Consider the following 230,686-nt stretch of genomic DNA (forward strand, 5'->3'; position numbering starts at 1 on the left):
TCACATATGTACCGTTAGATGAACCCAAATCGCTAATAAAGTATTGGCCAAACCTAGACTGGATTGACATGTGACGACGTGAAATGTGCGGGCTCAAGACCACATAGCTTACTTTTTCTGCATCACGTCCGTATTCAAATGGAAACTTGTTAATCTTGATCCGTTGTTTTGTACTTGGTCCCATTTCATCTACAGCTATCAAATATACAGATAGTGGTAGGCTATCGGAATACTTAAATAGGTATTGTGTATTATGTACCCTGATATGGTCATCTTCCTTAAGCCTCTCTTGTTTATTGTTTTCTAATTTACGACCATTCAGGAAGGTTCCGTTCAACGAGCCTAAATCACATATGTAATAGGAACCATTCACATGTTCTATTTGCATATGACGAGCAGATATATGGTTAGCCGGATCATGATAGCTGACGGACTCCTTCTCCCTTCCATAAACAAAAGGAGAAGATGATATGGGTATTCTATCCTCCCCTGTAAACGTTGTTAAATATGCCCCAAGGGGAAGTTGAGGAGACTTCCATCTTTGGATCAATTGTGAAGGCGTTTCGCCCTGATGGTCCGGAATATCTGCTTCTACATTTAAAGAAACCAATTGATCGTAGATATCTATTTCACCCATCATAGCTATACTATGGAGACATGTCCTTCCCATGAGTTTATTTAATATATTCCCTTTATTAATATGATCTAAGAGTTCCATGACTTCAACAGGATCTTGTTTAGCAATAGCAGACCTTAGCAAGTTCAATTCAAATTGATACAGCATTCAAAGTCACCTATCTTATTAGGATTAACTAAATAATCTGGATAAGAATCCACCCTTTTTGGCCACTGGAGCACCTATGGGCATTGTTTCCGGCAATATAACTTTCAAAAATGGCAGACAAGCTGATAAAAGAATTTCCTTAATAGACGCGTCATCCTGGACAATTCCACTGTTCCATTGTGCTTCTATAACCTGTACGTGAGGAATATTCGGAACAAGAAACGTAGGTGCCAGAGGCATCGATTCAAGCCATTCTATTTTACCTTCTGATGAAGACGGTACATCTCGATTACCTACTACATGGACAGACTTTCCTTTACGTCTCCATTCATTTAACAATTGAATATTGTCTGCTGTATCTCTTCTTGCATATTTAGATGGCATCGTATCACAGACAAAAATAATCTCGTTGGCATCATTGCAAGCATTGCGTACATATTCGTGATTCCAATGATTAGAAACATCAAAGATAGTAATAGGCGATTTTACGAATTGCAGCAGTCTCAGGCCGTGGTGATAAGTCCATTCCTTTTCAAGGCCTTTTGGGTTGACAGGGTACCAAATCGTGCTTCCGTCTGTCCATTTGAGTGAATTATTAGTCACTGCATAGTCTTCGATAATTTCATCCGTAACAAAGCGATACGAAATAAAGGCATCCCTATTAAACGGATCCTTTACAGGCTGTGGTGCATTCTTGTCACCATAGAGTAAATGATAGAGCTCCGGTACATTAATAGGACTCTCCACAAAAGCATTTTCAATAGATAAATAATTCAATGCCCTCGCCAGACACATCGCTACGAAAGTGGAACCCGCCCCAGGATATAAGCCGCCAATAATAATGTTTTTTGAAGTAAGTCCTACAACCGAATTATTATGATTACGAGAAGCCTGACGCAATGCTTCAGTTGGAACACTTACCTCTTCAGCCAGTATATCCCTTATGCCATTGAACTCAGGTTTTGAAGCATCCGTAACGGATAACAGGTTATTATACGTTCTATTGGTGGGTGGCTGCTGCTCAATTATAACTTTGTTTTGACTCTCACTGTTAAGTATCGTGTCGGGTTGCTTCATTGTTTGCTCATTTATTGTGTTGTTTTGATATCTTTTCTCAGTAACGTACTTATTAACAACACCTTCTAGCTCATCCGGTGATATTTTCAAGGTATGTGAGAACTCTCTCGCATCTCTTGCAAAATCGACACCAACCGTTCGATCTGACAAGCCACCCATTGTTGAACTCATTGTTTTGCGGTTTGATGCAGCCTCAACCATATTTTTATTAATCACTCGTTCAAGGTAATCATTTGACAAATGGTTTTTCATATCCTTTAATGCATCGGCAAAATCTTTTGCGTGTTGGTATCTTTGCTCTTTTGATGAGATTGCTTTTACAAGTATTTCTCCAAACTCATTACGAGCATTTGTAGGTAAATCTGGAATTTCTCCAGCCAAACGTCTTCCAATTGCATGATCCACATCGTCCATCTCATAATCTTTTGGATATGCCGGTAGAAACGGAAGTCTTGAATCATTCATGATTTTATACAAAACAATACCAAGGGAATATAAATCCACCACATTGCTGTACTTTTCTTGTCCCAAAAAAACTTCCGGGGCGATAAAAGCAGGTGTCCCTTTCATTGAGGCTGCTTTGGATGTATCTTTTAAAACCTTTGCAATTCCAAAATCACCAAGCTTACATTTCCCATCTTTGTTTACAAAGATGTTATCATCCTTAATATCCCTATGAATAATATGATTGGAATGACACAGATCAAGCGCAGAAAGAATATCAATACCTAAATCAATGATATCATTGACTCTCATTTCATTATTCCTTACATAAGTAGCCAGTGGAGTCAGATACTCCATTCGAATATAAATATCATATCTTATCGGATTGTCCTGCTTGACTATTTCGTTATCATAATAAGTAACAACATTATTGCTGTTTTTCTCTGACAATGAGCTTAAAATATTAATTTCATAGACGATGTCGCTGAGCACATTTTTAAAGTAGTGATCTGCCTTTTCATAATCTCCACCCATTGAACTTAAAACGTAATTGTACTGTGTTTCTGTCGGAAGGGTAATATGCTTTAATGCATAAGTATACTCACCGCTTTCGTTTGTTTTGGATACTTTATATACAGTACCAAAGCCGCCTGATCCTATTTGTTCGATAACACGATACCCTAAAATGGTTTTACCTATTAAATCTCTTGAATGATTCATTACAAATTCTCCTCGCCTTTTAACGATGGCCCTTGTATTTCAATGATCATCGCTGTTATATTGTCGTTTCCTCCGGAGACTCCATCTACTCCATCGAGAGCCATTTTTACTAGCATATGTACAGCTTCTTCGACGTTCTCTTCTTCATAAAAAGTGCTCATAACCTTTTCCAGCATGGACTCTGTTACAACATCGCTTAATCCATCACTGCAAAGTAAAAACCATTCTCTACCTTGAGTAGTAAATATATCTGTTGTCGAGCACTTTAATTTGACTTCCTGTTCTTTTATTCCTAAATAACGAGTCAGTGCTTTTCTTGTTTCCAGATGTTCAATTTCTTGGAATGGTATCAAATTGTATTCCTTTAGTCTTTGTCCTACTGTATGGTCTTTTGAGATCTGTAACAGCTTATCGCCATTGTACTTGTATATTCGACTGTCACCAACATTCATACCTACAGCTTTTCCTTGAACAAAAACCACAGAAGTTAATGTCGTTCCCATTCCATTTAAAGAGATATCTCTCCTAGCCTCGTAACATATTTCTTGGTTCATGCTGCTCACACAGATATGAAAACGTTCTATAGCATCTTCAATCCTACTAACGCTCAACAACTGCTCTTTTTCTCTGCATAAATGCGTCATTGCAAGAAAACTGGCAACTTCACCAGCATCATGTCCCCCCATACCATCACTAACTGCAAATATAGCTCTATCCGTTTTGTCGGATAAAACTTTTCTGATGAAATATTGTTTATCCTCAGAAAACATTTTTTGCTCATCTTTTGATATATGCTGTCCATCGTTAAGTAGAAAGTTATCTTCTTGATTTTTTCGTTGATAACCTAAGTGAGATATAACACAAGCTTTTATTGGATATAGCATAGGATTCAGGACTCCAAAATTTTATATGTTCTTCTTATTCAAATATTGTCTAATACCATTTCTACATTTTTTTACAAATTCCTTCTTAATCTTACATTGTCTATGATCATCATTGAAATAGAATCTTTTCCTTGAGTAGATTGTAAAGGACGTGTTCTGCCCCTTAAAGTTGAAATGCTGTTTGCGTTATATTAAACAAAAAAAGGAAGGCACAAGGCCTTCCCTTTAATCCAAGATCTTCATTAAGCTCTTCTTCTAGTTCTTCAACACTATTCTCACTATTTCTTCAAGACGAACTTCTCTAAATCCGATAACATCGCATTAGCCGAAATGATACTGCCGGATGAATTCCAAATATCGTCGTTTACTTTAAACACGTTGCCTTTTTTGACAACATCCAGATTTTTCCATAACGGATCGTTCGTCCATTCCTGTTCAACCGAGCTGGCTTCCTTCTTATCATTATCCCAAGTGTAATAGAACAAAATATCGCCTTCCATGTCCGGAATCCGTTCCTTGTTGATATCATCGGCGAATTTATCCTGATTCTGCACAGCCGGACGTTGGAATCCAATCTTCTGCATCATGAACCCGGCGAACGTATCATTAAAGTAAATCCGTGTCTTGCCCGGAATAAAACGGACCAGAGACACTTTCATCTTCAAGCTGTCGCCTGCTTTGGTCTTGAAGTCTGCAATACGTTGGTCCAGCTTGCTAAGCAATTGATCGCCCTGATCCTTCTTATTCAAGGCTTCAGCATATAATTTAAAATTTTTCTGCCAGTCCGCATTAATTTTCTCGGAATATATAGTAGGAGCAATGGCAGACAGCTGAGCGTACACCTTCTCCTGACGAAGCTTGTTACCGATAATCAGATCCGGCTTCAAGGTTGCGATCACTTCCAGGTTCGGCTGGTTCTCGTCACCAACAACAGTTACACCCTCTAAATCCTTCTTAATATGATCATAGAAAGGAGTTCCCGACCATGATTTGACAGCGCCAACAGGCTTAATGCCTAAAGAAAGCAGCACTTCGGTTCCTTCATTCGTCAGAACGACGATCCTCGTTGGGTTGCCCGTAATCTTGGTTTCGCCCATCGCATGCTTGACGGTGTACGATTCAGCAGGCTTAGGTGCTGGTGCCGGTGTCGCAGGCTGTGCGGCTCCACCAGTTGAACCTTCCTTGCTAGCCGTCGGAGTCGTCTGGCCGCAGCCGGATAATACGAGCGCGGCGCTTAGCAGACTGGCTACCAATAATGTTGATGGTTTCTTGAAGCGTTGTAAATTTGTAAAAAACAATGAAGTTCTCCCCTTTATATATGATAACGACAATCATTATCAAATGATACTTGGAATGATGGGGCAAGTCAATATCGTGGACCTTCCAAATAGATAATTCTGCTTGGATTGTCACAAGGTGCACTTTAAGCAAAAAAGACGCAAGATTGAACCCGTAAAGGTCAAGCTTCGCGTCTTCAGCTCTTTATATGAGGATGGAATGAACATCAGTCCATAATCATGATCGATTCGTGCTTATAAACTTTACATCATGATCTCGCTTCGAGCGCCGATACCCTGCGCTGTCCAGCAGGTATGGCTGTTGCCCTGTCAATCTCAGGGACAGTCTCTCCTGTTTCTTGCATCCGTCTGCATAATCTGGCCATCATCACATCCGCTGCTTCGCGGTGGGATTCCAGTCCGATTAAGTTCGTTAGCTCATAGGGATCACACTGCAGATCATACAAGTATGACTCAACATAACGTTCGGACCCTGGGTCCTTATCTGCATTTTGATGTGGAGCTGTTACTCCATACTTCCATCTTTTTGTACGTACCGCTCGGCCAACTTCCGATTCGCTAATCTGTACATACACTTCTTCCGGCCATGCAGCTGATTCTCCGCGCAGCAAAGGCATTAGAGAGTTCCCCTGCATCTGCTCGGGTACCTGTATCCCTGCCGCATCCAGCAAGGTTGGCGGCAAATCGATCAGAGAAACGAGCTGCTGCAATTGTCGGCCTCCGAAAAAGCCAGGTCCCCATATCGCTGAGGGAACTCTAATCGATGCATCATGTCCGCTTCGCTTATACTCGCCATTTCTGGTTTTAAAGTGGTTGCCGTGGTCTGAGGTGAACAATATAATCGTATTTTCATCCAGATTCAGCGATTTGAGCGCGTCCAATATTCTTCCCAAAGCCTCATCCAACCGCTTGACCATGCCATAATAGCCGCCAAGATGCTGATGGGTAGTTCCACCAAGTGCAGCCAAATCAGGAGGAACCCAACCACCCGTGTACGTTTCGCGGTATCCGTCAGGAGCGGGATAATCGTCCAAATGATTTTGATGATGCGGTTCCAGATACGATATGAACATATAAAAAGGGTCTTTTTGATTGCTGTCGATATACCGAATAGCCGCATCCGTCATCGCATCTACCCGATAGCCAGGCAGCTTCACGGCTTCGTTGTCATTGTTATACAAGACTGTGTTATAAGCATCCGAACTGAATTCCAGCACGTCCGCAGCCAGCCAGTCCTCATAACCGCCTCGTTTCGTCTCAGGTACCGGCTCTTCATGAGCCAGATGCCATTTGCCAATATACCCCGTTCGATAACCGGCCTCGCGAAAATAATGCGCCATCGTCCTCGAATCCTCCGGTAACGGAATGCCATTGACGAAGCAGCCTGTTGTTGTGGCGTACTTCCCCGTTTGCAAGCAAGAGCGCGCGGGACCACACACGGGCTGGCATGTAAATGAATGGGTCAAATGCGTGCCCTTTAGCGCCATTCTGTCAAAATTGGGCATTAGTCCCATCGGATTGCCATGCAGCCCGGAGGTGTCCCAGCGCTGTTGATCAGTAAAAAATACGATAACATTCGGACGATTTTTTGCTTGTTGTTCCATAGGTCCCTCCAATTCTTATGCAGTGCTGTGCCTCTGCTTGCTTGTTTATTCCTTCACTCCGCCTGCTGTCAAGCCTTCTACCATATACCGTTGGAGAAACATAAAAGCGATAAGCAGTGGAATCGTCGCTGTGGCCGCTGCAGCCGTAGCCCCGGACCAGTTAGCCGAATATTCGCCAAGAAAGGTTAAAGACAACCCCGGGCTTAACGTTCTTTTGTCAATATCACTCACCAAGGTCAATCCGAACAAAAAGTCATCCCATGCAATCAAAAAGGTGTAGATCGCGATGGCCATAATACCTGGCTTGGATAGTGGAACGATGATCGTAAACAATGTTTTGAACCGAGTTGCACCATCAATCTCGGCAGCTTCCTCCAGCTCCTTGGAGATACTGTTAAAAAAAGTCCTCATGAGCATAATGCTGAAGGGCAGCGCCGTCATCGTGGAAGCGAGAATCAGCACATACAACGTATTGAGCAAATGTAAGGATTGATATTGAGAATACAAGCCGATTACCAGCGTAACGGTTGGAAACATTTGAGCAGATAAAAATAACAGTGTGAGCAGATTGCTGCCTCGAAAACGAAAGCGGGATAAGGCGTACCCGGCAAAAATAGAAACAATGATGCACAACACAGTCGCTCCTGAGGCAACAATAACCGTGTTTCGATAAAAGGTTAGAAATACCGATGATTGAATCGTTTTTACATAACTATCTAAGGTTATATTCGTCGGAAACCATTTAGGGGGCAATTGCATCAATTCACTATTAGCATGCAGGGATGTGACCAATATCCAATATACCGGGAACAACAGGAAAATCAGGATCAAGCCCAGTAATACGTAGGTGAGCCCTTCTTTTCCGCGTGATGGATTGCTGCTGATTGCAGCTGCTGCCTTGTTTACAGCCATAACACTTTTACTCATTCTTGATCCCTCCTAGTTGTCATCCCGATTCATGATGCGTGTGAAGATCAGCGAGAAGCTAAACAACAGCACCAGCCATATAACCCCAATCGCAGAGCCCTTGCCCATCTCATACTTGGAAAAAGCGGTCTCGTAGGTAAGAATAGCCAAAGTTGATGTAGCTCCCGCAGGGCCGCCGTTCGTAAGTGTAAAAAATAACGTAAACATTTGAAAATTATTAACGATCATGATAAGCGTCACACTGGAAATAACAGGCTTCAGCAGCGGAAGGGTAATACTCGTAAAAAGCTTCCAGCCGCTGGCTCCATCGATTTTGGCGGCTTCATACAGACTGGACGATATGTTTTGCAAGCCAGCCAAAATCATGACTGCAACGAGAGGTGTTTGGCGAAACACAGCTACAACAATAATAGCCGGAAGCGCAAAATCTACACTTTGCAGCCAATTCACATTAGCATCCATCAAACCTGTGTGTACCAGCGCATAATTCAGTACCCCATAATCGCTCTGATAGATCCATAAAAAGATGAGAGCTGTCACAATCGTAGGTATCGCCCAAGGGATCATTACAATGCTTCTGAAAAATCCCCGAAAGCGGATATTGCGATTCAGCAATACAGCCAGCGTCATCCCAATCAGCAGATCAATCATGACAGTGAAGAATACATACACCAGTGTAATTCGCAGGGAATGATAAAAATCTGCTGACATTAGAAGCTTCGAATAGTTACCAAAGTTGTTCCAGGTGCTGTCCGGAGAGAGCAGCGAATAATCTGTAAAGCTCATTGCAACCGATTTAACTAGCGGACTGACGATGGTTAATCCCAAAAGCAATATGGCAGGAAGCAGTAAGATGACAGCGAACCCTATATCTCTTTGATGCCTGGATAATCGCAAATTCATATTGTACCACTCCATTATTTGTAAAGTTCTTTGATTTTGGGCATTACGGTTGAGATTGCTTCTTCCGCGCTTTTCCCGCCTTCGGTAATAAGTACGATCATATCCGTGGATATTTTCATCGCGTTGTCAAACTTGGGGTTAGCAGCCGGTAATGAAGATGCTGTTTTCATTTGTGTATTGAACACCTTGGCGTAATCGTCCTCATTCATCTCCGGTAGGGAAGCTATCGAAATCCGTGAGGACATGACTCCATTCAGCTTGTGGTAAATGGCCATGGCATCCTTGGAAACCAAATACTTCACGAATTCTGCTGCCTCCGGCTTGTTCTTGCCACCCGCTGAGATCACGAGCTGATGCTCGGTAAATACCGTTTCGCTCTTGCCGGACTTGCCTGTGGGAACTGTCGTTACGCCCCACTCTTTATCGAAGGCTTCGCCCTTGCCGCTCATGGATCGGAAGTTGGTCCGGCCAAAATCCCCATCGACTAACATGCCAAGCGCTCCATTAGCAAACATCGGTCGAAGATCCTTCATCATGGCACCCTTTGGCGAAATTTTGTTCGAAATCATATCTTTCATGTAGGAAAGGGAATCCTTTAATGCCGTACCTTGATCGTAGACAATAGCTCCCTTGTCATCAACAAATTTGCCTCCGTACGTATAGGCGATTCTCATAAGCATGTTACCCGTGTACGAATCCGAAGCTCCATTTTCACCGATACCGTACATTGGGTTGCCCTTATCGTCTTGACCGATAGCAGCGATGTTCTTCGCCATCTCGATCATCTCATCCCACGTTTTAGGTGGTTTTTCCGGATCGAGACCCGCTTTCTTGAACACCGTCTTGTTCCAGAATAGAGCGCTCGGGTGAGGTGCCCAAGGCATGGCCACTACTTTACCATTAAATGTCACTCCTGCCTTGCTGCCATCCACGATGTCCCCTGTTATGTCTTTACCAAGCAGCGCTTCAAGCGGTTCAGCCAATTTTGCCCCATCAAACGCAGGTGTGAAATTCTGATTCGACATCGTTACATCGGGTGGATTACCACCAGCAGAACTGACCAAAACCTGATCCTTGAATTGGGCAAAAGGAATCCCGATCGACTTCACTTTAATGTTGGGATGCTTTTTCTCAAAATCCGCAATCAGCTGATTGTAGGTTTCCTTAGTCCCGTCCTCAACCGAAATCCAGTTGGCAAAGGAAATTTCTACCTGCTTCGTATTATTCGGTTTGTCTTTCTCTGTACCTTGAGTTTGGTTCGTCCCCGTAGACGTACCGCTGTTCGAGCCGCAAGCCGCCATCGTGGCAACCAGGCTTAAGGACGCTGTACCCATAATGATTGTTTTCCATACCTTCATGTGTTGGACCCACCTTTTTTTTGTAAAATAGTGACGACACCAGAATATGTTATCCGATATCTTTATTATAAAAACAAATGGTTCGCTTGTTCGGTCTTATCTTCGGCTACTTTAGTCCTATCTTCGGCTTCATTAATTTTTCAGTCATAAACAAAGCATCCCTCCTTATCTTTGGATTAGATAAGAGAGGGATGCCGCCTATAGCTTTGCAGAGCTTGAATGCTTAAATTCCAACGGGGTCATTCCTGTAATTTTTTTAAATACCCTTGTTAAATAGCTGCCGTCCGGATAGCCCACTCGCTCAGCCAGAATACCGATGGTAGCTTCCCCGGAGCGAATCAGCTGCTTGACTTTTTCGATGCGGATTTGCGTTACATAGTCATTAAAGCTGATGCCGGTTTCCTTTTTGAATAGCTCGCTTAAATAGGTTTTATTCAAATGTACGGCATCTGCCGCTTGCTGCAAGGAGATTCCTTCGGCATAGGAGGTCTTAATGAGCTCGCATACCTTGCCAATGGTCTCACTATAAGGATGCCTCCGTACCTCAGCAGCCTCAGTAAAATACCTCATCCGAACGATTAGCCACTGCTTTACCTGCTCGAAGGCAGTGAGATCGCTGATTTCCTGGAGAACAGGGTCGGGCTCATACACCATGGGAGCCTGTACAGTAAACTCTCTTAATCGTCGGGAAGCCTGCTGGATCAGAAAAGCGATCTCCAGACCAAATGCTTTGACTTCCTTCTCCGTATACAGCTTGTGATGCTCCATCTTATCCAGCATAACGTTCAGGTTTAAGAAGGCTTGCTTGTACTGACCCTGATCCAGAAGCTGTGACAAGGCTTCCAAGCCTTCAGGCAGTTCTTTATTAAGGGAATCACCACTTAGATGCGAATCTTCATTGTACCAAGCTATACTTCTTTTCCCATAAAATTGCTTGCGATTCAGCGCTTCACAGGCTTCCTCAAACTGTCGCCCCAGCTGACGAATATCACTATACGGAAGACTGATGCCAATCGAGATCGATATTTGCAAAAACTCGCTCAAATGCGAAGCTATACGATGAGCGTATTGCAGAGTCGCTTCGCGCGCAGACTTGCTGCCTGACCGATTTGAATTCATCATAGCGACAAGCAGGTTCGTCTCATAAACAAAGCTGCAGCCGCTTCCCGTTTCAGTCAGCAGCGTCTCGTCGATAATATTGATCATCGCTAATTCAAGAAGCTCTTTATCCTGAATTTTGGCGGTTAGTATAGCATTGCGGTAATCATCGATGCTAATCGTCATCAAGATCATGTGCTGATTAGCAAGCTGAAGGCGAAATGCATTCATTTTGGCTTCAAATTCTTGAATAGCCGAAGGCTTACCACGTATCAGCTCATTAAAATAGAGGGAGCGCAGCGCGTATTGATTGCCATTGACTGTGCTTTTAAGAGAATATATCTCTTCCTTACGGTTCTGCTCCGCCTTAAGCTCTACTTGTACCTTACGGAGCGCAGCTCGAAGATCGTCCACCGTCACCTCAGCCTTCAACATATAATTGCTCGCTCCGGCTTTGAGCGCTTCCGATGCATAATGAAATTCACTGTAGGAGCTCATGATCAAGGTGCTGATCGCAGGAAACTCCTCTTTCAGCTGTCGAATCAGCTCGATTCCGTCCATAACAGGCATTTTAATATCGGTGATGACAACTTCCACCGGAAGGCTTCGACAAGCCTCAAGCGCTTCTTTTCCATTGCTGCACGTACCGACTACTTGAATATCCAAATCTGTTCTTTGAACCAAAGTTTCAATCCATCGTCGAATCTGCGCTTCATCATCAACAATGAGTACCTTCATGAACGGTTCAACTCCTCTACTCTCATGAATACTGGCCAACGCAGAACAACAGTGGTCCCGCCCATCGTCGGACGCAACATTTCTATCGCATATTGGTCGCCAAAATGAAGCTGAATACGCTGCTGGACATTGCGCAGCCCCATACCGCTTGCAGACGAGAGCACTTTTTGCGCCATAGCAGTCCCAGCCCCGTCATCGTTCCCGTCCTCATAGGACGAATCGATGCCAACACCATTATCCGTGACACTAAAGCATATTTGATCGTCCTCCATCCATCCCTTAACCCAAATTAGGCCAGCGCCTTGCTGCGGTTCAATTCCATGAAAGATGGCATTCTCAACGACCGGCTGGAGCAGCAGCTTTAATGACTTATAGTGCATAATTCGCTCGTCGATATCGAACTCCACCGTCAGCAGCTCATCCTGCCGTGCTTCTTGAATGTTCACGTAGTTTTGCAGGTTAGCGATCTCTTCAGCAATTGAAATATATTCACTCTCCGCGGATAATGTCTTCTTTAACAGCTTGACCAGCGACACAATGACCGTATCCACTTTTTCCGGGGTTCGGGTCAACAGCATCGAGCGTATCGACGCGAGTGTATTGTATAGGAAGTGAGTATTGATCTGCGATTGCAGGTTTTGCAGCTCGGCTTGCCGCTTCATTTCCTGTTCCTCGATCACGCGGTCTCTCAGCTCTTCAATTCGGGTGACCATGCGATTAAACTTTTTGGCCAATTCGCCAATCTCGTCGTTGCCCTGAATGTCTGATCGCTCGCTTAAGTCCCCCATCTCGACCTTCTTCATACTGGCAAACAATTTTCTTATCGGGATCGATAATCGAATGGCTATAAAATAGGACACAAGCACAGATACAAGAAGCACAACAATAAACAGTCCGACGTTTAACCATTTGGTTTTATTCACATTTTGGAGAAGTGTATCCAGTGGTGTATAGAACACAATCGTCCAGCCTGTGCTCTCTACCTTGTGATATGTTACAAGCGTTTCCATTCCATTAATGCGTGTGTTGAAGGACCCTTCATTCCCAGTAAATTGTTTATAATAACCAGCGGTTTCGATCTTTTGTCCGACCTGCGATTTTTCAGTTGCCGAGACAATCGTTCCGCGGTTATCGAACAGCAGCATATGTTCATTGGTTTGCCGCGCATCCGCATACTGCTTATACAAAAAGCTTTCCCCAACGTTGATCAGCATCAGCCCGATAATGGTGTTATTTTCAAAATCCTTGATCAGACGCACCGCCGAAACGAAATGATCCTCGTTGACGGTCGGAACGAGCTTGACCGAAGGGTCCGATACCCAAACCACCCCGCCGTTAAGCTTCGTAACCTCGTCATACCAAGGCTCGCGCTTCAGCGCATCCATGCCGATCTTCCCACCGTCATAAAACGTATGCAGCTCAATACCATTAAAACCGATAATGGACGTATAATAGTCCAGCCAGGTGTAAGCATAACGGTAGGTCACAATCATTTTGTTCAAAAATTGCTTTTTTGTCCTTTCCTGATAAGCTTGATCACCCGGGGGACTGAGCAATACAGAGCGTAAATCCTCATTGGAAAAATAAATATTGGAAATAGCCGTCAGGTCGGATGCCATAATATCCAGCTTTTGCGAGATGAGACCCAGTGACTTTAATTTTGCCGCAACCACTTGCTCCTGGATGGTCTGATTCGTAATCTTGAGCGACACATAGCCAAATAAGCCGAGTGGAAATAAAATCAGACAACAGAAGGAGATCAGCACTTTTTGCTGCACACTGCTTTTTTTGATAAACATTTTGTTCCACATGCTCTCGTCGATCCCCTCCTGTGCTACATTTTGTTTTATATTAGCAAAAAAAGAACCGTACGTATATGAGAAACAGAGGAAGAATGCAGCACTCTTGTTACGAATCACTTTAAACTACGTACCACGATTGTCCGTACATTGCACAAAATAATGATAACTGTTACATTCATAGTAGGTTTCTTCATACAAACAGGAGGCTATTACAATGTCACAAGAGCAAGTTCGGATCGAGAAGGATTTCCTGGGTTCACGCGAAGTACCCGCAGATGTCTATTATGGAATCCAAACCTTACGTGCAGTGGATAATTTCCCCATAACCGGTTACCGTATTCATGAAGAACTCATTAAAGCTATGGCTATTGTTAAGAAATCCGCCGCGCTTGCCAATATGGAAATGAAGCAATTGAACGCAAGACTTGGCGAGGTCATTGTTAAGGCTGCTGATGAAATCCTGTCAGGACAGTGGCATGATCAATTTATAGTTGACCCCATTCAAGGCGGAGCAGGAACCTCCATTAATATGAACACCAATGAGGTTATTGCGAATCGCGCATTAGAGCTGCTTGGCGAAACCAAAGGTGATTATTTTAAATTAAGCCCAAATACGCATGTGAACATGGCACAATCCACGAATGATGCTTTTCCCACGGCCATCCATATCGCGGCTCTGTCTTTAATTAATCAATTGTTGACCACGATGGAGCAATTAAAAGAAACGTTTGAAACCAAAGCCGTAGAATTTGACAGTGTGATCAAAATGGGACGCACGCATCTTCAGGACGCGGTTCCGATTCGTCTCGGTCAAGAATTTGCTGCTTACAGCAAGGTTCTGGGAAGGGATATTAAACGGATTGGACAAACGAAGGAGCATTTGTACGAGGTTAATATGGGTGCAACCGCAGTGGGGACAGGCCTGAATGCCGATCCACGATATATTACGAGGTGCGCCGAGCTGCTGGCCGAAATAAGCGGCTTTCCCTTACAATCAGCTGAGCACTTAATTGATGCAACACAAAATACGGATTCCTATACAGAGGTATCTGCTGCGCTCAAAATTTGCATGATCAATATGTCCAAAATCGCCAACGATCTCCGTCTGATGGCATCTGGACCTCGTGCCGGTCTTGGTGAAATATCTCTTCCAGCCCGACAACCAGGCTCCTCCATCATGCCAGGCAAGGTCAATCCTGTCATGTGTGAGGTTGTGAACCAGGTTGCTTTCCAGGTAATAGGTAATGATCATACGATTTGCCTGGCATCCGAAGCAGGACAATTGGAGCTCAATGTGATGGAACCAGTGCTTGTTTTTAACCTGCTGCAATCCTTAAGCATCATGAATCAGGCGCTGAAGGTGTTTAGAACGTATTGTATCGAAGGCATCGAAGCCAACATCGAGATCTGCAAGCAGTATGTGGAGAAAAGCGTCGGCATTATGACCGCTCTGAATCCGCATCTTGGATATGAGGTTTCAGCCCGAATTGCACGCGAAGCTATCTTAACAGGCAAATCCGTTCGTGATTTGTGCCTGCTGTATAACGTGCTGTCGGAAGAGGACCTTAATACGATCCTTGATCCTTTTGAAATGACCAATCCGGGAATTGCCGGGGCTTCCCTGCTCCTCTCGCAATAATCCCGGCATACACAAAAAGTGATGGTTTCCGAGTGGAATCATCACTTTTTATTTTGGAAAAACTATGTGTGGTGACTGTATTTGTTCCAATTATTGGGAAATTGGATAATCAATCACAATAACACTTTCAATAATGCCATCCAATAATTGGACGAATTGCTGGTGCACGGGATGTGGTCCGTACTGCTGCAAAGATTGCTTATCCTCAAATGTGACGCGAAGCCCCAGGGTGTAACCGCGAATATTATCGGTTTCTTCGGTCACATTCACACCCGCTGTCAGTTCAACAACCCCCGGAATCCGGCCTTTAAAGGACAATAGACTCTCCAACAGCTGTTTTTCGTGCTCCGGTTTGTAATTCTTGTTAAATTTAAAAGCCACGATATGCTCATACATGTACGATTCTCTCCTTTTACCCTCATTACGTGTCTATAAAATCATACCATAATCCTAAGATTTGTAATAAACTTATCTTATTATTATTAAAGTAAATTTGGAAGGTTCGATGCTATGGATCAGCCCAGCTCCTTCATGATGACAGAAGCCTTTTCCATTGACTACACCGATAGTGGAAAGGAAAGCCGCAAACCGCTTGAGCATTTTCATGATTCTTATGAGCTCGCTTTTTTCATTCGGGCCGATATCGATATTTTTGTTAAAGATACGAAATATCGCATTCAGGATGGAGATCTGCTGCTGATCAATGCTTACGATTTGCATCGCATCTTCTATAATCCGAACCATGAATATACCCGTTATGTGATTCAGTTCAAAGAAAGCTTTATTAATGAGCTTATCCAAACACTTCAGCTCGGACAGTTGATTCATAAGCTCCAGCAGCAACAAAATAAAAAAATCAGTCTGACGATCAAACAGCGAGTCAAATTGGAAGAAATTTTCCGCAATATCGTGAACCTTCGTAAAAAACTGAAATTTCGCCATGACGACTTCACTCTGGAGCCGGCTATAAAGCTGCACTTGCTTTTGCTGCTAATGGAATACGACAAATTAAGCGACCTGCGGCGCAATATTCGTAAGTTGAACCCCACCGAGAATCAAGTCCATGACATTATTCAGTACATTGACGAGCATTATGATGAAGCTATACAGTTGGATGATCTGACCGCCCAATTTGGAAAAAGCAAATATTATATCAGTCATTTATTCCGTGAGGTGACCCGGTTTACGTTTGTCGAATATGTGCAATATCGCAGGGTAATCGAAGCCCAAAAAAAGCTGCTGCAAACCGATAAATCTATCATCGACATTGGCATGGAATGCGGTTTTCAAAGCTTGCAGCATTTTTATAGAGTTTTTAAGAAAATATCCAAACAAACACCCGCCGCTTACCGCAAGGAAAATAAATAATGAATTTCGTTATTCAGCTCGCAACGAACCTCAGTCCATGACAACGGTAAACTGCTTGCCCATAGCGGACACGGTATTGGCATCCATATAGCATACACTAAAAGCACGACGGGATTGCTCGCTTGAATTTCCTTCAGATCCGTGAACGGTCCAGTTATGAAGGAGTACCGCTTCGCCGGGCTCAAGCTCCAAATGAACAGGCTCCCCATTTTCCACCAGCTGGCTAACCTGATCCGAAGTGATGAAGCCTGAAGGGTTCTCCGGATTGATTAATCGATGCTGGGTTTTGGGGAATATCTTCACACACCCATTCTCTATGGTTGCCGGGTCCAATGCGGTCCATACCGTAACCAATGGGTCACGATCCAGATCGGTCCAACGATCCTGATGATAGGCCAGAACCGAGCCGTGACGCGCGGGTTTATTCATGAACATAGCACGAAAGCAGGAAATTCGCGTATCCTTCCCATACACCTTATCGCATATTTCGCGAAACAGCGGTTTTTGCAAATAGGTTAAGAACATTGAATCGAACTCCAGATTTTCTATCTTCCGATAGTTCAAGGTGGAGCCTTTAAAGCCAAGCGTCTGGCTGGATTGCTCATGCCCCTCACCGGCTTCACGCTGCATCATCAAACGATCGTAATCGCAGCCAGCTTTGCCAAGCATAATATAATCGATCTGCTGAGAAAGCGCGGCCAGCTCAAGCTCCGTAAGTACTTTGCCCAACTTAAGATACCCCTGCTCTTCAAACGTTTGCCATTGTTCATCAGTTAAAGTAACATCCATATTATTCCATTCTCCTTTGACAATAAGTTAGTCCTGCTTGAATACTTCTTATTGTAAAGGTCCATCCATCAACTATCTTCGCCAATCTTGTGCGCGGCGCGGAATTAACTTATCTTGTCATCAGACAAACAGAGCTATCCTCTCAGCCACGAATTCAGCCGTTAGAAGATAGCCCTGTTATACCAACGCAACTACTGGACAACTCCGTCCCTGTTTCCTTTTAGAAGAATACAGGTTGTGACAGTCTCCGACTTTCCTCATTGTTCAAGATAAGCAGCTATGCTCTGCGATGTCTTCTTTTGATCGATAATACGATTAACGCCATCATCACAAGACCACCAACAAAGCCACCCAGATGGGCATAGATATCGATGTTGGGAACGAACAGCGAGTTCGCGAACCCGATCCCTACAATAACGAGCAGCGTCTGCTTGGTCTGGTAATCGATAATATCCTTTCGAAATATCGCCAAAAATAAAAACGCAGCATATATCCCGTAAATTGCTCCAGATGCACCAGCCGAGACAAAATAATCCTTGTGCAGCCACATACTGAATATATTTCCTGTAATGCCACATACGATATAAGTCAGCAGGTATCTCCATTTACCGAGCATGCGCTCCAGCGGCGCTGCAAACACATAGAGAGCAAAGCTGTTAAAGAACAAATGCGCAAACCCGATATGAATAAACATCGCAGCTGCATAACGCCAAACCTCCGCCTTCATATTCGGCAAATCAAATATGGCACCGAATTGCAGCAGGGTTACGTTCGGATTCTGGGATAAGCTGAATATCTCCATAAGCCCCCATACCACGATATTCACAAGAATCAACAGAGCTGTGATCGGATACAAGCTGATATATTCCTTTAAACTTTCTCTTCGTGCGAACATGGACTCACTTCCTCTCGCTTTGGCTACATGCTGAATCTTTGTCGGTAACCGCACTTTCTGCACAACTCTTCCACGACTTCTCTGCGGGAAAAACCGTTATACAAATTGTTGGCACGTTCTCCCTCTACAATCTCGGAGAAAGGGGTCTGATTAATGTTGCCCAAATTGATAACACCTTCTCCGTCGAGACAGCAAGGCACCACCGTACCATCTACCAGAATCGCAGCCTGATTGCGCAGCGCATGGCAGAAGCCCTTGCCTTCATCCTCAGCTTCCTTTAAATCCGGCCATTGAAATTCATGATCCTGATTCAAATAAATTTGCTTTGCAATTTTCAGTCCGCTGCCGCGCACAAACTTCTCTTCAATTTTGAAGTCCAGATCGAATGCTTTCTCAATCATTTCAAGAATTTCGCGATTCCGGCTTCTTTCGAGGTTAGTGGTATTGTCCGTATCCAAATTCCACAGCCTCAGTGAAACCAATAAAGGGGTCGTAGCGACTGCTTCCTTCACGAAATCCAAAATATTCATAATATAGGCTTCCTTATTTGTCGAGCCTTCATGCCCGTCAAAGCTGTGTAAAGAAAAATTCATCTGTCTGAGCGCAGGCTTGGGTAAAATTTTATGTTTGTTTTTGGTAATCAAGGTACCATTGGTCGTAATATTGACCTTGAAGCCTCGCTCATGGCTCAGATCCAGCAGTTCATCGATCCGGGGATGAAGCAAAGGCTCACCTTTTACATGAAAATAAATATAATCCGTGTGCGGCTTAATCTCATCAAGAATTTTGGTGAACGCATCTATTTTAATAAAATTCGATTGTCGCTTCGTTTGCGGGCAAAAGGTACAGGCCAAGTTGCACACGCTCGTAATTTCGATATAAGTCTTTTTAAATTTCTTCATCTGCTATCACTCCATTTCTATTAAAACCTTTGTTCACATTGGCATAACAAAAAGCCTGCAATGAGTCACAAGTATGCTCATGCAGACTTTCCATCATTTTAAATATAGCACAGGATGGGGCCGGATGACAGTCTATGTCCATAGTCTCCTCGTATTTTTGAAGTCTATCAGACCCACTATATTCCCTCTTCTGTACTTTCTTCTGCCGCTCCCGCAGCAATCTGATCGGCAGCTCGAAAGGATAGCACCGTAATATCATCACGCTGTCTTTCAGCGCCCATATACGTTTCCAGCTCATGGAGGAACGATTCCTTCTGTTCCATCAGGGACAAATTCCCGTAACGAACGATCATATCGGCGAATCGTTTTTTACCGAATGAATAATCGCGTTCACCGCCATTTTGATCGAAGAAGCCGTCCGTAGTCATATAATAACGGGCCTCGCCCTCTGGCATCAGATGGTTTGTATATTCATAATCGGAAGGGGTTTTACGATAACCCACGCTTCTGCGATTGCCCTTCCATGATTGCAATACCCCATCCTCATCTACGCGATGCAAGGTGCAGGAGGCCCCTGCGAATACGACACAATTCGGTTCAATGGCACAAATGCCGATGTCCAGCCCGTCATCAGTCACACCTTCATGCCCATCCTGACCAAGTGTTTCTTTCAACAGGCGATTCAATTGACTCAAAATCGATGCCGGGTCCTCGATCTCTCCACTATCTGCAATACGGTTGAGTGCGGATACGGCCAAAAGTGTCATGAATGCGCCTGGAACACCATGACCTGTACAGTCACCAACAGCTACAAGCGTTCGTTCTCCGAATTGCTTGGACCAGTAAAAGTCACCGCCTACAACATCCCGCGGCCGCCAAATAACAAAATGCTCATTAAACAACACCTTTAACTGCTGCTCCTTCGGTAAAACAGACTCCTGCAGCAGCTTGGCGTAATTAATGCTGTCCAGTATTTCCTGATTGCGCTCGTACAATTCCTTCGTGCGTTCCTTCACCTGCCTCTCCAGCTCCTGGTTCAACAGAATCGCCCGTTTATAAGGATTGGCCAGCTTGCGGGATATATAATAGAAGAAGAACACAATCGAAACCATAGAAACGGCCACGGCCAGAACCGTATTCCATTTAATCGTCCGCAGGAAAGAGACCGTCTCATTACGTTCCACCTCAACAAGCAGATGAAGATCCGTCGATTTCAATGGGTAGCTGATCAGATCCATCCGCTCGCCTGATTTGGAATCATATTCAAAAATTCGCGTCGTTGTATCAAACTGCCTGAGCACGTCGCTGGAGGCTGAGTCTATCAATACATCTCGGATATTTTTACCATTATGCTCATATACATCGGATAAATAAATCGATCCCTTGCTATCGATTAGCCACAAATTGATACCCTTACCATCCTTGTAGGAAGCAAAATTATTGGACAGCTCATGAAGATTGATCCCTACGCCCACAACTGCCAGGGGCGCATCAACCGGACCTGCCAAAGCGTTCACGAATGCAAACGTATCCTTAAGCTGGTTATTGTAATCAAAGTTTATGGAGGATGGCTTCTTGAGTGCGATGGAATCAAAGAACCAGCTATCGTCAGGATCTTGCTCGCTTATCGTCTCGATAATCTTGCCATTTTCATCCCAGTAATGCTTTGTTTTCGTGCTTGCTATAAAAGTCGTGCTGTAGCCAAGGTTTTGATGCAAATAATTTGTTTTTTGGTGAACCATGGCCTCAAGCGTCGCATTGTTCTCCCCCTCCTGCAGCCATTTCAATAGCGTTGGATCGTTGGCAAACACCAAAGAGGTTTCGATTTCCTTGTCAATCCTAGCATCTACCTTGGACGAGATAGACTGGGCAATCGTCTCAAGATCACGGCTTTTCAACTTTTTGACGACTTCGTTTTCCGTAAAGAAATACACAAATGTGCCGATTAGCACAATCGAAAATACGATCAATACACTAGCCAATATCATGACCTTCGTTACTCCCGAATCGAAGGCAGGTTTGGCTTTCAAATTTGTCTCTGGTTTGAATACATTCGACATCCGTGCACCCCTATTTAATAGCTTTAGACATCCTCGTAGCCGATAGAGCTGCTCCAGCACGTAGGCGTCAGCTTAATTGCCCGTCACGCTATCAATCGTGCCAAACATATCCTTCAGCTTCTGAATATCAGCCTCTGGCAGCGGAGGTCGGTTCGCTGATGCAATATTATCCGCCAGATGCTGGACATTGCCGGTTCCCATCAACACGGAATGAATGCCCGGCTCATATCTGCAAAAGCGGTAAGCCGCATCCATGATGCTTTCAGCACCATGCTGATGCACGAGGAAATCCAGGCTGTTGACTGGCTTGACCTTATCAGGATCCAGCTTTCCTTCGGCAAGCAGGCTCGTAATAATCTCGGTTAATGCCTCTGGATGCGACAAGGCTCTCCTTACCGCGAACATGTCGAGAACTCCAATATTTTTGGCGATCGTAGCTTCAAAAATTTGAGCCCGTGCGCTCTGGTTTAACATATTAAACCCGACCATCATCACATCCCAGCAATCATCCTGAATAGCTTGATGCAGCATCCGATGTGTGGGGTCTGATCCAAAAGCTTCGGTGATACCGAGAAAACGAATTTTACCTTTTTCCTGCATTTTGATCATTTCCGGTACCAAATGCTCTACCGCATAGGCGTAATCAGCAGCAGCCACACCATGCAGATGATAAATATCGATATAATCGGTTTTCAAATTGGACAAGCTTTGATCGACACTTTTTTCAAAATCGTCTGGGCGCTTTAATACCTTATTATGTTGAAGCGAATACTTGGTGGATATGTATACCGACTCTCTTGCGATATGCAGCAGACCTGCCCCCACCACATTTTCGGTGCCATAGGCTTCGGCCGTGTCAATCAGATTAATGCCGAACTCAATCGCTTTAGCGACAATCGTCGCGGCTTCCTGCTCGCTTTTAATCGTTTGCATGCCTAACCTGCTGCTACCGCCAGCCCCCAGACTCATGACGCTTACCTGTAAACCGGTCCTACCCAAAGTTACATAATCCAAGTCAATCACTCCTCAATATAGGATTAAAGATTTTGCATACGTCTACATTATCGTATTATGAATGGCTTGTGATGTCTACTAGAATAGCTTCTGAGGCGGCAGCCAAATCTTCACCTTTAAGAAATATTTGCAAGCCGCGGCGACCTGCACTGATACTGACGGGGTTTACGTTCACAGCAGCTGGCGCTAAATAAAAAGGATACTTTTTCTTCGTTCCCAGAGGTGAGACTCCTCCACGAATGTAGCCGGTTAAAGCTTGAATTTCTTTTACGGCAACCATCTCGACCTTCTTATTCCCACTTGCCTGGGCTAAGCTTTTTAAGTTAAGCTCGGCATCGCCAGGAATACAAGCCATCATAATCCCATTTTTATCTCCGCGCAATACAAGCGTTTTATAAATTTGATCCGCTGGCAAGCCCACCTTATCAGCTACAGTGTAAGCATCCAGTTGATCTTCGTCCCAATCGTACTCATGTAACGTGTATGAAATATGGAGAGCGTCCAATATTCGACAAGCATTGGTTTTTGCAGACATAGAGATTTTATTCCAACCCTTCATGTAAACAATTCAATCGATTTGAGATATTTATAGTTATGAAGAAGGCGAACGCAGAGCACGGTTGCACCGAATCCCGACGTTCGCCTAATTATAATACAGATACAAGAGGTGCTTTGATCCTATGCACGGTTATAAAACGCTTCAAGCTGTGCAACGATTTCTTCCTTGCTGTTATTCACAATAGTTTGATACTGAGGCAGGGAAAGCAGTTGCTCGATCTCAGACGGGAACTGCTGCTTAATATCAATCAGACGGATGGCTTCGTCGAATTTAGCAGGATGTGCCGTTGCAAAGGATACACATACCTCATTGTCGTTACCAAACGTCTCATATGCCGCTATACCGCATGCTGTATGCGGGTCCAGCAAGTAATCGTGCTCAGCCTTGTATTTTCCGATAATCTCCAAACACTCGGCATTTTTCACACCATGGGCAGAGAACTCAGCTTGTACCCGTTTCAGGTCTTCGGCATCAATTACAATTTGCCCTTCTTGCTGGAACTTCTTCATATACTCGGATACCTTCTGCGAATCCTCGCCTAAGAAATAATACAAGTAACGTTCGAAATTGCTGGCAATCTGAATGTCCATGGACGGACTGTGCGTGCTAAGGAAATCACCGCTTTTGTAGACGCCGGTTTTGATAAAACGCTCCAAAATATTGTTTTCATTGGTGGCAATAATAAGCTTATTGATCGGAAGCCCCATTTTTTTGGCCAAATAACCGGAGAACACGTTGCCAAAGTTGCCTGACGGAATGCTGAAATTGATCTTCTCCAGCTTTTGCTGCTTGGCTACCTGCAGATAGGCATAGAAGTAATAAACGGTTTGCGCCAAAATCCGCACGAAGTTGATCGAATTGATTGCCCGCAAATGGTGCTTGCCTTTAAATTCCAGATCACCGAACAGCTCCTTAATGACCCCTTGGCAATCGTCAAAGTTGCCCTTAACGGCTAAATTCAATACATTCGCATCATTGACGGTTGTCATCTGAAGCTCCTGCACCTTACTCACCTTGAGATGCGGATGCAGCACACAAATACGAATCCCTTCTTTACCGCGTACTCCCTGGATTGCAGCAGCACCCGTATCTCCCGAGGTTGCTCCGAGAATATGAATAATCTCGCCTTGCTTCTTGGAAATATACGAGTAAAGCTCGCCCATAAATTGCAAAGCCACGTCTTTGAACGCGAAGGTCGGTCCATGGAACAGCTCCAGGATATGGAGCTTATCGGTAATCGTTTGTACAGGCGTCACTTCCGGATTACGGAAGCTGGAGTAGCTTTTAGCTACCATATCCTTTAAATCCTCGTAAGGGATTTCATCATTCGTATAATAAGAGAAAATTTTCAAGAATAGCTCCTGATAGCTTAAAGCTTCCCATTCCTTCAAGGTCGCCGCTGAAACCACAGGGATCTCCTCAGGGATCATCAAGCCGCCATCGTCAGCAAGTCCCATTAGAACTGTTTCTATAAAACCTCTTGCTTCCACATTACCTCTGGTGCTGATATACTTCATCTTTCGTTCCTCCAATAATTTCATTCCATTAGGATAGGGTTATAGTTGTCATTAACTCTATTTTACCTTTATTCGGAGCGATAACCAAGTGATGATTTGAAATTTGTTGATAATCAAACGCCTGCTGTATAAAAGTCAATAAAAAAACATAAAAAACACCCGTTGTATCAACAGGTGTTCCATATCAATTTTCGTGTTCCCTCTTATATTACCTATGTAGAATGCGATCATTGCCCGCCTGGATTTAGTTCATTTCCTCAGCAATACGCTCAAAATACTCGTCCATGATCGCGATATTCGTTGTAAACAGCTGTCCAAACAACTCACTCGTCAAACGACCATGCTCTACATCAATTCCAGTACGATACCGTAGTTCTCCATCTGACATGTCCATCTCAAAGTTGCCAACAGCCAAATCATAATTTTCCTGATTCAGAAACACAGCCATTGCTGTTTGATACGGCTCGGTTACCAGCTGCGGGTAAATCGAATATACGATACATAGCTGCTTCGCTTCATCTGTACGAACAAGGACAACCCATTGTCCATGATCTCCTCGAAAGGTCAATCGAAGAATCGTGTCGTCAATGCGTTCATAGCTCCATTCCAGACGGGTCAGGTAGCTTTCCACGATTTCGTTCAATGCTGCAACCGATGGATCAGCTTCCTCCGACTTGATAACTCCCTGATCCGCCCATAGGGTGCGATAACCCTGCTTCAATACGCCACCCGTCAATTCATCAGGAAGCTCGACTAACTGCTTAACCTCTTCTATTAACCAGCATTCACTCATTCTAAGTGGCAGTACGCCATCAGTTTGTTCTTGCAGCAAGGTCTTTAGAATATCCTCTACATCAGCCTGATTGTGCAATACAGCCTTGAGCAGGCTTTGCCTTAAAGATGCCTGGAGTTCAACCGACTGTCCCTCATTCAGAAGCCCGGCAGTGGTACCTTCTCTTGTTGCAGAGAACATACCAAACCAATCACCTGCAAGTATGAGCACATACGTTGACCATTCCACTTCAAAGCCGATCGTACAAGTCGCTAGATGATCCCCTGTGGCCAGGGCCAACCGCTTCAAACGAGCATGTATGGGATCGCCTGTTAATGTTGTGAACGTCAGCGGATGATCCAGCTCCAATCTTGACTCTGCCTCGGCATTTGCTCCATGATCCGCCATCTGCTTCCTCCTAATTCTCATTATCGCTATATACCACCATCGATATCCTTTATTGTTGTCGTTGAATATGGAATGCATTAAATTTGCGAGTTGCATTGCTTGGTTATTCTATGCAATTTCATGGCCCAGCGCCTCAGCCGAACCGCTCAGCGCGCCGCCCTTGCTGGCAAGACCAATTTTGCCCAGTCGCTTGGACTTCTCCACAGCAACCTTGACAATTTCGGCATCAACCTCCATTGACTTCACCTGGCTGGCCTCAAGAGCAACCTCCCAATCTCCCCCGATACCCGCCGCATTCCATTTCTTCTCAAATGATAATGCAAATTTAAGCGCGTTGGACAATCCAATCTTGTTAACCGTCTCCGATGCACTGGAGCGCATCTCATCGCCTGTAACCCAACTGCGAATCGTGTCATTTACGGTCTCGTCACCTTGGATTTTCTCTGCAAGGCTTGCTCCTATCTGGTCAAAATGATCCCCCATGAACAAGGCATCACTGCCGGAATCAAGAGCAGTACCAACAGCTCGCGTGCCTCTATCCGACTCCTGATTAGCAGTCTTTTTCAGTAAAGCGATCAAATTCTTGCCGCTGCCTACGCAGGCTGCTGAAATCTTCGATGCAATCCGTGTGAAATCACCGCTCTCTTCTCCGAATTGCGATGGTACCGTACCGGAAGCTTCAAGACTCAGCTCTCTTATTTTTAAATCGCCACCCGTCCTCACAAAAACCATGGAACCCTCAAAACCAAAGGCGACGCTGTCCTTACCGAATTTGATCTCAATCTCTGTTGCGGCATCTACTACGTTACGAATCTCACCCTTACCTATATTGGCTCCACGCAGATTTGCTGGAAGCTTAACGCCTGCAGCATCCTTGCCCTTCTCTGCAATAACTTCCTTGTTGTAACGGCTAAGCCGCTTGAACGCAAGCTCTGCGGAAAACTCGGCAACACCTGCATTGGCCTCCATGGCAATTTTCATAAGTAAACCAACATCGACCGAGCCGTCTCCGCTCATATCCTGTTCTTCAATCATCATGGCCCATTTTTCGGCTTCAATCTGTTTAGATTCCCCTGATTTACCGCCTTGACCCCAGAAATATTCAGCCGCGCTTTGCGGAACCTGTCTATATAATCCATAAGAGAGCAGATTCATCACATTGGTGGTGTCTTTACCTTTGGCTTCCAGAAACAGACCTAATCGGAAGTTGGCATCAAAACCAAAGGTTTGAAAACCGGCACCTAATGTAATCTGGGTGTTGACCGATAATTCGTCACTTTCCCTCTCGGCCTCGCCCCCGAAGCCGAACAAGAAGTAAGCTTGCCCTCCGCCGCTGGCCGATGCAAACGGAATTTTCAATTCAACATCGAAGGAGCTTGCATCTCCGGCATTCGGCGTGGAGATATCAATCAGTTTGCCAAGCTTCGCAAATCCGCTGCTTAAGTTATCTGCCGTAACCGATTCCTTGATCGCCTTCTTGCCGATTTCATCTCGGGTGACTTTCGTTTTCACGCCAGTATTGATTTCAGCTGTCTTAGCCGCATCGGGAGTTGACCCTGCAACTTCCTTATCACCCTTCGTCAGCTTTCTGGCATCATTGATCGCTTCGTTTTTCTTCTCCTTTAACAATTCTGTTGCCTTCAGCGTAGCTCCTGATACCGCCGCTGCCTTGATTTTGTCAGTTGCTTGTGCATTCTCTCTTGCTATATCATACGCCGATGTTTTACCGGCCTGCTGCAGCCCCTCAGTTGTGCTTATTTTGGGCACAATTCTTTCGACAATGGCATCAGCCTCAGCACCCATCACGGCATCAACTGAAACCTTTGAGCCTGCATAAGCCTTCGTTTTAGCTGCCATCGCATAGTATTGCTTCGTCATTTCTCCCTTGCTTGCCGTTAACGAATTCGTGTCAATATCCGAATCAATATCTGCACGTGCCTGTTCGCGCGCACTGTCCTTAAGCTTTTGACGGAATTCGTTCAGTTCCTTGGATCTGCGGAATTCTCTGCGGCCTACGCCCAGTTTAAATAAAGCAGCCTTTTTCATTGGCGCTACCAACACATCTTGGTATACCTTCTCGTATTCTGCTGTAAAAGCAAGACCACCATCCAAGCTGTGGCGCTTCTGAATCTCCTCGCTGCCCGCCGTACCCACGTTGACCTTGGTATTAATAAAGGTATTGTCCTGCTCTGCATTTCTGACGATTTCCAATTTGGATGTGCCGCTATACGTCTTGATTAAGGTCTTGGCATAGGTATCCATTTTCTTTTTTGCTTCCTCAGCAGCCTTGCTCTTTTGAACATCAAGGGCAACCTTGGTTTTCGGCACAACCAGTTCAAAGCCTTCCTTGGCCTTCTTCTCCAGCTCTGTCTTATTATCTTCGGCAACCTTGGCCGTTGTCAGCTCCTCGGCATAAGCCGCTAATGCCTTGCCTACAGCTCCACTGGATTCAGCATGCTGGGCCGCAAACTTCTTGGCGTCAGCCTTCTCGTTAGCCGATGCCGTCAGATCAGCATCGATATTTGCTTTCACATCCGCAATCGCTTTGTTGGTAACGCTATCGCGTATGCCCTTTGCTTTCGAATCCGTTTTCAAATAAGCAGTCGTTTCCTGCTTGACCTTTTCTCTCACTTCCCCGAGAGCTTGAACTGCCAACGCTGGAACTACGATATCGCGCTCCGCCTCCAAATCCAACTTACGCTGCTCTGCAGGCGTTAATGAAGGAACAGTTGAGGTGACTGCTGTACCGCCTGTAGGAGTCGCTGTAGCCCCTCCTACGGCTCGCTGAATGACAGATGCATCATTACGCATTCTTTGCACCAAGCCTTGAACGGCTCGATTACCAAGCGTGCTTTGCAGCTGCAAAATGCGTGCAGGCGTCAATTGGTGTGAATTCGTCGCAGGCATGATTTCTATCTCAGCAGTAGGAGAACTTGTTTGAACCTCTCTTGTCTGGCTATTAGATCGATTTTCAGGTACCCGTTCACCCATAACGAACACTCCTTACCCTTCGTCTATATACGCAAATACAACAACAGCATCTGTTTCAAGCAACAGATGCTGTTGTCGTACTGATTTTTATTTCGTGATACTTCCGTTATTTGACAACCTCTGTTTTAAATACGTTATCCAGCTTGCCTTCGAGTCTTTTCTTTAAAGGAATTTTGATATCTCTGCCCAGTTCCTTGAAGAAGGTGTCCACGTCGCAGTTAACATTTTCCAGTGTCACTTTTAAAGAGCCGTCCGCAACAATGCTCTGATTTCCTTCGACGGGTACGACAGCATCAACCGCATATTTCTTGGTTAACGTATTGATATACCGCGCAAAAATTTCAAGCAATTCATCGTTGGTAAAATTTTCGATGGCTACTTTTCCTTTAATAGTGAAATTCAACTTGATCAGCACTCTCGGTGTTCCCCTTTTCTTGATAACCATTTTTTTACTTCTAATCGAAAAATTCAAAAAGCAGATACAATTCATTCGAGTGATACAATTTGGCACTTTTCTCTTCATAATGAGAAGTACAGCCTTCCAGCATGAACGACCATGCACGCTTGCCTTGATTTTCAATAATGTTCAGGCTATCGTAAGAGGCCATTTCAAAACTGATTCCATCACAGGCATGTTCGCTGACTTCCTCACCATGACCGTATCGGGTGATTCTTAGTATCTTCGAGCTGTCTTTATTCGTATCGCAAAATAAAAATAAATGAGCCAAGATCCGAGACATTTGACCAAACCCCTATTCTTCCTGTAAAAAGCCAGCTGTTCAACGAGCTGCCCTCCGTACCACTCTAAACTATATATACATCATACCAATTTTCACCCGATTAGTATATCTGTGAGTCGATTTATGTAGAAAAAAGAATTTGTGTTTCACTTTTGAGGAATCTGTGTAATAATTAGAACGTTGACTCTTATAATTTCATATTTGAATAATAATCGCTGAGTTTTCTGTATAGAAAACCGGGGGAACCAAGTAATTGGGGTGAATCGATATGCGTGAGTGCATATCGTAGGGCTAATTCTCACAGTCCGAATCCGTCAGCTAACCTCGGAAGCGAAAGTGGGAAGGATAGATGTGTTCATTAACACAAGGTCTAGCCTTGTGTTTTTTCTGTTTTTCAAAATACTCGATAGGAGGATTTTACCATGGTCCATAAGGAAAAACTATTTCGTATGCTCGAAGGCTTGAACGAAAATGATCAGCGCGCCGCTTACGAATTCATCCACTCCTTGGTCGAACGCCAAGAGCAATGTACAGAGGAAAATTCAAGCATTGAGCTATTTGGAAAAAATTATTTTGTAGTCCCCGACTGAATCCAACTTCGATCAGCCTATGCGTTATTTTCAGATTTAGTGCCTTCTGATATGCATTCCGTCAATATCCAGCATATGGCTGATTACTATTCAATCATTCCCATCATTATCTTACCCTCTATCACAGTTTTTCAAAATATTTTTTACATGATTTCTTGCACCCAGTACTAGATCCCCGCAATCTTCACTCATATGGAGAGCCATCCTACACATCGATTATTCTGATTGCACCTTGAATTTGAATATTAAACCGAGCCAACTTCTCTGCAAGCATCCACGATTTGATTTCACTCCTTACAATTCCAATCGATCTGCAGCAGCTTAGACTAATTCCTGCATAACTATGGGCTCATGGGGTTACAGGTTCAAATTCTGCTGTTTCGATCATAATATATAGAGTATAGCCAAGTGATAACCGTACTTGATTACGTGAGCGGTGGTTGAATTCCGCCTTTCCTGCCAAAATAATAAGAAGAGAGGAAGAATACCGAGCCTTGGGTACAGGTGAAATTTCATGAACAATCAAGATGATGTGCTAACCCATTCGTTAACGTTTCGCAATACCTCGGAGCAAGGCTTAAGCCTTAAGCAGGTCCATGAGCGAATTATCGATTTTATTCAGCTTGATCCTAAAGCAGCTTACAAATTTATTATAGGCACCGATTGCCAGGTCCATCAAGGCTACACACAATTTATTACGGGTGTTGTGATTCAGCGTCCTGGTAATGGAGCATGGGCCTGCTACCGGCAGGTTATCATCCCACGGGCCATTGCTTCGATCAAAGAAAAACTTTCGACCGAAACCGCATTAAGTGAGGAAATTGCTTTGTATTTTAGTGATGAAAAACGTCGGCAAATGGAGGATATCGTTCTCCCTTTTGTATATAAAGGAGCTTCTTTCGAATCGTATATTCATATTGACGCAGGCTCGGATCACGTTAAAAATAAAACGTCTTTATATGTAGCGGAGATGGTATTACGTGTTCAATCGTTAGGTATGGTGCCGATTATTAAACCGGATTCATATGTAGCATCAGCTTACGCCAACCGCTATTCGAAGAAAAAACATCAAATTATTATTTGACCCATAAACTTGTTATCGTGGTACTTGCGAAGGGATCATGCTCTGTGCCAGGTTTGCCGGTACAACTCCGGCATTTCCTTGGGTGAGGTTTTCAAATATGCAGGCTTCCAAGACCGACCACCTGTTCCTACAACTTTTAACTATCCTTAACTTTTATGGCATTAAGAACCGGATCAATCCTAATATCGCAAAGCAGAGCAGAACGGTCCCAGCGCCTATACCTGTTATAGCACTATTAGCGATGTTAAGCTTTTTAGATACGAATAATGAAATCAATGCAACACCAATGAGGAGTACCGCCAATATATACAAGCTTGGATCTTTAAAAACACTTTTTAACCAAAAAAAATGAACACCTACAACAAATGCAATCCATGGGGCCGTATAGTCATTACGTTTAAATTTAATTAATAGAAAAGCACCAATCGCTGCTAGAAAAAATTCAATAAATACGAAATACAAATAATTATGAAACACACCTGGTTCCGATAAAGCAGTGTGATCATGCCAATGTTTAATACTTAAGTAGATACCAATTAAACCAATTACAAGTGGAACTGCTGAAGCAATCCCTATATACTTGCGCCAGCTTTTTCTTGGATTCTCCTGAGCCCAGCCAAACCAGCTAAAACTAAAAATTCCGAAAATAGCCGAATACATCACATAATCTCTAACATATTCCACATCAATCACCTCCCTATTTCCCCTAATCTATAGCTTCTTTGAAAATCGATACCTATTAATATCATATCCCTTACTCTTGTAAAAATCATGTGCGGCAGCTAGATTTTCTTATAAGAACCATACATAACACTTCCTTATCCCATTTTAGTTTGCGTCAACTGTTTTCATTACTATAACAAAAAAGCTTCTTTGGTCCTAATCTGAATGATGTATTCAGGTAAGAATCAAAGAAGCTTTTAAGTTTGTCTTGCACAAGATTTAACCAACAACCCTTGATATTTCTCGTATGCCGAAGACCAGACTTGAACTGGTACGGTAGTCACCTACCGCAGGATTTTAAGTCCTGTGCGTCTGCCGATTCCGCCACTCCGGCGAGTGTAATAAAAATGGAGGCGCCACCCAGACTCGAACTGGGGGTAGAGCTTTTGCAGAGCTCTGCCTTACCACTTGGCTATGGCGCCAATAATGCATTATGGAGCGGAAGACGGGAATCGAACCCGCGACCCTCGCCTTGGCAAGGCGATGCTCTACCGCTGAGCCACTTCCGCATGATTAATAATACTGGGGATCTAGGATTCGAACCTAGGGATGACGGAGTCAAAGTCCGTTGCCTTACCGCTTGGCTAATCCCCATTACTAAAAAAATAATGGGGCGATCGATGGGACTTGAACCCACGAATGCTGGAGCCACAGACCAGTGCGTTAACCCCTTCGCCACGACCGCCACAGTTGTAAGATTGGCAGGGGCAGCAGGAATTGAACCCACACCAAAGGTTTTGGAGACCTTTGTTCTACCTTTAAACTATGCCCCTATAAAAATGGTGGAGGATGATGGATTCGAACCACCGAACTCAGAGAGAGCAGATTTACAGTCTGCCGTGTTTAGCCACTTCACTAATCCTCCATATTCAATTGTCAGTACATCTTAAAGCCATGTTAATGCTTTAACAAAAAAGTACTGGTGCCGTCGAGAGGACTTGAACCCCCAACCTACTGATTACAAGTCAGTTGCTCTACCAGTTGAGCTACAACGGCATAAAGTAGAAATGGTGGCTCGGGACGGAATCGAACCGCCGACACGAGGATTTTCAGTCCTCTGCTCTACCGACTGAGCTACCGAGCCTTTTATTTCATTCTCATATTCCCTTACAGGAAATGATTAGTGGCGGAGCCGACGGGATTCGAACCCGCGATCTCCTGCGTGACAGGCAGGCATGTTGGGCCACTACACCACGGCTCCACAATGTTTTCGAAGCTGACTTGTCTTCGAAAGTTATTAAGTTGCGGGGGCAGGATTTGAACCTGCGGCCTTCGGGTTATGAGCCCGACGAGCTACCGGGCTGCTCCACCCCGCGTCAATCAATACATATATGGTGGGCGCTGACGGGATCGAACCGCCGACCCTCTGCTTGTAAGGCAGATGCTCTCCCAGCTGAGCTAAGCGCCCTTGCTTTGGTGACCCGTAGGGGACTCGAACCCCTGTTACCTCCGTGAAAGGGAGGTGTCTTAACCACTTGACCAACGGGCCTTATTCAATAATGACTACGGAGAGAAAGGGATTCGAACCCTTGAGACGCTTGTGGCGCCTACACGATTTCCAATCGTGCTCCTTCGACCAAACTCGGACACCTCTCCATATGGCTCCCCGAACAGGACTCGAACCTGTGACAACTCGATTAACAGTCGAGTGCTCTACCAACTGAGCTATCAGGGAATATGACTACAATTCAAGGTTTGCACCCTGAAAACTAGATCCGAAACTTACACTTTACGCTTGAGCAGCGCGTCTTACTCGCTTTCGCTTGCAAGACTCTTTCTTGGATAAGCCCTCGACCGATTAGTATTCGTCAGCTCCATACCTTGCGGCACTTCCACCCCGAACCTATCTACCTCATCGTCTATAAGGGGTCTTACTAATTGGGAAATCTCATCTTGAGGGGGGCTTCGCGCTTAGATGCTTTCAGCGCTTATCCCTTCCGTACGTAGCTATCCAGCCGTGCTCCTGGCGGAACAACTGGTACACCAGCGGTACGTCCATCCCGGTCCTCTCGTACTAAGGACAGCTCCTCTCAAATTTCCTGCGCCCACGACAGATAGGGACCGAACTGTCTCACGACGTTCTGAACCCAGCTCGCGTACCGCTTTAATGGGCGAACAGCCCAACCCTTGGGACCTACTTCAGCCCCAGGATGCGATGAGCCGACATCGAGGTGCCAAACCTCCCCGTCGATGTGGACTCTTGGGGGAGATAAGCCTGTTATCCCCAGGGTAGCTTTTATCCGTTGAGCGATGGCCCTTCCATTCGGTACCACCGGATCACTAAGCCCGACTTTCGTCCCTGCTCGACCTGTTTGTCTCGCAGTCAAGCTCCCTTGTGCCTTTACACTCTGCGAATGATTTCCAACCATTCTGAGGGAACCTTAGGGCGCCTCCGTTACATTTTAGGAGGCGACCGCCCCAGTCAAACTGCCCACCTGACACGGTCCCTGCACCGGATTACGGTGCGAGGTTAGAACTCGGATACGATCAGGGTGGTATCCCAACGTCGCCTCCACACAAGCTGGCGCTCATGCTTCTTTGGCTCCCACCTATCCTGTACAGATCGTACCCAAGTTCAATATCAAGCTGCAGTAAAGCTCCATGGGGTCTTTCCGTCTTGTCGCGGGTAACCTGCATCTTCACAGGTAGTAAAATTTCACCGGATCTCTCGTTGAGACAGCGCCCAAGTCGTTACGCCATTCGTGCGGGTCAGAATTTACCTGACAAGGAATTTCGCTACCTTAGGACCGTTATAGTTACGGCCGCCGTTTACTGGGGCTTCGGTTCATAGCTTCACCTTGCGGTTAACCACTCCCCTTAACCTTCCAGCACCGGGCAGGCGTCAGCCCGTATACTTCGCCTTACGGCTTCGCACAGACCTGTGTTTTTGCTAAACAGTCGCTTGGGCCTTTTCACTGCGGCCCCCTCGGGCTATTCACCCTACCGAGGCACCCCTTCTCCCGAAGTTACGGGGTCATTTTGCCGAGTTCCTTAACGAGAGTTCTTCCGCGCGCCTTAGCATACTCTGCTCGCCCACCTGTGTCGGTTTGCGGTACGGGCACCTTCTCCCTGGCTAGAGGCTTTTCTTGGCAGCTTGAACTCATGACCTTCGCTACTGCAATTTTCGCTCCCCATCACAGCTCAGCCTTATCGATGTGCGGATTTGCCTACACACCAGCCTCGCTGCTTGGACGGACATCCATCAGTCCGCGTCACTATCCTTCTGCGTCACCCCATTGCTCATAACGGTTCACGGTGGTACTGGAATTTCAACCAGTTGTCCATCCACTACGCCTTTCGGCCTCGCGTTAGGTCCCGACTTACCCTGAGAGGACGAGCCTTCCTCAGGAACCCTTAGGCTTTCGGCGGACAAGATTCTCACTTGTCTTTTCGTTACTTATACCGGCATTCTCACTTGTGTAGTGTCCAGCGCTCCTTACGGTACACCTTCAACCTCTACACAACGCTCCCCTACCCAAGAACAATTACTTGTTCGAGCCATAGCTTCGGTGGCAGGTTTAGCCCCGTTACATTTTCGGCGCAGAGTCACTCGACCAGTGAGCTATTACGCACTCTTTCAATGGTGGCTGCTTCTAAGCCAACATCCTGGTTGTCTGGGCAACTCCACATCCTTTCCCACTTAACCTGCACTTGGGGACCTTAGCTGATGGTCTGGGCTGTTTCCCTCTTGACCATGGATCTTAGCACTCACGGTCTGACTCCCGGATAAAAGTCTGTGGCATTCGGAGTTTGACTGGACTTGGTAACCCTTGGCGGGCCCCGCACCCAATCAGTGCTCTACCTCCACGACTCTCAACTCCGAGGCTAGCCCTAAAGCTATTTCGGGGAGAACCAGCTATCTCCGAGTTCGATTGGAATTTCTCCGCTACCCCCACCTCATCCCCGCATTTTTCAACATGCGTGGGTTCGGGCCTCCAGTGCGTGTTACCGCACCTTCACCCTGGGCAGGGGTAGATCACACGGTTTCGGGTCTACGTCCACGTACTCAAGCGCCCTATTCAGACTCGCTTTCGCTGCGGCTCCGGCTCTTCACCTTAACCTTGCACGGGAACGTAACTCGCCGGTTCATTCTACAAAAGGCACGCCATCACCCATAAACGGGCTCTGACTTTTTGTAAGCACACGGTTTCAGGTTCTATTTCACTCCGCTCCCGCGGTTCTTTTCACCTTTCCCTCACGGTACTGCTTCACTATCGGTCACTAGGGAGTATTTAGCCTTGGCAGATGGTCCTGCCGGATTCCCACGAGGTTTCACGTGTCTCGCGGTACTCGGGATCCGTCTACAGGTGTCGCAGATTTTCGGTTACGGGATTGTTACCCTCTGTGATGAGCCTTTCCAGACTGCTTCACCTATTCTGCTAACCCGATGTTGACGTCCCACAACCCCTAAGAGCAAGCTCTTAGGTTTGGGCTGTTCCGCGTTCGCTCGCCGCTACTGACGGAATCACTTTTGTTTTCTTCTCCTGAGGGTACTTAGATGTTTCAGTTCCCCTCGTATGCCTCCTATGTAGCTATGTATTCACTACATGGTACATGAGCATTACCTCATGCGGGTTCCCCCATTCGGACATCCCCGGATCAAAGCCTGCTTACGGCTCCCCGAGGCATTTCGTCGTTCGCCACGTCCTTCTTCGGCTCCTAGTGCCTAGGCATCCTCCGTGTGCTCTTATTAGCTTAACCAATTCCGCTAATAAGTTCGATTCCGAAGAATCGATCTATTTGGATGTTACTCAACCGAAGTTAAGTAACGCTGCTCTAAACATTTGTTTCGTTTCGGTATCTAGTTTTCAAGGAACAAGCTTTACAGAGAGAAAGTTTATCCTCTCAAAACTGATCAACGAGTGAGCGTTGTTGTTGCCATTGGCAACTTGTATTACTGATACGCTTCGTTTGCAGAAGCAATATCTCCATAGAAAGGAGGTGATCCAGCCGCACCTTCCGATACGGCTACCTTGTTACGACTTCACCCCAATCATCTACCCCACCTTCGGCGGCTGGCTCCCTTGCGGGTTACCCCACCGACTTCGGGTGTTGTAAACTCTCGTGGTGTGACGGGCGGTGTGTACAAGACCCGGGAACGTATTCACCGCGGCATGCTGATCCGCGATTACTAGCAATTCCGACTTCATGCAGGCGAGTTGCAGCCTGCAATCCGAACTGAGACCGGCTTCTAAAGATTCGCTCCACCTCGCGGTTTCGCTTCCCGTTGTACCGGCCATTGTAGTACGTGTGTAGCCCAGGTCATAAGGGGCATGATGATTTGACGTCATCCCCGCCTTCCTCCGGTTTGTCACCGGCAGTCGATCTAGAGTGCCCAACTCAATGCTGGCAACTAAATCCAAGGGTTGCGCTCGTTGCGGGACTTAACCCAACATCTCACGACACGAGCTGACGACAACCATGCACCACCTGTCTCCAATGCTCCGAAGAGGGCACCTATCTCTAGGTGTTACATCGGGATGTCAAGACCTGGTAAGGTTCTTCGCGTTGCTTCGAATTAAACCACATACTCCACTGCTTGTGCGGGTCCCCGTCAATTCCTTTGAGTTTCACTCTTGCGAGCGTACTCCCCAGGCGGAGTGCTTACTGTGTTAACTTCGGCACCGCGGGTATTGAAACCCCCGACACCTAGCACTCATCGTTTACGGCGTGGACTACCAGGGTATCTAATCCTGTTTGCTCCCCACGCTTTCGCGCCTCAGCGTCAGTTACGGTCCAGAAAGTCGCCTTCGCCACTGGTGTTCCTCCACATCTCTACGCATTTCACCGCTACACGTGGAATTCCACTTTCCTCTCCCGCACTCCAGTCACCCAGTTTTCGATGCGACCCGGGGTTGAGCCCCGGAATTAAACACCAAACTTAAATGACCGCCTGCGCGCGCTTTACGCCCAATAATTCCGGACAACGCTTGCCCCCTACGTATTACCGCGGCTGCTGGCACGTAGTTAGCCGGGGCTTTCTTCTCAGGTACCGTCAATCCAGGAGCAGTTACTCTCCTGGCCTTTCTTCCCTGGCAACAGAGCTTTACGATCCGAAAACCTTCATCACTCACGCGGCGTTGCTCCGTCAGACTTGCGTCCATTGCGGAAGATTCCCTACTGCTGCCTCCCGTAGGAGTCTGGGCCGTGTCTCAGTCCCAGTGTGGCCGTTCACCCTCTCAGGTCGGCTACGCATCGTCGCCTTGGTGAGCCGTTACCTCACCAACTAGCTAATGCGCCGCAGGCCCATCTACAGGTCACAGATTGCTCCGTGTTTCTTGATTCAGACATGCGTCTCAATCACCTATCCGGTCTTAGCTACCGTTTCCGGTAGTTATCCCGATCCTGTAGGCAGGTTGCCTACGTGTTACTCACCCGTCCGCCGCTAACTGTTCCCGAAGGAACAATCCGCTCGACTTGCATGTATTAGGCACGCCGCCAGCGTTCGTCCTGAGCCAGGATCAAACTCTCCATTAAGGTAGAACTTTGATTTGTACTCATTCACTGCTGACGAGAATTTGCATTCTCTTGTACTGCTATTTACTCACTCGTTGATTCAGTTTTCAAAGGACAATCTATATCTGTCATGCATTTTGGAAATCAATAAATTCGTCAGCTTCAATTAAGTTGTTTATCTGAATTAATTTTAGCGGCGACTTTCTTAATATACCACACTAACCCGATTCAATGCAAGTGTTATTTTTTTCTTCTAAACTTCATAACACTCGACTTGCTTGTTAATGCTTGTACCGTTTTTAGCGGCGAGAAGTAATGTATCATATACTGTGTTTGTAAGTCAAGCACTAAATCGAAAATAAGTTTATGGTGAGAAAAGAGCCTGCCATCCCTAGCGCAAACGCTCTAATCTCCCAAGCTTTATTATGTTCCAAGGTAACGATTAATTATTCAATCATACCTTCAATTGGGCTGCTGGCAGAAGCATACCTCTTCTTGGCAATACGTCCGGCCAGGAAGCCTTTACGACCCGCAATAACGGCTAGCTTGAAGGCTTCAGCCATGAGTACAGGGTCCTGGGCACCTGAAACTGCTGTATTAAGCAGCACACCATCAGCACCGAGCTCCATTGCTAAAGCTGCATCTGATGGGCTGCCAATTCCAGCATCAACAATAACAGGGACTTTGGCTTCCTCAATAATAAATCGTAGCTGGTTAGGGTTGACGATTCCTTGTCCGGAGCCAATTGGCGATGCACCCGGCATAACTGCAGCCGCACCGGCTTCTTGAAGCTTTCGCGCCAATATCGGATCATCGGATGTGTATGGCAATACGATAAAACCGAGATCCACCAAAATTTTGGTCGCCTCTAATGTACCGATTGGATCGGGCAGCAATGTTCTCGGATCACCAATAACTTCAACCTTAATCATGTCACACAAACCTGTAGCTCGCGCAAGCTTGGCGATACGAACCGCTTCCTCTACACTAAAAGCACCTGCAGTGTTAGGCAGCAGCGTGAATTTTTTCAAATCAAGCGTTTCTAAAAAATTAGGTGCCTCCGGGTTATCGATAGGCAGCCTGCGGATAGCAAATGTTAAAACATCAGCTTCAGAAGCCTGCACAGCCAGATTTTGCACACCCAAATCCGTAAACTTCCCTGTTCCCAATAGCAATCTCGATTTAAACTCATACGGTCCTATTTTTAATACATCACTCATACCTTAACCCTCCAATGTTATTGCTTACATTTATTTACACTTCTTATTAAGAAACAGACATGCCAGCTCGTAACCCTATGTATGGAGGTTGGATTTAGCCCCCGCCAACAAAATGCACGATTTCCAGCTTGTCACCTTCCTGTAAAGGCGTATTGGCATAAGCATCACGGTCAACAATGTCCCTATTCAATTCGATGACCAGGATTTTTTGTTCCAGCTTAAACAGGGTTAGCAACTCGGCAACCGTTGAAAGCTGTTCCACCTCTCGCTCTTCCCCATTGATGGTTAATAGCATATAAAACACCTGCCTTTCTGATCATAAATCAACAAAAAAACCAACCGCATCGGTTGGTTGACTTCGCAATTAACACCCCATAACAACAGGCTCTGCGCTCGTCCACTTCCCTACGCTGGTATCATCCAGAAGCATGCTAGCCGCATGCCGATCAGGTTCCAAGGGTCAAGGAATGTACTTCCTTATCTCAGCCTCAACATCAGAGGCTCCCCCAGTGGGTATTCAATTATCGATATTATATCAAAAGAATAAACATTTGTCGCATTGAATCTCCATACATAATATGTGGTTTAAATATGCGTGTAACGGATTTCCAATAATGTAACATCCTCGTCCATCGCATAGATGACTTCCTTGGCCAGCTGCTTTTTGACCAGTTTATTCAACAGCAAAGGCAGCTCCAGCTTGATATCGGAGAGCACCTCAGACTGCTGAAGCTCCTGAAGACTCCATGCCTCTGTGCTGCTTGATAGCAGATCGAGAACTCTTTTACAGCAGCGCTCCATCTTGGACATCACTGAAAACTCACACGCCAGCAGCACCAGTTGAACCCTTTGCTTGATTGTTTCCTTACTCATGGTCAGCTCTTCATACAGCTTGTATACACCGGGATTAATCGATTTGATCTGACGCCAGACCGTTACCTCAGGATGAATGCCTGCCTCGATAATGACGATTCTCGCCCAGTGGTGGAGTGCTTCTAGGATGTTGTTATAGGCATCCAGCGAATGATTCTCCAATATGTATTCCTTGCTCTGCAAATATCTCCTTAAAAATTTTGAAAACTCAATTAACAGCTTATGCTCCCGCAATTCCATAGGGAATTCCAGCGTCCGGTGCCGTAAGGTTTCCAAATACAGGTTATGATCCAGAAGAATCTCTCCTTTTAAGATCCAGAAGATAAGATTGCGATGCTCTCCGTGCAATATAAAATAGTCTAATGTTGACGGGCTGATCCAACGTTCTTGTATACGGCGGTCGTCTTTTATATAATGATATTGTTGATCGGTTTTCTGGACTTCATTCGAAATGACAAGCAGCAGGAGATCAAAGCCATCGGTTACCGCTGAAAAAATAGACGGATTGTCTACGGCCAGCAGACTGGTAACTGCTTCATTCTCTCGGAGCCTGGCAACCAGCTGTTCCTTAATGGCATTCATCGCTGCAGCCTCCTAATAGATTTCATGATACAACATATTTCTACAAAAGTAGGCGGTTTCCTGCATGCACCAAGTGACAATCTTCACAATTTATTCGAAAGTAGATGTGAATTCATGAAATTCAAATCAAGTAAAGTGAACGAGTTCAGATTATGGGGCTTACTGTTGACGATGGGCGGTATGCTGCTCATGATTGTCGGCTTGGCCGGGATTGTATTCAATTGGGGTACTGCCGGCAAAATTATGGCGGGAATCTTCATGGTTATCGGTGCCATCGCGATGCTCGCGAGTATGGCGGTTTATTTTTGGGCGGGCATGATGTCTACCAGTACGACCGTCATCGAATGTCCGGAATGCGGCAAGCCCACCAAAATGCTGGGTAAGACCGATCGCTGCATGTTTTGTAAAACGATTCTTTCTCTGGATCCCAAGCATGATCCTAACGCTAACGCTTAAGGCAACTCACCGAAAGCGGCATCTGATTTAATCGTAAAAAAACCGACCTTCAATGCCTTCAAGGGCACTGAAACGTCGGTTTTTTTGTCATATATGTGCCTCTGGATCAGAACTTACTGTAAAGCATTATTAATCAAACTCCAGATCGGCGGAAGCTCATAGCCTCTGCGCCAGGAGGCAATTCCGGCCAATTGGTACTTATTCACCAAATCAACCCTTGCCTTCATGGAAACTTCGTCCTCCATCCAAATCCGGTTCAGCTTGCCGTCTTCTTTATATTCCACGTAATTTTGCCCTGCTTCAGGCAGAAATTTGGGGGTTAAGTTCTTTTCTTTAATAATCCTCTGTTGAGCTTCCATAAAAACGGATCGAGAGCTCACCTTGGTCTTACCGTTAACCTGCTCCTCGGTCCAAATACGCGTGTAAAAGGGAACGCCAAGAATCAGCTTGGAGGCTGGAATTTTATCCTCACTCATCATTCGGGTCAAACTTTTTTCCACCCATGGCAACGAAGCCACCGAGCCTGAGGTCGGGCTGCTTGCCCAAAATTCGTCGTAAGCCATCAACATCATATAATCAAGTGATTCTATAAGTGCTTTGCGATCATAGAACATGGACCACATTTCATTGGTTGATTTGGGAGTTACATCCATCGACACGACAAGCCCCTGCTCATGCATGAGCGGAACCATCTCACGAACAAACTGTACCAGTTCATCTTTGTCATCCAGATTTACATTCTCAAAATCAATGTTGATCCCCTGAAGCGAATAAAGCTGTGCATAGCTGAGCAGCTGCTTGATCATTTTCATTCTTTTGTCATAGGTAGATAGAGCTTCGGTTGTGCGTTTGGGTTCAAAGCCATTGCTGAACAGCCCCCAAACCTGAATGTTGTTAGAGTGTGCCCATTTGATATAAGCAGGGTCCCCGATATTTTTGATCGTACCTTGCCCATCCTCCAGTGAGAACCAGGTTGGACTGACGACATCCAGTCCAGGCATCGGCGTAAACTTCGTCGTATCCGGATTTTTGTTAAATACCTGCTCCCAGGTCATATTGATGGGGCCAGTGATCGGTTTGGCAGGGACAAAGCTTGGTGGAGGCACTTGTTTGGGCAGCGTTTCCTTCCGGTCAGGCGTCAGGTGCTCCTTTCTAACATACCCCATATAGCCGCTGCTAAGTTGTATACGGTACCATTCAGGATTATCATCGGACCAGATCATTACCGATTCACCCTGCTTAATATCAACAAGGATCGGAGATTTAATAGCTGCCTCTTTACGCATCGGAATGGTTTTGGAAGGCTTATCCGGATAAGCTAACGTCTTGCCCCATTCCAGGGTATTTCCTTCTTTAACGAGGATAACTGCACCTGTCTCGGGTGATTCACGAAGCTCAATAGGGTAAAGCTGCTTGATCGGCTCCATCGGCAAATACAGGGTACCCTCTACTTTTTCCAATGGAAACTTCAGTGTAAACGGTTTTTCATTCAACATGCCCGTTAATTGACTTGTTCTCAAACGAATGACTTTGTCCTGTGTCGTAATAATCGTCGATTCGCTCGCTGATTCATGAATCATACTTGGATCAATAAGTTCCTTCACCGTGTCAAACGGCAGCTTGAGACTCTCTTCCTTACCCATGGCAGGCTTCTCCAGCATCTCACCCTGATAAAAAACAGGCTTCACCAATCCCGCAAATGTAGGCTTCTCATGCTTGCCGGTAGGTACGAATTTGGCCCAATAATAACCAAAGCCTACACCTAATACAATGACAATTAGTAATGATAATACAATAAAGCGTAACTTCTTTGATTTCCTTGGCTTCAACAGGTGGTTCGAGTAATCCGATTCCATCGCTTCACTCCCATGATGACGGTATGGACAACACAAAAAGAACGCGTCCAAGGCCCTTGTCCAGCAAGGCGCTTGGGACACGTCCATTATACCGCAAATCCGGCTGGTCGTCTTGTAATCTTCCTATACCTGTCGTGCAGCTGCACAGTCGGTACATAATCCATATACTTCTACACGATGGCTTTTGATCAAAAAACCAGTTTCCACTCCGGCTGTTATTTCCAAATCATTCAATGGTTTATAAGCAAAATCGACCAATTTGCCGCATTCTTCACACAGCGCATGATAATGGTCGGACATATCCGCATCAAAACGGCTTGAATGATCACCGTAGGTCATTTCCCTTACAAGTCCCAGCTCAATATACACTTTTAAATTGTTATAGACCGTAGCCACACTCATACTTGGGTAACGTGGTGCCAGGGCTTTGTAAATCTCATCCGCTGTCGGATGTGTCATGGTATTCAGCAGATAGGCGAGAATTGCATGTCTTTGAGGGGTCATGCGTACACCAGTCGCCTTCAGCTTTGTTAACGCTTGCTCCATTCGTAAATCCATGCTGTCTCACCGCCTAACATTCAGTAAAAGGTTATCGCCTCATTTTAAGCGGGTTTTAAGCTGTTTGTCAATGTACAGAATGATATAAACTGTTGGAAACTCTTACTTTTTTGAATGAATTGCTTTATTTAACCGAAGTTATCGTTAGCGATCCCTTGGTATTCAATTTAATCAGGCTTTTGCCACTGCCGATACTGCCTTCTATGTTATCCTTGCGAACTTGCAGAGGTAATTCGGTATGAATATTGCCTTTATTGGCCTCTCCTTTAACTCTGTAATCGCCATTGGATGGGAGGGCTAGATTCATCTTGCCATGATTCGTTTCCAAATCCCATTCCCCGTTGACATTTTGACTGGATATATCCAGATCGCCATTGGTCGTTTCTGCCTTTAGAGATCGCAATGCTTCAACAATTTTAATATTGCCATTCGTCGTTGAGGCTTTAATATCTCCTGTTACCCCTGTTAATCGCAGTCCGCCATTGGTGGACTCGAGCTGAGCATTCCCCTCGTGATTGCCTGCTTCAATAGATCCATTCGTTGTACTCAGCTTCAAACGACCCTTGGTGGCATTGGTTGTAACCTGAGCATTCGTCGATTCCAAATCTATATCCGCTTCGATACCCGTCAGTTGAATCTCTCCATTGGTAGTACGAATTTTGAGCTGCTTTTTGAGTGCAAGCTGGTCAGCTTTAAGACGACCATTGGTCAATTCAACGTCCATATTGGCTTGCAGCTGGGCTGGGAGCATTATAACCAGATCAATTGCAGGTCGCTTCCTCGACCAAAATTCACCGCCATACTCCCCACCCTCAGCAACCAGTTGAAGTGTATGTCCGCTAAAGCTTTGCTTGACCTGTGTTTGATTAGCAATTTCAGCAGCTTCCTTCTCATCATCTAAAGCTACATAAACGGTCGCTTCGACCTGCAGTTGGGTGCCAGTACCTGATTGGATTGTAATGCTGCCATTGCTCTCATTATGGATAGATATGCGATCAAGGCCTGATGGAATTGTGATCAGCTCGGCTTCTTTTGGAAATTTCCGACCTTCACCACCCATCGTGGAAGTTACAAACGATTTCCCAAAGTCGAACGCGCCCGTCCAATTTTGGAACAAAGCAGTTGTATTCGTGCTACCGATAACTACAGCAGAGATCAGCACTGCAAATACAACTCCACGAAGATCAAGCCGCAGCTGCTTATCGCTTTCCCCATACCTCATATTCAATAAAATGTACTCCAAACCAAGTGAAATAAACAGTATCGGCCACCACTCCACCAAAAGTGCTGTCAGGTGTAAGCCGGCATACTTATCTATAATCACAGCAGAGCCAACTGCAATCAATAATAACGCTGCTGTATAACGTCCTGCTTTGCGCATGGTTAACACCTCCTAAAAGTTTGCTTTAGCAAACTTGCATCGTAAGCATAGTCTCTTGTTTTGCAGAGCAAAACTGTCTTCGTAAGCATAGCATCGAGCTTGCCTGGACAATCTTATTTGATCTGAATGCTATTATTTTTTGGTGGATTCCTTCAAGAACATAAAGACACCAATCACTATTAACAAAATAGCGCCGATCGATGAGCCCAGCATGTCAAATATTTGATTCAGCCAAGCCGGCTTGCTGCTAATCAGAAATAGGAAAATACCCCCAATAACAAGCACGTAACCAAGCGGGCTGCCTTTAGTCAGCCTTTTTAATGGCTGTTTGAATTCGTCGCCTGCATCATTCAAAGGGTCGGAGTATACTCCGTTCCATTGTCCATTCACATTATCGGTTTGCTGCAGCGCATCAAAAATATTGTAAAAATAAATCACTGGCACAAATAACGAGAACAGCACAATCAACGGGATACTGGTGCTTGAGCTTGTTGAAAAAAACACGATAGCAAAAATATTCATAATCAGCAGCAGCATAATCATCATTCCCCGCTGCATCAGTCCCAAATAAAGCAGACCGGTGCCGGGAATCAGAAATGAAAGCAGACCGGCTACAAATTTATTTTTACGTGGTGCTTTGCGGAATGGGTCAAAAGGAGGCTCGTGCTTGGTTGCATTCCAGCGCTCCATACGTTCTTTTAAAAAGGCTTCTTCCTTTTCCAGGTCCAGATCTGCAGAATGATTGTTTTTTTCTTCCATATTCGCATATTCCTCCGTTCATTAGATATTAGAGTTAAGAAGTCAGATACAGCGATAGGTGCTGAACCGTATTGCCGATCTCCGTAAATGTATTTTGTATGCCCGCACCCCACTGACCTGCATTAATAGAAATGATTCTACCCAAAATACCCGAGCTTACAAACAAATAGGTTGCTGCAGTAGCTATCAGCCCATTAATTAATTCAGGCCGCCAAAGGCGTCTTGGTCTACTGGCTGGATCAGCCTTGCGGGGATAGCTGGATGTCGGTACAAGATTGTCCATATGCTCCTTGGATTGTTCACGAATCTTGTGCATAACCCTGTCCTCCAGTCCGGGGGTAGGGGACAGTACATCCATTCCGTTCAAAAGCTCCTCCAGATTCAGATACGTATGCAGACGGGACCGACAGCCGGAGCAGATATGAATATGCTGTTGAATTCGCTTATATTCGAGCTCGGAGCAAGCTCTATTTAGGAATCGTTGAAGCTGCCGTTCGTTCGGATGCTGACTGTTCAAGGTTACGTACCTCCTGCCATTTTTGTTTGAGCAAGGACTTGCCGCGGTAAAGACGGGTTTCTATGGTTTTGAGCGGAAGCTGGGTTGCCTCTGCTATTTCCTGATAGGACAGCTGTTTATAATGATACAAATAAAGGATCAGTCTGTATTTGTCAGGCAGCTCGGATAGCAATTGTTGGACCATCTGTCGTTCTTCCTTTTGCAAAGCCATAGCTTCCGGTTCTTCCTGCCTGTTGATTAGCCAACCCTTCATTTTGTCTAATATGGCTTCATACGGCCTGCGGCGCTGTGCCCTGCGATAATCCGTCACCAAATTGGTCGTTAATCGATATAACCAAGTTGTAAATTTGGCATCCCCCCGAAAATGAGCTAAAGAACGATACAGCTTGATAAAAATATCCTGTGTCAAATCCTCGGCGGTTTCGCGATGTTCAACCATACGATAAACCAGCGTATAGATATATCCTTTATGACGCTCAATAAGCAACCGGTATGCTTCTTCATCGCCTTGACGGATCTGGTCCACCAGCTGCTCATCCGTCGATTGTTCCATCGTTTCACCACCTTTAACCTTGGTTATACATTGTTAGACGACTACTTAACCATGAACCCTTCAAAATGGGAAGATTACTTTTAAAAACAGACATCAAAGTATAGCATACTCTGTTGTTTAATTTTTGACGGAACGCATTGACAGTTTTATACAATCCAATCAACATGAATTTGTATGCGTACAAATGAATAATTATTCATTTTGAGGTGATCTGTAATGAAGCATTTATTGACTTTAAAGTAATTGAACGAACACGAGTTGTTATCCCTTATTCAAAAAGCGATTGAGCTCAAGAAACAACCCGATGCTTTTTCGAGGCTTACTACAGAAAAGGTTTACTTATGCTTTTCCAAAAAACGTCAACAAGAACAAACTTATCGTTCCAATCCGGTATGAACCAAATGGGCGGCTATTGTGTACCGATGGATTGGGAGTCAAGCAACTTCAGTCTATCACCTATTCAATATGAAGTCAGGTATGCTTCGAGAAATTGCTATCTGATCATGGCCCGATTAAAAAATCATGACGATGTGCTTCAGCTCGCCTCGTATTCCAATGTGCCAGTCATGAAATCGAGTATCAGGAAGAAAAACAGCGCCGTATCCAAACGATGTTGCCTTTCCAGATCAGCAGAGCCCATTTATCCGGTCACTCACCCTATATCATGCATGATATGCCCATCCATCCGGGATACGAAATCGAGGAAGCCTTAATTGAATCGGACACATCTGTCATTTATCAACAAGCCGAAAACCGTATGCATGCCCAAAAAGCTTTAATGCTGCACCTGCTGCAAAAGTAACTAATCACTGCCTGAGATGTTGTAGCGGTTGTAACCCACCTGACGCGCCCCTTCCTTGAGGGGCAATGTCAGGACCGCTCTTGTTCTTGTTCTTGCACTTGCTCTTGCTCTGGGATTGATGCACCCAAAGTTAAGCGTGTCCTGAAAGGACGAAAGCGAGCACAAAACTCCCACCCTTTCTCCTCCACTCCACTCTGTTGAATTCCACTACCATCAAGCGTGTCCCGTCAGGGACGAAAGCGTCCCGAGAACACCACATTTCCGCACCCGAACAAAGGGAGTCCAGAGGGCAGCGCCCTTTGGGGCCCTCCCTAATAGGGAGGGTTTGGGAGGGTCCCTCTTGACTTCCCCATACGGACAGGTAGACTAAATAAGAATTGACTACGCTCTCAAACCAATTACAGAACAGGAGACATCCTTCATTATGACTCTGCCCATTCAAACCATAACAGATCGAAAGCTTGCGATTTTAGAACTCGCTGCCCACAAAGCGATGGAGCTTCCCATACTGCCAAGCGGCTTCTGGTTCCATAGCGATCTTCGTGATAATTTTTATTACGCTATCCATTTGTATGCCTTCACTGTCGATCCTGCGACCTCTCAGGCATGGTCAAAGGAGCAGCAGGAGGCTGGGCAAGCACTGGCTGTGGAGATGATCGGTAAAGTGCTGGCCCTTCAGGAGCAGAACGCAGAGCATCCGATGTACGGACATTGGCCGCTGAATCTGGGCAGTGATCCTGCAGCAGCCAAGCCGCATCCATTGCCAGTAGAGCTTATGGGCTGCTTGTTGATTTTCTTCTATAACAAATACCAGAGTACGATCCCCATTGAGCTGAAAAGCAATGCCATGATTGCCATACTGCATATGTATGAAAGCAATGTATATCGTCACCCATTAGATAAGGTCAATCATCACGAAGCCAAGCATACCGCCCTCAAACTGCTGTTAGGACATCAATTTGATAATCGCGAATTATCTGATCAGGGCCTGCAGTTTGCCAGACAGCAGCTTCAACACATTCAGAAGTTCGGATTCAAGGAATATGGTGCGCTGCCTTGGCACTGGCATTGGATTCAGGCATTTGTTTGTGTATGGGAAGTGGTCGAGGATACGGCGGTTCGTGAAACGATGAGCCTGCTTCTTGATCATTTGTGGCGGCTTCGTGCCGATGTTTATCTGGCGGGTACATGGGTGGGTGCGCAATCTCGTCAATGGCCTCATGATGCACCCAAGGATAATAATACGCTGCTGGACTACATTCAGTTTGGTGATTTCCCGCTTCCCAGAGAGATCACTCGTCTCGAAGGCGCGGCTTTGTATACATATCAGACCGCTGATCAACTCGTACAAGCAGCGATTAAGCGCGATACCCCTATTGAAATACAACGTAAAATTCAATTCGCTGAAGCGAACAATCAGGTTACGGAAGAGGCACATACATATACGTATATCGCACCTGAATATGCAGTCGGCGGTATTTGGGAACGGCGTGATGAGTTTGATAATGAACAGCAGCGATGGGTCGTGACACTACCATTAACGGAAGCAACTACAGCCGAAGGCGTCAATCAGTTATTTTTCTTTCACCCAGGGAACAAATATGCTTCCGGTGATGATCGACATGCCAGCCCGTATGGTGAGGTACTGCTGCATAAGGATGCTGTGATTCAATTATGGAAGCTGCCTGAGAGCGATTTGGACGCTTATCCAAGTGTTATCGGTTGTTTACCCAAGGGAGAGTGGAAATTTGACGGAAACAGTGGTTATGGCCGTTTCGAGGGATTATATGTTTCCTTTCATCTCATGAATCCTTTTACTATAGAGGAGAAACCGGACCGTATTTCGATTGCAAGCCCGTTTCAATCGGGTAAAAACGGAGTTCTCGTTGAGGTGATTTCTAATCGGGAAGCACTCCTGCTCGGCATCAATAATGTTGAAGCGTTCGCCACAGCGATGCAGACGAAAGCAGCGGTCCCGTTTACTACCGTCGAATCCGCTGACCCGGATAGTGTTGCCATTCATACTTTATACACAACACATCGCAACGATGAGTTAAGCATGTCTGTCGATGGTTTGGGCGTATTTGAACGGACTATTAACGGACAGCCCGTTCAGCTTGAGCTTTATCGAATCAGTTAGGTTTGTTTATAAAATACGGTTAAAGTAATTCCGGGAGAAACCTCGAGCACCTGTGTCGGCTCATAGCCATGCTTCTGATATAAAGAAAAAGCGGGCTTGTTATTCGTGCCGGTCGAAACTTTAATCGGTAATCCCGGAACCGCAAATTGTTCTACGAATTCCAGCAGGCGGCTGGCAATACCGCGGCGAAAATGCTGCGGGTGTACCATCATTCGACATATCGCCAATTCCTTGGCAGCTTGCTTCATGGATATGGCTCCGGTTAAACGCTCATCTTCATAATAACCGAAAAAGCTTTCACCGCTTTCCTGCAGCGATTGTGGCGAATCCCATAAGGGAGGTATTTCCTTAAAACCGATCAATTGTGCTTCGATTCGGTAGGATAACTGCTGCAGCATAAGCAGTTCCAAGGCTTGTTTGTTATCAATAAGATCGATTTCACGAATCATAAGGGTACCTCCTGAGCAAAAGCAGAATGCTGGTTAGCCAAAGTATACATCAGCCACTCAACGAGTTCCACCAACTGGAAATAAAAATGATAGAAATAGCCTTTCACAAGACGTGAAGGGCTTTTAAATTTTTCAGGGATCAAAATAAAATTGGTTTCAATACGAATGTATTTTATATTTAATGATTGCATTATGAATATAATATTTGTATATTATTACGTAACGAATGTATTTATCATCATAAACTTACCTTTTGGATACATATTAATCGAAATTAATAAAGGAGCAACCAATACTTATGAGCACAAAAATGGCAGATGGTGTTGTTTCAAATATGGATGAGATCGATCGCAAGATCATTGCGATTTTGCAGCAAAATGGTAGAGCCTCTTATACGGATATTGCCAAGGATGTGGGGCTTTCAAGAGTCGGTGTGCAGGCCCGAATTAATACGTTGATGGAGAACGGTACGATCGAGAAAATTACCGCGGTCATTAATCCGGAAAAAATCGGCATCACGGTGTCGGCATTTTTTAATGTGGAGGTTGAGCCCAAGCATTTGATGGAGGTCGCGGATAGTCTGGCCGATGAGCCTGAGGTGAGCAGCTTATATCATATGACAGGACCAAGCAAGCTGCATATGCATGGATTATTTGCCAGCAACCGGGAAATGGAGCTATTCCTGCAGGAAAAATTGTATGTGCTGCCAGGTATTACGAGTGTTGATTGCCAGATTTTGATTAAAAGATATAAAAGTCGAATGGGAATGAAGCTGTAGCGAGACGACATCTAAACGATGAAATTATTTAATAATGAGGGATGACAAGATGAGTATTTATAAGGATTTGATGATTGCTATGTTTAGAACCGGTATGCTTGGCTACGGAGGAGGTCCTGCTACTGTGCCTTTGATTCGATATGAAGCGGTTACCCGTTATAAATGGATGCAGGATGATGAATTCGGTGAGGTACTGGCGATTGCTAATGCGCTTCCCGGTCCGATTGCCACCAAACTGGCTGCTTATCTGGGCTATCGTCAAAAAGGTGCACTCGGTGCCTCCATTGCTGTGTTGGCGCATATTGTACCCACCTGTGTAGCCATGGTTGCATTACTATCGATCATTACTGCACTCAGCTCCTCCACGATTATTGCCGGGATGATTGGAGCTGTGACACCGGTCGTTGCCGTTATGCTTGGTATGATGGCTTATGAATTTGGCGAAAAGGCTGTTAAAGGGTTAGGAAAAGTATTGGGCGTGCTGCTGTTCGTCTTGTCCTTTGTTATGCTGCAGCTGATCGAATTGCATTCGGCTATCGTTATTGGTGTTTTTCTGGCTTATGGAGCTTTTCATTTCCGAGTGCTGGCCCGTTATCGCAAACAAAAAGCTAAGGCTTAGAAAAGGAAGGTTTTCTTATGGACTGGATACAACTATTTTTTGGTTTTTTTATATCTAATGCATTAGGCTACGGCGGCGGCCCCTCTTCGATCCCGCTTATGTATGAAGAAATCGTTAACCATTATCAATGGCTGGATAATATTCAATTCTCCAACATGCTCGCACTCGGCAACATGCTGCCCGGCCCAATCGCAACGAAAATTGCTGCCTTTGTCGGTTATGAAGCAGGGGGATGGGTCGGCTTTGCCGTCAGTATTATCGCTACGGTTGTACCTACTGCTGTGGCTTTGATCTGGCTGCTGAATCTGATGCAGAAATATCGTAAGTCCGATGCTGTCAAAGGCATGACTTTATTGGTTCAGCCGGTCATCGCGATAATGATGGTGGTTATGACGTGGCAGTTGAGTGCAAACTCTGTGCATACGATTGGAATATGGCAGTCGCTTGGGATTGCCGCGGTCGCTTACTTTGCCATGGTAATTAAAAAGATTCATCCAGCTTTGGTTATTGTGTGTGCTTTTGTGTATGGTGGTATTTTTCTAAGTTAAAGATAAATAAAGGTCAGTAAGGGCTTATTGATAAGCACCTTGCTGGCCTATTATTTTTCGGAAAATGATTACGCGGTTCCAACATTCATCATACAATTTGCTCAGACACATCATTATTATTTATTTTGCAAAGTTAAATCCTTGATTTCAACCTTTTCTTTGGCGACCAGTTCCATGTAATTTTTGCCCCAATCATACATCGAAACCAAAATCGGCATCAGGCTTTGGCCAAGCTCGGTGAGCGAATATTCCACTTTGGGTGGTACAACGGGATAAACCTCTCGATGCACGATCAGGTCCTCTTCCAGCTCTCGCAGCTGACTAACCAGCATGCGCTGGGTAATGTCAGGTATTAACGACTTCAATTCACCAAATCGTTTGGTCCCCTCTTTGCCCAAATACCACAAAATCAGCATTTTCCACTTACCGCCAATAACACTGAGCGTTAGCTCTTTTTCGCAATTAAAGGTCTTTTCATATAGGTGTCCCATCGAATCCCTCCTCGTATTTCCTATTATAGCGTACAGTATACTTTTAGGCACTATATAAGATTAAAGTGCGTACTTACAAAAAATATATATTACAGATATACTAATCCCTGTACAAAGGAGATTAACCCAATCAACTATAATAGGAGTGAATCATTTATGAAATTGCAATTAGCGTTAGATCTTGTTAACATTCCCGATGCCATCCAATTGGTTAAAGAAGTTGAAGCGTATATTGATATCGTTGAAATAGGAACACCCATCGTTATTAATGAAGGGCTGCACGCGGTAAAAGCAATCAAGGATGCTTATCCGAACTTACAGGTTTTGGCTGATTTAAAAATAATGGATGCTGGCGGTTATGAGGTTATGAAAGCATCCGAGGCTGGTGCTGATATTATAACGGTGCTTGGAGCCAGCAATGATGCCACGATCAAAGGAGCTGTAGAAGAAGCACGTAAGCATGGAAAGAGCATTCTCGTTGATATGATCAATGTGACCGATCTGGAGAAACGTGCTGTAGAGATTGATGCCTTGGGGGTCGATTACATCTGCGTACACACAGGCTATGATCTTCAAGCAGCGGGGCAAAGTCCTTTTGAAGAGCTTCGTACGGTCAAACGTGTTGTGAAAAATGCCAAAACTGCTGTTGCTGGCGGAATCAAGCTTGACACTTTGCCAGAGGTCATTGCAGCTCAGCCAGATTTGGTTATTGTCGGCGGCGGCATTACCGGACAGGAAGACAAAGCAGGCACAGCGGCAGAAATCAGACAGCTAATTAACCAAGGGTAATCGATCCGATGAATGTGACTGAATATACCTTAGAAATCATGGGCGAGCTGCAGCGTTCGGCAAAGCTAATGCTTGGCACGAGCAGCACTGGCAGTGAAGCATTGGTAGCAGCTATTATTCAATCCCGTAAAATTTTTGTGGCGGGCGCAGGGAGATCTGGCTTAATGGTCAAAGCGTTTGCTATGCGATTGATGCACCTTGGACTGGATATCCATGTTGTAGGTGAAACGGTAACACCAGGACTTGGTAAAGAGGATTTGCTCCTTATTGCCTCCGGGTCCGGTGAGACCAAAAGCCTCTTGTCGATGGCAAAGAAAGCCAAAGAGCTGGAAGCCAAGCTTGCCATAGTTACAATATACCCCGAATCTACTATTGGACGGTTAGCCGACATCAGGATTAGCTTGCCTGGCTCACCCAAGGATCAATCGGAAAGCAGCTACCACACGATTCAACCCATGGGTTCCCTGTTCGAGCAGACACTTCTTATTTTCTTAGATGCTACTATATTAAGCTTGATGCAGAAGCAAGGACTCGATTCCAGCTCGATGTATGGCAATCATGCCAATCTGGAATAGTGATGTAGAAATTAAAAAAAAGCAATCACTGGCCAACGACCGGTTGATTGCTTTTTCAGGTTGAGAGGACAGAATGATTACTTGGTTAAACGCTCTATTGCGGGGACTGTAAAGCAGGCTATCTCGACAGGCAGCCGATCTAACGCAAACCACTGCACATCTCCGACAGCACCGTCCGGCTCCATGTTGCGTAATGCTCCACCACAAATTTTCACTTCATAGATCACCGATATCCAATGCTCATTTCGTTCTGGCCGTATGGTTTCCGCCATGCATAGAAGACCCATCACTTCAACATCCAGATTTACCTCTTCCTTAATCTCACGGATTACACAACTCTCTAGCGATTCATAAAGATCCAATTTACCGCCTGGAATACTCCAAGTACCTTTTTCAGGCTCACGATTCCGCAGTACAAGCAGAATCTCATCCTGCTCGTTGCGGATTACAGCCCCTACACCCACTTGCGGTATACATAAGCGTTCTGTAGTCATTCGCACCCTCTTTTCACCTATAGATCATTCTAACGGTCAGCAGGAAATACGAGTCCTATCTGCCTTCTCGCTTCATCCATAACATCCATTGTCCAAATGGAATGTTGATTGGAATTAATAGCTGATTCCCGTTCACCGCGGTTTAACACATTAATAAATTCCTGAACCTCATAGTACATGAATGCATGAAACTGCGGCTTCGACACGTCATGTATCGAACCATCTCGATATCGAATCTCCACCTTCTCCGGTGTATTGATTTTATCAATGACCATCGTCCCGTTCTCTCCCTGAATTTCAGTTGGTACATAGGATGAGCTGATTTTGGAATGGGTAATGACCGCATCCATATCGGGATATTTCAATATAAGACTGCCTTGTCCGTCAACACCGGATTCGAGCAGCAATCCGTTAGCCTGAACCTGTAGCGGTTGTCCGAACAGCACCACCATCGGATATAGGCAGTAAATACCCAAGTCCATCAATGAACCATTGGAAAATATTGGGTTAAAGGCATTCAATATCGTTCCCTGCTTATAGGCATCATAACGTGATGAATATTGGCAATAGCTTGCTGTATACCGACGAATCTGCCCAAGCTCAGGCAAGTGCTCACGGATCGCCTGAAAATTAGGAAGCATGGTAGATAGCAGTGCCTCCATTAACAAAACATGATGTTTACGTGCAGCCTCAAACATGGCTCTGACTTCATTACTATTGGAAGCAAGCGGTTTTTCACATAAAATGTGCTTGCCATGCTCCATCAAGAAAATCGCCTGGCTGGCGTGAAAAGAATTCGGACTCGCGATATATACCGCATCGATCTCCTCACTATTCGCCATACTCTCCAAATCGGTAAATAGATGAGGTATATGATGCTTGGCTGCAAAATCCTGTGCCTGCTGCCATGTACGAGAAAATACAGCGGTTAAGGCGAAATCTTCACACTCACGTGCCGCAGCGATGAATCTCTCGGTAATAAAGTTCGTCCCAATTATGCCGAAACGTATCATATCCATTCGTCATCCTTTCCTGATGAAGCTCGTCCATATTAAAAAGCCTTGACTCCCTCTCATATTCCGGACTTCTATGGTCCTTACAGAACATGAAATGAAATCAAGGCTTGAACCATTTCCGTATTTAATAAAGCAGTCTTATTCGGCTGCCTGCAGGCACTCGACGATCAGCTTGTTCACGAGTCCCGGGTTGGCTTTACCCTTCGTTTCCTTCATGACTTGTCCGACGAGGAAGCCTACAGCTTTATCCTTACCTGCCTTGAAATCGGCTACGGACTGTGGATTATTGGCGATAGCCTGCTCGACTGCCGCTTTAATCGCACCTTCGTCGCTGATTTGCACGAGGCCCTGCTCTTCAACGATTTGTGCAGGGGCTTTGCCCGTTTCCAGCATCGCCTTGAAGACGGTTTTGGCAATTTTACTGCTGATCGTGCCTTTTTCCAGCAATAAAATCATTTCGCCCAAGCCTTGGCCAGTAATCGGAAGCTGTTCAAGCTCTTGATTATTCGCGTTCAAATAGCCAAGCAGATCACCCATAATCCAGTTCGATACGGCTTTGGCGTCTTTTGTGTACTTCAAGCTTTCTTCAAAGAAATCGGCCAGCTTGATCGAGGAGGTAATGACCTGCGCATCGTAGCTCGGCAAACTGTACTCACTAACATAACGGGCTTGCCGTGCATCCGGCAGTTCCGGAATTGAAGCGCGGATTCGAGCCTTCCAGGCATCATCAATATATAAACGCACCAGGTCTGGGTCCGGGAAGTAGCGGTAGTCGTGAGCCTCTTCCTTGCTGCGCATCATGATCGTCTTGCCTTGGGCGTCATCCCAGCGGCGTGTTTCCTGAATGACCTTGGCGCCGCTGTTCAATACTTCAGCCTGCCGCCATTCCTCATACTCCAAGCCCTTCTGCACCCCACGGAACGAGTTCATGTTCTTCAACTCAGCACGAGTACCGAATTCAGCCTGATCGTAAGGACGAATACTGACGTTGGCATCGCATCGCAGCGAGCCTTCCTCCATCTTCACATCGGACACGTCACAATACTGCATAATCGCCTTCAGCTTCTCCAAGTAAGCACGAGCTTCCTCTGGCGAACGCAGATCTGGTTCTGATACAATTTCAATCAATGGAGTACCCACACGATTAAAATCCGCAAGGGTCGTGTAACCGCCATCTACGTGAGTCAGCTTGCCTGCATCTTCTTCAAGATGAACACGGGTCACACCGATCCGTTTCGTCTGACCATTGACTTCAATATCAATCCAGCCGTGCTCACCAATCGGTTTATCGTATTGGGAAATTTGGTAGGCTTTTGGGGAATCCGGGTAAAAATAGTTTTTACGGTCAAATTTGCTATCTGTAGCAATCTCGCAGTTGAGCGCCATTGCCGCTTTCATTGCATATTCAACGGCTTGCTTGTTGAGCACCGGCAAAACGCCCGGGTAGCCCAAACAAACGGGACAAGTATGCGTGTTCGGTGGTGCTCCAAAGGCGGTGGAGCATCCGCAAAAGATTTTGGACTTCGTATGAAGCTCGACATGAACTTCCAGCCCAATGACCGTTTCGTATTTCGTTTCTGTTGCTGACATGCAGGTGTATTCTCCTTTCATCCTAAGGTGTTACAGCTGGGGGCGCTGCTTATGGAAGTCTGTATGTTGTTCAAAAGTATGAGCTACCCGTAAAATCGTCGCTTCGCTCAATGCTTTACCGATAATTTGCAAGCCGATAGGCAGGCCGTCAGCAAATCCGCAAGGAACACTGATAGCCGGAACGCCAGCAAGATTCACTGGAATCGTTAAAATATCGTTTAAGTACATCGTTAACGGATCATTCACCTGAGAACCCACCTTAAAGGCGGTAGTAGGCGCAGTAGGCCCGATTACGACATCATAGTTCTCAAACACGTTATCAAAATCCTGCTTGATCAAAGTACGCACCTTTTGAGCCTTCAAATAATAGGCATCATAATAACCCGAGCTGAGTGCATAGGTGCCAAGCATAATGCGGCGTTTTACTTCCGGTCCAAAACCTTCGCTCCGTGATCTGTGATACAGGTCCAGCAAATTCTTCGGATTGTCGGCACGAACGCCATAACGAACACCGTCGAAACGGGCCAGGTTAGAGGATGCTTCCGAGGACGCCAGTAAATAATAGGTAGCCACTGCATATTCAGAATGCGGTAAGGATACTTCCTCGACCACGGCACCAAGACTCTCCAGCACTTTAAGCGCGGACAGCACGGATTCACGGACAGCCGGATCGATACCTTCACCCATATATTCCTTCGGAAGCGCGATTCTTAAGCCTTTTACGTCACCGCTCAGGGCGCTAATATAGTCAGGAATATCCACGTTTGCAGAAGTCGAATCCTTCGGGTCATGACCCGCGATCGTTTGCAGCAAGTAGGCACTGTCTTCCACGTTTTTGGTCAAGGGACCGATCTGATCCAACGATGAAGCAAAGGCTACCAGACCGAAGCGGGACACGAGGCCATATGTAGGTTTTAAGCCGACAATACCGCAATAAGCAGCCGGTTGGCGAATTGATCCTCCCGTATCGGAGCCCAAGGAAAAGTAAACCTCTCCTGCAGCCACAGCCGCAGCCGAACCGCCGCTTGAACCACCTGGCACATATTCCGTATTCCATGGATTGTAGGTGATCTGGAAGCTCGAATTCTCATTGGAGCCGCCCATCGCAAATTCATCCATATTGAGCTTACCAATGGAAACAGCCTGCGCATCCTTCAGCTTCGATACTACAGTTGCATCGTAGACCGGGTTAAAGTTACGCAGAAACTGGCTCGCACAAGTCGTTGTAACGCCTTCTGTGACAATATTATCCTTAATCCCGATCGGCAAGCCGAACAGCAGCCCTCGACTTTCACTCTTGTCCAGCTGCTCGTCCAATGTAGCTGCAGTCGTACGCGCATTCTCCTCATCCAATTTCAAAAAAGCTTTTACTTTACCGTCAACTTGTCCAATCCTTGTATAGGATTCGTTCACAAGATCGGAAACGGTGATTTGTTTGGCTTTCAATTGGGTATGTATCTCTTGTAACTTAAGATCGAATAAAGACAAAACCGCGTCCTCCCTTTCAATAATCTATTCATATTACTCCAATACTGCAGGCACTTTGATTTGACCTTCTTCTTCATCCGGCGCGTTCAACAGCACTTTGTCTATCGGCAAGGATGGTGTGGACACGTCTTCGCGCATCACATTAACGAGCGGCACCGGATGACTCGTTGGTTCGACGTTATCGGTATTAAGTTCATTTAATTGCTCCGCGTATTTTAAGATCGCGTTCATCTGTTCGGTGAACGTTTGTTTTTCTTGCTCACTGAGCTCAAGTCTGGCCAATTTGGCTACGTGCTCAACGTCTTTGATTGTAATGCTCACTGAATGGCCCCCGTTTCGTTATGGATGACATGGGTATTGCGTTTTTATCATTATAGACTAGATGGAAATTGAACTCAATTGTTTTGACATAGTAACGAAAAGAAAAAAGACCCCTCGCGGAGTCCTTTTCAACGGTGAATTTGATTTGGTACTACTGCCATGAATCCTTTTGAACCTTAGGTCTTACCAACATCAACAATATGCAGTATGGGTACTACAATAACGTCTCTGCGGCACATCCCCTCGCTTCACTTTAGATTCTTACAACTTCCCTGGAATGTTTCGTTAGATAGCCCAACGGAACCACACCTCTCTTATCACCGTTGAATGTATTATGGCTATTGCGATTCCTTTTTATTCGTTCTTCTTAATTGAGTATATAATATTTAATAAAATCACAAGTTAACTGAGCAACACCCTATCCGCATTCCAAAGGAGTGTTTATTGCGATGAGCCAATCGAAAAGCCGTAAGGAAAATCAATGGAAAATTCGTAAGCAAGCACAAAATCCCCATGGAAAAATTAAATCGCTGGAGGAACACTCCAACGAATATGATGCGGGAAAATAATAAAGTCGACCTCACATACCTTTCAAGGCTATGCGGGGTCGCTTTATCCCTATATTCAAAAAATAAAAACTCTTCGATACATATATTCCCAAAGTGTTCTAATCATAATTGAACGGCTTGATTGGATGGCTTCACAAAGTTCGTTAAAATATAGCGTGCCACTGGACCTACAATTAGTAATTGTGCTGGATAAGCTACTACAAAGTTTAATAGTAAAAGATTAGCATAATTGCTAAGCAGTGAGCCTTCAATACCACTCGTAAATATTTTTGATATTAATCCATAAACCGACATAACTGAAACCATACCGACTACCATACAAGTTGAAATGGCAATTATATTATAGATTTTCTTCGATTTATTATAAGGCAGCTTGAACGCAATTTTTCGAGCAATAGTCCCAACAACAAATGCTTCTATAATAAATGCGATAATAAATGTTAAGGCATATAGGCTAAAGCCTTTTAGAAATGTCATTTCCCTCCATAGACCCTCAAGAGTGATATTATAGGCAAACATAATACTTACCATACCGAATACCATCATCAATCCAAAGATTATTTCTTCTTTTTTGTTACTAGGCAAATTGAAACATCCTTTCATTTCTGAGATGGTTTTAGTATATCTACTGAAATTTTTTTTCGTAAGTGAACATTTCGTGAATGTACATTAATAGGCCAACTCATTGGAATCCAAAGCAAACCCTCATCCATATTGAATGAGGCTTTATGAGCAGTTCTTATTCGAGTTAAAGCGCGATTCTGTTAATGGTCATCTCACAGCATAGTCGTTCTGTTCACATTTTTCATTTTCCAAAAGCGAATGGCCAAATCCAGTCTTAAACGCACCTCTGCATCATTCATATCGATTTTCAAGATCTCACTAATCCGTTCCAGTCGATAAAGTACAGAGTTACGATGAATAGACAACTCCTCGGCGACTCGCTTCGTGTTATTTCGCTCTCTCAGAAAAGCTTCCAGGGTGACTAACAGATTCGTTCCATATTCTTTATCATAAGCCTCCAAGGGAGTGATAAACGTTTGCGTCAATACCGCGAGTACGGGGTGATCAGCCGAATCCATCAGCAGCTGCTCAATAAGTACGTCATGGATGTGAACAACCGCCTGATGGGGCAAAGACCCTTCACCGATAGCCAAAGCCTTCTGAGCCTCCCGGCTGCTGTCAGAAAGATTCACCAGCCGCTCAACAATGCCTCCTACACCACATACGAGGCTTAAATCCTCCTCAAGCCTGATGGCTTTTTTCAGCAGCTCCTGTACATACTGCTCTGTTTCCCTTCGCTGGCTCTCGATATCCTTATGAACCGAGCTGCAGAGAATCATAACGCGGCCGTTCACCTCCACGCCTTTGCGTGTAATGCTGCGAGGCGTGTTAATTTCGCGTACCATCCAATTATTGATCCTGCCGATTTGTTCCGCATCAAGGGTCGTCCGACCAAAAGGTTTAATGACAATAACATAGATGTAGGGCCCTTGAGGAATAGCCAAACGTTTGGCTCGGTAGCGCAGCAGCTCTTCCTCGTGGTTTAGACCCGACAGCAGCTCTACAAGAAACACTTCCTGCTCCCGTTCCAATTGAAGCTGCTGGGACTGCCGTATGGTAAATTCAATCGCCAGTACCGTAACTGCATGATCCAGACAGCTCTGTTCAAAATGATCCTGCTCACTCAGTTTCCGGGTGATCGACAAATATCCAAAATTGCGGCTTCCCACACGAATATTATGCTTTTCGGCAATGTCCGTTTTTTTAAATTTGGCGGTACTGCTTTCAATCTCTTCCTCTTGGTTCAATACAGCCACTTCACAATGCAGGAGCTGTCCAATCAGGACAACGAGCTCCGTTGTTCGCCGATTTAATACCAAATTCGTAAACTGCTGATTTACTTCCTGCAGCTCGCGAAGCATGTAGGCTTGGCGTTTCAGAATTTGATCCAGTATCGAGCGCGTCATATCCATAAAAGGGATTTCAAGCGGTATATCGAATAAAGGTATTTTATAGATGTTGCTTTTGTAAATCGCTTCCTGAGGTATATCCTGTATATAGCGTCTCATCTTGATCCCTACCGCCGAACCGCCAACCCTATGCATTTCATCTAGTAGAAGGCAAAGCATATTCGGATCATGGCGGAACGAATACCCTGTCGTCAGGATCAGTTCATTAGGACGAAGCCATCCGGTCAGATCGGGCGTCTCCATACTATCGATATAATAAATTTCATTGGCTACGCCTTCATGTCCAGAGATAATTTTGGCACCTTGAAACAATGGCATTTGCAGCAAATCCTGCACGGTAAACGGAGCATTCTCCATACTCTCACCTCATGTACGTTCTGAACTCGGTTTTATCGATCTTATCACAGTTCCACTCCAATTTAGTATGACATATATGCAAAAAAATAAAAGATTGCCGCTATCAGCCTTTACGGCTAAATGATTGGCAATCTTGAGGAATGTCTATATGAGCTGAACTAACGTGCTGCCAGTAAGGAGGCGCTGCGCAAGCAGAAGCTGCAAATTAATGAAAATGAGGCCCGCTCCCCTTCGTTTCTCGGGAACGTACTCCTGGTTCCCCGTTCGATTGTTTAATTAGGTAGATGTCAGCCAAGGCTTCTATTGACCGCGCGTCGCTTCCTTCTGTGACCAGTTGGCTAAGGATATCCCTGACATCGATACCATATTTCCCGAGCAGCGGAAGCGAAGTAAACAAGGAGCTGCCTCGGATGCCAAGTGTGCCGAGAGCAAGTGCACCCCGCTCAATAAATTGGGGAGCCGGCATCACCTGCTTCATCATATCATCAGCAGCCTGTAGAAGGATGCCTGCGTTCGTGCCTGTGTCATAACCCATTTTATGCAGAGCGGCAGCAAGCACTTCCGTAGGGGCATTGCCAGCACCGGCGCCAAAGCCAGCCAGGCAGCCATCCACCAGATCGGCTCCTTCTTCGACAGCGACAAGTGTATTGCCTACGGCCAAGCCAAGGTTATTGTGGCCGTGAAATCCGATACGAACCGATAAGTGATGACGTAGTAGACTTACCTTGAACCGAACCTCGTCGATGGTCATCGCTCCCGCTGAATCGACGATATAGATCACATTCGCTCCGAATGCTTCGAGCATACGTGCCTGCTCCAATAGCTGCTCTGGCGAGCATGTCGAGCTCAGCATCAGGAAGCCAAACGCTTCAATGCCAAGGTCTGCCGCTCTTTTGATATAGCGGTGCGCCAGATCGGCTTCCGAGGCCAGCGTCGCAATACGTACCGTACTTATTCCCATTTGTACAGCCTGCTCCAGATCCGTTAACCTCCCAACGCCAGGCAGAAGCAGCGCCGCGATATTCACCTGTTGTGCTGCTGCTTTTACAGAGCTTATAGCCTCCTCATCCGTAAGCCTGCTTTTACCGAAATGCAGACTGGAACCGCCTAGACCATCCCCATGGCAAACTTCAAGATAAGGAACATTCGCCCGCTCCAGGTAAGAGGCTATACGCGAAAGCGTATCGGTATCGTATTGGTGTCGAAGTGGATGACTCCCGTCTCTAAGCGTCGCATCCAAAATTTGTATAATCCGCTTACTCCCCATATGGGACTAACTCCTTTCTACATGACTCCGTCAGATTTAGACTCCAGCCTCAATGACAAAGGTCACGACCTGATCCGTGAAGCAAGGCGCGTATTTCAATCTATGCTCCGGTGTATGCAAGGAAATCTCAGCAGCCGTATTGGACAGCAGCTCAGCAATCTTGGAAGGCTCGAAGGCTCCAACCAATTGGAGATGCACGATGTAACGATGCACGGCTGTTTCTTCCGGGTTGAGGAAAACCATCGTTTTCGCCTGCATGGCCACACCCGGACCTGTGAGCACATGCTCTATGCTGCTGAGAAATTCATCCAAGCTGGCTCGCCATTCAGCATCTACAGCTTTACCGGGAATATCGCAAATCACCTCGGATTCCAATATTAGATAATGATTCGAGATCGTCGAAATGAAGGGCACAACAGCTTGAGCAGCCGGGAGCATCATTGGCATGTTGGCTCATCCTTTCTCATGGAAGCCAGAATCATCCTTTTTTCGTAAAAGCAGCTACGAACACATCCCGATAACCATCGACTGCATCAGGCAGAATAGCGCTAACTCCGTGCATGACCCGGTTATCATCGGCAAATATCAAATCAAACGGCTGCAGCGTTGTACTAATCAGCGGATTGCGGTCATTATCGTAGATCGTGCTTTCCCCACCAAGGACGTTCTCCCGTGCCAGGACCATCATCATAATGTACGTCACACCATCCCGGTGAACACCCTCTGGAGCCGGTTCTCCCTGCTCGTCGATTCTGGCTAATATGCGGATTTGATGAAGGGACACTTCCCAATCACTGGGGCCTTCCAATTGTTCTACTGCGTTAAAAGCCCATTGGAGAAGCCCTCTTAAAAATGTATTGTCCGTGACGATGCTCTCTTCCATAGGATCAAAGTGTCTTACGATTCCGCCGTTCAAGCTGTTGATTTCGGTTGGCTGGTAATAAGGGCGATCGTTGAAAACATGAAGGGCTCTGTCACTGGTGCTGTATTCAATAGTGGCAAACCGGCGAAGCCTGTAGGTTCCATTGTCCTTCATATACTTATCAATTGGCAGATTGTGAAAGCTGTCGATAAATCGCTCAGCGTCATCTTTTTGAAAAAAATCAGCCTGTGTAAAAAAATCACTCGTTAATGGGAAATAACCCAGCTGTGCAACGTGAGCGGAGACCTGCTTAACATCCAGTGTTGTTTGTAAGGTTGGTACAGAAGATTTCATAGTTGATATCGCTCCTTATATGAATGTTCGGATAACGGCTGCCAGACGAGGGATACCCTCGATAATTTTGTCCTCCGACATATTGGAAAAATTCAGACGCATCGCATGCTCATGACCACCATTCGGATAAAAGGAGCCTCCAGGTACAAAAGCGATCCCTTTTTCCAAGCTTTTTGCAAGAATCGCTCTCGTATTGACGGATGCCGGAAGCTCTACCCAGATGAATAATCCGCCTCCGGGTTTGCTAAATATAGCCGTTTCCGGAAATTCACGATCCATAACATCCAGCATGATATTTCTACGTTTTCGATACACATCTTTGATTTTAATGACGTTTTGATCCAAATCGTATCGTTCCAGATAAGAATGGATCACCTGCTGGCAAAAAGTTGACGTATGCGTATCCGCAGCTTGCTTGGCCATCACATACTTTTCCAGCCACTGCGGAGAAGCACACACCCAGCCGACCCTGAAACCGGGGCAGAGAATTTTGGAAAATGAGCCGAGAAACACGACCTGATCCTTCTGATCCAACGAAGCTAATGAAGGGAGCGGATCACCTTCGTATATCAATTCGCCATATGGATTATCCTCGACCACTACGATCTCATAATGACTGACAATCTCCATTAATTCCTTGCGTCTTGCCAGTGACCACGACCGACCCGTAGGATTCTGAAAATCCGGGATCACATAAAGCAGCTTCACCCGATCCGTAGTCTCCAGAATACGCGTTAATTCCTCCATTATCATCCCTTGATCATCTGTAGGCACCTCGATAAATCTGGGGTTATAGAGGCGAAAAGCTTGAAAGGCACCGAGAAAAGAGGGACTTTCGCACAGCACCACATCCCCTTCGTCGAGAAACAGCTTGCCCGATAGCTCGATTCCCTGCTGCGAACCGCTTGTGATCAAAATTTGCTGTGGAGAGCAGGCTTTATCGAACTTCGCCTGCATCCGCTGTGCAATCTGCTCTCTTAACGGCAGGAAGCCCTCCGTGATCGTATATTGTAATGCTTGCTTGCCGTGGTGCTTCAATACGTGCTGGGATACTTCCTGGATTTCCTCGATTGGAAACAATTCGGGAGCAGGCATTCCTCCGGCAAAAGAGATCATGCCCGGTTGTTCCGTCATTTTCAGAATCGCCCGAATATCCGAACCATTCAAATGCCTAGTTCTTTCTGCAAACATCACACTGCGATACCTCCCGTACTGTCAGATTGTGCCCCCGTATGTATATCATAAAGGCGCACAGTTCCATCCGTACAATACCTATATCGCATCCCATGCATGCAAACAAACTATAGGCTCTGATTGGGGAGATGTGTCTGGATATAGGCTATAAACTCACGTGAAGCATAGGAAAGATATTGATTACGGCGGTAAATGAGAGCCAGCTCCCAGACCATAGCAGGGGAGGTAATCGCAGCTGTATGAATGGGCAAATGCTTTAAGCGACTCGCCATTGATCTGGGAATCAACGAAATCCCCTGCTGATTCGCTACCATTTCACAAACCAGATCCCACATCGAGGACATATGGACAACCCTCGGTTCAAAACCGGCCTGCCAACAGGCTTGAATGACAACATCGTAAAGGACGAACTCTTTGGAGAACAGGATAAACGGTTCCTCCTCAAGTTCCTTTAAATCGACGGACTCCTTCGATGCCAGCCAGTGCTGACTGTCAACAATGGCAACCAAATCCTCCTTCAACAAAGAGAACGTACCATATAGCCCTGTATCCACAGGCAGCACCGTGACCCCAAAATCGATATGTCCATCATTCACTTGTACCTCCAGATGCTTGGCACTGTACTCGACCATTTGAATATCAATTCCCGGATATTGGCTCTTAAAGCCGACAATGATTTGTGGAAACAGCAGCGCGCCAACCGTAGGCATTAAGCCCATAACCACTTTTCCCCTTTTTACTTGAACCAGCTCATGGATCGACAACGATAAATCCTTCATCGACTGCATAATGTGTAAGGCTTGCTCATACACAAGGTGGCCAGCATCCGTGAGTTCAACCTCCTTCTCCGACCGGTTCAGCACGAGAACCCCCAGCTCATCTTCAAGGTTTTTGATCGTCTTGCTGATCGATGGCTGCGAGACCAACAAGGTTTGCGATGCTTTTGTAAAACTTTTGAGTCGGGCCACTTCTACAAAATAGCTCAGCTGTCGAATATCCATCACATCGCCTCCTCTAAACAAAAAGAACCGTATAGATAAAGTCCTATACGATTCCTCCATTTCACACGAGCAGCCTGCCCTCTTGTATAATCAGCTGTCCGTCGATATAAACATCCGGCTCATTCACGACTCCATCCACATGGACGCCAGCCACAATGGTACCGCCAAACGTGTGGTTGCTGCCGAAGGCGACATGAATCGTTCCATATACCTTCTCATCCTCCAATACAACGCCTGTAATCCTCGCTTTGTTGTTGGTTCCGATCCCAAACTCGGCGAGCATACGCCCTTCCTGGTCACCCAATATGTGCAGCAGCTTATCCGAGGCAGGACCTTCCACGTCGACCAGACGTCCCTCCTTGAGCGTGAGATGCAACGGAGCCTCCAGCTTGCCGATACCTGCAAAAGAACAGTCGACCTCAATCTGTCCCTCCGCAGTTCCTTCCACCGGAGCGGTATAAGCCTCTCCTGACGGCAAGTTTCCCCATTCTCCCGGGTTCAGGTAGACACCTGTGCTCGGATAGCCCTTTCTGCCTGCAATGGAAAAGGTGAGTGACTTGCCCCCCTTCTCAATGCGTACCGTGCTCCCGTTCTCCAGCAGCCCGGCTGCTTTGACGGAAAGCTCTTTGACCTGGGCATAGTCTGCCGATATTGCGCCCTCCAGAAACATGTCGGGTGTAATTCCCGGCATCGTGGCGATTCGCGCTCCACGTGCTACCGCTTCCTTGCGCGCCTTCGTATGTGTCAGCGAATGCTCGGTCACACAAACAATAACCTCGGAGCCTTTCATTGCCTCGCTTACGGCGGCTGGCGGCTCCTCACCCGATTTCCCTCTATCCCGCATAATAAGGAGCATGGCTTCAGCCTTCAGCTGTTTGCCTGCTAACCAAAGTGCCATACCCAGCTCCTGCTTGGCCTCATCGGCAACTACAAGAAAGGTTTCACCTGCCTTTAAGCCCAAGCTGTTGGTCAATATATGGATACTGATATCTGTCAATTCCTTGCTGCCTATCGATTCCATGCGTAATCATCCCTTCCATCATTTGAATATATAACTATTAATCGACTTGCCAATCACGTCTTCAATCGGCTGTAATAATGTGGGATTGCTCATCGTCGCGCTTAGAATCAGCTGTCCTCTTGGCACGTGAATGACGGCTACGGCCTGTCCTTTGGTAATCGCAGCCGATACGATCGGATGGGCGGTTCGGGCATCCAAAGTCATAATAAGATCAGGGAACGTTGCCAAGCGCTGACCGTCCTGTTCCAGTGTCATATATTCATTCCAGAACGTCAGCTCGTAATCACCGATCGTCACATGCCCGACATCCCAGCCACGATCCGTTGTTATTGCAAACTCACTAACCTCGCCTACAGCAACAACGCGTCCACCCAGCTTGCTGCAAACAGCATCAATTGCTGCCTCTCCCTTGTGGGTAAGCAGTGCCTCACCCAGCTCTATAGCCTGGCTGATCGCTCCCGGCGCCCCATTGGTCCGTGCATACTTGACTGTTACCGGATTACGCGCTACGGCGACCAGCCCACCGGCATCCACGGATACTCTTCTTATTAATGATGAGGTTTGTTCAATGGTTGCCGATACACTGACCTCCAAATACTGATTGCCTCTGCCTCCAGCTGCAGCTTGATGAGAAATATAGTCAGGTAATTCATGCAGGTTCATCGCACCCATAATAGAGGTTGGATGAGCCCTGCCGTTACATGCCAAGTCAATAATGGGAAGACCTGTGATCGCAGCCTGAAACCAGCCATTCACGGTCGTGTTCGCTCCGTTCTCATTGACGATGATCCCATCAATCGGCTTTTTGAACGATTCACCCAGCAATTCCATTGCCCGCAGACAATGAATCGGTTTGACGTGTTTATCCTTGGCGGCAGGTGCACCAACAATCGATGTGGTTAGAAGCGTAGCATCCTCATCCATTTCATCGGCAGTAAGCAGATGAAGAGGACCTACTTCCAACGCCAGCCTGCCGAGCTGCAGCCCATCCTCGATCCAGCCGCCTCCACCACCGCCAAGCACAGCGCCTCCATACACGGCATATTCCATCATTTGCTCATCCACACTTATTTTTCCCATCGTTTATCCCTACTTTTTTGCAAATTTGATTATCGAATTGAAGAAGCCATACAACGCATCACCAGCAATAAATCCAGCGGCAAGAATACCCAGAGGCGCTTCCGCTTCTTTTCCCTTGACCCTCAGTACAATGATGCGGATCAGAATACCGGATAACACAACCCATCCTGCATTAGGATTAAGAATTAAGAGGCCTGTGGCGAACAAAACACCGAGCTGCCGCTTGGAGCCGCCGATAATTTGCAGAATAGCTCCGGGTATCGCCCACAGAAAGAGCTGCTTCGCCACTTCTACAGATGCCCCAGCTTCAATCGTTTTGACGTACACCAGATCCACAGGAGGAATCAGGTTCCTCGCGAAAAATCCTTTATATAAAAAGAGTACGGTCAGCAAAGCGACACCAAAGGCTATCATGCCGGTAATATACTGCTGTTTGCGTCCACGCAGCTCGAGCTCTGGGTCACTGCCATTACCCCGTAAAATATAGCCTGTTTTCAAATCGTAGCCCATGTCCGCAAATGCAGGACCCGTCGCTGCGCTAAATCCTACCAAGAGCCCCAGTGCAACGGGAGGGAACCCCATCAGGACGCCCAAAATTAGCGTAATCAAAGCGACGGCGAACGCCGGAAACCATCCGGAATGCATGGCGGCAATGCCTACAATCAGTTCATGAAGATAGGCAGCCAATGCCGCGAATAAAAGAAACCAGATAAACATGCCGAACGACATTTGTGTTAACAGTCCACCAATTACAGCCAGAATCAAGGCAATAACCAGATAAGCCACGAAGCCAAATCCAAGGGTTCGGGTCGTTTCCTGATCGCTTTTCATCCCATCCGCCGCTTCCGATCCTTCGCCCGTTTGCTGCTCCTTGGATTGCCCCTTTTTGTTTTTAGCTTTATAAATGATCATCGTTGTCTGCACCAATGCCATAAGCCCCCCGCCAATCATAAATCCATGCGGAATATAGAGCAGATTCATATCAACGGCAAACAACGGTATCGAATACTGCCTTAGTAAGAGACCGCTTCCAAACATGGTTAATGCCCAAATATTGCCGATAAAAGCAACCCCAAAAGCCGACATGGAGAGACCAAAGTAGGCGCCCACAATTCCTCCAGTAGCCCCCAAGCCTAAGAGCACCGACCGTTTACCGCCCTTTTGAGCAGCTACGATAGCCTCTGCCGTCGCTACACCCGGTGGCCAGGCACCCGCCGCAGGAAACACCTTGGAATTAAACAGCTTATACAGCAGTGTTGCATCGAGAAACATCGCCAGAGCAGCACCGATCAGCATCGGCACGATCAATTCCGGCTTGCCCATGACAAACGGAATACCGATAGGAATCAACAAGCTGTTGGCTGCACCAAATGTTGCCGATGAAATCGAGGTTTGCATCAAGTTTTGACGATGGATGGACTTGAACATGGAGAAGGCAGGGATAGGAATCCGCCCTATCAGCATGGCAATAACAGCACCGATAATTGCGGTATTAGGGGTCAGCCCGAGCGAGGTCATGAGCTGCATACCGATAACTGCTCCTACAATTGCCAAAAAGATGTTCATGATCAAGGCAACGGGTTCAAATATCGTGGGGTGTTTATCTTTGTTTTTTTTGTTTTCATTCATATATAGCTGCCTCCCATGTTGAATATCCGTCCTATAAGCCAATCATCTGAATACATGTATATCTGCATTGAAAAATCACTCCTCACCCCCGCCTATCCCCGTAAATTAGAGCCCCAAAGCAGCTCCCTTAACATTACATGAATCTCACACAATACCTAACATCGATCATTAACTTACTTCAAAACTATAACAAAAGCAGACTCTCCTTCCTATGGGAAGCGTACCAAATGAACGAACGCATTTTTGGGCGCGAACACAAAGGTAACATGCTGCTCTCATTCAAAATAGCGTTTTCAACAAATAGGGGTTATGTAACAACCTTGTCATGTAAGTCCAAAAAATCGTATGCAGGTCCATGTCAAACCTTATATAATCAAAGGGATGAAGCTATTCATTATTTGGACTGAATACTATAATAAAACGTATACACTCAGACTTTTGTCAGGAGGCCACAACATGGATTGCTCTAACTGCAGCATTGCCAAGCCTATAGAAGATCACGGGACGCTTTTATTCATTTCTCCACAAATTCATCTGCTTGATAAATGTATAGAGGCATTTACGGCGGAACAGCAAGAACAGCCGCAGCCTTATAAGGAAGGCGACCGACACATCCTATCTACAGTGTACGCATCAAGGGAATTACTGTTAGAGGGGTTGAAACGGGTGAATGACAGGCTCACGGAAACCGAACAGCTGGACATACATATAGGTATGGGTTCTGATTCCTTTATTGCCGCCTCACAACCACTTCCGTTGAGTCACTTTTTTGCCCGGATCAAGCATCATTCTTTGGTCAGCATGATGACAGATGGTTTGTTCAGCAGCCATATGCAGCCGATTGTCGATATTCAGTCCCGGCAGGTGATAGGCTATGAATTTTTGCTAAGATCTGCGGAAGGACAAGCCCGCTTTAATCCATATGAGTTGTTTAGCGTTGCCCAACAAACCGGACTTCACTCGTTTCTGGATCGTGCGGCGCGTATCTCTGCAATAGAAACAAGCGCTCGGTATTTACCACAGGGGATTAAGCGGTTCGTTAACTTTTTGCCATCATCAATCTATAATCCAAATTATTGTCTCAGCCATACTTTTAAAGCTATTGAGAAAAATCATCTGGACCCACAGGACTTTGTCTTCGAAGTGGTTGAAACCGAACGTATCGAGGATATTGGACATTTGAAAAAGATCTTTGCCGTCTACCAGGAGCATGGCATGAAGGTCGCCTTAGACGATGTAGGATCTGGCTTTGCAACACTTGAGGTGTTGCCTGAGCTGATGCCGGATTTTGTCAAAATTGATCGGGGTCTCGTTGACATGTGCGATACGGATGAACACAAACAACAGACGATCAGCAATATTGTGTCTTGCTCACACCAATTCGGCGCCACGGTACTGGCTGAGGGTATGGAGCGCAAGGAGGAGTGGGATTTCTGCAGGTCGCTGGGGATTGATCTGGCACAGGGCTACCTGCTCGGAAAACCGTCTGCAGCTCCCTTGAATAAAGCTTTTGTCGAGCTATAGGAAATCCAAGCTATATGGAAGAGGTAAGGCAGGTATATCTATATATGCGAAAAAGCCTTCCTCCGACGATAACTCGTTCGGAAATGAAGGCAGTGTACAATACTATACGAAGGCTTGTGATTTAAATCCAAGCCTTTAAATTCACTTGTTTAATAAAATCAGCCTGGGATTGAACCTCGGAGCTCGGCTTCATCGTATCAGCCTCTTCCTGATCTTCCCCGTTCATAATTCGACGGAATAATTCTTCGTTCTTGGTAGCCAGTGCAAAATCGATCAGCGACTCACGCTGCAGTCGGTCCGCTTCCAGCTGAATCAAAATTTCCTCCAGCTCAATATCCGCAGCTGTTACAAAAAAATGCTTATTTATTTTGGGAACCCGCACTACATAATCAAAAACATTATCAGCGTTCCGATCGATAGCCATGATATAACCATATTCACTAACAGGCAAGTTTTGCTCAAAAGTGTCTGCCACGATAATTACTCTTTGTCCCAAACGCAACATATGCCATTCCTCCCCAAGATTGACGCGTCTCTTGCTTAGTATTCTATACAAATGTATGCCTATTAGCAAAATAATGATAGAGATCGACTTGATCACGAAGTTATACAGGAAGCTTATTCGACATCGAATCTTGCATTCAGGCTCGAAGTGCGGTGCTCATTTAGTTTTCGCCTAAATTCCGCTCCTCCTTCTTTACCTTCTTGCAACCTTCTCGGTGCTGAAATATCGACTTTTTGAACTCGCACTTTTAGGTAGTTTGTAATAATTGTTTTTATTCTAGCATCTTTTATAGGGTTAAGCAATGATAGACAAAAAGCAACGATACTTCGTTTCCAAAATGGCAGCCAACTGCGCTTTTTATAGTAAAAAGAGTCGAATCCACAAGTTCTATCCCGGTACACCCTGCCGCATGACAGGAAGAGGTTATCCATCAAGTCTGCTCGACTCTCGGATAACCTCAGCTGCATCAAACCCATAACGATCATTTATTTTTCGTATTCGGATGCCTTCTTTTTCAGTTCATCGAAAGCTTTATCCGGTGTTGTTTTATCAAACATCAGCGCCTCGGTAATCGATTTGTATTCTTTGGTATCAAAGTTGTTCCAGCCCTTGGCACCCGGGTTAAATTGTTGAGCCCCAGCAATGGACTTGGCAATCATATCCACAGTCAATTTATCGGCGGCTGTGAATTTAGGCGCTAATTGAGCGACGATTTTATTGGAAACCGGTACGCCGCGAGTCGTTCCGGAAATTTCTCCAACCTCAGGATCATTCACGAACCAATCGATAAATTTAGCTGCTTCGGCCTTATTCTGTGAATCCTGACTTACACTGAAGAAGAAGGTCGCCTTCAGCCATCCACCGCCCTGCTTGTCCTTAGGCATGGCCGATACTCCGATGCTTCCAGGCTTCAGGCCCTCCCATGAAGAGGCTTGTGCCGCATGCGCGTTTCTGAAAATGATTTTGCCATTCAGCATCAGGTCCAGCTTCGGATCCAGCTCCTTGTCGCCAACTGCAACATCCGGGGGAGGCACAATGCCTTCTTTTCTAAAATCGCTGAATGTCTTCACCCATTCCAGCCATGTATCCTTATCAAAGTTGAACTTGCCTTCCGGCGTTACCGGCTGTCCTTTACCTTTGCTTAATTGATAGGACGTATAGGCTTCACGGTTCGTTGTCGCATCCTGCATCACATATTGATCCTTGCCCAGCTTCGCTTTAATATCTCTGGCAAGCTTGAAATACTCATCCCAGGTAATTCCGTCCTTCAGCTGAAAGCCGAGCTTTTCCAGAGAGCCTTTATCATAAATCATGCCCCAGGCATTATTACCGAGCGGAATAGCTGTTGATTTATCCTTATATTTACCGGCTTCTACCAGCTTCGGATCAATGTCCTTGACGTTGACGCTGCTTAAATCGGCTAATTGATTTCTGGCATTCCAGTCCGCTAGCCACGCTGCGTCCATCTGGATAATATCAGGTGCATTTTTGGCTGCTGCCTGTGTAGTCAGCTTGTCGATATAGCCGTCAAAGCCGGAATATTCCGGTTCAAAGGTGACGTTCGGATTTTTCTTCGTATACAAATCAAGAATTTTGATGGTGGCATCATGTCTCGGCTGGGAACCCCACCAATTGATCCGGAGCTTGATCGGCTTGCTGCTTGCGGCGGGCTTGCTTTCTATGGTTGGCGCTGCAGTCGAATTACCATCCGGTACTTTGGCTGTTTGTGTTCCGGCTGCTGAACAGCCAACCATGGATAATCCCATCACGGTGGATACAACTGAAAAGATTACTTTTTTTCTCATTTTCATCATCCTGCTTCATGTCCCCTTTAATGTTAATAGCTTACCTTATTTATCATCTATTGAAGATCAAAGCCCGTGAAAGCTTTAACCCTTAATACCGGTGGTCGCAATACCTTCAACAAAATGCTTTTGGGCAAGGAAGAAAATAATGACGGAAGGAATCACCGACACCAGACCCATTGCCAGCAGCTGACCCCACTCCTGAGCCGACTGTGAGTCATTGAACATCCGAAGCGCCAAACCAACTGTATATTTATCAACCGAGTTAATATAAAGCATATGACCAAAAAAATCATCCCAATTCCATAAAAAACAGTAGATTAATACGGTCACGAGCGCCGGCTTCGTTAACGGGATGATAATTCTCCAGTAAACCCCGAACCAGCTGCAGCCGTCCATTTTGGCCGATTCATCCAATTCCTTCGGAATGCCTCTAATAAATTGCACCAGCAAAAATACGAAGAACGCGCCTCCAGAGCCACCGGCCAGTGCATGCGGTACGATAAACGGCAAATATGTATTGACCCAGCCAAAGCTGTGAAACAACGCATATTGGGGAATAATCGTTACCTGTCCTGGCAGCATCAGCGTAAGCATCAGGATCGAGAACCAAAAGTTCCGCAGCGGAAAGTCCAACCGGGCAAAACCAAATGCAACCAGACTGCAGGAAATAACGGTCGTGATGAGAATCCCAAGCTCCAGCTGTGCATTGTTCCAGTAAAAATCCGTAAAGGAATGACCGGGGATAGCGTGCCAGCCATTACTAAAATTGACCCACATGGGGTTCGTCGGAAATAGATTCGGCAGGCTCATTTCCTGATTCGATTTCAGAGAAGCACCCACCCACCAAAACACGGGGTAAATCATCAGCAGGCTGAGCACGGCAAGTCCCAGATGTCTGAACAGGAGATTCCGTCTACTATTCATTTGCTCTTTCCTCCTTCAGATTCATAGAAAACCCAATATTTCGATGTTAGAAAAATAACAGCCGTGGAGGCCACAATGATCAAAAGCATAATCCACGCAAGCCCCGAGGCATAACCCATTTGAAGACGACTGAACGCACGTTCATACAAATAAAGCGAATAGACATAAGTTGAATTGGCCGGTCCGCCGTTGGTGATGATCATAGCCGGGGTGAACATTTGAAAGGCTCCGATAATACCCATGATCGAATTAAAATAAATCGTTGGCGAGAGCATCGGCAGTGTAATTCGGAAAAACTGCGTCGCTTTGCCCGCTCCGTCAACCGAGGAGGCTTCATACAAATCATTGGGGATCTGCTTAAGCCCCGCCAAAAAAATAACCATGGCCGAACCGAACTGCCAGCCTACCAGCAGCACTAAAGTCCACAAGGCCGTATCGGGATTCGTTACCCAGCCTGTCCCTTCAATGCCAAAGTGGGCTAGAATGTTGTTCACAAAGCCTTCCTTGCCAAAGATGTTCTTCCAGAGAATCGCTACTGCAATACTGCCCCCGATCAACGATGGAAAATAAATCGCCGTACGGTAAGCCGACATCCCTCTGATGTTTTTGGCTAACAAAATGGCGACCATCAGTGCCGCTACCAGTCGCAAAGGAACAGAAGCCGCTACGTAAATGAAAGTCACCTTCACAGCTTGTATAAATCGTTCATCGGATGTTATTATTCTGTTGTAATTCCCGAGCCCTACCCATGATGGCTCCTCCAGCAGCGAAAAGTCGGTGAATGAATAATAAAGCGATTGCAGCATGGGGTATAAAGTTAGGCCAAGAAAGCCCAACAGCCATGGAGATATAAACAAATATCCGGCAATCGGTGATTCCCACCGCTTGATTGTGGGTCGATGTCGCTTGATCAATGGATCTGATAGTGATGTTGCTGCGCTTTCTTTCATGTCCGCCCACCTCGTTTGTTGTGTTTTTCTTATTATAAAATTTTCGATCCCGGGCGCCTATAAGGGTATATCACTATTTCTTTTAAATTAATCCGATATTTTGGCAGGAGGCGAAGCATTCATGTGGAAGATTGCGATCATTGATGATGACAAACAAGTTCTGAGAGGCATGAAGCAAGCGATTCCCTGGGACGAGTTGGGTGCCGAATGGGTCGGTGAAAGTACGAATGGTCACAAAGGACTGGAGCTCATCCGTAAGGAAAAGCCGGATATCGTCATCACGGACGTGTATATGCCTGTGATGGACGGACTGACCATGATAGAACACTTGCGGAAGGAGCAGTTTCAGGGAAAGTTTCTGATTCACAGCGGCTATTCCGATTTTGAATTTGCACGCAAGGCATTAAGAATGAATGTGGACGATTATTTATCGAAGCCTGTTTCCAGACAAACACTTCGCGAGGCACTTCAGCGTGTCATTTTTACAGTCGAAGAGGAAAACAAAATCCAGCTGGAGCAGAAGGCGCTGCGTGATAAAGTTATTTTGTATGAGCCATTTGTCCATAAAGAATGGTTGAAAACTGCGGTTACCGGAACGATGGACGATTGGAATAAAGAGCACCCGCTATTCAATACAGAAAAGGCGCAAACTCATCTGGTGCTGGGCATTGAAATTATGCGAACGGCGCGGATATCCGATGTTGCGGCTCCGGACCGCTTTTTGTTCCGGTTTGCCATTCAAAACATTATTCAGGAAATTCTCAGTGAACGGCAGCTGACCTTCGACTACGTCGAGCTGCATGGCTATCATGCCAGCTTGATTTTGCACTTCGAGAAGGACGCCAGGTATGAGGAACTGATTGATGGGGTGAAGTCGATTGCCGAAATGATCATTGATTGTGTGCACAGGTATTTGTCCATTTCCCTGCATATCGGAATCGGCGGTCTTAAAAACCATTGGTCACAAATATCCGATTCACTGGAGGAAGCGTTCCACTTTTTATCCCAAGGCGCACCCCTGCTGTCCTCTTCGAGCTTATATGCCTATAACGATTCATCAAGTAAGCGTTCCCAATCGAATGGTGTATTAGCCAAGCCGATGCGGTTTTATCACCAGCTGATTGAGGATATCAAAAACACCCAGGGGAAAATGGCGGAATCGATCATTCAGAGCTACATCGATACGTTGCATGAAAGCTCTGACTCCCCTGAGCCATCCTTCCACGCGCTGGGCGCACAGTTCTGGACGATAGCCAGCTATGCGCTTAATGATGAGCAAATCCGGTTGTGGGAGATTTATACCGAGGTGCAGATCGAAGCCGAGCTGCGAAGTATTCATTCTGCGGATCAATTCGGGGTGTGGCTGCATGATAAAATCCGCGGTATCTGTGTCAATCAGCATTGGCACGAAAACCTGAAGCACAAGCAGGCCGTTGATTTCATGAAGCAGTATATTCATGAGAACTTCAAGCAGGACATAACGCTCGCCGAGCTTGCGGAGAAGGTATTCATTTCGCGCAACTACCTGAGCCTGATTTTCAAAAATGCAACCGGAGAAACGATTAATAATTACATAATCCGGGTTCGCATGGAGCAAGCCAAGGCGCTGCTTTTGAAGGGAACGTTCAAAATTTATGAGGTTGCAGAAAGTGTCGGGTACAAAAACATCCCCTATTTCAGCACCACCTTTAAAAAGCATTTTGGAATTACACCTATGGAATTAATCAGATAAATCGGTAATGAGGGCGGGAATGTCAAATGAAGCATATGTTCAAAAAATATCCGATCTATTACTTGCTGTATGGTGGATTCTCCTGCTTTATGGTCATTCTGCTCGTCGTCGTAATCTGGTTGGCGTATTCGCTCTCCGCTCAGGAAATGGTAAAAAACACGTCCTACTATCAACAAAATGTATTGAATGAGCTGTACAGCAAAATCGGTATCCAAATGCGCTCAATCGAGCAGGTATCATTAACAGCCTCGCGTAATCCCTTGCTGTCCGATTATTCCCTGTTATCCGAAGACGTCTATTCCGATCATAAAAGGGGCGCAGAGCTGGAAGCTTATTTAGCCAGTATCACCTATGCCACACCCATGATCTCCTCGATTCAATTTTATACAAAAAATGTGGTCTACATTCAATCCCAGATGCCTGTTGTCTTTATTGAGGAGCAGAAGGTCAAAGGAGAGCCCTGGTACGCAGCGGTTGAAAATACCGATTTCTCGTGGGTGGGCGAACGTACGATTCAATTGTTTAACGGGGATTTTTCCGTGATCAGCTTTGCCCGTAAAGTATATTCGTCTACCGGCGAATACAGCGGATTATTACTCTTAAATGTAAAATCGTCCGCTATTCAAAATCTGGTCAAGGGGGAAACGGCGGACGCCAACCGGATTTTGCTGGATTCCGGCGGCAGAGTAATTACGTCAATTGGAGATCCGCAGCTAAGACCTAATATTAAGGATTTTCTTCCTTATACGGTGAACGAATCCGGTTATTTAAAGGTCGATACCAAAGGGTATACACTGGCTAACTCCAGCAGCCACTTAATGGTTTGGTCAAAGCATTTCAATTCAGACTGGACGCTCGTCGAGCTCACTCCGTGGAAGCAGATTACTTCAGGCAGTGTTCACAATGCATTTATTTTATCGTTGGTCGGTATTTTGGCGATATTCATTGCCTTGTTTTTCACTTTATTTTTCTCCAATCAGTTTATTAAACCGATTCGGCTGCTGCTGCATGAGATGGGCGGATACGCGGCAAATATCAACAAGGTGAAGCTGCCCGAGGATTACTATAATGAATATGGGGTGCTGTTCGCAGGCTACCGGAAGCTGATCGATCGGATTCAAGAGCTGTATATGTCATTGGAAAACCAATACATCAGGCAAAAAAAGGCCGAAATCAAAGCGCTTCAGGCGATGATCAATCCACACTTTCTGTATAATACCCTGGATCAGCTCAATTGGATGGCTCTTGGTGCCGGACAAGATAAGATGAGTGAAATTCTCGAGCTGATGGGACGCATGTTCAGGATCGGCTTGTCCAATGGGGAAAGTCTGGTTACGATCCACGATGAGCTGCTACATGCCGGCTGCTACATGCAGATCCAGCAGCTGCGCTGGGAGGAAGGGTTGACCGTCGTTACGCATGTACCCGCCGAATTGGAGCTTTATTATATCCCGAAAATGACACTTCAGCCCTTTATCGAAAATGCGATCATGCATGGCTTTGACGGAAGATCGGAAGGCACGATCTGCATCACCGCCTTTCAGGAGAATGAAGCGATAGTATTTACCGTCTCGGACGATGGCGTAGGACTGAGGAATAACTGGAATTCAGGGGAAAAACGAAGCACCGGTGGTTATGGCATCCGTAACGTCACGGAACGCTTCGAAGCCTTCTTCGGTGCCGATTACGGGATTAACATCCATGACAATGATGCCGGAAACGGCGTCACCGTTACGATTCGAATTCCCCTGCTGAACGACAATGACATTGATGGACTGGGAAAGCCAACCGAAGGTATGCCACGTGTTTATCCGATGTAGCGCCCATCTGCAGCTGGATATCGTTCACATTATGGAAATAAAGTATCACTTTCATGAAGCATCTCAGCATATAAACCAGAGTTGGCGATAGCTCCTCATTCCAGAAACCATCGCCAACTCTGACACATTTGTTATCTGTGTATATCTGCTTACTGACGAATCAGCTTTGTTATACGACCATCAAAGATCCATTCGGCCACGTATACATCTCCGTGAGAGTCCACACATACTCCATGTGGAGAGCTGAATCGGTTGGGTCGGTAATACGGCTTAGGTAAATTCGGCCAGCCCTCCTGCTTGTAAGCAAGCTGATCTTCTCCTAGATGTGCTACTAGCAAATCATTGGAAGCGTCGAATACCGTCACTCGACTATGAAGATCCGGGAAGAACATAAGTCCGTCATGGAAATAAAAATTACAAGGCATATCCATGTCATGGTCAATAAATCGCTTATGCTTCCCATCTAACGTAAATACCTGAATACGATGGTTGCCGCGATCGGCCACATACAATTCCTGCTCACCACCACTCAGCTTGACTGAAATCCCGTGAGGACAACTCATTTCTCCGGGCTCCTTGCCTTTTCCTCCCCAGGAATGAATCCATTCTCCCGCCGCAGTGTAATGATGAATCCAGCTTTGTCCGTATCCGTCCGTTACGAAGATGTCTCCATTCTCGGCTACCGCCAGATCGGTTGGTTTATAAAGCTTGTCGCTACTGTATACTTCCGGTAAATGTGGTGGGGCCAGCCGCAAAACGACCTCACCTTCCAGCGTAGTCTTGAGAACCGTACCCAGTCCGCAATCGGTCATATATAGAAACTCGCCATCCTGCTCTTCATGCAGATAAAGACCATGTGCGCCTTCAGCAATTCCTTCGATATCGCATGACTTCAGCCAATCTCCTTCACGATTAAACACCATCAGGTTCGGAGATTTCGTATGCAAAATATAAACGTTATCCTGTGAATCAACAACAATTCCGTGTGTAAAACCAAATTCATATGCAGCGGGCAGCTTTGCCCAGCCTTCCTCAACCTGTACTCTGAATGCTCCATTTCCCGTTTGAATCTTGTCCAGCTCCTTCATTAAATGGATAGTTAATGGATAATAAATAATAATAGCTTATATGCGTTTTATTAACGTTTTACCGAACCGTGAGGATCGATAACGAACTTTTTGGAAACACCCCTGTCAAACTCCGAGTACGCTTCCGGTGACTGATCCAGGGAAATTAACGTAGCATTCACAGCTTTGGCAATTTGCGCCTTGCCACTCAGTATGGCTGTCATAAGCTCACGGTTATACTGCATAACTGGCGTTTGACCGGTTACAAACGTATGTGATTTGGCCCAGCCCAGGCCGAAGCGGATTTTCAACGTGCCCATCTTGGCATCCTCATCAACGGCACCGGGATCACCCGTAACATAAAGACCCGGTATCCCAAGCTTGCCTCCGGCACGTGTTACCTCCATTATGGAATTCAACACCGTAGCTGGCGCTTCGCCATGCTTGTGTCCATGACCATGTGCTTCAAAGCCTACGCAGTCAACAGCACAATCCACCTCAGGAACTCCTAATATTTGATCGATCTGCTCCCCAAGATTAGGATGCTCACGCAAATTCACGGTTTCGCATCCAAAGCTTCTCGCTTGCGCCAACCTTTCACTATTCAGATCACCTACGATGACCACGGCAGCACCCAGCAATTGGGCCGAATGCGCGGCAGCCAAGCCGACAGGACCAGCTCCCGCGATGTAGACGGTAGATCCCGGGCTAACACCCGCACTGACTGCACCATGATAACCTGTAGGGAAAATATCCGATAGCATCGTAAGATCGAGTATTTTTTCCATAGCGCGTTCTTTATCCGGAAACTTCAGTAGTTGGAAATCGGCATAAGGAACCATCACATATTCGGACTGCCCTCCAACCCAGCCGCCCATATCGACATATCCATAGGCGGAGCCAGGTCGATCCGGATTCACATTCGAGCAAACGTTGGTGTTACGCTCCTTGCAATTCCTGCAACGACCGCATGCGATGTTGAATGGGACCGAAACAAGGTCGCCCTTCTTAATAAATTCCACATCACGACCAACCTCAATGACTTCACCTGTAATCTCATGTCCAAGAACCAAACCGCTTGGAGCTGTCGTGCGCCCTCTGACCATATGCTGGTCACTGCCACAAATATTAGTTGTGATGACTTTGATGATAACGCCGTGCTCGCATTTTCTGCCGACGTTCAATGGGTTGACACCCGGACCGTCTCGCAAGATCAAATCGGGATAGCTGATATCCCTCACTTCTACTTCTCCTGGCTTTACATAGACGACTGCCCGATTCCCTGCCATACCATTCGCTCCTTTATCTACCATAATATTGTGTTGATAAAGCGTTTTCTTTTCTAATCATACAGGATAAACGCGGGTTTTCCAACAAATGGTTTTCTGCGTGGCTCATTGAATAATCCCTGAGCCTGGGATAGAAGCAAAAAGCTGATCCCGACAATTATTACCCAGGAGAGGAAATGTGGCAGCGGAAAAAAAGAAAATCAAATTGATAATATTGATGGCCATCGTGTTACGAAACAATCTCAAAAAATCATCGCCAGACAGGCTGCGCCCGAATCCAAAGGGTACTGCTTGGAATCAAGATAGTAGCCTTTTGAGTAGCTTTTTGTATTGACCACAGGGAATACCCCATCTTTATGGGAGTCGGGTATAACAATCAGGCAGCCGTTTTCCTCATTGGCATCATACAGATGAACGCTTGCGGACCGATCAGTTGAGATCAGAAATCCGGTTACTTCGCTATGCCACGCGTTAAACGCGCCGCTTAAAGGAACTTCATCCTTCTTCCCGTTGCCTCTCAGTGTAAGCATCCTGAACTATTCACTAATGTCGTTTACCTATTTCCTTAAACAAACGCCTCAGCGTAGTTGCCCCCAGCGTAATCGCAGCCCCCATTCCTGTGACCATCACCGTCAGCGCAATGTATTCAAAAATGGAATAGTCATTCATTTTCCCCCAATCAATAGGTCCCTTCAAATCTTCAATCACCTGATTCATCCCATAAATACCACTAACCACCGAATAGATCGTCAAGATCAGCAGCAAGTAATTGGAACGTTTCGCCGTAAAATTTTCCTGATATTTGTACAGATCAGCCAGCGTTTCATTCACTTCAGCGTACAGCTCGTCACTGCCCAGATGCTTGCGAAGCTGGAGAAAAATCTCTTTGCCCTGCGATTGGGTAGCGACCTCCAGAAAGTAATAGCGGGCAGAAAAAATCGTAATTGAGCGGATCAAATCATCGATTTCGTCCTGATTCTGATCCAGCTGGACATGCGAATAACGGTTCGATAATTTAAGCAGCACAACTTTATAAAACAAATTAATGAGCACACCATAATAATAGGCTCCGTACATGTGATTGCCGAGAGCCGTAGTCACTTCCTTGGACTGATTCGTCAAGCAAAAGAAGGAATTTTCTTCAATCACATAAAACGTATCCGGCCCCCACCTGTCGTAAATGTGCTCATCCAAATACCGCTGAATATAGTCCATATTCGAAGAGCTAATATAAGGCTCGCCCTGAAGGTCCAGTCCATCGACCCGAGAGGCACGGTATATATCCTCAGGTGCAATCGGGCAGTTATCTGTGAAGGAAACCAGTCCCTGTACAAACATCCGCTCATCCACAAAAAAGGGCAGCTTTTCAAAATACGTTTTTTCCAGGTCTGTCTTGTCCAGATAGGCGATCATCCCGGGCACGAGTCCATCCAAAATAAATTCTTCGACCTCGTTGTAAAGCTTTCCATTGTGGACCAGCTCGACCGGCTCATCCATATCCTTCATATTTTGCAAAATACGGAATCGGTTCACGAACTCCAGCACCTGCGAATAGGTTAAATCGTCACAGCATACCTCGGTCCGTACCGTAATAAAGCCCAAATCAAAGGGACATACCACGACATCGACCGAATGTATGCGAAACGGGATATGCTGCTGATTCATCCGCAGGCTGCAATCCATTTCCAGACGCTTGGAATAACGCAAAAATACATCCTTGGAATCTTTATGAGGAAAAATGACGCTATTCGTAAAAGGTAAATAATACCGTTCCAAATTCAAATGGGATACCTGATAGCCCTCCCCGTAGAAAGCAGTCTCCAGCTCCAGATTTCCCAGTTCAAACGCAGCAAAGTCGTCCTTTTGCAGCTGCTGCTTCAAATCACTCTGGCAATCCTCATTAAGCGAGAACGGAAACACGAACTGAAACAGTGCAGCCTTAAGCCGCTTTTCTTCTAAAACAGGCTGAACCATGGTATGGGGTTGGACCATTCTTTTCACCGCTCCTACTGATCACCGAATTGTTCTCTATAGGTAGTATTACTCTACAACCCACCCAATCAATCAAAAAAGATCAAAAATCCAAAAAATTGAAGTAAAACTCCTTGTCCTTAATCGAATTGAAGGGTTCAAGAACGGTACTGAATGGTAATGATAGAATATATTCGGTTGCAAGGGGGATATCGCGCTTGGAGATGCTGTTTATCGTCATTTATTTGATTCTGATTGCCTTGGTGCTGGAGGTTTCTTCTACCCTTCTGATCATATCAGGGCTCAAAAAAGAGATCGCGCGCTTCCAGGCGGTTTCCATGCTGACGGCAACCGGTTATACGACACTGGAATCGGAGCTGATCCTGCGTCACCCGGTACGCCGCAATATTGGCGTGTTTCTTATCTTGTTCGGCGTCTTCTCGCTGGCTGTTCTGATCTCCATCATCAGCAGCCTGTTGGGACAAAATTTACGAATCCCGGCTTTGACGATAGTAACCGTTGGACTTGCAATTATTTTACTCACGGTCAAAAATAAAAAGATGATGGATTTGCTCAAGCGCAAGTTTCACCGTCATCTCAATCAACAATTTGAGCTGCATCAGCTGCCTATCGAAGAAATTTTGTATACGAGCGACACCGATTGGGTCACGGATGTTCATATCCATGCCGACTCCAAATTAGTGGACCAACGAACGGATGCGCTATTTGGTACGGAGGAAGATATTTTGCTGCTGTTTATTCAGCGGGATGATCAAAAAATCAGACAGCAGTGCCTGAAGCTGACGATTCAGGAGGGTGATATCCTGTATGTGTATGGCAATAAATCGGCTATTGAGGAGAAGTTTCACCATGAGCTCCAGAGCATGAAGCTGAGTAATCAGAAGGAGCAGCATGTTGTAGGTATGTAAATTGGGGATCGATGCTACATCAAATAAAAAGCATCCCATGCTACCGACGCGCAGTAGAACAGGGATGCTTCTAATAGTCATTTTGCAGATTATTTTACCCGTTCACTACATGAACGGCATGGCCCGACAGAAAGCTTTGAACATTATCTACCGCAGTTCCCATCAATCTGGCTCTGGCTTCTTTCGTCGCCCAGGCGATATGAGGTGTAATCAAGCAGTTCGCTGCCGCATACAACGGATTCGAAGGTACAGGAGGCTCCACGGACAGCACATCCACCGCAGCTCCGGCAATTCGTCGATTATTCAAAGCGTCTGCCAAATCCTGCTCGTTAATTAGTGCTCCACGGGAGGTGTTGATCAATATGGCCGAATGCTTCATCAGCGCAAGCCGCTCCGCATTGATCAGCTTTTCCGTAGTCGGTGTTAATGGGCAGTGCAGACTGATGACATCCGATTCAGCCAACAACTGGTCAAGCTCCACCCACTCTACACCTTCCACGGGAGTCGGATTGCTTCTACCGCTGCCTACTGCGATAACCCTCATGCCAAAAGCATTGGCGATTCTCGCCACTTGACCACCAATACGACCAAGTCCAATCAACCCCATTGTTTTGCCTGAAAGCTCAATCAGCGGCGAACGTGTAAAGCAAAAATCTGGACAGTTGTTCCAATCCCCTGCATGGACTGCATCACTGTGAGTCTGTACCCGATGACACAGCTCCAGCAGCAGGGCAAATACGAATTGGGCTACGGATTGGGTCCCGTATGTAGGGATATTCGTCACAGGAATCCCCCGCTGCTTAGCCGCTTCCGTATCGACAATATTGTAGCCGGTTGCCAGCACACCGATATATTTGAGCTTCGGAAGCTGCTCCAGTATAGCGGCAGACAGCTGTGTTTTGTTGGTCAGCACAATATCCGCATGAGCTGCACGCTCCACAATTTCAGTAACAGCCGTTCGATCATATACGGTAACATTGCCAAGCTGCTCTAATCTTCCCCAATCCAAATCCCCCGGGTTTAATGTGTAGCCATCCAATACGACTATATTCGCCATAACCGCACTCCTTTTATGATCAAGCTTTGATCTACTGTTATAACATTCCTTAGCTTAAGCATACAGCAATAGCCCTGTTATTTCTTCGTTTGTTTCAGCCTATTTTTGTACATAGTAGGTTCACATTTTTGGACAAGTTATACAAGCCACACGTCATTTATTTAGATATAGGCGTGTGCCGATTTGATTGCAGAATTGCAGGGTAATAGGGCTTATCTGACACTTTAACGAGCCAAATACAGGTACATCATGCTGATTACACCAGCGTTGTCCACCAAATAATTAGGGGGGAAGGCCACTATGAATTGTCCCAATTGTAAACAATCGATTCCAAGCGATTCGAGATTTTGTCCGAACTGCGGCTATCACGTTACCGATCTTGATCCTCATGAGAGTGAGCCTGAGCCTTTCTCACAGACAGCGCAGCCCTATCCAGCCAACAGTTACACGAATGGTACCCCTCCGAAATCCGAGATGGATAAGGAACATGCGGACTTGAAGCTGCGACGCGTGTTCTCGCAAACGTTCAAAAAGCATCCGGAGGAGGAAGCGGAAAAGCTATTTATTGTAGGTACCAGCAGCACAACACCGGATATAGCGGATGTATTGGATACCTGGCCCAAGCCATGGCTGTTTGCCCGTGTCTTTCTATGGGTGATGATTGCCTACATAGGCATGTATATTGGCTTGTCCTTTTTTGGAAACTTCAATTTCCTGCCCGGACTTATTATCGTAGGTTCTTTCATGGTGCCTTTTACTTTGCTGGTCTTTTTCTGGGAAATGAATGCACCGCAAAACATCCCTGTCTACAAGGTTGTGTATACCGTCTTTATTGGTGGTGTCGCGTCATTGGTCGCCGCACTGGTTCTCTATCAAACCCTGCACGACTTCAGCGGTGTACTCATTGTCGGATTCGTCGAGGAGGCGGCCAAGGTGCTGGTCATCGCCTGGTTCCTGCGTAAGTCCAAAAACACCTATATCCTGAATGGATTACTGATTGGAGCCGCTGTCGGTACGGGCTTTGCTTCCTTTGAAACCGCTGGTTATGCGCTAAGAGTACTGCTCGAAACTAGCAATCTTGGGAGCTTGTATGCCACAATTTTATGGCGCGGCATTTTGGCGCCTGGAGGTCATATCGTGTGGGCAGCGCTTTCCGGCGCAGCCATCTGCATGGTCAAAGGAAAACGGGACTGGCAATGGCATATGCTAATGAAGGGACGGTTTCTGAGTATCTTTATATTGACCGTGTTTCTTCATGCCTCATGGGACTTACTGGAACTGGATATCTTCTCGATTCCCGTTATGCAGATTCTTCTTACTGTGCTTTCCTGGGTGTTCGCGTTCGGCATGATTAATGCGGGGCTTAAGGAAATAACACGGTTGAAGCAAGAAACCGCACAGCCATTGAAACCACGGGAAACGGGGTTAGCTGCGGACATGAAATCGTCGCTCGCATTTTTATCAGCATCACCTATGACCCACGCCAAAAAGCCCCCGGGACTCGGGGACTAGTAATTACTTATGCATTTTATATTAGATAAGCAGCGATTGGATGATCTGAAGGGAAATCGTAATACAAACTTAATCGGCACATAATTCCTTTTCCCTATGACCTCAAGATTAGAGCTGGATAAGCCCTTCACGCGACACGGTCAGCTTTTCGAATCCGGTATCTGTAATCGCATAGCTGTTCTCAATACCAACCACTCCACGCTGCGGGAATGTAAATTTGGGTTCGACAGCTATGACCATGCCGGGCTGAAGTCGGTAGCTGAAGCCTTTGGCAAGCACAGGCAGCTCATCAATTTCAAGCCCGATACCATGTCCGAGAAATTTAACCTGATCGTCGCCATAGCCCATATAATGGTCACTTAGTCCGGCAGCATGCGCCATTTGCAGCGAATGCATATACAACTGCTCGCATACAGTACCAGGCAGCAGCTTCGATTCCACACTGCGTATAATTTGCTCCGAATGCTCATAAGCTTGAAGCAAATCCTCGGCTAACGTACCGATAACGACGGTTCGTGTCTGATCGATGACATAGCCATCGATGCAGCAGCCGATATCGATCAGAACCGGTTCGTTGGCTGCAATGGGGCGACGGCTCGCGCTTTGTGGGCTTGCCGGGGAAAGACCCTGACCTCCGGCGGGACCATCGAAATAAGTCGGCATTGCTGCTGCCTCTCCCGCTCCAATCATTCCCGTAATCACCTCTTGATTATAGCCTCGCATTCTCATTATACCGATGTGGCCAGCACGTCGTACATACGTCTCGATATGACTCATCAGCTCAAGCTCCAGCATGCCTGGGCGCAATTTGTCGAGTGCATCCTCAAAAGCCAGATTGATGACCCGTCCCGCTTCACGAATGTATCCAATTTCAGCAGCTGATTTGATCATCCGTAGTTCACGGATCAGTAGTGAACCATCTACCCAGTCCACTTGTGGCAGTACAGCTTCCAATCGTTTGAGCTGCTGCACAGGAAGTACATCAAATTCAGCAGCAAGCTTCAGGTTACGCGAATGCGCTGCATGGAATAAGGAACGATACACATCGGCCAGCCGTTCCCCAAAGCTTCGGAATGAACCCAAAGACTCCACGGTAATGGAGGATTCCTGCTCTGCACGTACAACACTGCGACGAACAAAGAACACGGCCTCTCCCTCATTTGGCACAAACAAATACCCGGTCTGCATCGATCCGGTAAAATAATACAAATCGACATTTTGTGTGATCATACAGCCGTCGATCTGCAATTGCAGCAGTCTTTCTTGAAGCCGTCTTATACGTTCAGTACGCTCGTTCATGAAACCTCTCCTTTAATATCTCCCGCTCAAAAACGAGCTTGATCATCAGCAATCATCACTGGCTGCACAGCAATTATCGAATTGGCAGCCAATTCAGCACGTTTTGAATTTTTTGATCCCAATAACCCCATTCATGGCTTCCCGGCTCTTCTTCATAGGTCAAATCCAGCTTCATTGCGCGGCAGTGGTCACGGAAACGCACATTGTCCTGATATAGAAAATCCTCCGTACCGCAGCACTGATACAGCATTGGGCCTGGCCCCGCACCCTGCGACACTTCCTCCGCCAGTTGAAAAAGATCATTACGACTCCCCGCAAATTGATCCAAATCGCCAAAGATACGTTGAAACTCCACCGGATCACGCTGCTTGGCAATGGACGCAATATCAAGCGCCCCCGATAAGCTTGCTGCTGCTGAGAATCGATTCGGACACGACAACGCCAGCTTGAATGCGCCATATCCTCCCATCGACAAACCTGCAACAAAGGTGTCCTCCCTTGCCTCCGATAACGGAAAAAACGACCTCGCCAAGGCAGGCAGCTCTTCACTAATAAATGTCCAATACTTGTAGCCAACAGCCATGTCGGTATAAAAACTGCGGTTAACCGCAGGCATCACAACAGCCAATCCATAGGCGGCAGCATATCGCTCAATAGAAGTTCTTCTCATCCAAATCGTATGGTCATCCGACAAACCATGCAGTAGAAAAAGCGTAGGGTGCTTTTTCTTGATTACATTGGATTCCATTCCGATCTGTCCTGTAGTCGACTGTGGTAAAATGACGTGCATGGATGCGGATACCCCAAGCGATTCCGAGAAAAAATGACAGTCCATAAAAGCCATAGATTCATGTCTCCTTTTGATTAATCTTACCTAAAGGGTAACAGGATTACCAAATAAAATCCAGCCAAAAGCTCTGACGGCTCTATGATCGAAGAAGCCTCCAAGTCCACTACAAAGTGGAACAGAGGCTTCTTTGTATCAGGATCAACGATCAACATCCTCGTGGCGCAGGGCAGATCCGATATCGACTTTTGGGATAGAGAGTTCGAGAAACACATAATTACAGAGACGATGACTGTTCCTCTACCGAATGAGAAATAACTTTTCTCAGTGTGTAATTGTCTCCTTATTAGAGCCTGCTAAACCGAGTGCACTGCGTAACCGCAGCATGACAACAACAGCTTCAGCTCGTGTAGTCACCTTAGCTGCCCATTCAGCCTGCACTTGCTTGCTGTCGGTATCTGTTGGATGGCTGTCATCCAACAGACCTGCAGAGATCGCTCGTTGTTCGAGCTCCGATTCGTCGTTAATAGAATTGGGGTCGATTGCTCTTAAGCTTAGTGCTATGAGTACTAAACGCGTTAATTCGTGGTTCCATTGGTCTGGTGTAAATTCATTTTCCTTAATGATACCAACATCCCGTAATGACTGAATATTACCGTTATAGAGTGTAATCTCAGTGGAATTCACTGCGCTTGGGGCCGAATTGGCTGTGTTCGGGGTCAAAATCGGAACTTCCAGACTTGCCGTGAGCAGAGCGGCAAGCTCCACCAGTGTCAAGGTATGATCCGGCTTGAAGGTCCCATCCGCGTAACCGGATATGAAACCATTCGCAGCAGCTTCACGAATCGGAGCCTCCGCCCAATGCCCTGTTATATCGCTAAATAAGAAAGCCATCCCTTCATCGTTGTCAGCAGCAGTGCCACCCTCCTCAACAACGGGAATAGCATCAGACACAACAACCGTTTCGTTCGATCTGGCAAATCCTATATGACTCGGAATTAACAAACTAAAAGGTAATGTTACAACCGCCATCACGCAGACCAACCTTCTTATAATAGATAGTAAGGAAACAGCAATCATAAGCTTGATTTTGTTTTTGAAAATTCGGTACGCCCGAGCTCTGTCAGTAACCGCTTTACGCTGAAGAACATCGCTTTTGGGATAGGTCATCATTATTCAAGCCCCTCTCTTTAAAGTTAACGACTTACTCAGCTTCATAAACCTTCAATATGCGACTGCTCTCTCGTTTGCCTTCAGAGGTTATCGTCACATAAATGCGACCGCCATTGCTGTTAAGCTGAAGATTGCTAATCGTGGCCGTGGTCACACCAGACACTGCAATGGCTGAGGCCTCGCCCCCGCTCACCGTCTGAATTGGCGTAGCTATCACTGCATCAGTGTAGAGCTTGATCGTATCACCTGGTTTGATCGCAATCGCTGTAACCTCATCATTGCCGTAGGCTCCTGCCAGATTGGATACTCGCAGCTGATTAGGGGATAGCGGAAAGGTAACAGGCTCGGCCGCATATATTTTAGCCGTTCGTGCACTTTCCTCCTCTTGCTTATGCGTTACCGTTATATAAACAAGGCCATAACCAGTCCCAGGTAAAGCTGCATGAACCACAACAGAGCTTGCATCATCGGATGCAGTTGCGCTGCCAATAGCGACTACAGATATATCGTCCGCGTATACTTTCACTGTATCACCAGCCTGCAGGCCGTTCACTGTAAGGGTATCTTCGGATCCCACAGCATTATGAATTTGAATTTGGGATCGATCCGGCGCACCGCTCGCCAATTCGGCGGCGTATGCTTTAATGACACGACGACTTTCCCCACGAAGAGAAGAGGTTACTGTCACATATACATATCCGGCCTGTCTACCCAGCTGTGGGACCAAAACCTTCACTTGGGTTGAACTGCTGTCAGCGGTAGCCATCCCGATCACAGTGGTTGAAGATGCATCTGCATATACTTTGACGACATCACCTGCAGCCAGACCCGACAGCTCGATTCGATCATCCGTTCCTACTGGCTCATTCGTCACTACAATGGTGCTTGGTGACGGTGCAGCCGTAATCGGTTCAGAGCGATACTGCTTCACAACACGTACACTTTCCTGCAGGGGTGGGCTTGTAAGGGTCATATACACACTGCCTTCTCCCACACTCAACTGCGGTACGGATGCATCCGCTGTGTCGGAGCCTGCAGCCACAGTGACCTGAGTCAAAGGAGAGGCTGCCTTCTCAGAAGCATATACCTTCAAAATATCACCTGCCTGCAAGCCGCTCACAATAACATGATCATTCGTTCCAGTCAGCTCATTCAGCACACGAATTTGTGCCAATTTCGGTTTAGCGCTCCTGGCTTCGCCGGCATATCCCTTTTCCGTTGCCCTGCTTTCACCTTTTCCTAACTCCGTCAACGTAACGTAGACAACACCTTCGTTGCTTCCCAGTTGTCCGATGGAGACAACAGTGCCTTCGCGTGAACCCGTAACTGCTGTAGCAGAGCCCACTAAATTGGTTTTCGAAGCGTCCGCATATACTTTGACGAGATCTCCTGCTTGCAGTCCAAGCAATGCAACTGTATCCGGTGTGCCTGTTGAATTATTCGTAATCCGAATGCTGCCTGCAGAAGGCGCCACGGATAAAGGCTCGGCCAGATATGATTTCACAATACGTCTGCTTTCCGAATACGCAGGCTGTGTTACGGTAACATATACATAACCAGCTGCAGCACCAAGCTGATTGATCGTAATTATTGCGCTATTTGACCCGCTGCCGACTGCAGCAGTACCCAGCGGTGTGGTCGTTCCGCCATCTGCATACACTTTGACGAGATCTCCCGCGGACAGTCCGGTTACAGTAACCACATCCGATGTTCCAGTCAGCTTATTCTCAATACGGATCATGCCTGGAGCAGGTGGAACCGATGCAGCGGCAAATGCTGTACCGGATACCGCCACCGGAAGCAAAGCCACGCTAACCAAGCATGCCATGCAGGCCTTCATTAAGCTTGTCTTTATAACCTTATTCATATGCAATCAGCATGCCTCCCCCTTTTACTGGCTTGACTTGAAATCCAATGGGTATTCATAAATTACCGTTTTATATACATCTCCTTCATAAGAAAGTGAACTGTTGCGCGGCATTTTCACCTTCACCCTGTAGATCACAGCCGGTCCCTTCAGAACCTGAACAATATGCTCGCTTTCCCTCACATAACTGTAAGGAAACACCACCCCCGGGGACAAATCGTCCACATAATCCTCAAATACGATAACTGGCGCAGCCGACAGCAGACTGCCTTCATAAGGTGTTCCATCCAGACGCAGCTGTAAATTCCCGCGAAGCCCTGCCTCAAAGGCGGCATGTGCCAGAGGTCGCTCAAACACCACAAGACCTTCAGCGAGCCAATCCTTATTTACCTGCAGGGCCGCATCATGAGCGCCACGATTCAAAGTGAATTTTAACCGGTTATGTGTAGTCGTCGTAACAAACCTGTCTGCTTCAAACCCCGTCGTATACAAAAACATCAACACCACAAACAACAGCAGCAGCGCTCGATTCATCCATTAATCACCGTACCATCGCCTCGCTCATCTGTTTGGCATAACGGACAATTTGTGGGGGTTCGCGGTCCTGACTGCCAAACATACTGTGAAACAGCCATCGTGGCGTGCTTTTTACAGAAAGCGTACCCTCAATATATTCGCCTCTTGGGGTAAGTATCGTCGTTCCCGTAAATCGGATATCCGCACCATCCAGCAAAAACGTATGCTCCAGCGTATACCGCATCTCATCGATAATTTCCGGTGTAAATCGACCGTTATCAGCATTAGCCGCTTTTTGAATGGCACTGTCGAGTACCATTTCTACTGCATTGGCACGTGTTGAATATATATCATGCAAAATCGGCTGAAATAGCAGCAGCAGCAAAATATACACGCTCAGCATCTCCACCAAAGCGGCTTTCATGCTGGTATGGAGTCAGATGGTATCGCAAAAGCAGGATATAAGGATGGCATATTCGTTCTGTGTTCCGTGTCTGCGTATAGGCGGTGATGGATGTCTTCACGAATACCTCCCTGAGCTAATGCAGGTGTGTACATGAATGAGCTGGGAACGTTGGTGTTGTTGAATAAATCGTCCATTTGCGTCTTTTTATCCTTAATCGAGCTCCACATTGCTACAAAAATGAACAATCCGATGGCAGCCAATGTAGCTGCAATGAGTAAAAACTTTTCCAAGGCCGGTTTCATTATTCATCCACTCCTTCTATGATTCAACCAAAATGATTCGTGCTGCGTGCCAAATCCGTTACATACTGCTGGGCGATGTTCAACGCATTCCACAAATAAATCAACAGCGGGCTAAACGCCGCCGCATAAGCCAGGCTTCCAAAAAACTTGCGTCTTCGCCGCCGATTCTCGCGCAGCATCTGGGTATAACTCTCTTCCCTCGCCTCCACCAAGGCAGAAATATCCTCAGGAGGCGTCATTTCCAGATCTGCGAGCAGCTTGCACAGCTCCTTGGCCTCCTTGGTTCCGATATCCTCGCCAATCGCATGCAGTGCAGCGGACGCCCCTTCATCAAATAACCGCAGCCCTTTATTCAAGGCAGGTTTGATTCTTACCGTATAATCGCGCAGCTTGGTCAGCATCGTATGCAGATTCAGCCTGCGGCGACCAACCCCTTTAAGCTCGTCAGCGATCATGCTGTAGATCATGAACAGCTCGCGGTTTTTTTCCCCGTCGTCAATCTCCTTCCATTTGGCCAAAAAGTAGGTGAGCAGCGAAGCCCTCGTGTTAGTCGCAAGCAGCATCACAACCGGTCCCCACAGCTGAAGCAGCAGTGCAGGCAAGGATTGAACATCCCAATTGAAGGAGATGTCATATAAGCTGTTGATCAACCATAGCAGCGCGACACCATAACGGATGGACTGGATTTTTAGCGCATTCATTCCCAATGGATATCCCGTGCGCTCCAAACGTTGATCCAGCTCTGGATGATCCAGCCAGGTTTTCAATCGTATATATTGCAGCCGGGACATATATTTAATGGACAGGGGGGTCCGTAAACGGCGATGAATCAGATAAGCAGCAAGCATGTAAATCAGGCAAATCAGGATGCCAAGAAGTCCGCCGCCGACAGCATATAGATCATGGTGCATCTGTAAGAAAACCTTCGACCTCCTTGTGGGCTTAATTGCATTCAGTAGCTTCATATTCCGAAGCTGAGCTCAACCGTCTAATAATCATTGGGCGGACGTCGGAACCAGGTTGCCAGAAGCAGCGAGCCGATAATAAAGCAAACCGTGACCGTCAGCCAAAAGCGCCCTTGCTCCGTTCCTAATTGGTAATGTACCGTGCTCGTGTAGCCCATAAATATGACCATCATTAGCAAAAGCAACGGGAACAAAAGCACATGAAGCCAGCTCAGCTGCAGCACCTCAGAGCTGGAATCCCCCTCATCGCGCAGCATATCGATCTGTTTGTGAATATTTTTATCAATCGCCATGAGCGTGCTCTCCACATTTTCGTTGCGCAGCAGCCCTTTCAGCATTGTTAAGCCAAGCTGCTTGGCAAAGGATGTTTGAATACTGTAGATAAATTCTTCAACCGCCTTCTCCATTTCGCGCGAGTCCACATAATTAAGCTCCTCCCTGATCAGATTCATAAAATGACTGCGGATCGCACTGGACGACATTTCCTGACAAGCCAGCTGCAGCGCCATACGCATATTACCGCGGGTAACCTTGTATTTACTGGTCAAAATACCTATCGTTTCTGCAAGATCATAGCCGCTTTGGATTTGTTGGCTGCGCAGCTTCAGCCGTTGATAAATGATCAGTACTGCAAACGCGACAATGGCGATGAACAGACTGAAACGAATATCGAAAGCCATTACGTAGGAAACCATCCCGGCAGACAAGGAGCTCGATACAGCCAACAGCAAAAATCGCTGAACCGAATATTCGTTATAACGCTCCTTCATCGTAGCCTTCAGCAGCAGCTCCAGCTGACGATGTATTCTTCGGTATATCGCCGCAATTCGCCCTGCTTGCTTGTGACCTCGAGGTTTACGCTTCAGCTGCTTCATGCTAAGTCGGTGTCGGTGCTCTGTCAGCAGCAGCTTACGAAGATAACGGAGAGGCTGCCTCAGAGTCATATACAAACCGATTGTAAATAAACACGCTGAGATGAACAGAAGCGCCATCGTCAAAATTGGAAACATAGACAAGGGCTAAGCCTCCTCATCCGTCGAGTGCTCTGTTGGTGATATTACAGGATTACTCGACATCGCAGCAGCCATTTGCTCCATCGAAACACTGATTCGGTACAGCGGATTAGCCGCTACAGGATTATAAACGACTACTCCTTCGTTCTCAGCAATAGGTGATGCCGCTGCCAATGCTGCTAACGTTTGGAAAGTTCGTTCGGACCATTCCGGATGCACCTCACGCATTTCCTTACGCAGACCCTCACTCAAATCGTTGCGATACGTCCATGTATCCGTTCGCTCATTCCAATGCATCAGTTCATGAGTGCTAATTTCTCCTGTATAACGATTGTAGCGAAGCTCCATAACACTTTTGAGCCGTTTACGCGTTCGAGTCGTGTCCTGCGTCTGCACGATCAGAATATCGATATTTTCGGCCACACGCTTTTCTTCCTCCTCAAAACGCACCCCCGGATTTAAGCTGCACAGCAGCCTCGCGAACTGTGAGGGTACGGTTTCCGGCTTCCATGTGTGAAAGGTGCTGCCAAAGCCCTTAAGCAGTCGTTCGCAGGCGAGCATCGCGCCCTCCGCCTCGACTCTGCGTACTTCACCAATAATCGCATAGTCAACGTCGAAGCGCAGGATCTGATCCATGGCATGATGAAAGGTACCTTCATGGGTGATCCGTTCAATCAGCTTTTTTTCGGGAAAATCGCGGCTGGCAGCCAGCTCGTAATGCTTTTCGATAATCGCGCCGGTGTAATGGTTTTCCCGTTCCGATATCAGCGCTTTAAGTGTCGTGGACTTTCCTGTCCCTGGAGGACCAATTATAATTGTGTTGCAATGGGTTTTCGATATGCCCTGCAGCAGCTCAACAGCTTCCGGTGGAATGGTGCGGCGTTTGGTATCTGCCAAGTCCTCCACGGTTACCCGACCGATCATTTGGTATCTGCCAAGTCCTCCACGGTTACCCGACCGATCAAAAACCGTCGAAACGTAATCACATCATGCCGTACATCGGGCTTCACCGTGAGCGTAACCCGCTCCCCCGTATATAAATCCACCTCCAAGGTTGTATTGTATAGATTGACGATCGCATCTTCCTTTTGACGAGTGAGTGCGCGAATGATTTTATCCACCTCCTGTGTGGAGGCAAATTGAAATGGCATCCGTTCATGGCGACCGTGATGATGGATCCAGATAGAGGTTCCAATAATTTGCGCGGCGTAGCTGTCCGGATACGTTTGCCAGCAGGCCAGTGCCTTAAAGCCGTATATTTCATGAAACATCGCATGTGTCACATCGCCATAGCAGCGCTGCTCTTCCTTGGAAAACCGTCTGAGATTCATGTAATAATCCGGCAGCTCCAGTTGATGCAGACCCTGGCGGTCCACGTGTGATTGTATTTGCTCCATAATGGCAGTCACTGTCTCGGGCACACCGATAATCGCTTTGTTTTCCAGCTCGACGAAGGCTTCGGCATCATCGCTGTCCGGTGCTCCTGCCAGACTCCGGCTGGCCAGTCCTTGATGCATAGCACCTGCGAATCGTTCACCGACCATTTCTTTATAGGTGTGGCAGGCTTGCTCGAAAAGCACCTTTCCGCCATTACTCGTCAATTGGGGAGGCGTATAGGTCTGTTCAACTGAGGACGAAAACGTCGGTTCCCATATTTCAGGCTCCGTATGAAACTGTCCAATATGAAACCGCCACTGACTTGCCAATGTTTAAGCCTCCTTTACAGGCTTCATCCAACGGAACCACGAGCCCTTCGAGGAGCCTGCCGCAGAATCCGTGTGCTTAGTCGTTTCTACAGCAGACGTGTGTACAAGCGGCAAATCATAATAATGCAGCATCGCCTTCGCTATTTTGCCCAGCTCTTTGTTGTAATCGTGATTGTGCGGATGACACCAGCCAACCTCTGCTTCTTTGCGATAAAATGACGGATCATACGGCAAACTGCCTACATATGGCATCTCCAGCTGGCGTGAGAGTTGTTTTTCATTTTCGATATCGGGTGAGCGAATCATTTTATTAAACAGCAGCATCGATTGGCGCTGCTCCCATTGGAAAACCGGGTGCAAAATATGCTCGCACATTCGCCGCCACTGCGCCTTGGCTTGCTGACTCTGACTCATATAAACGAGCAGCAGATCAGAGGCATGTATGCTTTGTGCTGCCAATGCATGGTCAGGATAGCTGCCTGCATCCAGAAGCACCAGATCAAAGCATTCCCGCGCCTTCTCGATTAGCCATGACACGCCATCCGTCTGGTAATAATACAGTTTTTTCAAATCCCGGCTGCCTGCCAAATAATAAACGTTCGGTGCCAGCAGCTGCATTTTGCTCTGAAGCTCTGCAGCCTGAAGCTGCTTGCCCTGCAAGCTTCCCCACAGCTCATCCATATATTTGGCCGAATAAATCAATCCACTATCCCCGGGGTTCCAGCCGTTTAGTCCAAAAATCCCTACTTTTACTCCCGATAGTGCCGCCAGTGTAACTCCGATTGACAATAAACTGGAGGTGACGCCCAGCTGCGGAAGCGCACCGATTGCGGTAATGACCTTACTGACAGTCCTTGCCTTAATCAGGCATATCTTTCCCGCCTCATCCGCTACCTGCTCAGGAGTATGATACGGAAGCACATAGTTAATACCTTGCGCTGCACACAGGCTTTGCGTTGTTTTTAAAGTCAACGGATCCGTACCGTTGCTTAGTAAATAAATAATCCGATTAGCCGGATACAAACTGCGCAGCGTGAACAATTCGTGCATATCGAGCAGCACGTCGCTTACAATCCATACGTCTCCAGGCGATAACGAGGTCTCCGGAGCTGGTACAGAAGGATTCGATACGAGGGTTCGAGCTGTTTTCAGTAGAGAGTCCCGCTTGCTTTCCGTTCTTTCTCCCATCAGAAGAACGGCTGCCATATCCTTGGATACGCTGGATACCGACTCATAATCACCGGAAATTCGTAACGCCTCCAGCAGTCTTCGGTCGCCTGACACCACATAAGCATTCAATGTTTAATAGACCTCCTTTAAGCTTATATACTACATACTAGTGATAAACGACCAGGAATCGGTAACCCTTCGTACCGTATTTACGGATCAGCTCTTTTTGATCATTAGTGACAATCAGCTCTACTGTACTGACCATACCTGTTGGCTTCTTGCGATCATCGGAAGCTCCGATTTCCTGATTGTTGGTACCCTTGGCATAGCTGACAACAATTTCCTGAAGTTTTTTCTCTTCCTCATAAGAAACATTCAGCTGGTCCAGTTTTTCACGTGACAGCTCCTGGTCGGCTGTCTTGTCGTCAACTTTTTTGCTTTCTTCCTTTTGGATCAGCAGCAAGGAGACCCGATCACCACGCAGCAAGCTGCCGGGCGGTTTTCCAAACATCCATTCCACCGGAAGCGGCATGTTCCACTCATCAGCACCAGGCAGCAAGTGGGCGGTGTTCAGCATATCAGCTGTGATTTGCTCGTTCAGTCGAACGGCTCGTGTCGTTTCCTGACGAAGTGCTGATGGCATACGTACCAATGCCCCGTCAACAAGCTGCTCTTTTTTTATCTTGACCGTTTTGAGGTCTGCTTCGGTTAACCGTAAGCCGCGTTCGACAGATCGGGCAGCCTGGACCACTTCAACTGTTCCCCAGTTGGGCTCCACAAACCACTTCCAACCTATAAGCAATGCAGGTCCAGACAGGCACAAACCGATGACCAGCACATAATACATACTTTTATACCAAACATTCATCCTGCCGGGTCCTCCATTTCCTTTCTATCCGTTCCTCCACAGCTTGTGCAGCAGACCCTTGGGACCTGTATGAGGCAGCCAGCTGCGAAGCCAGTCTTGCATTGCACGCTCCAACTGAGCTCGGACTCCAGGACGGTCCTGCACCAGTATACCCAGCCAGCTCGCCTCAGCCATCCTGGTAAAATCAATCGCCGGAAGCATACAAACCGGCGGTTCGGGAAACACACTCAGCCATTGTCCGGTATGACTGGAATTCACTGCCTTATTGGCGATGCCCCAGACTGGCTTGCCCAGCAGCCGCAGTTCTTTAAGCCGCTTCATATTACGTCTTGCGGCAGCTGATTCCAGCTTATGCAGCATCGGGTCCATGACATAGACAAACTCGGAGGCAAGCTTAATCAGCTCGTTTGCCGTTTCATCCTCCCAATTGGAACCGATATCGACTAATACAATAGGACGCTCTATCTCCTGGAGAATTAACTGCTGCAGTCGGCTGAAGGCCAGTTCAGTCCGGTTACCGTCTGCAAGGTTGGGCTCTATCGAATCGCTAATTATGGAAGCTTTGGGCCATTCAGCTCCCGATTGCGGTGCCGCTGGCAGCCACAGCGTGTTGCCATCCTCCCAAGCTGTCTGCAGCTGCCGTAAATCGACTCCTGTTTCGTTATAGCAGCGATAATCGGGGGGAGCATGCTTTTCACCGTACAATAGTGCGTACAGCTCCGGCTGATTTGACTGCGCCTCCATAACCGCGTGCCGGATACCAAGCCCGTGAAGTGCGCGAGCCAACGATAGTGTTGTGAATGTTGCGCCAGCACCCGCATACAGCCCGGATACAACCAAGACACGCGGCGGCGACTTTGATATCCCCTTTCCACCACTATCCCTTAAGGCTGTGCCGTCTTGTTCCGCTCGGCCTCCGTCTCGATTTCGTCCACGCACGACATCCCCGTCTATTTCGCCATACACGACTTCTCCATTGTTGCCTGCTGCTATTTGCAGCGGCTGGATTCGCAGCAGCTCGTTGCGCACCTCCGCGGCGCTCTGGCAACGGGCTCGCGGCTCCGCTTGCAGCAGCTTCTCCACCAGCGCCGACAAGCTCGCAGAGATCGCGGTGCTGTGGTCGCTCAGCGGTCTGCGAACGGCATAATAATAGTGACCTCCGCTCAGCAAGTAATACAGCAGCGCACCCAATCCGAACAAATCGGTGCGCGCATCGGTCTGCCGCCCTTCGAATTGCTCAGGTGCAGCAAAACCAATCGTACCAATTCGCACCGTATCGGCAGCTTGTCCGGCCTTATAGCTGCGAGCTATACCGAAATCAATGAGCCGTATCCGCTCCTGCGCATCGATCATCAGATTCGCAGGCTTCACATCTCTGTAAATAATCGGCTCAGGCTGGTGGCTGTGCAAATACGCGAACACATCACACAGCTGCAGTGCATAATCAATCACATGATTGACTGGCAATCGCTTGCCGGACCGTTCAAATCGTTGCAGCAGCGTTTCTCCCTCAATGTAATCCATCACCAGATAGCTGCAGCCATTAGAGTCAGCTGGAAAATAATCGACAATATCTGGAAGATTCGGATGGTTCAGTTTAACAAGCATTTCTGCTTCTGCCAGAAATTCATATTCAGTTCCATTGCTCTGCCTAGATTCCTTAACTGCCCAGTGCTTGCCAGCTAGTCGCAAATCGTCTGCCAAATATACAGTAGACATTCCCCCGCTTCCCAGCACGGATACGATGCGGTATCGCCCTTCGACTACATCACCGATTTGTTTGCCCTGCGGCTGTATCTGCACCTCAACCACCCCCATTTGAGCTATGCGATCCCCTTACACAATAAACTGCTACAACAATTCGAAAACATCAGGATTAATCATTATTTAGATGCAAAAAAACCGCCCCTTCCAAGCTTTTCAGCATGGGAGAGGCGGTTCTTCCGCTCATCACTTCTAATATTGACTATAAATTACCACATATTTCAATTTAATGCAACTAGATTCGATAGTTTTCCCCACAAGTCACCATTTGTGCCAATGTAATTACATTATTCGCAGTATAATAACCAACGGTTCGCTAATTTTACCCTTAATCAAATCCCAACGAATGTCTTGTCCTGTCCAGCAGCTCTTGATACAATCAATTTGTGTTATGTAAGCTCTAAGATTGTTCATTAGGAGTGTTATTTTGGGGGATTATTTATTTGTGTTGTTGGTAGGATTAGTAGCCGGGGCTGTCAGTGGCGTCATAGGAACAGGCTCATCCATTATGTTATTACCTGTTCTTGTATTTGCATTTGGCCCTAAGCAAGCAGTACCCATTATGGCAGTGGCTGCTGTTATGGCGAACCTGACCCGAGTCGTTGTCTGGTGGCGAGAGATCAATTGGCGGGCTTTTGCTGCCTACTCGATTACAGGTGTGCCAGCCGCCGCAGTGGGTGCGCGAACACTGTGGCAATTACCGACACCTGTTATAGATATTGGACTCGGTCTGTTTTTTTTACTTATGATCCCTGTCAGGTATTGGCTAAAGGCAAAGGACTTCCACATTTCCTTATGGCAGCTTGCCGTCGCTGGAGCTTTGATTGGCTTTTTGACCGGAATGGTCCTGTCTACCGGGCCTCTCAGTGTACCAGCATTCACCTCTTATGGACTAATGAAAGGTGCATTCCTCTCGACCGAAGCGGCTAGCTCACTTGCACTGTATGTCAGCAAGGTTGTGACCTTTCAGGAGCTTGGCGCACTCCCGACAGAAATGATGGTACATGGAATTATCGTCGGTGCTTCTCTGATGCTCGGCACATTCGCTTCAAAAGCTATTGTTCAGCGGATGAGTGTCATCTCCTTCCAATATGTGTTAGACATTTTATTATTAGGTTCCGGGCTTTCCCTTCTGTGGGCGGCAATCCATTAAACCACTTCATCCAAAAAAAGCACGGGCCCAGAGATTGGGCTCGTGCTTTGGTCTATTCATCGCTTTTAAAGATAAGCCCGTTTGTACGGCTGCGGCACATGAGAATGCTCACTTTTCAGTTCCAAAGCTGCATGAGTGGCCCAATACGGATCCCGCAGCAGCCCCCGCGCTATTCCAACCAGATCAGCATCTCCATTGCCAATGACCGATTGAGCAAGCGACGGGGACTCCAGCATACCTACTGCAACAACAGGAACATCCAGAGCTTCGCGAATAGTACGTGCATATGGTATCTGGTATCCGGGGTAGTTTCCTGGTTTTCTTTTACCTGCTGGCCCTTCCCCGCCCGAGCTCACATGAAACACGTCTACACCGGCTTCTTTGTAAGCTTTAGCCAGCTGTAGGGTGTGATCGATATCATAACCGCCATCCACATATTCAACAGCAGAAATCCGGAAAAACAGAGGCATCTCCGCGGGTATTACTTTTTTAACAGCTTGAATAATTTCCACGCCGAACCGAGCCAAATCCTGTCCGTAAATATCGTCGCGTTGGTTTGTAAGTGGAGAATGGAACTGGTGGATCAAATAACCGTGTGCTCCGTGTAATTCAATCATGTCCACACCAGCCTCTACAGCCCGTCGAGCTGCGTCCGCAAAAAGCTGTACCATCTCTTTAACTTCATCCGTCGTGAGGGCTCGTGGTACTTTATAGTTGGATCCTGGGTATTTGATCGCAGATGAGGATACCGGTACTTCAGCATCTTCGGCTTTACGACCGGCATGTGCAATCTGGATACCAATTTTGGCGTCATGAGCATGCACTTCATCAATAATTCGCGAGTAAGCCGGAATTTGGTCATCGGACCACAAGCCCAAATCCTTATAACTTATGCGACCATCAGGATGTACATCCGTCATTTCCATAATAATGAGAGCCGTACCTCCGATAGCGCGGCTCAAATAGTGAACATAATGCCACTCATTCGGTTTGCCGTCCTTGGCATCAACGGAATATTGACACATGGGCGCCATCACCACACGGTTCTTTAATTGCAAGCCTTTGATCTCAAAGGGCGTAAACAGTTGATCTCTCATCGTAATCCCTCTCCGCTGGTTCTATTTTGGTGTTATCTTTTACAGGCACTAATGAACTCTACCTACTTTATTATTGATGCTTTTAGTATCAAATACAAGTACCCACTTTTATGTAAGATAGTATCAAAAGTATAGTTTATTGCTTGAACCCCTTTCAACTGTCCCGTCTTCATATAGCATGTACACACGTTAACGTATCAATAAAGCCAATGATTGGCATCCAATAGCAAATTATCATCAACCTGCTCCTCCTACCTTCTTTAACAAGGAGCAGCAAGGTTTTTTTAATGCAAATTACTTTTTTGACTTCGGTGGCTAATACTCGGTGAAATGGGAAAACTATCTTCGTCCTATTACATGAAGGAGGCTTTGATTACCATGTGGACTGTCTCCATCCCCATTGTGCTGTCGCTATCGATGCTGCTGACCGGATCTATTAATGAGCTATCCAACGCTCCCAGTAAAGGGCGTCCTTATTATGAAAAAAGAGGTGAGATTGTATGGGAGGTGCCCACTGAGGAAAAGATTATCGCGCTGACCTTTGATGATGGCCCCGACCCTGAGGATACACCACAGATCCTGGACCTCTTGCAGCAATATGGAGCTAAAGCTACTTTTTTTGTGATCGGTGAAAAAGCTGAACGTTACCAGGACCTTATTAAGCGGGAAGTCGCTGAAGGCCATGAATTGGCGAATCACACCTATACCCATATGTATTTCACCCGCGGAGTCAAAGAAAGCAATATGCGTGATCAATTGATGCGAGCGGAAGAAGCTATACATCGGGTCTCTGGGCAAAAGCCGCACTTATTTCGCCCGCCAGGAGGCTACTATAACGATCCGTTGATTCAAATAGCCAAACAGGAAGGCTATACGGTCGTAATGTGGTCCTGGCATATCAACACGATGGACTGGAATACACCGGGTGTTAATCATATCACCAACAAGGTCCTTAACAACTCGCGCAACGGAGATATTGTATTATTTCATGATTATGTAGAGGGCAAGACACAAACCATTGAGGCACTCAGGCGAATTTTGCCCGTGCTTAAAAGCCGCGGCTATCGCTTTGTCACGATTTCCGAGCTGCTCGAATATCGCAAAACCAGTCCCGTCAAAGGAATTGATTGAGCTTTAAACCTTAAGATTGAACAATGAAAAAGCACCTGTCAGCATCCAATAACCTGCTGCCGCGGTGCTTCTTTACTTTTTGAGCTTTCATGAAAATGACATTAATATTGCTATTATCGCTTATACGCCCCAAAATCCTGCGCCTGTAATGATAACCAATAAAATGAACAGAACCAAAATTTCTCCTGTTGATGTACCAAACCCGCCATATGCACTTGCACAACTTCCCACACCTACACCGCCAACATGTGCCAATAGAATCACTCCTATGTCATGATTAAGTCAACGACATCGAATCCTAATGTACATCAACCTATGCCACAGTGTATGGCAATTAGCGGAAACGGTATAGACAGATGCACAGATTAACCGCCCATTTCGTAATTTATTGCAGTGACTCTTCCAGGATCCAGACACCCTTGGCAGGAATCGTCACAGCTCCACTGACTGCTTGACCGCCTAACAGCTCGGTGCACTGGTTTGATCCCAAATTCACCTCGGTCTCGCTGTCATTATGATTCAATATCATCGTATAGGCCTGTCCGTCTTTAACACGTCGTGTCGCTTCAATTCCTTCAGGAGCAGCCAACACGGATTCAATCCCCGCTTGCTTCACCAGCAGCGCAGCAAAATCGGCAAGAAATGATTTATCCGGACTGGATGCTACGTACCACGCCTCACCTTGTCCGAAGCTGTTGCGCGTCAGCACAGGCGTACCCTTATAAAACTCCTCGCCATATTCAGCCCAAACCTCTGCCCCTTCGGTATGCAGAATATCGCATAACAATGTGCTGGAATATTCCTTTTTAAAGCCTTCCCGACCTTCGGTCATCACGATGCGGTTGGACATATGCGGGAATAATGCATCGATTTCTTCAACCCAAATACCGAGCAGCTTGCGAAGCTCGCCTGGATACCCGCCAAGTGTAACCAGATCGGATTCATTCACGATCCCACTGAAAAATGTCGTTACAAAACGCCCGCCTGCTTCCACATAGCGTTCCAGTTTGTCGGCGACTCCCGGTTTCACCATATAGAGTACAGGTGCAATGACGACATCGTAGCGGGAGAAATCCGCTTCCACTGATATCATGTCGACCGCAATGTTCTGATCATAGAAAGCAACATAATACTTGGCAAGCTCCGTCATGTAGGATAAATCAATCGTGGGTCCTGAGGAGAACTCCATAGCCCACCAATTTTCCCAATCGATGATGATCGCTACTCTGGCTTCAATCCGGGAACCAAGCAGCTTATCTCCCAGAACCTGAAGCTCGCCGCCAAGCGTTGCACATTCTCTGAAAACACGGGTATGCTCATGACCGACATGCTCAATAACCGCTCCATGGTATTTCTCACATGCACCAGCCGAACGACGCAGCTGGAAGAACATCACCGTATCAGCACCATGGGCTACCGCCTGGTAGCTCCACAATCGCATCACGCCTGGACGCTTCAAGCCATTGTAAGACTGCCAGTTTTGCTGGCTTGGCGTCTGCTCCATCAGCATGAATGGCTGACCATCCTTCAAGCCGCGCATCACATCATGCCACATTGCCACATGACTGAGCGGCGTCGTGTTGGATGGATAGCTGTCCCAGGAAACCACATCAACATGCTTCGCCCATTTGGCATAATCCAGCTGCTTGAACATCCACATCATATTCGTCGTAACCGGAACATCCGGCGTAACCGCCTTCAATTCGTTGTATTCCAACAGATAGCAATCCAGCAGCCCATCCGAGTTAAAACGCTGGTAATCGAGCGAAATTCCTTGGAAGGTGGTGCGAGTTTCTGCAGAATGCTCACTTAATAAATTAGGGGGCACGATTTCGTCCCAATCATAAAAGGTATGCCCCCAAAAGCGGGTATTCCACGCCTTGTTCAACTGATCCAGACTGCCGTAGCGCTGCTGCAGCCATACTCGAAAAGCTTTGGCGCAGTTGTCGCAATAACAAATGCCGCCGTATTCATTATTTACATGCCATACGGCAAGCGCCGGATGATCCTTATACCGTTCAGCCAGCTTGCGTGCCAGCCGTGCCGCATAAAATCTGTAGGTCGGACTGTTCGGACACGAATTATGACGTTGACCAAATGTATGCTTGCGCCCTTCAAAATCGACCCGCAGCACATCAGGATGCCGATGAGCCATCCAGGCCGGATGTGCACCCGTACTTGTTGCCAAGCAAGCATACACACCATTTTCATGCAGCTTGTCCATGATCTCGTCAAGCCATTCAAAATGGTAGGTCTCTTCATCCGGCTGCATCAAGGACCATGAAAACACAGCTACTGTCGCGATATCAATACCTGCCAGCTTAAACATTCTCATATCTTCGGTCATGATCTCCTGGGGCCATTGTTCGGGACTATAATCGCCACCATAAGCGATTTTGTTTAATTTATTGCTAATCATGGAACGACCTCCGCCTTCTTCTACTTACCTAACCATCGTTAAGCTGTTTGGCTCAGCCTCATTCATTCTGTTATGATGAAGGTCTACCCAAATTTGCAGAAACCGGAGGCCCTCAGGCGTCCGGTTTCTTGGTATATGATGCTGTATAGAATGGATTATTCCTAATTGCCAGTTCGAGCGCTGTGTCCTACTGCATACTGCTGCCCTCGTCGTTTTCCTTTGCAAGAACCCGCTTATAGCTTATTTATATCCCAGCTTATGCAGGTTGCGCAGGCTGATTGCAAGACTGTCAAATGGATCATTGCCATAACATTGATCCTGTTCCACCGCTCCCCATTCCACGCCCGCAGCATCACAAGCTTTTAGAATGGCAGGGTAATTCATATTGCCCTCTCCCACTTCTGCAAAGCGGCGTTCCCTGTCAGCTGTAACTGCCCAGTCCTTCAGATGCACGACTTTCATACGTCCATCGACTTTACGGATCCATTCAACCGGATCAGCGCCACCAGCCTGTACCCAATGGAGGTCTAGCTCGAAATCAAATACTTCCGGATCGGACTCTTCGAACAAAATGTCCATTCCGGTGCGTCCATCGAATTTAACAAACTCAAACTCGTGGTTATGATAAATAAATTTCAATCCGGCATCGTGCAGCTTGCGGCCAACTTCAGAGAACTCCTTCGCAAACTTCGAGTAGCCTTCCTTGCTTGTCCGGTATTCCGGCGGCAATCCGCCCAATCCTACATATTTGCAATCCCAGATTTGGTGCTTTTTAATAACTTCATCGATATTGTCAAAATCCGAATAAGGAATATGGGTCGCGCAAATCGTAAGCTGCTCCTGATCTGCAAGCGCCTTCAGTTCCTTGCTGTCAATGGGGCCTACACCGGAAACCTGAACCGAATCATAACCGATCTGTTTGACTTTTTTCAAACTAGCTGCAATATCCTCCGGTGTTTTCAAAAAATCCCTAACCGTATAAAGCTGTGCTGCAATTTTCAATGGTTATCGCTCCCTCATCTCAACTGTGAATCCCCTTCCATTTTACACGAAGTAGGAATAAACGGCTACCTTGTATTCTATCCGGACAAAAGATACGCTTATTCCTGAAGGAAGGAAATGCTCATCCCTGCACAGAAGCCTCAGGATGAAAATAAATCAAATTTGTGATAGTCGTCTAAAGAAAACAGCTGCCCTGCAACCGCCCATGGAAGATTAAGCTCAGAGAACAGCAGACCTTCTGCCGCGGCTCGACCCACATCAGCACCGATACCTGTAATTCCTGTAAACACCGTATTTCCTTCATTTCTCCGCACGAGAAAAGCATCTGAAATTGGATGCGTTTCCCCGCTCGATTCAAAAGCACCATTAACAGCAAGCACAAAATTGCGACACTGCTGAAGCGAGCTCAGAAGAACAACCGATTCATCCTGGATAGCCGCCAACGTATTCAGGTACATATTATGGACATAATCCTCATTGGCAAAGCTGCGACTGGATGGTTGCGAACTTGTGGTTCGAATATCAAGCGTATTGCTATACGTCCATACGATTTCACCCTGCGTGCCTTTAACCGTGATAGAAGGAATATTTTCGGCATCAAAGCACAAGCTGGCATAGAAATGAACGATAGCTCCACTTTGCGTACGAATCCGAAGACAAGAGGTATCCTCACCTTCAATGGCATTGGCATGATACAGCTCGGCTTGAATATCCAGCGGAGTGCTTTTTTCAGCATTTCCGCTGCCTGCAACCAGCAGGCAATTATTCAGCAAATGAGCCAACGGGTTGTTGATCGTACCGTCGAGCACGTAATTGCCCTTATGAATAAGCTTGCCTGCCCACGGTGTACGGTCATAATAGGCCTGTGTCCGCTTCCAAAGACCGACTCCCGTGACATGCTGCACATCGCCGATCTGCCCCTCCTGAATGATTCGCAGCAATTCACGGAAGGCCGCTCCTGATGTATTTTGAAAATTAACCTGACATAACGATGAAGTACCCGCTTGAGCACGCAGCATTTCATCAAGATCCTGTATCGTGACCGCTGGTGGTTTCTCGAGCATAACATGGATTCCACGTGAAAAAGCATACATCGCCATCTCTTTATGCATCGGAATTGGCGAGGCGATTACAACCAAATCCAGCTCGGGATGACGGTCCAGCATCGTTTTGTAATCGGAATAAGAAGTGCCGCCAAGCGACAGAAGCTGCTGCCAGCCCTCTGGATTCACATCGGGATTGATATCACTAAATGCTGTGACCTCCAGCATCCCTTGTCCTGACAGCTCAACCAAATGACGGATATGCACTTTACCAAATCCCCCTACCCCTATCAAGGCAGTACGAATTGCTCTCATGGTTAATTCCCTTCTTTCACACATGTATAAGACATTGGGCCGATCAACGATGTAACCCGCTGACCAGCCCGTAAACCTTGCTTAAATTCGTATTCAATAAGGATCACAGCGTCTGCAATACTACGTTTTAATAACTCTGGGCATCAACCAATCTTATTGTTAACGTCTCTTAACTTTAACGAACCTAAGCGTTAACAGCGATAAATCTATACGCTGCTAATGATTGATGTCGTTACACATGCTTCAAATAGCGTGCCTTCATCTCGGCCAGTACTTCATCGCCAGGACGATCCCATATTGCCTGATTGAAAATTTCGACCTCGATAGGGCCACGGTAGCCTGCCGCTTCAACAGCTTGACGGATACGATTCAGTTCAATCACACCGTCCCCCATCATGCCTCGGCCAAGCAGCATGTCAGGAGTAGGCACAATCCAATCGGAAACATGGAAGCCCAGAATTCTGCCGCTTGCGCGGGCAATTTGTTTGTACAGCTCAGGGTCCCACCATACATGAAACACATCAACTACAACGCCGACCTGCTGTGGCGTGAAACGCTCGGCAATCGTAGTTGCCTGGGCAAGTGTTGAAATCACGGAGCGTTCGGCTGCATACATCGGGTGCAGCGGCTCAATACCGAGCGTAACCCCACGTTCCTGCGCATAAGGCACCAGCTCATGGATCGCATCCTCGACCATTTGGCGAGCTCCATCGATATCGCGGTCCGGTGCCGGACCACACACCAACACAAGAACCTCTGCTTCAAGCTCAGCCGCTTCATCTATTGCTCTGCGGTTATCGTCGATACGAGCAGCGCGTTCGGCTGCTGTTGCTGCTGGAAACATCCCGCCGCGGCACAAGCTCGATACTTTCAAGCCTGCATCACGGACAATACGTTTACTTTCAGCAAGGCCTGCTTCCTCTACCTTATTGCGCCATAAAGCGATCCAGGGGATCTCTGCCCGAACGCAACCTTCAGCAGCTTCACGCAAGCTCCAGCTATTGGTCGTAATTTGATTTAAGCTCAAACGGTCTATGTTTGTAAAATGTTCCACATGTACCCCTCCGTCCATTGAATCTGTATCATCGGATCACTCTGTCTACTATTCAATTCCCGCTAACGCCAGTACCCGTTTCATCCGCTCCACCGCAAGCTCAGGACGCTGCAGCAATCCCGCTTGATCAGCCAATACGAACAGCTCGGACAGATGAACGATCGAGCGCGAGCCTTCTGCTCCGGCAATCATCCGGAAATGGTTCTGATGTCCATTCAGGTAAGCCATAAATACGATACCTGTTTTGTAAGCGTAGGTAGGCTTTTGGAAAATGTGTCGGGACAAAGCAATTGTCGGCTCGAATAAAGCATCATATTGTGCCAAATCTCCACGATCCAGCGCTTGCAAAGCAGACGCTGCAACCGGAGCGATTGCATCAAAAATACCAAGCAAAGCGTGACTGTAGCCTTGTTCATCGCCGCGAATCAGCTCAGGATAATTGAAGTCATCGCCTGTGTACATCACTACCCCATCAGGCAGCAAACGGCGCATTTGAATTTCTTTATCCGCATCCAGCAGCGAAATCTTGATTCCATCTACCTTATCTGCATTGGCACGAATTACGCGCAGACAAGTTTCCATCGCTTCGTTGAAATCGGAGCTGCCCCAATAACCGGCAAGCGCAGGGTCAAACATATCACCCAACCAATGCAATATGACAGGCTGCTTCGTTTGACGAAGAATACGGCCATATACCCGCTCGTAGTCATCGGGAGTTTTGGCGCAGGCTGCCAGCGCCCGGCTTGCCATCAAAATAATCTGGCCACCGCAGCCTTCCACATAACCGCACTGCTCTTCATAAGCAGCTTCAACATCTTCCAAAGTTACGTTCGGGCCAGGGGCCAAATGATCGGTTCCCGCACCGCTCGCGACTTTACCGCCAACTGCCTTGGCTTCATCTATCGATCGTTTGATCAGTTCCTGGGCCTGAATCCAGTTGAGACCCATGCCGCGCTGCGCGGTGTCCATAGCTTCCGCAACGGACAGACCCATCGACCACAAATGGCGCCGATAGGATAATGTGCTTTCCCAATCGATCGAGGGCTGGTTCAACGGATCGGTCCCTGCGAACGGATCACATACAACATGTGCGGCCGAGAACGCAATCCGCCCGTTAAATGCTCCTTGAGGTGCAAGAATCGGAGCCTTGGTACCCGCGACGTACTCGTACAAGGCACCCCCGGCTTTGGGCAATGTAAGCTTATCAGTCATGCTGCAATCTCCTCCTATCCTCTATTACAATTTCAAATCTGGTACATCCACCCATTGCCGTTCTTTCCACGATTGAAGTCCAAGGTCGGACATTTGTGTACCTTTAGCGCCCTCAAGCAGATCCCAAGGGAATGGAGTATCGATAACAAGATGCTTAAGGAACAATTCCCATTGGACCTTGAAGCCATTGTCGAAAATTTGGTTAGCAGGCACATCCACCCATTGCTCTGTGAATGCAAAAGGATTTTCAATATCAGGATTCCATACAGGCTTCGGTGTATTCACACGGTGCTGTACCTTGCAATCACGAAGACCTGCAACCGCACTGCCTTCTGTACCGTCTACTTGAATGGTCAACAGGTCATCACGGTCTACGCGTACAGCCCATGAAGAGTTGGCTTGAACCACAATGTCGCCTTCCAGCAGGAATGTGGCATACGCTGCATCATCCGCTGTAGCTGTGTAACGTTCGCCCTGCTCATCGACACGCTCAGGAATATGAGTCATACCCAGGCAAGAAATAGCTTTCACATTGCCGAACAGGTTGTCCAGCACATAACGCCAGTGAGCAAACATATCGACAATAATACCGCCGCCATCTTCCTTGCGATAGTTCCATGAAGGACGTTGTCCCGGCTGCCAATCTCCTTCAAACACCCAGTAACCGAACTCCATACGAACCGATAAAATTTTCCCGAAAAATCCGGAATCAATCAGACGTTTCAGCTTCAGCAGACCTGGAAGGAACAGCTTATCCTGAACAACACCGTTTTTAACACCAGCCTGCTTCGCCAAACGAGCAAGCTCCAGGGAACCTTCCAGACTTGTATCGGTAGGTTTTTCACAATAAATGTCTTTGCCTGCCGCGATCGCTTTCTTGATGCTTTCGGCGCGGTGTACAGTCGTTTGGGAGTCAAAATACACTTGATTCGCCGGGTCTGCCAGGCAAGCGTCCAGATCCGTGCTCCAGCGGGTAACGCCATGTTTTTCTGCCAATGCTTTGACTTTATGCTCTTGTCTGCCTACCAGAATCGGATCGGGCATAATAATATCTCCATTAGGCAATGTCACTCCGCCTTGCTGGCGAATAGCTAATATCGAACGAACAAGATGCTGATTCGTCCCCATTCTTCCTGTAACTCCGTTCATAATAATTCCTATTGTGTGTACTTTCATATAGTTGCAGCTCCTTTTCGTTCATCATGATTGTGTTCCGTTATGATTACTTTTACAGCATAGCTGTTCTATGTAGGTTCGTCTTATCAGATTGGAGTAAAATTCTCAGATATGGAAGCGTTTTTTTGCACAACGACAAAAACCCGCTCAGACGGACTGGACGGGATTTCGATGCTGCTGCCTATATTTGTTGGGGGAAAGCTTAACGTAATTTTTAAAGGTACGATAAAAAGTCGGAAGCGATTCGTAGCCAACCTCGAAGCTGATAGAAACGATATCCTTATCGGATTCTGCAAGCAGCTTCATAGCTGTGCTCATCCGCACCTCCGTCAAATACTGCAGCAGGGTCAACTGGTATTGTTCTTTGAATATATGTGCAGCGTGGCGCGAGCTGATGCCGAGCCTTTGGGCAAGCTCACCTGGCATCAACGGCTCAAAGTAGTGGGAATCGATATAGGATCGAATCCGTTCGGCCCGCAATCCATTGGCATCGGTGACTTGTGAGCTCTGCTTGGCACGGGCGAGCAGCAGCAGCACCTCCAGCAGATGAATTTGCATCGCCCATTGGCTGAGCGAGTCCTCCTGCTTCTGCTCGAACAGCAGCTTGCGCAGCAGTTGTCTCAGCTCGTTGCCGCTAACTGAATTGAGCCGCAGCAGGATGGAGCAATCGATCGTATCTGCCTTCCATCTCGATGCAAAAGCATCCTGCATCAGTGCAGCATCAAACTCCATAACGAGCAGCGTCAAATGCGAGTCCGAGGAAACGGCATGATCCGAATGCGGAAAAATAATCGCGGCACACTCCTGTTCAACCGCATGTTTGACTCCATCCAGTTGAATGGAGCCTTCCCCCTCTATCGCATACAATATTTGATAATTGCTATGGTGATGGACATTCACTTCGTAGCTTTCCCGATGCTTACTCTCGTAGAGATGAATTCCGCTCATGGTCACAATCCTTTCACCATCCGATAATCTGAAAGCATATCCTCCGTATTAATTCGATAGGCTGTCAGTTATCAATTGTTTCAATACGACCGCATCTGCCAAAAATTGCTGCGGATCATTATCACTGACAAATTCCAGCATCGCATAACGATGCCCAGGAGCTTCACGGACGATACTCACGTAATCACGCCATTCCTCCAAGCCATCCGCCAAAGGCTTACGCACACCCGGCTCCCACTGAAATACGTGAACATTGGCTAGCCATGGCAGTACTGCTCGTAAATCCTGCTGTCTCTGCTCGATGGTCAAAGCAACGGAGGGCTGCCAGTTGCAGCGTATATTCGGATGTCCGATTCCCTCCAGTAAACGAACCGTAGTCTCGCGTGTATCCGTCAGTGTATTTCCATGATATTCAAAATCGACGGTGATCCCCGCTTCCTGCGCCAGATCAGCGATTCCTGCCGCATCGGTAATTACCTTATCCCACCAGGCATCATCAGATATATCCGAGCCTTGGTCCCCTGCCCATACCCGGATCGCAGGAGCCTGCAAGGCAACCGCTGATTCCAGAACCTGATCAAAGGTCAAACCCTCTTTATTCGTGCACCCAACCCGGTAATAGGAGCCGTAGGAAGCAATCGCAATTCCTTCTGATTCTGTCCAGCCCTTCACTTCCTTGGCCCGATTCACATCACCGTGAGGCACATGAATATCTCCGCCCCATTCGATAGCCTGCAAGCCGGCCTGAGCAACAAGCTGAATAATTTCAAGCGGGGACAGCTGACGAAAAGTAACCGATAAAAGTCCTGTTTGTATCAAAATACACCCTCCAATGTGCAAATAGTGCTGCTTATCGTTTGATTCCTGTCTTGTGCAGTTTATGGTGTGCTGTCTGCATGTTATTGATCATGCCATGGTTTCCAGCATACTCAGTGTAACCTGATATTGCAAGGGAACGCCACTGAGATACCGTTCACACTCTCCGGCAGCATAGTGGCCCATTCTTGCCACCTCATTGCCCATACTCCCGGCAATATGTGGAGTCAGGATCACATTATCCAATGTCAAAAGAGCGCTGTCACGACTTACCGGCTCGGGATGAGTCACATCCAGCACAGCCGTCCGGGTCGGTTCATCGCGAAGAGCTTGTATCAAATCCTCCTCTATAAGCTGAGCGCCGCGTCCTGTATTAATTAAGGTCGCATGCGGCTGCATTTTGTCAAAATGCTGCTTATTCAGTATCCCAACAGTAGCCGGCAGGTTAGCCAGATGGTTGGAGATGACATCACAATTCGTAAAAATATCCAGCAAATCGGTTTTACGTACGCCAAGCTCGGCAGCCGCTGTATCGGACAAATAAGGATCGAATACATCAATCTGAATATGGTAGGGCCTTAGCAGCTCGATTACTTTTTTACCAATCATGCCAGCGCCGAGAATACCTACCCTTGCTGCGTAATTACCTGGATAAAGCTGAGCCACTTGTTTGGCTTCTTCATGATTGCGCTTACAGTGGAGTGCTGTTTGAAAATAACCTTTATTGGCGAGCACAATTTGCGCGGCTGTATATTCGGCAACAGGTACCGCGTTAGCAGCCCAAGTGCTGACAACAGCACAATTGCGTGACATGTATTCTCTTGCAAAGCGTTGAACGGAGCCGGCAGCATAAAATAAAACTTTTAAATTAGGCAAATAAACCTGAAGCTCATCCACTGTAAATAAGGGAAGCCCCCATGTAGAAAAAGCAATTTCCACTCCAGCAAGCTCTTCCATGTGCAGCTTGGCATTGCCAGGGTGTATCCATACGGGCTGCAATTCTACCTGCTGATTAAGCCTGTCCCTAACATTCCCATCAAATACCCGATTAATCATGGTGTTACCCTGCTCGGCCAAAAATATGGCTTTCTTTTGCATCCCCTGCATCCTCCTGACGTTCATTCCGTCTGTATGAAAGCTACTATCTATAGCCCATCATAAACCCGTTAGCAGTGAATTTCCAGCTTTTTGCACAATTCCAATATCGATCACAATAATTTATATGTTATATAAAAACATATAAATTCCATTTATATCATAACTGCTTTATAATAAAGATAAATCTTGAAAGGACGTGAACATGAATGGCAAAAGTAACAGGTTTGGATGGAATTGTTGCAGCGGAAACAGATATTGGTCATGTGGATGGAGAAAAAGGGCACTTGATCTATCGCGGATATTGGGCTAAGGAGTTGGCAGTTCATTACGAATATGAGGAAATTGCACATTTATTATGGGTGGGAAAACTCCCGGACGCCTCAGAAAAACAGCAGTTTACAGCACGTCTTGCGAGCAGCAGAGAGCTGCCCCTGACCGTCCGCAGACTGCTCGACAATATTCCCCGGGAAATGCCAATAATGAGCGTGCTTCAAACCGCAATAGCCATGCTTTCAGGAGAATTCAGCTGGCCCCCAACCCTTGAACAGGCTATTAGCTTAACTGCCGTTACTCCTACAATTATTGCGTATAGCTATCGATCCCAGCTCGGTCTGGCACCCATTGAACCTGACAGCCGGCTTAGTCATACCGCGAATTATTTATATATGCTGACTGGCAAACAGCCTGAGCCAGCTCACATAAAGGCGCTAAACGCCTATCTGATATTGGGCATGGAGCATGGGATGAATGCCTCTACCTTCGCTGCCAGGGTCGTGCTGTCCACGCAATCGGATATGGCCTCTGCTGTAAGTGCGGCTGTTGGAGCTATGAAGGGGCCGCTTCATGGTGGAGCACCTACCGAGGTGATTGCCATGCTGGATGCAATAGGTAATAAAGAGCATGCAGAAGCCTGGATCCGTCAGGCATTGGAACGGGGTGACAGGCTGATGGGCTTCGGTCATCGCATTTACAAAACCAGAGATCCAAGAGCAGAGGCACTTCGTCACGTAACCGAAGCTCTCTCCAGCAATGATCCATGGTTTGAGCTTGCGATTCATGTTGAAAAAACGGCGATAGCCCTGCTGGAAGAATACAAGCCGGGACGGCGTTTGTATACCAATGTCGAATTTTTCGCCGCATCGATCATGCGTGCCATTGCCCTTGCTGCTGAGCTGTTTACTCCCACCTTCACGGCAGCCAGAGTTGTTGGCTGGTCAGCCCATCTGCTAGAGCAGGCACAGGTCAATCGGATTTTCCGTCCACAATCGGTGTATACAGGGCCGATGCCGGGATAGAAGGTTAATCCCAGTGACAGGACGTCGAGAACGGCTGGAATTCCCTATGCCTGTCATCCCCGACGCACCATTCAGCACGCCCTATTCCGATTTTAACCGTTCGTTTGGCTTGCAAATTGTTGCTGTGCCGACCTTTTCGCAGAAATGCAAAAAACAGCCCTCCCTAAGTACGGGAAGGGCTGTTTATCAATGACTGTATCGATTTATTTGTTAAGCCTTATGGCGCTGTTACTGTATTTTGATCCAAAGTGATTCCAGTCTGAGCTAATAACCGACCTTTGATGGATGCATTCGTTTTCATCGTAATATCGGTTTTGCTCAATACAATCCCTTCAAAATGTGCTCCCGTTCCAATCGAAACGGTACCTGCTGACTGCCAAAACACATTTTTGGCTTGGGCTCCGCCAGTAAGAATAACTTTAATTCCGCTAGCTTCGGAAATTTTGCCTGCTGATTGGAAAATCCAAACATCATTGGCTCCACCATTAAGCGTAACATCGGAATTAATGTTCACATCGGTACTCCATTTGTAAATACCGCCTGCAAGTGTCCGACCGCTAATGTCTCCACTATACAGTTCCAAATAATCGGCTGGTCTTCCGGTGGCATCAACAAACGCTGTTTCCATATTGCTTATAGCTGTAGTGAGATTGCTCGGAGTCGGAGACGCGTTGTTGGCACCGAATGCTTTGCCATTAATTTGTGGCGAACGTGAAAATTCATTAGTCGCATCCGCGATAAGCGAGAATCCAGTAATAGCCGTCCAATCAATCGGGCTGACCCCTATATCTCCAGTAATCGCAGAGGTGGGAACATTGGTAATCCCTGCTTTTGACAAGATTACAAAATTGCCTGCTGTACCAAGGTTTACTATAGCAGGGCCAACTGGCGGGATGCTAACCGTCAGGGAGCCTTCAGATGCCAAGGATGTGCCTGCTGCATTTACTAAGAACAATTTATAAATACCCGCTGCTGCCGGTGCAGTAATCATAGCTGCCGTCCCATTGCCTACAAGCCTTGTCATCGTAGTCGAGGGAGTAAATGTGGTTGTACCTGCTGGCGCTAACCATGCTGTAACTCCAGCTAAGGGAGCGCTGATCGTTATGTTGACCTCAGGCAATACATTAGCTGTCGCTAAAACTGGCTGGGAAGGTGCTATTAGCGGTGTAGCTGTTGGCGTTGCACTCGCCACATTCGAATACATGCTAACTGTCTCCGTGTTGGCAGCAGTTGTTTTGAAATAATAAGTTGTCCCATTAGTTAACCCGGTTACATTATAAGTGGACGTAGTCACAGTAGCAGGGCCGCTAATTTTAGTATAAGTTGAATTATCCAGTGACTGATACAGATTATAATAAGTAGCTCCTGTTACTGACAACCAAGCTAACTGAATCTGTGTATCACTAGCAGATGCCGTGAAATTCGCTGGAGCGGAAAGAACTACGGGAGTTACCACCGAATCTCCATCAGAATCCGAATCGCTACCTGAGCCACTGCCACTGCTACTGCCACCACCACTGCCACTACCATTGCTGTTACTACCGGAATTACCGCTGCCGTTGCTTCCACTGTCGGAATTACCGCTGCCTGTATTTCCACTACTGGAGTCTGCATTGCTTTGGGAATTAGCTCCAATTACCGTAATACCTGTGTCACTTCCCAAATACATAAGCTTGTAAACCGTGCCAAGCGTTTGCATACTTGTCGTTAATACAACTACATTGGAGGTGCCTGCCTTTAATTCAGCTCTCGTCGTCTCTAAATTATTATCAAAAGTGAAATCATTCATCGCCACTTTAGTTACAGGTGAAGTAAAGGTGACTTCTATCGTTGAATTGTTGATTGCTATTACTGAACTAACTTTTGGGCTATTATTCACAAGCTCCTTCGCTCTATTAATGAAGGTGTTTTTGTTATGCATGAACTCATATGCCATACGAGCTACGGCTTGTCTCTCCGAATTATCCTTAGGGCTGAATCTAATCGTTCCATCCGGATTATCGATCCCTAAGGTGAAGCCTGTTTTAAAAGCCAAAGACACATATGGTTGTGCCCAGCTCGATACTGTGGCCAGATCAGATAGCTTGGCATCGACCGCTACTTTGCCTGTTGTTTCCTCAAGGCCTAATGCACGAATGAAGAAAATCGCAAGCTCTTCTCTCGTTACTTTGGCTTCAGGGGCAAACGTTGTAGCTGAGGTTCCCTGTGTAATATTGGAGGCAACCAAAGCGCCAACAAAACCTCGGTACCAGCTATCCTTGTCTACATCCGTGAACGCCGCTGCTTGCTCTGGATTCTCTTTCAATCCACTCGACAACACGATAATTTTGGATAACTCGGCGCGGGTAATGGTTTTACGTGGCTGAAAGCTTCCATCCTCATACCCACTGATAATCCCATTATCCACTAAATTATTAATTTCTTTTTGTGCATATGAATCAACAATGTCGGTCAATTGTACAGGTGATTGTACGGCTGCGGATCCGATTGCTGAAGTTAATGAAAATACTAACATGCTCACCAGTAAAAAAGATGAAAATAGCTTTTTGAATGATCTGTTCGTCATGTTTCTGCTCCTTCTGTTGCTTGCTTTTTTTAAAATAAACATCACTTAACAAAAATCGGGAAGCTATAGTCATACTTCCGTCTATCTCCTTTAACCAGTATTAGGTCTTTCGAACCTTTTTTATCTCATTTACTTTAAGAATCGACATAAATTTCTCCGTCGGCACTGATTGTTTGAGTATCAGCTTATATTGGGGGTGAACGCAGAAAAACGGCAGAGCTCATTCACCCCACCGTTCTCTTATTCGTACTTTATACTTCTATTGCACATCCAATCCCTGTGCCTCCAAATAAGCTTTAATCTGCATTCGCGTCGGCGTCATCAGCTTATTTTTCATATCCTCGGACCAGGTACCGCTACGCTTACCAGCGGTTCGTTTGCTGATATAATCCTTCATCGTTTGATCGTATTTCAGTATCTGCTCCAGCATGTCGTCTGTCTGATACGTATTGTGATGGAGGATGGCTTGCAGTGGCAGACGCGGCTTTTGACCTGGGTCTTGATCCGGGTAGCCTATGCACATGCCAAAAATCGGACTTGTATATTTGGGAAGTCGGAGAAGCTTGGAGACGTCTTCAATATGATTACGAATGCCTCCTATATACACGATGCCCAGACCGAGAGACTCGGCTGCAATAGCGGCATTTTGGGCTGCCAAGGCAACATCGACAGTGGCGACAATCCAATTCTCTGCCGTACCCAAGTAAGCCTTATCCGCATTTTCATAAATCTCATAGGCTGTACGCAAACGGTGCAGGTCAGCGCACCATACGAGGAAAACCGGACTGTTCCGCACATGCAGCTGCTTGCCTGTCCACTCAGAGATCTGCCCGCGCATTGCTTCATCTGTCACATGAATGATACTGTAGGCTTGTACATGGCTAGAGCTAGAAGCCCATTGCGCAGCGGTAACGATTGTCTCCAGCTGCTCCTGCGTAACCGGTTGATTCGTAAATTTGCGAATGGATTGATGGCTTGTCAAAAGCCTGATGGTTTCATTCATCTTATCTTCTCCTCCTGTCAGTTCGTAACACAGGCAGCAATTTGTATACAATATTATAGGAGCTGTTGCACGTTGATTGCAAGGCAAAGGCGTCGCCACAACCGGTTAGCTCTGCGGGATTGCTTGTCACTCGGCAGGTAGCGTACAAAGCTGCGGTCAGGGTGATTTCCTTCACTATGTAAGTGGGATAACGATGTAAAATGCTGCCTAAACTCCATCGAAAGGCCCCTTTGTATAAAGCGTGTGTTGAATAAGGGGCCTTTCTAATAGGGCCATTGACATCAGCACGTCAGCTAATGGCAGCCGAGTCAGCTCTGGATTGCTGCCTCAAAAATTCAAAATGGCCACTACCTGATTTATCTGCGAAAGCCACGAAGAATAATAACGAGCAGGATATACAGAACCAGAATAGCACCGAAGGACATTCCTCCAGCTGGCTTGCAATGATGATGATGATGATGCTTTTTGGGTTCATAGATGTTAATTTCTTCAAAGCTGGCATGCACTGTGACCGGAGCTGCTTGATTGGCAGGCATGGACGGCATCGGATTCATGGATGCAGGTGATACATAAGGCATTTGCATGTTGGGCATTTGTGCGTTGGACATTGACATTGGATATCTTTCCATTCGGGGACACCTCCATAATGTGTAGGGCGCGTTACTAGTGAACACACCATCAGTCTATGGAGATTTACCTATGGGAAACACGGTATTCACCTATATGAATAAAAATAGACGGCTGCCCTTAATCGGACAACCGTCTATACGTGTTAACATTCACCCCGGACAAACCGCAGCTTCAACTCCTGCGGATGATCGCCGAAACCGGCTCCAAACAGGTTCAATCCGCGGCAATTTTCAGCGTCCGCACGAACCTCCAGCCTTACCTTGATCGGTCGGTTGTAATGAAGATCAAGCTCGGCAAGCGTCATGTCCGAGCACTTGATTCCGTTAATACAGCTCTCCGTCTCCGAAACGCTCCACTCGGTCAGCATGCCGTACTGCGTGCAGCCGAACTGGAGGTTCTGTGAAAGCTTCCCCTTCCTGTCGCCATAATCCCCCTCGCAGGTCCAAGTGCCGATCTGCTTACCGTTGATGCTCAGCGTAATATCCGACGGCCATTCCTGATTGTAGCCAGCTGCCTCCGAGCAGAGCTCAGCGCTGATCAGCAGCTTATGCAGCGGCACACCGCCAGGAAGCGGATTGGCAAATACATATTCTACATGTCCCGCCTCACTAAACCAGAGCAAATTGGCCTTGGTCCGCTCCGGCATATAGAATGCACGCGGATCATCCGGACAGCCGATGGCACCTTCCATACCATGCAGCCCACAGGGCGGCTGAATGGCGCAATCTGTATAAAGGCCGATTGGCATCGAAATCTCTTCAATTTGCTGCAAGCCTTCTCCCGGTCGCCGCGGCAGCTCGAACAGGAGCGCATCCAGAACACGGGAGCATATCTTCTCACGGCTGCCGCCACTTGTTGACGAGCTAATGAGACCGGCCTGCTCCAGATTTTGCACATTAATGGAAACGGTGGGCTGGGCGACACCCAACTCCTCAACCAGCTGCGAAATACTTTTTGGCCGTTCGCCCAAGGCTTCCAAAATACGCAGCCGTAAATCCCCTGACAGCGCCTTGGCTACCTCCTGGATTTGATTCGCAGGTATACGTCTTACCGTATCGATTTGTTCTTCAGCCATTTTCATCCATCCCTTTTTACTTAACATTGTAAATTCATAATGTACATTGTGTAATTCAAATATTTTTATTGCGTTTATATAATATACATTGTATATTCTGTATATCAAATAATCAATGAAAGGTTGTGTACATGTGACAACACTTACAAAAGAGGTACTTATCAGACCCGAATATCCAAGACCAGATTGGCAGCGAACCGATTGGCTTAATTTGAATGGGGATTGGGACTTCGGTTTTGACAACGATAATCAGGGGCTAGTTGGACGTTGGCATGATGGGTATGCCGGAGCCTTGAACAGAACGATAATCGTGCCTTTTTCCTGGGCCTCCCCGTTGTCCGGTATTGGCGAGAATGTACAGGGAATCGCTTGGTACCGGCGTACCGTCCGTTGGACACCTGAAGCCAAGAACTCCCGCTTGTTTCTTCGGTTCGGTGCTGTTGATTATGAATGTCAGGTATGGGTGAATCAGACTCTGGTAGGCAGCCATCGTGGCGGCTATGGAACCTTCGAGCTGGAAGTCAGCAGCGCCTGGAAGTCTGATCAAGAGAACGTGATCGTCATTCGCGTTGAAGACCAGGACGAAGCTTACCAAACCAGAGGCAAACAGGGCTACGGAGAAATCCGCGGGCTATGGCAGACAGTGTGGATCGAAGCAAGGCCGGAGCAATATGTAGACCGTGTTCAATTCCTTACCGAGCTGGACGGTACGGTTACCGTGAAGGGTGTTGTTCAGGCTGCCGCTGCGCAAGAAGCCACACTAAGCTTTGACTTTGACGGGGGTACAGTGTCCCACTCGTTGAGGCTGCAGCTTCAGCCGGGGGAACAAGCTTTTGAAACCGTTTTTCAAGTGGAGCAGCCTCGGCTTTGGAGTCCGAATGAGCCTCATTTGTATGAAGGTACGATTAAACTGGAGACCCATGATACTGATCAGACTGGCGGAGCTGATTGTGTGCAAACCTACTTCGGTATTCGTACGATAGGTACTGTGCTGCCTGAGGGCTTAAAGTCACGCTGGATCACACTTAACGACAAACCGATATTTCTGAACGGGACTCTGGATCAATCGTTCCATCCAACAGGCTTCTTTACCTATCCGACTGATGATATGATGCGTGATGAAATTTATCGTTTAAAGCGTCTCGGCTTGAATTTTGTGCGTATTCATATTAAGCCAGAGGAGCCACGCAAGCTGTACTGGGCGGACAAACTCGGTATGCTTGTTATGGAGGATATGCCTTGCTTCTGGGGAACTCCCGACGAACAAGCCAAAAATGCTTACCTGCCGGAAGCGCTTGAAACTATCCAACGGGACTGGAACCACCCTTCGATCATTTCCTGGGTCGTTTTTAATGAAAGCTGGGGATTGCTCCACAAATCCAAAGAGGACACAGGTAAAGTCACTTCCATCTATCTACCTGAAACACAGGAATGGGTCAAGCAGGTGTATGAGTGGGCCAAAGTTATCGACCCCTCACGATTGATCGAGGATAACTCTCCATGCCGTTATGATCATGTGAAAAGTGACTTGAATACTTGGCACTTCTACCTTAATGGCTACCAATTGCTGCGTGACCATGTTGAAGAGGCCGCCAACAGCACTTATCCTGGCTCTACCTGGAATTATATTGACGGACATCAGCAATCGGATGCGCCGCTCATGAACAGTGAATGCGGAGCCGTGTGGGGCATTGAAGGCAGCGCCGGTGACAGCGACCTCGGTTGGCATTATCGATATATGTTGAATGAATTCCGTAGGCACGAAAATATATGCGGCTTCATATTCACCGAGTTCAAGGATGTAACGAATGAATTCAACGGTTATTACCGAATCGATGATACTGATAAAGATTTCGGTTACGGCGGATTTTGTGAAGGCATGAGCTTGCGTGATCTCCACCAGCCCGACTTTATCGTCATCGATGCACCACCGTGCACGACCGTTATCAGCGGTCAGCAGGTCAGCATTCCGCTCTCCGTATCCAGCTTCGCTGATACGTACCAGGGACAAGACATGCAGCTATCGTGGAAGCTGTGGTACGACCATCTCGGGGAAAAGAAGGTAGCAGCCCAAGGTACTGAAGCCATTAGCTGGAGCAAATATGGCACAACAGTGCTGAATCCGCTTGAGCTGTACATGCCGGAGAACGATGCGGTAGCTGTACTTGTCGTGGAGCTCAAAGATCCAACACGTGCCTCAAGCCATTCGATTGCGCGTAATTTTATTACCTTCGATGTTCGCAGCCAGACTGCTCAGGGACTGTTTGAGCTGGAAGGTCAATGGCTTCAGGTCGAGCCGGCAAGCTTCTCGAAGCAGCAGTGGGATTATGCCTGGCAGGCACTTCAGCATAACAAAGTGAACGGGAGCGGCACGAACGGCGGTTATTTTGAATACGAAATCGATATTTCCAGCCTGACGGCCGATCATCCATTTGGAGATCTAGATCTGTATGTTGAAGCCGGTGCCAAGCAGCTGTTAGACAAGGACCAAAAGCTGATCGATGACCCTTCCATCGATATTTCATATATGCACGGCAAGAAGGCGGACCCTGGCATGAACGCCAATTCCTATTATATGACCGATGCCCTTAAGCATCCAAGCAGGGTTAATGTTTACGTCGACAACATCCAGATCGAGCAATTGCAGCTTCCAGATGATCCGGCTGACAGTCGTGGCGTGCTATCGTGGCATTATCAGACTGATGACCGCAAGCTCGATGAAGCTGGCTCCTACGGCTACCTGCAGCACATCCAGATTCCGAGCCGGCTCACACCCGAGATTATCGCCAAGGGCTCGTTCACGCTTAAACTGGAGGTGCCAGCGGATCTGCCTGATGGTTCCGGCGGCTTATGTCTATATGGACGCAATGCGGGAAGATATCCGATAGATATTCTCGTTCGCTATAAGTAATTTCCAACAATCTCACCCGTATAACCTGAATAGTACGCTTGAAGGACTGCTTCGGAAGTGGCATAATAGAAGAATCCCGTATTCAGGATACATTGACGCATACAGAACTTATGAGCTATGTAAGCGTTTAAGTAAAGGTGAGGAGTGTTGTGTAATGGAAAAACCGACTGGTGTTCCACTGGATTTGCTGGATCCCATTCTGAAGAACGTGATTAACGTTTCCGAGGTATCACGGACTGAGAAGCTTTCCGAGATATTGGATTCTTATGCAAACAAGCAAAATAATGACATCTACACGATTCAAAATACAGACAATAAACAGGCCCGCGGCATTGTTGTCGATTTGGACTATTTCTTGGAATTAATTTATTTCAAACGGCTGGTTGAGGAATCAGCAGCTGTGAGTGTAGACACGGCTGCGTTGGATAGCTTTAAGAAAACAGCCACAGCCAAAGTCGATGAAGCTGCGGATAAGCTGGAGCCAACTCATGACGATTTGGCAGATATTATGAAAATTGCAGAAATTGAGCTTTAACCACAATGATGAGTCAGCTGATGAAACCAGGGGACTGCCAAGCGGCAGTCCCTTTATATTTTCCTCATTTGTTCGGCTTTCCGTCTGGCTTTTGGTTTAATAGTGAAAATAAAAGCTCCTTCATCACCGCTCATACAAGCGATAACGAAAGAGCTTATACCATCGACTAGTGCTACACGTGCGGGTTATTGTCCCGCTCGTAACCAATAGTTGTCTTTACACCATGACCTGGATATACCACGGTCTCATCCGGCAGCTTGAACAGCTTGCCATGTATCGAATCGAGCAGCTCCTCCGATCGGCCTCCAGGCAGATCGGTACGCCCAACCGACAAACGGAACAGCACATCGCCACCGAACAAATACCAGCCCTCGGATTCAGAGCCGATCAAAAAGCTGACACTGCCCGGAGAATGCCCCGGCGTATGCAGTACCTTGATCTCCAGACCGATCAGTTTCAATACCTGTCCTTGATCCAATGCAAATTCGGCTGGATCCGTCTGGATCGGTCCGCCAAGCTCGGGATATTTCGTAGATCCATTCAGCTTCGGATTCGTCAGCCAGTCTGCCTCTGCATCATGCAGATAGACGGGGCTGCCCTTCAGCTTGCGAATCTCATCGACACCGCCGATATGATCAAAATGGGCATGCGTAAGTAAAATGGCTTCAAGCTGCAAGTCGCCAATCCGCTTCAGAAGCGGCTTCGGATTCATGCCGGGATCGATAATTATCGCCTTGCCTTCAATGGGTCTCGAAAGCAGGTAGGCATTTGTCCCAATAGGCCCAAGCGAGAACGCCTCAATCTTCAAACCTTCAATGCTCATATAACGCCCGCCTTAAAACGAAGAAAGCAGGTCGCGCAGTTCTTTGACGATAACGGTTTGATAACCGGTGCCTTCTCCGTACTGACGACCCATTTCCTGGCGCGCCACCTGAATTTTCTCATTATAATCCGCAGCATTACGATCCGGGTTTTCCTTTTTGAACTGCGTCATAACGGATTGTACATGCGCCGGACGAGGTCCCCAATGCCCAAGTACATGACCGCTGAAATCGGTGAAAATAATAATCGGAACAGCTTCCCCACCACCTGTCAAAAATTGCGCCATCACATCCGGATGCTCTTCCTTGATCAGTACCTCAGTCGGTACACCGGAAATTTCCAGTGCGCGGAACACGACTGGCACGTTACGTACCACGTCACCGCACCAATCAGCGATCAATGCGAGGCAGCGCAGGTCATCACGATTGTTCAAGGATTCGAAAAATTCCTTATCGTCCTCGTTTTCCCATGTAAAAGCTTCGTACCACTCCACAAATTTTTCTTGATTTTTCGTCATACCATCAATAAATTGCTGCGGCTTCAAGCCAGTGCGAAGCTTGCTTTCCAGGTTTGTACTCATGATTCCTAAAACCTCCTTATGGGCTGCTATCCTTTTTATTTTAACGAGAAACCACTGCGAAAACAAACTCTTCTTTTGAGAACATCCTGAATAATCAAAAAATGACCGGCAAATGACATAAAGTGACAACCGTCAGCACAGGTTTTGCGATATCGCTACACCTGCGTAATCTATAACGACAGTTTTTTTCCCAGACTTGGCTCTGATTCCCACTACTGGAGCAGGGGCGACTAAAGCCTCAGGCAAATCATCAAAAAAATGTCCGCTGTTGCCCCAGGCAATATACGTATCACCTACAAATTCATCCCTCTGCACTGTGCATCTGCTCTTCTCGTATTGAGACAGAATATAGCCCAGAAAATTCTCAAAGCTCTCACTAATAACAAACAGCTGTTGCTCGTCACGTCCATAATTAATCAACTGCCCGTAAGTGCCTTCAGGTCCGGGTGAAAAGTCCAGGCCCAGATAGTTACCTCCACCGTCATGCGCAATCGGAAACCAATCCGGATGAAAGGACACCTCTTTGATTTTGTTGGATTCATATGAAATCACATCGGACTGCAAATTGCTGCTATAGAATCGATTATGGTTCCAATGGATCCGCATATTGTCTATTGACAAGCCTTCAAGTCCCATATAAATCCCACCCAGACCCTTATCGCCATCATGAATAGCATAAAATTGCTTGAATGCTTCAGGAAAGTGATAACCCGTTACCGCTTCCAAATGGTCGATAGCTTCCGGGGCAGCCGGTCCATTCAGTCTATGCGGAAGATCGGGAACATAGGCCTGCAGCCTTGTGAAAAATGTACATGTCATCGTAAATACCTCCATAATGGTTACTCGTATTCAGTCTTATGTATGCTTATCTACACGCTTATCCACTCTCGCAATACGCCCGATGTTGTTTAGCTCCTATTAGCACTATTAAACTAAAACTCGCAGCTATAATCCGAATAAGCCGCAACGATCTGATTAAGTTGACATAACAAAAACCCCATTCTAATAAGAACGAGGCTTAATGCAGTTCGCTGTATTTCGTATAATGGCTGTATTCGCTATTTTAAGCGCTGCGTTTACGATTCCGGGTTAATACTTTAAAAATAATATACAAAAGAATAAGAATAATGCCCGAGATAATCAAAGGTCTCATATACGGTGCTGCAATCTCATTGATTTGCTCCCAGTTCGAGCCCAGTGTACGACCTAGATAAACGAATAAAATGGCCCATGGAATCGTTCCAAGCATCGTGTACAAAATAAATTGCAGCATCGGCATCCGCGCCATACCTGCGGGAATGGAGATCGCCTGCCGTACAACCGGGATAAATCTGGCAGTGAACACCATTCCCGCTCCATATTTGTTGAACCATTTTTCTGCCATGTCAATGAAATGCGGCTTAAGCAGCAGATATTTGCCGTATTTCTCAACAAAGGGTCTGCCCCCATACCGCCCGATCCAATACAGGATAATCTGCTGAAGGACACAACCGATCGTTCCAAATACGATGGCCCAAAAGAACGATACCCTTCCTTGTGAAACCAGATATCCGCCAAAGGACAGTACAAGCTCGCTTGGAATCACCTCAAGCATCAATCCGAGTAAAATCCCCCATACACCCAGACTCTCAATAAATACTAAAGCGCTATGAATTAATTCTTTTAGCATCCTCTTCCAGCCTCTTCCTCTCTACTCCGGAATAACTCCGCCTAATCATCTTTTTCATTCTAACATACTTGCGGGCCATCGAACCAGCTTGTATGCTGCATCGCAGTTTTATGTCAGGCACAGTTTCGCTTGGGGCCTCCTCCGCATAATCTAATACAGGAAGGAGCGAAGCCTCATGGTGAAGCCGTTGAATAATAATGTCAAACATGATCAGGACTATCCCACCGCACGCAAAATAAGACGTTCCTGCAATCGCGAGATGTTTCGGACACGCAAAAAGCTCGGGCAGTATATTGGACCCGAGCTGGTGAAGCAGGCTGACGATCTTTATTTTAAAAAAGTAATTTTGAATTTGCCATGGATTGTGGCAAACGGCAGCAACCGAAGAGTGCTCTCCGATTGGTGGGAAGAGCACGTGGCTCCAGAGATTGCAGAGCTATGGAAGGTAGACCTTGTCGTATTGTCCAAGGCGTTCCGCGACTCATTCGGTGGATAGATCCAGCTTGCTGATCAACAGATCACAATAAACGAACCGATTGCCTCAGAATTGGTATTGAAGCACATAATAGGGCTGATTGGATAAGTTCGCAGCCAAACCAGGCTCCAGCCACACCGCACCCTGTTCATTAGTCAGTTCAAAGTAATACAAAACAGGATAGGGTGAATCCGTATAGCTGCCGGGAATGACAGCTTTGTACACTCCGTTCTCATTCGACATGGGTACGGTTACGTAGGCCTCCGCCTGGTTAACATGTCTGTACAGCAGGCTGATCTGCAGTCCGGCAGATTGATCGGCCAGCATCGTGCGCAGCTCCACAGCTTCACCCTTAGGAGTAGCTTGCGGAGGCTCATGGTGAAGAATTGGCCGAGGCGGCACTGAAATATCCGGGAAGCTTACAGCTGCTGCCGACTCGTTAGACAACGGTGCACGGCTATCAGCGGCAGCTGCCTGGGCATATACCTGCTCCATATCGGCAATATCCTCTTCAATACCCGACATACGATCAGCCCAGTGCCCTTTCATATGAGCTTTATAACCAAAGGTAATATCATCACGATAAACATCTTGGGTCACGTTGATGATGTGCTGCCAATCGGTTTTGGCGGAGCGGTAGCTGCCCAATGCCTCACGCAGCTGCTGCACATTACCTGTTTGCTCGAACAGCGCATAGGATACGCCTGCCCGCAGCTTCTGTGCAAAGAAATGACCCAGTCCGGCCAGAGCAGCGATGTCTACGGACCAACGCCGATAATTGGCTAATGTCTGGTCGCCAATGAGTGAATCAGCGGCAGCCAGATGCCGTTCTGCCGTCTCTGCCAGCTCCTCCAGCCATGCAGCAACCGCAAGCGGCGTGTACTTGCCATGGAGCCTGTTCTGCAAATAATCGTCAACAAATTCGTTAATTCCATAAAAGATAGCTGTATCCAATGGACTAACCGCTCCGAACGTATGCGGTTCAGGTGTATCGAAGGCACTCTCGGACAGCTTGCCTGTATTCACGATTCCCAGATTATTGTACATTTCCGGCCAGTAATAATTGTTGGATGCAGAGGGCAAATGCGCTGTTGTGAACAGCAGCAGAATACGGCTGGCATGGGCAAGCGCCTGCTCCAGATCCGGTGCTGCCTTCCTGAATTCATGGCGCAAATACCTCATCCATTCAGCAGAATCAGCTTCGGGATTATAGATGAGCCTGCCCCACACACGATACGTGTACACGAACTTTTTCCATTCCTCCCCAGGCAGCTGCAAGGCTTCCTCCTTATAAAGCTCCCGCCCCCCAGAAGTCCCGCTGGTCTTGCGGGCCTTGAACGACATCGGCTCGCATAGCTCCACACCGAGGCTTCCACAAAAGCTGCTGCTGCGTCCATATCCTGCAGCCATCGCCGGATCTCCCCACAGCAGCACCCGCTGTGTGCCTGGCCAAATGCGATGAAGCACACCGGTTCTGCGATTATCATTCAAATAATCCGCATAGCCGTATCTGGTAAACCTGCGATAGGTGTTGGTAATCAGCATCAGATCCGCACGATCCGTGGTCGCGACAGGAAGCTCCTTCGTACGTATAGCCGCTTGGTGATAGGGCAATCCCATATGCTCAGCCCAAAATTTGGGGGAAACGATCACTGGCATCCCCGTACCCAAGGCGACCTCCAGCATTTGCTCGTCAACACCTTTGGGATGCATATCGATTTCGATCGTACGTCCACACGCGGTCAAGCCTTTCATGACCTCTTTCCAGAATACGTGGGATGGCTCAGGAATACCTCCCTCGTAATGCGTGCGTAGTGTGACGCCATCAATATCCGGGCAGCACTCCAGCAGAAGCCGCAATCCGTCGCGGCAGTAGACAGCATGATTGGACTCGTCCACGCCGTCAATGATGTGCAGCTCATTTGGGCTGTCGGCCATTTGATACGCATGGTTCCACAACCCCAGCTGAAAATGAATCCCGCGACGCTTCGCTTCCCGACTTATAAACTGCAGCGTCTCCAGATTCCGTGACACTTCCTCCTGCGGCATGTCCCGAACACGAACCTGATAGCTCGGTACATCCAGGAAATACGGGTAGACGAAGCCAAAATAATTATCCTGCACATTCGGATCATGACCATAATCATACGAAATCCCGAGTGTAAGGTGAAATCGGTTGAAGCGATGGGTAGCCAGCTCCGTCAAATATTCCAGCCAGAAGGTCTGATCATAAAACCACGACTTATCTTCAATTTCACTGCAAAAGGATCGGCTGATGCTGCGAATCTCGTTGGCAGGCTCACCCGAGTAGGAATCGATTTTGATCAGATCCGCAAGTGGCTCTTCACTGCAGCGGACACGGTCGGCCAGCTCCAATATTGCATAGACCAGGCCTCGTTCATCGGCACCCGTAATGTGCAGCAGGCTTGTTGAGCCTTCGGCTTCGGCAGCCTCCTGATGGATCAGGAACGACTCGGCAGCGGCCGAGCCATCGAAATTTCCTGCAATCATTATTCGAAGCGTGTCTGCTGTAGCGTTCCGGGTTATCTGGCCTTGATCGTCCAGGGCTGTTTCCGCAAGCTCTATGCCTTGCTGCTCCAGCACGTGTGCCAACCGGGCAACTGCCCAGTTCACCGGTTCGCTCACCGCTAATACATCCGATGTATCGCGAACTACGGTTACCGTTAACTTGTCGTCTTTTCCCTGCTTCATCCATCAACATCTCCTTCTCATCCTATCGGTATCTTAAATGTGCTTCCTCTGAATATCCGCCCAACCTTCAATTTCAGCCTGTCCTTCCATGCTGAAGAAGCCCGATATAGATCGAGCTTCCCGATTTGTTACCCCTTAACCGAACCAAGCATGACCCCTTTGGCAAAATGCTTTTGCAAAAAAGGATAGATGACCAGAATTGGCGCCATCGACAGCATGATCGCAGCCATTCGAATCGTTTCCTGAGGTAGCGTCCTGTCATCGCCGCCAGCCCCCGCCTGACCGACCCCGTTGGAATCGGAATCGATCACCAGCGTTTTGACGAGTACCTGCAGCGTCCATTTTTTCGAATCGGAAATATAAATCAATGCATTAAAGTAAGTATTCCAGTGGGCGACTGCAAAGAACAGCGTAAACGCGGCAATCGCTGGCATCGAAAGCGGAATGACAATCCTTAAAAATACCCCCAAGTCCGTGCAGCCGTCGATTCTGGCCGAGTCCTCGAGCTCGGAGGGCAGCGATTCCAGAAAGCTTTTGATCACAATCAGACTCCAGGCACTGGTTAAGCCCGACCAGATTAATGACCAGTACGAATTGAGCAGTCCCAATTCCTTAATCAAAATGTAGCTGGGTACGATCCCCGCATTAAAAACCAGCGTAAAAATGACGGCGCTCAGCATGATGCCGCGCCCGGGCATGCCTTTTTTGGTTAACGCGTATGCAAGTGAGAACGATACCACGACATTAAGCACCGTGCCGACCACGGTTATAAACGTTGTACTTTTTAACGAGTTCAGAAAGCTGTTGGTCGACAAAATGTATTTATAAGAGATTAATGACCATTTTTCCGGAAATACATAAAATTGCAGCGGCACATACACCTTCGGATCTGTAAAGGAAACACTGAACACATACAGAAACGGAAACACGCACACGGCCGAGATGATCCCGAGCAGGGTATAGTTCACCCAATCGAACGACGTCAGCTTTTTACTGGCAACAAAGCTCATAGCAGGTACCCTCCCCTCAATAAATGCCTTCGTGGCCGAGTTTTTTGACAACATAATTGGATACCATGACAAGCACAAGGCCGACGAAGCCCTTGAACATGCCTACCGTTACGCCCGCACTGATCTGTCCCTTCAAAATCCCGTGTGTATATGCGTACGTATCGAATACCTCGGAAACGGACAGCACCAATGGATTTTGCATCAGCAGCACCTGCTCAAAGCCGATATCCACCATATGACCCAGTCTTAAAATCAGCAAAATGATAATGGTCGGACGAATCGCCGGCAGGGTCACATGCCAGATTTGACGCCAGCGTGAGGCACCGTCAACGACAGCCGCTTCATACCGCTGCGGATCGACGCCGGCCATGGCCGCGAGGAATATGATCGTACCCCAGCCTGCTTCCTTCCACATATTTTGTGCGGTGATCATCCCCCAAAAATAGTTCGGGTTCGTTAGAAAGGCCACACTTTCGCGACCTGATCCGGTAATCAGCTTGTTCACAATCCCTACATCGGTGGACAAAATAAAGAAGGTCATACTTGCCACCACAACCCAGGACAGGAAGTGGGGCAAATATACGATCGACTGATTAAACCGCTTGAAGGCTTCGTGTCTAACCTCATTCAGCATAAGCGCCAGGAGGATCGGCAGCGGGAACATGAACACCAGTCCGATCAGGTTAATCGAAAACGTGTTGCGCAGCATGATATAAAAATTGTTATCTGAGAACAGCGATTCAAAATGCTTGCCTCCAACCCACGGGCTGCCCCAAAATCCGCTGAACGGATTATAATCCTTGAAGGCAATCAGCAAACCCCACATCGGCACAAATTTGAATAGTATAAAATACAGGACACCCGGCAGTGCAAGCAAATACATATATTTGTATTGCAGCATCCGAATTCCGAGCCGTGGCCAGAATCCGGTTACCTGCCGTCTTTTTGTAAGTTTCATGTTGGCCAATGCATTAGGCTCCTGCATATGCAACACCTCTCTTCATCTGGGGAATATCAAACGGCAACAGCTCATGCTGATACCTGCTTAAGCCTGCTGCGTAAGCTCATAATACGGCTGGTTGGATAAGTCAGCATCAAACCCGGGTACAAGCCAAGCCTGACCCTGATCCTCCTGAAGCTCAAAATAATAAACTAACGGGTACACGGAATCGGTATATGCAGCAGGAATTGTAGCTGTAAGCAAACCATCTTTCTCAGACATAGTCACAGTCTCATAAGCCTCCGCTTGATTGACATGACGGTACAATAGGGTCACCTTCACACCCTCTGCAGGCCCCAAAAGCTTGACACGAAGCTCCACCGGAGCACCCTTGCGATAATGCACAGGGGACTTATGCTCGCAGGCTGGACGCACCTTAGCTGAACCAACCACGGCTGCGGGGAAAATATCCGCATAAGCTAGCGCGTCAGGGTAATGACCTACGGTCACCGCTGCGGGGATAAATTCCTGAATCGATGCGGCTTGCGGGATGAACGCTTCCGCGGACGGATCTGCTGATGCCGCTGTGTCTGTTCCCGTTTCTGCATCTGCCGCTGCTTCAACACCGCTGAGCAGCTTCGCGTGCACCTGCTCCATCACGGCGATATTCGCATCGATGCCTTCCAGACGGTCTGCCCAGCTGCCACGCATAATCTGTACGTGCCCATATACCTGATCAGGCTGATAAACATCCTTCGTTCTCTCGACTATCTGCTCCCAGGCCGCCTTCGCTGACCGATAGCTGCTCAGTGCTTCCTCCAGACGTTCGATGCTGCCCGTACGTTCATGCCAGGAGTAAGCAACTGCTGCACGCAGCTTGTGTGCGAAGAAATGTCCCAGTCCGGCTTGTGCAGCCACGTCGACAGCCAGCCTGCGATATGCAGCTTCCGTAGAATCCCCCACCAGTGATTGCGCAGTACCAAGATGCTTCTCTGCCGATTCGGCCATATCGGACAATCGGTCCGCAACCTCTAGTGGTGTCATCTTGCCGCTGCGTTGATTGCGCAGGCAATCGTCAACAAAGTCATCCACCCGATAAAATAAAGCCGAGTCCAAAGGACTTACCGAACCAAAGGTTTTCGGTGCGGGTGTATCAAAGTCATACGGCGACGGTTCCCCTGTGCTGACAATCGTCTGGTCCGTATAGATTTCAGGCCAATAGACATTATTAGCTGCTGAAGGCAGATGTGCAGTCGTTATTAACGGCAGGATACGTCCGGCATAAGCTAGCGCCTGTTCGCAATCAGCTGCTGCTGAGTGAAACTGCTGGCGAAGGTATCGCTGCCACACCTCTGGCTCCGTATCCGGGTTGTACAGCAAGCGTCCCCACAGACGGTAATAATACAAATACTTTTTCCATTCCTGTCCATCTAACTGAAGGGTGCTGTCCAGATAAGGCTCACGCCCACCTTCCTTGCCGCTGCCCTTACGTCCTTTGAAGGCAAGCGGCTCGCACAGCTCGACGCCAATGCTGCCGCAGAAGCTGCCGCGACGGCTGTAGCCGGCTGCCATCGCCGGATCGGCCCACAGCAGTACTCTTTGCGTGCCCGGCCATATGCGGTGGAGCACACCGTATTGACGGCCTTCTTTTAAATAATCGCCATAGCCATAGCGGGTAAATCTACGGTAGGTTGCCGTAATGGACATCAGGTCAGGACGATCCGTGCTCGCCACCGGAAGCTCCCAGGGACGAATTCCGGCCTGGTGATAGGGCAGGCCCATATGCTCCGCCCAAAACTTCGGAGACAGCACCACCGGCATGCCGGTATCGAGGAACAGCTGCAGCATCTGATCATCTACACCTTTGGTGTGCATATCGATTTCGACAGGTCGTCCGCAAGCCTTAACGCCGCTCATAACGACCTCCCAGAACAGATGGGCCGGCTCAGGAATGCCTCCCTCGTAATGGGTACGAATCGTCACACCGTCGATTTCCGGGCACGTTTCCAGCAGCAGCTTCAGCGCATCACGGCAATAAGCGGCATGGTTGGATTCGTCGATACCTGTAATAGTGTAATCAGAGTTTGGACTATCCTCCTGCACAAAGGCATGTGTCCAGATCCCCAGCTGAAAATGGATCCCCCGTCGCTTGGCTTCTCTGCCGATATACTGCAGCGTCTCCAGATTGCGTTCCATTTCGCCATCGGCCAGCTCTGCTGCACGAACCTCGTAGCCTGGCACATCCAGCAAATATGGATAAGCAAAGCAAAAGTAATTGTCTGTTACATTCGGATTATGCCCGTAATCGTAGCCCATTCCTAGTGCCAGATGGAGCCGGTTAAAGCGCTGTCCAGCCAGCTCGGTCAAATATTCGTCCCAGAACGTCAGATCATAGAACCATGGCTTATCCTCAACCTCACTTACGAATAAACGGTTAATGCTTCTCACCTTGTTATGAGGCTTATCGGAATAGGTTTCGACAGCTTGAAGTGCGGCTACCGGCTCTTCGCTATAAGCAGCACGGTCAGCCAGCTCAAGCAGGCCATAGACGAGACCATTCGCGTCCGCGCCAATCACCGTAATGGTAGTTCCTTCGGCTGTTTGATTATTAATGATACTAAAGGCTTCTGCAGCTTCCGGAACTTCGATACTGTGTGCTCTTAGCAGCTGCTTGGACACGGCTGAATCTGCTCCCGATACCTGAATATGAATGCTTTCCGGTATGACCTCGGAATCGGCAGCCGACAGTTGTGCAGCAGCATCGATGGTGGGTTTCAGGCTTGTATAGCCTGCATGGCTGACCTGCAAGCCCTGACGGGTTAATACCGTTTGCAACTGGGTAATCGCCCAGCTTACCGAATCATGGGTTGTCAAGGAATCGGAAGCGTCACATGCTATCGTTACGGATACTCCGTTTATTTGCGTCATTAGTCAAAAATCTCCTTTATGATCGAATTTTTAGATTTGTGAAATCTGGTAATCAGTCTTCTCCAGCCATTCGGGGTTAATTGTAACGCCCCATCCCGGACCATCCGGTACCTGCACCTGTCCATTGGATACCTGCAGCTTTGAAGTGAATAGAGATTCTGTCCATGAGTCCGACTCAATCGAATATTCCATAAAGGTGCCTGCATTGGGAATCGCAGCAACCATGTGCATCGTGAACACCGTCACCATCGAGTGATTAGCCGCATGCGGTGTGCAGGTCATCCCCGCGTACTGGGCCAGCTTGGCTACTTCCAACGCCCTGCTTAAGCCGCCTATGTAGCAAATATCCGGTTGGACGATATCGACCGCATGCATCGAAATCATTCTTTTCCAATGAGCCATATCCGTGTCCTGTTCCCCGCCCGTCACTGCTACGTCGAGCGCATCGGCCACCTGCTTCGTCCATTCCAGCTCTGGATAAGGGCAAGGCTCCTCATAATGGCATACCCCCTGCTGCTCCAGCATCCTTCCGACCTCAATGGCACGGCGAGGCGTGAACCCGCTGTTCGCATCGACATACAATGCCGTATCATCACCGATAGCCTTGCGTACGGCAGCTACCACCTGCTCCGTTCTGCCTGGGTATACATCGATATCGCGTCCAAAATTGTTGCCAATTCTTATTTTAAAAGCACGAAAGCCCTGCTCCGCTTGAAGCCTTTGCAGCCGCTCCGCTTCGTCGGATGGTGAAATGTTGCGTCGCATGCTGGAGCCGTACACATCGATAGCACGCGGCTTCCCCCCCAGCAGCTCGCAGACGCTAAGACCGGCGCGCTTGCCGTGCAGATCCCATAAAGCCGTATCCAGACCGCCAACAGCCCTGCAGACGTAAGACCCGGGAAATTTGTGCTCCCCCTCCACAACCTTGTCAACCAAATCGGCAATCCGTTCAGCATCAGCCCCCAAGGCGTAGGGAGCTACCTGCTGATGCAGCACCATTGCTGATATATTGGCGTGGTACGTCGCCAGCTGACCATAACCTTCGAAGCCATCATCGGTTTTCACCCTTACGATACTGATATTTCTTGTGCTAAAGGTTTCGATGCTTTTAATTTTCATATGAATCCTCCTTAAGCCAATTTCCATTTCCTTGGAAACTCTTGCTAAGCTTTATCCACTGCTTTTACGCGGGCAATCCATGCATCGCGACCAGGTATCGAAAGCTGCAGTCTGGTGCCCTGCTGTGACCACTCTGTGTCTCCCCAATACACATGCTCCGCGTTCCAGGCTCCCCAGGCTTCGGATAGCTCAAGCTCGACGTTTTGCGCTTCCCTATGCGGGTTTACAGCCCAGATATACAACGAACCGCCGGTTCCCCGCGACAATCGCACCTGCAGCTTTGCATTGGATCGTGTTACATGGGGCTGTATCCCGGCCCATTCCAGGACCTTGGAAAAGTACTGCAAATTGCCCTCATCGTGCGTATGATAATAGGCTGCTGATGGAAAGGTGCCGACAAGCATCGTTTTCCCTTTGCGATAAACATGTTCCACGACAGCAGCAGAGCCGTCCGAATATTGTCCGATCACCTGACCTCCGGCTGACCTGTATGATTGATTGTAAATGCTGCCTCGTACCTGAACGCCGCCAAGCTCAAAAGAAACGGCATCAGAAATATCGGGCATAAATTCCACGTTGTCCTCCACGGCGCCAAATACTTGATCCAGTCCATGGTTAGGCTGCAGCGTCCCGACCTTGCCACGATCTCCAAAGTAAGCTGGACATCCTTCACTGATCAGCGTACCGCCATCAGCCACCCACTGCTGCAGCGCCTCCGCTTCTTGACTCCCAATCATCACGGGATAAGGCCAGTAGAGCACACGGTAATTGGCAATATCCTCGATGTGCACCCAATCCGCTTGAATCCCCTGATCAAAAAATCCCTGATATGCTCCCCACATCGCCTGCTCATAAAAAGCGTTCTTGCCTTCACGATTTAATAAATAATCAAACACCTGCGTATCGGGTACTACCAGAATGCCGATTTCCCCCTGTACGGGAGCGGATTCGAGCAGCTCACGCTGCTCAGGGGCATTAGCCCACTTAGCTATTGTGCTGGCCATGTCGGAACGCGGCGTTCGTGAGCCGTCCATCGCATAAGGGCCAAACGCGCCAAACAAAGGACCATCCAGCAAGGGACGCCAGCGTGGAAAAAGCACGCCTCGCGCACCTCCGGCCAGTGTTATCATCTGCCAGATCCGAATATCCTCCGGCTCGGTGACCCGTCCGTCATCCTTCGCCCGTCCGATCACCTGCGGCTGCAGCCACAATGGACCGCCCTGCGTCTCGGCATGCCAGAAGGTTTTGCCGCGCGAGGCTGCGCGTGTCAGATCGACAGCATGCCATTGCTTCCACGGCTCATTGCCCTTACGCGAGGCGACCCAGGTGAAGCCGTACAAATCGACCTTGGAGGCGGCGAGCCAATCGTCGGCCCCCATAGAGGCCATAACGTTAATGCTCCCCGCTATCCCATGAGCGGTGATCAGATTCTTATCGTCCACGCTGCGGATCAGATCGACCCGCCACTGCATATGCTCATAGAAATTGTGCTTGGTAAAATGCAGCCAATCGATGCATTCCGGATACGGCCCCAGCTGCCTGGGCGTCCCTACCTGCTCCCAGGCCGAATAGCTGTACCGGTGCCACGCCTTGTTCAGCGCCTGCAGGCTTCCGTATTTATTTTGCAGCCATACGTGGAACTTTGCCTTTGTATAAGAGCCGTGACACACCTGCGGTGAATAATTGCATTCGTTCCATACGTCATAACCCGCCATCGCGGGATGATCCTTATAACGAAGCGCCAACGCAGTCAGAAATTTGCCTGCCAGCACCCTGACTTCGGGACAATCCAGGGAAAGTACGCCCTGCGAGCCTTCGCCAAAGCCGCCGCTTGAGCTGCTAACGCCCATTTGTGTGCGTAACGGGGTGCCGTCCGCCTTCACATAGGCAGCATGTGCATATTCATAAGCGGCCCATTCCGGTACCGATGTAATCATCTCTGCAATAATCGTCTTGATTCCATGCTCGGCAGCCAGATCCATATGCCGGTCATAATCCTCCCAGTCGTATACGCCCTTCTCTACTTCGATGGCTCCCCACATAAACCAGTGACGGTTAATATTCATTCCGTCCTCCTGGGCTACCGCATAATCACGTTCCCAATCTTCCCTTGGCGGGTTGGATTTGCGAAAATAAACGGCGCCGTAAGGCAATTGAGGCAGCTTGCTTATTCCTGTCATGGTTTCCCTCCTGCATGTATTTGGGAGAAATTCACAATCGCGCAACACATCATTATCTGCTTCCCAAGAAAGTAAAAGGAACGGTTCACACTTCGGGAATGCACTACCCTACCTATGTCCCGTTCCTGCTACGTCTAACAAAAATCCCGATTGCTTGCTGCCGTTAATTATTTTCCAAAAAACTCTTTGTATTTGGCGGCAAACTCTTGATACGATTTTTTAATATCCGCATTCGTATTCAATTTGTCTACATAGCTCTTGTATTCATCCATCGATATTTGTCCAACGATCGCTTTGATAACCATCGACTGCCACTCTTTTTCATATTTCGGCCATGTTGTTGTCCACGTATCCGAGTAAACAACGTTGAATAAATTCATTTTACCTACCTTGGCGAATACTTCGGTTTCCTTGATCTTGGCATCATTGTAGGCTTTAGGAGCAGAAGCATTGAACACCTTCATAATGTTGTTGAATGCCATAGGGAACGGCTGATTCGCATTCGTTGTGACTTCCTTGACTCCCTGGTCGGTCAGCTGAGGCTGCCCGTCAACCAGCTTGTGATGCACACCCTCGATACCGAAATAGTTGAAATCGGTGAATTCTTTAGTCGTAGTCGTGTTGAAGTACTCCAAAATTTGCTTCACCTTGGCTTCAGGTACCTTCTTCGAGATATAGAAAGCTCCGAAGAACGGCGGCACCAATGCGACGCTCACTCCGCCCGGCCCCTTCATTGGCGGCAAGGTGATAACATTCGCCTCCGGCTGGAGCTTCTTGATGTCCTGCTCCCACGAATAATCGCGCCAGATGTTACGGGTATAGGAAGCCGCACGTCCGGTCGCAAACATTTCTTCAGCCTGTGTTTTCTTGATTGTGGAAAATTCCTTCGCCATAATCCCGTCAGCGTACTGCTTGCGGAACCAGTCGATCATCTGCGTATAGTTGGGAGTCAGCGTTTCCTTGATCAAGCCGCCATCTTTATCAAAAATCGGATCAAGTCCGCCGAAAGCTGCCAAGTAGGAAGGGTCTCCATCTGCGACCAGGAAGCCATGTCCGAGAATACCAATCGTATCCTTCTTGCCATTGCCATCCAGATCACTATCGACGATTTTTTTCAAGGCTGCCGTGTATTCATCAAGCGTTTGCGGAATCGGCAAATTTAATTTGTCCAGCCAGTCCTTACGCATCTTGATACCGGGATCGATATTCGGACGGTTACGGGCTACGCCGTATATTTTGCCATTCACCTTCATGTAATTCCAAACGTTCGGATCGGCATTTTTCTGAAGGTTCGGGTATTGGCTAAAATCGCCGAGCAGTGGCGTCAAATCCCAAAATGCACCTTGATTGATCGCATTCAGCAAAGTTGGACGGGTCGCCGATTGGGACACGATAACCTCGGGAAGGTTTCCTGAAGCCAGCACCAGGTCGAATTTGGTATCATAGTCACCGGATGGAATCCACTCGATATCGAGCTTGCTGTTTGACCTTTTTTGGAACTCCGTCCAATATTGGTCGGCCATATTCGGAACCTCGGCAAACGATGGTACAAGAAATTGAATTTTTACAGGCTCGGCTGCGGCAGGTTTATTCTCCTTTGCCGTATTTGTACTCGTACCTGTTCCTGTACCTGTTGCAGCAGGAGCGCCGCTGGTGCAGCCAGCCAATAAGCTGATGGATAGGACAGGAGCTACTGCCCAACTGACTCGTTTACGAAATGATCTTTTCATGTTAACCCTCCTAAAAGTTTGTAGTTCCAGATGCCTTACGTTGTTTCATGATGCTTCACGGACTAACCCTTACGACCAACCCTTGGAAAGCCTGATGGCTGATAGCGCTTTCTTTCCATAGCATAGTTGCAAATTGGCAAACAGGTAAGAGACAAATCTTTTCCTGATTGGGCTTTTGCCACCACAAGTCAATAATTGTCTCTTTTGCCTGCCAAATGTCTGTTGCCTTATCCATTGCGGTTTTCCGTCCTGTACACACCTGGAGTCATCCGTGTCAGCCTTTGAAATACGCGGGTCAGATTGCGTTCCGAATATCCGATGATCGCCGCAATTTCACTGATGCTTTGATCCGTCTCCAGCAGCAGCCGTTTGGTTTCTTCAACCCTGCATTCCACGACAAACTCCAAAAAGTTAATGCCCATCTCCTTCTTGAACAATCGGCTTAGATAAGAATGGCTGATACCCATCCGTTCTGCGCAGAGCACCAGGGAAATATCCTCTGTACAATGCTCACGAATATATTTACATACCTGCCGAATCACGGATTGTCCGACATTGTTGTAGTAATCCTCGGTCAGTTTTTTATAAAGCGGAAACAGCACCTCTACAAACCAATCTGTAATCTCCCTTGAGGTATGCTTGCTTTCCAGCTGGCCAAACAGGTTATGCTCAAGAATATCGAGGATGCTGCCCTCTTGCTTTTCCAGGGATGTAATAATGGCAGAAACCAGTACGTAATAGCTCTGATGAATAAAGTTATAGGATTGTGAAATGTTAAGCGCTTTCGAAAAGCCGGTTAGTGACTTCTCCGCCTCCTCAACCTCTCCCTTGGTCAAAGACTCGATAATCGCACCTTCCAGCTCACGCGGATATCTGAAAGCGGAACCGGTTTTGGAATTTTCCAGGTCCTCAATATGCAGGATCGAGTCGGAATCGTGATAAATCCGGTACTGCAGAGCCAGTTCGGCCTCCTTATAGGAAACCGGAACATCGGCAATATGCGAATAACATCGACCCATCCCGATTGAGGCTTCAAACGACAAATAGTTTTTTAACGATTCACGAACCGAATTGGCAAATTCAATCACTCTATGATGCAGCTTTATCTGCTCCATTTCATTTTTCCACTGCATCAGGGCAATCCCTTTACCTTGATAAGGAAAAACATATCCATTCAAATGAGGACTTTTTCCCATCAGCTCCTGCATGACGTTGGTCACGGCAAACGCTACAATGGGCTTGTCTCCCGGTAAAAACCGCCGTTCCTTATACACATTTTCCACTTCAACCACCATCACTACATAATTGGAATTGACGGTTAGCCCGTATGTGTCGCAATCCTGAATTAACGATTCACTACGGATGTAATCCCCATCCAGAAGCTGCTGCAGACAACGCTCGCGCAAGGTTGGTTGAATTTTCTCCATATAACTGCCAAGGTATTGCGTTTCCTTGCTTAAATAGTCGATACATTCGCGGATGTAGTCCAGCTCGTTGTCCTTGCTTTGAACTTTGCCTGCACCGACCGCTTTGCTGTGCTTGATTAATTGCTCAATAGGACTGTAAGCTCGCTTCGTACTGAAATATGTAATCACCACAGCCAGAGCAATCAGAAACAAGACGGTCAGCATCGTAAAGGAGCGAATCCATATCAGTCTCTCCGTAATGCTCTCCTCAGGGACAATCGCTACATAGGTGCGGCCGAATACACTTTTTACATACGAATAATGTACACGCTTTCCATTCAGGCCATCATCATAAAAGCTGTCGATCGTGTTATCCGATTCGCTGATCTTGTGCAGAGCCGGCAGGCTTGAAAGCTTGTCTGCATTCATGAACGTATGCTTGCCCGTCAGCTTCGGGTCTGGATAATTGACGAAAACCAATTCCTGCCCCTGGGACATAATCGTCGTATCTGCCTGCAAAAACTTGCTGACCACCTCCGTTTCAATCTGAAAAGCTATGATGCCTCTCGACGGGGATTTACCTATTACCGGAAGTCGTCTGGCAAAGGTCAGGTAACCTTCTCTTTGGCTGGACGGCAGGTAGCTCCAACTGGAGATCGCCTCCTGCTTCATGAGCAGCTCAATATCCTCCTTAAATTTATAGTTATCTATATCAATCGTTCCGTACGTATTGGACACAACAATATGGTCAATGTCATTATAAAAATAAATTTCGTTAATAAAGTCGGTAGCGTTCTTCGCCAGCGTAATTTTCGTTAACAGCTCATGGTGCCAGACTAGCGGATTATCGGTTACCCGATTCGTGAATAGATCATAAATGGCCGGGTCTGCTGCCAGCTGCAAGGATTCCTTTTCAATACTTTGCAGGATGCGTTCCGCTCTGTCCTTGAGCAGTACAAGGGAGGATTTGCTCTCATCCATAATTTCGCTTTTCATTCGCTCCATCGACAGGTTATAGTAGATCATGCCAGCTAACCCGATCGGAATACAGACAGCCAAACAGCCGATCCATACAAAACGGTGCATATATTTTCCACTGCGGCCCGCTTTTCCAAAAAACAAATAACGGGTCCATGATTGAATCCGGTTCGCCATAAAGTCCTCCTCTGGATGAATCTATCAGGTACATTCAGTATACGGCATCCACCTCAAGGCGATAACGGACAATTCTTGATCTATACGTCAGAAGCGCATGAATACAGCGTCCATAACAAGTATTGTCACTTGCAATATATAAAAGGTGTCGATTCAGATCACCTCCGAGCATAGGAAATAAACCTTAGGAAATGTGACTCGCAACTATCGGTTCGCTTGTAAAATATATAAAAGAGGTTGTTGAGGGGGATATCTACGATTTACATGAATAACAAATAAAACATGTCAATGTGCGGGGTGTGCGAGGAGCGGAGTCAAAAGTTTGAATCGATGCATGGATCAGCACATGTAGGCATGCCATTCATGTAACGCCACATCCCATATTCAGGATTTGTGTGCGTCGGTCCATTATAATCGTGCTGAATCACAGATAAGTCCTCGGATTGCTCAAAGGCAGCATTCGATTCAACTGTCCAAAGAAAATTAAGTACCAGACTTCAGTTGTTGAGAAATATACGGCGGCAGCCACGAACGAGAAAATAAAGTCATAGACTGCCACTGTGTTGAACTACATCTTCTTTTGATACTTCCAATAAAGCAATTCTGCACCGCTGTGGTCAATTTGGAATCCTAACTTCACTAATACATTTTTAGAACTGATATTGTCAGTTTCACTTCTAGCAGTGATACATTTGACCACATCCTGAACTAAGGCCCAGTTCAATAATTTTTGGGCAGCTTCAAAAAAATCGGGGCCTGGCCATTCGCCGTTGGTTTTGTATCCACTGGCTTCGATTGCCTGCGTATCACGCCGGGCTGCCAACTCGATAAGATTAAGATCAAGAGTTAGTTTAATCGTCCGAGGAATCAAGTTCTTGTGATGAAGGTGGTTCAAAAATCTTTATCCATTCTTTAAGTTTTGCTTCAGGTATGAAAAAAGTTCCTTCTTTATGCATATCATTTCTAGCTTTTAGACGTTCAAATAACACTTCTTCAGGCACATCAGCAAAATGAATTTTAAAGCCAGCCCCTAGGTTCTTGGCTCTGGAACGAAACTCGTCTCGTTGACTTTGAACCCAGCATCCGAAATCCAGAATTACATCAACACCAAGAACTAAAACTCTAGCCGCCACGTCCCACATTAGGGATTCCACTGAATCATGTCTAGAATCATGCTTAATTTCGTCAGTTTCCGTCATGTTATCCCCAAAATCATGCCCAAATAATCTGATATGCCATTCATCGGGAGTAAGGCGAAGTGCTGAGTATTTCGTTTCAAGTTGTCGAGCCAGAGTAGTCTTACCACTACAAGGGAGACCAACCATTAAATGAAGTGTCGCCACGTGAATCCCACCTCCTCCTTATATAAACGGATATATACAGAATCTCTACCACCACGCTAATCTGCCTATTAGCACAATGCGGCTACCGATACATGCCGGCAGCCGCGTCTTATTTGTTTATTGACCTATCGTTCTTCGTTCGGAACACCTTGTACGGCTATTTCTCCAGCTCATAGCGGGCCGCGATAATGCCCGACTTGAGCGTTCGGCTGGACAGCAGCTTGAGCCTGATTTTCTCGCCGCCGTCGAATACCGATTTTCCGCCGCCCAGGACGACCGGGCAAATTGTAAGCAGGAATTCGTCGATCAGGCCGAGCTTAAGCAGCGTCTTCGCCGCCCCCGGGCTGCCGAAGATAACGAGATTTTTGCCGGGCTGCTCCTTGAGTATCTTGATTTCCTCTGCGATATTGTTCTTGATCAGCAGCGTATTGTTCCATTCCACCTTGTCCATCGTGCCGGAAATGACGATCTTCTTAACATCCTGCAGCCATTTGGCATGCTCCATATCGTGCCTCGACGCATTCGGATTGTCCAGCACCATGGGCCAGTAGTTCTCCATCATGTGATACGTCGTGCGTCCGTAAACGGGAGCTCCGACTTCGGCTACGATCTCCTCGGCGTATTTCTCTAATTCCTCGTTGTACGGAATCCAATCGAGTCCTCCGTTCGAATCCGACGCATACCCGTCCAGCGACACATGCATGAACAATACGAGTTTTCTCATATCCATTTCTCCTCCGATTTCGAATTTATTTTGTTCGATTTTTTTGGCCGTTGGCCCGTGTTTAATCCTGCTGTTACGTTCATTATAAATCATTACGTTACGTAAGGTTCAAGTGGAAATCTGAATTTTTTTGAAGACAACAATGCTGCGCAAAACTGCTCGTTACTTTAATAAACAAAAGAAGAGCTGCCCAAAGCAAGCCTCTCGACTATAGTTCTTTGTTACTTCAACAAACTGTATTAAGAATTGTGATTAATAGTTCCTCTGAGTACATAGGGTGCTATTGATTTACCAATTATTAATCCCTTTAACTCACTTGGTAGATGTATGTATTCTTCTGCTCTTTGAGGTTTCATCCAAGTAACTTCCTCAATTTCTTCTGGAAATGAGATATTTATTTCTCCACCAATTACATTCCCTCTAAAGGTAAAGAAAATTGTATGATGTTCCCTATCTACAAAAAACGCTTCACTTACACTGAAAATACCATTTAATTCAACCTCTAAGCCCGTTTCTTCTTTTACCTCACGAATAGCAGCTTCTTCAAGTGTTTCTCCCCGTTCTACTGTTCCACCAGGAAGTGAATTACATGAATCAGCAGCTGATGCGAATGAAAGTATCCATGTTCATTTCCATCATGACCTGATTGACCTTTTGGGTTATCGCTTGCCAGATAATGCTTAGTAAAGTACAGTTTGTTTATCTCAAACCATTCATCGTCCGATATCTTACCTTCAGACATTTCTTTAAATAGTGACTCATTAAATTCATTGCTCTTTTCTGCCCAATCAGCGTCGGCGCTCACCGCGGTTGCTCCAACACAAACGGCTGCGTCCGAGTCACGAACTGGAAGCCCTGTTTGCGCAGGATCGGCGCGGAGGTCGGCAGCGCGTCGACGAAGGCGTGCGTCCGGCCGCGATCACGGGCTTCCTGCAACCGCGAGGCGACCAGCACGGTGAACAGTCCCCGTCTCCGGTGTGTGGTCTTGGTGCGACCCCCGGCTAGTTCGGCGTAGGGCCCTCCGGGCCGGAAGTAGACCCGCCCACAGGCGACGGGCTCGCCGTCAACGTAGGCAATGTGGATGCTCATCTCGTCCGGATTCTCCTTCAACTTAAGGGCCAGCGCGCGCCGCTCCACCTCCACGTTGTGCCTGCCAATCTCGCGGGACACCTCGGCGTAGTCCACCAGGTCGCGCTCTTCTCGGACGATCCTGATCTCATGTTCGCCGCCGTCACCGAAGGCAGCCAGCGATGCCTCGTCCAATGGCAGGACCAACACTTCCTCCTCATCCTCGGCCTCGAACCCGGCGGCGACGAGCCGCTCGGGCAGGTCGATTGGCGTATCGTGACCGTAGTACTTCCACTCCAGGCTGTAGCCGCCGGAGATGGCGGCATCCCGCTCCCGGCGGATCAGGTTATCGGTTTCCTCCGGCGGTAGGCTGGCGAACACGATCCGGCACTCCGATCCGTCTGTGGAGCGATCCACGACCACGTCACCGCTGGCAGACGGCACGCCCAGTGACCGTCGCTCGGCATCCAGGCCCGCCAGGATATCGGTTCTTATGATCTCGTCTGTTTCATACACCATTTTCGCTTTCTCCAGAGCCTGGTTTTCCTTGTCCATGTTCGACACGTTCTCCTGCCTCCCTTTGTTTCGGGAAATTTTGTTTCCCTCTTACTCTATTACGTCTGTCTGCCCTCAACACAATTTTAAACGATTTCAACTACCCTTACAGAACGGCTGCTAAGTTACAACAACCTCCTGTTTTGCGTTAAACTGCCCGTCGAAAAAATTGCTTACTACTCCTTTTTTACAAGTATCTTTATACAATGTAGTCAGAATCGAGCTTACCTGTCTGATAGTAAGGATAATCCATTGATTTTTGTATTTTTTGAACCGTTTCTGCATCAGTAAAGCATTCAAGTAGGTACAGTCCTAGGTCAATTGAAGTAGCCACTCCACCACCCGTAATAACATTTCCGTCCCTAACAATTCTTGCTCTAACTACTTCTTCGCAATATGGTTCCAGAATGTCGTAAGCAGGAGGGTTTGTTGTTGCCCTTTTTCCAGTTAAAAAGCCTGCTGCCCCTAATAGTAATGCTCCTGTACAGACAGAAACCTTATATTTAACACCACTTGCCGTCTTTAACCATGTAAGAAATTCTACATCATTTTTAAGTTTTCTTGTCCCCCATCCACCTGGAACAAATATTAAATCATATTGAGATAAGTCAGGAGATACATGTTCTATTTTCATTTTGATGCCTAATTCATCTGTAACCTCCGATCGGGTTGAACACACATCCCAAGACACATCCTCCATAAGATTTAAGATTCTAAGACGTGTTATTGCATCATAAAACCCGACAAAATCTAACGTTGTCATTTGGTCAAACAGGATAAAAGCCATCTTCATTTTGAACACCTGACCTTTCTATTTTGAAGATAAAAAAAAAGCACTTGATCATTGATCAAATACTTTGCCCAGGCGTACGGCTATTTATCTGTGTACTTCCTCATGGTTCTCCATGTTTACGCCAGTCATACACAGTATTCACTTAAGAATAATCATACATAATAATTCCAATATTTACAAGACATAACGTTATGTCTAATAAGTAAACTACTCCGCTAACCTGTCCTTTACTTAAGTAGTAATAAATGACGAACAACTTTTTGCTCTATTTTGTGTCTAACATATGGAAAGGGGTGGTAATTATGCCAACATCAAAAGCATTCAAGCATTCTTATTCAGTTATGTTGGGAGTGTTTATTGCTGCTTTAACCATATACACGTTGTACACTTCAGAGGCTCTGGCAAGCGGGAGATGGAATGAACAGCAGGTAAAGCTTACATTGCTAGTCGATACACCTGTTTATGAGGAACAGTCCACTGATAGCAAGCCAGCTGGTGTCATATCAGCATTCCAATCGCTTCAAGTAATTGAAACAAGCAGAAGTGAGCAGGACACAACGAATCCATCGGACGGGTCCTGGTATCTCGTAAAGACGTGGTATGGCGATAAATGGTTGCGAAGCGGACCTGCGGTCATAAAAGAGAAATATTACCCAGTCCATTTGGAACTCACGTTTATGGGTGTCGAGGACTTATACGATTTTCCTGCGGATGATGAAAGTAACGGAGGGCAACTTTCCCCCCAGACGGTAACGACGCTTGGTCAGCTCTTCATTTGCAACGAAGGAGTCACTGAGGGTACCCAATCGGAATCAGATCACTGCCGATCATGGTATCGTATATTAACCTATTTAGGGGAAAAATGGATTGCCCCGACTAAAGCCATTGAGCATTACGAGAATCAACACTCAGCGGCAGCCCTTACCCCTTCAGCTGCATTCTACCAAGAAAAATTTCGTTCCAGCCGTGAGCTAGAGCCTCTCTTATCCAGATTCTCTATCGAGCCTGTTTCGATGCATACCGAAAATAATGTTGCCAGGCTTGAAGTCCGAAGACTTTACCAGCACCGCGAGAAATTAAACGACGAAGAGGTCGAAGCCCTTAAAAACGCTGTATTCCAATCACTTGGAGGTTATTTTCCTCTTTCGATTACGACGTATACTCTTTCGGACAAGGCTGATCTTGTCGGAAACATCATATCCATCGATAATACAGGTAAACGCGCGCTAGTTGTGAATTATAATAAATGGTCCGGTAAAGAACATCCTACTCCTGAAGCATATTGGATCAGGCTTCCCGATGATTCCAATATTCATAGATATGGGCAGGAACTTCAACTGAGCATGGATGACCTTAGGATTGGCCAGACTGTAGAGGTTTGGAAAGCGAAATTTACTTTAATGAGCTATCCCGGACAAACCATCGCCTATGAAATCGCAATCGTTGAAGATGCCAAACCAGGCGAGGAAGGTATCCCCTTAAGTACAATACTGGATCTTGATTTGACCCACATCGATAAAATAGAATTAAAGCTTAAAGACGGGAAGCCTATTATTATTCGAGAAGCCCACATCATACAGGCTATTTCCAAACGAATGCAACACATCCGTCTGCAAGCAGCCGATCAGTATCCGGCGGAATATGACACTTACACCATGTCGTTATATCAAGCAGACAGGAAAGCAATTTATTCCGGTAATCTGGTCCTTCAGCAGCTTCCTTACAGACCAACCTCTTTAACTATCGATCTTGATGAATTCATCAAGAAGTTGAAATAATTCACCGTGACAAATGCTCCTGAACCATGATTGTTATTGAAACTACCCGTTCCTTGAGCGAAATCCCTTCAGGGAAACCGCTTTTCCGTGTGTATAATTTAATCCAATCGATACCCGGCATTGGCATCAAAATTTATTTTCTTTTGACATCAACTGCTTACATAAGAAACGATAGCACCATCCAGCTCAATGTCCACTGCGCCCAGGCTGTCCTGCAAATGGTGGTGGTTTTTGCAGCCGACAATCGGAAACACCGGAAAGGGCTGTGCCAACAGACAAGCCACTGCTATCTGATTGGATGTGGCCTTATGTTGTCGGGCAAGCTCTTCGATCCGTTCCAATCGGGTAAAGTTGGTTTCATTGTGATACAGTCTGTATATATTTTTATTGCTTAATTCGGGCTGTACCTCGTGCTCTCTGCGATATTTTCCGCTAAAAAAACCATTGGCCTGCGAGCTGTATGGGATGAGTGCAACTCCTGTGCGGATATGCCAGTCGACCAAGGCCTGATCGGTTATAACCTGACTCGGATCTTTGATTGAACCTGGATTGACAGTTGCCAGGCTCCACAAATTGCTAACGGCAACAAACCCTGCATAGCCTTTGCTCACAGCATACTGCTGTGCTTGCTCCAAGCGCTCCAGTGTCCAGTTCGAGCAGGCATAATAACGAATATGGCCCTGCCGCACATGCGTCTCCAAAATATCAATCAGCGTCTCAACAGGAATTCGTGGATCATCACGATGCAAATAATACAGATCAATGTAATCAGTACCCAATCTCTGCAAGCTTCCCACGATGTCCTGCTCAATCTCTGCGGCTGATAGCCTCGAAACCAGCGGTGTATCCAGCAGAGGATGCCCACCTTTGGTCGCTATGATCAATTGATCCCGATTCCCTCTCTCCTTCATCCACCTACCCAAAAAACGTTCGCTGCTGTTCGGCTCGATAGGCAGCCAGTTCGCATATACCTCTGCCGTATCAAGAAAATTGCCACCGGCTTCCGTAAACGCATTCAAAATCCTCTTAGATTCCTCTTCATTGATTGAACCACCAATATCCGAGGTTCCCAAACAAATAACAGATGGCAGCAGATCTGTGTTTTTAATAGCTTTATACTTCACAATATCAGCCCTCCCGATTGAATTATGGATTGATTGGCACACAACTTCTATTATAGGCAATGGCTTTGATCGAAGTCTACTTACTTTAATCGCCTGATCACAAAGAAATACCCCCACCCGGACTCATGCCACAGGTAGAGGTAAATGTTGTAACTGCTATTTGGCTATTCCCGCCAAGTATCCCCGGCAGACAACGCATGTAGGTTAGTATATCCCTCTTTGCTCAGTTGTACACCTACCGCAGCTGTCGCCTGCTGACCCGCATGAACCAGAATCGAGTGCTCGCTTCCAAGAACGTCCAGCATGGCTCTGACATCAGGCAAACCCTGGTGCACCTTATAGCGTATAAAATGCACCTGACCTGCGTCATGTCCGAGAATTTCCATATGCTCCCTGGAGGCCATTAGCAGCCGATGCGCACAGCTTCCCTTAGCCAAATGTCCCGTCAAAATGACGCAGCAGGCCTTATCCTTGGTCAACTGCTCATAGTACCATTGACCGCGAGCCGATTGCAGCATGCCATCATTGGTCAATACGATCCGACTCCCCATTTCCGATACCGCCTGAAGCCGCCGTGCTTCACTATCCACGAAAATAATTCTCGGATCCACCAGACAAGCCTGAATACGTGCTATAGCTTCGGGCAGCAGCCATTCCGGTCCTTGCAGCAGCTGCTTCAATCCTGCAGTAATCTCCTGTTCTACATAAATGGGGACATCGGGAAATTGCTCCCTTGCCCACAGCAGCATCTCCTGACTGCGTCCATAGGTTGGCACAGGCAGCAGAACCGGGCCGCCTTGTCTCAACGTTTCATCGATTTGCAGCCGCAGCTGCTCCAGCTTCTGCTCTTGGGATTCTGTATCCATCCCATACGCGGCATCTATAATAGCCAGCTCGATGGGAGCCTCCAAATGCGCCGGTTGAGGGCGGTCTGCAGCTAATAGCAAAGATTCCGCTGTATAGTCACCTGAGTAGAATACCCGTCTGCCCTCCACATTCAGCAGCAGCCAGATGGACCCAGCCAAATGTCCGCTTCTTCCCCAGCATACGCTCAATCCCGGCCGTATCGTATACCATTCGCCGGAAGGCGTTTGCTCTTCAATGAACTTGTACTGGATCGCCGATATATCTTTATCGCTGTAAGGCAGCTCCGCATGACTGGAAGCCGCATACCCTTTCCAAGCCTTATAATAGGAAGGAAGCTGTTCGAAGGTGGCTCTTGTCGTCCATACTTCGCCGGTATAGCCCATCGTATACAGCATGGGAATCGCTATGGAATGATCCTCGTGGGCATGTGATAAAAATACCGCATTCAGCAGCGGAACCACATTTTCATCACACAGCGGGTATTCACCCGTGCCCTCCTTCTTCACCCCACAATCGAGTAAAACACGTGTTTGGCCTTGTTCAATCAGATAGCAAGAGCGGCCATGCTCGCCAGCACCACCCCATACTGTTGCTTGCATATATACATTCACACTCCACTAGATGTAAGGTTTACCGATTACAAATTTTTCTTGGCCGTAATTCGATTCAAGCCAAGCAGCATCAGCGTCGTCAAACCGACGGATACGACAGCCATTGCCATCCCGAGCGATACTTTGCCCTGCTCAAATTGGGCGAAAATATAGGTAGCCGACGTTTCCATCGATGGCGGTAAAATCATCAGCGAGGCGACCAGCTCACGAACCGATATCGTAAACGTCATCATCCAACCCGCCACCATACCCGGAATAATGAGCGGCAGTAAAATTCTGCGGAAGATGTAGGCCGGCTTGCCGCCAAATACCCGACCGGCTTGAAATAGCGAATCGTCCAGCTGGGCAAAGTTCGCTTTTACATATTGCACCGTATAAGGAAGGAAGAACACGACGTACGTCAGGACAACCATACCGTAGGTGTTATAGAGCGGAATCGGCATCCACGGCGAGTTCCAGAACAGGATGAGTCCAACGACAATAACGATGCCCGGCACGGTATTTGGCAGCAGGGCGAACAAGTCGGTAATTCTTTGCGGCCACGATTGTGACTTGCGAATCATCAGCGCAAAATATGTGCCAAGAATTACCGCAATCGTTGCGGCAATCAGCGACAGGCTGAGGCTGTTCATTAACGCCTGCATGCTCTTCGAGCCCCAGGTCAGCAGATCGATATAATATTGAAAAGTCAAATTGTTCCATTTCAGGCCAACTCCGCGCAGCTTCATCAGTGAAGCGGCAATGATGGAGAAATACGGTACAACTATCGCCAGCCCGAGCAATCCGACTATGTAACCCCAAGCCAGCAGCTTTTGCCATACACTCATTCGGTATATTTTGCCCCGTGTTCCTTTACCGCCAACGAGCGAATACGTGAACCTTTGGCTTACCATAGTCTGCATATACCAGATCAACAAGCATGTGCTTAAAAGAATCGAAGCCAATGCCGTAGCCTTGCCAAAATCAATCGGCCAGCTCGATATATATTTATGAATTTCCGACGTCAGTACATAAAAACCTATCTTCCTGCCGAAGGTTGCCGGTGTGCCGAATTCAGCAATCGTTTTGACAAAAATCAATAAGGCACCCATAGCGTAGCTGGACAGCAGCAGCGGGATAATAATGCGTCGAAAGCTGTATACAAATCCACCACCATGGACACTCGCCGCCTCTTCCTTCGTACCCCCGATTTGCAGCAGCGCATTACGGAGAATCAGATACAGGAACGGGAACAAGTGCAGACACATGATCACAATCATACCGAACATAGTGAAAAATACCGGGGTAAGAAAAGCCGCTTCGGGAAGCACCTGCTCCAGATAACCGTTCTTCTGCATGAACAAAATCCAGCCCATCGAACCGATATAGGGAGGCGTCATAAACGGAATCAGCATAATGACATCCAGCCAGGTATGTCGGCTCAGCTCCGTACGGGCAAATATCCACGCCAACGGCAGCGCCAGCACGGTCGTTCCCGCCACTACACAAATTCCCAGCAAAATCGAGTTCCAAAATACTTCAGCCAGTTCATTTTCCATAATGGCCCTGATCGGCGCCAGCAGATCCAGCTCACCACTTGGATACACACTGGTTACAAATATGAAAAAAAGAGGGACGACCACAAGCATCGCCAGCAGCAATAGGGCAAGGGCCATCCCGAGTTTTTTATACGAAAACGAGCTAGTATATTCCATAAGATCACTTCTCTATCTGGTTTCTGGTTATCACTTAATTTACTGCTTATTTGAACAGCTGTGTGAATTTTTTCGTTACGGCATCACCGTTCGTGTCCATCCAGGTCCAGTCAATTTTCATTTGCGGAATTTGATCCACACCCGGGCGATTCTTGGCTTTGATATCTTTACGACCTGGCAGCAGGTACGTATCGGCGATCATCGCTTGTGCTTCGTCAGACAGCAGGTAATCGATATAGGCTTTGGCTGCATCCGGGTTTTTCGAGGTCTTGATAATCGTTGCCGGACGCGGGCTGATTACAGTTCCACTGGCAGGGTAGATCATGTCGATCGGCTCACCTTTGGCTTTAGCCTGATAAGTCAGGTAATCCACACCAGCAACTACAATGCTTTTAGCGCCAGTAATAACTGGGTCTAAGGCTTCCTGATTCGCACCTGCCATAGCTACGCCATTTTTCTTATACTGATCTAATAGATCCCAGCCGCTGTCACCCTTGCCGCTCAAGTAGCCAGTAACAAAATCAAGTGCTGAACCGGATAATGCCGGGTCCGGGATATTCACTTTACCCTTCCATTCTTCCTTGGTCAGGTCAGCCCATTCCTTGGGAGGTGTCGGAACCAGCTTGGTGTTATAGCCGATACCGAGTGCAGATGCACTGTAGCCGAAGAAATGTCCATCTTTATCTGACCATTCCGGAATCAGCTTATCCGCATTTTTGGCATCCTTATACTCCAGTGTCATTCCGTTTTTCTTCAGGCCTTGCGTTGCAGGAAGTGAAGCAAGAATGACAACGTCAACGACCGGGTTTGCTTTCTCCGCTTCCATACGGGACAACACTTTTCCGGTTGTGCCCTGGAACATTTCAATTTTCACGCCTGTTTTTGTTTCATAGCCCTTTTGAATGGCTTCCGCCAATTCCTTGGGTCCTGCGCTGTATACAACCAGCTTGCCGCTCAGCTTCTTCTCTTCCTTTTTATCCGCTGGTTTCACTTCTGTTGTAGCTGTGGCAGGCTCTGCCTTGGGAGCTGCTCCATTATTGGGTGTGCTTGCTGTCGGTGCTGCTGTTCCACAGCCTGTAACTCCAAAACCTACCATTGCCGTAAGCAGCATTAATGCGCTGTTTTTTAACCCTTTTGTCATTTTCAATTGAATACGCCTCCTCGTTTTGTGTGATGAATAAACATCGCTTTGTATGTATTCACCGTTTGGTTTCATCTGTAATTTCGTGAATATCTTCCCGACTTATATACATCTCAACTTCTTCGCCTGTCGGTTTGCGTTCCCGATCATAGGCCGTCCACAATCCCAAGCTGCCCATATCGAGCTGAATTTCATAGCGGTCTCCCAGATAACTGACGCTCTGTACTTTACCCCGATAAGCATCAACCGAGCCATTACGTACCCACTGGATTTGCTCTGGACGAATGAGCAGCTTGTCCTTGACCAGCCAATTCGATTTACCGATAAATTGGGCAATAAACGGATGCTGGGGGGTATTATAGATTTGCTCGGGAGTTCCCTTTTGTAAAATCTGTCCTGCCTTCATGACCACAATTTCGTCGGACATCGACATCGCCTCTACCTGATCATGCGTCACATACAAAGCCGTTAGCCCGATATCCCGCACAAGTCCGGTTAGCTCGATCCGCATTTCGTCCCGCAGCATGGCATCCAGCGCACTCAGCGGTTCATCGAACAATACGAGCTGCGGCTTCATAACAACAGCCCTTGCAAAAGCGACCCGCTGCTGCTGTCCACCCGAAAGCTGATGCGGATATCGCTGCTCCAGCCCCTGCAGACGCACCATATCAACGGCTTCCTGTACAACTCGCTTGAGATCCTTCGTCTTACCTGAGGCTCGCAGACCAAAAGCAATATTCTCAAATACGGTCATATGCGGCCATAAGGCAAAATCCTGGAACACCATGCCAAAATTTCTGCGGTGCGTGGGTCGATCAATCCGTTTGGCGCTGGAGAACAAGATGTCATCCCCCAGCCACAGCTCGCCCTGGTCAGGTGTCTCAAGCCCGGCAATCATGCGCAGCAGGGTCGTTTTGCCACAGCCCGAGGGCCCCAGCAAGGTCGTAAAGCGCCCTTGCTTAATGTTTAAGTTCGTTGTATGCAGCGCTTGAACGCGGTTGAAGCTTTTTTCCAAGCCTTGAATCACCAGATCCATGCCATTACCTTCCTTTTTCCCCTTAATCCCTGTCCTGCACAAATTTCTCTTGCTGCAAGTCTTCCTAAACTTATTGTAGAGGTCGATCTTCATCCAAGTGTTATCGTCACGTAAATGTTTTGTTAATTTTATCAATGTAATCTATTCAAACCTATAGATTTTATCTATACTAGTGCTGAAGTCGGTCGTCAATCACTCAATCAAGCTTACAATGCCGGCGTTCCAAGAACGTCCTGAGATTATGCTTACGATGCTGGCGTTCCAAGAACGCCCTGAGGAAGGTGTCCCATGAACCTGCTTAAATTACAAATGGTCGAATTGATTGAGAAGCATAAGAAGGTGACGACTGTCGCCGATGCAATGGGATTAAAACAGCCAACCGTCTCCTTTCACATGAAAAATCTGGAGCAGGAGCTGGGTGTCCAGCTGTTCGAATCACGTTCAGGGAAGGTGCACCTGACCGAGGCCGGCAGATCGTTATATCACTACTCCGTAAAAATTAATGCGTTGGCTCATGAAGCGGAACGTGTCGTCAAGGAATACGACCAGTTGGGTCGAGGTTCTTTGAAGATTGGTGCCAGCTATGTACCAGGCACGTACATTCTGCCGCGTTTGCTGAGCAGCTTTACGCAAGCATACCCGCGAATCCAGCTGTCGCTGATCGTCAAGACAGCACCCGTGATCAAGGAATTGCTGGTCAATCATGAGATTGATCTGGGCATCATGTCATGCGAGCCCTTCCAAATGCCGCCGCTGCTGGGCGAAACGTTTTGTGAGGACGAGCTGGTTCTCATTTGTTCGCCGGAACATAAGCTGGCAAGCTACCCACAGCTGTTTCCCGATCAAATCCAGAGTGTCCCGTTCCTGCTGCACAGCCCAGAGTCCAGCACTCGCCAATTGACGATGAAATGGGCACAGAGCAACCGTATGGAGCTGAACGGCCATATCGAGCTGGATTCACTGGAGGCGATTAAGCAGGTGGTCATGCTGGGGGAAAGCATTTCCTTCGTTTCCCGCTTAGCTGTGCTGCGCGAGGTTGAACGCGGGGAGCTTGTATTCCGTCCGATTCCGCAAAATCCTTTCAAGCGCTACGTGTACTATGCCTACAACCTGGATCGCCGGCAGTCGGCCTTATTGGAGGGCTTTATCCAGCATCTGTTAAATCCGGTTTACAATATCAACACAACACGCTAACATTCAGATAACAATCGATCTCTATAGTCATCCTTGTAAGTAATGAGCCATTCACTATGAGGGAGATGAAATGAAGTGAGAAGAAACAAGTGGTTAGGCGGATTGGCATCAGTCGTATGTACGGCCGTCCTCGCAGTCAGCATGAGTATGCCTGCACCTGTACAGGCGGCAAGCAACATGGTCCCGGATTATGAAGTAAAGCTGTTAATGCAGCCAAGCGCCGTATTGGGTTCCGATGGAAAGCTGACCAGTACAGTAAGAGCAGCCTTTGGCATGCCAAGCACCGTTACCAAAATGAACGTCGAATTTCTCGATACCAATGCCAAGGATATTTACACCAACACCTGGATTCCCCGCATCCGCAAAACCGAAGGTGAAAGTGATTTTGAGCTTACCTACAAAAAACGTTATCCGATCATTAATGACAACATCACGGCAGCATTGACTCTGGCCAAGCAGGAAGGCTTTGATTCCAGTGACACCAATTACGATGCACAGGTCGAATGGGGCTATTTGAATAAAACCTTAAGCATTTCCAACAAAAAAACCGGCAAAAAATCCGGCTACAGCGGTATGGACCTTCCTTCTGCCAGCGATTCCCGCAAGCTGTTAAAGGACAATGTTCCCGGTAAAATGGACAAATGGCTGTACAATGGCTGGGGCACGGATATGCTGAATGCCTCCCGTGTGTATGGTCCGGTGCTGGCCAAGCGATCAATCGGTACGTGGAGTGGTCTTGAAACGTATATCGAGGTTTGGCCGATCCAAAATGCCGCTGGTACAGGAATCGAGAATGTCGTTGAAATCTCCTTCAAAACGAACAGCAGCACCACCGCCTCAACCAAGCACGATCAGTTGATTACCTACCTGCAAAGTCAAGGCTGGTTCCTGGCACAGGATTCGTTGAAAACCCAGATGATTATGGACCGCTACTAAAAGCAGCAGCTATGGAATAGAAAAAGCCAGCCTTCATGTGAGAACATGAGTGCTGGCTTTTCACGTATTAGAGGACCTATTTGGGGTGAAACCCTTACAGCTGACTGCTATCCAGCTTCGCAAATACGCCGTACCGCCGATCCACCATATAAAAGGCCACCGTTGAGAGTCCGCCCATTACCGCCAGCACCAGAAACGCGCTCTGGAAACCGAAGTGGGCTGCATAGACACCGCCAAGCATGCCGCCAATAATTTTGCCGACACTTAACTGAATGAGCGAGTTCAGCATCTGTCCTGATGCCTTTAGTTCCTTAACCACATAAGTATTCACATACTCGGCCAAACACATATAAAACAAAATATACGTCCCGCCATGAAGCACCCAGCTTAATATGTACGTAAATGGTGTTAGTGCAAACGCATACAAACACCATCTTAATGTATGAATAAGTCCCGAGAACAGCAAAATATTGCGAATACCAAACCGATCATAAAACCGCTGAAAAAAGATCATAAACGGAAATTGACTAAACGAGCCGATAGCAAGCCCAATCCCGATAACCTCCATACTGATACCCTGCTCTTTACTATAAATGGCCTGAAATGAAAATAAAAAGCCCATCGCAATGGACAAGGATAGCGTGTACGCATACAAAATTACCAATTGTCTATTTTTGAAAATACTGACCAGATTTACTTTCTTGCCGCCGCTTTGGTGACCAGCCACCTTCGGAATACCGAGCGATAGCAAAAAGCAGCCAAACATAATGAGCGAGGTAATCAAAAATATCGTGTTCAGATGCTCTGCGAACAACCAACCCGCCGCCACCGAAACAATCGCATAGCCGACTGAGCCGAAGGTACGAATACTGGAGAACCGTACGACGCCTTTGGAGGAAAGCTCAAGTGTAATCGCGTCGCTAAGCGGATTAATCGCAATCTGGAACAGACTGAATAAGGCCATTGCAATCAGCAGTGGCACAAACAAATTGCCAGCCCACGGGATGAGCCATACAGCCAAGCTGGCACACAACGTACAGATCATCAAGATTTGATTTTTGGTCTTGGCCCTGTCGCTTAGTACTCCCCATATCGGCTGTGCAACTAACCCGATAACAGCTCCTATTGAGGTAAGAATCCCGATTTCCGAGTGTCCAATCCCCGCCTCAGTCATATAAATGCCGATATACGATGAAAACGTCCCGATACTCATATAAACAAAGGCATAAAATATCGCCAGGATTGTAACATTTTTGCTGGGCATGCCGAGTATCCTCCCTATTTTGATTTTCTTCCATGGTAACATAGATTGGCTTGCAGCGTCATGCCCGGTCTGTGCCTGACATAATAAATTTCCAGCAGCGAGACATCAACAGGAAGCCAAAAAAGCTTGATTACTCAAGCTTTTCCGGTCAAAACGATACATATGATTCCACGAGAATTATTTCGAGCCTGTTCAAGTCGATTAATATACATACGCATTAAACCGCTTGGTTAACAGGGATATAAGCAAAATTGAGTTCCTGCGCTATCGCTTCATAAGTCACAAATCCGTTAGCCACATTCACGCCTCTGGCAAGCGCTTGATTGTCGATGATCGCTTGTCGAATTCCTTTATTGGCAATCTGCACCGCATAAGGAGTCGTGGCATTCGTCAATCCAAAGGTTGATGTTCTCGCAACAGCACCAGGCATGTTGGCAACCGCATAATGGACGACTCCATGCTTGACATAAACAGGATTGGAGTGTGTAGTTACTCGGTCTATCGTTTCGATCGAGCCACCTTGGTCTATCGCCACATCTACAATAACAGAGCCCGGGGCCATGCCTCGAATCATATATTCCTTTACGATCTTGGGGGCACGCGCACCGGGTATCAGAACGGCACCGATCAACAAATCAGCCTTGCTCACCGCCTGCTCAATATGGTAGGAATCGGAAACCAATGTAGTAAGGCGTCCACCAAAAATATCGTCCAAATAACGAAGCCGATCCGCATTCACATCAAGCAGTGTAACACGCGCACCTGTCCCCAGTGCCATTTTGGCTGCATTCGTTCCTACAATGCCTCCCCCGACAATTACAACCTCAGCAGGCTGAACACCAGGTATGCCTCCAAGCAGAACCCCCTTACCGCCATGCGGCTTCTCAAGAAACTGAGCGCCAATTTGCACAGCCATTCGTCCAGCCACCTCACTCATTGGAGTTAACAGCGGAAGGGAGCGATCATCCAGTTGAATCGTCTCATAGGCGATGGCAATCACCCCTTGATCAACCAATGCCTTCGTTAATTCCGGCTCCGGGGCCAGATGCAGGTAGGTAAACAGGAGAAGACCTTCTCTGAAATAGGCATACTCTTGAGGGATAGGCTCCTTCACTTTCATAATCAGATCCGATTTGGTCCAAACCTCTGCTGCGGTATCCAGAATCCGTACACCTTGCACACGATATTCCTCATCCTGAAATCCGCTGCCGAGCCCTGCACCCTGTTCGATACAAACCTCATGGCCATTGGTCCTTAACACTTCAGCACCAGCAGGGGTAATTGCAACCCGGTTCTCATTATTTTTCAATTCCTTCGGTATCCCTATAATCATCGGCTCGCCCTCCTTGGCTATATCATGGATGTTCAGGCTTTGATTTGAACGATCATTTCTATTTCAACAGGCGTGTTAAAAGGTAAGTCTGACGTGCCGATAGCCGATCTTGCGTGTTTGCCAGCCTCACCAAACAACGATATCAGCAGCTCAGATGCCCCGTTAATCACATAGGGCTGATCCGTAAACCCCTCTGCGCTATTAACAAAGGCCAATAGTTTCACAACCTTTTCCACCCTATCCAGATCACCCAGATGAGCTTGCAAAACACCGAGCAGGTTAATCATGGTTTGGCGGGCTGCCTGTTGTCCCTGTTCAATGGTCAAATCCTTGCCCAGCTTCCCTTCATACATCAGCTTCCCATCTATGCGGCAGTCATTACCTGATGTATAGACCAGATTATTAACTGTAACCGCTGGAATATAAATTGCCGCCGGAGCCCCAGGCAGAGGTAGTTCGATCCCTATTTCCTTTAATTTATCCGATATCACACCCATGATGTTCCTCCTGAAAATTCACATTTTATTTTCTTCGTTCTTTACCAATCGATATTAACAATGCCTATTCCCGGATTATCGGGAAGCTTGATGGTTTTCCCGTCATACACGACCCCACCCTGAACAGCATCCCTCACCATCATAAGGGGAGCATCAAAATCGAATCGGGTAATATTCATTTTGCTTGCAGCAAAATGCACAGCTGCCGAGATGCCAATCCGCGATTCAATCATACTTCCGACCATGCAGGCCACCCCACATGTTTCTGCCATCCTGTTTATCGTTTCTGCCCGGTAAATACCGCCTGCCTTCATCAATTTGATATTGATTAAATCAGCAGCGCGATTTTTCAACACCTCAAATGCATCCAGAGGACTGAATACACTCTCATCTGCCATAATTGGCGTGTCTACAGCATCAGTAACTTGTTTAAGACCGGTAAGATCATAAGCTTTGACTGGCTGTTCGACCAGCTCGATATCCAAACCTAAGTCTTCCATCGTACGGATGGCGCGAATCGCCGACTTGGCTTCCCAGCCTTGATTGGCATCAAGCCGCAGCTTGATCGTATAACCGACACGATTCCGAATTTCCCGAACCCGTTCCAAATCCTTTTGAATATCGTCGATCCCAACCTTGATCTTCAGTACCGTAAAACCGCTTTTCACGTAATGGGTGGCATCCTCTCCCATTTCTTCCGGAGAATTGACGCTTACCGTATAATCCGTTTCAATCTCGTTCCGATAACCACCCAGCAACTGGTACAGAGGCAGCTTGCAGCTTCGCCCAATCAAATCATAGAGCGCCATATCTACCGCCGCCTTGGCGCTGTTATTTCCTATCGCAGCGTACTGCAGGATAGGGAAAACCCGTTCGTAATTAAGCGGATTTTGCCCGATAAGCAGCGGCTTGACGGTTTGAATGAAGGCCTCGATGCTATCCAGACTTTCTCCGGTAATAGCCATCGTAGGGGGCGCCTCCCCCCAGCCCTCCAGCCCATTGTGACAGCGAATTCGAACCACCACCGATTCGGCGGTATGTACCGTACGAAGAGCAGTTTTAAATGGTTTTTTTAAAGCAACGGCCAGCCGTCTGGTCTCTATCTCAGCAATCCGCATTAGCTTCGCCTTGCTTTCTCACTGAATTTCCTATGGACAGCACAGCCAGATTGTGAAAAATGGAACGAATCCTTTTGATAGTCTGGTTTGCGCGTGTAGGATGCACACGATTTGTCAGCAGCACGGCAAATAGGTCTGCTTCCGGGTCCATCCATATGCTCGTTCCCGTGAATCCGGTATGCCCATACGAGGACAAGGAGAACAAATCACCTGCTGGAGAATCATGCCGATCCTTCGCCTGCCAACCCAACCCTCTCGCCAATTTCATGGAGGATGTCTCATTGCGAGTCATCAGACGTACCGTCTCCGGTTGTAAAAACCTCCCTTGAGCGGTTTCCCCTAACCTGAGCATCGCTTGACAAAGCAGGCTCATATCTCCAACTGTACTGAATAAGCCCGCATGTCCAGCAGCCCCTCCCAATACGACAGCGTTCTCGTCATGCACCTCACCCTTCACAACAGCGTGACGCCATTCGCAGTATTCGGTTGCGGCAATACGAGGGAGCAAGTTTTCCGGTGGATTGAACATCGTTTGGTGCAAGCCTATCGGATCCAGCACCATTTGCTGTAGAACGATATCGAGGCTGCTGCCCGCGATCGCTTCTATGATGTCACCTAAAATCATATAACCTTGGGATGTATATTCAACATCCGTACCTGGCGCATACCTTAACGGAAGGTCCCTTACAGCAGCCATCAGCTCCTGCTTCGTAGGCGAGGTTTGGTACAATGGCTGCTGCCCCGGTATCCCGCTGGAATGCGTCAGGAGCTGACGAAGCGTAATATTGGCTTTATCCGTATCTTTGTACTCGGGCAAGAAGTGAGCGATGACATCATCCAGGTAACATTCGCCCTTCTCCAGCATGACCATTAATGGGAGAATCGCGATTGGCTTGGTCACGGAAGCCAAATCCCACAAACTATCCGATTCCACGGAGAGACCGTCCCATGAAAGGGTTCCAACCGCACCTTGCTCGATAATGCCTGATGAATTTCCAATAGCATACGCCGCACCGGAAAAGGACCCTTGATGACGGGATTGCTGCACAAATTGTTTAAGTATACTCATACAATCACCTGCCTAAAAATTGTCGGGCAATACGCTCATAGATTTGTGCCGCTTGCTCAACCTGAGCGATTTCGACAAATTCATTTGGCGCATGCGCCTGATCCAGACTGCCGGGTCCCAATATAATGGTGGGAATACCTGCGATCGTGACCAGCTTGCTCATATCACACCCTGCTCTGAAGCCATGAGCATGCTGCGGTTTCCCCACTACATACTCCACTGCTTCAAGAGCCGTGCTGACTATTTTCTTATCGGCCATCGTTTCCGAAGGAATGGTTGCCACAACAACTTCAATCGGGTCTACTTCAAGCTCGGGTATCGCTTCTTTCAACGCACCGAGAATTTGCTCCAGCTCACGATCAGCATCAGCATGGGTTTCACCCGGAATCAATCTGCGGTCTATGATGATTTCGGTTCGATTGGGAATTGTATTTTGACGCGTTCCACCTTGTATAATCGTCACAACTGCGCTGGCCGGTCCAAGCAGCGGATGCGCATTTTGCGACAGCTTGCTGTTCAGCTTCTCATACTCGACAATAAACTTCGATGCATGGACTATCGCATTGACCCCAAGCTCAGGCCTTCCCGAATGTGCGGCACGTCCAAGAAACCGAATACGCCTCATATAGGTCCCTTTGTGGGCAATCGCAACCTCCAGACCGGTAGGTTCGCCAACAACAGCACCATCTGCCTGAATTCCCTGCTGCACCAGGAATAAGGAACCGATACCTCCAGCTTCTTCACCCATTACTGCCGTAAGCACCAGCTTACCCTGCAGGTGCTCATGCTCGTTGGCGATTTGTTCCATCGCAGCCATCATACTCACCAGGCTGCCTTTAGCATCGCAAGCACCCACCCCATACAATTTGCCTTCATCCAGGCTCAGCCTCGGCTCAAATGGAGGACTCGACCAGACTTGCCCAGAAGGATCGTTAACATCCATATGAGTATTAAATACCAGACAAGGCCCAGGTCCAAAATCCAGCGTCATGATCACATTGTCTTTTCCCGGCTCCACGGTTTGCCGCACGACCTGAGCACCGAAGCGTAAGGCCCAAGCCTCCAGCCAATCAGCAACAACAGCGACTTCACCCGGCGGATTTGGAGTAGGACGCGCTATACATTCCATTAATGCTGTAATAACAGAGCTTGACTGCTGCATGATGATCATCTCCGATCTCTTTTTTCAGAAGACTGTGATAGGAAGCAGCACATACCCGGCATCTAAGGCCACAAACTGGCCAACAGCTTGTTCAACTCTTCAAAGCTTGCATTTAACTTCAGTTCAGATTCGACCGCCGCCTGTTGAATGATGGACGGCTGCTTCAATCCACTTCCGGTAATCACGCATACAATGCAATCATCCTGCTGCACGATACCTTGCTCCACTGCACGCTTCAAAGCTGCGAGAGAGGCTGCAGACGCTGGCTCGGCACAAATCCCTTCGTGGCCCAGCCATTGCACCGCTTCAATAATTTCTTCATTTGTTACGGTTTCCGCGAAGCCACCTGAATCATAAACCGCATTCAATACTCTGCGACCGCCCTGAATAGGAGCATCAGCTGCAATGCTTTGCGCAATCGTTTGTGTGGGATCGCCATACTTTTCGGCATGTCTGGCCCCTTGCTTGAATGCCCGAACAATCGGTCCCGTAGCATAAGGCTGCACAGCGACCATTCTGGGAAGCGAATCAATCCAGTTTAATTGCTTCAGCTCACGAAATCCTTTCCACGCTCCCCAAATGCCGCCCCCAGTACCTACAGGATGAATCATCACATCAGGAGCCTTCCAGCCCAGAGCCTGACTGATTTCATAGGCATAGCTTTTCATCGCTTCGTGCCTTGTGGGGTTAATAAAGTTAACAAACTGATACAATCCAAGCTCTTGTACGGCCCGCTCCAGCATAGCCGTAATATCGGTCATGCTCTCAAAATAGAGTGCAGCCGTATGGGCACCATACAGGCTTATCATCGATTTTTTTATCGGATTAGCCAAGTATTCGACCAGCACAGTCGCGTCAAGGCCGGCACGATTCGCATAAGCGGCAAAGGATGCTCCCGCATTTCCCGAACTGTAGGTAAGCCCGCGCGATATCCCGAGCTCCTTGGCAAAGCTGACCGCCAAGCTGAATCCGCGATCCTTGAAGCTGCCTGTCGGCATCAAGGCATCGTTCTTGAAATACAACCGGGACAAGCCAAGCTTACGCCCGGCGTAAACGGAAGGAAGCAGAGGCGTGCCGCCCTCACCCATCGACACCATGTTCCCAGCATGCTGCAGAGGATAAAATTCATGCCACCGCCACATCGATGGCTCACGTGCAGCAAACTGCTCCGGCTGCAAATCAAGCTTCATCCGATCCAGATCATAATGGATCTCCAACAGTCCACCACAGCTGGGGCACGTATTTAAAGGTTGTAATAAATCGAAGCGCTCCGCGCAATCATCGCAACAATAATCGGTTGCATAGGACCAGACCATCTGCATTTATCCTCCTTAGAGCTTTCCGTAGGAAAGCTAACTTCGTATGCATTCGCTGAGCTTTCCGTAGGAAAGCTAACTTCGTATGCATTCGCTGAGCTTTCCGTAGGAAAGCTGACTTCGTATGCATGCGCCAAGCTTTGATCATTATCCAGTTAGCGACCTTTGGCCTTGGGGTTCAGAATATCTCTCCAAACATCCCCCATTATGTTAATGGACAGCACTATCAACATGATGGACAAGCCTGGAAATACGGATATCCACCAAGCTGATTCCATATACAATTGGCCTTGATTCAGCATGTTCCCCCAGCTGGGTACACTGACAGGAACACCCAAGCCCAAAAAGCTTAGCGAGGACTCGGCAATAATGGCAGATGCCACCTGAAACGTAGCTATCGTAATTACAGGCGAGAAAATATTCGGAAGAATGTGCCTGAACAGCAGTCGAAAATCACTGACTCCAATGGTTTGCGCCGCAACGACAAAGTCACTGGAGCGTATACTTAAAACCTCAGAACGGATAACTCTGGCATAAGGCACCCATCCTGTAATACCAAGTACAATAATCAAATTATTCAAGCCGCCACCAATGACCGCTACGATAGCAAGCGCCAGCAGTATTGTCGGAAAAGCCAACTGAATATCTGCGATCCGCATCATAATATGATCCAAAGCATTGTAAAATCCGGATAACAAACCAATAATCGTTCCCAATACACCGGATATGGCTACGGCTGCCACACCAACGAGTATGGATACCTGACTGCCATATATGATTCGGCTCAACAGGTCCCTCCCCAGATTATCGGTTCCCAGCCAATATCCGGCTTCGGAACCGCTCAACCAAAAGGGTGGTTTAAAACGCATTAACAAATCCTGAACGTTCGGATCATGAGGCGATAATTTCGATGCGGCTATAGCCATAATCAGAAAACCGGCAAGAATGCACATCGAAATCCAGCTAAACAGGCTGCCATATTTCCCTTTCAATATTCGCTTTAACGTAGGTATCCCCCCTATTTATATTGGATACGAGGATCAACGAGCACATAACAGATATCGACAATCAGATTTACCAATACAAAGATAGCAGCCAGTATAATGATGGCTCCTTGAACCAATGGGTAATCGCGATTATAAATCGACTGCACCAGCAGCTGACCTACACCAGGCCAAGCAAACACGGTTTCCGTTACTACTGAGCCTCCCAATAATGATCCGATCTCCAAGCCGACAATCGTAATAACAGGCAGCAGGCAATTTCGCAGCGCATGCTTCGAAATCACAACCCGCGAAACCAGCCCTTTGGCTCTGGCAGTACGAATATAATCGGAATCGAGAGCTTCAATCAAAGATGATCTTAACAATCTGGCGACAAGCGCCAGTAAATGAATGCCAAGTGCAAAAGCAGGTAAAACCAGATGGCTGATGCCGCCGATACCGCCAGTCGGGAATATTCTCCATTGAACAGAGAATAATAATACCAGTAAAATCCCGACCCAAAAGACGGGCATCGACTGTCCAAGCACGATGAATGACATTAATCCTTTTTCAATTACCGTACCTCTTTTGATCGCCGAGATAATCCCGGCAGGAATAGCAATGACAAGTGAAAATAGTAAGGCTGCACCGGCTAGCTGAATCGTTGCCGGCATTCTTTCCATAATAAGCTGCAGTGTGGATTCGCCATAGCGCAGGGAAACTCCGAAATTTAATTGCAGCAGATTCCAAATATAAATCACATACTGCTCCATGACTGGTTTATCCATACCCAGAGAATGTCGAAGCGCCTGCTCCTGTTCAACAGTGGCATCGGGAGTCAGCATGATGGCAACCGGATCTCCGGTCAGCCTTGTAATTAGAAATACGACGGTCGCCACCCCAAATAGCACAAATATGGCATAAAAGCAGCGACGCAATATATAAGATAGCAAAAGATTTCACCCCCGCAGCAGACAAATCATTTAATGGATGCTTTGTACATGGACAAGATGCCGACCGGATTTGGTTTCCATTCAATATTGTTGCGAATTCCGTACAGACCATTAATTTGATATAAATAAATGAAAGGCGCTTCTTCTTTCAAAATGGTTTGCAGCTTCGTAAACGAAACTTGACGTTTTTGTGGATCAATAGTTTGCTCTTCCTCATCAATCAGTTTATCAATCTCAGCATTGGCAAATCTGTTATAACGTCTGTCGCTCTTGAGGTAAGATTGGAAATTACTCATCGCATCCATTGTCCATCCGGTATTTCCGATAAAATACATAGGCGAGGTCTTTTTGGCAATCAGATTGGCCGTTAACGTTTTGCTGTCCATCAGGTTCAACTGAACCTTAACCCCTATTTTCTCCAGTTGGGCGGCAATGACCTGAACGTTATTTACCTCAAGATTATCGGCATCCAGCGTAATAGCAAAGCCTTGCGGATAACCGGCCTGTGTCAGCAGCGATTTGGCTTTTTCGATATTGTATTCATAAGGCGTGATAGCCGGATCGAATCCGAAATTTTCCTTAGGAATCAAAGTAGATACACGTGCTGCGTTACCGTCCAATACAGTTTTAATCATTGTATTCACATCAATAGCATAGTTAAGCGCTTGGCGTACTTCCTTCTTGGCCAGAGGGCCTTCCTTGGTATCCAAAGAAATATAGAATGTGCGGATCCCTGGGCTGGATACGACTTTAAGCTCTGTTTGACTTTTCAGCTGTGTAGCCACATCAGGCTTAATGCCGGCTGCTATATCCACTTCGCCCGCACGGATCGCTGCTGCCATATTGGAAGGGTTCGGAATAATTTTGATAACCAGCTTTTTGAATTTGGCTGCTCCCTGCCAGTAATCAGCATTGGCTTCCATGGTGATTTGACTGTCCTTTTGCCAGGATACGAATTTGAAAGGACCGGTTCCTACCGGGTTTTTGGCAAAATTGTCGTCACCCTTTTCCTTGATGTATTGAGGAGGTACCATCGTTCCGCCGAACAACGTCATTTTGTTAGGTAGAATCGGATCGGGGCCATCGGTAACAATTTTCACTGTCTTGGCATCAACAACAATAACTTCTTTGACGGTTTTCAGCTCGACAATCGGTGATTTGGTATCTGGATTATTAAGACGGTCAATACTGAATTTCACGGCCTCTGCATTAAACGGCTCGCCGTTATGAAATTTCACGCCTTCTCTAAGCTTGAATTCCCATGTCGTATCATCCAATGCCTTCCATTCGGTAGCCAGCGACGGAGCCAACTTGTTGTTGTCATCCCGAGTAACCAGTGTGTCAAACATGTTGATCAAAATACCCATATCGGGTATTTTACCCTGCTTTTGCGGGTCCAGGGTCCCCGCGTCGATCTCCTGCGCAACCGTTAACGTATCCTTGCCCGGTTTGGATGGGGTGGCTGCATTTCCTTTGTCAGTGACAGGAGCAGATGAACTGCCACCCGAGCTCGTACAAGCGGATAAAACGATCATCAAACACAGGGCTGCCAGTAATAGCTTCAATCTCACAATAATTCCTCCTCGAATGGTCTTTCCTGTTTGATAGTGCCTGCACAACTTGCCTGAAATACAAACTGCTAAGGTGGTTCGTTTATATAATTTGCCGGTCTCACAGCAGCTAGCACACTGTATATTGACCTGCAGTTATAATCCCGGTTGGTTGAATGTACCGCTTAGGTACAAGGGTGTTGCCTTGCGAATCCCGATAATCTCGTCCTTCCGGACGTTGATCATCAACACGGAACAAGGTTGCCCGCTCTATGCTGCCATTCAGTGAGCACCAATGATCCAGCTGTAAAATTTGCGCTGGCGCCATCGTTACGGCTGCAACAATCTGTTCAAGAGGCATCCCGCAGGCTAACAGCTTAGTCATCGTTGTCGGGAGATCATATACAGGACCGCGGATATTGCGAATATGAACATCCGTACTGATCGTATGCGGAGCGAAGCCTGCAGCCAATGCATTCCGGCACACTTCAATATTGAAGCTTGCCGCCCCATGTCCCACATCCAGCTTCACTCCCCTGTCAATGGCCCGCTTCAAGGCTGCTGCAGGACTACCATCCTTGTTCCAAGGGGTTCCTGTCTTCCCATGAAAGCAATGGGTGATCACATCGCCCTCATCCAAAAGATCCAGTACACCATCGATCAGCGGTGGCGCTTCACCGATATGAACCATAATCGGAACACCTGCCTCACATGCTGCAAGCTTGGCCAGCTGAAGTGGCTGCAACCCCATCGTACCTACAATTGCACCGCTTGAACGAACTTTGATGCCACAAACGAAATCACGATGATCCATGACAGCTTTGACGGTCTTATCGATATCGATATGATCCAGAGTAGCTACCTCACGAAGATGCACCAGCCCGATGGAGCTAATATTGAGCCAAGCCATAATCCCTGTTCGGGAGGCAGGGGCGACATACTTCCGAAATCCGGATAACGTTGCTTCACCGGCACTTCCTGCATCAACAACCAGATGCACACCGCTATGAATGCCGGCAGTATCGGCTGCTACACTCAGGTTAGCAACACCGTCATATACATGCCCGTGCAGATCAATCCATCCCGGACTCAAATACAATTCCGGCTCCTGAAATGGATGATCGGTGGGAGCACGATCAAGATGACAGCCTTCAGCCGTTTGAATCAAAAGAGCTTTGTAGGTCTGCTGTTGTGTAGGATCAATAACTTGTACTAAAATCGGTTCACTCATATCTGCACACCCGCCGTTTCATATAAATGACAAGCTGTGTAATGCCCTGGTTTTATTTCTTCCAGCTGTGGCCGGACCGTTCTGCAAACATCCATCATCTGCGGACATCGTGTATGAAACGGACAGCCTTGTGGTGGATTAGCAGGACTGGGGACTTCTCCCTGCAAAATAATTTTCTCTCGCTTAGCCCCTCTCTTCGTCACAGGTGAAGAGGATAAAAGCGCCTTTGTATAAGGATGAAGCGGTTCTTGGTACAGACTGTCCTTTCCTCCGATCTCCACCAGATGTCCGAGATACATCACACCAACACGGTTGCTGATATGCTTGACCACGGAAAGATTATGCGAGATGAAAATATAGGACAGATTAAATTCCTTCTTCAAATCTACCATCAGATTCAAAATCTGCGCCTGAATGGATACATCCAGGGCCGAGACCGCTTCGTCCGCCACTATCAGCTTCGGACTTAAGGACAAGGCCCGCGCAATACCAATACGCTGCCTTTGACCACCAGAAAACTCATGTGGATATTTTCGCAAATCCTTTTCCCGCAAGCCAACCAGATCCAATAGTTGATGGACCTTGACCGATGCTTCACTGCGATTCATGATTCCATTTACGAGCAGCGGCTCAGCAATGATATCTGCTACCATCATTTTTGGATTCAGCGATGCGTAAGGATCCTGAAATACCATTTGGAAATTACGGCGAGTGCGGCGAAGTGTGCTTCCGTGCATTCGGGTAATATCTTGCTGATCGAACACGATACTTCCTTCCGTCGGTTCCAGTATGCGCATGATCATACGACCCAGGGTCGATTTTCCACAGCCGGACTCGCCAACAATACCAAGCGTTTCGCCATAGCCTAATTGAAAGGAAACATCATCTATCGCTTTTACATGCCCAATGGTTCTACGTATAAGTCCGGCTTGAATCGGAAAATATTTTTTGAGATTGGAAACCTCCAACAACTGATTGCTCACAATAATCCTCCTTTCTGCTAGATAAGATCACACCGGGCGAATTGACCTGGCTTTATTTCGCGCAGCTCCGGCATTGTTTCCATACAGGAAGGCTGTGTCCATTCGCAGCGTTCCGCAAATCGACATCCTGTCGGGTACCTTGAGGAATCCGGCACCGTACCCGGAATGGAGTACAAGACTTCTTTTTCTTCATCAAGTGACGGAATAGATTTCAACAGCGCCCGGGAATACGGATGAAGCGGATCCTCAAAAAGGTGATCTGCAGATGCACTTTCAACAACCTGCCCCGCATACATAACAACTACCTGGTCGGCGATTTCAGCTACCACACCCAAATCATGGGTAATCATCATCACCGAGGTTTCGAACTCATCCCGCATTCGTTTCATCAGATCGAGCACTTGTGCCTGTATGGTCACATCAAGAGCGGTTGTGGGCTCATCGGCAATCAGCAGCTTAGGCTCGCAAATCATAGCCATACCGATCATCACACGCTGTCGCATTCCACCTGAAAATTGGTGCGGATATTCCTTCACAATATCCTTAGCCCTCGCGACACCAACGAACTCCAGCATTTCAATGACTTTTTCGAGCGCCTGCTGCTTCGATATGTTACGGTGCCTCAGCAGCACCTCAGTCATCTGATCACCGATCGTCAACACGGGATTCAGCGAAGTCATCGGTTCCTGAAAAATCATCGAAATATCGTTACCCCTGATCGAAGACAGCTGATTTTCTGTCAGCCCCAGTAAATTCTGACCGCCAAACCAAATCTGTCCATTGACCACACGCCCATGTGGCTTCGGAACCAATCCCATAATGGATAAGGATGTCATACTTTTGCCACAGCCTGATTCACCAACAATACAGACAATTTGCTTGGGATAAATCGTGAGATCGATGCCGTCAACAGCATGTACCTCTACCTCGCCTTTAATAAAATACGTTTTTAAATTTTCAACCGATAGAAGTGGCTGAACCATAAAGGAACCTCCTTTATCCATAATCATCCAATATCCAGTTTTTTTAGCTTAATCAATAAACAAATTCAAACTGCCGTATAAGGAAGGAGATGAAGGCCTCCCCCTTATAATTTAGCTTGAAGCATATCCTTTTGCGTGGTGCGAACATCGTCGAGATAGTTGTACAAGGTAAACTTGGAAATATCAAAAAACTTGCATACCTTATCTCCAGCCTTTTTGATCAAAAACGCGCCTTTATTATCCAAATATTGGATAGCCTTGAGCTTTTCTTCCTTTGACATGTGGGTTACAGGCTTTCCGATTTCATTCTGGCATTCCTGCAGTAAAAAATCCAAAAGCTCATTTACATCTTTTACGAACACTTCTTCCACTTCTGATGTAGTATTGCGCATCGTTATTGATTTGATCGTATTCTCTGCCAAAATAAAATCGGAAATATCCAGATTCATACAGACAGCACCAATCGTTTCACCTTGACTATTTTTGATATACACGGAAGAGGACCTCAATATTTTCCCTTCCTTCGTTTGCGTCAGGTAATTGTAACGGTCACCATCCTTAACAGTGCCTCGAAGTACCTCAAGCCCGAGATTACTACCGCAATCACCAATTCTTCTTCCTGTGATGTGGCCGTTCTTGATGGCAACAATCGTACTGTCATAATTTTGAGTCAAATCATGTAGAACAACCTCACATTTGTCTCCGAACTGAGCAGCGATCCCATTAATCATAGAGGTTAAAAATTCAAGCTCAAGTTTGACACTTTCCATTTCACATCACACACCTATATTAAAATTTTTTAGATGATCTAATTTTTTTTCTTAATATTAATATATATTTAAAACAATTCGTAGTCAACAACTTTTTAAAAAGAAAACCCTTTCATTTGTAGTTTATATAACATATACATAACATAAAAGTGTTATTTCAGTGATACACCGATGAATTCGTTTGATTTTCACTATTTAATGTTAGTTTATATGTCATATATTTAGATATAAGTTAGCAATTATCAATATAAATGAGCCGGAAATCGAATTGAGCACAATCAGAAAATCAATAGGTTAAGAACAATAATTATTTTTTATAAATTATGTCATAGATAATTTCTATGTCTATTCGTTAAAATTTCAATTTTATTTATTCCTCAAGCGAAATTATAATATAGGCTATTACAACATCGAGCAGCAGCTAGTATATCAGGAGGTATTGATCATGGCAGGAAATTCATTTGGCCAGGTTTTCAAAATAACAACGTTCGGAGAATCCCACGGACCCGCGGTTGGTGTTATTGTAGATGGTGTCACACCAGGCATTGAAATCGATGCGGCCTATATCCAAATTCAATTGGATCGCAGGAAGCCTGGACAATCTACTGTCACTTCACCCCGCAAGGAATCAGACATTGTGCATATTCTCTCAGGCATGTATGAAGGGAAAACTACAGGCACGCCCATCTGCATGATGATGCATAATCACGATATGCAGTCATCAGCCTATAACGATATCCAGCATGCTTTTCGTCCGGGGCACGCTGATTTCACCTATTTGCAAAAATACGGAATTCGGGATCATCGGGGAAGCGGGAGAGCCTCGGGGCGGGAAACAGCAGGCAGGGTTGCAGCAGGGGCTGTGGCTCGCAAGCTGCTAGAACATAGAGGAGTCAGTCTCGTAGCCTATACGAAAGCCATCGGCGGTATCCACTGTGAGACGTTTGATGAGCAAGAGATTGAGCGTAATGCCGTACGGGCCTGCGATCCCAAGGCCGCGGCAGCTATGGTAACGAGGATTGAAGCGTTGGCTGCTGCTGGAAACAGCTGTGGAGGCATCGTGGAGTGCCGAATCCGCGGAGTGCTGCCAGGCATAGGGGAGCCCGTGTTTGATAAGCTTGATGCCGAGCTGGCACGGGCGATGCTGTCGATTGGAGCGGTCAAAGGTATTGAATTCGGTGCTGGCTTCGCGGCAGCGGAAATGCTTGGCAGCGAGCATAATGATCAGATGCAGGCATCGGGGTTTATAAGTAATCACGCAGGCGGGATTGTTGGGGGTATCAGCACCGGAGAGGACATCATATTCCGGGTTGCGGTTAAACCTACGTCCTCGATATCCGTCCCGCAGCAGACGATAAACGTCAGCGGTGAGGAACAATCTATAGTTACTGAAGGCAGGCATGACCCCTGCATCTGTCCCAGGATTGTGCCAGTTATCGAAGCCATGGCTTGTCTCGTACTGGAGGATCATTTCAAAAGACAAGCAGCCATGCACCACTAGTCGGAGACACACCAATATCCCAAGCTGCTGATAGTGACAGCTTGGGATATTTTCTTGCCGTATAAGCTTCTAGTATTGCTGTTCCAGATTAACCCGATTGAGCTGCGGCTCTCTGCCTTCCACATAATCTTTCAAATTACGCAGAAAAATGTGCATGGCCCGCTCCTGGTAATATTCCGTAATCCCTGTATTATGAGCAGAGATGATAACATTATCCATATCCCACAGCACATTGTCTGCTGGCAGCGGTTCTACTTCGAATACATCAAGACCTGCCCCCGCAATGGTCCCCTGCTGCAGCGCTTCGATTAACGCTTCCGTGTCTGTCGTTCCGCCGCGGCCGATATTGATATAAAATGCCGATGCCTTCATAGCTGCAAACTGGGCGCGGCCCATCACATGGTTGGTTTCGGAGGTGTGCGGCAGTGTATTCACGATATAGTCACTCTCGCGCAGCACCTCATCCAAGCTATCCATCTTGACCATACGATCGACGTATACCGATTCCGACAAGGTTCGTTTAACCCCTAGTACCGTCATCCCGAATACTTTGGATATCTTGGCTACTTCCAAGCCTATCGATCCGACGCCAAGAATGCCGATTGTTTTTCCATGAATTTCGCCCAAGCCATTCAACTGCTCCCACTTGTGCTGAAGCTGATTACGGATCGACCGCTGCAGCTGACGTGTTAGTCCGAGCATCATAGCAAAGATCGATTCCGAAATCGGGTTCGGGTGTACACCACTGGAATTGGTTAGCAATACCCCATATTCGCTTAGGGCAGTTAACGGCATTCTATCTACGCCAGCTCCCCAGCTCTGCACCCAACGCAGCATAGTGTCCTGTTGCAGACACTCCTTTGTTGCGGACGAATTCCAACCGACCACAATCTCTGCATCTGCCAGATGAGGAAGCCACAGCTCACGCTCCTTACCACTGATTAACTCCCAATCTCGAGCAATGCTGCGGATCTGCTTTTCATGGGTTTCGTTGATTTCCTGAACAAAGACAATCTTGCGTGCCATCCTGATTCCTCCTTAGCGTTTAACAAAGTGCTTCGCATGTCTATGTAGCGGCAAGCTCTTCGATCTGCTTGTATGAATACCTATGCAAGCCTTTATTACCCAATATAGCAGATTGAAGCATCGCTTTGGCGACAGTTTTTACATGAATGGGCTTATACTTTTGTAAGCTACCTATGAGCAAGGGCGCCGCGGCTGCGAATAAGACAGCTCCCATCCTTTCACCAGTGCGGGCATCAGCCCGATGTCCGAGCAGCAAGGAAGGCTGAAATATATGTAAAGAATCCAGCTGCAGCCGATCAAGTCCATCCTCCACTTGCCCTTTCACCTGACTGTAGAAAATAGAAGATTCGGCATTCGCACCCATCGCTGTAACGATTCCGAAATAGGCTGCATGATACGTTTGGGCCAGCTTACCCAGCCTCATTGGATATTCAAGATCGACCTTGCGGAATTGCTCCTTGGTTCTGGCCTTCTTAATTGTAGTGCCCAAACAGCAAAATACATCGGAATCAGCGACATACGCTTGAAGCTCATCTTCAAGCTGCTCGTAATTGGTTATCACCTGTATGCATTTGGGATGCATGATCTCTATCTCACGCCTGACCACAACCACTACCCGCTCATAGGAGGGCTCATTCATGAGAAATGCTACCAGCTCAGTACCTATCAGTCCTGTAGCTCCTGCCACAATCGCTGTTTTCCCCACAAGCCAAGCCTCCTAAATCGGAAAATATTTATTTATCTTGTCTGAAATCAACTCGCGCTTGAAGGGCTTGCTAATGTAATCGTCCATGCCGGCTTCCATACATTTCTCCCGATCCCCCGTGAGGGCGTTAGCCGTAACTGCAATGATAACAGGAAAAGTGCCACGTATCGGAATGCTTTTCAATGCCTTGGTAGCATCCAAGCCGTTCATATGGGGCATTTGCACATCCATAAAAATCAGGTCAAACTCTTCAAAGGTCACGGCTTCAATAGCCTCTTTACCATTTTCCACTACCGTTACGGTGTGACCCATCTTCTCCAGCATTTTTCTTAAAACCAATTGATTGATCTCGTGATCTTCGGCCACCAGGATTTTCAAGGATCTTTGTACAGCCTTCTCTTCCTTTACTAACTCACTGAGACCGACTTCTTTATTTGGCTTCTCTTCTTTAAGCGCAACCGTAAATACAAAGGTCGCACCCGGGCCAGTCGTTGGTTCTATCCAGATATCTCCACCCATTTTTTCAATCAGCTTCTTGCTGATCGCAAGCCCGAGCCCCGTACCCTCCGATTTACGCGTCATATAATGATCCAATTGATAAAAGGGCTGGAACAGCTGACCTACTTTATCCTCAGGAATCCCTATACCACTATCTCGGATCGTAAAACGAAGATGCAGTGAATTCGAAGTGTGCAGCCATTTCTCAACGGTTACGGAGACACCTCCCGAATATGTGAATTTGACCCCATTCCCAATCAAATTCATCAATATCTGCTTAAGGCGGTCCGCATCACCAACAAGCACGCTCGGCACATGAGAATGAACCGAATAAGTCATTTCCAGATGCTTCTCAGCCGCTTTGGCGGAAAGAACATCAAGAGTTTCGGCGATGCATTCACGTATATCGAGTGGAGCTTCTACCAGGTCTGTCTTACCTGATTCGATTTTGGAAAAATCCAAAATATCATTGATGATCGTCAGCAGGGAATTGCCGCTTTTTCGAATAATATCGACGTACACTTCCTGCTGGGCATCCAGCTCTGTCGTGTCCTGCAGCAGATGCGTCATCCCGATAACTCCGTTCATGGGCGTACGTATTTCATGACTCATCATGGCTAAAAACTCACTTTTAGCCTTGTTCGTTTTCTCTGCGGCTTCCTTGGCCACCATCAATTTCTTCTGTTCCGTTATATCCTTGGCAATAATATAGTAACCGACTGTCGCCTCATTCACGATAATAGGTGCAACGGTCGTTAACACCTCAATGATTTGTCCTGTTTTATGGGTAATCTTATCGATAACCTTCTCAGAATTGCCATTTTCCACTAAAGCGGAAAGCTTTCTCTTGAGATTGACGCTGCCAATGAATCTGGAAAAGTTCTGTCCTGCCATCTCTGATACAACAAAACCGGTAATTTGCTCCGCCTTTTGATTCGTATTAATAATATTACCTTCCAAATCGAGCGAAAATACAGCATCATGGTTGTATTTCTTCAGCGACGTGTAACGTTCTATACTTTCCTGCAGCTTGAGCTCAACATGCTTGTGCTCGGTAATGTCCTGAATGGTACCGTTTAATTTCAGTGGTGAGCCGCTGCTGTCCATTGTTGGAAAACCACGCACATGCAAATATTTGATCGTTCCATCCAAATGCAAATGCCGGAATTCTTTATCTAATTCATACCCTCTCTTTGTATGCTCCAGTTCTTCTATAAACTGTTGTTGATCGAGAGGGTGAATCAAATTAATAAACTGGGATATGCGGTTGGGATGCGGATCGCGGGTCAAATTGTACATGTTGTAGATTTCATCGGATAACAGCAATTCCTGGCTGACAATGTCCAGCTCCCAGCTGCCCAACAATGCTATACGCTGCGCCTCTGCCAGATTATCCTTATGCTTCTTGCGATCCGTAATATCACGACCAATACCAAGAACCCACTTGATTTCGCCTTGTTCATCCCGAATTTTTTTATAGGAGGTTTCAAACCACAAATACTTGCCGTTTTTGTGAAGAATTCGGTAAGTTAAGGTATCCATGTCAGAAAGGGTACTCTCCTGTAGCATCAACACATCGTCAGGATGGTACAATTCCAGATTGGCACTGCCTTCAATCTCATCCGCCCTATAGCCCAATAAATTAGTAATAGAAGGCGAGCAGTAGCGTATAATCCCGTCCGGGGTTGAATAAGAAATCAAATCCTGGGCATTTTCCGAGATCATCGTATACAGCTGCTCGATTTTCAGCAAATTTTGCTCTTTCACTTTTTTATCGGTCACATCATTCAGATGCATAATGAAATAAAGCGGTGTGCCTGCTTGCTCATCTCGTACGAGGGAAACGTGCAGCGATGCCCAAACGATGCTGCCATCCTTGCGGACCAACTGTTTCTCACTTTCATAAGATGCCGCAGCTCCAGATAATAATGGTTGAACCTGGTGATCGTCTAAGAATGTATGGTCGTTATACCCTACTTCGTTAGAGGGTCGATTCATTAATTCTTGCTCATGATATCCAAGGATGCTGCACAGGGCGGGATTCACTTTTAACCATTCGCCTTGAATGGACACGATTGCAATTCCCACAGGTGCACATGTATAAGCATGTTCAAAAAACGAATGATCATCCACTTGTGCCTTCGCCACACGAAACCCTCCATTCCAAAAAATATACTTCTATTATAAACTGATCCGTAGATGAATTGCGACAAAGAATGCAGTTACGTGTCTAAGTAATCAGACCTTCCTTTTTATTTACACCTTGTATGCTTTCTGAAACAGCGAAAAAATCAACAAAAAATGGAATATAAAAAAACCGCCCATGAATACTGACCTCCGGACGGTTTGTTGTAGATACATAGTTAAAAAAATAATTATTTGGCAGCAGGTTGAAAGAATTCCAGACGTTCGCCATCAGGACCAAAGAAAAAAGCGATGAGATCGCCATCCAGGATCGTTCGAGGAGTCTCGTCCATTAATCGAACCCCGTGGCTTTTCAGACGGTCGATCTCCACTTGAATATCACTCACAGTAAATGCAATATGATGAACAATGCCATTGTCCGGAAGGCCATCATGACCGCGTCCGATTAATTCGATCTCTACTTGGTCCGAGTCAGGAAAAGATAAGAAACCGAGCTCCACTCCATCAGCCAGCGCCTTACGCTTGACCAGCTTCAATCCCAATACCTCGGTATAAAAACGGATCGAGGCATCCATATCCTTTACCATAACGCCAATATGCTCCAGCTTGTGAATCAACGTGAACAACACCTTTCCAAGTTATATAATTCGCGTGCGGCGCACCTGCTTGTGCAGGTTACGCATGAAGAATACCATGTCCGAAGGGATTGTGCAATCGAAAAAAGCTAGCTGGTCTAGGCAGATATCCAATCAGTGTCTGTCTCTATACGATTGCGCCCACCCTGCTTCGCTCTATACAATGCACGGTCAGCGGCTTCGGCGAGACTGCTCAATCGGGTATCCACCGTCAAATCGGCTTCCGCAACAAACGGCAGCAGAGCGATACCTACACTGGCCGTGAGAGGAATATGCAGCTCTTCTTCGATGTAGGGCTTACTTTCAATTTCCTTACGGATTGCATCACCTATAAGGATCGCCTGTTCCAAATCGGTTTGCTGTGCCAGCACCGTAAACTCTTCGCCTCCGTACCGCGCTACCAAATCGGTTTGTCGGGTTTGCAGCTTTAGAATTTTGGCAATATGGAGCAAAACGCGATCTCCTACCTGATGACCGTAGGTATCATTCACTTTTTTGAAATAATCGACGTCAATCATCATAATCGCACAGGGCTGCTGAGTTTCGATACATTTCTCAATGATTTTACTGCCCTCCTGTGTCAGATATCGACGATTATGCAGCTCAGTCAGCGCATCAATCAACGCATAATCCTCAAGCAGCCTAACTGTACTTTTTAATTTAAGGCTCATCATATTGAAGGTGTCACACAATTCCTTCAACTCGTCAGGCGCATGTTTGAATACACTCGGGTCAATCCGATAATCATAATGCCCTTCCTTCAGTACCTTGGTACCCTGCAGCAAAAATTCCAGAGGTCTCTCCACGCGCCGCGTTACCAGGACAATGCCATACAAGCTGACAATCAATATGCACAAAGTGATAAGCACAAAAACCCACATGATATTAGAGCGTGCAGCAAACACTTCACTGGCTTTCAGCTCCGCTACAATAATCCAGCGCCGATCCTTCGTCCATTGGTAGGAACCGATCACCTCTTCCCCACGATAATTGGTGTAGATCGTGTCCTCATTGGAATCCGTCAATGCTCTTTGCAAAATTTCCGTATCAATCTTATCCCTGCCGTATACTTTCTGTATATCCAAACGCGCTTCCGTGATGAGCATGCCTGAGCCATCAATCAAATATTGCTCACCCGCTCGTCCAAAATGCACCGATTGTACCGTCCGCGAAATCGTCCCCAGCTTGACCGATCCATAAATCAGTCCCTGCAGCTCATTATTGACACTGTAGACAGGTGAGGAGAAAACAATGATCGGATCACCCGTTATTCTCGGGAATATAACTTTGGAAATATACATTTTTCCCTGGATCGCCTGCTCAAAAAAAGCCTGGTTCTTGACATTCATTCTCGTTTGCTGCCGCATTGCACTGACGAGGATATCACCGTCCGTATTCACAAAGCCAAGATCCCCGAACTCGGACTGATTGTTAATAAAGGTCACAAAGTCATTTTGCATATGGTCAATATTCACTTCTTTTACGTCTTGCTTTCGAGACATTTGATAAATATCGGCTGATCTCTCATCCAGCCAACGGTTCATGTAGAGGGATTGCAGTGTCAGCTTTTCGGCCAGTTGTTCGTTGACCTCCTCATGAATATTGTTCGTATAGATCCAATAAAACGCCGCATTAATAAACAAACCAAATATAACAATTATCGTTACCGACCAAATCAGAAAATGCTGCTTAATTGTGCGTGATCGGAATTTGGACAACATCTTCTGTTCACCTGCTTTGGAATGGGTATTGTGCAGCCATGGAACTTTACCTATACTTGGTTATAAAGGTTGTTCAACACGGATTTATCAATCTCAAGAATTAACAGCTGACAGAGGAGTACGACCATGGAATTCCCTTCAACCGATATGTTATTGTTTTTGCTCGCCGCGGGCTTTATCGCAGCATTCATTGATTCCGTGGTTGGCGGTGGCGGACTCATAGCTGTGCCCGCGCTTCTGCTCACGGGTCTGCCTCCTAGTATGGTGCTTGGAACGAACAAGCTGGGAGGCACCTTGGCATCGATCACCAGCACACTGTCCTTCTTATTTTCCGGAAAAATTAATGGAAAGCTGACGCTTGCTTTGTTTCCGCTATCGTTCATTGGCGCCATGCTTGGAACGTATACGGTGCATCTGGTTCCATCCGCATTCTTAAGACCGCTCGTAGTTTGCATGCTGGTGCTGCTGCTCATCTACACCTTAATGCGCAAAAACTGGGGAGCACTCACGTCTCCACGTCCGATGACACCGACGATCAAGCTGGCAACGGCCTTATGCGCATTCGCTCTTGGCTTCTATGATGGCTTCTTTGGCCCTGGGACCGGGTCCTTCCTGCTGTTCCTGTTCCTGCTGCTCGGCTTTGATTTTGTTGGTGCCTCAGGCAATGCCAAGGTATTGAATCTGGCCAGCAATGTAGCGAGCCTGTTAGCCTTCTGGCTGCTCGGTTCCGTTCATATGGGTTATGGTCTTCCCATGGGCATTGCCATGATTGCGGGTGCGCTTGTCGGCTCTCGTCTAGCGATCCGTCATGGTGCCAGTTATGTGAAACCGCTCTTTATCGCAGTTACGACCCTTTTGATTGGCAAGCAGCTTTATGATCTGATCTCTTCGATATTGTAATTACGTATTTCGACAATATATGTCAAAATCCTGCCTTGTGTTGTGTATTCCAGTAAGTACATAAAAAAGCGATGTCCGACACCCTTCATCCAAAAGGGCCGACATCGCTTTTATCGTTTTATATGGGGGTTCCTTATTAATCTCATCCGCAAAAGGAAGCACGTTGAGTCCAATTTTCCTGAAACACAACACGTCTTTGGTTTGAAATAAACTCTTTGGCCGGATCGGCAACCACATGAGGATTGCTGACATTGCGAACATCCTCCCAAGCGCACTCAACCCCACGTCCGCCTGCGGTTCCAGCGAACATTTTGCAGCTCTGACAAAATTGCTCCTGCTGCGCTTGATTTAGCTTCACAACCCGATTGCGTAAACAGCAGTATATGTGATCATTCTGGTCCGTATAATTAATATGATTAATAATTTCCATAAGATTCATCCTTTCAAGTAAGGTATCCAACATTCTATTAGTATATAAACCAAATGTTAAATGTATGAATCTTTTTTGTTAAATTAATTTATTTCTCATATTTAATTTTTTTCAGAATCGGTTCACTCATTTTACCCTGCTTGTTTGAAGCTTTAATTTCAATTATATTCTCTCCGGTCTTCAGCTCAACAGATTTACTCACGCTGGTTTGTCCGACGGCTTGTCCATTGATAAAGATGGTCGGGCTCGGATCATGTATATCCGCGGCACCTACCTTAAGCTGGATGGAGCTATTGCGTGTAGTGTCAGGTGTAGCTTCAATGGTTACGATAGGCGCGGGCATCGCGTACGAAACCTGCTTTTTGATAACCTCGGACGATTTGCCGCCGCGGTTCACCGCCTTGAATTCAAATACATTGACACCATCCTGCAGATCAACGGTGGTACTGATCTTGCCGCTTCCCATCAACTGCTCGTTGACATACAGCTTGATATCAGGATCGGCGTTATGCGCGCTTGCTTGCAAGGTTACCGTGGAGTCAGTCGCTTCCACAGGCAGTGCCTCCACCACAATTACAGGCGCAGGTCCCAAATAAGCGATCATCGTTGAAATGGGGTTGCGGAACACGACCAGCAGGATGACAAGTACCGCGACAACAAGCCCGCTCCTGACAAGCTTACGTCTATTTTTGACAGCAAAACGAACCAGCTTGCCCGACTGCCGAAGCTTGACTGCTTTGAAAAAAGTGACAAAACTTTCATTTGGAGTTGCCAGCAGCTTTTGTTTAACTTCTTTATCCCTGAACGCCCGGGGATCATGATTATCAAAATATTTGCTGACCGCAGCCTTGTAATTCGCATCCATCACTTGCCTCATATTTATAAATCGTGTGTCTTCGGCAGACCAAACCAGGAAATCATAGATCGTATGAGAGCCGCGGGTCGTCGAGGAGATATATTCCAGCAATCCATAGTAATCAAACTCCGCTTCATAACCTGAGGCATGTCCCAGACTGGGGCGATAGAAGGCATAGGCGATTTTGCTAAAATGCTCGGGACCGACACGTGTAAACAACAGCTTTTTCAAATATTCCTGTATGCGTTCGAGATCGAGCGTATCCAGCCTGTCGATGGCTTTCACAAGCTCGGAGTCCTCTCTTTTGGACATCAGCAGCACCTTGTAGATCGTACTGAGCAGGTGAATCGTCTGCTTCTGACGTTTGTCCAGATGACTGTTCAGCTCCTGGTCGACCTTTTCCAGCATAAAGCCCAACTGTACGATATCCTCGAATTCCAGATTGCCCGGCTGCAGAGTATCCAGCAGATCGAGGCGAATCTCAAGCTTCAGCTGGCCGCAAAAATCCTCATACTGCTGCTGGCCGGATCGCTCAGGCAGTTCATCAAAATACCGATACAAGACATTGGCTGCTTCCAGCCGCTTATGAACGGAATCCGTTTGCAGCAGCTTTTTCACCTTTTTCAGTACCTCATTGGCAAAAAAACGCTGCTGCACGATGCTTTCACCATGCTGTACCCAGAAGCGGATTTCTTCCATAATTGTGTTGACCGTTACTGCCTTCGCCATACGGTAAGCAACATAACGCTCCGCCGTTCCGGCCTGCTGGGTGTATAAGCCACTCATCACCGAATCAAACAATGAATCCCGACCCAGCAGTTGATCAAAGATTTGCGCGGCTTCGCTCATGCCTTCTTCAGAACGATTGGCGGCCCGGCTAATAAAGATAATGAAGCAGGAATTCAGCAGGGATTTGACGCCCTCATCGGCAAATGCATAATACTGAAGCAGGAATTTGACATAATCCGATGATGGCAGAAACTCTCCGTTCATCAGGTCTCTGCGCAGCAGCGAGACAAACAGCTGGTTCAGTCTTACCTTGCTGCCCACGGTCTCCGCATTCACATAGGAAATAATTCCTTGCAGCGCAGCGTCACGATTGGCCTCGTACAATGCCTCATTGCCCTGTTCGATTTCATACAAGGTGTGCAGGTCATCATATGTCTGCACCTTTACCGCCGCTTGATTATTTATTCCCTGTAGTGCTTCATCAATGAATTCAAATAAAGGATCAAGCTGATCCAATGTATGCCGCTGCTTCCAGATCGTATCCAGAAGGAGATGCTCCTGCGCCGGAAGCTCGTTGTTAATGAATCGCTGATTGGAAAAATCAAATAAGTGCTCTCGCTCTACATTACGGTCCGGCTGGCGAATACCGCCCTTTTCCACAAAAACAATATGTAAGCCCTGCTTGCCCTCCGGCTCGCTGCTGAAGGTCATAAAGCCCAGATGACGGCGTGTTGAATAAGGAATGCTTCGGTAGATCAAATCCAGCAAATCCTTGGCGAGCTCGGCGCTATCGGTAACATCCGTATCCAGCACGATATAGTTCTTTTTCTTGTTGGCTACAGATGCCATCACGGCGTATACGAGCTGCTGGTAACGAATTTGATCAATCCCTAGCCGGGACAGCAGCAGCTCCGTTCGATCAATGCTGCGGCTGCGGACAGCTTTGTTGTACCCGATATCATCAAGCTCCGGAAGCACCTTGCCCTCCCGGATATCATAAGCGCTTTGAAAGCTGTCAATTTGCAAAATTCGCTCCGGCTCGCGCAGGAAAGCTTCCTTGCGTTCCTTCGGCACCACGAATTGATGCGTGAACGATGCGCTGCGCTGCCCTGTAAAATCAGCCCCTACATAACAGCTGCGGCTTAAAACCATATCCCCATTATCGGCGTGAAAGACGACAAGAGATTCCGGGTACAGAGCAACGTTCTCCTCGTTCCTTCCCGTCAGCTCCTTGGGTGATTTATAGACGCAGAAGGGATTCAACGTTGTTTTGATAAATGCAGAATCCAGTCCATCCGATTTCGCTACCGTGTCGAAGCCCTCATTCGTTCGGAAAACCCCTTCGCGATCCCGTGTAAAATATTGCTGCTGTATCGGTTTACGCGACTCTATCACGTTGCATCTCTCCTAGCCACATAATCAAGCTGGTACAAAAGCCATATAAAAGGCTCATCCACCCGAATCGGATTAATCACCCCGGTAATTTGGCTTTTAACCGGATTTGCGCCTAATGCCGACACCGCGAAAAAAGCCGTGTTTTTGAAATACACATCAATCGCATCCTTAAACGGCCTATCTACCTTTTCGATAAAACGACTGATTTCCCCGTTAATATTGTCGAATTCTGTCTTGTTCAAAAATCCCTTGTGCACGACATTACGGAAAACATTGCTGTTCGGCCTGATGTATTCACTGTCCTCTTCCATCAAATGGGTTAGCATATCGCTTTTGGTCAGGACAATCGCCGTCGGAATATCGGTTTTGCTATTATGCTGGTGAGCAATAAAATTTTCAAACAGGCTGATCACGACCTCGCGCGGCTCGTCATAACGGTTGGCGAACTCGCCTTCCTCTTCCCCGATATGGATACGCGCTTTATCGCGAATACTCCGGATCTGCAGCGGATCGACCAGGAACAAAATTCCCGAGGAATTTTTGACATGCGCCGCGTAGATGTCCAGGTAGTCACGCTCCACCATACCCTCTCCAGCCACATCGAAAAACACAAGCGTCAGTGGCGCTTCCCGTTCATCCTTGAATACAAATTGAAAAATAAACGGCTCCTGCTGCTCATTGGGGTTCGTCGACTGCAGCATGCTGCCGCGCTCGAATATCGGCTCGTGGTAATTTTGTCTGAACTTGCGGCTGATTTCTGCGCTCAACGGCATGCAGGCTGCGTTAAAGTTGGAAGCTGTCGTATTTTGCAGCGTATGGATCAAAGACGTCATATAGACCGACTTGCCGACCTGTGAGGCACCGACGATCGAGATGATATTACTCGGAACCTTGCCGGCCGAAATCGGCAGCTCGTTATGGCAGTCCGGGCACAGACGTCTTCTGGTTTCTTCACCATAACGGTCGGTCACGGCTACCAGCACGTTCTGGATGTAGGTTTTATTCTCGTCGGGAATCGTGAGAGGATCAATGATCGCTTCCATATCCACCTGAGATAGATTGAATTTGCGGCGCCAATCAGCCAGCTTGCGATCCTCCTGCAGCATAAAATCATCATCATGCTCCTTGACATGACTCGCACGGAATACGACTTCGTCCGGCTCAAACTTGCTGAAGCAATGTGGGCACACAATACTGTAATATGGAGGCCGTTCCTTGACAGGCGGCTTTTTATCAAACATTTTTTTGAAAAAATCCAACATGGACCTTCCCTCCTTCAATCTTTTTATGGGACATATACTTTGTGAGCATTCGATGAGAAGTGTGGTGAATAAGTTCCGCTGCGCGTCCAAAGTATTCCTACGATTGCTGTTGTTCAATAATTTCGCTATTATATAAGACATTTAGTTGTAGAAATTCTTAAACAAAGGCACCGCTTCGCTATCTCCAGAACACTTTGACGCTCCGCTCATTTTTCACCTGACTGCAAAATTTTCAATTGAGTAAACCTAGCTTCGCAAGCCATCCTAAGCCAATCGCTACTCGGCGATTAACTCATAAAGCTCCCCAAAAGCTTTGCCATCGGTAAAAAATAGTCGGATAAACTCATTTTTTCCAATTTCAATCTCAGGAAGCCGATGATTGCCTGCGGCAAAATCATTAAGAAAAGGGTAAGTAATGCCATCCTCCTTATTCACAGGAGACGCCCCTTCCTTCTTCACATAACACAGCGCGTTCTGCGGAACCGCCATTTCACAAAATAGCTGAATCTGCACCGATTTATATTTACTAAACCATTTATTTCCATATTTAATGGAGTAACGAAGCCTTGCCTTTCCCCCACTGACACGTGTATAATTCTCACGATCGATCTGCTTTAATGGTATTGGCTGACCGCCTCGAATCAGGCAAGGAAATATCCGATAGCCCTGCACACCAATATGCTCGATGCGCTCACGATAGCCTGATCTTGTTTTATATTCCTCCCGGGTGAACAGCTTCAGCCGCTTCTGTTCCAGCCCCTCTGGCTCCTGCTCTGTGCCATCCGGGAAGCTGTATACATATACGGCCTCCACATGCTTCGGCCACTGCCAGGTGACAACACTTTCCCCGTCCAGAGCCTGACTGGCTGCCTTTACAATTCGGTATTGCATTTCAGGCTCTTCCCACTGCAAAAGAAATCAGCCCCCCATTTTAATAACTTCATTAAAACCAAGAATCCAAGCATAAGACCCGGCTTCGCCGCATGAGCGGCTTAACGGAATTGCTTGCGTATCGTCTCACCGCCTTGGCGTTCGCCACGAATCGGCTGCTCCAAAGCTGTTTTGCGAAATCCAGTTCTTCCCGTTCCAGAGCCACCTGGACCCCCTACCGCTATCAGTACCGTAGATAAGGAGAGCACCAAAGCAAGCGCCACATCAGCGAAAGCACGGACAATAAAGGGTTCAACGGATCCTTGTAATCCGGTTTCCAGTATGATGCCTGCGATCAGGCCTCCCAAAGCCCCGCCAATGGCAAAGCATTTTGCCAGGAAACGATTATCAAATACGATACCAAGTGCCAGGCCAAGCAGAGCGCCTATCATAAGAATCAATACAATCCGCAGCCAGCCATGATATCCATCTGCCGCTGTATCTGCGCGCTCGTTCATCAAATGCCAACGCTGCCCATTTTGGTATATTTGATCGAATGCGTTGGCGACGCCTTCCACTCGCTTCACATCATGAAAGGTGCCGTTTGTTTGCGCGGCAATACGCTGCAGCAGTTGATTACCTTCTACCTGTGTGGAATCAATCCCCACGGTATGGATCTGGGTTCGCTGCTGCTGATAGGGAGTGAGAACCTTGACCTCATTCATATTGCTGTACCCGTCGGAGATCAGGATTACGGCCGCCTTACGGTTGGCGATTCGTTCCTTGTTCAGATGCTCCATCGCTGTGTCCAGCGCTCTTCCTATATCCGTTTGGCCTATAGGTGCTCCGATCGCGCTCAGCTTCGCTGTAAGCTGTGCTCTCGCTGCCGGATCCTTAAGCTTGGTCAACGGCGCAATCAATTGGGTTTGTTCATTAAATGTGAACACCGCGACCTGCTTCCCATCGTCCATCTTATTGATCAAGGCTTGCGCGGCTTGAATACTTTGCTTCTGCGGATCACTGGTCTTCATACTTTCCGACATATCAATAAGCAGGACATAATCCTGCGGCTTGTCGTTGTTACCTAATTGTAAACCATAACCCCATTGGAACAGGGCTCCCGCAGCAAACAACAGTACTAGTGTCGCCGGAACAAGAAACTTCCAGCCCTCATTTGCATAACGCAGCCTCCAGTTTTTCCCGTTCAGCTGTGGCGAGATGATCTCGGCCAGCAGGCAGCCCAAACCTAGCACCAATGCAAATTGGCCGAAGTACAGGCCCATCAGTAACGTTTCGTGAATCGTTCCATCCCAGCGGTCAAGAATGTATTCTCCGATTATAAATCCGATAATTCCGCTGATTAAGCTGAATAAGGTTAGTAGTCCGTTCCATTTACGCATAAAAAATAATCTCCCTCCCAAACCCTCCCAAGGGAGGGCCCCAAAGGGCACTGCCCTCTGGACTCCCTTACTGTGTGCGAAACTTATGTGTTCTCGGGGCGCTTTCGTCCCTTTGGGACACGCTTGACTTTTGGTGTGGTGCTCGTGTGCGTGACTATGTGTTCTCGGGGCGCTTTCGTCCCTTTGGGACACGCTTGGCTTTTGGTGCGGTGCTCGTGTGCGTGACTATGTGTTCTCGGGACGCTTTGGCCCCTTTGGGACACGCTTGGCTTTTGGTGTGGTGCTCGTGTGCGTGACTATGTGTTCTCGGGACGCTTTGGCCCCTTCGGGACAAGCTCGACTTTGGTGTGGTGCTGGTTTGCGTGACTATGTGTTCTCGGGATGCTTTGGCCCCTTTAGGACACGCTTGGCTTTTGGTGTTGTGCTGGTTTGCTTGACTATGTGTTCTCGGGGCGCTTTCGTCCCTTTGGGACACGCTTGGCTTTTGGTGTGGTGCTCGTGTGCGTGACTATGTGTTCTCGGGACGCTTTGGCCCCTTCGGGACAAGCTCGACTTTTGGTGTAGTGCTCGTGTGCGTGACTATGTGTTCTCGGGACGCTTTGGCCCCTTCGGGACAAGCTCGACTTTTGGTGTGATGCTGGTTTGCTTGACTATGTGTTCTCGGGACGCTTTGGCCCCTTTGGAACACGCTTGGCTTTTGGTGTAGTGCTCGTGTGCAGATGAGTCTATCATACCAAAAGTTGGTGGTTCTTTGAACGAGCGTTTTGTATTTTGTACATACGATAGGGATTGCCGTCAAACAATGTTCATACTATGGAACACAAAACCATTCTGCAAATACGTATCGTAATAACGTTTGCCATTTCGGTAATACATCAAGTCCTCGATCCGGAAGCCGCCCATAATATTAAGCTTTTCAATACCGCTGTGCTTCATTTCCTGGACACAACCCAGCTTATAGGCACGGCTGCCCTGATCGATAGCAAATGCGTAGCGAATAAATTCACTTTCGTAATCACCAAAAAAATATTTTTCGATGTAACGGTGTTTATGTGTCGAATGGTAAACATCAGCGCGTATTGCAGCCTCATTTTCGAGTGTGCTGTATAAATCGCGGAACAGGTCTTCTTTGGAGAGCACCTCTCGGTTATCATAGCTGGCAGCTACGTTGGCCCGCTCCAACAACTCGTCTTCGAATGTTTTTTGAAACAAAGGCTGCACAAATACTTCCCGGCGCGCCATCCCAATCAACCGTTCCAGCAGATGGTCCTCCCCCTGAACCAGCAGCTGCGAAACGTTGCCCATTTGCCGCTCCTCAAAATAAAACTGCGCACCACGGCGGTTCTCCAACTCTGTTACAATCTGCTCTACCCCATGCCTATAATACTCATTAATGTTGCGGCTTAGATAGTCACTGGTCATTGAAATACTGCCCCGGCTTGCATCCTGCAACGTTTTCTCCATTTGATGCAGCCGCGCTACAAAAGGCTTCGCTCGCTCATGCAGGTTCTCAAGCTCATGCAGGTACAGCTTCAATAACCGCAGCTTCATTTCCTGCAGCAGCAAATCCAGCTTCATCCCATAGATCAATTCGAGCAAAGGACGACTGAGGCTTTTGACCGAGGTTTTGTTCGTAATCCGGCCCCAGAACGACACTTTGGCAAAAGGCTGATCCTCCATACGATCCGCATACAGCTGCTCCAGCTCTTCTTGTCCTTGCTCCAGAAGCTTGGCAGCCTCCTTCACGTATTCCTGAAGCTCATGGACCAAATTGCCGCTCCCACCATCCGCAGAACACAGATAAGCAGCGTAAAATCCGTACAACGGGTGCTCAATGATCCGGTTATCCAGTTTTTTCTTCAGCCCTCCGCCAAAATCCCGGTCTACAAAAGCTTTATCCAGCACTCGGACAATGTTGGTATCAAAAAAGAATTGTGCGTTCCCTCCATACAAAGCCGACTCTGCCTGACGAAGCGTCATTGACTGCAGATCAGACAAGGAAACATTATCGTGCAAAAGACCAAACATTCCGGCTACGGCTCGCTCACGATCCGGCAATAACGAGCGAATATCGTGATCCCACCGCTGCGGCTCCAGGTCAAGCAGCTCCTGAACAAATCCTGTGCCCAGCTCCGCATTCTCCTTCATCCGCTCCAGCAGGTGTCTGTACATATGATAAAGAACGGTCAGCGCTATCGCCGGATTCGGCCGCTTCACCTTGGAAAAACCAGCCGACGCATAAACGCGTCCGTCTCCATCCGGCGGGGTCGCATTTTGCTTAAAATGCTGATTATTGTACGCACCATGCTTCGGGTCCAGCTCGTTCATGGTTTTGCGGTTTTTCAACAGGTTGAGGTTGCAAATCGTTTCATAGCTGCCCTGCATCCCATGATCAGCGAATATTCCCCGTTCATCCTTATCGCTCAACAAATAGACCACATCGAACAGTGGCGATGGCGAGTGAACAACAGGCAGACGAACACCCTCACCCGTCACCTGCAGCATCCCGTCAAACTGGTAATCCCTGCTCTGATACACATCCAGCTCTCGCAAAAAACTAACACCCAACGAGGCTTGCAGCGCAAACTGCTCCCCTACCGCTTTTTCTTCAAGCAAGCCGTACAGATCAATGGCGACGGAACGGAATTGCTCTCCGAAGATGGTCTGCATTAAAACAGAAATTTCCGGAAGCAGTACATTGGACGGATCGTCCAAACAGGTCACAACGGCTATGTTCAACCGCTGCAGATGGGTGTACATCCGTCCAAACTCAGAGATTCGGCTATTCATCCTGCGTAAAGTGACGTTCAATTCAAGCAGCTTCGATTCATCAGCATAAAACTGCTCGTGGATCGAAGGACGGAGACTGCGCTTGTCCTCTGACGAGGTCTGTAGGCTCCAGCCATATACGTTATCCCGCGCCGCGGGAGCCTTCGTGCCTATATGCAGATAAACAACACCTGCGGAGTTATTCCACTTCGTGCTGTTTAAGGCATGAACTGCCTCCAAGGCTTCCACAGACTGATCACCCAGAAATACAAAAACAATTGGATGGTTGATGCTGCGCAGCTCGTCATCATCGATACCCGTATGATCCATTTCCGCGGAATATGCATTCGCGAATGAGAGCAGTTTTTCGCGTAAATTCACTATTGTTCAACCTCCCTTCCTTTCATAAGGCTTTTTTTACCCTCCCAAACCCTCCCTATAGGGAGGGCCCCAAAGGGCGCTGCCCTCTGGACTCCCTTTGCCGTATGCTTACGGTTTGTTTCTCGGGCCGCTTATCGTCCCTGCGGGACACGCTTGGTTTGGATGCTGCTGTAAACCCAGCATGTTGTGGGGTTTAATCGCTTATCGTCCCTTCGGGACCCGCTTACTTGAGATGGTATGGAAAATTTGAGATTATTACTGATGCTAGTGAGATTATTGCCGATTTGGCTAGAGTGTAAGAAATAACTGGGCCTGCTTCCCTAAGCTCCTAAATCTTTAAGTAATAAGACGCTTAACCCCTGCCCTACAGGCGGGGTTACAGTCGCCCTTCTACCCTCGCACTAAAGAAGGCTGTTGAGGGGTTGATCAGGTGAATATGGATTCATGGAGGTTATGGAGGTAAAGGGAATGGTATGGAAAGTGTAACGGCCGCCTTTGAAGTTTAAATTGTTACCTTTAAAAAATATAATAAAAACACTTTGAACTTCCGGGGTCCCCACAAAGTAATAGGAATTCGCTTCAAAGGCTATTCTTCACTTTGTGGGGTGGGGCAGCGGTGGAGTACCATCCCTTTCTCGGAATAACCGCCACGATGAATCCATATTCAACGAGCCCTGCCCTCTCACTTTCCCTACAAAGACTTACTTTAAACTCTTCAAGATGTCGTTCACTCGGCTCGACACCTGCTTATAGAACTGGTACATCGCTTCGCCGTTGGCCAGCTCGGCGCGTTCGTAGTCGAGCGCATTTTTCGACTCCTGATACGATTCAGCCATCTGACGCAAGGTTTCGACCAGCAGCTTGATATCATCGGATGCAGTCAGGCTTTGGCTGCGTCGGGACGCTTTGCGCTGCAGCAGATTTTGTCGTTTCTCGTCCAGCTCGCGTAGTTTGCTGTACATTTCGAAATCGACAAATTTATTAACCTTCATCAAATTAATGAACGGCTCCCATGGATCTTCGTCAGCGTCGTGATCATAGACGTACAGTGCACCTTTTTTGGTAATGGTCGAGGTATAGATGGCTTCGATGAAATTGGTGATGAACTTTTCCTCGTCCTTATGGGCGTTCAGCAGCTTTTCGAACTCGGCAATTTTCTCGGCAATCCGGTCGTACTTGCTCAGTTCGTCCTTAACCAGCTTCAACAGCTCAGGAGAACGGATCAGGTTTTCCTTGGCCATATCCGAATTTACGCTGCCAAAAATATCCTTCGTCCGTTCAACTTCAAGGCCATTTTCAAGCAGCTGCTTCAAATCACCCACGCAGCGCTGCAGCTCTCCCAGATTCGGTCTGGATGCAGCAAGCTGTAACGAGTAGGCCTCCAAATAACGGTTCAGGTCAAAAGGCTGCGTAAACATACATTCGTAACGGTTAATCGTCCCGCTGTCGACTCCTTTTTGCCGGATAACATGGAGTGTCAGCGCGCGTTCGAAGGAAAACCGCACCTCGGCGTTGTAGCTTTTCACCCGTCCATTCTGATATGTGTCACCCCATGATTTCTCCGGAATCGGTGATGGCAGGTAAGTCCAATTGACCTTATCCGTCTGCACCAAATGGCGGCCGACACCCTCCGGCTCAAGAATGGTACGCTCATAGCTTTCCTCGTATACCTTCATTGGCGTGTAAAGGAACAACGGAATCCCATTTTGGGTGTTCAACCAGAATATGCGGTTTTTCACCTGACTTTCCTTGATCGTAAAGCGTGAATTGGCAATCGCGTTATCCTGGAAATTACGAATACCTTTGAAAATACTCGGTGCTTTGAAAGGTACCGAAACAAAACCCCAAGAAGGGAAATTAAAATGCCCCGAGCTATTGCTCAAATGAAACACCGGCTTCGCTTCTTCATAAAGGCGGCTCGCAATCCGCTGCTCAACAAGCTTTTCAATGGAATCCTCATGTCCATACTTGATGATCAAATAATCCTCCATCGATTTGGTGATCAAATCGCCAAAGTGATCCGTCAAAAACTCGGATATCGAGCTGATCACGTCCACTTCCTGCTCTTTGATCCACTGGTTCGATTTGTCCAGCAGCTCGCTCGTAAAGTCACGGATCAATTCATTGACGTTCTTCTCATTCGTCACTTCACCAACAAGCGAGGCAATATCCGGGATGCTAACAACGTTCCAATAATAGGTACGGTTCCCCTTGTGATCAACTGCTTCTTCACCATTGGTCAGAATCCGGCCGTTCTTTTCGAATATTTTATTTAGCTCATTCAACAGCTCGGAAAACACCTGATAAATCCGCGAATTTTCATCATTGATCAATTTATATAAATCCTCATAAAATTCGACCATCTGCTCCATCCGCTCGCGGTCAGCGTGCAGCAGATATTCCTGGATTTTGGACTCGATAAAAGCATCCTTCTTCTTGTCCTTGGAGATGAACGCGCTGCGGGCCTCGGTCATTTTCTGAACCGACTGCTCTTCGGCAGATTCCACATCACGCGGGATACGGTAGATGCTTTCATGCAGTGCTTCTATATAGGAGGAAATCAGCTTAAGCAGACAAAAGCCTTTGTCCTGCAAAATAATCCGCGACACGTAAAACGGTCCCTGCTCGGGATTGCCGAAAATTTTCGTCATCTGCTCGGTGAAGTTTTCCTTGATCTGACCGGGCAGCTGCTTGCGGCTCTTGATATATTCCTCACGGGCACGCGACAGGAAGCTTTGCTCCAGCTCTGTATCGATATTGACGACCTGCTGCTTGATGACATTGTTATAGCTTAACCGCTCGCTGTTCTGATAGCCCGGTATCGGCTCGGGAACACGCTTGTCGAATTCACGATGCACAGAGTCAGGATCGATACCCAGCTTGTGCGCCAGCTTTTCCACTTCTTCCTGTGTCGGTCCGGCGTCAAACATCTTTTCCATCCGCTGGAACACCTTATAGGCCAAGTAAGTCGTCATTTCCTCAATTGGCAGCACCGCAGAGGACGCACCCAAAATATTGTACTGATAGTTGGCGGCATACGTTTTCGGCATCTGGTTAATATTCGTGCGGATGTTGCTGATATAGTCATGGATCGCGAACTCCTCGCCGGAGCTTTTGTCCTCGCTGGCCATAAAGTTGGTGATATTCTCCGCTGTTACATTCATGCAGTAATCGTAGGCATTTTCGAGCAGCTTGCCCTCGAGATTTGTAGCCGAAATGAGATGTGCCAAATTAAACGGAGGCATCGGCGAATTCACGTTCAGGATGCTCGCATATTGCTGCTTGAACCGCTCAGTACGCTCATCGACATTCATCCAGTAGTCGAGTTCCTTCATCGCCGCATAGCCGTTCTTTTTAATATATTCGCGTGAATGCTCAGTCAGGCTTTTGTTCGCCAAATTGACGTCAGGCGTGAACAAGTAGCCAAGTATATTGACCTTATCTACCCCTGCGGAACCGTAATCGCGCTCCATGATACCCCGTACGATATAGGCGATATCGAGGAAGCAACCGCTGCCTGTACCTCCCGCGAGGCCCGTCAGCACGAATACCATCAGCTTCTTGTTCGTGCCGACAGATAACGATTTGATTTTCCGTTCGATGGTTTGCACAACCTGTACGATCTTCGTAAACAAGAGCAAACGTCCGGCCTGTCTGACACCTGATGCACCATTAATGCCATCTGTAATTGTCAGCTCGGGTGACAGCCATTCGCGAATGTAAGGCTCAAGAATGCTCCGGTTTTGCAGGACGCTGCCGATTTCGGCATTGGAGAGCAGCACGAACTCGGTCAGCGGATCCAGACCAATGCCTTTATATTTTTTGTTGCGGTCATGCTCATTCGTTTCCAGTGCGAGAAATTCGACGTTGGCCGGCTTCTCCTTTTTCTTCTTCGTGAATGGGTCCTCAGGCAGCTTGAATCTGCGGTTGATCTGGTATTTCAGACGCAGCAGCGCGTCAATCCCTGTACCGCCAAGCCCAATAACGAGCATCGGATTGTCTATCGTATCGACACGAATTTTGTCGCTGATAATGCCTCCGCCCAATGACACATCCAGCTGTTGAATATGCTCTCTGACAACTGCTTTCATATTGATGGCCTCCTATATGATGCCTTGTCCAAATCGTGAATGTTCAGGTTAAGGAAGCATGTCTTCGACACCTGTCGAAGGCTAGTCTCCCTGCTGCGACATATTGTCGCATCCTGTTTCATCGTCTGCACATGGATTTTATTTGATAAATTCAACCGTGATCGATTTATTCATATTTTGCAATAAAATTTTGATGCGATCGTTGTTTTTAAGCTCCTTGCCGTTAACTGCGTCGAATAAACGACCGCCCTTTTCGATAACACAACCGGATTGGTTGTATAGAACGACCGTGTCGCCAGGACCCGGCTTAAACACGATCTGCTTCGTTTCGGCAAATTCCGGCGCCAACTGCAGCAATTGGTGAAGCTCCACCTTGCCTTTGAAGGCATTCAGCTTGCGGTACTGCGGGGTTGTTCGCTCTCCGGTGTCCTCATCCTTGATTTCTACGACCATTTGTCCGTAAAAGCCTTTATTCGCCTTTTTCCATCGGGATAAAACGAACCATGCGGCTGCGATCAATACGAGCAAAATCCCCACAATCCAGGCTATAGGGCCAACCAGAGCAGAATTGCTCCCTGCAGTCGCTTCACCGCTGCCAGTTGTCGGAGGCGGCACAGGTGATCCGGCTTTTTTGGCGGATACGGTTACTGGCTGCGATTCACGAACGAAGCTCGCATCCTCTGCCTTGACCTTGATTTCATAATCATGCGCCTCAGCAATCTTGAACGTTCCTTCTATACCTTGTACCGAAGCCGTTAGTGGTATTTCCGACGTTTTTTTCGTATCGAGATCGGTTATGACCAGAGCGGCCTTGAGATTTTTGTATAAATCGGCATCCGTTATCTTGGCACCATTCGACTCCAAAAATGCTTTAATCGGCACTGTGTCGCCAGGCTTATAAGAATTAGACGACAAAACCTCCATCAACACCTGCACATCGTAGTTATAAATTAAATTAATGTCGATTTTTTCTTTCGGTACGCCTTTAATTTGCAGCTTCCAATCGCCTTGGACCGGACTTATCAGCTTAATTAGCGTATAAGCGGAGGAAGCCGTATAAATAATTTTGTCGGAAGGGATCGTTTGCTGTTGGCCCGCAGGGTTGATCAGCTTCGCTTCCACCGGCTTGGACGACATCATTGAAATGTTCGCTTCCAGCACGCTCGCATTGGGAATGTTAATTGTCACATCCTGGAACTGGCCATTCGCCGTAATGCCTGCGAGCGGTACAACCTTAAGCTTCAGGTGGCTCGCATAAATTTCGCTTAATATTTGCGGCAGCTTGTCGGCTGTCGAGGTAATGAACAGCTTGCCGCCTGTTTCTGTCGAAATCCGCTCCAGAACATCCTTGTTCAAGGTTCCGTCCGCATTCAAGCCAATCGTGTAGATCGGAATGCCCTTATCCTTGGCTTTCTTCACGGCCTCATCCAGCACCTGATCGGACTGCTGCTGGCTTTTACCGGCATTCAGTGAATTATTGCCATCGGTCAGCAGAACGATCAACGGAACATGCCCAGGCTCACTGCCCCCGGATTCAAGGATTTTTACAGCTTCATTGACTCCAACAGCTATATCGGTATAAGGCCCTCTCGTCAGCTGATCGATGAACGTTTTCAAGCTCTGCTTGTCGGCTGCACTGCCTATCTTCAGCAGCGCCTTTTCCCGCAAAATTTGATCCGTATACGCCACCACACCGATCTTGTCACCTTGGACAGAAGCCATATCGATAAACATTTTCATCGCTTCATTGCTTACCTTGTTCACATCGCTTTCGTTCATGGAGGTACTGACATCCACCGAAAGCACAGCATCGATCTTCGTGTCGCTGCCCGCTGCCAGCGTATAGAGCGGAAAAGCCAGCACCAACGCAAGCATGGCGGCTGCGATCCTTATAAGTGTACTATTATTCTTCACGTCGTTAATCCTCCAAAACATTCATATACGAATAGACTATCTACTCACCATCTTAATCTTTTAGAGCATAAAATTCCACTGTCCCATTTCTTATGATATTCTTAAGGTTACTTACAGCCCACATCTCGAAGAGGAAATGAGCGCAGTCGGACAAGTCCAAATACGCCGAGCGTTTCAGCCTGAGCCTTGTGGTCGATACATTGGAGGTGCATTGGATGCTAACCTATACCTTGCTGGCGCTAGCCATTATTTTCATTCTGTTCAGGTGGACCCAGTTTCATAAAAGCAAACGAAATGAGCTTTCTCTGGGCCGCATTGATGCCGATTTCAAAAGTCAACTAAACCACGGTGATGCTCATGAAAAATAAAATCGCTGCCCATTTTCGACCCAGTCGTCGAACCAGCCATACCTATGAACGTTTGAAGCAATGCAAAGGTTGCGGCAGCTACTCTTCATTGTGGGACGATACATGTCTGTATTGTGGGGCTGAAGGAAAATTCACTCCGCTATTGCCTTTACTGCAGACGATTATGAAACGCCATGCCCAAAGAGACGTATTGATTGTCGGTACGGGAGCCCTTGCAGCTATAGTGCTGAGCAAAAACCTGATGGAAATGCTGATTTCGCTGCTGGCAGGAATAGCGCTTATTGTGCTGTATCTCCTGCTGCGCAAAAAATATACGCCCTATCTGGAGAAAAGCTTGCTCAACGAGCTGCTGCAGAGTGAAAATCGTACGATTCGCGAAGGATTGCTGCTGGATACCGAGGATGCGGCGGCAGATTTGAAGGCCGAGGATTATAAACTGGCATATGAAAAGCTGCGGGAAATTGGTTATTTATTTACCGGCAATCAAGTGAAAATTCTCAAGATCATCTGTCTGAATCATTTTAATCTGCGTAAGGATATGGACCTCGAGCTCAGCACGCTGCTGCCCGAAGCCTTCGATATTGATTTTGTACTGTATTTGTTTGAGGTGAGCAAGGTAAACCCTGAGCTAGTCAAACGGGATGCTATCGATTATACCATTCGTTATCGCACAGAAATTGAAGCCCTGCCGGGTGGGCATATTGCGCTCGCGCTCGTATTTACAGCCGCACTGCGTGTAAAGGCTTATGTGCTCCAATACCAGGATCAAATCGCCGATTTTATCGAGGAACTTCCTCGTGAACGTTTGATTCGACTGTGTCATTTGGTCGCTGAAGGCCCGGAGGATTACCCACAGCTGTACCCAAGACTTACAGATCTTCTGAAGCAAAAGTACGAAACTGATACAGAGCTTCAGGGAATCATTTAAAAATATAGTGAATAAGCATCGGAGCGACCCTGATGTTCTGGGGATAGCATAGCGTCATACTCACCGCACTAAAAACATCAAGAAAGGAGGATGGCCCATTGGCATCTTTCATGTATAAACGCTCGAAATACTCTCGCAATGCGGCTGCTATTGTACTGGCGGCAGTGTTGTGCGTGGCTGGGTATAAAGGCTACATCAGCTGGCAAAAGACAGATCTGTACGCCAAGGGTGTGGAACTGCAGGCTGCAGGAAACGAGCTTGAGGCTCAGCAAGCCTACTCCAAGGCCCAACAAATTCGCATCATTGACTATAAGGAGAAGGAAACCGCCGCGGCACTGGCTTCCTTGAATCCCGCTGCTGCACTTAAGAGCTGGTTCACTTCCCTTTCCGCGGACCTGAAGGCGGCCGAGAATGTGAACGATATCACCCTGCTGCTGAAAACCTACAACACGTATCAGACTAAGGCCACAGAGATCGCTGCGCAAGATGAAGCCTCGCAAAAACGTTTTGCCGAAATGTCGGCCTCCGAGCAAATGGAGGAACGTTTTAACAATGCGTTCGCATACGCCAAGCAGCTGCTGGTCAAAAGTCTGGAGAACGATATCAGCAAGAAGACTTTTAATGGAGATAATAATATTGCTTATTTGCTGCAGCTGCCTGCCGCTTACTATAAAGATGAAAATACCAAAAAGCTGGAGCTGAATAAGCTGCTGGAGCGCTACGATCAAGCCCGATTGGATACAAGCAGCAAAACCAAAACAATCGGAGAAGTGTTAAAGGAGGTTGCGGGTATCCGCAAGTTCTATGACGCTAACCACGTTGAGGCCGCCTGGCTGCAGCCGAAGCTGGAGAGCTATGCACAAGCGACGCTGACCAAGCTGGAAAAAAATGATTTAAAAGGCTTTATTGCAGCCGCCCTGCTATTCCAGACGTCCAGCGAGCTGGGAGGTCCTTCATCTAAAATAAATACCTACATTCAAACGACGATCCGCAAGCAATACGAGCGTGCTGAACAGCTCGCAACCACCCAAAAGTTCGCGGATGCCGTAGCTCTATATAAGGTATTGAACGAATACAAGGACACGAATAAGGAAATAAATGAACTCGAGCAGCGCTGGCTCGAAGCCGATCCGCAGCAGTTGCTGCGCAAGGCGGCAGGTACTGAGCTTACCTTTACCAATGTGATCAGTAACAAGGGGCAAGCAGGAGCCAAGCTAACCGCTGCAGGTGTGCTCGATAATAAAACCCTTGTGCTGGCCCGTCTGCTCCCTGATCAGAAGATCGAAATGTCACGGACCGCCATCGATCAAGGTGTCACAGTAAAATCAATCCAATGGTCAGACCAGATTGGAAAAAAAAAGGAGATCCCTTCTTTGCTGATCGAAGCCGCCTCCAAAACCCGCAAGGTCCGTTATCTTGCCTATGAGGTCAATACACCTGAGCTTTTTAAAGTTCTCGATGTAGAAGCTGATAAAATCGATTACGATCCCACAGGAGCACTCTTATTCGATAACCCGACAGGTGATGGTGCCGGACAGAAAGCCGTTTACGAGTATCGTAATGGCCGCTATGCCTTTGTCAAAACGATGATCGATACGAAGCTGGGTGGAGCTCCACTGGATATTCCATTGACGGAGATGATAAGCCATAAGAACGAAAAAATCCGTTTTCAGGGCACGATCACCTCTGTTGATGATAACCATGCAATGATTCAACTTAATAACGGCTATGTGCTGTTGACCGGAAATGTTCGCTTCAAGAAGGGGCTCACGACGATTACTGGCATTTACACAGGCAGTGAGGAAGTAAAGAAGACACCAGCTCCCGTGACCGAATACAGGGTAACCGTGTTGGAATTGACTCCATAAGCAAACATCCCAAACCACACAGTGGAATGGGATGTTCTTTTTCTTGTAGACAGTCTTACCCTACCTGGGAAATGAGCGCAGCGGCACCTATTCACCGTTCTTTCAAATCTCCATAATGATCGGCAGAATGACGGGCCGCCTTCCTGTCTGCTCATATAAAAAGCGTCCTAGCACGGCCTTCACATTGACTTTAAGTGAATTCCATTGATTCATATGTTGCGCCTGCAATTGGTTTATTGTGTTTTTTACAATAGCACTGGCTTCCTCCATCAAATCCTCGGACTCACGAACATAGACGAAGCCGCGGGAAATGATATCGGGCCCGGATAAAATTTTACCGTCCATTTTGCTAAGTGTAACCACGACAACAAGTATTCCATCCTCCGATAGATGCTTGCGGTCGCGCAATACGATATTTCCGACATCACCGATGCCCCAGCCATCTACAAGGGTATTGCCTGATGGTATTTTTCGAGTTTGGCGGGCTACTTGATTCTCAATGTCCACGACTTCACCGTTATCAATGATAAAGATATTGTCCTTGTCCACCCCAACAGATTCAGCCAGCCATTTATGCTGATGAAGCATACGGAATTCGCCATGAATGGGAATAAAATATCGGGGTTTCATCAAAGTCAGCATTAATTTGAGCTCCTCCTGGCTGGCATGGCCAGATACATGCATCCCCGTTACCGTTCCCGAGCCATAGATCACTTTAGCTCCGATACGAAATAAATTATCTACGATTCGTGCAACATTTCGTTCATTTCCAGGTATGGGTGTCGCGGCTAGTATGACAGTGTCTCCGGCTACGATTTCAGCATGTCGATAGTTGGAGCTGGCCAACCGGGATAAAGCAGCCATAGGCTCACCCTGGCTTCCGGTACACAGGATAGCGATTCGATCAGAAGCCATTTTATTAATATCAGCCGCTTCGATCAGCATGCCTTCAGGAATATTGATATAACCGAGCTCCGAAGCAATATTGACTACATTGATCATACTTCGACCGAGCAAGGCCAGCTTTCGATTCGTTACCAAAGCCGCATCTACCACCTGCTGCAGTCGATGTACGTTGGATGCGAAGGTCGAGAGAAACACTTTTTGCGTAGCCCTTTTGAAGGCTTCTTCGATGTGCTCACCTACAATTCTTTCCGAAGGGGTAAATCCAGGACGCTCCGCATTGGTGCTCTCCGATAATAAAGCTAATACGCCATTTTTGCCGATTTGTGCCATCTGGTGAAAGTCCGGATACTGCTCGTTGACTGGCGTCAAATCGAATTTAAAATCTCCTGTATGTACAACCGTACCTTCAGGTGTATGAAATACTACGCCCAGACAGTCAGGAATACTGTGATTGGTTTTAAAAAAGGTAGCAGACATCGAACCTAGTTCAACCCTGGAATCAGAATGGATCTGGATCAGCTCAGCCTCAGCGAGCAGTCCGGCCTCTTTTAATTTATTTTGAATTAATCCAAGCGTTAGCCGTGTTGCATAAATCGGCATATTCAATTGCTTCAATATATAGGGGACGCCGCCGATATGATCTTCGTGTCCATGAGTAATAATCAAAGCCCGCACTTTATCTTTGTTTTCCAACAAATAGGAAATATCTGGAATGATCAAATCTATCCCTAATAGGCTTTCATCAGGAAACTTGGAGCCGCAGTCGATGATCACGATATCATCTTCGAATTGAATGAGATACATATTTTTGCCAATTTCATTGACGCCACCCAAGGCTGCTATAGATAATTTATTGCCTATAGTACCCAAATAAGATCCCCCTAACCAAAACTTCTTTCACTCAGTGTGCGTAGAGCCGGAGTTTTTATACACCACTAACAAAATGAACAGACGACCCATGGGCAGCCTCTTCTCAATTTAGACGTTTATGCACTTGTTGGTGTCTTCGGATGATCCCAGTCCAGCGGAATCATGACTTCCAGCGGCTTCGGCGGCTCTTTTACGTACTCTTCGAAGGACCCTAACTCCAGGCTTGGAAACTGCACGCTGTAGGCGTACTTGTCCCTCGCTACACGCAGAATTCTTATACAGCAGCTCTATAAATTTCGACTTTTGAAGAGCGGCACCAACTGATGGAGGGAGGAGCCACGCTCCGTTAACGATAACCGTACATAAAATCAAGATGTTGGCAACCAAAAGCCATTATCTGCGTACATGCTTGAAATCAGGCTGATGACCCCTCGGATCATGGGGAGCGTACTTCTTGTATCGCCGACACAAAGTCTCAAAAGAGCTGGAGGCTCTAAGATGGCTCATGCGGTTCTGAACAGCATCGGCTACTTCAGGTGGTAGATGATGATGTTCCTTGCTGTCCGTTCTCAATTGTTTCAAAGCGGCATGAAGCCTGGATTTGCATGTCTCTTCCTGGATTCCGAGCACAGCCGCGGTTTCTCGCAGAGACAGTCCGGTATAATAGTGCATAATGATGACCTCTCGTCTTTTCCCTGATAATCAATTAACGTGATTTTGAATAACCATTGTCGCAATGGTTTCGATGGATCGTACAAATGATATTTGTGAAAGGCACGAAGGAACGCTTCCTGCGCGATATCATCGGCTAGTGCCCTTGATTTCGTCATCATAAGTGCAATTCCGTATACATTTGGGGCATGCTCCTCATACATCTCTTTCCTCAAAGATATTTCCTCCCCTCCCTTACACTCGTAGTAAATATGCTTTCAACCGTAAAGTAGTTCGATTCAATATCTCTATAAACGCGATTATTTATATAAATTATATTTATTACTTGATCGAGAAGCCTTATCATGTTCTTCAGATTTATTAATCTATTGTATGGTAAATCATTATCTTCTTGAGTTAGAAACTTTTTCCATAACCCTCACGTCTAATTGTAAAATTGCCTATAAAGGAGAACCCTCATGCCCTTCCCCAATCGTCTTATTAAATGTGTTGTTGGCCTCGCGCTTTTATTTGTATCCATTAACCTTGCAACTGATCAAGCATCCGCAGCTCCCAAACAAGTGAACGTACATATGCCTACATTTAACGTTGAGCTCAATGGTGTCCTGATTGAAAATGAGCACCAAAAATATCCTTTGCTCGTTTATAACGATATTACTTATTTTCCTATGACATGGGATTACAGCCGTGCCTTAAGCTTGTCCGTGAACTGGGATCAGGAAAGCGGACTGAGTATATTGCGAAACAACCAGTTCCGGCAAAAGCCACAGCAAAGTTTGGGCTTTAACAATGATCCGAGCCAGGTTTACACGGCAACAGTTGCTGACTATCCGATCAACGTCAACTGGAAAAATATCGATAATACCAATGAGCCATATCCGATTTTGCAGTTCCGCGATATCACTTATTTCCCTATGACCTGGCGCTTTACCCACGATGAATTTGAATGGGCTACGAGCTGGGATAATAAAGCAGGGTTCAAATTAGCGACCATTCAGCATAAAGTGCTTTACCATCTGTTTTATGATGAGGGTGATTTCCTCTATGCGTACGGCAACCAAAATGATATATATCAAATAAATAAATCGCTGGAAGGGACACCAGTCCGACTTGCTAAGGATGCCGCTGATAAGATCGCTAAGCATGAAAAGGACCGCTTTCAACCTTATCAGGCTGCCAATTTTGAAAATAACAACGAAAAAGTTGAATTGAAAGACCAGACGATTATATATAAACAGCTCGAATTGCTGTCATTCTCATCCAATAAGGCGAATACACAGGAAAATAAGCAACAATCGAACGTAATGCCTATTGCCTTGCGCAACAAGGTCCATTCGTTTGAAAGTATAGTCCTACCTGTAAACAATGAAATCAGTTTTGTGCATCTCACTGTTTATTACGCGGATCGAGATATTTACACCCCACAAGACAGCTTTACGTTTATTGTAAAAGACGGACGAGCGGTACCGGTTCCCGAATTCAATCAAAGACCGAATTACGTGATACCCAATAAGGACGGCTCCAGTTGGTTCATTAGCCAAGCTCCCTCCTCCATGTCTGCTCGTACTGCCAGACTTCGCGGCCAGGTTCTGCATGTTTCTTCTGACGGTACAACGACATCCATGAACAATCAGACTCAGGCCGATAACCTTGATCTACTGTATGTTGATCAGGGTGCTTTAATAGTTAGAGCTTACAGCGACTTATTACCGCCCCAACAAATCAAGGAAACGGACGGCATCTATGCGTTAGATGGAAATAAACCTGCAGCCAAGCTGTACCCTTATTTGCCCGGTGATTATTATGTTGACGCAAGCCGTAACCTATATCTGATGGACGGGATGACAAACCGCCTTACCAACATAACGACGAATTCATCCAAATATTGGTGGGATTATGAATTGATGACTCAATTATATTAACAATGAAAATAACCACATGTCGCTGAGGCGAGGTGTGGTTGTTTATTTTTATTTGTGTGTCTCCCCACGGTACTGTAATTTCCGCCTTAAAATCATGATAACCATTCTCGTTGTAATAGAGAGTAACAGCGTTGATCAACGTATTCTCCATGAAAGGAAGCATATCCACGTAAAATGCCGTCCTCGTTAAAACCAAGCTTTTTTAACAACATCATCGATGGTTCAGCATCCAGGTTGGTAAATGCTTCTATCCGATTGAATTCCATCGTTTCAAAACCAAAAGCAATGACGCTATTTAAAATTTCCGTCTACAAGAGTATTATTCTCCTTTAATATAATTCCCCATCTGAAGGCTTTATATTGAATAAACAGGTTGTTCATAAACGTTATTAAACCTTCTGCCTGCTGAATACTGGTGAACGGATCCTCCCCCATATCTTTTGTAACATCACCATCCGAAAATATTTCAAATACGGTAGGTGCATCTTCAAGCGTCATTTGACGCAATACAAAGCGTTCAGTCTCCAATAACGGGAATGTCTCCAAATTCAAATGAAACCACAACCTTTCTTTATAACAGATAAAGGAATCGTCTTAAAAGGTTCATACCTTGTTGAAACCAGTTTATTGTAAAGGGAGAGTGAGAACAACGGATTTATTATTTATACCTAAACGTTCTGCTCACAATAAAAACTGAATCAACGCAAAAAAAGCAGGCTACCCGTCAGGTAATCTGCGTCTATTTCCTATGTATATAAGTCCGTTTAATAAGTCGCTGCTGCAAGTGCGGAACACGCCTGCGAGATTATGCTGTTCTACATCTCTTCCTGCGATTCATACATTTTAATCACAAATGCGGTACCCTGCCCAAGTTCACTTGTGACTTTTATCGAGCCTTGATGCCGATCAATAATTTTTTTGACGGTGGCCATCCCAATTCCATTGCCTTCATAGCCTTTGGCGTTATCGAGCCTTTTGAAGGCGGTGAAAATGTGGGGAATATCCTCGCTTCTCATCCCTATACCATTATCCTCGATCAACACCGCAAAAGCGCCATCCGCTTCGTTGTGTACCAGCGAGATCTGGATAATCGGCGCGACTTCAGTCCTATGGTATTTAATCCCATTACCTATAATATTTTGAAATAACTGATACATTTGTGTCGCATCCGCTTGAATGATCGGCAATCTGTCCTTGACGATGACCTGACCTTTATTGTGTTCAATCGTACTGGATAAATCCGTAATCACGAGGTTGATAACCTCATTAAGATCCACTTCGGTATAAGAAGATGCATTGGCATTCAACTGTGCATAGGACAGCAAGTCCGTAATCAGATGCGTCATCCGCTCTGCTGTCACGGAAATTTTCGAAATGTACCCCTGTCCCTTCATACCCAATTCCGAGCTGTGTCGGGCGAGTAGAAGCTCACTGAGACCCGTAATGACATTCAATGGATTTTTGAGATCGTGGGAAACGACCTGGGCAAATTCCATCAAGCTTTCATTGCTTCGTTTCAGTTCGGTTTGCATCGATTCCAGCTCGATCTTCCTCAGATTCAATTCCAGGAATACTCTTACTTTGCTTAACAAAATATCCGGATTAACCGGCTTAAACAAATAATCGACGGCGCCGCTCTCGTAGCCTTTGAATACACTTTGGTCCTCCGTATCGCTGGCCGTTACAAAAATAATCGGAATCTGGCTCGTCTCATCGTTGCTGCGCAGCAGCTCTGCGAGCTCGAATCCATCCATCTCCGGCATATTGACATCCAATAAAATAAGCGCAAAATCATGCCTGAGCGTAAACGATAATGCCTCATTGCCGGATTCAACGATGAAGATCTCACAATCCAGCACGCGTAATATTTTTTGCATCGCAATTAAATTTTCCTTACGGTCATCGACTACCAATATTTTTAATGTTTGGCTTTTATCATTTCGACTGTTCATAGGCTCCTCCTCATTGTATTCATTATGAATCATCGGTTGGAAGGCTGCAGCTCCAGCAAATATTTTCCAATTTCGTCTAATGTTAAAATATGATCGGCCTTGACCACACTCATTGCCGCGAGCGGCATAATATTGTACTCCGCGTTTGCCGGGTCCTGTATGATCGCCTGGCCACCATTCTTCTTAATGTTACGCAGCCCCTCACTGCCATCGCGATTAGCTCCCGTTAGAACGATGCCGAGACACTTTTCTTGAAAAACAAATGCGGCACTCTCAAATAGCACATCAATCGATGGACGGGAATAATTTACCTTGGGGTCAATCGAAAGACTAAACATGCGTTCATCCTCAATCAGCAGGTGATAGCTGGGTGGGGCCACATAAACATAACCGGGACGGATCGTTTCTTTATCTACTGCTTCTTTGACACTGATACTAACCTGTTCATTCAAATAATCGACAAGAAAGCTGTCGCTGCCCTCTAGCAGATGCTGAACAATGATGACGGGGAGGTGATAATCCGCCGGGAGATAAGCCAGTATGGTTACCAAAGCCTTAAGTCCCCCTGCAGAAACACCAACAACGACTGCTTCCAATTGATTCATAACCTTGTGACTTCCTTTCCAGGTGTCTGATCAAGCTACTTAGGTAATTGCTTTCGAAAAATTCTCCACTTGCTTGAAAGCGACTCAAAATCTGAATGAATATCTGAAAATTCGATCGATTCCTTGCTGCCGATACATAAAAATCCGCGAGAAACGAGACTGCTGTTAAAAAGACGAAGAACCTGATTTTGCAGCTGCTTATCAAAATAGATCAGCACATTGCGGCAAACGATCAAATGCATCTCGCCAAAGGCTTGATCCGTAGCCAAGTTGTGCTGGGAGAACACAATATTCCTTTTTAAATCCTCGTTGATTTTACCCATCTGATATTTGGCATGGTAGTAATCTGAAAAGGAGGACTTGCCTCCGCCTTTTTGATAATTTGAAGTAAACTTACGAATGTTCTCCAGCGAATAAATACCTTCCTGGGCAATGTGCAGCGACTCCTGATTAATATCGGTTGCGTAGATCTGAACACGATCATAGAAGCCTTCTTCCTCTAACAGGATCGCCATCGAATACACTTCTTCACCTGTTGCACAGCCTGCATGCCAAATTTTTACAAAAGGGTACGTCATCAATAAAGGGATCACCTGCTTGCGCAGCTCCGCAAAAAACTCCGGGTCCCTGAACATTTCCGTAACGGTCACCGATAAATCCAACAGCAGTTGGTTGGTAAAAGCTTCATCATACAGCACCTTCGGAATCATATCGGAAATGTAATGCAGGCTATTTTTTTGTTTGATATAGTGCAATCTTCTCATCAAGGAAGAACGGGCATAATTGCGAAAATCATACCCGTGCCGCAGAAAGATCGCATCCAGGAGAAGATCGATCTCAATCTTTTCCGATATTTTATCGCTCATGGTTATTGAAAGAGCCATACTCTGATTAATGACAGTAATTTGTCGGTATCCACAGGCTTGGTCATATAATCGTTGGCTCCCCTTTCTATACATTTTTCCCGATCCCCCGTCATCGCCTTGGCGGTCAGCGCAATGATGGGGAGCGATTGAAACTTCGGCATTTCACGTATTCGGCTGATCGCCTCATAGCCGTCCATCACGGGCATCATAATATCCATAATGACGAGCTCTATGTCATTCTCGCTGTCCAGCTTGTCCAAAGCCAGCTTGCCGTTATCGGCCATGATCACTTCCAGCCCGTGTTTCTTCAAAATCTTGGACAAAGCGAATGTGTTCCGAAGATCATCATCCACAAGCAGCACTTTACGCCCTTTCAGCGTCTCATCGGAGTCACGCACCATCCGAATCATTTCCTTCTGTTCTGGAGGCAGCAGCTTATGGATGCTATGCAGGAATAACGATACCTCGTCCAATAAACGGTCGGAAGAATTAACGCCTTTAATGACAATGCTGTCCGTAAAGCGATTAAGCTCCTTAAATTCCTCCTGGCTGAGCTCTTTACCTGTGTTGATAATGATCGGAGGCACCGGGTTCTCCATATCCTTGACCAGCTCCTGCAGCATCTCAAAGCCCGTCATATCCGGCAGCGTCAGGTCCAGAATCACACAGTCAAAAGTCTCGGCACGCATCCGCTCCAGACCTTCCTTGCCGGTATACACACTATGAATTTCGACCTTCTTATGCTTCAACAGCTCACGGATTGCCTTTTGATTGTTGTAGTCATCCTCAACGACCAGCACCTGCTGAATACGTTCGTGCAGCACATTTTCAATTTTGGCAAATACAGTATCAAAGTCGTTCGAATCCAAAGGCTTGGACAGAAAACCGATGGCTCCACGCTGCAAGGAATCCGAGTTTTTATCTCTTCCCGAAATAATGTGAACCGGAATATGGCGGGTTTCATTGTGATATTTCAAATGGTCCAATACTTTAAGTCCATCCATATCGGGCAGGCCCAGATCAAGCAGAATCGCGCTTGGGATATACTGCTTGGCAATTTGCAGGGCACTGAAGCCATCACCTGCCGCCAAACATTTAAAGCCTTTTTTTCGTGACATCTCCATCATGATTTTCGCAAACTGACGGTCATCCTCAACGATCAAAATCGTTTTTTCCTGAACCGGAATTTGCAGCAGCTCGCGGTCATCAGGCAAAAACACTTTGATTTGCGGCACAAAATCATCCTCAAGTGCACTGGCTGCCTCCGTCTCACTGCTTGGCAGCTCGGACTCTGGTACCCCACTTCGGATGGCAGGCTGGCTGCGCGTTTCCAAAACCTCCACGCTTGGTATAACCACCCCACTCAATGGCAGATACAAGGTGAAGGTGCTTCCCTTGCCTTCCTTACTCTGCATATGAATCTCGCCGCCCAGTAGCTTGGCAAGTTCTCTGGATATCGTTAACCCGAGGCCCGTTCCCCCATATTTGCGGCTCGTTGTGCCATCGGCCTGCTGGAACGCCTCGAATATCGCTTTTTGCTTATTGGCAGGAATTCCGATCCCGGTGTCTGTGACCGATAAGGCAAGAGCTCCATTGGCGGACAAATCACCGTTGTGATAGGAAGTTTGAGCGTCTGCCAGTGCGATTTTTAGCGTAACCGAACCGGAGGACGTGAATTTGAGCGCATTGGACAGCAGGTTTTTCAAAATTTGCTCGGCTCGCTGCCCGTCCGTAATGATTTTATTCGGAACGTTGCGCTCACGAATCAGCTCAAACTGCAAACCTCTATCTTTGGCTACAGGATTAAATTGAATTTGCAGTGATTGAAGCACCGTATCGATCGTGACTTCTTCCAGTTGAACGTCTAATTTGCCCGCCTCCACCTTGGACAAATCCAGAATATCATTAATCAGCCTTAACAGATCCAGGCCTCCGCTGTGAATAATCTTGGCTGACTCAATCTGGTCATCGGTCAAATTGTTCTCATCGTTGGCAGCTAACGATTTGGCCAGAATGAGCAAGCTGTTCAGCGGCGTGCGCAGCTCATGCGACATATTGGCGAGAAATTCCGATTTATATTTGCTGGCAAGCTCCAGCTCTTTCGCTTTTTCTTCCAATTCCTGCTTGGATAATTGAATAAATTGATTTTGCTTCTCAATACCGGCTTTCTGCAGCTCCAGATAATTCGATTTCTCTTCCAATTCCTCATTAATCGCCTGCAGCTCTTCGCTTTGGATCCTCATCTTATCCTCGGATTGCTTGAGCATCCGCGTCTGCTCCTCCAGCTCCTCGTTAGCAGTACGCAGTTCCTCCTGCTGGGTTTGAAGCTCTTCGGTCAGCAGCTGGGATTCATGCAGCAGCTGCTCGGTACGCTGACGACTGTTCACACTATGAATCACAACTCCCAATGATGAAGCCAACTGCTCCAGCAGGTCATGCTCAATAGCGGTGAAAGCTCTGAATGAGGCAAGCTCGATTACCGCCAGCACTTCATCCTCGAAGAGGATGGGAAGCACCATAATTTGCAGTGGCTTATGCTCCCCAAGTCCCGAGTTAATCTGGATATAATCAGCGGGTACATCCGTTAGCAAGATCGGTTTTTTTTCGAGAATGCTTTGTCCCACTAGCCCTTCACCCGACTGGACCCGGTTCGAGATGTTTTTTCTTTCTTTATGCGCATAGCTGCCAAGCAGTACATATTCGCCGTAATACGGAGCGTTTTTATTCGTTTCCTTCACATAAAATACACCCTGACCCGCCTTGACCAGCTTTGATATTTCCGAAACAAGCTCATTGACCAGCTGCTGCAGACTAATCACACCTTGAGCCATCCCTGTAATGTGGGCTAGCTGTGTTTTGAGCCAGAACTGCTGTTCATTTTGCTCAGTCGTATGCTTTAAAGAGGCAAGCATCCTGATCAAGGCTACGCTCAGCTGGTCACGGTCTGAACGCGGGACGATCGTTTGCTCATATTCGCCCAAAGAAATTCGGTCTGCCTGCGTAATAACCTCACGGTAGCTAAGTACCATCTGGTTAAAAGCATTCATGAGTTCGCCGAATTCATCCTTGGAATTCACATCAAGATGCACATCCGTCTCACCCAATAATATGAGTTCTGTCGAATTCTTGAGAGTGCGAATTTGCCTAACCATCATTCTTGAAATCACGACAATGACCAGAACGGAGGCAACGATAATAATGATATTTAAAATAATCGCATTAATTAATGATTTTGTCGTGTTTTTGCGAATCGTTTCCATCGTTTGCAGCAATTCTTTGGAAAGTCCGTCCTCGACCTGCTTGAGCAGATCAATACGGTCCGTCGAAACTGCGTACCATCTCTCAGGGTCGATACTAAGCGTCTTACCTGGCTCCAGCTTCAGGATCTGTTGAATATACCTATTGACTTCGTCAATGGAAGGCCCTTTGATCGTGTTCTGATACAAGCTGCGTGCATCAGCGGTCGCAGACGTCGCGGACACCGTATAATAAAGCTTCTGCTCGTTCTCCAGTAAATTGATCTGGGTTACATCACTGAGCTCAAGGCTTCTTTCTGTAAGGGCGCTGTAGATCAACGCCCTCTCCTTGCTGACCGCAGACTTGCTGCGTGAGAATTGAATATAAGAGGACAGCATATTGGAAATTTGTTTGTTCGAGCCAGATTGATTCATATTTTCCATCATTGTAAAAAAGCTGCCGACCACATCTATGTAGTAGGCCTGCGCCTCGGTATCCTTGATTTTATCCTGATCGATCTGGGTGCGAAGAGCCGTAATTTTATCAAGCTTCGCTACCGTATCCGAGAAGTCCTTATAAAACTTTTCCCCGAGGATATCCGAATCTGTCGCACGCAGCTGCTGCTGGATCGCGATTATTTTCTCATCCGTTGGCTTGCGTTGTGCTATCAGCATATTGAGACGGTTAACGGTTTTATCCCCGTAGTATCCGGTGACAAGACCCCGCTCCTTCTGAAATTCATGAATTAAGTCATTCATGGAAACCTCGGCCGAAACCAACACCTGAAGCTTGTTAATCTCGGACAATTCATTCACTTTTTCATAAATCGTATTGACAGAGAAGTACAACAGCCCAAGCATGGGAAGTACGATCATGAAAAGCAGCTTGCTATTTATTCGTGCATTCTTAATCCATTGCATGCGGTTCGTCCTCTCTGATTGGCGATCTGTTGTCCACCACTAATAACTACTGAATATTATATTATTGATAGGTAACATAATCCATCCTTTTTCGACAGGTCGATGAAATTAACCAAAGCAGGTTACCCCATCGGAGTAACAGCGATTCGATCAGTTTCACCAAGAAATCGCAATTATTGTAATACGAGGTCATATGTAATAAAATAAAGTAACCTAACGTTGATTAGGAAAGCTACATGTTAGTTACCTTTATAAGGGGTGGATGTCCGATGACGGCAAGTAAAATAAAAACAGCCGCGCTGCGCTTGTTTGCGCAAAACGGCTATGATGCAGCACCCTTATCCGAGATTGCCAAAGAGGTAGGAATCAAGACACCTTCCCTGTATGCTCATTTCCCCAGCAAGGATGATTTGTTCCGGGCTGTGTTCGAAGATGTGCTGAGTGAGCAGCAGCAGCGTATCAAAGCCCTTATTAACGAAATTCGCGACGACTCGGTCCACGATCAATTGTTTGGTATTTGGCAGGATACATGCCGGACCTATTTGTTAAGTGAAACCAACATGACCTTTATAAAAAGAGCTATGCTCTTTCCGCCTATCACTTTACAGGAGGAGCTGCGAGCCCGGTTTACTGCATCCGAGAACACGCTGTCGACGGCGCTGACCCATATTTTTGCAGAAGGCATGCGGCAGGGCATCATTCGCAGCGAACAAATCACGGATTTGATTGCCTCCTATTATTGCATGCTGGATGGTGCTTTTATTCAGCAATTTTACTATTTGCCTGATCATTTTGAACAGCGGATGCATAGCGTCTGGCGGATGTACTGGCAGGGTATTTCAACCATTCAGCCTTAAAGACGTGCGCTGCCCAGTTCAGACGTTTGCTGCCTTTTCGAATTGGGTCCGATACAGCCGCGCGTACAAGCCGTCCTGCTCCAGCAGCTCGGCATGGCGTCCCGACTCCAGCACACGTCCAGCTTCAAGCACGATGATCCGATCCGCCGCCAAAATCGTTGACAGCCGGTGGGCAATTACGAGCGTCGTGCGTCCGTGCATTAAGGAATCCAGCGCCGTCTGTACATAAGCCTCCGATTCGGAGTCCAGATGCGAGGTAGCTTCATCCAGCACAAGAATGCGCGGGTTCTTGAGAATCGCTCTGGCAATAGCCAGACGCTGCCTTTCTCCACCTGACAGCCGATGACCACGCTCCCCAACCATCGTATCATAGCCATTTGGCATAGCCGCAATCGTCTCATGAATATAAGCTTGCCGACAGGCCTTCTCCAGCTCTTCATCTGTTGCGTCAAGCTTGGCAAACAACAAATTATCACGAACCGACGCATGGAACAGGAACGATTCCTGTGTAACGAAGGCTACCTGCTCGCGCAGTGATGCCAATGTAACGGACGCAGCGTTATGACCATCAATCGTTACAACCCCTTCAGTCGGATCGTACAACCTGGCCAGCATGCCGATCAATGTCGACTTTCCGGCTCCACTTGGCCCTACGATAGCTACAACCTCACCCGGCTGCGCTGTAAAGGTGACCTGCTGCAATGCGTATTGACCTGGCTGATAGGCATACGAAACATGATGAAATCCAACCTGTCCCTGAACGGAGGACAGCGCCTTCGCCCCAGTCAAATCTGTAACATCAGGCTCCATATCCTCGTATTCGAATATTCGCTGAAAGACGCCAAGTGCCGTCTGAACCTCCACCTGAAGATTCAGCAGCGTGCCAATCGGACCGTACAATCGTCCCAAATAAGCAGCAAAAGCTACGATACCGCCTATCGTCATCGATCCCTCTACCACATTCCAGCCACCGTACAAATATATCAGTGCCGTGCCGAGCGGTCCCAATACACCAAGCACCATCCCATACCAACGACCGACCAGATTGAGCTTCAGCTCCAAATCCATAACCCGCTGGTTCAGCACGTCAAAATCCTGTTCCTGCTTGCGTTCCTGCTGGAAAATCCTTGTTAATAATGCACCGGATACACCAAAAATTTCCCCAAGCTGGGATGACATCTCGCCGCGTACCCGCTGCGTTTCGCCCCGCAGCCGCTTGCGAATCTGGGATACCTTACGAACAGGCAATATAAACAAGGGTAAAATGACTGTAGCCAATATCGCCAGCCGCCAATCCAATACGAATAAAATGACGATTGTCGTGATCACAATAACACCCTGTGTGACAGCCGATACTACGATGGTTGTCACTACATTTTGCACCGCCAGCACATCGCCAGTTAGTCGTTGAATAATTTCCCCTGACTTCGCGTCCGTGAAGAAGCTCATCGACTGCCGTTGTAAATTAGCAAATAACGAGCGTCTTAAATCACGCATCACACCCTGACCGACTTTGGTGTTCTGGTGATTTTGCCATACACTGAGCAGACCGCTGCTGACAGGCAGCAGCACCATCAATCCGATCAATTCGATCAATTTTCTTTTGTCACCCTGCGGTATCGCTGTATCAATAATTTCCTTCATCACAAGGGGCGGAATAAGTCCAATTAATGCGGCACCCAACGCCAGTAAAATAATTATGACCAGCTGCACACGATATCCGCGGAATAAGCCGTAAATCCGCCGCAGCGATACTTCCTTCAAAGTAGCTTTACCTCTGCTTTGTAAAGCTTGCTTGCTTCCACCTTCCCAGCCGCCCCCGCCTCCACCTTCCCTCATGCTCATCCTAATTCTCCCTCCGATATTAAACCTGCAGCCGACTCCAATGGAAATACGTCCATGATGCTTACTGTGATTTCCTTGGCCATTGTCATAATCCGATACAACGAGGTACCTTGCAATATCGCATATTGATTCCCCTCATTATGATTAACAATAGCAGCAATCGAATAATTCCCTACTGGCGGCAGCATCCGCCCCACGGACTTGCCAGGCTCCATCGGCTGATTGGACACCTGATAGCTGGCTATGGAAGAAGACTGCCCGAGACAGGCATCAATAGCGATGAATGATTTACCAGATTTCATCAGCGGCAGGCTGGTCAGTCGATGAACCATATTGCTTGCATCCAGCGGAAATTCCAAGGTACCCAGCACCTGGGTATAGCCCGCCTCCTCCAGCATCGTGCCTACCAATGGACCGAGCGAATCCCCCGTCGAACGGTCAGTACCGATGCATAGAAACACCAGATCCTCAGTCCTTACCCCGCTCCTCCGTATGGAAAGCATAAATTCGCCAAGCTCCGGTCCCTTGATTCTTTTACGTATGATCGGGAATGCCTCTTTCATCAAATTCCTCCTAGCAGTTGCTCTTATACAATCATGAATGTATTTATTGTAGCACAAAAATTACGAGATGGCTCTGATCCATTTGTTCAATGCGGGCAGCCAATGCTATAATGCTAAAAAAGCGCTTCATGGGAGGGATCATCCATGTTCATTTTCAAGCTGCTGGTCATCCTGACGCTCGGTTACTGGATTGTGATGCTTGGTGATACGCTATGGGCACGCAAGCTGATGCGGCAGCTGCCTGCAAGCCCCAAGCCGGGAGGCTCCGCTTCCACGGAATCCTTTGCATCCGCAGGCCTGGCGCAGCCACGCGGTACTACAGCGAAAGAGCTCCCACTCGTATCTGTCATCATAGCTGCCAAGGAAGAAGAGGCCTCGATCACCGAGACCGTTAAGCATCTGCTTAATCAAACGTATCCAAGATTCGAAATTATAGCGGTTAATGACCGTTCACAGGACGGTACAGGCCACAAGCTGGAGGAGCTGCGTAAATGGTCACAAGGTAAACGACAGGTAGAGGTACCGTTGACCATCATCCATGTTACAACACTCCCCGCTGGCTGGCTTGGCAAAAACCACGCGCTGTACCAAGGTTTCCTGCAGGCGCGCGGACAAGTTATTTTATTTACTGATGCGGATGTGCTATTTCAGCCGCACGCTCTTGCCGACGCGGTGCACTATATGAAGGAAACCGAAGCCGACCATCTGACATTAACACCCAAGATCGTCGTCAACAGCTTTTGGCTGAGTGCGTTCGTGCAATATTTCTTCTTTGCCTTAGCTTTATATATCCGACCTTGGCGCGCCAACATTGACAGTCAGCACAAGCATGGAATGGGCGTCGGTGCTTTCAATATGATTACCCGGCAGGCGTATGATAGGATCGGCACCCACCAGGCGTTCGCCTTTCGCCCTGACGATGATTTGCAGCTGGGCATGCGGGTTAAGCAAGCAGGTCTGCGCCAGCGATTGGCCTCAGGCCGGACGCAGTTAGCGGTGGAATGGTACAAAAGTCTGCATGAGGCTGTGCAAGGCCTGGAGAAAAATATTTTTTCCGGTTTTCAATATCGTCTGCTGCCTGCTGCCGCCGGCGTGATTGGACAATTGCTGTTGTTTTTCTTCCCCTTTGTCGCGATCTTCGTGCTGGACGGCTGGGTGTTCTGGAGTTATGTACTCTCTATTGTACTGATGTTATCCGTATACAGCCTGCTGATTCAATCGTTGATTGGCAAGATCGGCAAGGAACTGCTCGTGTTCCCTGCTACCGTATGTTTGCTCAGCTATATCGTCATACGTTCCGTATGGCTAACGCTGCGGCAGGGCGGTATTCATTGGCGGGGCACCTTTTATGTGCTGGAGCAATTAAAAAAAATGAAGCGTTGAGCCGCTTCACGCATCGAGATCGGCCTTCACTTCACAAAATTTTAACACTACAAGCAATTATGATATTATAAAATATAAACAGAGGCGTATACGTTAGTCATCAGCTACTGTTACTACGCTAACTCATCATAAAGGAGAGAACTAATTATGACGACACTTTCCCACCGACGCTTCACTTATGCCACTGGAGCTACACTCCTCACGTTCGTTCTCATCATTACCTATCAATGTATTCAATCCCTGTAATGTTAAACAAATAACTGGAGATGAACCGTCGATACCTGCAGTCTGGACGATTCATCTTCCCATCATAGTGGAGCTGCTCTGGCTTCATCTTCAAGGATACGGTGCAGCTGCCGTATCCTTTTTACTTGGTTCAGCCGTATAGGTTCGCGAACCAGGCTCTTGGATATTCGGAACATTAATGGTACATTTAATGACAGCATATCGACGATATAATGAAAGAGGGCACATGCTTTGACTTCAATGGACAATAAACAGGCAGCAAGCCTGATTGAGAAATGGATTCCCTATTATGAGATGGACGAGCCTGTGGCCTGGGAGCGGGATGAATACCCTTCAGTGAAAAACGCCTGCAAATCGATGCGATTGGCCATTCAGGTGCTCAGAGGCAAGCCTGCTGCAGGAGATGCACAGCTTAAAGAAGCTGCCAAGCAGCTGGAGCAGTTTCTGGAGGAGCACTATCTGGATGACCCCGATGAATGGGAAAAAGAAAACGTCGCTTTTGTCCAGCAGGTGCAAGAAGCGATTCAGCATACGATCGTGTTCCTTAAGAAATAGGGACCCGCGGCGAGCCTGCCTGTAATGTAACCATACGCGCCTCAGTATTAAAAGTCTGGTGAATAAGTCCCGCTGCGCGACCGAAGTATTCTTCCGATTGCTGTTGTTTCCAGATTTATTTTATAAGACATTTAGCGGTAAAATTCCGGAAACAAAGGCACCGCTCCGCTATCTACAGAACACCACGGTCGCTCCGCTCTTTATTCACCAGACTTCTAAAAGACAGTGCTGACCTAAGCAGTCGTTGCACCTGCTGCTCACCGATCATCGATCTGGCTTATCTTATTCGTACTCGTTCTTATCACTTATTCGAATGCAGCCTGTTGAGACTTCCTCAGCGGGCCTTCTTGTTATTCCCGGCTTAAGAAATTGTTAAGATATACCCTGCCATTTAATTAAGAACTACCCCTTATAATGAGGCTATACACAGGATAGTCAGGAGGAGGAAGCCCATATCGCAGCTCCCAAAACCATACTTATTGTCGACGATGAGAAGGAAATTATCGATCTGCTGGAAATTTATTTAAAAAACGAAGGCTATCTGCTGCTGCGCGCATCCGATGGAGAAGCCGCACTGCATATTTTGCAAAAAGAAGAGGTGGATTTGATCGTGCTCGACATTATGATGCCCCGAATGAACGGGATAGAGGCTTGTCTCAAAATTCGTGAACAGCAAAACATGCCCATTATTATGCTCTCTGCCAAAGGAGAGGATATGGACAAAATTATCGGACTCAGCAGCGGTGCGGACGACTATTTGGCTAAACCTTTCAACCCACTGGAGCTGATCGCCCGAATCAAATCACAGCTGCGTCGCTATACCCGGCTCAATATCCCTCTTGTAAACAAAGAGCATGAAATCGAGGTCGATGAGCTGCTTATCAACACACAGACTCACGAAGTGAAGCTGGATGGACGGAGCATTAAGCTGACACCACGTGAATTTGCCATATTGGAGCTGCTCGCCCGCCATCGCGGCATCGTGTGGAGTATCGAAAAAATTTATGAAGCGGTCTGGCAGGAAGCCTATTTTGATTCCGACAACACGGTCATGGTCCATATCCGCAAAATTCGCGAGAAAATGGAAGCCAATCCGCGCAAGCCCAAATATATTAAAACCATCTGGGGGGTTGGCTACAAAGTTGAGTAAATATTCGGATATTCAGCCTCAGTCTCGTTTGAACCGCTTTCCCTTTACCTGGTTCCCGTTTAATCTGCTGCGCGGCTTGATCCTGTTCGCTATGGACCTGTTTCGTATGCTGAGTGGACAAGTCGGTCGCAGCCTGCGTCTCCAGCTGATGGTCACCTTTGCCTTCTGTCTGGCTGTTTCGCTGATCTTCTACTCCTTAAGCTCTGCCATATTCGGCGGCATCAAGCAGGAGCCTGTGATTGACTATGAATCCGGAGTGCAGCGTATCGATAATGCTGCCGAGAATATGGCTCACATATTAAGCGATGACTACCACCACTACAATGAGACCGAGAAACAAAGTCCCGAAGCACAAGCCCTGATTGAAAAGCAGCGTGAACAGGAATTTACGGAGCAGGTACAGCGCGAAAGCTCCAATAATCGTTATAAAATTATGGTTACCGACCTGTCTGGTACAGTCATATATAAAAGCCCGAATACGGCTGAAACCAGCATCGATATTCATAAAACGATCCGCAGCTCGATGGACACTCGCAGACAGCAAAATCTGACGCGGCGGCAGGAGGCTTCCAGCCTGTATCCGGTCACTTATAAGACGAAACCCGCCTATCTGTATGTGAGTGGTATTCCCGAGCCAAATATCAGCTACAAGCGCGGAGAAAGTCCTTTTCCCATGTTTGGTTCGTTTATCCTGTTTATCGTGCTCTTCTATTTTGTGACCCAGAAAAAAATGCGTTATATCGAGGAGCTTGCCGGAGGGCTCATTACGATTGCAACGGGCAATCTGAACTCCCGGGTGCCGGAGCGAAGTGACGATGAGCTCGGCTCGCTCGCCAAAAATATGAACCTGATGGCTGAGAAGCTGCAGCTGAAAATCGAAGAGGAGCGCCGGGCTGAGCGTTTGAAAAACGAGCTTGTGACCAACGTCTCTCATGACCTGCGCACACCGCTTACGCTTATTATTGGTTATCTCCGCCTGTTAAATGATCGAAATTATGAGACGGAGCAGCAAGCTCGGACTTACCTCAGCATCGCTTACAATAAATCGGAGAAGCTCAATTCACTTATTAACGATCTATTTATGTACACAAAGCTGACCCATCAGGATATTCCGTTAAATAAAGAAGGCATCGCGCTCAATGATCTGCTGGAGCAGCTGCTGGAGGAATTCGTGACACCAGCCGAGGAGCAGCAGGTTATCCTCTCGCGCCATATTCCCAAGGAAAAATTATTCGTCAGCATTGATGTCGATCAAATGATCCGTGTATTCGAAAATCTGCTGGGCAACGCGCTGAAGTATAGTCCCAAGCCCGGGGTCATCACGGTCTCTATGATCAAGGAGCAGCGCTACGGCATCGTTCGGATTGGCAACAAAGCCGACGAACTGAGCGAGCAGGAGCTGGAGCAGCTATTTGAACGATTTTTCAGGGTCGATGCCTCGCGTTCCTCGGATACAGGGGGTTCCGGTTTGGGACTGGCTATAGCCAAAAGTATCGTTGAAGCGCATGAAGGTTCCATCGGTGTCGAGCAACAGGACGGTGAGCTTGTATTTTATATTCGACTAAAGCTGGCTTGAAGGCTGGGCCGTTAAGCGTTCTAAAAGTAAATAAAAAAGCAGGGTCCCTTTTACATGGCCTCTGCTTTTACTATATCCGGTGTACATATTTCTTATTTCATCGGGTTATGGAGTTTAAATTGTACAGCACCATACGTAGACACAACCAGATCACTGCGTCTGGCATCTACGGTATAATCCGCGGCTGTAGCGATCAACCCTGCTTGAATGGCTGCAGCTACATAACCTTTGGCCCAATCCGATACTTTTCCATTAACCGCTTCTGTACCTGACTCCAGTTTAAATGCACGGACTAACACTGCTGCCAATTGCTCAACCGTTATATTATCCCCAGGAGCAAATTGCCCTTCAGCAACTCCATCGAAAAATCCAGCCTTTGTTGCCGCTCCAATATAACCTGAAGCCCACTCATAACCTGCCAAGTCTTGATATACTGAAGCACCCTGCTCATCCTCTTTTAAATTCCATACCAAACCGATGATTTTTGCAAATTGCGCCCGATTGGTCAGAGCTTCCAGATCTGCGCCTTTTTCAGTACCTTCAAAAATCCCCATGCCTTTCAGAATCTCATACTTTTCCAGAGGCGTTTTCTCATCTGCCGCAAATGAAATAGAAGTAAGCACGGTAAAGAACAATGCCATAACAACCATGAATGATAACGTTTTTTTCATTAAAGCTCCCCCTACATGCTAATAAATAGTTTCGTAGGTATTTAAACAGATTGGAACGTCTTCAATCATTGTGCAGTATTCTTTTTTATTCTACCTGCTTCAATGCTCATTCACCTGTCCGGCCCTCATATGTAGATTTACTGATCGTATTCTTGTCACTATTCACAGGCGGCTTCGGACTTACGGTTGTACCGCTCGCTGGCTTGCTGCTTTGTGGACTTGGGCTGGTACCACCACTGCCAGTTTTTCCTGTGCCTGTTCCTGTTCCTGTATTCGTACCTGTACCCTTCCCTGATCCCACTGCTCCCTGCGTACCGGTTCGATCTTCATTCGTTCTACTAGGTAATGTCGCACCAGCTCCTGTACTTGTTCCCACGCCCGCACTTTCAGTGTTCTTCCCAAAATCGATAGGTGACTCCGAATCCACATCCGGCTCCGGCATTACGCCTCCATTCAGCTGCAGCTGCAGCGCGTAACGTGCCTTATTAAGCATCTCGTCTGACACTACGATATACGGACTGATCCATTCTCCATCCAAGGGAATGTACTCTACCTTTTCAGGTGAAATATCATAATAAGTGCTTAATAAATCACGGAGCTGCGAAGCTGGCACATCCGTTCGAATGTGATCACCCAGCGTGCCAATAATAGAACCCAGCTTGGTGACGCCATCCACACTTTTTAAAGAAGTGAGCAGCTCGTTCAGCACCTGCTGTTGACGTTGATTCCGCTCCAGATCGCTTGATTCCTCTGTATTGCGGTTGGACTTGCGGTATCTGACAAAGTCGAGCACCTGCTTGCCATTCAGCAAAGCCGTCCCTTTTTTCAAATTAATATCGGTTCCATCCTCATCATCCACATAGCGCATATTCATATCGACGTCGATCGTCAATCCACCCATCAAATCAACTACCTTACGGAAGCCGTCAAAATCAACCGTTACCGCATAATCGATCGGAATACCCAACAAGTCACTGAAGATTTGCTTCGTATTGGCAAACGCTGTTTCCTTGTCCTTCAGCATAAAATGAGGATAGTAGTAGTTCGCTTTACGGGCTTCCAGACCCTCCGGGTCCAACTGAAGATCGCGCGGCAGCGATACGAGGGTCGCCGACTTTTTATCCGGATTCAACGTGACCACCATGATCACATCCGAATTCAGGCTGGCGGATTCAGGTCGGTAGTCAATTCCCATCAGCAGCAGGGTAAGCGGCTTGACCTTGGCTGACTCCTTGATTGGCACAACGACAGGAACGGGTGCGCTCATTTTATCTAATGCTTTTTCCGCCTGACTATAAATTGAATACGTATATAGGCCCGTAACACCCGCTAGCAAAATCACACACAGACAAGCAATCATCCATATTTTCTTTTTCATATGTAAGCTCCGTTCCAATCAGTATACCGGATATCATCATATACATCCTTAAACATATATACCCTTAATTACTGAAAAAGGTTGCATTTAAATACCGTTTTGTTCATTTTTATTTGGTTAGCCATTGAAAACCCCAAGCAGCATTCCGCCGCCAATCGACAAAATCACCATGCACCATGATGGCAGCTTCCAGAATAGCAGAGCTCCGAACAGAGCAAGTACCATCACAAAGTCACCAGATGTTCGCACTGTACTCACCCATACCGGATCGTAGAGCGCAGCGAGCAATATTCCGACAACAGCCGCATTAATAGCGGTTAGCGCACCTCGGCTCTGAGGCTGTTTGCGCAGCTTGTTCCAGAAGGGCAAAGCCCCCAGCACCAGCAAAAAGGCGGGAAGGAAAATGGCTATCGTCGCAACAACCGCACCGGGCCAGCCATGGATCATAAAGCCCAAATAGGAGGCGAACGTAAACAAAGGACCTGGGACTGCTTGCGCTGCTCCATAACCCGCCAGAAACTGTTCCTTACTCAACCAGCCCGTAGGCATTATCTCCTGCTCCAGCAATGGCAGCACCACATGACCGCCTCCAAAGACAAGTGCACCTGTACGGTAAAAGCTATCGAACATCGCCACCCATATGTTTGGCGTCAAACTTCGCAGCATGGGGAGCAGCAATAACAAAGCGACGAATGCAATCAACGAGCCGATAGCAAGCCTCCGGTACGCAGGAGTTGCAGCCTGCACTGGCTTTTCCATTACCGGGCTGCTCTGCTTGTAGATCCTAAGACCAAGTACACCTGCCGCTATAATGACAATTAGCTGGGTATAGGTTGATGGAAAAAGCAGTGCTATTGCAGTTGTCAGTATGGCTATCGTTGCCCTTCCGCGGTCCGGCGCCAGACTTTTGCCCATTCCCCATACGGCCTGCGCCACAATGGCTACAGCCGCCAGCTTAAGTCCATGGAGCCAGCCTGTACTCGACGCATCCCAGCCCTGAGACCAATAGGCAAAGAGAGCGAGCACCACTGCTGAGGGCAGTGTAAACCCGACCCATGCCATAATAGCCCCTACGACCCCGCCGCGCATAAAGCCAATCCCGATGCCAACCTTGCTGCTCGCCGGGCCAGGAAGAAATTGACATAGAGCGACCAAATCGGCATAGCTCTCCTCATCAATCCACTGCTTGCGTTTCACGTATTTCTCATGAAAATAACCAAGATGCGCCGCGGGGCCTCCGAACGAGGTTAACCCTAATTGAAAAGAGACTGCCAATATATGAAGCCATGACACGCGTTTCATCTTTACACTCCACCCGACAACTTTTTTGATTCCAGCTTAACATAAAAAAGAAGCTGTACTCTGGTCTTTTTCGACTCAAGCACAGCCCTTAATGTTAAAGTTGTGTTAATATAACCGGGCCTTCACTCGTAATCGCAATCGTATGTTCGTACTGGGCAGATAGACCGCCATCCAACGTTCTCGCAGTCCATCCATCTAGATCTGTCTTCGATTGGTATGCAAACTCATTAATCATCGGTTCAATCGTAATGACCATGCCTTCCGTAAAGCGAATCCCTTTGCCTTGATGTCCGTAATGCGGAACCTGAGGTTCTTCATGCATGGATTGCCCGATTCCGTGACCGACGAAATCACGCACGACCGAGAAGCCCTCGGCTTCTGCATAGGATTGGATGGCATATCCCACATCACCCATACGGTTGCCGATTCTTGCTTGCTCAATACCTCGCATCAAGCTTTCCTTGGTTACTTTCAGCAGCTTATCCGCTGTTGCGGATACATTGCCAACCTTGTAGCTCCATGCCGAATCAGCTAGCCATCCATCAAGATTAACGACCATATCGATGGTGACGATATCGCCATCACGGAGTGGTTCTTTCTTGGGAAATCCGTGGCAGATGACATCATTAACGGATGCGCAGGTAGCGTACTCGTAACCGTGAAAGCCTTTTTGCTCAGGTGTGGCACCATTCTCCTCAAGGAACTTCTCGACAAACTGATCGATTTCCCAAGATGTCACCCCCGGCTTGATTCGTTTGGCTATCTCCTGATGGCAGCGTGCTAGTATAATTCCGGCTTCTCTCATCTTAGCTATTTCCTGCTTGCTTTTTATTATTATCATAGCTTCACCTCATCAAGTACAATTCTCGGTGCCCTCTTGTGAGCGGCACCTTTAGGCATAAAACATCTTCCATACGTATGCAGCAAGTAGTCATAATGTTAACATATAATTTAGGCCGCGACAAAGATTGTCAAACAGCCCAAGATCATCGCCAAATCGACGGTGTTCTCGGGCTGTTACATAATGAGATGGGGCTAGCTGAGAATTAACCGCCATCCTCTCTGATCAGATTGACTCGTTCAATCCTCTTTTTCTACGCGGATTAACGCATCTGCTTGGGCTGCTCAGAATTCCCAAGGACAACATCCAGACTTTGCTCGGCTTGCGTCAGCTGCTCCTGAACCTGCTTAAGCACCTGCTGGTTAGGCTCAATTTCCTGCATATGAATCTGGCTTTGCGCCTGCTGTACAGTACGCATTGCCGTCTCCAGCTGATCGATAGAGCTAGCCAGCTTCTGCGGATTGGAATCAATCTGTGCGTGGCGTACCGCCATTTCTGCATCCTTGGCAACCTGAATTGCCTTCTCCGCATTGTCGATTACATGCCGCAGGGGCATCTGATGCTGATTGACTTCAGTCATTATGGGCACATCCTTTCGGTGGTTACTTCTCCCATAAGATGCGCCAAAATCGTTGTATTCATTCCTTGGCTTTTGTCAGCATTGGATTCCCTGCACTTACTTCAGATCCAGGGTAGCCCGATACAGCCCCTGATCCCAGCCAACCTTCGCTCCCAGCGTTTCCCCGACAAAGCGAAGCGGAATATATATATGTCCGTCCACAATAGTCGGCGCCTGATCGAGCTGAATAGATTTGCCATTCACTGTCGCTTCAGGTACATCCGGCCGGAGCACGAGCTCGATGGAGCCACGTTTGGACGTCAGTACCCGTTCTTGCTCATTCCAATGAAAGTCGGCACCAATCCGTTCAAAAATACCGCGAAACGGGACCATCGTCACATCTTCCTTAATGAAGCCACGAAATTCATTCACGAAGCTTCCGTTCACGGCCACCTGAACCTGTGGGTCCTCATAACGCTTCACGATCAGAGCATTACTCAGCAATCTACCAGGTGTACGCTTCATAGCCCCTTCGACATATAAGCCAGAGCTGGCGCCGCCATCCATGTTCATTGCCTCTCTTAAACCGAGCTGGACAAGTGCCTGTGCCATATCTGCTACCGTCGCCGCGGAGAGTGTCCCCATCACCAGATGGCCATTCCCGTCAACACCGACAAAGCTGCGGGTATTGGCTGTACTCGTAATTCTTGGATCATCGAAGCCATCTCTCGCGTAATCGATATCAACCTGCCCATCGGTCACGAGCTTTGGTCCCACACCCATAGCCGTGTCCCACGATTGTGGCAAGCTTTCCGTGACTCCGCTGTTCCCATCCACGATGAGCGCTTCGACCTCCACCTCGTCACCCTCATGAAGATGCGGCAGCAGGTTACTGTCATTATTGCTGGAATGCCCTACGAAGATCACATAACCCTGCTCAGGTACGTCGGCTGCTTGCTCGGTCATCTTCGTAATCCGCCCGTTTTCGATGATAACCTTCATCCCGCCTGTCCGGTCAATCCGCTCGGCAAAATGACGGGTATATGCGACCACCTGATCCAGATCTTCATCACCATAATAAGTGTTCGTTCCCCACGGCGATACGGTGTATACACTTTTGTTATGCTTGACTTTGAATGTAAGAGCGGTCTCCAGTCGATGAATCAACGCTGACTTATCTGTGCGGATACCAAGCGATACATTGTCACCCGACCGTACAAAGCTGCCGGATTCCACAAGTAAGCCATTCGGATGCCTTAAACTCTCGTCCTGCTCATACGCATCGAAAAAGGTTCCGTTAATGGCCACCACAGCGCCACTGTGATCGATCATGGCTGCAAAGCTTTCCACATGACCAATCCCCTCTGCCGCTGTTACCGGCATCACGCGAAGATGCGGGTCTGACAGATCGATTGTCGTCCATTGTATCGTAAAGCTTTTACCGTTTGCCTGAACAACGGTTGATTGCAGCGGTAAAGAACCGCTAGCAGCGGCTGTTGGATCTGGCGCTATCCAGCCCAGCATAAGAACAATGATCGCTGCCGCGGCAGCTTGCTTGCCCCAGAGCTTCTTCATATGATCAGCTCCGTTCGCCCGCCGTTTGGATACGCTCATAGATGACATAATCGTGCTCGTACACATTTTTTTCATCTGTGACTCCGGCTTCTCTGGCGACTTCCTGCCACTCGGCCTCATTGATCTCGGGAAAGTACGTATCGACCTCAAAGCGATGCGCAATTTCTGTAATATACATTCGGTCCACATGCGGCATGAACAGCTTGAATACCTCTACACCGCCGATAACGAACAGCTCCTTGCCTTCCCAGCTGCCGCCATGTCCAAAGCGCTCCAACGCTTCTTCGACCGAGTGGACAATATCACAGCCCTCTGCGGTGTAGTCCTCGTCTCTGGTCATAATCACGTTGTGCCGCTTGGGTAAAGGCTTACTGCCAATCGATTCGAACGTTTTGCGTCCCATTAGAATCGTATGCTCCAGAGTCGTTCTTTTGAAATAAGCAAAATCCGCCGGTAAATACCATGGCATCCGGTTATCCTTGCCAAAACCTCTTGCTTCATCCATTGCGAAAATATAGGATATGGTCATGATGATCCCCCTTGTTCGATTGGCAGCTAAGCTTAAACTGCGATAATGGCCTTGATCCCCGGATGTGCCTGATAGCTGACAAATTCAAAATCCTCAAACGTATAGTCGAAGATCGAATCAGGTTTTCTTTTGATATGAAGAGTTGGCAGCGGGAACGGCTCTCGAGTCAGCTGCAGCTCAACCTGCTCCAAATGGTTCAAGTAAATATGCGTATCGCCGCCCGTCCAGATTAAATCCCCGACTTCCAGATCACACTGCTGCGCAATCATATGGGTTAGCAGTGCGTACGACGCCAAATTAAAGGGGAGTCCCAAAAACGTGTCGATCGATCTCATCTGAAACATGCACGACAGCTTGCCGTTCGCAACATAAAACTGAAAAGCATAATGGCAGGGCGGCAAAGCCATACCATCGACTTCTGCAGGATTCCATGCGCTCACCAAATGTCTACGCGAATCCGGATTGCTTTTAATTTGCCCAATCACATTCGTAATCTGATCCACGACTTGTCCATTCGGACCAAGCCATGTTCTCCACTGAGCACCATAGACCCGACCGAGATTTCCTTCTTCGTCAGCCCATTCGTCCCATATCCTCACACCATTGTCACGTAAATACTTGATATTCGTATTGCCGCTTAAAAACCACAACAGTTCATGAACAATGGATTTGATATGAAGCTTCTTTGTCGTTAAGAGCGGGAAGCCTTCTTGAAGATTAATTCGCATCTGTCTTCCAAAAACGGAAATCGTCCCTGTACCCGTACGATCCCCCTTCTGTGCACCGTTATCTAAAACATCCC

Annotated in this window: 197 protein-coding genes, 15 tRNA genes, 2 rRNA genes, 1 pseudogene and 3 riboswitches (2 of these 218 running past the window's edge); of the genes and pseudogenes, 41 read left to right on the forward strand and 174 right to left on the reverse strand. The window is 47.2% G+C overall.

Annotated features, from left to right (window positions below):
* The 10 genes from NST47_RS33115 to NST47_RS33160 form a co-directional block, all read right to left on the reverse strand.
* Window positions 1-784: the 5' portion of an FHA domain-containing protein gene (locus NST47_RS33115; RefSeq protein ID WP_341158937.1), read on the reverse strand. 95 nt of this gene lie to the left of the window's left edge; 784 of the gene's 879 nt are visible here — the first part of the coding sequence; its start codon is at window positions 782-784; the stop codon falls past the left edge of the window.
* A 24-nt stretch (window positions 785-808) separates the two neighbouring features.
* The gene (locus NST47_RS33120) at window positions 809-3,025 is read right to left on the reverse strand and encodes a serine/threonine-protein kinase (RefSeq protein WP_341158938.1); all 2,217 of its coding nucleotides are present in this window, start codon (window positions 3,023-3,025) and stop codon (window positions 809-811) included.
* A complete protein-coding gene (locus NST47_RS33125) occupies window positions 3,025-3,909 on the reverse strand; it encodes a PP2C family protein-serine/threonine phosphatase (protein WP_341158939.1) in 885 nt (294 codons plus the stop codon). Before NST47_RS33125 ends, NST47_RS33120 begins: the two co-directional genes overlap by 1 nt.
* Window positions 3,910-4,187: 278 nt before the next feature.
* Window positions 4,188-5,207: an ABC transporter substrate-binding protein gene (locus tag NST47_RS33130; RefSeq protein ID WP_341158940.1), complete on the reverse strand. Its 1,020-nt coding sequence runs from the start codon at window positions 5,205-5,207 to the stop codon at window positions 4,188-4,190.
* Window positions 5,208-5,455: 248 nt separating this feature from the next.
* The gene (locus NST47_RS33135; RefSeq protein ID WP_341158941.1) at window positions 5,456-6,811 is read right to left on the reverse strand and encodes a sulfatase-like hydrolase/transferase; all 1,356 of its coding nucleotides are present in this window, start codon (window positions 6,809-6,811) and stop codon (window positions 5,456-5,458) included.
* Between the two features lie 45 nt (window positions 6,812-6,856).
* Window positions 6,857-7,738, reverse strand: coding sequence for a carbohydrate ABC transporter permease (locus tag NST47_RS33140; RefSeq protein ID WP_341158942.1), 882 nt, complete (start codon window positions 7,736-7,738; stop codon window positions 6,857-6,859).
* Between the two features lie 12 nt (window positions 7,739-7,750).
* Window positions 7,751-8,641 (reverse strand): carbohydrate ABC transporter permease, encoded by an 891-nt coding sequence (locus tag NST47_RS33145; protein WP_341158943.1) that lies wholly within the window; start codon window positions 8,639-8,641, stop codon window positions 7,751-7,753.
* A gap of 14 nt (window positions 8,642-8,655) precedes the next feature.
* Window positions 8,656-9,999 (reverse strand): ABC transporter substrate-binding protein, encoded by a 1,344-nt coding sequence (locus NST47_RS33150; RefSeq protein ID WP_341158944.1) that lies wholly within the window; start codon window positions 9,997-9,999, stop codon window positions 8,656-8,658.
* 198 nt (window positions 10,000-10,197) lie between these two features.
* Complete coding sequence (locus NST47_RS33155; protein WP_341158945.1) at window positions 10,198-11,835, reverse strand: response regulator; 1,638 nt, start codon at window positions 11,833-11,835, stop codon at window positions 10,198-10,200.
* Window positions 11,832-13,646 carry a cache domain-containing sensor histidine kinase gene (locus NST47_RS33160; RefSeq protein ID WP_341158946.1) on the reverse strand — a complete coding sequence of 605 codons (1,815 nt, stop codon included), beginning with the start codon at window positions 13,644-13,646 and terminating at the stop codon, window positions 11,832-11,834. The genes NST47_RS33155 and NST47_RS33160 overlap by 4 nt, the downstream gene beginning before the upstream one ends.
* Before the next feature lie 205 nt (window positions 13,647-13,851).
* On the opposite strand from NST47_RS33160, the gene aspA reads away from it, so the two are divergent.
* Window positions 13,852-15,276 carry an aspartate ammonia-lyase gene (gene aspA, locus NST47_RS33165; RefSeq protein ID WP_341158947.1) on the forward strand — a complete coding sequence of 475 codons (1,425 nt, stop codon included), beginning with the start codon at window positions 13,852-13,854 and terminating at the stop codon, window positions 15,274-15,276.
* 90 nt (window positions 15,277-15,366) lie between these two features.
* Here aspA and NST47_RS33170 read toward each other — a convergent pair whose 3' ends face one another.
* Window positions 15,367-15,672, reverse strand: a complete 306-nt coding sequence (locus NST47_RS33170) for a Dabb family protein (protein WP_341158948.1) — start codon at window positions 15,670-15,672, stop codon at window positions 15,367-15,369.
* A 114-nt stretch (window positions 15,673-15,786) separates the two neighbouring features.
* On the opposite strand from NST47_RS33170, the gene NST47_RS33175 reads away from it, so the two are divergent.
* Window positions 15,787-16,644, forward strand: a complete 858-nt coding sequence (locus tag NST47_RS33175; RefSeq protein ID WP_341158949.1) for an AraC family transcriptional regulator — start codon at window positions 15,787-15,789, stop codon at window positions 16,642-16,644.
* A 30-nt stretch (window positions 16,645-16,674) separates the two neighbouring features.
* On the opposite strand, the gene NST47_RS33180 is transcribed toward NST47_RS33175, so the two are convergent.
* The 11 genes from NST47_RS33180 to NST47_RS33230 form a co-directional block, all read right to left on the reverse strand.
* A complete protein-coding gene (locus NST47_RS33180; RefSeq protein WP_341158950.1) occupies window positions 16,675-17,433 on the reverse strand; it encodes a phytanoyl-CoA dioxygenase family protein in 759 nt (252 codons plus the stop codon).
* A 277-nt stretch (window positions 17,434-17,710) separates the two neighbouring features.
* Window positions 17,711-18,328 (reverse strand): rhomboid family intramembrane serine protease, encoded by a 618-nt coding sequence (locus NST47_RS33185; protein WP_341158951.1) that lies wholly within the window; start codon window positions 18,326-18,328, stop codon window positions 17,711-17,713.
* Between the two features lie 23 nt (window positions 18,329-18,351).
* On the reverse strand, window positions 18,352-19,230 hold the full coding sequence (locus tag NST47_RS33190; protein WP_341158952.1) for a radical SAM/SPASM domain-containing protein: 879 nt from the start codon (window positions 19,228-19,230) through the stop codon (window positions 18,352-18,354).
* A 176-nt stretch (window positions 19,231-19,406) separates the two neighbouring features.
* Window positions 19,407-21,290, reverse strand: coding sequence for a SpoIIE family protein phosphatase (locus NST47_RS33195; RefSeq protein WP_341158953.1), 1,884 nt, complete (start codon window positions 21,288-21,290; stop codon window positions 19,407-19,409).
* A 72-nt stretch (window positions 21,291-21,362) separates the two neighbouring features.
* Window positions 21,363-22,304 (reverse strand): aldo/keto reductase, encoded by a 942-nt coding sequence (locus NST47_RS33200; RefSeq protein ID WP_341158954.1) that lies wholly within the window; start codon window positions 22,302-22,304, stop codon window positions 21,363-21,365.
* 55 nt (window positions 22,305-22,359) lie between these two features.
* Window positions 22,360-22,839 carry a Cys-tRNA(Pro) deacylase gene (gene ybaK / locus NST47_RS33205; RefSeq protein ID WP_341158955.1) on the reverse strand — a complete coding sequence of 160 codons (480 nt, stop codon included), beginning with the start codon at window positions 22,837-22,839 and terminating at the stop codon, window positions 22,360-22,362.
* Window positions 22,840-22,982: 143 nt separating this feature from the next.
* A complete protein-coding gene (gene thrC, locus NST47_RS33210; RefSeq protein WP_341158956.1) occupies window positions 22,983-24,380 on the reverse strand; it encodes a threonine synthase in 1,398 nt (465 codons plus the stop codon).
* 244 nt (window positions 24,381-24,624) lie between these two features.
* Window positions 24,625-25,560, reverse strand: a complete 936-nt coding sequence (locus NST47_RS33215) for a YbjN domain-containing protein (protein ID WP_341158957.1) — start codon at window positions 25,558-25,560, stop codon at window positions 24,625-24,627.
* 108 nt (window positions 25,561-25,668) lie between these two features.
* Window positions 25,669-28,551 (reverse strand): hypothetical protein, encoded by a 2,883-nt coding sequence (locus NST47_RS33220; RefSeq protein WP_341158958.1) that lies wholly within the window; start codon window positions 28,549-28,551, stop codon window positions 25,669-25,671.
* Between the two features lie 106 nt (window positions 28,552-28,657).
* Window positions 28,658-28,966 carry a hypothetical protein gene (locus NST47_RS33225; protein WP_076237643.1) on the reverse strand — a complete coding sequence of 103 codons (309 nt, stop codon included), beginning with the start codon at window positions 28,964-28,966 and terminating at the stop codon, window positions 28,658-28,660.
* A gap of 40 nt (window positions 28,967-29,006) precedes the next feature.
* Window positions 29,007-29,291, reverse strand: a complete 285-nt coding sequence (locus NST47_RS33230) for a hypothetical protein (RefSeq protein WP_341158959.1) — start codon at window positions 29,289-29,291, stop codon at window positions 29,007-29,009.
* Window positions 29,292-29,494: 203 nt separating this feature from the next.
* Window positions 29,495-29,639, forward strand: a riboswitch (cyclic di-AMP (ydaO/yuaA leader).
* Between the two features lie 74 nt (window positions 29,640-29,713).
* Here NST47_RS33230 and NST47_RS33235 point away from each other — a divergent pair.
* Together NST47_RS33235 and NST47_RS33240 are read left to right on the forward strand one after the other, a co-directional pair.
* Window positions 29,714-29,881, forward strand: a complete 168-nt coding sequence (locus tag NST47_RS33235; RefSeq protein WP_179097729.1) for a hypothetical protein — start codon at window positions 29,714-29,716, stop codon at window positions 29,879-29,881.
* A gap of 514 nt (window positions 29,882-30,395) precedes the next feature.
* Window positions 30,396-30,965, forward strand: coding sequence for a ribonuclease H-like YkuK family protein (locus NST47_RS33240; protein WP_341158960.1), 570 nt, complete (start codon window positions 30,396-30,398; stop codon window positions 30,963-30,965).
* 153 nt (window positions 30,966-31,118) lie between these two features.
* Here NST47_RS33240 and NST47_RS33245 read toward each other — a convergent pair whose 3' ends face one another.
* From NST47_RS33245 to NST47_RS33345, 21 genes are all read right to left on the reverse strand, one after another.
* A complete protein-coding gene (locus tag NST47_RS33245) occupies window positions 31,119-31,649 on the reverse strand; it encodes a hypothetical protein (RefSeq protein ID WP_341158961.1) in 531 nt (176 codons plus the stop codon).
* A gap of 287 nt (window positions 31,650-31,936) precedes the next feature.
* Window positions 31,937-32,022 (reverse strand) — tRNA-Leu (locus NST47_RS33250).
* A gap of 14 nt (window positions 32,023-32,036) precedes the next feature.
* Window positions 32,037-32,110: transfer RNA gene (locus NST47_RS33255), tRNA-Cys, on the reverse strand.
* Window positions 32,111-32,122: 12 nt separating this feature from the next.
* A tRNA-Gly gene (locus NST47_RS33260) sits at window positions 32,123-32,197 on the reverse strand.
* A 13-nt stretch (window positions 32,198-32,210) separates the two neighbouring features.
* Window positions 32,211-32,282, reverse strand: a tRNA-Gln gene (locus NST47_RS33265).
* 15 nt (window positions 32,283-32,297) lie between these two features.
* Window positions 32,298-32,373, reverse strand: a tRNA-His gene (locus NST47_RS33270).
* A 14-nt stretch (window positions 32,374-32,387) separates the two neighbouring features.
* A tRNA-Trp gene (locus NST47_RS33275) sits at window positions 32,388-32,461 on the reverse strand.
* Window positions 32,462-32,468: 7 nt separating this feature from the next.
* Window positions 32,469-32,553, reverse strand: a tRNA-Tyr gene (locus tag NST47_RS33280).
* A gap of 55 nt (window positions 32,554-32,608) precedes the next feature.
* Window positions 32,609-32,684: transfer RNA gene (locus NST47_RS33285), tRNA-Thr, on the reverse strand.
* A 12-nt stretch (window positions 32,685-32,696) separates the two neighbouring features.
* Window positions 32,697-32,772: transfer RNA gene (locus NST47_RS33290), tRNA-Phe, on the reverse strand.
* Window positions 32,773-32,812: 40 nt separating this feature from the next.
* A tRNA-Asp gene (locus NST47_RS33295) sits at window positions 32,813-32,889 on the reverse strand.
* Window positions 32,890-32,930: 41 nt separating this feature from the next.
* A tRNA-Met gene (locus NST47_RS33300) sits at window positions 32,931-33,004 on the reverse strand.
* A 16-nt stretch (window positions 33,005-33,020) separates the two neighbouring features.
* Window positions 33,021-33,096: transfer RNA gene (locus tag NST47_RS33305), tRNA-Val, on the reverse strand.
* Window positions 33,097-33,102: 6 nt separating this feature from the next.
* A tRNA-Glu gene (locus tag NST47_RS33310) sits at window positions 33,103-33,177 on the reverse strand.
* Window positions 33,178-33,194: 17 nt separating this feature from the next.
* Window positions 33,195-33,284, reverse strand: a tRNA-Ser gene (locus NST47_RS33315).
* A 3-nt stretch (window positions 33,285-33,287) separates the two neighbouring features.
* Window positions 33,288-33,363, reverse strand: a tRNA-Asn gene (locus NST47_RS33320).
* Window positions 33,364-33,466: 103 nt separating this feature from the next.
* Window positions 33,467-36,389: ribosomal RNA gene (locus NST47_RS33325) — 23S ribosomal RNA — on the reverse strand.
* A gap of 233 nt (window positions 36,390-36,622) precedes the next feature.
* Window positions 36,623-38,165, reverse strand: a 16S ribosomal RNA gene (locus tag NST47_RS33330).
* Together the 16S and 23S rRNA genes with 15 tRNA genes alongside form the textbook arrangement of a ribosomal RNA operon.
* 425 nt (window positions 38,166-38,590) lie before the next feature.
* A complete protein-coding gene (locus tag NST47_RS33335; RefSeq protein ID WP_076229933.1) occupies window positions 38,591-39,364 on the reverse strand; it encodes a thiazole synthase in 774 nt (257 codons plus the stop codon).
* Window positions 39,365-39,458: 94 nt separating this feature from the next.
* Window positions 39,459-39,659 carry a sulfur carrier protein ThiS gene (thiS, locus tag NST47_RS33340; protein WP_076229932.1) on the reverse strand — a complete coding sequence of 67 codons (201 nt, stop codon included), beginning with the start codon at window positions 39,657-39,659 and terminating at the stop codon, window positions 39,459-39,461.
* Between the two features lie 90 nt (window positions 39,660-39,749).
* A riboswitch (TPP riboswitch) is annotated at window positions 39,750-39,882 on the reverse strand.
* 67 nt (window positions 39,883-39,949) lie between these two features.
* Window positions 39,950-40,819, reverse strand: a complete 870-nt coding sequence (locus NST47_RS33345; RefSeq protein ID WP_341158962.1) for a nucleotidyltransferase-like protein — start codon at window positions 40,817-40,819, stop codon at window positions 39,950-39,952.
* A 114-nt stretch (window positions 40,820-40,933) separates the two neighbouring features.
* On the opposite strand from NST47_RS33345, the gene NST47_RS33350 reads away from it, so the two are divergent.
* The gene (locus tag NST47_RS33350; protein WP_076229930.1) at window positions 40,934-41,275 is read left to right on the forward strand and encodes a DUF2614 family zinc ribbon-containing protein; all 342 of its coding nucleotides are present in this window, start codon (window positions 40,934-40,936) and stop codon (window positions 41,273-41,275) included.
* A gap of 113 nt (window positions 41,276-41,388) precedes the next feature.
* Here the strand turns inward: NST47_RS33350 and NST47_RS33355 are convergent, their stop codons facing one another.
* The 6 genes from NST47_RS33355 to NST47_RS33380 form a co-directional block, all read right to left on the reverse strand.
* Complete coding sequence (locus tag NST47_RS33355) at window positions 41,389-43,131, reverse strand: glycosyl hydrolase family 18 protein (RefSeq protein WP_341158963.1); 1,743 nt, start codon at window positions 43,129-43,131, stop codon at window positions 41,389-41,391.
* A 123-nt stretch (window positions 43,132-43,254) separates the two neighbouring features.
* Window positions 43,255-43,689, reverse strand: coding sequence for a Fur family transcriptional regulator (locus NST47_RS33360; RefSeq protein ID WP_341158964.1), 435 nt, complete (start codon window positions 43,687-43,689; stop codon window positions 43,255-43,257).
* A 124-nt stretch (window positions 43,690-43,813) separates the two neighbouring features.
* Window positions 43,814-45,070, reverse strand: a complete 1,257-nt coding sequence (locus NST47_RS33365; protein ID WP_341158965.1) for a DUF4097 family beta strand repeat-containing protein — start codon at window positions 45,068-45,070, stop codon at window positions 43,814-43,816.
* A gap of 132 nt (window positions 45,071-45,202) precedes the next feature.
* The gene (locus NST47_RS33370) at window positions 45,203-45,829 is read right to left on the reverse strand and encodes a hypothetical protein (protein ID WP_341158966.1); all 627 of its coding nucleotides are present in this window, start codon (window positions 45,827-45,829) and stop codon (window positions 45,203-45,205) included.
* 34 nt (window positions 45,830-45,863) lie between these two features.
* Window positions 45,864-46,346, reverse strand: coding sequence for a zf-HC2 domain-containing protein (locus tag NST47_RS33375; protein WP_341158967.1), 483 nt, complete (start codon window positions 46,344-46,346; stop codon window positions 45,864-45,866).
* Complete coding sequence (locus NST47_RS33380) at window positions 46,297-46,899, reverse strand: RNA polymerase sigma factor (RefSeq protein ID WP_341158968.1); 603 nt, start codon at window positions 46,897-46,899, stop codon at window positions 46,297-46,299. The genes NST47_RS33375 and NST47_RS33380 overlap by 50 nt, the downstream gene beginning before the upstream one ends.
* Before the next feature lie 341 nt (window positions 46,900-47,240).
* On the opposite strand from NST47_RS33380, the pseudogene NST47_RS37245 reads away from it, so the two are divergent.
* The 3 genes and pseudogenes from NST47_RS37245 to NST47_RS33390 form a co-directional block, all read left to right on the forward strand.
* Window positions 47,241-47,411 (forward strand): annotated as a pseudogene (locus NST47_RS37245) (ornithine carbamoyltransferase); the annotation flags it as partial.
* A gap of 59 nt (window positions 47,412-47,470) precedes the next feature.
* Window positions 47,471-47,701, forward strand: a complete 231-nt coding sequence (locus tag NST47_RS33385; RefSeq protein WP_341159806.1) for a hypothetical protein — start codon at window positions 47,471-47,473, stop codon at window positions 47,699-47,701.
* Window positions 47,702-48,125: 424 nt separating this feature from the next.
* Window positions 48,126-49,841, forward strand: a complete 1,716-nt coding sequence (locus NST47_RS33390) for a hypothetical protein (RefSeq protein ID WP_341158969.1) — start codon at window positions 48,126-48,128, stop codon at window positions 49,839-49,841.
* Here NST47_RS33390 and NST47_RS33395 read toward each other — a convergent pair.
* On the reverse strand, window positions 49,838-50,290 hold the full coding sequence (locus NST47_RS33395) for a GNAT family N-acetyltransferase (RefSeq protein WP_341158970.1): 453 nt from the start codon (window positions 50,288-50,290) through the stop codon (window positions 49,838-49,840). The two genes, NST47_RS33390 and NST47_RS33395, sit on opposite strands and share 4 nt — an antisense overlap.
* 298 nt (window positions 50,291-50,588) lie before the next feature.
* Here NST47_RS33395 and NST47_RS33400 point away from each other — a divergent pair, with 298 nt between their 5' ends.
* Genes NST47_RS33400 through NST47_RS33410 form a run of 3 tightly spaced genes read left to right on the forward strand, consistent with a single transcriptional unit; the run spans window position 50,589 to window position 52,235 of the window.
* Entirely contained in the window at window positions 50,589-51,068 is a 480-nt protein-coding gene (locus NST47_RS33400) for an Lrp/AsnC family transcriptional regulator (RefSeq protein ID WP_341158971.1), read from the forward strand.
* Window positions 51,069-51,117: 49 nt separating this feature from the next.
* Window positions 51,118-51,687, forward strand: a complete 570-nt coding sequence (locus NST47_RS33405) for a chromate transporter (protein ID WP_341158972.1) — start codon at window positions 51,118-51,120, stop codon at window positions 51,685-51,687.
* A 17-nt stretch (window positions 51,688-51,704) separates the two neighbouring features.
* Window positions 51,705-52,235 (forward strand): chromate transporter, encoded by a 531-nt coding sequence (locus NST47_RS33410; RefSeq protein WP_341158973.1) that lies wholly within the window; start codon window positions 51,705-51,707, stop codon window positions 52,233-52,235.
* Window positions 52,236-52,351: 116 nt separating this feature from the next.
* Here the strand turns inward: NST47_RS33410 and NST47_RS33415 are convergent, their stop codons facing one another.
* A complete protein-coding gene (locus tag NST47_RS33415) occupies window positions 52,352-52,726 on the reverse strand; it encodes a winged helix-turn-helix transcriptional regulator (protein WP_076229918.1) in 375 nt (124 codons plus the stop codon).
* Window positions 52,727-52,882: 156 nt separating this feature from the next.
* On the opposite strand from NST47_RS33415, the gene hxlA reads away from it, so the two are divergent.
* Window positions 52,883-53,515 (forward strand): 3-hexulose-6-phosphate synthase, encoded by a 633-nt coding sequence (hxlA, locus tag NST47_RS33420; protein ID WP_341158974.1) that lies wholly within the window; start codon window positions 52,883-52,885, stop codon window positions 53,513-53,515.
* 8 nt (window positions 53,516-53,523) lie between these two features.
* Entirely contained in the window at window positions 53,524-54,090 is a 567-nt protein-coding gene (gene hxlB, locus NST47_RS33425; RefSeq protein ID WP_341158975.1) for a 6-phospho-3-hexuloisomerase, read from the forward strand.
* 77 nt (window positions 54,091-54,167) lie between these two features.
* Here hxlB and NST47_RS33430 read toward each other — a convergent pair whose 3' ends face one another.
* The 5 genes from NST47_RS33430 to gatC all read right to left on the reverse strand — a co-directional run bounded on the left by NST47_RS33430 (window position 54,168) and on the right by gatC (window position 58,999).
* Complete coding sequence (locus tag NST47_RS33430) at window positions 54,168-54,584, reverse strand: NUDIX domain-containing protein (protein WP_341158976.1); 417 nt, start codon at window positions 54,582-54,584, stop codon at window positions 54,168-54,170.
* 29 nt (window positions 54,585-54,613) lie between these two features.
* Window positions 54,614-55,597 carry a Gfo/Idh/MocA family protein gene (locus NST47_RS33435; RefSeq protein WP_341159807.1) on the reverse strand — a complete coding sequence of 328 codons (984 nt, stop codon included), beginning with the start codon at window positions 55,595-55,597 and terminating at the stop codon, window positions 54,614-54,616.
* Between the two features lie 141 nt (window positions 55,598-55,738).
* On the reverse strand, window positions 55,739-57,190 hold the full coding sequence (gene gatB, locus NST47_RS33440; RefSeq protein WP_240415071.1) for an Asp-tRNA(Asn)/Glu-tRNA(Gln) amidotransferase subunit GatB: 1,452 nt from the start codon (window positions 57,188-57,190) through the stop codon (window positions 55,739-55,741).
* A gap of 30 nt (window positions 57,191-57,220) precedes the next feature.
* The gene (gatA, locus tag NST47_RS33445; RefSeq protein WP_341158977.1) at window positions 57,221-58,678 is read right to left on the reverse strand and encodes an Asp-tRNA(Asn)/Glu-tRNA(Gln) amidotransferase subunit GatA; all 1,458 of its coding nucleotides are present in this window, start codon (window positions 58,676-58,678) and stop codon (window positions 57,221-57,223) included.
* Window positions 58,679-58,711: 33 nt separating this feature from the next.
* A complete protein-coding gene (gatC, locus tag NST47_RS33450; protein ID WP_262687009.1) occupies window positions 58,712-58,999 on the reverse strand; it encodes an Asp-tRNA(Asn)/Glu-tRNA(Gln) amidotransferase subunit GatC in 288 nt (95 codons plus the stop codon).
* Between the two features lie 449 nt (window positions 59,000-59,448).
* On the opposite strand from gatC, the gene NST47_RS33455 reads away from it, so the two are divergent.
* A complete protein-coding gene (locus NST47_RS33455) occupies window positions 59,449-59,568 on the forward strand; it encodes a DUF6254 family protein (RefSeq protein WP_240415068.1) in 120 nt (39 codons plus the stop codon).
* A gap of 102 nt (window positions 59,569-59,670) precedes the next feature.
* Here NST47_RS33455 and NST47_RS33460 read toward each other — a convergent pair whose 3' ends face one another.
* From NST47_RS33460 to NST47_RS33505, 10 genes are all read right to left on the reverse strand, one after another.
* A complete protein-coding gene (locus tag NST47_RS33460) occupies window positions 59,671-60,153 on the reverse strand; it encodes a DUF2798 domain-containing protein (protein WP_341158978.1) in 483 nt (160 codons plus the stop codon).
* 191 nt (window positions 60,154-60,344) lie between these two features.
* Complete coding sequence (locus NST47_RS33465; RefSeq protein ID WP_341158979.1) at window positions 60,345-61,898, reverse strand: PucR family transcriptional regulator; 1,554 nt, start codon at window positions 61,896-61,898, stop codon at window positions 60,345-60,347.
* 205 nt (window positions 61,899-62,103) lie between these two features.
* Window positions 62,104-63,165: a 4-hydroxy-2-oxovalerate aldolase gene (gene dmpG, locus NST47_RS33470; RefSeq protein ID WP_341158980.1), complete on the reverse strand. Its 1,062-nt coding sequence runs from the start codon at window positions 63,163-63,165 to the stop codon at window positions 62,104-62,106.
* A 36-nt stretch (window positions 63,166-63,201) separates the two neighbouring features.
* On the reverse strand, window positions 63,202-63,612 hold the full coding sequence (locus NST47_RS33475) for a hypothetical protein (protein WP_341158981.1): 411 nt from the start codon (window positions 63,610-63,612) through the stop codon (window positions 63,202-63,204).
* Window positions 63,613-63,643: 31 nt separating this feature from the next.
* Window positions 63,644-64,381: a 2OG-Fe dioxygenase family protein gene (locus tag NST47_RS33480; RefSeq protein ID WP_341158982.1), complete on the reverse strand. Its 738-nt coding sequence runs from the start codon at window positions 64,379-64,381 to the stop codon at window positions 63,644-63,646.
* A gap of 15 nt (window positions 64,382-64,396) precedes the next feature.
* Window positions 64,397-65,572: an aminotransferase-like domain-containing protein gene (locus NST47_RS33485; RefSeq protein WP_341158983.1), complete on the reverse strand. Its 1,176-nt coding sequence runs from the start codon at window positions 65,570-65,572 to the stop codon at window positions 64,397-64,399.
* Between the two features lie 110 nt (window positions 65,573-65,682).
* Window positions 65,683-66,576, reverse strand: a complete 894-nt coding sequence (locus NST47_RS33490) for a LysR family transcriptional regulator (RefSeq protein ID WP_076229905.1) — start codon at window positions 66,574-66,576, stop codon at window positions 65,683-65,685.
* Between the two features lie 61 nt (window positions 66,577-66,637).
* Window positions 66,638-67,597, reverse strand: a complete 960-nt coding sequence (locus tag NST47_RS33495; protein WP_341158984.1) for an aminopeptidase — start codon at window positions 67,595-67,597, stop codon at window positions 66,638-66,640.
* Window positions 67,598-67,615: 18 nt separating this feature from the next.
* Window positions 67,616-68,677 carry a DUF917 domain-containing protein gene (locus NST47_RS33500; protein WP_341158985.1) on the reverse strand — a complete coding sequence of 354 codons (1,062 nt, stop codon included), beginning with the start codon at window positions 68,675-68,677 and terminating at the stop codon, window positions 67,616-67,618.
* Window positions 68,678-68,686: 9 nt separating this feature from the next.
* Complete coding sequence (locus NST47_RS33505) at window positions 68,687-70,306, reverse strand: OPT/YSL family transporter (protein ID WP_341158986.1); 1,620 nt, start codon at window positions 70,304-70,306, stop codon at window positions 68,687-68,689.
* 456 nt (window positions 70,307-70,762) lie between these two features.
* On the opposite strand from NST47_RS33505, the gene NST47_RS33510 reads away from it, so the two are divergent.
* The gene (locus tag NST47_RS33510) at window positions 70,763-71,830 is read left to right on the forward strand and encodes an EAL domain-containing protein (RefSeq protein WP_341158987.1); all 1,068 of its coding nucleotides are present in this window, start codon (window positions 70,763-70,765) and stop codon (window positions 71,828-71,830) included.
* Window positions 71,831-71,951: 121 nt separating this feature from the next.
* Here NST47_RS33510 and NST47_RS33515 read toward each other — a convergent pair whose 3' ends face one another.
* The 5 genes from NST47_RS33515 to NST47_RS33535 all read right to left on the reverse strand — a co-directional run bounded on the left by NST47_RS33515 (window position 71,952) and on the right by NST47_RS33535 (window position 76,017).
* Window positions 71,952-72,335 (reverse strand): ATPase, encoded by a 384-nt coding sequence (locus NST47_RS33515; RefSeq protein WP_076229902.1) that lies wholly within the window; start codon window positions 72,333-72,335, stop codon window positions 71,952-71,954.
* Between the two features lie 113 nt (window positions 72,336-72,448).
* Window positions 72,449-72,811: a hypothetical protein gene (locus NST47_RS33520; protein WP_341158988.1), complete on the reverse strand. Its 363-nt coding sequence runs from the start codon at window positions 72,809-72,811 to the stop codon at window positions 72,449-72,451.
* A gap of 9 nt (window positions 72,812-72,820) precedes the next feature.
* Window positions 72,821-74,140, reverse strand: coding sequence for an ABC transporter substrate-binding protein (locus NST47_RS33525; RefSeq protein ID WP_341158989.1), 1,320 nt, complete (start codon window positions 74,138-74,140; stop codon window positions 72,821-72,823).
* Between the two features lie 84 nt (window positions 74,141-74,224).
* Entirely contained in the window at window positions 74,225-75,067 is an 843-nt protein-coding gene (locus NST47_RS33530) for a carbohydrate ABC transporter permease (RefSeq protein ID WP_341158990.1), read from the reverse strand.
* On the reverse strand, window positions 75,064-76,017 hold the full coding sequence (locus NST47_RS33535; protein WP_341158991.1) for a carbohydrate ABC transporter permease: 954 nt from the start codon (window positions 76,015-76,017) through the stop codon (window positions 75,064-75,066). The genes NST47_RS33530 and NST47_RS33535 overlap by 4 nt, the downstream gene beginning before the upstream one ends.
* Before the next feature lie 121 nt (window positions 76,018-76,138).
* Between NST47_RS33535 and NST47_RS33540 the strand changes: the two genes are divergently transcribed.
* Both NST47_RS33540 and NST47_RS33545 read left to right on the forward strand, forming a co-directional pair.
* Entirely contained in the window at window positions 76,139-77,749 is a 1,611-nt protein-coding gene (locus NST47_RS33540) for a response regulator transcription factor (RefSeq protein ID WP_341158992.1), read from the forward strand.
* A 26-nt stretch (window positions 77,750-77,775) separates the two neighbouring features.
* The gene (locus NST47_RS33545) at window positions 77,776-79,569 is read left to right on the forward strand and encodes a sensor histidine kinase (RefSeq protein WP_341158993.1); all 1,794 of its coding nucleotides are present in this window, start codon (window positions 77,776-77,778) and stop codon (window positions 79,567-79,569) included.
* A gap of 149 nt (window positions 79,570-79,718) precedes the next feature.
* Here the strand turns inward: NST47_RS33545 and NST47_RS33550 are convergent, their stop codons facing one another.
* The 4 genes from NST47_RS33550 to NST47_RS33565 all read right to left on the reverse strand — a co-directional run bounded on the left by NST47_RS33550 (window position 79,719) and on the right by NST47_RS33565 (window position 83,899).
* Entirely contained in the window at window positions 79,719-80,657 is a 939-nt protein-coding gene (locus tag NST47_RS33550; protein WP_341158994.1) for a hypothetical protein, read from the reverse strand.
* Window positions 80,658-80,707: 50 nt separating this feature from the next.
* Window positions 80,708-81,925 (reverse strand): formaldehyde dehydrogenase, glutathione-independent, encoded by a 1,218-nt coding sequence (gene fdhA / locus NST47_RS33555; RefSeq protein WP_341159808.1) that lies wholly within the window; start codon window positions 81,923-81,925, stop codon window positions 80,708-80,710.
* A gap of 242 nt (window positions 81,926-82,167) precedes the next feature.
* Window positions 82,168-82,455: a phytanoyl-CoA dioxygenase family protein gene (locus tag NST47_RS33560; RefSeq protein WP_341158995.1), complete on the reverse strand. Its 288-nt coding sequence runs from the start codon at window positions 82,453-82,455 to the stop codon at window positions 82,168-82,170.
* A gap of 13 nt (window positions 82,456-82,468) precedes the next feature.
* Complete coding sequence (locus tag NST47_RS33565) at window positions 82,469-83,899, reverse strand: hypothetical protein (protein ID WP_341158996.1); 1,431 nt, start codon at window positions 83,897-83,899, stop codon at window positions 82,469-82,471.
* Window positions 83,900-84,120: 221 nt separating this feature from the next.
* Here NST47_RS33565 and NST47_RS33570 point away from each other — a divergent pair, with 221 nt between their 5' ends.
* Complete coding sequence (locus tag NST47_RS33570; RefSeq protein ID WP_341159809.1) at window positions 84,121-84,825, forward strand: TrkA C-terminal domain-containing protein; 705 nt, start codon at window positions 84,121-84,123, stop codon at window positions 84,823-84,825.
* Between the two features lie 94 nt (window positions 84,826-84,919).
* On the opposite strand, the gene NST47_RS33575 is transcribed toward NST47_RS33570, so the two are convergent.
* Window positions 84,920-85,882, reverse strand: a complete 963-nt coding sequence (locus NST47_RS33575; RefSeq protein WP_341158997.1) for a D-2-hydroxyacid dehydrogenase — start codon at window positions 85,880-85,882, stop codon at window positions 84,920-84,922.
* A 300-nt stretch (window positions 85,883-86,182) separates the two neighbouring features.
* Between NST47_RS33575 and NST47_RS33580 the strand changes: the two genes are divergently transcribed.
* Window positions 86,183-87,394, forward strand: a complete 1,212-nt coding sequence (locus NST47_RS33580) for a PrsW family glutamic-type intramembrane protease (RefSeq protein WP_341158998.1) — start codon at window positions 86,183-86,185, stop codon at window positions 87,392-87,394.
* Between the two features lie 108 nt (window positions 87,395-87,502).
* Here NST47_RS33580 and NST47_RS33585 read toward each other — a convergent pair whose 3' ends face one another.
* The 14 genes from NST47_RS33585 to NST47_RS33650 form a co-directional block, all read right to left on the reverse strand.
* Window positions 87,503-88,693, reverse strand: coding sequence for a M24 family metallopeptidase (locus tag NST47_RS33585; RefSeq protein WP_341158999.1), 1,191 nt, complete (start codon window positions 88,691-88,693; stop codon window positions 87,503-87,505).
* Between the two features lie 73 nt (window positions 88,694-88,766).
* Complete coding sequence (locus NST47_RS33590; protein WP_341159000.1) at window positions 88,767-89,537, reverse strand: alpha/beta hydrolase; 771 nt, start codon at window positions 89,535-89,537, stop codon at window positions 88,767-88,769.
* 267 nt (window positions 89,538-89,804) lie between these two features.
* Window positions 89,805-90,650, reverse strand: coding sequence for an S-layer homology domain-containing protein (locus tag NST47_RS33595; protein WP_341159001.1), 846 nt, complete (start codon window positions 90,648-90,650; stop codon window positions 89,805-89,807).
* A gap of 34 nt (window positions 90,651-90,684) precedes the next feature.
* Window positions 90,685-92,520 carry a hypothetical protein gene (locus NST47_RS33600; RefSeq protein WP_341159002.1) on the reverse strand — a complete coding sequence of 612 codons (1,836 nt, stop codon included), beginning with the start codon at window positions 92,518-92,520 and terminating at the stop codon, window positions 90,685-90,687.
* Between the two features lie 24 nt (window positions 92,521-92,544).
* Entirely contained in the window at window positions 92,545-93,054 is a 510-nt protein-coding gene (locus NST47_RS33605; RefSeq protein WP_341159003.1) for a hypothetical protein, read from the reverse strand.
* A 7-nt stretch (window positions 93,055-93,061) separates the two neighbouring features.
* Window positions 93,062-93,430 carry a hypothetical protein gene (locus NST47_RS33610; RefSeq protein ID WP_341159004.1) on the reverse strand — a complete coding sequence of 123 codons (369 nt, stop codon included), beginning with the start codon at window positions 93,428-93,430 and terminating at the stop codon, window positions 93,062-93,064.
* Window positions 93,431-93,456: 26 nt separating this feature from the next.
* A complete protein-coding gene (locus NST47_RS33615) occupies window positions 93,457-93,744 on the reverse strand; it encodes a hypothetical protein (RefSeq protein ID WP_341159005.1) in 288 nt (95 codons plus the stop codon).
* A 23-nt stretch (window positions 93,745-93,767) separates the two neighbouring features.
* Entirely contained in the window at window positions 93,768-94,655 is an 888-nt protein-coding gene (locus tag NST47_RS33620; RefSeq protein WP_341159006.1) for a hypothetical protein, read from the reverse strand.
* Window positions 94,656-94,732: 77 nt separating this feature from the next.
* Window positions 94,733-95,725: a hypothetical protein gene (locus NST47_RS33625; protein WP_341159007.1), complete on the reverse strand. Its 993-nt coding sequence runs from the start codon at window positions 95,723-95,725 to the stop codon at window positions 94,733-94,735.
* Between the two features lie 3 nt (window positions 95,726-95,728).
* Entirely contained in the window at window positions 95,729-96,628 is a 900-nt protein-coding gene (locus NST47_RS33630; protein ID WP_341159008.1) for an ATPase, T2SS/T4P/T4SS family, read from the reverse strand.
* A gap of 14 nt (window positions 96,629-96,642) precedes the next feature.
* Entirely contained in the window at window positions 96,643-97,428 is a 786-nt protein-coding gene (locus NST47_RS33635; RefSeq protein WP_341159009.1) for a hypothetical protein, read from the reverse strand.
* Window positions 97,429-97,431: 3 nt separating this feature from the next.
* Entirely contained in the window at window positions 97,432-98,727 is a 1,296-nt protein-coding gene (locus NST47_RS33640; RefSeq protein WP_341159010.1) for a hypothetical protein, read from the reverse strand.
* A gap of 37 nt (window positions 98,728-98,764) precedes the next feature.
* Entirely contained in the window at window positions 98,765-99,466 is a 702-nt protein-coding gene (locus NST47_RS33645) for an SAF domain-containing protein (protein ID WP_341159011.1), read from the reverse strand.
* 24 nt (window positions 99,467-99,490) lie between these two features.
* Window positions 99,491-101,269, reverse strand: coding sequence for a serine/threonine protein kinase (locus tag NST47_RS33650; protein WP_341159012.1), 1,779 nt, complete (start codon window positions 101,267-101,269; stop codon window positions 99,491-99,493).
* A 388-nt stretch (window positions 101,270-101,657) separates the two neighbouring features.
* Here NST47_RS33650 and NST47_RS33655 point away from each other — a divergent pair, with 388 nt between their 5' ends.
* Window positions 101,658-102,383, forward strand: a complete 726-nt coding sequence (locus NST47_RS33655) for a sulfite exporter TauE/SafE family protein (protein ID WP_341159013.1) — start codon at window positions 101,658-101,660, stop codon at window positions 102,381-102,383.
* Between the two features lie 65 nt (window positions 102,384-102,448).
* Here NST47_RS33655 and NST47_RS33660 read toward each other — a convergent pair whose 3' ends face one another.
* A complete protein-coding gene (locus tag NST47_RS33660; protein ID WP_341159014.1) occupies window positions 102,449-103,480 on the reverse strand; it encodes an NADH:flavin oxidoreductase/NADH oxidase in 1,032 nt (343 codons plus the stop codon).
* A 378-nt stretch (window positions 103,481-103,858) separates the two neighbouring features.
* On the opposite strand from NST47_RS33660, the gene NST47_RS33665 reads away from it, so the two are divergent.
* Complete coding sequence (locus NST47_RS33665; RefSeq protein WP_144026418.1) at window positions 103,859-104,611, forward strand: polysaccharide deacetylase family protein; 753 nt, start codon at window positions 103,859-103,861, stop codon at window positions 104,609-104,611.
* Window positions 104,612-104,731: 120 nt separating this feature from the next.
* Here NST47_RS33665 and NST47_RS33670 read toward each other — a convergent pair whose 3' ends face one another.
* The 10 genes from NST47_RS33670 to NST47_RS33715 form a co-directional block, all read right to left on the reverse strand.
* Window positions 104,732-104,842, reverse strand: a complete 111-nt coding sequence (locus tag NST47_RS33670) for a sporulation protein YjcZ (RefSeq protein WP_341159810.1) — start codon at window positions 104,840-104,842, stop codon at window positions 104,732-104,734.
* A 154-nt stretch (window positions 104,843-104,996) separates the two neighbouring features.
* On the reverse strand, window positions 104,997-107,030 hold the full coding sequence (locus NST47_RS33675; RefSeq protein ID WP_341159015.1) for a beta-galactosidase: 2,034 nt from the start codon (window positions 107,028-107,030) through the stop codon (window positions 104,997-104,999).
* Between the two features lie 240 nt (window positions 107,031-107,270).
* Window positions 107,271-108,032, reverse strand: coding sequence for a sugar phosphate isomerase/epimerase family protein (locus NST47_RS33680; RefSeq protein ID WP_341159016.1), 762 nt, complete (start codon window positions 108,030-108,032; stop codon window positions 107,271-107,273).
* A 140-nt stretch (window positions 108,033-108,172) separates the two neighbouring features.
* Complete coding sequence (locus tag NST47_RS33685; RefSeq protein WP_341159017.1) at window positions 108,173-109,390, reverse strand: Gfo/Idh/MocA family protein; 1,218 nt, start codon at window positions 109,388-109,390, stop codon at window positions 108,173-108,175.
* A 232-nt stretch (window positions 109,391-109,622) separates the two neighbouring features.
* Entirely contained in the window at window positions 109,623-110,444 is an 822-nt protein-coding gene (locus NST47_RS33690; RefSeq protein ID WP_341159018.1) for a sugar phosphate isomerase/epimerase family protein, read from the reverse strand.
* Between the two features lie 48 nt (window positions 110,445-110,492).
* Window positions 110,493-111,656, reverse strand: coding sequence for a dihydrodipicolinate synthase family protein (locus tag NST47_RS33695; protein ID WP_341159019.1), 1,164 nt, complete (start codon window positions 111,654-111,656; stop codon window positions 110,493-110,495).
* A 24-nt stretch (window positions 111,657-111,680) separates the two neighbouring features.
* Window positions 111,681-112,832, reverse strand: coding sequence for a Gfo/Idh/MocA family protein (locus tag NST47_RS33700; RefSeq protein ID WP_076229869.1), 1,152 nt, complete (start codon window positions 112,830-112,832; stop codon window positions 111,681-111,683).
* Between the two features lie 147 nt (window positions 112,833-112,979).
* Window positions 112,980-113,780, reverse strand: coding sequence for an AraC family transcriptional regulator (locus NST47_RS33705; RefSeq protein WP_341159020.1), 801 nt, complete (start codon window positions 113,778-113,780; stop codon window positions 112,980-112,982).
* 48 nt (window positions 113,781-113,828) lie between these two features.
* Window positions 113,829-114,599: a sugar phosphate isomerase/epimerase family protein gene (locus NST47_RS33710; RefSeq protein ID WP_341159021.1), complete on the reverse strand. Its 771-nt coding sequence runs from the start codon at window positions 114,597-114,599 to the stop codon at window positions 113,829-113,831.
* Between the two features lie 87 nt (window positions 114,600-114,686).
* A complete protein-coding gene (locus NST47_RS33715) occupies window positions 114,687-115,694 on the reverse strand; it encodes a hydroxyacid dehydrogenase (protein WP_341159022.1) in 1,008 nt (335 codons plus the stop codon).
* A gap of 206 nt (window positions 115,695-115,900) precedes the next feature.
* Between NST47_RS33715 and NST47_RS33720 the strand changes: the two genes are divergently transcribed.
* Together NST47_RS33720 and NST47_RS33725 are read left to right on the forward strand one after the other, a co-directional pair.
* The gene (locus tag NST47_RS33720; protein WP_341159023.1) at window positions 115,901-116,989 is read left to right on the forward strand and encodes a citrate synthase/methylcitrate synthase; all 1,089 of its coding nucleotides are present in this window, start codon (window positions 115,901-115,903) and stop codon (window positions 116,987-116,989) included.
* A 13-nt stretch (window positions 116,990-117,002) separates the two neighbouring features.
* Window positions 117,003-117,182, forward strand: coding sequence for a hypothetical protein (locus tag NST47_RS33725; RefSeq protein ID WP_341159024.1), 180 nt, complete (start codon window positions 117,003-117,005; stop codon window positions 117,180-117,182).
* A 24-nt stretch (window positions 117,183-117,206) separates the two neighbouring features.
* Here NST47_RS33725 and NST47_RS33730 read toward each other — a convergent pair whose 3' ends face one another.
* From NST47_RS33730 to NST47_RS33745, 4 genes are all read right to left on the reverse strand, one after another.
* Window positions 117,207-119,555, reverse strand: coding sequence for an ice-binding family protein (locus NST47_RS33730; protein WP_341159025.1), 2,349 nt, complete (start codon window positions 119,553-119,555; stop codon window positions 117,207-117,209).
* Window positions 119,556-119,814: 259 nt separating this feature from the next.
* A complete protein-coding gene (nfsA, locus tag NST47_RS33735; RefSeq protein ID WP_341159026.1) occupies window positions 119,815-120,558 on the reverse strand; it encodes an oxygen-insensitive NADPH nitroreductase in 744 nt (247 codons plus the stop codon).
* Between the two features lie 356 nt (window positions 120,559-120,914).
* Window positions 120,915-121,187 (reverse strand): hypothetical protein, encoded by a 273-nt coding sequence (locus NST47_RS33740; protein ID WP_341159027.1) that lies wholly within the window; start codon window positions 121,185-121,187, stop codon window positions 120,915-120,917.
* A gap of 143 nt (window positions 121,188-121,330) precedes the next feature.
* Entirely contained in the window at window positions 121,331-122,263 is a 933-nt protein-coding gene (locus NST47_RS33745; RefSeq protein ID WP_341159028.1) for an ArsR/SmtB family transcription factor, read from the reverse strand.
* Window positions 122,264-122,396: 133 nt separating this feature from the next.
* Between NST47_RS33745 and NST47_RS33750 the strand changes: the two genes are divergently transcribed.
* The gene (locus NST47_RS33750) at window positions 122,397-125,174 is read left to right on the forward strand and encodes a glycoside hydrolase family 2 protein (protein ID WP_341159029.1); all 2,778 of its coding nucleotides are present in this window, start codon (window positions 122,397-122,399) and stop codon (window positions 125,172-125,174) included.
* Window positions 125,175-125,328: 154 nt separating this feature from the next.
* Window positions 125,329-125,709, forward strand: a complete 381-nt coding sequence (locus NST47_RS33755) for a hypothetical protein (protein ID WP_341159030.1) — start codon at window positions 125,329-125,331, stop codon at window positions 125,707-125,709.
* Between the two features lie 172 nt (window positions 125,710-125,881).
* Here the strand turns inward: NST47_RS33755 and NST47_RS33760 are convergent, their stop codons facing one another.
* The 4 genes from NST47_RS33760 to NST47_RS33775 form a co-directional block, all read right to left on the reverse strand.
* Window positions 125,882-126,532: an MBL fold metallo-hydrolase gene (locus tag NST47_RS33760; protein ID WP_341159031.1), complete on the reverse strand. Its 651-nt coding sequence runs from the start codon at window positions 126,530-126,532 to the stop codon at window positions 125,882-125,884.
* Between the two features lie 12 nt (window positions 126,533-126,544).
* On the reverse strand, window positions 126,545-127,111 hold the full coding sequence (locus NST47_RS33765; protein WP_076229857.1) for a thioredoxin family protein: 567 nt from the start codon (window positions 127,109-127,111) through the stop codon (window positions 126,545-126,547).
* A gap of 132 nt (window positions 127,112-127,243) precedes the next feature.
* On the reverse strand, window positions 127,244-127,930 hold the full coding sequence (locus NST47_RS33770) for an SMI1/KNR4 family protein (RefSeq protein WP_341159032.1): 687 nt from the start codon (window positions 127,928-127,930) through the stop codon (window positions 127,244-127,246).
* A 244-nt stretch (window positions 127,931-128,174) separates the two neighbouring features.
* A complete protein-coding gene (locus tag NST47_RS33775; protein WP_341159033.1) occupies window positions 128,175-128,780 on the reverse strand; it encodes a DedA family protein in 606 nt (201 codons plus the stop codon).
* Between the two features lie 175 nt (window positions 128,781-128,955).
* Between NST47_RS33775 and NST47_RS33780 the strand changes: the two genes are divergently transcribed.
* On the forward strand, window positions 128,956-129,276 hold the full coding sequence (locus NST47_RS33780; RefSeq protein WP_341159034.1) for a dehydrogenase: 321 nt from the start codon (window positions 128,956-128,958) through the stop codon (window positions 129,274-129,276).
* 45 nt (window positions 129,277-129,321) lie between these two features.
* On the opposite strand, the gene NST47_RS33785 is transcribed toward NST47_RS33780, so the two are convergent.
* The 15 genes from NST47_RS33785 to NST47_RS33855 form a co-directional block, all read right to left on the reverse strand.
* The gene (locus NST47_RS33785) at window positions 129,322-131,967 is read right to left on the reverse strand and encodes a hypothetical protein (protein WP_341159035.1); all 2,646 of its coding nucleotides are present in this window, start codon (window positions 131,965-131,967) and stop codon (window positions 129,322-129,324) included.
* A gap of 128 nt (window positions 131,968-132,095) precedes the next feature.
* Window positions 132,096-132,977 carry a carbohydrate ABC transporter permease gene (locus tag NST47_RS33790; RefSeq protein WP_262687060.1) on the reverse strand — a complete coding sequence of 294 codons (882 nt, stop codon included), beginning with the start codon at window positions 132,975-132,977 and terminating at the stop codon, window positions 132,096-132,098.
* Between the two features lie 16 nt (window positions 132,978-132,993).
* A complete protein-coding gene (locus NST47_RS33795) occupies window positions 132,994-133,935 on the reverse strand; it encodes an ABC transporter permease (protein ID WP_076229955.1) in 942 nt (313 codons plus the stop codon).
* A gap of 87 nt (window positions 133,936-134,022) precedes the next feature.
* Window positions 134,023-136,845, reverse strand: a complete 2,823-nt coding sequence (locus NST47_RS33800) for a hypothetical protein (protein WP_341159036.1) — start codon at window positions 136,843-136,845, stop codon at window positions 134,023-134,025.
* Between the two features lie 30 nt (window positions 136,846-136,875).
* Window positions 136,876-137,964, reverse strand: coding sequence for a mandelate racemase/muconate lactonizing enzyme family protein (locus tag NST47_RS33805; protein ID WP_341159037.1), 1,089 nt, complete (start codon window positions 137,962-137,964; stop codon window positions 136,876-136,878).
* Between the two features lie 44 nt (window positions 137,965-138,008).
* On the reverse strand, window positions 138,009-140,144 hold the full coding sequence (locus NST47_RS33810) for a beta-galactosidase (RefSeq protein WP_341159038.1): 2,136 nt from the start codon (window positions 140,142-140,144) through the stop codon (window positions 138,009-138,011).
* Between the two features lie 167 nt (window positions 140,145-140,311).
* Window positions 140,312-141,874 carry an extracellular solute-binding protein gene (locus NST47_RS33815; protein WP_341159039.1) on the reverse strand — a complete coding sequence of 521 codons (1,563 nt, stop codon included), beginning with the start codon at window positions 141,872-141,874 and terminating at the stop codon, window positions 140,312-140,314.
* 227 nt (window positions 141,875-142,101) lie between these two features.
* The gene (locus NST47_RS33820; protein WP_341159040.1) at window positions 142,102-144,435 is read right to left on the reverse strand and encodes a helix-turn-helix domain-containing protein; all 2,334 of its coding nucleotides are present in this window, start codon (window positions 144,433-144,435) and stop codon (window positions 142,102-142,104) included.
* 568 nt (window positions 144,436-145,003) lie between these two features.
* Window positions 145,004-145,306, reverse strand: a complete 303-nt coding sequence (locus NST47_RS33825; protein WP_341159041.1) for a hypothetical protein — start codon at window positions 145,304-145,306, stop codon at window positions 145,004-145,006.
* Window positions 145,287-145,778, reverse strand: coding sequence for an AAA family ATPase (locus NST47_RS33830; protein WP_341159042.1), 492 nt, complete (start codon window positions 145,776-145,778; stop codon window positions 145,287-145,289). The genes NST47_RS33825 and NST47_RS33830 overlap by 20 nt, the downstream gene beginning before the upstream one ends.
* A gap of 157 nt (window positions 145,779-145,935) precedes the next feature.
* Window positions 145,936-146,502 (reverse strand): dihydrofolate reductase family protein, encoded by a 567-nt coding sequence (locus NST47_RS33835; RefSeq protein WP_341159043.1) that lies wholly within the window; start codon window positions 146,500-146,502, stop codon window positions 145,936-145,938.
* A 239-nt stretch (window positions 146,503-146,741) separates the two neighbouring features.
* Window positions 146,742-147,122, reverse strand: a complete 381-nt coding sequence (locus NST47_RS33840; RefSeq protein WP_341159811.1) for an NUDIX hydrolase — start codon at window positions 147,120-147,122, stop codon at window positions 146,742-146,744.
* Window positions 147,065-147,307 (reverse strand): hypothetical protein, encoded by a 243-nt coding sequence (locus tag NST47_RS33845; RefSeq protein WP_341159044.1) that lies wholly within the window; start codon window positions 147,305-147,307, stop codon window positions 147,065-147,067. Before NST47_RS33845 ends, NST47_RS33840 begins: the two co-directional genes overlap by 58 nt.
* The gene (locus NST47_RS33850) at window positions 147,304-148,125 is read right to left on the reverse strand and encodes a GNAT family N-acetyltransferase (RefSeq protein WP_341159045.1); all 822 of its coding nucleotides are present in this window, start codon (window positions 148,123-148,125) and stop codon (window positions 147,304-147,306) included. Before NST47_RS33850 ends, NST47_RS33845 begins: the two co-directional genes overlap by 4 nt.
* Window positions 148,126-148,324: 199 nt before the next feature.
* Window positions 148,325-148,918: a DJ-1/PfpI family protein gene (locus NST47_RS33855; protein WP_341159046.1), complete on the reverse strand. Its 594-nt coding sequence runs from the start codon at window positions 148,916-148,918 to the stop codon at window positions 148,325-148,327.
* Between the two features lie 59 nt (window positions 148,919-148,977).
* Window positions 148,978-149,057, reverse strand: a riboswitch (ZMP/ZTP riboswitch).
* 163 nt (window positions 149,058-149,220) lie between these two features.
* On the opposite strand from NST47_RS33855, the gene NST47_RS33860 reads away from it, so the two are divergent.
* Window positions 149,221-150,696 carry a hypothetical protein gene (locus tag NST47_RS33860; protein WP_341159047.1) on the forward strand — a complete coding sequence of 492 codons (1,476 nt, stop codon included), beginning with the start codon at window positions 149,221-149,223 and terminating at the stop codon, window positions 150,694-150,696.
* Window positions 150,697-150,845: 149 nt separating this feature from the next.
* Here NST47_RS33860 and NST47_RS33865 read toward each other — a convergent pair whose 3' ends face one another.
* From NST47_RS33865 to NST47_RS33885, 5 genes are all read right to left on the reverse strand, one after another.
* Window positions 150,846-151,820, reverse strand: a complete 975-nt coding sequence (locus tag NST47_RS33865) for an aldo/keto reductase (protein ID WP_341159048.1) — start codon at window positions 151,818-151,820, stop codon at window positions 150,846-150,848.
* Between the two features lie 164 nt (window positions 151,821-151,984).
* Window positions 151,985-153,286, reverse strand: a complete 1,302-nt coding sequence (locus tag NST47_RS33870; protein ID WP_341159049.1) for an MBL fold metallo-hydrolase — start codon at window positions 153,284-153,286, stop codon at window positions 151,985-151,987.
* A gap of 38 nt (window positions 153,287-153,324) precedes the next feature.
* A complete protein-coding gene (locus NST47_RS33875; RefSeq protein WP_341159050.1) occupies window positions 153,325-154,992 on the reverse strand; it encodes an ABC transporter permease in 1,668 nt (555 codons plus the stop codon).
* A gap of 46 nt (window positions 154,993-155,038) precedes the next feature.
* Entirely contained in the window at window positions 155,039-156,133 is a 1,095-nt protein-coding gene (locus NST47_RS33880; protein ID WP_341159812.1) for an ABC transporter substrate-binding protein, read from the reverse strand.
* A 58-nt stretch (window positions 156,134-156,191) separates the two neighbouring features.
* A complete protein-coding gene (locus tag NST47_RS33885) occupies window positions 156,192-157,169 on the reverse strand; it encodes an ABC transporter ATP-binding protein (RefSeq protein ID WP_341159051.1) in 978 nt (325 codons plus the stop codon).
* A 288-nt stretch (window positions 157,170-157,457) separates the two neighbouring features.
* Between NST47_RS33885 and NST47_RS33890 the strand changes: the two genes are divergently transcribed.
* Both NST47_RS33890 and NST47_RS33895 read left to right on the forward strand, forming a co-directional pair.
* Entirely contained in the window at window positions 157,458-158,363 is a 906-nt protein-coding gene (locus NST47_RS33890; protein ID WP_341159052.1) for a LysR family transcriptional regulator, read from the forward strand.
* Window positions 158,364-158,438: 75 nt separating this feature from the next.
* Window positions 158,439-159,299 carry a hypothetical protein gene (locus tag NST47_RS33895; protein ID WP_341159053.1) on the forward strand — a complete coding sequence of 287 codons (861 nt, stop codon included), beginning with the start codon at window positions 158,439-158,441 and terminating at the stop codon, window positions 159,297-159,299.
* A gap of 94 nt (window positions 159,300-159,393) precedes the next feature.
* Here the strand turns inward: NST47_RS33895 and NST47_RS33900 are convergent, their stop codons facing one another.
* The 14 genes from NST47_RS33900 to NST47_RS33965 all read right to left on the reverse strand — a co-directional run bounded on the left by NST47_RS33900 (window position 159,394) and on the right by NST47_RS33965 (window position 174,511).
* Complete coding sequence (locus tag NST47_RS33900) at window positions 159,394-160,563, reverse strand: MFS transporter (RefSeq protein WP_262687086.1); 1,170 nt, start codon at window positions 160,561-160,563, stop codon at window positions 159,394-159,396.
* A 217-nt stretch (window positions 160,564-160,780) separates the two neighbouring features.
* A complete protein-coding gene (gene ald, locus NST47_RS33905; protein ID WP_341159054.1) occupies window positions 160,781-161,896 on the reverse strand; it encodes an alanine dehydrogenase in 1,116 nt (371 codons plus the stop codon).
* Between the two features lie 32 nt (window positions 161,897-161,928).
* Window positions 161,929-162,393, reverse strand: a complete 465-nt coding sequence (locus tag NST47_RS33910; protein WP_341159055.1) for a RidA family protein — start codon at window positions 162,391-162,393, stop codon at window positions 161,929-161,931.
* Window positions 162,394-162,434: 41 nt separating this feature from the next.
* The gene (locus NST47_RS33915) at window positions 162,435-163,511 is read right to left on the reverse strand and encodes a dipeptide epimerase (protein ID WP_341159056.1); all 1,077 of its coding nucleotides are present in this window, start codon (window positions 163,509-163,511) and stop codon (window positions 162,435-162,437) included.
* Window positions 163,498-164,580, reverse strand: a complete 1,083-nt coding sequence (locus NST47_RS33920) for a serine hydrolase domain-containing protein (RefSeq protein ID WP_341159057.1) — start codon at window positions 164,578-164,580, stop codon at window positions 163,498-163,500. Before NST47_RS33920 ends, NST47_RS33915 begins: the two co-directional genes overlap by 14 nt.
* A gap of 4 nt (window positions 164,581-164,584) precedes the next feature.
* Window positions 164,585-165,742: a M20 family metallopeptidase gene (locus NST47_RS33925; protein WP_341159058.1), complete on the reverse strand. Its 1,158-nt coding sequence runs from the start codon at window positions 165,740-165,742 to the stop codon at window positions 164,585-164,587.
* 62 nt (window positions 165,743-165,804) lie between these two features.
* Complete coding sequence (locus tag NST47_RS33930) at window positions 165,805-167,058, reverse strand: threonine synthase (protein WP_341159059.1); 1,254 nt, start codon at window positions 167,056-167,058, stop codon at window positions 165,805-165,807.
* A gap of 155 nt (window positions 167,059-167,213) precedes the next feature.
* Complete coding sequence (locus NST47_RS33935; RefSeq protein WP_341159060.1) at window positions 167,214-168,050, reverse strand: ABC transporter permease; 837 nt, start codon at window positions 168,048-168,050, stop codon at window positions 167,214-167,216.
* A 26-nt stretch (window positions 168,051-168,076) separates the two neighbouring features.
* Entirely contained in the window at window positions 168,077-168,994 is a 918-nt protein-coding gene (locus NST47_RS33940) for an ABC transporter permease (protein WP_341159061.1), read from the reverse strand.
* A 26-nt stretch (window positions 168,995-169,020) separates the two neighbouring features.
* Window positions 169,021-170,565 carry an ABC transporter substrate-binding protein gene (locus tag NST47_RS33945; RefSeq protein ID WP_341159062.1) on the reverse strand — a complete coding sequence of 515 codons (1,545 nt, stop codon included), beginning with the start codon at window positions 170,563-170,565 and terminating at the stop codon, window positions 169,021-169,023.
* Between the two features lie 109 nt (window positions 170,566-170,674).
* Window positions 170,675-171,775: an amidohydrolase/deacetylase family metallohydrolase gene (locus NST47_RS33950; protein ID WP_341159063.1), complete on the reverse strand. Its 1,101-nt coding sequence runs from the start codon at window positions 171,773-171,775 to the stop codon at window positions 170,675-170,677.
* Window positions 171,772-172,758 (reverse strand): ABC transporter ATP-binding protein, encoded by a 987-nt coding sequence (locus NST47_RS33955; RefSeq protein WP_341159064.1) that lies wholly within the window; start codon window positions 172,756-172,758, stop codon window positions 171,772-171,774. Before NST47_RS33955 ends, NST47_RS33950 begins: the two co-directional genes overlap by 4 nt.
* Window positions 172,759-172,775: 17 nt before the next feature.
* On the reverse strand, window positions 172,776-173,741 hold the full coding sequence (locus NST47_RS33960; RefSeq protein ID WP_341159065.1) for an ABC transporter ATP-binding protein: 966 nt from the start codon (window positions 173,739-173,741) through the stop codon (window positions 172,776-172,778).
* A gap of 104 nt (window positions 173,742-173,845) precedes the next feature.
* Window positions 173,846-174,511 carry a helix-turn-helix transcriptional regulator gene (locus NST47_RS33965; RefSeq protein WP_341159066.1) on the reverse strand — a complete coding sequence of 222 codons (666 nt, stop codon included), beginning with the start codon at window positions 174,509-174,511 and terminating at the stop codon, window positions 173,846-173,848.
* Window positions 174,512-174,956: 445 nt separating this feature from the next.
* On the opposite strand from NST47_RS33965, the gene aroC reads away from it, so the two are divergent.
* On the forward strand, window positions 174,957-176,012 hold the full coding sequence (gene aroC, locus NST47_RS33970) for a chorismate synthase (protein ID WP_341159067.1): 1,056 nt from the start codon (window positions 174,957-174,959) through the stop codon (window positions 176,010-176,012).
* A gap of 69 nt (window positions 176,013-176,081) precedes the next feature.
* Here aroC and NST47_RS33975 read toward each other — a convergent pair whose 3' ends face one another.
* The 5 genes from NST47_RS33975 to NST47_RS33995 all read right to left on the reverse strand — a co-directional run bounded on the left by NST47_RS33975 (window position 176,082) and on the right by NST47_RS33995 (window position 182,743).
* On the reverse strand, window positions 176,082-177,038 hold the full coding sequence (locus tag NST47_RS33975) for a D-2-hydroxyacid dehydrogenase (RefSeq protein ID WP_341159068.1): 957 nt from the start codon (window positions 177,036-177,038) through the stop codon (window positions 176,082-176,084).
* 40 nt (window positions 177,039-177,078) lie between these two features.
* Window positions 177,079-177,744, reverse strand: coding sequence for an oxidoreductase (locus NST47_RS33980; RefSeq protein ID WP_341159069.1), 666 nt, complete (start codon window positions 177,742-177,744; stop codon window positions 177,079-177,081).
* A gap of 12 nt (window positions 177,745-177,756) precedes the next feature.
* On the reverse strand, window positions 177,757-180,390 hold the full coding sequence (locus NST47_RS33985; RefSeq protein WP_341159070.1) for a PAS domain S-box protein: 2,634 nt from the start codon (window positions 180,388-180,390) through the stop codon (window positions 177,757-177,759).
* A 227-nt stretch (window positions 180,391-180,617) separates the two neighbouring features.
* Window positions 180,618-181,004, reverse strand: coding sequence for a VOC family protein (locus NST47_RS33990; protein ID WP_076229829.1), 387 nt, complete (start codon window positions 181,002-181,004; stop codon window positions 180,618-180,620).
* Between the two features lie 116 nt (window positions 181,005-181,120).
* Entirely contained in the window at window positions 181,121-182,743 is a 1,623-nt protein-coding gene (locus NST47_RS33995) for a sensor domain-containing diguanylate cyclase (protein WP_341159071.1), read from the reverse strand.
* Between the two features lie 126 nt (window positions 182,744-182,869).
* Here NST47_RS33995 and NST47_RS34000 point away from each other — a divergent pair, with 126 nt between their 5' ends.
* The gene (locus NST47_RS34000; protein WP_341159072.1) at window positions 182,870-183,643 is read left to right on the forward strand and encodes a TSUP family transporter; all 774 of its coding nucleotides are present in this window, start codon (window positions 182,870-182,872) and stop codon (window positions 183,641-183,643) included.
* Window positions 183,644-183,785: 142 nt separating this feature from the next.
* Here NST47_RS34000 and NST47_RS34005 read toward each other — a convergent pair whose 3' ends face one another.
* The 8 genes from NST47_RS34005 to NST47_RS34040 all read right to left on the reverse strand — a co-directional run bounded on the left by NST47_RS34005 (window position 183,786) and on the right by NST47_RS34040 (window position 199,701).
* Complete coding sequence (locus NST47_RS34005; protein WP_341159073.1) at window positions 183,786-184,073, reverse strand: hypothetical protein; 288 nt, start codon at window positions 184,071-184,073, stop codon at window positions 183,786-183,788.
* Between the two features lie 88 nt (window positions 184,074-184,161).
* Window positions 184,162-187,053, reverse strand: a complete 2,892-nt coding sequence (locus tag NST47_RS34010; RefSeq protein ID WP_341159074.1) for a GAP1-N2 domain-containing protein — start codon at window positions 187,051-187,053, stop codon at window positions 184,162-184,164.
* Window positions 187,050-188,315, reverse strand: a complete 1,266-nt coding sequence (locus NST47_RS34015) for a TRAFAC clade GTPase domain-containing protein (protein ID WP_240414899.1) — start codon at window positions 188,313-188,315, stop codon at window positions 187,050-187,052. Before NST47_RS34015 ends, NST47_RS34010 begins: the two co-directional genes overlap by 4 nt.
* Window positions 188,316-188,591: 276 nt before the next feature.
* Window positions 188,592-189,206: a hypothetical protein gene (locus NST47_RS34020; RefSeq protein WP_341159075.1), complete on the reverse strand. Its 615-nt coding sequence runs from the start codon at window positions 189,204-189,206 to the stop codon at window positions 188,592-188,594.
* 101 nt (window positions 189,207-189,307) lie between these two features.
* On the reverse strand, window positions 189,308-190,585 hold the full coding sequence (locus NST47_RS34025) for a vWA domain-containing protein (protein WP_341159076.1): 1,278 nt from the start codon (window positions 190,583-190,585) through the stop codon (window positions 189,308-189,310).
* Window positions 190,586-191,380: 795 nt separating this feature from the next.
* Window positions 191,381-193,735 carry a hypothetical protein gene (locus NST47_RS34030; protein WP_341159077.1) on the reverse strand — a complete coding sequence of 785 codons (2,355 nt, stop codon included), beginning with the start codon at window positions 193,733-193,735 and terminating at the stop codon, window positions 191,381-191,383.
* A gap of 701 nt (window positions 193,736-194,436) precedes the next feature.
* Complete coding sequence (locus NST47_RS34035; protein WP_341159078.1) at window positions 194,437-197,826, reverse strand: tubulin-like doman-containing protein; 3,390 nt, start codon at window positions 197,824-197,826, stop codon at window positions 194,437-194,439.
* A gap of 138 nt (window positions 197,827-197,964) precedes the next feature.
* Window positions 197,965-199,701, reverse strand: a complete 1,737-nt coding sequence (locus NST47_RS34040) for a VWA domain-containing protein (RefSeq protein WP_341159813.1) — start codon at window positions 199,699-199,701, stop codon at window positions 197,965-197,967.
* A 254-nt stretch (window positions 199,702-199,955) separates the two neighbouring features.
* Between NST47_RS34040 and NST47_RS34045 the strand changes: the two genes are divergently transcribed.
* From NST47_RS34045 to NST47_RS34055, 3 genes are all read left to right on the forward strand, one after another.
* Entirely contained in the window at window positions 199,956-200,108 is a 153-nt protein-coding gene (locus tag NST47_RS34045) for a hypothetical protein (protein WP_341159079.1), read from the forward strand.
* On the forward strand, window positions 200,098-201,036 hold the full coding sequence (locus NST47_RS34050) for a hypothetical protein (protein ID WP_341159080.1): 939 nt from the start codon (window positions 200,098-200,100) through the stop codon (window positions 201,034-201,036). Before NST47_RS34045 ends, NST47_RS34050 begins: the two co-directional genes overlap by 11 nt.
* A gap of 110 nt (window positions 201,037-201,146) precedes the next feature.
* Complete coding sequence (locus tag NST47_RS34055; protein ID WP_341159081.1) at window positions 201,147-202,904, forward strand: hypothetical protein; 1,758 nt, start codon at window positions 201,147-201,149, stop codon at window positions 202,902-202,904.
* 102 nt (window positions 202,905-203,006) lie between these two features.
* Here NST47_RS34055 and NST47_RS34060 read toward each other — a convergent pair whose 3' ends face one another.
* From NST47_RS34060 to NST47_RS34070, 3 genes are all read right to left on the reverse strand, one after another.
* Window positions 203,007-204,680 (reverse strand): ribonuclease J, encoded by a 1,674-nt coding sequence (locus NST47_RS34060; RefSeq protein ID WP_341159082.1) that lies wholly within the window; start codon window positions 204,678-204,680, stop codon window positions 203,007-203,009.
* A 393-nt stretch (window positions 204,681-205,073) separates the two neighbouring features.
* Complete coding sequence (locus NST47_RS34065) at window positions 205,074-205,352, reverse strand: sigma factor-like helix-turn-helix DNA-binding protein (protein ID WP_341159083.1); 279 nt, start codon at window positions 205,350-205,352, stop codon at window positions 205,074-205,076.
* Window positions 205,259-205,555: an RNA polymerase sigma factor gene (locus tag NST47_RS34070; RefSeq protein ID WP_341159814.1), complete on the reverse strand. Its 297-nt coding sequence runs from the start codon at window positions 205,553-205,555 to the stop codon at window positions 205,259-205,261. Before NST47_RS34070 ends, NST47_RS34065 begins: the two co-directional genes overlap by 94 nt.
* 255 nt (window positions 205,556-205,810) lie before the next feature.
* Here NST47_RS34070 and NST47_RS34075 point away from each other — a divergent pair, with 255 nt between their 5' ends.
* On the forward strand, window positions 205,811-207,274 hold the full coding sequence (locus NST47_RS34075) for a hypothetical protein (protein WP_341159084.1): 1,464 nt from the start codon (window positions 205,811-205,813) through the stop codon (window positions 207,272-207,274).
* 291 nt (window positions 207,275-207,565) lie between these two features.
* Here NST47_RS34075 and NST47_RS34080 read toward each other — a convergent pair whose 3' ends face one another.
* From NST47_RS34080 to NST47_RS34100, 5 genes are all read right to left on the reverse strand, one after another.
* Window positions 207,566-207,826, reverse strand: a complete 261-nt coding sequence (locus tag NST47_RS34080) for a GNAT family N-acetyltransferase (protein WP_341159085.1) — start codon at window positions 207,824-207,826, stop codon at window positions 207,566-207,568.
* Window positions 207,827-208,089: 263 nt separating this feature from the next.
* Entirely contained in the window at window positions 208,090-209,226 is a 1,137-nt protein-coding gene (locus NST47_RS34085) for a sensor histidine kinase (protein WP_341159086.1), read from the reverse strand.
* Between the two features lie 29 nt (window positions 209,227-209,255).
* Entirely contained in the window at window positions 209,256-209,831 is a 576-nt protein-coding gene (locus tag NST47_RS34090) for a chemotaxis protein CheB (protein WP_341159087.1), read from the reverse strand.
* Between the two features lie 35 nt (window positions 209,832-209,866).
* A complete protein-coding gene (locus tag NST47_RS34095) occupies window positions 209,867-210,697 on the reverse strand; it encodes a CheR family methyltransferase (RefSeq protein ID WP_341159088.1) in 831 nt (276 codons plus the stop codon).
* A gap of 2 nt (window positions 210,698-210,699) precedes the next feature.
* Window positions 210,700-214,854, reverse strand: a complete 4,155-nt coding sequence (locus NST47_RS34100; RefSeq protein ID WP_341159089.1) for a response regulator — start codon at window positions 214,852-214,854, stop codon at window positions 210,700-210,702.
* A 269-nt stretch (window positions 214,855-215,123) separates the two neighbouring features.
* Between NST47_RS34100 and NST47_RS34105 the strand changes: the two genes are divergently transcribed.
* On the forward strand, window positions 215,124-215,711 hold the full coding sequence (locus NST47_RS34105) for a TetR/AcrR family transcriptional regulator (RefSeq protein ID WP_341159090.1): 588 nt from the start codon (window positions 215,124-215,126) through the stop codon (window positions 215,709-215,711).
* Between the two features lie 18 nt (window positions 215,712-215,729).
* On the opposite strand, the gene NST47_RS34110 is transcribed toward NST47_RS34105, so the two are convergent.
* Together NST47_RS34110 and yyaC are read right to left on the reverse strand one after the other, a co-directional pair.
* Complete coding sequence (locus tag NST47_RS34110; RefSeq protein WP_341159091.1) at window positions 215,730-217,556, reverse strand: ABC transporter ATP-binding protein; 1,827 nt, start codon at window positions 217,554-217,556, stop codon at window positions 215,730-215,732.
* A complete protein-coding gene (yyaC, locus tag NST47_RS34115; RefSeq protein ID WP_341159092.1) occupies window positions 217,553-218,119 on the reverse strand; it encodes a spore protease YyaC in 567 nt (188 codons plus the stop codon). The genes NST47_RS34110 and yyaC overlap by 4 nt, the downstream gene beginning before the upstream one ends.
* 144 nt (window positions 218,120-218,263) lie before the next feature.
* Here yyaC and NST47_RS34120 point away from each other — a divergent pair, with 144 nt between their 5' ends.
* From NST47_RS34120 to NST47_RS34140, 5 genes are all read left to right on the forward strand, one after another.
* Window positions 218,264-219,502, forward strand: coding sequence for a glycosyltransferase (locus NST47_RS34120; RefSeq protein ID WP_341159093.1), 1,239 nt, complete (start codon window positions 218,264-218,266; stop codon window positions 219,500-219,502).
* A gap of 178 nt (window positions 219,503-219,680) precedes the next feature.
* The gene (locus tag NST47_RS34125) at window positions 219,681-219,890 is read left to right on the forward strand and encodes a hypothetical protein (protein WP_341159094.1); all 210 of its coding nucleotides are present in this window, start codon (window positions 219,681-219,683) and stop codon (window positions 219,888-219,890) included.
* A gap of 98 nt (window positions 219,891-219,988) precedes the next feature.
* Window positions 219,989-220,303, forward strand: coding sequence for a hypothetical protein (locus tag NST47_RS34130; RefSeq protein WP_341159095.1), 315 nt, complete (start codon window positions 219,989-219,991; stop codon window positions 220,301-220,303).
* A gap of 454 nt (window positions 220,304-220,757) precedes the next feature.
* Entirely contained in the window at window positions 220,758-221,453 is a 696-nt protein-coding gene (locus NST47_RS34135) for a response regulator transcription factor (RefSeq protein ID WP_341159815.1), read from the forward strand.
* Window positions 221,446-223,029 (forward strand): sensor histidine kinase, encoded by a 1,584-nt coding sequence (locus NST47_RS34140; RefSeq protein WP_341159096.1) that lies wholly within the window; start codon window positions 221,446-221,448, stop codon window positions 223,027-223,029. Before NST47_RS34135 ends, NST47_RS34140 begins: the two co-directional genes overlap by 8 nt.
* A gap of 92 nt (window positions 223,030-223,121) precedes the next feature.
* Here the strand turns inward: NST47_RS34140 and NST47_RS34145 are convergent, their stop codons facing one another.
* From NST47_RS34145 to thyA, 8 genes are all read right to left on the reverse strand, one after another.
* Window positions 223,122-223,700: an S-layer homology domain-containing protein gene (locus NST47_RS34145; RefSeq protein WP_341159097.1), complete on the reverse strand. Its 579-nt coding sequence runs from the start codon at window positions 223,698-223,700 to the stop codon at window positions 223,122-223,124.
* Between the two features lie 106 nt (window positions 223,701-223,806).
* Window positions 223,807-225,078, reverse strand: coding sequence for an LCP family protein (locus NST47_RS34150; protein WP_341159098.1), 1,272 nt, complete (start codon window positions 225,076-225,078; stop codon window positions 223,807-223,809).
* 117 nt (window positions 225,079-225,195) lie between these two features.
* On the reverse strand, window positions 225,196-226,380 hold the full coding sequence (locus NST47_RS34155; protein ID WP_341159099.1) for a chromate transporter: 1,185 nt from the start codon (window positions 226,378-226,380) through the stop codon (window positions 225,196-225,198).
* A 94-nt stretch (window positions 226,381-226,474) separates the two neighbouring features.
* The gene (gene map, locus NST47_RS34160; protein ID WP_341159100.1) at window positions 226,475-227,221 is read right to left on the reverse strand and encodes a type I methionyl aminopeptidase; all 747 of its coding nucleotides are present in this window, start codon (window positions 227,219-227,221) and stop codon (window positions 226,475-226,477) included.
* A gap of 262 nt (window positions 227,222-227,483) precedes the next feature.
* Window positions 227,484-227,801 (reverse strand): hypothetical protein, encoded by a 318-nt coding sequence (locus tag NST47_RS34165; protein ID WP_076229797.1) that lies wholly within the window; start codon window positions 227,799-227,801, stop codon window positions 227,484-227,486.
* 96 nt (window positions 227,802-227,897) lie between these two features.
* On the reverse strand, window positions 227,898-229,355 hold the full coding sequence (locus NST47_RS34170; protein WP_341159101.1) for a stalk domain-containing protein: 1,458 nt from the start codon (window positions 229,353-229,355) through the stop codon (window positions 227,898-227,900).
* Between the two features lie 4 nt (window positions 229,356-229,359).
* Window positions 229,360-229,884 carry a dihydrofolate reductase gene (locus NST47_RS34175; protein WP_341159102.1) on the reverse strand — a complete coding sequence of 175 codons (525 nt, stop codon included), beginning with the start codon at window positions 229,882-229,884 and terminating at the stop codon, window positions 229,360-229,362.
* Window positions 229,885-229,916: 32 nt separating this feature from the next.
* On the reverse strand, window positions 229,917-230,686 hold the 3' portion of the coding sequence (gene thyA / locus NST47_RS34180; protein WP_262682285.1) for a thymidylate synthase. It continues 25 nt past the right edge of the window; the window shows 770 of its 795 coding nt (coding positions 26-795); its start codon lies beyond the right edge, outside the window; its stop codon occupies window positions 229,917-229,919.

The sequence above is a fragment of the Paenibacillus sp. FSL H8-0034 genome (assembly GCF_038000305.1).
Lineage (GTDB): Bacteria > Bacillota > Bacilli > Paenibacillales > NBRC-103111 > Paenibacillus_S.

Bases quoted from the DNA above. Each gene is read 5' to 3' on its own strand.
- NST47_RS33120 (WP_341158938.1), bottom strand. From the start codon at position 3,025: ATGAATCATTCAAGAGATTTAATAGGTAAAACCATTTTAGGGTATCGT.
- NST47_RS33125 (WP_341158939.1), bottom strand. From the start codon at position 3,909: ATGCTATATCCAATAAAAGCTTGTGTTATATCTCACTTAGGTTATCAA.
- NST47_RS33135 (WP_341158941.1), bottom strand. From the start codon at position 6,811: ATGGAACAACAAGCAAAAAATCGTCCGAATGTTATCGTATTTTTTACT.
- NST47_RS33140 (WP_341158942.1), bottom strand. From the start codon at position 7,738: ATGAGTAAAAGTGTTATGGCTGTAAACAAGGCAGCAGCTGCAATCAGC.
- NST47_RS33145 (WP_341158943.1), bottom strand. From the start codon at position 8,641: ATGAATTTGCGATTATCCAGGCATCAAAGAGATATAGGGTTCGCTGTC.
- NST47_RS33150 (WP_341158944.1), bottom strand. From the start codon at position 9,999: ATGAAGGTATGGAAAACAATCATTATGGGTACAGCGTCCTTAAGCCTG.
- NST47_RS33155 (WP_341158945.1), bottom strand. From the start codon at position 11,835: ATGAAGGTACTCATTGTTGATGATGAAGCGCAGATTCGACGATGGATT.
- NST47_RS33160 (WP_341158946.1), bottom strand. From the start codon at position 13,646: ATGTGGAACAAAATGTTTATCAAAAAAAGCAGTGTGCAGCAAAAAGTG.
- aspA (WP_341158947.1), top strand. From the start codon at position 13,852: ATGTCACAAGAGCAAGTTCGGATCGAGAAGGATTTCCTGGGTTCACGC.
- NST47_RS33170 (WP_341158948.1), bottom strand. From the start codon at position 15,672: ATGTATGAGCATATCGTGGCTTTTAAATTTAACAAGAATTACAAACCG.
- NST47_RS33175 (WP_341158949.1), top strand. From the start codon at position 15,787: ATGGATCAGCCCAGCTCCTTCATGATGACAGAAGCCTTTTCCATTGAC.
- NST47_RS33180 (WP_341158950.1), bottom strand. From the start codon at position 17,433: ATGGATGTTACTTTAACTGATGAACAATGGCAAACGTTTGAAGAGCAG.
- NST47_RS33185 (WP_341158951.1), bottom strand. From the start codon at position 18,328: ATGTTCGCACGAAGAGAAAGTTTAAAGGAATATATCAGCTTGTATCCG.
- NST47_RS33190 (WP_341158952.1), bottom strand. From the start codon at position 19,230: ATGAAGAAATTTAAAAAGACTTATATCGAAATTACGAGCGTGTGCAAC.
- NST47_RS33195 (WP_341158953.1), bottom strand. From the start codon at position 21,290: ATGTCGAATGTATTCAAACCAGAGACAAATTTGAAAGCCAAACCTGCC.
- ybaK (WP_341158955.1), bottom strand. From the start codon at position 22,839: ATGTCTGCAAAAACCAATGCTTGTCGAATATTGGACGCTCTCCATATT.
- thrC (WP_341158956.1), bottom strand. From the start codon at position 24,380: ATGAAGTATATCAGCACCAGAGGTAATGTGGAAGCAAGAGGTTTTATA.
- NST47_RS33215 (WP_341158957.1), bottom strand. From the start codon at position 25,560: ATGGCGGATCATGGAGCAAATGCCGAGGCAGAGTCAAGATTGGAGCTG.
- NST47_RS33220 (WP_341158958.1), bottom strand. From the start codon at position 28,551: ATGGGTGAACGGGTACCTGAAAATCGATCTAATAGCCAGACAAGAGAG.
- NST47_RS33230 (WP_341158959.1), bottom strand. From the start codon at position 29,291: ATGTCTCGGATCTTGGCTCATTTATTTTTATTTTGCGATACGAATAAA.
- NST47_RS33235 (WP_179097729.1), top strand. From the start codon at position 29,714: ATGGTCCATAAGGAAAAACTATTTCGTATGCTCGAAGGCTTGAACGAA.
- NST47_RS33240 (WP_341158960.1), top strand. From the start codon at position 30,396: ATGAACAATCAAGATGATGTGCTAACCCATTCGTTAACGTTTCGCAAT.
- NST47_RS33335 (WP_076229933.1), bottom strand. From the start codon at position 39,364: ATGAGTGATGTATTAAAAATAGGACCGTATGAGTTTAAATCGAGATTG.
- thiS (WP_076229932.1), bottom strand. From the start codon at position 39,659: ATGCTATTAACCATCAATGGGGAAGAGCGAGAGGTGGAACAGCTTTCA.
- NST47_RS33345 (WP_341158962.1), bottom strand. From the start codon at position 40,819: ATGAATGCCATTAAGGAACAGCTGGTTGCCAGGCTCCGAGAGAATGAA.
- NST47_RS33350 (WP_076229930.1), top strand. From the start codon at position 40,934: ATGAAATTCAAATCAAGTAAAGTGAACGAGTTCAGATTATGGGGCTTA.
- NST47_RS33355 (WP_341158963.1), bottom strand. From the start codon at position 43,131: ATGGAATCGGATTACTCGAACCACCTGTTGAAGCCAAGGAAATCAAAG.
- NST47_RS33360 (WP_341158964.1), bottom strand. From the start codon at position 43,689: ATGGATTTACGAATGGAGCAAGCGTTAACAAAGCTGAAGGCGACTGGT.
- NST47_RS33365 (WP_341158965.1), bottom strand. From the start codon at position 45,070: ATGCGCAAAGCAGGACGTTATACAGCAGCGTTATTATTGATTGCAGTT.
- NST47_RS33370 (WP_341158966.1), bottom strand. From the start codon at position 45,829: ATGGAAGAAAAAAACAATCATTCTGCAGATCTGGACCTGGAAAAGGAA.
- NST47_RS33380 (WP_341158968.1), bottom strand. From the start codon at position 46,899: ATGGAACAATCGACGGATGAGCAGCTGGTGGACCAGATCCGTCAAGGC.
- NST47_RS33390 (WP_341158969.1), top strand. From the start codon at position 48,126: ATGACTCTGCCCATTCAAACCATAACAGATCGAAAGCTTGCGATTTTA.
- NST47_RS33395 (WP_341158970.1), bottom strand. From the start codon at position 50,290: ATGATTCGTGAAATCGATCTTATTGATAACAAACAAGCCTTGGAACTG.
- NST47_RS33400 (WP_341158971.1), top strand. From the start codon at position 50,589: ATGAGCACAAAAATGGCAGATGGTGTTGTTTCAAATATGGATGAGATC.
- NST47_RS33405 (WP_341158972.1), top strand. From the start codon at position 51,118: ATGAGTATTTATAAGGATTTGATGATTGCTATGTTTAGAACCGGTATG.
- NST47_RS33410 (WP_341158973.1), top strand. From the start codon at position 51,705: ATGGACTGGATACAACTATTTTTTGGTTTTTTTATATCTAATGCATTA.
- NST47_RS33415 (WP_076229918.1), bottom strand. From the start codon at position 52,726: ATGGGACACCTATATGAAAAGACCTTTAATTGCGAAAAAGAGCTAACG.
- hxlA (WP_341158974.1), top strand. From the start codon at position 52,883: ATGAAATTGCAATTAGCGTTAGATCTTGTTAACATTCCCGATGCCATC.
- hxlB (WP_341158975.1), top strand. From the start codon at position 53,524: ATGAATGTGACTGAATATACCTTAGAAATCATGGGCGAGCTGCAGCGT.
- NST47_RS33430 (WP_341158976.1), bottom strand. From the start codon at position 54,584: ATGACTACAGAACGCTTATGTATACCGCAAGTGGGTGTAGGGGCTGTA.
- NST47_RS33435 (WP_341159807.1), bottom strand. From the start codon at position 55,597: ATGATACGTTTCGGCATAATTGGGACGAACTTTATTACCGAGAGATTC.
- gatB (WP_240415071.1), bottom strand. From the start codon at position 57,190: ATGTCAGCAACAGAAACGAAATACGAAACGGTCATTGGGCTGGAAGTT.
- NST47_RS33455 (WP_240415068.1), top strand. From the start codon at position 59,449: ATGAGCCAATCGAAAAGCCGTAAGGAAAATCAATGGAAAATTCGTAAG.
- NST47_RS33465 (WP_341158979.1), bottom strand. From the start codon at position 61,898: ATGGAGAATGCTCCGTTTACCGTGCAGGATTTGCTGCAAATGCCATTG.
- dmpG (WP_341158980.1), bottom strand. From the start codon at position 63,165: ATGGGGAGTAAGCGGATTATACAAATTTTGGATGCGACGCTTAGAGAC.
- NST47_RS33475 (WP_341158981.1), bottom strand. From the start codon at position 63,612: ATGCCAATGATGCTCCCGGCTGCTCAAGCTGTTGTGCCCTTCATTTCG.
- NST47_RS33480 (WP_341158982.1), bottom strand. From the start codon at position 64,381: ATGAAATCTTCTGTACCAACCTTACAAACAACACTGGATGTTAAGCAG.
- NST47_RS33485 (WP_341158983.1), bottom strand. From the start codon at position 65,572: ATGTTTGCAGAAAGAACTAGGCATTTGAATGGTTCGGATATTCGGGCG.
- NST47_RS33490 (WP_076229905.1), bottom strand. From the start codon at position 66,576: ATGGATATTCGACAGCTGAGCTATTTTGTAGAAGTGGCCCGACTCAAA.
- NST47_RS33495 (WP_341158984.1), bottom strand. From the start codon at position 67,597: ATGGAATCGATAGGCAGCAAGGAATTGACAGATATCAGTATCCATATA.
- NST47_RS33500 (WP_341158985.1), bottom strand. From the start codon at position 68,677: ATGGGAAAAATAAGTGTGGATGAGCAAATGATGGAATATGCCGTGTAT.
- NST47_RS33505 (WP_341158986.1), bottom strand. From the start codon at position 70,306: ATGAATGAAAACAAAAAAAACAAAGATAAACACCCCACGATATTTGAA.
- NST47_RS33510 (WP_341158987.1), top strand. From the start codon at position 70,763: ATGGATTGCTCTAACTGCAGCATTGCCAAGCCTATAGAAGATCACGGG.
- NST47_RS33515 (WP_076229902.1), bottom strand. From the start codon at position 72,335: ATGTTGCGTTTGGGACAAAGAGTAATTATCGTGGCAGACACTTTTGAG.
- NST47_RS33520 (WP_341158988.1), bottom strand. From the start codon at position 72,811: ATGGGTTTGATGCAGCTGAGGTTATCCGAGAGTCGAGCAGACTTGATG.
- NST47_RS33525 (WP_341158989.1), bottom strand. From the start codon at position 74,140: ATGAGAAAAAAAGTAATCTTTTCAGTTGTATCCACCGTGATGGGATTA.
- NST47_RS33530 (WP_341158990.1), bottom strand. From the start codon at position 75,067: ATGAATAGTAGACGGAATCTCCTGTTCAGACATCTGGGACTTGCCGTG.
- NST47_RS33535 (WP_341158991.1), bottom strand. From the start codon at position 76,017: ATGAAAGAAAGCGCAGCAACATCACTATCAGATCCATTGATCAAGCGA.
- NST47_RS33540 (WP_341158992.1), top strand. From the start codon at position 76,139: ATGTGGAAGATTGCGATCATTGATGATGACAAACAAGTTCTGAGAGGC.
- NST47_RS33545 (WP_341158993.1), top strand. From the start codon at position 77,776: ATGAAGCATATGTTCAAAAAATATCCGATCTATTACTTGCTGTATGGT.
- NST47_RS33550 (WP_341158994.1), bottom strand. From the start codon at position 80,657: ATGAAGGAGCTGGACAAGATTCAAACGGGAAATGGAGCATTCAGAGTA.
- fdhA (WP_341159808.1), bottom strand. From the start codon at position 81,925: ATGGCAGGGAATCGGGCAGTCGTCTATGTAAAGCCAGGAGAAGTAGAA.
- NST47_RS33560 (WP_341158995.1), bottom strand. From the start codon at position 82,455: ATGCTTACACTGAGAGGCAACGGGAAGAAGGATGAAGTTCCTTTAAGC.
- NST47_RS33565 (WP_341158996.1), bottom strand. From the start codon at position 83,899: ATGGTTCAGCCTGTTTTAGAAGAAAAGCGGCTTAAGGCTGCACTGTTT.
- NST47_RS33570 (WP_341159809.1), top strand. From the start codon at position 84,121: ATGCTGTTTATCGTCATTTATTTGATTCTGATTGCCTTGGTGCTGGAG.
- NST47_RS33575 (WP_341158997.1), bottom strand. From the start codon at position 85,882: ATGGCGAATATAGTCGTATTGGATGGCTACACATTAAACCCGGGGGAT.
- NST47_RS33580 (WP_341158998.1), top strand. From the start codon at position 86,183: ATGAATTGTCCCAATTGTAAACAATCGATTCCAAGCGATTCGAGATTT.
- NST47_RS33585 (WP_341158999.1), bottom strand. From the start codon at position 88,693: ATGAACGAGCGTACTGAACGTATAAGACGGCTTCAAGAAAGACTGCTG.
- NST47_RS33590 (WP_341159000.1), bottom strand. From the start codon at position 89,537: ATGGCTTTTATGGACTGTCATTTTTTCTCGGAATCGCTTGGGGTATCC.
- NST47_RS33595 (WP_341159001.1), bottom strand. From the start codon at position 90,650: ATGACCTATCCCAAAAGCGATGTTCTTCAGCGTAAAGCGGTTACTGAC.
- NST47_RS33600 (WP_341159002.1), bottom strand. From the start codon at position 92,520: ATGAATAAGGTTATAAAGACAAGCTTAATGAAGGCCTGCATGGCATGC.
- NST47_RS33605 (WP_341159003.1), bottom strand. From the start codon at position 93,054: ATGAATCGAGCGCTGCTGCTGTTGTTTGTGGTGTTGATGTTTTTGTAT.
- NST47_RS33615 (WP_341159005.1), bottom strand. From the start codon at position 93,744: ATGAAACCGGCCTTGGAAAAGTTTTTACTCATTGCAGCTACATTGGCT.
- NST47_RS33620 (WP_341159006.1), bottom strand. From the start codon at position 94,655: ATGCACCATGATCTATATGCTGTCGGCGGCGGACTTCTTGGCATCCTG.
- NST47_RS33645 (WP_341159011.1), bottom strand. From the start codon at position 99,466: ATGAATGTTTGGTATAAAAGTATGTATTATGTGCTGGTCATCGGTTTG.
- NST47_RS33660 (WP_341159014.1), bottom strand. From the start codon at position 103,480: ATGAGAGATCAACTGTTTACGCCCTTTGAGATCAAAGGCTTGCAATTA.
- NST47_RS33665 (WP_144026418.1), top strand. From the start codon at position 103,859: ATGTGGACTGTCTCCATCCCCATTGTGCTGTCGCTATCGATGCTGCTG.
- NST47_RS33675 (WP_341159015.1), bottom strand. From the start codon at position 107,030: ATGATTAGCAATAAATTAAACAAAATCGCTTATGGTGGCGATTATAGT.
- NST47_RS33685 (WP_341159017.1), bottom strand. From the start codon at position 109,390: ATGAGAGCAATTCGTACTGCCTTGATAGGGGTAGGGGGATTTGGTAAA.
- NST47_RS33695 (WP_341159019.1), bottom strand. From the start codon at position 111,656: ATGACTGATAAGCTTACATTGCCCAAAGCCGGGGGTGCCTTGTACGAG.
- NST47_RS33700 (WP_076229869.1), bottom strand. From the start codon at position 112,832: ATGAAAGTACACACAATAGGAATTATTATGAACGGAGTTACAGGAAGA.
- NST47_RS33705 (WP_341159020.1), bottom strand. From the start codon at position 113,780: ATGAGCGGAATTCATCTCTACGAGAGTAAGCATCGGGAAAGCTACGAA.
- NST47_RS33715 (WP_341159022.1), bottom strand. From the start codon at position 115,694: ATGCAAAAGAAAGCCATATTTTTGGCCGAGCAGGGTAACACCATGATT.
- NST47_RS33720 (WP_341159023.1), top strand. From the start codon at position 115,901: ATGGCAAAAGTAACAGGTTTGGATGGAATTGTTGCAGCGGAAACAGAT.
- NST47_RS33730 (WP_341159025.1), bottom strand. From the start codon at position 119,555: ATGACGAACAGATCATTCAAAAAGCTATTTTCATCTTTTTTACTGGTG.
- nfsA (WP_341159026.1), bottom strand. From the start codon at position 120,558: ATGAATGAAACCATCAGGCTTTTGACAAGCCATCAATCCATTCGCAAA.
- NST47_RS33740 (WP_341159027.1), bottom strand. From the start codon at position 121,187: ATGGAAAGATATCCAATGTCAATGTCCAACGCACAAATGCCCAACATG.
- NST47_RS33745 (WP_341159028.1), bottom strand. From the start codon at position 122,263: ATGGCTGAAGAACAAATCGATACGGTAAGACGTATACCTGCGAATCAA.
- NST47_RS33755 (WP_341159030.1), top strand. From the start codon at position 125,329: ATGGAAAAACCGACTGGTGTTCCACTGGATTTGCTGGATCCCATTCTG.
- NST47_RS33760 (WP_341159031.1), bottom strand. From the start codon at position 126,532: ATGAGCATTGAAGGTTTGAAGATTGAGGCGTTCTCGCTTGGGCCTATT.
- NST47_RS33765 (WP_076229857.1), bottom strand. From the start codon at position 127,111: ATGAGTACAAACCTGGAAAGCAAGCTTCGCACTGGCTTGAAGCCGCAG.
- NST47_RS33770 (WP_341159032.1), bottom strand. From the start codon at position 127,930: ATGACATGTACATTTTTCACAAGGCTGCAGGCCTATGTTCCCGATCTT.
- NST47_RS33775 (WP_341159033.1), bottom strand. From the start codon at position 128,780: ATGCTAAAAGAATTAATTCATAGCGCTTTAGTATTTATTGAGAGTCTG.
- NST47_RS33780 (WP_341159034.1), top strand. From the start codon at position 128,956: ATGGTGAAGCCGTTGAATAATAATGTCAAACATGATCAGGACTATCCC.
- NST47_RS33785 (WP_341159035.1), bottom strand. From the start codon at position 131,967: ATGAAGCAGGGAAAAGACGACAAGTTAACGGTAACCGTAGTTCGCGAT.
- NST47_RS33790 (WP_262687060.1), bottom strand. From the start codon at position 132,977: ATGAGCTTTGTTGCCAGTAAAAAGCTGACGTCGTTCGATTGGGTGAAC.
- NST47_RS33795 (WP_076229955.1), bottom strand. From the start codon at position 133,935: ATGAAACTTACAAAAAGACGGCAGGTAACCGGATTCTGGCCACGGCTC.
- NST47_RS33800 (WP_341159036.1), bottom strand. From the start codon at position 136,845: ATGACGCAAATAAACGGAGTATCCGTAACGATAGCATGTGACGCTTCC.
- NST47_RS33805 (WP_341159037.1), bottom strand. From the start codon at position 137,964: ATGAAAATTAAAAGCATCGAAACCTTTAGCACAAGAAATATCAGTATC.
- NST47_RS33810 (WP_341159038.1), bottom strand. From the start codon at position 140,144: ATGACAGGAATAAGCAAGCTGCCTCAATTGCCTTACGGCGCCGTTTAT.
- NST47_RS33815 (WP_341159039.1), bottom strand. From the start codon at position 141,874: ATGAAAAGATCATTTCGTAAACGAGTCAGTTGGGCAGTAGCTCCTGTC.
- NST47_RS33820 (WP_341159040.1), bottom strand. From the start codon at position 144,435: ATGGCGAACCGGATTCAATCATGGACCCGTTATTTGTTTTTTGGAAAA.
- NST47_RS33835 (WP_341159043.1), bottom strand. From the start codon at position 146,502: ATGAGAAAACTCGTATTGTTCATGCATGTGTCGCTGGACGGGTATGCG.
- NST47_RS33850 (WP_341159045.1), bottom strand. From the start codon at position 148,125: ATGGACAAGGAAAACCAGGCTCTGGAGAAAGCGAAAATGGTGTATGAA.
- NST47_RS33855 (WP_341159046.1), bottom strand. From the start codon at position 148,918: ATGAAGATGGCTTTTATCCTGTTTGACCAAATGACAACGTTAGATTTT.
- NST47_RS33860 (WP_341159047.1), top strand. From the start codon at position 149,221: ATGCCAACATCAAAAGCATTCAAGCATTCTTATTCAGTTATGTTGGGA.
- NST47_RS33870 (WP_341159049.1), bottom strand. From the start codon at position 153,286: ATGCAAGCAACAGTATGGGGTGGTGCTGGCGAGCATGGCCGCTCTTGC.
- NST47_RS33875 (WP_341159050.1), bottom strand. From the start codon at position 154,992: ATGGAATATACTAGCTCGTTTTCGTATAAAAAACTCGGGATGGCCCTT.
- NST47_RS33880 (WP_341159812.1), bottom strand. From the start codon at position 156,133: ATGACAAAAGGGTTAAAAAACAGCGCATTAATGCTGCTTACGGCAATG.
- NST47_RS33885 (WP_341159051.1), bottom strand. From the start codon at position 157,169: ATGGATCTGGTGATTCAAGGCTTGGAAAAAAGCTTCAACCGCGTTCAA.
- NST47_RS33890 (WP_341159052.1), top strand. From the start codon at position 157,458: ATGAACCTGCTTAAATTACAAATGGTCGAATTGATTGAGAAGCATAAG.
- NST47_RS33900 (WP_262687086.1), bottom strand. From the start codon at position 160,563: ATGCCCAGCAAAAATGTTACAATCCTGGCGATATTTTATGCCTTTGTT.
- ald (WP_341159054.1), bottom strand. From the start codon at position 161,896: ATGATTATAGGGATACCGAAGGAATTGAAAAATAATGAGAACCGGGTT.
- NST47_RS33910 (WP_341159055.1), bottom strand. From the start codon at position 162,393: ATGGGTGTGATATCGGATAAATTAAAGGAAATAGGGATCGAACTACCT.
- NST47_RS33915 (WP_341159056.1), bottom strand. From the start codon at position 163,511: ATGCGGATTGCTGAGATAGAGACCAGACGGCTGGCCGTTGCTTTAAAA.
- NST47_RS33920 (WP_341159057.1), bottom strand. From the start codon at position 164,580: ATGAGTATACTTAAACAATTTGTGCAGCAATCCCGTCATCAAGGGTCC.
- NST47_RS33925 (WP_341159058.1), bottom strand. From the start codon at position 165,742: ATGCAGCAGTCAAGCTCTGTTATTACAGCATTAATGGAATGTATAGCG.
- NST47_RS33930 (WP_341159059.1), bottom strand. From the start codon at position 167,058: ATGGTCTGGTCCTATGCAACCGATTATTGTTGCGATGATTGCGCGGAG.
- NST47_RS33950 (WP_341159063.1), bottom strand. From the start codon at position 171,775: ATGAGTGAACCGATTTTAGTACAAGTTATTGATCCTACACAACAGCAG.
- NST47_RS33960 (WP_341159065.1), bottom strand. From the start codon at position 173,741: ATGGTTCAGCCACTTCTATCGGTTGAAAATTTAAAAACGTATTTTATT.
- NST47_RS33965 (WP_341159066.1), bottom strand. From the start codon at position 174,511: ATGGAAAGTGTCAAACTTGAGCTTGAATTTTTAACCTCTATGATTAAT.
- aroC (WP_341159067.1), top strand. From the start codon at position 174,957: ATGGCAGGAAATTCATTTGGCCAGGTTTTCAAAATAACAACGTTCGGA.
- NST47_RS33975 (WP_341159068.1), bottom strand. From the start codon at position 177,038: ATGGCACGCAAGATTGTCTTTGTTCAGGAAATCAACGAAACCCATGAA.
- NST47_RS33995 (WP_341159071.1), bottom strand. From the start codon at position 182,743: ATGTTGTCCAAATTCCGATCACGCACAATTAAGCAGCATTTTCTGATT.
- NST47_RS34000 (WP_341159072.1), top strand. From the start codon at position 182,870: ATGGAATTCCCTTCAACCGATATGTTATTGTTTTTGCTCGCCGCGGGC.
- NST47_RS34005 (WP_341159073.1), bottom strand. From the start codon at position 184,073: ATGGAAATTATTAATCATATTAATTATACGGACCAGAATGATCACATA.
- NST47_RS34015 (WP_240414899.1), bottom strand. From the start codon at position 188,315: ATGTTGGATTTTTTCAAAAAAATGTTTGATAAAAAGCCGCCTGTCAAG.
- NST47_RS34020 (WP_341159075.1), bottom strand. From the start codon at position 189,206: ATGCAATACCGAATTGTAAAGGCAGCCAGTCAGGCTCTGGACGGGGAA.
- NST47_RS34025 (WP_341159076.1), bottom strand. From the start codon at position 190,585: ATGCGTAAATGGAACGGACTACTAACCTTATTCAGCTTAATCAGCGGA.
- NST47_RS34035 (WP_341159078.1), bottom strand. From the start codon at position 197,826: ATGAAAGCAGTTGTCAGAGAGCATATTCAACAGCTGGATGTGTCATTG.
- NST47_RS34040 (WP_341159813.1), bottom strand. From the start codon at position 199,701: ATGCTTGCGTTGGTGCTGGCTTTTCCGCTCTATACGCTGGCAGCGGGC.
- NST47_RS34045 (WP_341159079.1), top strand. From the start codon at position 199,956: ATGCTAACCTATACCTTGCTGGCGCTAGCCATTATTTTCATTCTGTTC.
- NST47_RS34050 (WP_341159080.1), top strand. From the start codon at position 200,098: ATGAAAAATAAAATCGCTGCCCATTTTCGACCCAGTCGTCGAACCAGC.
- NST47_RS34055 (WP_341159081.1), top strand. From the start codon at position 201,147: ATGTATAAACGCTCGAAATACTCTCGCAATGCGGCTGCTATTGTACTG.
- NST47_RS34065 (WP_341159083.1), bottom strand. From the start codon at position 205,352: ATGCACTATTATACCGGACTGTCTCTGCGAGAAACCGCGGCTGTGCTC.
- NST47_RS34070 (WP_341159814.1), bottom strand. From the start codon at position 205,555: ATGTATGAGGAGCATGCCCCAAATGTATACGGAATTGCACTTATGATG.
- NST47_RS34075 (WP_341159084.1), top strand. From the start codon at position 205,811: ATGCCCTTCCCCAATCGTCTTATTAAATGTGTTGTTGGCCTCGCGCTT.
- NST47_RS34085 (WP_341159086.1), bottom strand. From the start codon at position 209,226: ATGAACAGTCGAAATGATAAAAGCCAAACATTAAAAATATTGGTAGTC.
- NST47_RS34090 (WP_341159087.1), bottom strand. From the start codon at position 209,831: ATGAATCAATTGGAAGCAGTCGTTGTTGGTGTTTCTGCAGGGGGACTT.
- NST47_RS34095 (WP_341159088.1), bottom strand. From the start codon at position 210,697: ATGAGCGATAAAATATCGGAAAAGATTGAGATCGATCTTCTCCTGGAT.
- NST47_RS34100 (WP_341159089.1), bottom strand. From the start codon at position 214,854: ATGCAATGGATTAAGAATGCACGAATAAATAGCAAGCTGCTTTTCATG.
- NST47_RS34105 (WP_341159090.1), top strand. From the start codon at position 215,124: ATGACGGCAAGTAAAATAAAAACAGCCGCGCTGCGCTTGTTTGCGCAA.
- NST47_RS34110 (WP_341159091.1), bottom strand. From the start codon at position 217,556: ATGAGCATGAGGGAAGGTGGAGGCGGGGGCGGCTGGGAAGGTGGAAGC.
- yyaC (WP_341159092.1), bottom strand. From the start codon at position 218,119: ATGAAAGAGGCATTCCCGATCATACGTAAAAGAATCAAGGGACCGGAG.
- NST47_RS34120 (WP_341159093.1), top strand. From the start codon at position 218,264: ATGTTCATTTTCAAGCTGCTGGTCATCCTGACGCTCGGTTACTGGATT.
- NST47_RS34125 (WP_341159094.1), top strand. From the start codon at position 219,681: ATGCCACTGGAGCTACACTCCTCACGTTCGTTCTCATCATTACCTATC.
- NST47_RS34130 (WP_341159095.1), top strand. From the start codon at position 219,989: ATGGACAATAAACAGGCAGCAAGCCTGATTGAGAAATGGATTCCCTAT.
- NST47_RS34145 (WP_341159097.1), bottom strand. From the start codon at position 223,700: ATGAAAAAAACGTTATCATTCATGGTTGTTATGGCATTGTTCTTTACC.
- NST47_RS34150 (WP_341159098.1), bottom strand. From the start codon at position 225,078: ATGAAAAAGAAAATATGGATGATTGCTTGTCTGTGTGTGATTTTGCTA.
- NST47_RS34155 (WP_341159099.1), bottom strand. From the start codon at position 226,380: ATGAAACGCGTGTCATGGCTTCATATATTGGCAGTCTCTTTTCAATTA.
- map (WP_341159100.1), bottom strand. From the start codon at position 227,221: ATGATAATAATAAAAAGCAAGCAGGAAATAGCTAAGATGAGAGAAGCC.
- NST47_RS34165 (WP_076229797.1), bottom strand. From the start codon at position 227,801: ATGACTGAAGTCAATCAGCATCAGATGCCCCTGCGGCATGTAATCGAC.
- NST47_RS34170 (WP_341159101.1), bottom strand. From the start codon at position 229,355: ATGAAGAAGCTCTGGGGCAAGCAAGCTGCCGCGGCAGCGATCATTGTT.
- NST47_RS34175 (WP_341159102.1), bottom strand. From the start codon at position 229,884: ATGACCATATCCTATATTTTCGCAATGGATGAAGCAAGAGGTTTTGGC.